190 protein-coding genes, 2 tRNA genes, 1 pseudogene and 1 riboswitch (2 of these 194 only partly in view) are annotated in these 227961 nt (G+C 63.9%); of the genes and pseudogenes, 104 read left to right on the top strand and 89 right to left on the bottom strand.

The genetic code is table 11. From position 1 onward, the window contains the following. The 24 genes from FME97_RS09000 to FME97_RS09115 form a co-directional block, all read left to right on the top strand. Window positions 1-476, top strand: partial view of a dihydroorotate dehydrogenase electron transfer subunit gene (locus FME97_RS09000; RefSeq protein ID WP_141429142.1) — the 3' portion only. The gene continues 265 nt to the left of window position 1, outside the view; the window shows 476 of its 741 coding nt (coding positions 266-741); its start codon lies off the left edge, out of view; its stop codon occupies window positions 474-476. Beyond that, window positions 470-1429 (top strand): dihydroorotate dehydrogenase, encoded by a 960-nt coding sequence (locus tag FME97_RS09005; RefSeq protein WP_141429143.1) that lies wholly within the window; start codon window positions 470-472, stop codon window positions 1427-1429. The genes FME97_RS09000 and FME97_RS09005 overlap by 7 nt, the downstream gene beginning before the upstream one ends. Window positions 1430-1521: 92 nt before the next feature. Beyond that, window positions 1522-2226: an orotidine-5'-phosphate decarboxylase gene (pyrF, locus tag FME97_RS09010; RefSeq protein WP_141429145.1), complete on the top strand. Its 705-nt coding sequence runs from the start codon at window positions 1522-1524 to the stop codon at window positions 2224-2226. A 186-nt stretch (window positions 2227-2412) separates the two neighbouring features. Then, on the top strand, window positions 2413-2697 hold the full coding sequence (locus tag FME97_RS09015) for a glutaredoxin family protein (RefSeq protein ID WP_141429147.1): 285 nt from the start codon (window positions 2413-2415) through the stop codon (window positions 2695-2697). A gap of 12 nt (window positions 2698-2709) precedes the next feature. Further along, a complete protein-coding gene (gene pyrE / locus FME97_RS09020) occupies window positions 2710-3342 on the top strand; it encodes an orotate phosphoribosyltransferase (protein WP_141429149.1) in 633 nt (210 codons plus the stop codon). A gap of 13 nt (window positions 3343-3355) precedes the next feature. Further along, on the top strand, window positions 3356-4441 hold the full coding sequence (pyrB, locus tag FME97_RS09025; RefSeq protein ID WP_141429151.1) for an aspartate carbamoyltransferase: 1086 nt from the start codon (window positions 3356-3358) through the stop codon (window positions 4439-4441). Window positions 4442-4699: 258 nt separating this feature from the next. Further along, entirely contained in the window at window positions 4700-5998 is a 1299-nt protein-coding gene (locus tag FME97_RS09030; protein ID WP_141429152.1) for an MFS transporter, read from the top strand. Between the two features lie 24 nt (window positions 5999-6022). Further along, the gene (locus FME97_RS09035; protein WP_141429154.1) at window positions 6023-8080 is read left to right on the top strand and encodes a glycoside hydrolase family 20 protein; all 2058 of its coding nucleotides are present in this window, start codon (window positions 6023-6025) and stop codon (window positions 8078-8080) included. Between the two features lie 21 nt (window positions 8081-8101). Beyond that, on the top strand, window positions 8102-9109 hold the full coding sequence (locus FME97_RS09040; RefSeq protein ID WP_141429156.1) for a glycoside hydrolase family 130 protein: 1008 nt from the start codon (window positions 8102-8104) through the stop codon (window positions 9107-9109). Continuing rightward, a complete protein-coding gene (locus FME97_RS09045) occupies window positions 9109-11373 on the top strand; it encodes a GH92 family glycosyl hydrolase (protein ID WP_141429158.1) in 2265 nt (754 codons plus the stop codon). Before FME97_RS09040 ends, FME97_RS09045 begins: the two co-directional genes overlap by 1 nt. A 9-nt stretch (window positions 11374-11382) precedes the next feature. After that, a complete protein-coding gene (locus FME97_RS09050) occupies window positions 11383-13632 on the top strand; it encodes a GH92 family glycosyl hydrolase (protein WP_141429160.1) in 2250 nt (749 codons plus the stop codon). A gap of 21 nt (window positions 13633-13653) precedes the next feature. Further along, a complete protein-coding gene (locus FME97_RS09055; RefSeq protein WP_141429162.1) occupies window positions 13654-15978 on the top strand; it encodes a GH92 family glycosyl hydrolase in 2325 nt (774 codons plus the stop codon). 320 nt (window positions 15979-16298) lie between these two features. Beyond that, window positions 16299-16766, top strand: a complete 468-nt coding sequence (gene purE / locus FME97_RS09060) for a 5-(carboxyamino)imidazole ribonucleotide mutase (protein ID WP_141429164.1) — start codon at window positions 16299-16301, stop codon at window positions 16764-16766. Between the two features lie 7 nt (window positions 16767-16773). Further along, window positions 16774-17922, top strand: coding sequence for a 5-(carboxyamino)imidazole ribonucleotide synthase (purK, locus tag FME97_RS09065; RefSeq protein WP_394344252.1), 1149 nt, complete (start codon window positions 16774-16776; stop codon window positions 17920-17922). Window positions 17923-17969: 47 nt separating this feature from the next. After that, window positions 17970-21704 (top strand): phosphoribosylformylglycinamidine synthase, encoded by a 3735-nt coding sequence (locus FME97_RS09070; RefSeq protein ID WP_141429167.1) that lies wholly within the window; start codon window positions 17970-17972, stop codon window positions 21702-21704. A 91-nt stretch (window positions 21705-21795) separates the two neighbouring features. Further along, complete coding sequence (purC, locus tag FME97_RS09075; RefSeq protein ID WP_141429169.1) at window positions 21796-22512, top strand: phosphoribosylaminoimidazolesuccinocarboxamide synthase; 717 nt, start codon at window positions 21796-21798, stop codon at window positions 22510-22512. Window position 22513: 1 nt separating this feature from the next. After that, window positions 22514-23926, top strand: coding sequence for an amidophosphoribosyltransferase (gene purF / locus FME97_RS09080; protein ID WP_141429171.1), 1413 nt, complete (start codon window positions 22514-22516; stop codon window positions 23924-23926). A gap of 107 nt (window positions 23927-24033) precedes the next feature. Next, the gene (gene purM, locus FME97_RS09085; RefSeq protein ID WP_141429172.1) at window positions 24034-25059 is read left to right on the top strand and encodes a phosphoribosylformylglycinamidine cyclo-ligase; all 1026 of its coding nucleotides are present in this window, start codon (window positions 24034-24036) and stop codon (window positions 25057-25059) included. Window positions 25060-25063: 4 nt separating this feature from the next. Beyond that, window positions 25064-25648, top strand: a complete 585-nt coding sequence (gene purN, locus FME97_RS09090) for a phosphoribosylglycinamide formyltransferase (protein ID WP_141429174.1) — start codon at window positions 25064-25066, stop codon at window positions 25646-25648. After that, entirely contained in the window at window positions 25623-26042 is a 420-nt protein-coding gene (locus FME97_RS09095) for a pyridoxamine 5'-phosphate oxidase family protein (protein ID WP_141429176.1), read from the top strand. The genes purN and FME97_RS09095 overlap by 26 nt, the downstream gene beginning before the upstream one ends. Window positions 26043-26049: 7 nt before the next feature. After that, window positions 26050-27579, top strand: coding sequence for a bifunctional phosphoribosylaminoimidazolecarboxamide formyltransferase/IMP cyclohydrolase (gene purH / locus FME97_RS09100; protein ID WP_141429178.1), 1530 nt, complete (start codon window positions 26050-26052; stop codon window positions 27577-27579). 91 nt (window positions 27580-27670) lie between these two features. Beyond that, window positions 27671-28921: a phosphoribosylamine--glycine ligase gene (gene purD, locus FME97_RS09105; RefSeq protein WP_141429180.1), complete on the top strand. Its 1251-nt coding sequence runs from the start codon at window positions 27671-27673 to the stop codon at window positions 28919-28921. Window positions 28922-29103: 182 nt separating this feature from the next. Beyond that, entirely contained in the window at window positions 29104-29949 is an 846-nt protein-coding gene (gene folD / locus FME97_RS09110; protein ID WP_141429182.1) for a bifunctional methylenetetrahydrofolate dehydrogenase/methenyltetrahydrofolate cyclohydrolase FolD, read from the top strand. Window positions 29950-30094: 145 nt separating this feature from the next. Then, the gene (locus tag FME97_RS09115; protein WP_141429184.1) at window positions 30095-30889 is read left to right on the top strand and encodes a class I SAM-dependent methyltransferase; all 795 of its coding nucleotides are present in this window, start codon (window positions 30095-30097) and stop codon (window positions 30887-30889) included. A gap of 53 nt (window positions 30890-30942) precedes the next feature. Here the strand turns inward: FME97_RS09115 and FME97_RS09120 are convergent, their stop codons facing one another. The 8 genes from FME97_RS09120 to FME97_RS09155 all read right to left on the bottom strand — a co-directional run bounded on the left by FME97_RS09120 (window position 30943) and on the right by FME97_RS09155 (window position 40481). Continuing rightward, window positions 30943-32328, bottom strand: a complete 1386-nt coding sequence (locus tag FME97_RS09120; RefSeq protein WP_141429185.1) for a GNAT family N-acetyltransferase — start codon at window positions 32326-32328, stop codon at window positions 30943-30945. Continuing rightward, window positions 32321-34231 (bottom strand): LTA synthase family protein, encoded by a 1911-nt coding sequence (locus FME97_RS09125; RefSeq protein WP_141429187.1) that lies wholly within the window; start codon window positions 34229-34231, stop codon window positions 32321-32323. The genes FME97_RS09120 and FME97_RS09125 overlap by 8 nt, the downstream gene beginning before the upstream one ends. A gap of 6 nt (window positions 34232-34237) precedes the next feature. Further along, a complete protein-coding gene (gene nadC / locus FME97_RS09130) occupies window positions 34238-35092 on the bottom strand; it encodes a carboxylating nicotinate-nucleotide diphosphorylase (protein ID WP_141429189.1) in 855 nt (284 codons plus the stop codon). A 9-nt stretch (window positions 35093-35101) separates the two neighbouring features. Further along, window positions 35102-35587 (bottom strand): hypothetical protein, encoded by a 486-nt coding sequence (locus FME97_RS09135; RefSeq protein ID WP_141429191.1) that lies wholly within the window; start codon window positions 35585-35587, stop codon window positions 35102-35104. A gap of 6 nt (window positions 35588-35593) precedes the next feature. Continuing rightward, complete coding sequence (locus FME97_RS09140) at window positions 35594-37876, bottom strand: TonB-dependent receptor (protein WP_141430001.1); 2283 nt, start codon at window positions 37874-37876, stop codon at window positions 35594-35596. A gap of 92 nt (window positions 37877-37968) precedes the next feature. Then, complete coding sequence (locus tag FME97_RS09145; RefSeq protein WP_394344253.1) at window positions 37969-38562, bottom strand: helix-turn-helix transcriptional regulator; 594 nt, start codon at window positions 38560-38562, stop codon at window positions 37969-37971. Further along, the gene (rlmH, locus tag FME97_RS09150) at window positions 38559-39032 is read right to left on the bottom strand and encodes a 23S rRNA (pseudouridine(1915)-N(3))-methyltransferase RlmH (RefSeq protein ID WP_141429193.1); all 474 of its coding nucleotides are present in this window, start codon (window positions 39030-39032) and stop codon (window positions 38559-38561) included. Before rlmH ends, FME97_RS09145 begins: the two co-directional genes overlap by 4 nt. A 111-nt stretch (window positions 39033-39143) precedes the next feature. Beyond that, window positions 39144-40481 (bottom strand): glycoside hydrolase family 2 TIM barrel-domain containing protein, encoded by a 1338-nt coding sequence (locus tag FME97_RS09155; RefSeq protein ID WP_141429195.1) that lies wholly within the window; start codon window positions 40479-40481, stop codon window positions 39144-39146. A gap of 119 nt (window positions 40482-40600) precedes the next feature. On the opposite strand from FME97_RS09155, the gene asnS reads away from it, so the two are divergent. From asnS to FME97_RS09170, 3 genes are all read left to right on the top strand, one after another. Beyond that, a complete protein-coding gene (gene asnS, locus FME97_RS09160) occupies window positions 40601-41989 on the top strand; it encodes an asparagine--tRNA ligase (RefSeq protein ID WP_141429196.1) in 1389 nt (462 codons plus the stop codon). 113 nt (window positions 41990-42102) lie between these two features. After that, complete coding sequence (gene rpoN, locus FME97_RS09165) at window positions 42103-43524, top strand: RNA polymerase factor sigma-54 (protein ID WP_141429198.1); 1422 nt, start codon at window positions 42103-42105, stop codon at window positions 43522-43524. Between the two features lie 88 nt (window positions 43525-43612). Beyond that, a complete protein-coding gene (locus FME97_RS09170) occupies window positions 43613-44221 on the top strand; it encodes a hypothetical protein (protein ID WP_141429200.1) in 609 nt (202 codons plus the stop codon). Between the two features lie 162 nt (window positions 44222-44383). Here the strand turns inward: FME97_RS09170 and gdhA are convergent, their stop codons facing one another. The 6 genes from gdhA to FME97_RS09200 all read right to left on the bottom strand — a co-directional run bounded on the left by gdhA (window position 44384) and on the right by FME97_RS09200 (window position 52175). Further along, window positions 44384-45739: an NADP-specific glutamate dehydrogenase gene (gene gdhA / locus FME97_RS09175; protein WP_141429201.1), complete on the bottom strand. Its 1356-nt coding sequence runs from the start codon at window positions 45737-45739 to the stop codon at window positions 44384-44386. Between the two features lie 239 nt (window positions 45740-45978). Beyond that, window positions 45979-46581, bottom strand: coding sequence for a lipocalin-like domain-containing protein (locus FME97_RS09180; RefSeq protein WP_141429203.1), 603 nt, complete (start codon window positions 46579-46581; stop codon window positions 45979-45981). Between the two features lie 20 nt (window positions 46582-46601). Then, a complete protein-coding gene (locus FME97_RS09185; protein ID WP_141429205.1) occupies window positions 46602-48530 on the bottom strand; it encodes an NAD(+) synthase in 1929 nt (642 codons plus the stop codon). 16 nt (window positions 48531-48546) lie between these two features. Continuing rightward, entirely contained in the window at window positions 48547-49764 is a 1218-nt protein-coding gene (gene pepT, locus FME97_RS09190) for a peptidase T (RefSeq protein WP_141429207.1), read from the bottom strand. Window positions 49765-49782: 18 nt separating this feature from the next. Then, window positions 49783-51789 (bottom strand): OPT family oligopeptide transporter, encoded by a 2007-nt coding sequence (locus FME97_RS09195; RefSeq protein WP_141429209.1) that lies wholly within the window; start codon window positions 51787-51789, stop codon window positions 49783-49785. 59 nt (window positions 51790-51848) lie between these two features. Then, complete coding sequence (locus FME97_RS09200; protein ID WP_141429211.1) at window positions 51849-52175, bottom strand: nucleoside triphosphate pyrophosphohydrolase family protein; 327 nt, start codon at window positions 52173-52175, stop codon at window positions 51849-51851. 260 nt (window positions 52176-52435) lie between these two features. On the opposite strand from FME97_RS09200, the gene FME97_RS09205 reads away from it, so the two are divergent. Both FME97_RS09205 and FME97_RS09210 read left to right on the top strand, forming a co-directional pair. Continuing rightward, on the top strand, window positions 52436-52636 hold the full coding sequence (locus FME97_RS09205; protein WP_162502073.1) for a hypothetical protein: 201 nt from the start codon (window positions 52436-52438) through the stop codon (window positions 52634-52636). Next, window positions 52637-53560: pseudogene (locus tag FME97_RS09210) on the top strand (porin); the annotation flags it as partial. Window positions 53561-53665: 105 nt separating this feature from the next. Here FME97_RS09210 and FME97_RS09215 read toward each other — a convergent pair. Further along, the gene (locus FME97_RS09215) at window positions 53666-54949 is read right to left on the bottom strand and encodes a UDP-N-acetylmuramoyl-tripeptide--D-alanyl-D-alanine ligase (protein ID WP_141429217.1); all 1284 of its coding nucleotides are present in this window, start codon (window positions 54947-54949) and stop codon (window positions 53666-53668) included. A 47-nt stretch (window positions 54950-54996) separates the two neighbouring features. Then, the gene (locus FME97_RS09220; protein ID WP_179954804.1) at window positions 54997-56070 is read right to left on the bottom strand and encodes a mannose-1-phosphate guanylyltransferase; all 1074 of its coding nucleotides are present in this window, start codon (window positions 56068-56070) and stop codon (window positions 54997-54999) included. 227 nt (window positions 56071-56297) lie between these two features. On the opposite strand from FME97_RS09220, the gene FME97_RS09225 reads away from it, so the two are divergent. Genes FME97_RS09225 through FME97_RS09235 form a run of 3 tightly spaced genes read left to right on the top strand, consistent with a single transcriptional unit; the run spans window position 56298 to window position 59915 of the window. Beyond that, on the top strand, window positions 56298-57014 hold the full coding sequence (locus FME97_RS09225) for a CDP-alcohol phosphatidyltransferase family protein (protein ID WP_141429219.1): 717 nt from the start codon (window positions 56298-56300) through the stop codon (window positions 57012-57014). Window positions 57015-57051: 37 nt separating this feature from the next. Further along, the gene (locus FME97_RS09230; protein ID WP_317129391.1) at window positions 57052-59166 is read left to right on the top strand and encodes a putative porin; all 2115 of its coding nucleotides are present in this window, start codon (window positions 57052-57054) and stop codon (window positions 59164-59166) included. Between the two features lie 44 nt (window positions 59167-59210). Beyond that, complete coding sequence (locus FME97_RS09235; RefSeq protein ID WP_141429224.1) at window positions 59211-59915, top strand: transglycosylase SLT domain-containing protein; 705 nt, start codon at window positions 59211-59213, stop codon at window positions 59913-59915. 357 nt (window positions 59916-60272) lie between these two features. Here the strand turns inward: FME97_RS09235 and FME97_RS09240 are convergent, their stop codons facing one another. The 4 genes from FME97_RS09240 to FME97_RS09255 form a co-directional block, all read right to left on the bottom strand. Next, window positions 60273-61958 carry a PCMD domain-containing protein gene (locus tag FME97_RS09240; protein WP_141429225.1) on the bottom strand — a complete coding sequence of 562 codons (1686 nt, stop codon included), beginning with the start codon at window positions 61956-61958 and terminating at the stop codon, window positions 60273-60275. 3 nt (window positions 61959-61961) lie between these two features. Further along, window positions 61962-62843, bottom strand: coding sequence for a hypothetical protein (locus FME97_RS09245; protein ID WP_141429227.1), 882 nt, complete (start codon window positions 62841-62843; stop codon window positions 61962-61964). 13 nt (window positions 62844-62856) lie between these two features. Next, window positions 62857-63723, bottom strand: a complete 867-nt coding sequence (locus tag FME97_RS09250; RefSeq protein WP_141429229.1) for a hypothetical protein — start codon at window positions 63721-63723, stop codon at window positions 62857-62859. A gap of 224 nt (window positions 63724-63947) precedes the next feature. Next, window positions 63948-66083 (bottom strand): S9 family peptidase, encoded by a 2136-nt coding sequence (locus FME97_RS09255; protein ID WP_141429231.1) that lies wholly within the window; start codon window positions 66081-66083, stop codon window positions 63948-63950. A 60-nt stretch (window positions 66084-66143) separates the two neighbouring features. On the opposite strand from FME97_RS09255, the gene FME97_RS09260 reads away from it, so the two are divergent. Next, window positions 66144-66740 carry an NUDIX hydrolase gene (locus tag FME97_RS09260; RefSeq protein WP_141429233.1) on the top strand — a complete coding sequence of 199 codons (597 nt, stop codon included), beginning with the start codon at window positions 66144-66146 and terminating at the stop codon, window positions 66738-66740. A gap of 45 nt (window positions 66741-66785) precedes the next feature. Here the strand turns inward: FME97_RS09260 and FME97_RS09265 are convergent, their stop codons facing one another. Further along, window positions 66786-67481 (bottom strand): LytR/AlgR family response regulator transcription factor, encoded by a 696-nt coding sequence (locus tag FME97_RS09265; protein WP_141429234.1) that lies wholly within the window; start codon window positions 67479-67481, stop codon window positions 66786-66788. A gap of 213 nt (window positions 67482-67694) precedes the next feature. On the opposite strand from FME97_RS09265, the gene FME97_RS09270 reads away from it, so the two are divergent. Further along, window positions 67695-68006 (top strand): hypothetical protein, encoded by a 312-nt coding sequence (locus FME97_RS09270; protein ID WP_141429236.1) that lies wholly within the window; start codon window positions 67695-67697, stop codon window positions 68004-68006. A gap of 308 nt (window positions 68007-68314) precedes the next feature. On the opposite strand, the gene FME97_RS09275 is transcribed toward FME97_RS09270, so the two are convergent. From FME97_RS09275 to porX, 3 genes are all read right to left on the bottom strand, one after another. Continuing rightward, a complete protein-coding gene (locus FME97_RS09275; protein WP_141430004.1) occupies window positions 68315-68731 on the bottom strand; it encodes a polyketide cyclase in 417 nt (138 codons plus the stop codon). A gap of 72 nt (window positions 68732-68803) precedes the next feature. After that, on the bottom strand, window positions 68804-69217 hold the full coding sequence (gene tsaE, locus FME97_RS09280; RefSeq protein ID WP_141429238.1) for a tRNA (adenosine(37)-N6)-threonylcarbamoyltransferase complex ATPase subunit type 1 TsaE: 414 nt from the start codon (window positions 69215-69217) through the stop codon (window positions 68804-68806). A gap of 1 nt (window position 69218) precedes the next feature. After that, on the bottom strand, window positions 69219-70769 hold the full coding sequence (gene porX, locus FME97_RS09285) for a T9SS response regulator signal transducer PorX (RefSeq protein WP_141429240.1): 1551 nt from the start codon (window positions 70767-70769) through the stop codon (window positions 69219-69221). Window positions 70770-71123: 354 nt separating this feature from the next. On the opposite strand from porX, the gene FME97_RS09290 reads away from it, so the two are divergent. The 10 genes from FME97_RS09290 to FME97_RS09335 all read left to right on the top strand — a co-directional run bounded on the left by FME97_RS09290 (window position 71124) and on the right by FME97_RS09335 (window position 86380). Further along, window positions 71124-71396 carry an HU family DNA-binding protein gene (locus FME97_RS09290; RefSeq protein WP_141429242.1) on the top strand — a complete coding sequence of 91 codons (273 nt, stop codon included), beginning with the start codon at window positions 71124-71126 and terminating at the stop codon, window positions 71394-71396. A 349-nt stretch (window positions 71397-71745) separates the two neighbouring features. Then, on the top strand, window positions 71746-73296 hold the full coding sequence (locus FME97_RS09295) for an Rne/Rng family ribonuclease (RefSeq protein WP_141429244.1): 1551 nt from the start codon (window positions 71746-71748) through the stop codon (window positions 73294-73296). 165 nt (window positions 73297-73461) lie between these two features. After that, the gene (gene mfd, locus FME97_RS09300; protein ID WP_141429245.1) at window positions 73462-76791 is read left to right on the top strand and encodes a transcription-repair coupling factor; all 3330 of its coding nucleotides are present in this window, start codon (window positions 73462-73464) and stop codon (window positions 76789-76791) included. Next, on the top strand, window positions 76788-77528 hold the full coding sequence (locus FME97_RS09305) for a type III pantothenate kinase (RefSeq protein WP_141429248.1): 741 nt from the start codon (window positions 76788-76790) through the stop codon (window positions 77526-77528). Before mfd ends, FME97_RS09305 begins: the two co-directional genes overlap by 4 nt. Further along, window positions 77503-78885: an OmpP1/FadL family transporter gene (locus FME97_RS09310; RefSeq protein WP_179954805.1), complete on the top strand. Its 1383-nt coding sequence runs from the start codon at window positions 77503-77505 to the stop codon at window positions 78883-78885. The genes FME97_RS09305 and FME97_RS09310 overlap by 26 nt, the downstream gene beginning before the upstream one ends. A 77-nt stretch (window positions 78886-78962) precedes the next feature. Then, window positions 78963-80300, top strand: a complete 1338-nt coding sequence (locus tag FME97_RS09315) for a tetratricopeptide repeat protein (RefSeq protein ID WP_179954806.1) — start codon at window positions 78963-78965, stop codon at window positions 80298-80300. A gap of 22 nt (window positions 80301-80322) precedes the next feature. After that, window positions 80323-81303, top strand: a complete 981-nt coding sequence (lptC, locus tag FME97_RS12580; RefSeq protein WP_232522862.1) for an LPS export ABC transporter periplasmic protein LptC — start codon at window positions 80323-80325, stop codon at window positions 81301-81303. A gap of 2 nt (window positions 81304-81305) precedes the next feature. Then, entirely contained in the window at window positions 81306-82568 is a 1263-nt protein-coding gene (locus FME97_RS09325) for a hemolysin family protein (RefSeq protein WP_141429250.1), read from the top strand. A gap of 230 nt (window positions 82569-82798) precedes the next feature. Next, window positions 82799-84829, top strand: a complete 2031-nt coding sequence (locus tag FME97_RS09330) for a SurA N-terminal domain-containing protein (protein WP_141429252.1) — start codon at window positions 82799-82801, stop codon at window positions 84827-84829. Window positions 84830-85237: 408 nt separating this feature from the next. After that, window positions 85238-86380, top strand: a complete 1143-nt coding sequence (locus FME97_RS09335) for an iron-containing alcohol dehydrogenase (RefSeq protein ID WP_141429254.1) — start codon at window positions 85238-85240, stop codon at window positions 86378-86380. A gap of 75 nt (window positions 86381-86455) precedes the next feature. Here FME97_RS09335 and FME97_RS09340 read toward each other — a convergent pair whose 3' ends face one another. The 3 genes from FME97_RS09340 to FME97_RS09350 form a co-directional block, all read right to left on the bottom strand. Next, window positions 86456-87016, bottom strand: a complete 561-nt coding sequence (locus tag FME97_RS09340; RefSeq protein WP_141429256.1) for a hypothetical protein — start codon at window positions 87014-87016, stop codon at window positions 86456-86458. A gap of 143 nt (window positions 87017-87159) precedes the next feature. Next, on the bottom strand, window positions 87160-89298 hold the full coding sequence (scpA, locus tag FME97_RS09345; RefSeq protein ID WP_141429258.1) for a methylmalonyl-CoA mutase: 2139 nt from the start codon (window positions 89296-89298) through the stop codon (window positions 87160-87162). A 2-nt stretch (window positions 89299-89300) separates the two neighbouring features. Then, complete coding sequence (locus tag FME97_RS09350) at window positions 89301-91148, bottom strand: methylmalonyl-CoA mutase family protein (protein WP_141429260.1); 1848 nt, start codon at window positions 91146-91148, stop codon at window positions 89301-89303. Between the two features lie 442 nt (window positions 91149-91590). On the opposite strand from FME97_RS09350, the gene FME97_RS09355 reads away from it, so the two are divergent. Both FME97_RS09355 and FME97_RS09360 read left to right on the top strand, forming a co-directional pair. Further along, window positions 91591-93768 (top strand): glutamine synthetase III family protein, encoded by a 2178-nt coding sequence (locus FME97_RS09355; protein ID WP_394344254.1) that lies wholly within the window; start codon window positions 91591-91593, stop codon window positions 93766-93768. Window positions 93769-93994: 226 nt separating this feature from the next. Continuing rightward, the gene (locus FME97_RS09360) at window positions 93995-95008 is read left to right on the top strand and encodes an aldo/keto reductase (RefSeq protein ID WP_141429262.1); all 1014 of its coding nucleotides are present in this window, start codon (window positions 93995-93997) and stop codon (window positions 95006-95008) included. Window positions 95009-95093: 85 nt separating this feature from the next. On the opposite strand, the gene rpsU is transcribed toward FME97_RS09360, so the two are convergent. The 4 genes from rpsU to FME97_RS09380 form a co-directional block, all read right to left on the bottom strand. Further along, the gene (gene rpsU, locus FME97_RS09365; RefSeq protein WP_141429264.1) at window positions 95094-95285 is read right to left on the bottom strand and encodes a 30S ribosomal protein S21; all 192 of its coding nucleotides are present in this window, start codon (window positions 95283-95285) and stop codon (window positions 95094-95096) included. Between the two features lie 101 nt (window positions 95286-95386). Further along, entirely contained in the window at window positions 95387-96442 is a 1056-nt protein-coding gene (locus FME97_RS09370) for a helix-hairpin-helix domain-containing protein (protein ID WP_141429266.1), read from the bottom strand. 15 nt (window positions 96443-96457) lie between these two features. Beyond that, window positions 96458-97267 carry an N-acetylmuramic acid 6-phosphate etherase gene (murQ, locus tag FME97_RS09375; protein ID WP_141429268.1) on the bottom strand — a complete coding sequence of 270 codons (810 nt, stop codon included), beginning with the start codon at window positions 97265-97267 and terminating at the stop codon, window positions 96458-96460. Then, the gene (locus FME97_RS09380; RefSeq protein WP_141429270.1) at window positions 97257-98078 is read right to left on the bottom strand and encodes an ATPase; all 822 of its coding nucleotides are present in this window, start codon (window positions 98076-98078) and stop codon (window positions 97257-97259) included. Before FME97_RS09380 ends, murQ begins: the two co-directional genes overlap by 11 nt. Window positions 98079-98308: 230 nt before the next feature. Between FME97_RS09380 and FME97_RS09385 the strand changes: the two genes are divergently transcribed. After that, a complete protein-coding gene (locus tag FME97_RS09385; protein WP_141429272.1) occupies window positions 98309-98674 on the top strand; it encodes a BlaI/MecI/CopY family transcriptional regulator in 366 nt (121 codons plus the stop codon). A gap of 2 nt (window positions 98675-98676) precedes the next feature. Continuing rightward, entirely contained in the window at window positions 98677-100869 is a 2193-nt protein-coding gene (locus FME97_RS09390) for a M56 family metallopeptidase (RefSeq protein WP_141429273.1), read from the top strand. 91 nt (window positions 100870-100960) lie between these two features. Here the strand turns inward: FME97_RS09390 and FME97_RS09395 are convergent, their stop codons facing one another. The 6 genes from FME97_RS09395 to FME97_RS09420 form a co-directional block, all read right to left on the bottom strand. Further along, window positions 100961-102835, bottom strand: a complete 1875-nt coding sequence (locus FME97_RS09395; RefSeq protein WP_141429275.1) for a BamA/TamA family outer membrane protein — start codon at window positions 102833-102835, stop codon at window positions 100961-100963. A gap of 284 nt (window positions 102836-103119) precedes the next feature. Further along, window positions 103120-103500, bottom strand: a complete 381-nt coding sequence (locus tag FME97_RS09400; protein ID WP_141429277.1) for a TraR/DksA family transcriptional regulator — start codon at window positions 103498-103500, stop codon at window positions 103120-103122. A gap of 81 nt (window positions 103501-103581) precedes the next feature. Continuing rightward, the gene (gene ileS / locus FME97_RS09405) at window positions 103582-107067 is read right to left on the bottom strand and encodes an isoleucine--tRNA ligase (protein WP_141429279.1); all 3486 of its coding nucleotides are present in this window, start codon (window positions 107065-107067) and stop codon (window positions 103582-103584) included. Window positions 107068-107321: 254 nt separating this feature from the next. After that, the gene (locus FME97_RS09410; protein ID WP_141429281.1) at window positions 107322-109151 is read right to left on the bottom strand and encodes an ABC transporter ATP-binding protein; all 1830 of its coding nucleotides are present in this window, start codon (window positions 109149-109151) and stop codon (window positions 107322-107324) included. A gap of 219 nt (window positions 109152-109370) precedes the next feature. After that, on the bottom strand, window positions 109371-109835 hold the full coding sequence (gene rnhA / locus FME97_RS09415; protein WP_141429283.1) for a ribonuclease HI: 465 nt from the start codon (window positions 109833-109835) through the stop codon (window positions 109371-109373). Window positions 109836-109988: 153 nt separating this feature from the next. Next, window positions 109989-112616, bottom strand: a complete 2628-nt coding sequence (locus tag FME97_RS09420) for a valine--tRNA ligase (protein WP_141429285.1) — start codon at window positions 112614-112616, stop codon at window positions 109989-109991. Between the two features lie 116 nt (window positions 112617-112732). On the opposite strand from FME97_RS09420, the gene lon reads away from it, so the two are divergent. The 7 genes from lon (at window position 112733) to FME97_RS09455 (ending at window position 120779) form a co-directional block, all read left to right on the top strand. Continuing rightward, complete coding sequence (gene lon / locus FME97_RS09425; protein WP_141429287.1) at window positions 112733-115162, top strand: endopeptidase La; 2430 nt, start codon at window positions 112733-112735, stop codon at window positions 115160-115162. A 25-nt stretch (window positions 115163-115187) separates the two neighbouring features. Next, complete coding sequence (locus FME97_RS09430) at window positions 115188-115700, top strand: GNAT family N-acetyltransferase (RefSeq protein WP_141429289.1); 513 nt, start codon at window positions 115188-115190, stop codon at window positions 115698-115700. Continuing rightward, window positions 115697-116080 (top strand): MmcQ/YjbR family DNA-binding protein, encoded by a 384-nt coding sequence (locus tag FME97_RS09435; RefSeq protein ID WP_141429290.1) that lies wholly within the window; start codon window positions 115697-115699, stop codon window positions 116078-116080. The genes FME97_RS09430 and FME97_RS09435 overlap by 4 nt, the downstream gene beginning before the upstream one ends. Next, the gene (kdsB, locus tag FME97_RS09440) at window positions 116077-116829 is read left to right on the top strand and encodes a 3-deoxy-manno-octulosonate cytidylyltransferase (protein ID WP_141429293.1); all 753 of its coding nucleotides are present in this window, start codon (window positions 116077-116079) and stop codon (window positions 116827-116829) included. The genes FME97_RS09435 and kdsB overlap by 4 nt, the downstream gene beginning before the upstream one ends. Before the next feature lie 87 nt (window positions 116830-116916). Continuing rightward, a complete protein-coding gene (kdsA, locus tag FME97_RS09445) occupies window positions 116917-117672 on the top strand; it encodes a 3-deoxy-8-phosphooctulonate synthase (protein ID WP_141429294.1) in 756 nt (251 codons plus the stop codon). After that, window positions 117669-118634, top strand: coding sequence for a KpsF/GutQ family sugar-phosphate isomerase (locus tag FME97_RS09450; RefSeq protein WP_141429297.1), 966 nt, complete (start codon window positions 117669-117671; stop codon window positions 118632-118634). The genes kdsA and FME97_RS09450 overlap by 4 nt, the downstream gene beginning before the upstream one ends. Window positions 118635-118790: 156 nt before the next feature. Next, on the top strand, window positions 118791-120779 hold the full coding sequence (locus FME97_RS09455; protein WP_141429299.1) for a glycoside hydrolase family 97 protein: 1989 nt from the start codon (window positions 118791-118793) through the stop codon (window positions 120777-120779). Window positions 120780-120941: 162 nt separating this feature from the next. Here the strand turns inward: FME97_RS09455 and FME97_RS09460 are convergent, their stop codons facing one another. From FME97_RS09460 to trpS, 5 genes are all read right to left on the bottom strand, one after another. After that, window positions 120942-121142, bottom strand: coding sequence for a helix-turn-helix transcriptional regulator (locus FME97_RS09460; protein WP_141429301.1), 201 nt, complete (start codon window positions 121140-121142; stop codon window positions 120942-120944). Next, on the bottom strand, window positions 121132-121578 hold the full coding sequence (locus tag FME97_RS09465) for a hypothetical protein (protein WP_141429302.1): 447 nt from the start codon (window positions 121576-121578) through the stop codon (window positions 121132-121134). Before FME97_RS09465 ends, FME97_RS09460 begins: the two co-directional genes overlap by 11 nt. 111 nt (window positions 121579-121689) lie before the next feature. Then, window positions 121690-122028: a PAS domain-containing protein gene (locus FME97_RS09470; RefSeq protein WP_141429304.1), complete on the bottom strand. Its 339-nt coding sequence runs from the start codon at window positions 122026-122028 to the stop codon at window positions 121690-121692. Beyond that, complete coding sequence (locus tag FME97_RS09475; protein WP_141429306.1) at window positions 122025-123806, bottom strand: chloride channel protein; 1782 nt, start codon at window positions 123804-123806, stop codon at window positions 122025-122027. The genes FME97_RS09470 and FME97_RS09475 overlap by 4 nt, the downstream gene beginning before the upstream one ends. Window positions 123807-123894: 88 nt before the next feature. Further along, window positions 123895-125022, bottom strand: coding sequence for a tryptophan--tRNA ligase (trpS, locus tag FME97_RS09480; protein WP_141429307.1), 1128 nt, complete (start codon window positions 125020-125022; stop codon window positions 123895-123897). A 271-nt stretch (window positions 125023-125293) separates the two neighbouring features. On the opposite strand from trpS, the gene FME97_RS09485 reads away from it, so the two are divergent. The 8 genes from FME97_RS09485 (at window position 125294) to ahcY (ending at window position 133569) form a co-directional block, all read left to right on the top strand. After that, window positions 125294-126193, top strand: coding sequence for a hydrogen peroxide-inducible genes activator (locus FME97_RS09485; RefSeq protein ID WP_141429309.1), 900 nt, complete (start codon window positions 125294-125296; stop codon window positions 126191-126193). Between the two features lie 203 nt (window positions 126194-126396). Then, the gene (gene rsfS, locus FME97_RS09490) at window positions 126397-126747 is read left to right on the top strand and encodes a ribosome silencing factor (RefSeq protein ID WP_141429311.1); all 351 of its coding nucleotides are present in this window, start codon (window positions 126397-126399) and stop codon (window positions 126745-126747) included. Window positions 126748-126756: 9 nt separating this feature from the next. Further along, window positions 126757-128877, top strand: a complete 2121-nt coding sequence (gene ftsH / locus FME97_RS09495) for an ATP-dependent zinc metalloprotease FtsH (RefSeq protein ID WP_141429313.1) — start codon at window positions 126757-126759, stop codon at window positions 128875-128877. Window positions 128878-128913: 36 nt separating this feature from the next. Continuing rightward, complete coding sequence (locus FME97_RS09500) at window positions 128914-129774, top strand: phosphatidate cytidylyltransferase (RefSeq protein WP_232522863.1); 861 nt, start codon at window positions 128914-128916, stop codon at window positions 129772-129774. A gap of 19 nt (window positions 129775-129793) precedes the next feature. Next, window positions 129794-130474: a phosphatidylserine decarboxylase family protein gene (locus FME97_RS09505; protein ID WP_141429315.1), complete on the top strand. Its 681-nt coding sequence runs from the start codon at window positions 129794-129796 to the stop codon at window positions 130472-130474. 12 nt (window positions 130475-130486) lie between these two features. After that, entirely contained in the window at window positions 130487-131593 is a 1107-nt protein-coding gene (locus FME97_RS09510) for an AI-2E family transporter (RefSeq protein ID WP_141429318.1), read from the top strand. After that, entirely contained in the window at window positions 131593-132105 is a 513-nt protein-coding gene (locus tag FME97_RS09515; protein WP_232522864.1) for a riboflavin kinase, read from the top strand. Before FME97_RS09510 ends, FME97_RS09515 begins: the two co-directional genes overlap by 1 nt. Window positions 132106-132159: 54 nt before the next feature. After that, entirely contained in the window at window positions 132160-133569 is a 1410-nt protein-coding gene (gene ahcY, locus FME97_RS09520) for an adenosylhomocysteinase (RefSeq protein ID WP_141429320.1), read from the top strand. Window positions 133570-133755: 186 nt separating this feature from the next. Here ahcY and FME97_RS09525 read toward each other — a convergent pair whose 3' ends face one another. From FME97_RS09525 to panC, 3 genes are read right to left on the bottom strand one after another with little or no spacing between them, the layout of a single operon-like run. Then, window positions 133756-134268, bottom strand: coding sequence for a DUF456 domain-containing protein (locus FME97_RS09525; RefSeq protein WP_141429321.1), 513 nt, complete (start codon window positions 134266-134268; stop codon window positions 133756-133758). A gap of 50 nt (window positions 134269-134318) precedes the next feature. Further along, window positions 134319-134678 (bottom strand): aspartate 1-decarboxylase, encoded by a 360-nt coding sequence (gene panD, locus FME97_RS09530; protein WP_141429323.1) that lies wholly within the window; start codon window positions 134676-134678, stop codon window positions 134319-134321. After that, complete coding sequence (gene panC, locus FME97_RS09535; protein WP_141429325.1) at window positions 134678-135514, bottom strand: pantoate--beta-alanine ligase; 837 nt, start codon at window positions 135512-135514, stop codon at window positions 134678-134680. The genes panD and panC overlap by 1 nt, the downstream gene beginning before the upstream one ends. 105 nt (window positions 135515-135619) lie before the next feature. Here panC and FME97_RS09540 point away from each other — a divergent pair, with 105 nt between their 5' ends. The 3 genes from FME97_RS09540 (at window position 135620) to FME97_RS09550 (ending at window position 139164) form a co-directional block, all read left to right on the top strand. Next, complete coding sequence (locus tag FME97_RS09540; RefSeq protein WP_141429327.1) at window positions 135620-136399, top strand: 3-keto-disaccharide hydrolase; 780 nt, start codon at window positions 135620-135622, stop codon at window positions 136397-136399. Between the two features lie 83 nt (window positions 136400-136482). Beyond that, window positions 136483-138510: a dipeptidyl-peptidase 3 family protein gene (locus tag FME97_RS09545; RefSeq protein ID WP_179954807.1), complete on the top strand. Its 2028-nt coding sequence runs from the start codon at window positions 136483-136485 to the stop codon at window positions 138508-138510. Between the two features lie 105 nt (window positions 138511-138615). Beyond that, a complete protein-coding gene (locus tag FME97_RS09550) occupies window positions 138616-139164 on the top strand; it encodes a GNAT family N-acetyltransferase (RefSeq protein ID WP_141429329.1) in 549 nt (182 codons plus the stop codon). A 139-nt stretch (window positions 139165-139303) separates the two neighbouring features. Here FME97_RS09550 and rd read toward each other — a convergent pair whose 3' ends face one another. From rd to FME97_RS09570, 4 genes are all read right to left on the bottom strand, one after another. Beyond that, window positions 139304-139468, bottom strand: a complete 165-nt coding sequence (gene rd / locus FME97_RS09555) for a rubredoxin (RefSeq protein WP_141429331.1) — start codon at window positions 139466-139468, stop codon at window positions 139304-139306. A 76-nt stretch (window positions 139469-139544) separates the two neighbouring features. Further along, the gene (locus tag FME97_RS09560) at window positions 139545-140120 is read right to left on the bottom strand and encodes a PH domain-containing protein (protein ID WP_141429333.1); all 576 of its coding nucleotides are present in this window, start codon (window positions 140118-140120) and stop codon (window positions 139545-139547) included. A gap of 28 nt (window positions 140121-140148) precedes the next feature. Continuing rightward, window positions 140149-140865 carry a 2-C-methyl-D-erythritol 4-phosphate cytidylyltransferase gene (gene ispD, locus FME97_RS09565; protein ID WP_141429335.1) on the bottom strand — a complete coding sequence of 239 codons (717 nt, stop codon included), beginning with the start codon at window positions 140863-140865 and terminating at the stop codon, window positions 140149-140151. 4 nt (window positions 140866-140869) lie between these two features. Beyond that, window positions 140870-142198, bottom strand: coding sequence for a peptidoglycan DD-metalloendopeptidase family protein (locus FME97_RS09570; RefSeq protein WP_141429337.1), 1329 nt, complete (start codon window positions 142196-142198; stop codon window positions 140870-140872). A 145-nt stretch (window positions 142199-142343) separates the two neighbouring features. On the opposite strand from FME97_RS09570, the gene lpxK reads away from it, so the two are divergent. Genes lpxK through ssb form a run of 3 tightly spaced genes read left to right on the top strand, consistent with a single transcriptional unit; the run spans window position 142344 to window position 144718 of the window. After that, the gene (gene lpxK / locus FME97_RS09575; RefSeq protein WP_141429339.1) at window positions 142344-143387 is read left to right on the top strand and encodes a tetraacyldisaccharide 4'-kinase; all 1044 of its coding nucleotides are present in this window, start codon (window positions 142344-142346) and stop codon (window positions 143385-143387) included. Further along, a complete protein-coding gene (locus tag FME97_RS09580; RefSeq protein ID WP_141429341.1) occupies window positions 143371-144180 on the top strand; it encodes a purine-nucleoside phosphorylase in 810 nt (269 codons plus the stop codon). Before lpxK ends, FME97_RS09580 begins: the two co-directional genes overlap by 17 nt. Window positions 144181-144184: 4 nt before the next feature. After that, window positions 144185-144718: a single-stranded DNA-binding protein gene (gene ssb / locus FME97_RS09585; protein WP_141429343.1), complete on the top strand. Its 534-nt coding sequence runs from the start codon at window positions 144185-144187 to the stop codon at window positions 144716-144718. Between the two features lie 269 nt (window positions 144719-144987). Here the strand turns inward: ssb and FME97_RS09590 are convergent, their stop codons facing one another. Continuing rightward, window positions 144988-145884, bottom strand: a complete 897-nt coding sequence (locus tag FME97_RS09590; protein ID WP_141429345.1) for a B12-binding domain-containing radical SAM protein — start codon at window positions 145882-145884, stop codon at window positions 144988-144990. Between the two features lie 120 nt (window positions 145885-146004). Between FME97_RS09590 and FME97_RS09595 the strand changes: the two genes are divergently transcribed. After that, on the top strand, window positions 146005-146337 hold the full coding sequence (locus FME97_RS09595) for a winged helix-turn-helix transcriptional regulator (protein ID WP_141429347.1): 333 nt from the start codon (window positions 146005-146007) through the stop codon (window positions 146335-146337). A 161-nt stretch (window positions 146338-146498) separates the two neighbouring features. Here the strand turns inward: FME97_RS09595 and FME97_RS09600 are convergent, their stop codons facing one another. Beyond that, on the bottom strand, window positions 146499-149006 hold the full coding sequence (locus FME97_RS09600) for a glycoside hydrolase family 2 TIM barrel-domain containing protein (RefSeq protein ID WP_141429349.1): 2508 nt from the start codon (window positions 149004-149006) through the stop codon (window positions 146499-146501). Window positions 149007-149238: 232 nt separating this feature from the next. Here FME97_RS09600 and FME97_RS09605 point away from each other — a divergent pair, with 232 nt between their 5' ends. Both FME97_RS09605 and FME97_RS09610 read left to right on the top strand, forming a co-directional pair. Next, window positions 149239-149730: a PaaI family thioesterase gene (locus tag FME97_RS09605; RefSeq protein WP_141429351.1), complete on the top strand. Its 492-nt coding sequence runs from the start codon at window positions 149239-149241 to the stop codon at window positions 149728-149730. A 94-nt stretch (window positions 149731-149824) separates the two neighbouring features. Next, entirely contained in the window at window positions 149825-150895 is a 1071-nt protein-coding gene (locus FME97_RS09610) for a 6-bladed beta-propeller (protein ID WP_162502075.1), read from the top strand. Between the two features lie 195 nt (window positions 150896-151090). On the opposite strand, the gene FME97_RS09615 is transcribed toward FME97_RS09610, so the two are convergent. The 8 genes from FME97_RS09615 to FME97_RS09650 form a co-directional block, all read right to left on the bottom strand. Beyond that, on the bottom strand, window positions 151091-151528 hold the full coding sequence (locus tag FME97_RS09615; protein WP_141429360.1) for a deoxycytidylate deaminase: 438 nt from the start codon (window positions 151526-151528) through the stop codon (window positions 151091-151093). A 57-nt stretch (window positions 151529-151585) separates the two neighbouring features. Further along, the gene (gene secA / locus FME97_RS09620; protein WP_141429362.1) at window positions 151586-154954 is read right to left on the bottom strand and encodes a preprotein translocase subunit SecA; all 3369 of its coding nucleotides are present in this window, start codon (window positions 154952-154954) and stop codon (window positions 151586-151588) included. A 66-nt stretch (window positions 154955-155020) separates the two neighbouring features. Continuing rightward, the gene (locus tag FME97_RS09625; protein ID WP_141429363.1) at window positions 155021-156268 is read right to left on the bottom strand and encodes a pentapeptide repeat-containing protein; all 1248 of its coding nucleotides are present in this window, start codon (window positions 156266-156268) and stop codon (window positions 155021-155023) included. Window positions 156269-156278: 10 nt separating this feature from the next. Then, the gene (locus FME97_RS09630; RefSeq protein ID WP_141429365.1) at window positions 156279-157235 is read right to left on the bottom strand and encodes a DUF2851 family protein; all 957 of its coding nucleotides are present in this window, start codon (window positions 157233-157235) and stop codon (window positions 156279-156281) included. A 1-nt stretch (window position 157236) separates the two neighbouring features. Next, window positions 157237-157557 carry a metal-sulfur cluster assembly factor gene (locus tag FME97_RS09635; protein ID WP_141429367.1) on the bottom strand — a complete coding sequence of 107 codons (321 nt, stop codon included), beginning with the start codon at window positions 157555-157557 and terminating at the stop codon, window positions 157237-157239. Between the two features lie 3 nt (window positions 157558-157560). Then, the gene (locus tag FME97_RS09640; protein WP_141429369.1) at window positions 157561-157986 is read right to left on the bottom strand and encodes a SufE family protein; all 426 of its coding nucleotides are present in this window, start codon (window positions 157984-157986) and stop codon (window positions 157561-157563) included. Between the two features lie 24 nt (window positions 157987-158010). After that, on the bottom strand, window positions 158011-159585 hold the full coding sequence (locus tag FME97_RS09645) for an alkaline phosphatase family protein (protein ID WP_141429371.1): 1575 nt from the start codon (window positions 159583-159585) through the stop codon (window positions 158011-158013). Between the two features lie 27 nt (window positions 159586-159612). Beyond that, window positions 159613-160572 carry a GSCFA domain-containing protein gene (locus tag FME97_RS09650; RefSeq protein WP_141429373.1) on the bottom strand — a complete coding sequence of 320 codons (960 nt, stop codon included), beginning with the start codon at window positions 160570-160572 and terminating at the stop codon, window positions 159613-159615. A gap of 34 nt (window positions 160573-160606) precedes the next feature. Here FME97_RS09650 and ispE point away from each other — a divergent pair, with 34 nt between their 5' ends. Both ispE and FME97_RS12665 read left to right on the top strand, forming a co-directional pair. Continuing rightward, window positions 160607-161419: a 4-(cytidine 5'-diphospho)-2-C-methyl-D-erythritol kinase gene (ispE, locus tag FME97_RS09655; RefSeq protein WP_141429375.1), complete on the top strand. Its 813-nt coding sequence runs from the start codon at window positions 160607-160609 to the stop codon at window positions 161417-161419. Between the two features lie 388 nt (window positions 161420-161807). After that, complete coding sequence (locus FME97_RS12665) at window positions 161808-163070, top strand: aspartyl protease family protein (protein ID WP_141429377.1); 1263 nt, start codon at window positions 161808-161810, stop codon at window positions 163068-163070. A 118-nt stretch (window positions 163071-163188) separates the two neighbouring features. On the opposite strand, the gene FME97_RS09665 is transcribed toward FME97_RS12665, so the two are convergent. Both FME97_RS09665 and rpiB read right to left on the bottom strand, forming a co-directional pair. After that, window positions 163189-164217, bottom strand: a complete 1029-nt coding sequence (locus FME97_RS09665) for a DUF1848 domain-containing protein (protein WP_141429378.1) — start codon at window positions 164215-164217, stop codon at window positions 163189-163191. Between the two features lie 20 nt (window positions 164218-164237). Further along, complete coding sequence (gene rpiB, locus FME97_RS09670) at window positions 164238-164681, bottom strand: ribose 5-phosphate isomerase B (RefSeq protein WP_141429380.1); 444 nt, start codon at window positions 164679-164681, stop codon at window positions 164238-164240. Window positions 164682-164924: 243 nt separating this feature from the next. On the opposite strand from rpiB, the gene FME97_RS09675 reads away from it, so the two are divergent. Continuing rightward, on the top strand, window positions 164925-165290 hold the full coding sequence (locus tag FME97_RS09675) for a YbaN family protein (protein ID WP_141429382.1): 366 nt from the start codon (window positions 164925-164927) through the stop codon (window positions 165288-165290). 168 nt (window positions 165291-165458) lie between these two features. On the opposite strand, the gene FME97_RS09680 is transcribed toward FME97_RS09675, so the two are convergent. Together FME97_RS09680 and typA are read right to left on the bottom strand one after the other, a co-directional pair. Next, window positions 165459-165776, bottom strand: coding sequence for a hypothetical protein (locus FME97_RS09680; RefSeq protein WP_141429384.1), 318 nt, complete (start codon window positions 165774-165776; stop codon window positions 165459-165461). Window positions 165777-165789: 13 nt separating this feature from the next. Continuing rightward, entirely contained in the window at window positions 165790-167592 is a 1803-nt protein-coding gene (typA, locus tag FME97_RS09685; protein WP_141429386.1) for a translational GTPase TypA, read from the bottom strand. 82 nt (window positions 167593-167674) lie between these two features. On the opposite strand from typA, the gene aroB reads away from it, so the two are divergent. Beyond that, window positions 167675-168691 (top strand): 3-dehydroquinate synthase, encoded by a 1017-nt coding sequence (aroB, locus tag FME97_RS09690; protein WP_141429388.1) that lies wholly within the window; start codon window positions 167675-167677, stop codon window positions 168689-168691. 91 nt (window positions 168692-168782) lie between these two features. On the opposite strand, the gene FME97_RS09695 is transcribed toward aroB, so the two are convergent. The 3 genes from FME97_RS09695 to FME97_RS09705 all read right to left on the bottom strand — a co-directional run bounded on the left by FME97_RS09695 (window position 168783) and on the right by FME97_RS09705 (window position 172005). Next, a complete protein-coding gene (locus FME97_RS09695) occupies window positions 168783-170060 on the bottom strand; it encodes a malic enzyme-like NAD(P)-binding protein (protein ID WP_141429390.1) in 1278 nt (425 codons plus the stop codon). Between the two features lie 146 nt (window positions 170061-170206). After that, a complete protein-coding gene (gene ruvB, locus FME97_RS09700) occupies window positions 170207-171211 on the bottom strand; it encodes a Holliday junction branch migration DNA helicase RuvB (RefSeq protein WP_141429392.1) in 1005 nt (334 codons plus the stop codon). Between the two features lie 101 nt (window positions 171212-171312). Then, on the bottom strand, window positions 171313-172005 hold the full coding sequence (locus tag FME97_RS09705) for a NigD1/NigD2 family lipoprotein (RefSeq protein WP_141429394.1): 693 nt from the start codon (window positions 172003-172005) through the stop codon (window positions 171313-171315). 139 nt (window positions 172006-172144) lie between these two features. On the opposite strand from FME97_RS09705, the gene FME97_RS09710 reads away from it, so the two are divergent. Together FME97_RS09710 and FME97_RS09715 are read left to right on the top strand one after the other, a co-directional pair. Then, window positions 172145-172693 carry an RNA polymerase sigma factor gene (locus FME97_RS09710; protein WP_141429395.1) on the top strand — a complete coding sequence of 183 codons (549 nt, stop codon included), beginning with the start codon at window positions 172145-172147 and terminating at the stop codon, window positions 172691-172693. Window positions 172694-172696: 3 nt separating this feature from the next. Next, entirely contained in the window at window positions 172697-174118 is a 1422-nt protein-coding gene (locus FME97_RS09715; protein ID WP_141429397.1) for a porin family protein, read from the top strand. A 245-nt stretch (window positions 174119-174363) separates the two neighbouring features. Here the strand turns inward: FME97_RS09715 and FME97_RS09720 are convergent. After that, window positions 174364-174435: transfer RNA gene (locus FME97_RS09720), tRNA-Arg, on the bottom strand. A 42-nt stretch (window positions 174436-174477) separates the two neighbouring features. Here FME97_RS09720 and FME97_RS09725 point away from each other — a divergent pair. The 6 genes from FME97_RS09725 to FME97_RS09750 all read left to right on the top strand — a co-directional run bounded on the left by FME97_RS09725 (window position 174478) and on the right by FME97_RS09750 (window position 179475). After that, window positions 174478-175107, top strand: coding sequence for a hypothetical protein (locus tag FME97_RS09725; protein WP_141429399.1), 630 nt, complete (start codon window positions 174478-174480; stop codon window positions 175105-175107). A 4-nt stretch (window positions 175108-175111) separates the two neighbouring features. Next, window positions 175112-175708, top strand: a complete 597-nt coding sequence (locus FME97_RS09730) for a riboflavin synthase (RefSeq protein ID WP_141429401.1) — start codon at window positions 175112-175114, stop codon at window positions 175706-175708. 9 nt (window positions 175709-175717) lie between these two features. Beyond that, window positions 175718-176767: a sensor histidine kinase gene (locus FME97_RS09735; protein ID WP_141429403.1), complete on the top strand. Its 1050-nt coding sequence runs from the start codon at window positions 175718-175720 to the stop codon at window positions 176765-176767. Between the two features lie 241 nt (window positions 176768-177008). Next, window positions 177009-177905, top strand: a complete 897-nt coding sequence (lgt, locus tag FME97_RS09740; protein WP_141429405.1) for a prolipoprotein diacylglyceryl transferase — start codon at window positions 177009-177011, stop codon at window positions 177903-177905. Further along, window positions 177902-178987 (top strand): hypothetical protein, encoded by a 1086-nt coding sequence (locus tag FME97_RS09745; protein WP_141429407.1) that lies wholly within the window; start codon window positions 177902-177904, stop codon window positions 178985-178987. The genes lgt and FME97_RS09745 overlap by 4 nt, the downstream gene beginning before the upstream one ends. After that, window positions 178987-179475 (top strand): GtrA family protein, encoded by a 489-nt coding sequence (locus tag FME97_RS09750; protein ID WP_141429409.1) that lies wholly within the window; start codon window positions 178987-178989, stop codon window positions 179473-179475. The genes FME97_RS09745 and FME97_RS09750 overlap by 1 nt, the downstream gene beginning before the upstream one ends. Window positions 179476-179574: 99 nt before the next feature. On the opposite strand, the gene uvrB is transcribed toward FME97_RS09750, so the two are convergent. Continuing rightward, window positions 179575-181623 (bottom strand): excinuclease ABC subunit UvrB, encoded by a 2049-nt coding sequence (gene uvrB / locus FME97_RS09755; RefSeq protein WP_141429411.1) that lies wholly within the window; start codon window positions 181621-181623, stop codon window positions 179575-179577. A gap of 243 nt (window positions 181624-181866) precedes the next feature. Here uvrB and dnaG point away from each other — a divergent pair, with 243 nt between their 5' ends. The 5 genes from dnaG (at window position 181867) to FME97_RS09780 (ending at window position 186614) form a co-directional block, all read left to right on the top strand. Further along, entirely contained in the window at window positions 181867-183840 is a 1974-nt protein-coding gene (dnaG, locus tag FME97_RS09760; RefSeq protein ID WP_141429413.1) for a DNA primase, read from the top strand. 164 nt (window positions 183841-184004) lie between these two features. Then, the gene (gene smpB / locus FME97_RS09765; protein ID WP_141429414.1) at window positions 184005-184469 is read left to right on the top strand and encodes an SsrA-binding protein SmpB; all 465 of its coding nucleotides are present in this window, start codon (window positions 184005-184007) and stop codon (window positions 184467-184469) included. Next, window positions 184466-185242 carry an HAD hydrolase family protein gene (locus tag FME97_RS09770; RefSeq protein WP_141429416.1) on the top strand — a complete coding sequence of 259 codons (777 nt, stop codon included), beginning with the start codon at window positions 184466-184468 and terminating at the stop codon, window positions 185240-185242. Before smpB ends, FME97_RS09770 begins: the two co-directional genes overlap by 4 nt. A gap of 56 nt (window positions 185243-185298) precedes the next feature. Then, window positions 185299-186006, top strand: coding sequence for a tRNA (adenosine(37)-N6)-threonylcarbamoyltransferase complex dimerization subunit type 1 TsaB (gene tsaB, locus FME97_RS09775; protein WP_141429418.1), 708 nt, complete (start codon window positions 185299-185301; stop codon window positions 186004-186006). Then, entirely contained in the window at window positions 186003-186614 is a 612-nt protein-coding gene (locus tag FME97_RS09780) for a hypothetical protein (RefSeq protein WP_179954808.1), read from the top strand. Before tsaB ends, FME97_RS09780 begins: the two co-directional genes overlap by 4 nt. A 226-nt stretch (window positions 186615-186840) precedes the next feature. Here FME97_RS09780 and FME97_RS09785 read toward each other — a convergent pair whose 3' ends face one another. Both FME97_RS09785 and FME97_RS09790 read right to left on the bottom strand, forming a co-directional pair. Next, window positions 186841-188400: a DNA recombination protein RmuC gene (locus FME97_RS09785; protein ID WP_141429420.1), complete on the bottom strand. Its 1560-nt coding sequence runs from the start codon at window positions 188398-188400 to the stop codon at window positions 186841-186843. A 34-nt stretch (window positions 188401-188434) separates the two neighbouring features. Further along, window positions 188435-189649, bottom strand: a complete 1215-nt coding sequence (locus FME97_RS09790; RefSeq protein ID WP_141429422.1) for a DUF418 domain-containing protein — start codon at window positions 189647-189649, stop codon at window positions 188435-188437. 261 nt (window positions 189650-189910) lie between these two features. Between FME97_RS09790 and FME97_RS09795 the strand changes: the two genes are divergently transcribed. The 4 genes from FME97_RS09795 to rpe all read left to right on the top strand — a co-directional run bounded on the left by FME97_RS09795 (window position 189911) and on the right by rpe (window position 194051). Then, window positions 189911-191467, top strand: a complete 1557-nt coding sequence (locus tag FME97_RS09795; protein WP_141429424.1) for a DUF4836 family protein — start codon at window positions 189911-189913, stop codon at window positions 191465-191467. A gap of 66 nt (window positions 191468-191533) precedes the next feature. Next, on the top strand, window positions 191534-192184 hold the full coding sequence (locus FME97_RS09800) for an ATP-binding cassette domain-containing protein (RefSeq protein ID WP_141429426.1): 651 nt from the start codon (window positions 191534-191536) through the stop codon (window positions 192182-192184). Then, window positions 192181-193380, top strand: a complete 1200-nt coding sequence (locus FME97_RS09805) for an ABC transporter permease (RefSeq protein ID WP_141429428.1) — start codon at window positions 192181-192183, stop codon at window positions 193378-193380. Before FME97_RS09800 ends, FME97_RS09805 begins: the two co-directional genes overlap by 4 nt. Before the next feature lie 23 nt (window positions 193381-193403). Next, window positions 193404-194051 carry a ribulose-phosphate 3-epimerase gene (gene rpe / locus FME97_RS09810; RefSeq protein ID WP_141429429.1) on the top strand — a complete coding sequence of 216 codons (648 nt, stop codon included), beginning with the start codon at window positions 193404-193406 and terminating at the stop codon, window positions 194049-194051. Window positions 194052-194057: 6 nt separating this feature from the next. Here the strand turns inward: rpe and FME97_RS09815 are convergent, their stop codons facing one another. Next, on the bottom strand, window positions 194058-194624 hold the full coding sequence (locus FME97_RS09815; protein WP_141429432.1) for an HD domain-containing protein: 567 nt from the start codon (window positions 194622-194624) through the stop codon (window positions 194058-194060). A 183-nt stretch (window positions 194625-194807) separates the two neighbouring features. On the opposite strand from FME97_RS09815, the gene abc-f reads away from it, so the two are divergent. From abc-f to FME97_RS09835, 4 genes are all read left to right on the top strand, one after another. Further along, window positions 194808-196856, top strand: a complete 2049-nt coding sequence (gene abc-f / locus FME97_RS09820) for a ribosomal protection-like ABC-F family protein (protein WP_141429434.1) — start codon at window positions 194808-194810, stop codon at window positions 196854-196856. 42 nt (window positions 196857-196898) lie between these two features. After that, entirely contained in the window at window positions 196899-197633 is a 735-nt protein-coding gene (rlmB, locus tag FME97_RS09825) for a 23S rRNA (guanosine(2251)-2'-O)-methyltransferase RlmB (RefSeq protein ID WP_141429436.1), read from the top strand. A gap of 67 nt (window positions 197634-197700) precedes the next feature. Beyond that, window positions 197701-199416: a DUF4153 domain-containing protein gene (locus FME97_RS09830; protein WP_141429438.1), complete on the top strand. Its 1716-nt coding sequence runs from the start codon at window positions 197701-197703 to the stop codon at window positions 199414-199416. Further along, a complete protein-coding gene (locus FME97_RS09835) occupies window positions 199413-199976 on the top strand; it encodes a M48 family metallopeptidase (protein ID WP_141429440.1) in 564 nt (187 codons plus the stop codon). Before FME97_RS09830 ends, FME97_RS09835 begins: the two co-directional genes overlap by 4 nt. 30 nt (window positions 199977-200006) lie before the next feature. On the opposite strand, the gene FME97_RS09840 is transcribed toward FME97_RS09835, so the two are convergent. After that, window positions 200007-201575 carry a glycerol-3-phosphate dehydrogenase/oxidase gene (locus FME97_RS09840; protein ID WP_141429442.1) on the bottom strand — a complete coding sequence of 523 codons (1569 nt, stop codon included), beginning with the start codon at window positions 201573-201575 and terminating at the stop codon, window positions 200007-200009. A gap of 207 nt (window positions 201576-201782) precedes the next feature. Here FME97_RS09840 and FME97_RS09845 point away from each other — a divergent pair, with 207 nt between their 5' ends. Next, complete coding sequence (locus tag FME97_RS09845) at window positions 201783-202577, top strand: DeoR/GlpR family DNA-binding transcription regulator (protein WP_141429444.1); 795 nt, start codon at window positions 201783-201785, stop codon at window positions 202575-202577. 118 nt (window positions 202578-202695) lie between these two features. Here FME97_RS09845 and FME97_RS09850 read toward each other — a convergent pair whose 3' ends face one another. Beyond that, the gene (locus FME97_RS09850; RefSeq protein ID WP_141429446.1) at window positions 202696-203460 is read right to left on the bottom strand and encodes a glycerophosphodiester phosphodiesterase family protein; all 765 of its coding nucleotides are present in this window, start codon (window positions 203458-203460) and stop codon (window positions 202696-202698) included. 241 nt (window positions 203461-203701) lie between these two features. Between FME97_RS09850 and galK the strand changes: the two genes are divergently transcribed. Continuing rightward, window positions 203702-204832: a galactokinase gene (gene galK / locus FME97_RS09855; protein ID WP_141430011.1), complete on the top strand. Its 1131-nt coding sequence runs from the start codon at window positions 203702-203704 to the stop codon at window positions 204830-204832. Window positions 204833-204894: 62 nt separating this feature from the next. On the opposite strand, the gene FME97_RS09860 is transcribed toward galK, so the two are convergent. The 3 genes from FME97_RS09860 to fabD form a co-directional block, all read right to left on the bottom strand. Next, window positions 204895-205425: a GNAT family N-acetyltransferase gene (locus FME97_RS09860; RefSeq protein ID WP_141429448.1), complete on the bottom strand. Its 531-nt coding sequence runs from the start codon at window positions 205423-205425 to the stop codon at window positions 204895-204897. Next, window positions 205425-206654, bottom strand: coding sequence for an ROK family transcriptional regulator (locus FME97_RS09865; RefSeq protein ID WP_141429450.1), 1230 nt, complete (start codon window positions 206652-206654; stop codon window positions 205425-205427). The genes FME97_RS09860 and FME97_RS09865 overlap by 1 nt, the downstream gene beginning before the upstream one ends. Before the next feature lie 166 nt (window positions 206655-206820). Next, the gene (gene fabD, locus FME97_RS09870; RefSeq protein WP_141429453.1) at window positions 206821-207702 is read right to left on the bottom strand and encodes an ACP S-malonyltransferase; all 882 of its coding nucleotides are present in this window, start codon (window positions 207700-207702) and stop codon (window positions 206821-206823) included. Window positions 207703-207750: 48 nt separating this feature from the next. Then, window positions 207751-207958: riboswitch (cobalamin riboswitch) on the top strand. A 175-nt stretch (window positions 207959-208133) separates the two neighbouring features. On the opposite strand from fabD, the gene FME97_RS09875 reads away from it, so the two are divergent. Further along, a complete protein-coding gene (locus FME97_RS09875; RefSeq protein ID WP_141429455.1) occupies window positions 208134-209222 on the top strand; it encodes a DUF5074 domain-containing protein in 1089 nt (362 codons plus the stop codon). Window positions 209223-209425: 203 nt separating this feature from the next. Here the strand turns inward: FME97_RS09875 and nagB are convergent, their stop codons facing one another. From nagB to FME97_RS09915, 8 genes are all read right to left on the bottom strand, one after another. Further along, window positions 209426-210220: a glucosamine-6-phosphate deaminase gene (nagB, locus tag FME97_RS09880; protein ID WP_141429457.1), complete on the bottom strand. Its 795-nt coding sequence runs from the start codon at window positions 210218-210220 to the stop codon at window positions 209426-209428. Window positions 210221-210298: 78 nt separating this feature from the next. Next, window positions 210299-212248, bottom strand: a complete 1950-nt coding sequence (locus FME97_RS09885) for a 6-phosphogluconolactonase (protein ID WP_141429459.1) — start codon at window positions 212246-212248, stop codon at window positions 210299-210301. 1 nt (window position 212249) lies between these two features. After that, window positions 212250-212888: a carbohydrate-binding family 9-like protein gene (locus FME97_RS09890; protein ID WP_141429461.1), complete on the bottom strand. Its 639-nt coding sequence runs from the start codon at window positions 212886-212888 to the stop codon at window positions 212250-212252. Window positions 212889-212893: 5 nt separating this feature from the next. Then, the gene (locus FME97_RS09895) at window positions 212894-213991 is read right to left on the bottom strand and encodes a phosphotransferase enzyme family protein (RefSeq protein WP_141429463.1); all 1098 of its coding nucleotides are present in this window, start codon (window positions 213989-213991) and stop codon (window positions 212894-212896) included. A gap of 140 nt (window positions 213992-214131) precedes the next feature. Beyond that, on the bottom strand, window positions 214132-215103 hold the full coding sequence (locus FME97_RS09900) for a type I phosphomannose isomerase catalytic subunit (protein ID WP_162852163.1): 972 nt from the start codon (window positions 215101-215103) through the stop codon (window positions 214132-214134). 32 nt (window positions 215104-215135) lie between these two features. Next, window positions 215136-216239 (bottom strand): ROK family protein, encoded by a 1104-nt coding sequence (locus FME97_RS09905; RefSeq protein ID WP_141429465.1) that lies wholly within the window; start codon window positions 216237-216239, stop codon window positions 215136-215138. A 76-nt stretch (window positions 216240-216315) separates the two neighbouring features. Next, window positions 216316-216388, bottom strand: a tRNA-Lys gene (locus tag FME97_RS09910). A gap of 114 nt (window positions 216389-216502) precedes the next feature. Continuing rightward, complete coding sequence (locus tag FME97_RS09915; protein WP_141429467.1) at window positions 216503-217801, bottom strand: glycoside hydrolase family 2 TIM barrel-domain containing protein; 1299 nt, start codon at window positions 217799-217801, stop codon at window positions 216503-216505. Between the two features lie 50 nt (window positions 217802-217851). Here FME97_RS09915 and FME97_RS09920 point away from each other — a divergent pair, with 50 nt between their 5' ends. Further along, a complete protein-coding gene (locus tag FME97_RS09920) occupies window positions 217852-218304 on the top strand; it encodes a type I restriction enzyme HsdR N-terminal domain-containing protein (RefSeq protein ID WP_141429469.1) in 453 nt (150 codons plus the stop codon). 8 nt (window positions 218305-218312) lie between these two features. On the opposite strand, the gene FME97_RS09925 is transcribed toward FME97_RS09920, so the two are convergent. The 4 genes from FME97_RS09925 to plsY are packed head-to-tail and all read right to left on the bottom strand — an operon-like array spanning window position 218313 to window position 222625. Beyond that, entirely contained in the window at window positions 218313-219056 is a 744-nt protein-coding gene (locus FME97_RS09925; RefSeq protein ID WP_141429470.1) for a LytR/AlgR family response regulator transcription factor, read from the bottom strand. Continuing rightward, window positions 219049-220122 (bottom strand): sensor histidine kinase, encoded by a 1074-nt coding sequence (locus FME97_RS09930; RefSeq protein ID WP_141429472.1) that lies wholly within the window; start codon window positions 220120-220122, stop codon window positions 219049-219051. The genes FME97_RS09925 and FME97_RS09930 overlap by 8 nt, the downstream gene beginning before the upstream one ends. 23 nt (window positions 220123-220145) lie before the next feature. Then, window positions 220146-221846 carry an AMP-binding protein gene (locus tag FME97_RS09935; protein ID WP_141429473.1) on the bottom strand — a complete coding sequence of 567 codons (1701 nt, stop codon included), beginning with the start codon at window positions 221844-221846 and terminating at the stop codon, window positions 220146-220148. 41 nt (window positions 221847-221887) lie between these two features. Beyond that, window positions 221888-222625, bottom strand: a complete 738-nt coding sequence (gene plsY / locus FME97_RS09940; protein ID WP_232522865.1) for a glycerol-3-phosphate 1-O-acyltransferase PlsY — start codon at window positions 222623-222625, stop codon at window positions 221888-221890. A gap of 205 nt (window positions 222626-222830) precedes the next feature. Between plsY and FME97_RS09945 the strand changes: the two genes are divergently transcribed. The 3 genes from FME97_RS09945 to FME97_RS09955 all read left to right on the top strand — a co-directional run bounded on the left by FME97_RS09945 (window position 222831) and on the right by FME97_RS09955 (window position 226884). Beyond that, window positions 222831-223820, top strand: a complete 990-nt coding sequence (locus FME97_RS09945) for a YitT family protein (RefSeq protein WP_141429475.1) — start codon at window positions 222831-222833, stop codon at window positions 223818-223820. 105 nt (window positions 223821-223925) lie between these two features. Then, window positions 223926-225287, top strand: a complete 1362-nt coding sequence (gene miaB, locus FME97_RS09950) for a tRNA (N6-isopentenyl adenosine(37)-C2)-methylthiotransferase MiaB (protein WP_141429477.1) — start codon at window positions 223926-223928, stop codon at window positions 225285-225287. A gap of 106 nt (window positions 225288-225393) precedes the next feature. Continuing rightward, window positions 225394-226884 (top strand): DEAD/DEAH box helicase, encoded by a 1491-nt coding sequence (locus tag FME97_RS09955; protein WP_141429479.1) that lies wholly within the window; start codon window positions 225394-225396, stop codon window positions 226882-226884. Window positions 226885-227028: 144 nt separating this feature from the next. Here the strand turns inward: FME97_RS09955 and FME97_RS09960 are convergent, their stop codons facing one another. Next, window positions 227029-227961, bottom strand: the 3' portion of a protein-coding gene (locus FME97_RS09960; protein ID WP_141429481.1) for a type III PLP-dependent enzyme domain-containing protein. It continues 462 nt past the right edge of the window; the window shows 933 of its 1395 coding nt (coding positions 463-1395); its start codon lies beyond the right edge, outside the window; it ends in the stop codon at window positions 227029-227031.

The following is a 227961-nucleotide window of genomic DNA, read 5'->3' on the forward strand; positions in this document are numbered from 1 at the left end:
GGCTGGGCAACGGCTTCTCGACGGCCAACGACGCCCGGCGGCCGCTGCTCGTCGGGGGCGGCGTGGGCGTTCCGCCGCTCTACGGCCTGGCCCGGAAGCTGCTCTCCGAGGGGCGGCCGGTGCAGGTCGTGCTGGGCTTCAACACTGCCGCGGAGGTCTTCTGCGAGGAGGAGTTCCGCGCGCTGGGATGCGACGTGACGGTCGCCACGGCCGACGGGTCGCGCGGCGTGCGGGGCTTCGTCACGACGGCCATCGCCGAACGGACGCCCGATTTCGACTACTTCTACGCCTGCGGCCCGCTGCCGATGCTGCGGGCGCTCGCCGAGGCGGTCGCGCAGGACGGACAGCTCTCCTTCGAGGAGCGCATGGGCTGCGGCTTCGGCGCCTGCATGGGGTGTTCGTGCAAGACCAAATACGGGAACAAGCGCATTTGCAGGGAGGGTCCCGTGCTGGAGAAAGGAGAGGTGATATGGTGAACGATACGCAAAAGAGCGTCTCCGCACCGGAAGGGGCGGCGGCGCGAGACCTTTCGGTCGAGCTGTGCGGTCTGAAGCTGGACAATCCGGTGATTCCGGCCAGCGGGACTTTCGGCTACGGCAACGAGTTCCGCGAGTTCTACGACATCAACATCCTCGGGTCGTTCTCGTTCAAGGGGACGACCCGCGAGGCGCGTTTCGGTAATCCGACGCCCCGCATCGCCGAGTGCGAGGCGGGCATGATCAACGCCGTGGGGTTGCAGAATCCCGGCATCGACCGCGTGATCGTCGAGGAGCTGCCGCGGCTGAAGACCTTCTTCCGCAAGCCCGTGATCGCCAATATTTCGGGTTTCTCGGTCGAGGAGTACGCCTACTGCTGCGAGCGGATCGACCGCGAGGAGCAGGTGGGGCTGATCGAGGTGAACGTCTCGTGTCCCAACGTGCGGCACGGGGGCATGTCGTTCGGCACGTCGCCCGAGGCGGCGGCCGAGGTGACGCGCGCGGTGAAGGCCGTGACGACCAAGCCGGTGGTCATCAAGCTGTCGCCCAACGTGACGGACATCGTAGCGATCGCCCGGGCGTGCGAACGGGCGGGGGCCGACGGATTGTGCCTCATCAACACGATGCTGGGCATGCGCATCGACCCGGTGCGGCGGCGTCCGGTGATCGCCAACACGATGGGCGGATTCTCCGGGCCCGCGATCTTCCCCGTGGCCGTGCGCATGGTCTATCAGGTGAGCCGGGCGTGCCGCATTCCGGTCATCGGCTGCGGCGGCGTTGCGACGGCACGCGACGTGATCGAGATGATGATGGCCGGGGCGACGGCCGTAGAGGTCGGCGCGGCGAATCTGGTGAATCCCTACGCCTCGAAGGAGATCGTCGAGGCGCTGCCCGCGGAGATGGAGCGGCTGGGCATCGGCTGCCTGCGCGACATCGTAGGCTGCGTGGAGTGACGCACCGGACGGAGTGAAGAGACCAACGGCCTCTCGGAGCGCGGCATGTCCGGGCCCGGGGAGGCGGCGACGAAAAGCAAAAAACTTACAGCATGCAACACGACGTAATCATCGCCTGCGACTTCAAGTCCGCGGCGGACACATTCGGCTTTCTCGACCTGTTCCGGGGCGAGGAGCGCAAACCCTTTCTGAAGATCGGCATGGAGCTGTTCTATGCCGAGGGACCCGAAATCGTGCGCGAGATCAAGCGCCGCGGCCACCGGATTTTCCTCGACCTGAAGCTCCACGACATACCCAACACCGTGCGCAAGGCGATGGCCGTGCTGTCGCGGCTGGACGTGGACATGTGCAACGTCCATGCCGCCGGGACGATCGAGATGATGAAGGCCGCGCGCGAGGGACTTACGCGCGAGGACGGCACGCGGCCCCTGCTGATCGCCGTGACGCAGCTCACCTCGACCAGCGAGGAGCGCATGCAGCGCGAGCTGCTGATCGGAGCCCCGATCGGCGAGACGATCGTGCAGTATGCCCGGAATGCCCGCGAGGCGGGGCTGGACGGCGTGGTCTGCTCGCCGCTCGAAGCCGGCATGGTGCACGGGGCGTGCGGCGCGGAGTTCCTGACCGTGACGCCCGGCGTGCGTTTCGCCGACGGCGACGTGGCGGACCAGGTGCGCGTCACGACGCCGGCCCGCGCCCGGGAGATCGGCTCGGACTTCATCGTTGTGGGACGCCCGATCACCGCGGCTGCGGATCCCGTGGCGGCCTACCGCCGTTGCGTGGCCGAGTTCGTGGGGTGACGGACGCGCCGCGCGGACTGCCGGAGACGGCTGCGGCGGTGCGGTCGGGGCGCTGCATGTCCGGTTCGGCGTGCGGCGCGGCAGGCGAATCGGGCGGCGCCGTACGGAATTCGCGCGGCGAAGCCGGAATTGTCGTATATTTGCAGGGGCGCATCCGTGCGCGACTGCATGAAAAAGCACCGTTTTATGAAACCCGTGAAACTGTTTTACCTGAAGAACTGCCCCTTCTGCAAGAAGGCGCTGCGGTATATCGAAGAGGCGAAAGCCGCGCATCCCGAACTGGCGGAGGTCGAGATCGAGATGATCGAGGAGTCCGAGCAGCCCGGGGTGGCCGACGGATTCGACTATTACTATGTGCCTACGTTCTATGTGGACGGCGAAAAGGTCCACGAAGGCGGAATCTATCCCGAGGAGGTGGAGCGGATTCTGCGGCGGGCGCTCGGCGCGTGCCGGACGACTGAGAACCGATAAACAAGAATAAGTATGGAGAAAGCTATTGCGAAAGACCTGCTCTCGATCGGCGCGGTGTTCCTGCGTCCCGAGCAGCCGTTCACGTGGGCGAGCGGAATCAAAAGCCCGATTTATTGCGACAACCGTCTGACGCTGTCCGCCCCCGAGGTGCGCGGGCGTGTCGAGGCGGGGCTTGCGGAGATCGTCCGCACGAAGTTTCCCGGCGCGGAGGTGCTGATGGGAACCTCCACGGCCGGCATCGCCCATGCCGCCATCACGGCGACGATCCTCGGCCTGCCGATGGGCTACGTGCGGTCGGGAGCCAAGGACCACGGCCGCGGCAACCGCATCGAAGGACGGCTCGAGAAGGGGCAGAAGGTGGTCGTCGTCGAGGACCTGATCTCGACGGGCGGATCGTGTATCGAGGTGGTCGAGGCGTTGCGCGAGGCGGGCGCCGAGGTGCTGGGCGTGGCGTCGATCTTCACCTACGGCATGAAGAAGGGCGTGGAGCGCCTGCGCGAGGCGAATGTCGTGAATTACAGTCTCTCGAATCTCGACGCGCTGGTGGAGGTGGCCGCCGACGAAGGGTATATCGAACCCGGGGACAAGGCGCGCCTGCTCCGGTTCCGCGACGACCCGTCGGACGAATCGTGGATGAACCGATAAACGGGCCGGAACCATGCGACATCTGATTGATCCGACCGATCTGACGGTCGAGGAGACCGAGCGGATCGTGGCGCTGGCGGAGGACATCATCGCCAACCGCGCCAAGTACCGCGAGTCCTGCAAGGGCAAAAAACTCGCCACGCTGTTTTACGAGCCTTCCACCCGCACGCGCCTGAGCTTCACCTCGGCGATGCTGGAGCTGGGCGGCGAGGTGATCGGCTTCTCCGACGCCAGCTCCTCGTCCGTGTCGAAGGGCGAGACCGTGGCCGACACGGTGCGCGTGATCCGCTGTTTCGCGGACATCATCGCCATGCGCCACTTCAAGGAGGGCGCGCCGCTCGTGGCCTCGCAGTATGCCGGCATTCCGGTCATCAACGCCGGGGACGGCAGTCACGCCCATCCGACGCAGACGTTGACGGACCTGCTGACGATCAAGCGCGAGAAGGGGCGTTTCGACCACCTGACGATCGGGTTCTGCGGCGACCTGAAGTTCGGCCGCACGGTCCATTCGCTCATCAAGGCGCTGTCGCGTTACGAGGGGATCCGCGTGATGCTCATCGCGCCCGAGGAGCTGCGCCTGCCCGATTACATGCTACAGGAGATGCGTTCCGCCTCGAAGCTGGAGTTCCGCGAGGTGCGCACGATGGAGGAGGTGATGCCCGAGCTGGACATCCTCTACATGACGCGCGTACAGAAGGAGCGCTTCCTCGACGAGGAGGAGTTCGACCGCGTGAAGGACAGCTTCGTGCTCGATCCGGGGAAGCTGCGCACGGCGCGGCCCGATATGATCGTGCTGCATCCGCTGCCGCGCGTGAACGAGATCACGCGCGAGGTGGACAACGACCCGCGTGCGGCTTACTTCCGGCAGGTAGAGAACGGAAAATTCGTGCGTATGGCATTGATCTATACGCTGCTGCGTTGGGCCGACGAGAACCGTCCGTTCGCCCGGATCCCGGTCTTCGGCGAGGAGTACGTCGTGAACGGAATGACCTGTTCGAATCCCCGCTGCATTTCGGCCACGGAAGACGTCGATCAGCTTTTCCGCCGCGCGGCCGACGGCGTGTGCCGCTGTGCCTACTGCGAGGCGAAGGCCCGGTAGCGGGTTCCCGTCCTGCGCGCGGGGCGTTTCCGTCCCGGGTGCCGGCGCGGAAGGGGTGTCCGGAAACTCTGCGAAGGTTTCCGGACACCCCTTCCGCATACGGCCGGGAGTTGTGTGCGTTTTTGTGCGGGAAGCCTCGGAAAATCGCGGGAAATGATTATCTTTGTCCTCGGAGAAAACATCGTTCGGGGTGTGGAGACGCGCCGCCGGACGCAGGTCGTCTCCGTTTGCCAGAACCGAATTAATGCCTGCTCTGCGATGAGTGAAAAAAGACCCGTTTCCCCGCTGGCGTGGGTTCCCAGCCTCTATTTCGCCATGGGCCTCCCGTTCGTGGTGCTGAACATGGTTTCGGCCGTACTGTTCAAGGACCTCGGCATTCCGGACGCACGGATCGCCTTCTGGACCTCGCTTATCATGTGGCCGTGGACGATCAAGTTCCTCTGGAGTCCCTTCCTGGAGATTTTCAGGACAAAGAAGTTCTTCGTCGTGGCGACGCAGCTTCTGAGCGGCGTCATGTTCGGCGTGGCGGCGCTGGCGCTGCATCTGCCGTCGTTCTTCGCCGTGACGGTCGCCGTCTTCGCCGTGGTGGCCTTCAGCGGCGCGACGCACGACATTGCGGCCGACGGCGTTTACATGTCGGAGCTCTCTACGCGCGACCAGGCGAAGTACATCGGCTGGCAGGGAGCCTTCTACAACCTGGCGAAGCTGGTGGCCACGGGCGGTCTGGTATGGTTCGCCGGGTGGCTCTACGAGCGCTCCTCCGCAGAGGGCGCCGCCGCGTTCGACGCCTACGTCCATGCGTGGACCGTCGTGCTGGCGATTCTCTGCGGGCTGCTTCTGCTGCTGGGCTGCTACCACGGGCGGATGCTCCCTTCGGGCGCCGCGGCGGCGGGCGGGCACTCGCTCGGCGAGGGGCTGCGGGGCCTGAAGGAGGTGATCGCGGCCTTCTTCACCAAGAAACACATCTGGTACTACATCGCCTTCATCATTCTCTACCGGCTGGGCGAGGGGTTCGTCATGAAGATCGTGCCGCTGTTCCTCAAGGCCGACACCGCGGCGGGCGGACTGGGCCTGACGAACCAGCAGATCGGATTGTATTACGGCACGTTCGGCGCCGGGGCGTTCCTCGTGGGGTCGCTGCTGGCCGGCTACTACATCGCCGCGCGCGGACTGCGCCGCACGCTCTTCACGCTCTGCTGCGTCTTCAACGTACCCTTCGTGGTCTATGCGCTGCTGGCCTTCTTCCAGCCCTCCTCCATGTGGCTCGTGGGCGGCGGCATCGTCGTGGAGTATTTCGGCTACGGATTCGGATTCGTGGGACTGACGCTCTTCATGATACAGCAGGTGGCGCCCGGCCGTCACCAGATGGCCCACTACGCCTTCGCTTCGGGCATCATGAACCTTTCGGTGATGCTCACCGGCGCCGTGTCGGGCTACCTGAGCGACTGGCTCGGCTATTCGCTCTTCTTCGTCGTGGTGATGCTGGCGACGATTCCGGCCTTCGTCATGACGCGTTTCATCCCCTTCACCTATCCCGATGGAAATAAAACCGAATAAACTCCGTTTACCAAGCAAACACGTATGAAGAAAAATCACCTGCTCTCCCTTCTTGCGGGGCTGTCGCTCTGCGCCGCGTCGTGCGGAGGTCCTACGGCCGAGACGGACGCCGTGATCCCGCGTCCCGCGTCGGTCGAGAAACGCTCCGGCGCATGCCGCCTCGCATCGCCCCTGGCCCTGTCGTTCGACGCTCCGGCGGAGGTCGCCGACGCCCTGACGGCCTACCTGCGGACCACGCCGCTGGCCGTCCGCACGGACGATCCGCAGGCGTCGGACGGCTACCTGCGTCTGACGGTCGCCGCGTCGCCCGAACTGCCTGCCTCGGAAGAGGGTTACGTGCTTTCGGTCCTTCCCGAAGGCGTCTCGGTCGCTTCGCGCGGCGAAGCGGGTCTTTTCTACGGCATACAGACTCTCTTGCAGTTGCAGGAGCAGTTCGGCGATCGGATTCCCGCGCAGCGGATCACCGACTCCCCGCGCTTCTCCTACCGCGGCATGCACCTGGACGAGGCGCGCCACTTCTTCGGCAAGGAGTTTGTGAAAAAACAGCTGCGGATGATGGCCTCGCTCAAACTCAACCGCTTCCATTGGCATCTGACGGACGGTGCGGGGTGGCGCATCGAGATCGACCGTTATCCCGAGCTGACCGAGCTCGCGGCTTGGCGCCCGATCGAGGGATGGCAGCCGTGGCTCGACGCCGGGCGGCCCTATTGCCGGCGTGACGACCCGAACGCCTACGGCGGATTCTACACGAAGGACGACATCCGCGAAGTGGTGGCCTATGCCGATTCGCTGCATATCACGGTGATTCCCGAAATCGAGATGCCGGGCCACTCGGAGGAGGTGCTGGCGGTCTATCCCCACCTGTCGTGCGCGGGAAAGCCGCACGTTTACGACGACTTCTGCATCGGCAACGACGCGACGTTCGAGTTCTTGGAGAACGTACTCGAGGAGGTGATGGAACTCTTCCCCTCGGAATACATTCATGTCGGCGGCGACGAGGCCACGAAAAAGGGGTGGCCGACCTGTCCGAAGTGCCGGGCGCGGATGCAGCGCGAGGGGCTGAAGGACGTGGACGAGTTGCAGAGCTATGCCGTGCACCGGCTCGAGGCGTTCCTCAATGCCCGCGGGCGCCGGCTGCTGGGCTGGGACGAGATTCTGCAGGGCGGTCTGGCGCCCAACGCCGCGGTCATGTCGTGGCGCGGCGAGTCGGGCGGCCGCGAGGCGGCGGCCTCGGGGCATCCGGTGGTGATGGTTCCGGGCAGCTACTGCTATCTGGACAAGTATCAGGGCAATCCCTCGACCGAGCCGGAGGCGCTCGAAGGGTCGGTTCCCCTGCCCAAGACCTATATGTACGAGCCGGCGCCGCAGGACATGCCGGGCCGCGAGAGGGTGCTGGGCGTGCAGGCGAACCTGTGGACCGAACGCATCGCTACGCCCGAATACGCCGAGTACATGCTCTACCCGCGGGTCTTCGCGGTGGCCGAGATCGCCTGGTCGGCGCCCGAACTGAAGGACTACGAGGATTTCCGCCGCCGGGCGCTGATGCGTATCGACGCCGTCCGTGCGAAGGGATACAACACGTTCGATTTGGCGGGTTCCGTGCGCGGCGAGCGTCCCGAGTCGCTGGAAGAGGTGCGGCATCTGGCCGTAGGCTGCCCGGTGACCTATGCTTCGGAGTGGTACGAGGGCTATCCGGCCGACGGTCCCGGTTCGCTGACCGACGGGAAGCTGGGGTCGTGGACCTACGGCTACCGCTGGCTGGGCTTCCTGAATACGGACGTCGAGGCGACGGTCGATCTGGGGGCCGTGAAGCCGATCCGCGAGGTGAAGGCCGATTTCCTGCAGTGGCGGTCGGCGTTCATCGGGCTGCCCAAACGTGTCGAGATTGCGGTCTCGACCGACGGAGAGCGCTTCACGGTGCTGGGCGGCGAGGAGAACGACCTGCCGTTCGACGACCCGAAGCTCCAGTGCCGCGCCTTCGGCTGGACGGGCGAGGCCGAAGCCCGCTATGTCCGCTGCCACGCCTTCTCGCACGGCCATCCGGGCGGCTGGCTGTTTATCGACGAAATTATCGTGAATTGACGGATTTATTATTGATAGAACATGGAAAATCTCAGAATCGCGGGCCCCGCATTGCCCGATATGCCGTGGGAGGATCGTCCCGCGGGTTCGAACGAGGTGCTCTGGCGTTACAGCGCGAACCCGATCATCGGGCGCCATGCGCTTTCGACCTCGAACAGTATTTTCAACTCGGCCGTCGTGCCGTTCAGAAACGGGAAGTACAACTACGCCGGTGTTTTCCGCTGCGACGACACGAACCGCCGCATGCGCATCCACGTCGGTTTCTCGGTGGACGGATTGAAGTGGGACATCGAGGAGGCCGACTTCCGGCTGGAGGGCGCCGACCCGGAGATCGGGGAGTGGGCCTACGGCTACGATCCGCGCGTGGCGAAGATCGACGACAAGTACTACGTGACGTGGTGCAACGGCTACCACGGCCCGACGATCGGCATCGCGTGGACCGAGGATTTCCGGACCTTCCACCAGTTGGAGAACGCCTTTCTGCCCTATAACCGCAACGGCGTGATGTTCCCCCGGAAGATCGGCGGCAAGTTCGCCATGCTCTCGCGTCCGAGCGACACGGGACATACGCCCTTCGGGGATATTTTCTACTCCGAGTCGCCCGACCTCTGCTATTGGGGGCGCCACCGGCACGTCATGTCGCCCGCGGCGTTCGAGGTGTCGGCCTGGCAGTGCATGAAGATCGGTGCGGGCCCCGTGCCCATCGAGACGAGCGAGGGGTGGCTGCTGTTCTACCACGGCGTGCTGCGCTCGTGCAACGGCTACGTCTATGCCTTCGGTTCAGCGCTGCTGGACCTGGAGGAACCCTGGAAGGTGACGGCCCGCAGCGGTCCGTATCTGATTTCGCCGCGCGAGCCGTACGAGTGCATGGGCGACGTGCCGAACGTGACGTTCCCCTGCGCTGCGCTGCACGACCCCGCGACGGGGCGCGTGGCGGTTTACTACGGCTGCGCCGACACGGTGACGGGCCTTGCGTTCGGATATATTCCGGAGATCGTCGAATTTACGAAGAAAAACTCGATCCTCTGATGCGACTGCGACGAACGCTTCCTGCTGCGGCGCTCGCCGCAGCCGTTTTCTGCGCGCCGCTGCGTGCGCAGGAGCCCGTCGATCGGGTCGATCCCTTCATCGGCACGACCAACTTCGGCACGACCAATCCCGGGGCCCTGTGCCCGAACGGCATGATGGCGGTGGTTCCGTTCAACGTGATGGGTTCGGACACGAACATCTACGACAAGGACGCCCGCTGGTGGTCGACTCCCTACGAGTACCATAACGAATTCTTCACGGGCTTCGCCCACGGGGCGCTGAGCGGCGTGGGATGTCCCGAGATGGGGTCGCTGCTGACGATGGCGACGACCGGGCCGCTGACGGTGGATTACAAGGAGTACGGCACGGCGTATGAAGATGAAACGGCCTCGCCGGGCTACTACGCCGTGACGCTGGACAAGTACGGCGTCCGGGCCGAAGCGACGGCCACGCCGCGCACTTCGGCCGAGCGCTACACGTTTCCCGCCGGGGAGGGGCACATTCTGCTGAATCTGGGCGAGGGCCTCACGAACGAGTCGGGCGCTACGGTGCGCCGCGTGAGCGCCACGGAGATCGAGGGCATGAAACTGCTGGGGACGTTCTGCTACAACCCGCAGAAGGTGTTTCCGGTGTATTTCGTGCTGCGCGTGACGAAAACCCCGTCGTCGTCGGGCTACTGGAAGAAGCAGCGTCCGATGACGGGCGTCGAGGCGGAGTGGACCCCCGACAACGGCAAATACAAGCTCTACACGGAGTACGGCCGCGAACTGGCGGGCGACGACGTGGGCTACTGGTTCACGTTCGACGATCTCCGGGAGGGCGAACAGATCGAGGTGCGCATGGGCATTTCCTATGTGAGCACGGAGAACGCCCGCCGGAACCTCGACGCCGAACAGCCCGCCGGAACGTCGTTCGACGCGATCCGCGGGGCGGCCCGCACGCGGTGGAACGACGACCTTTCGCGCATCCGCGTCGAGGGCGGCACGGCGGAGCAGCAGACCGTGTTCTATACGGCGCTGTACCATGCGCTGATCCACCCGAATCTCGTGAACGACGTGAACGGCGAGTATCCGGTCATGGAGCGTTCCGGCGAGACGGGCGTCTCGGAGCACGACCGTTACACGGTCTTCTCGCTGTGGGACACCTACCGCAACGTGCACCAGTTGCTGACGCTGGTCTATCCCGAGCGGCAACTGGACATGGTGCGTTCGATGATCGGCATGTACGAGGAGTGGGGGTGGATGCCCAAGTGGGAGCTGTACGGCCGCGAGACCTTCACGATGGAAGGCGACCCGGCCATTCCGGTCATCGTCGATACGTGGATGAAGGGGCTGCGCGACTTCGACGTCGCGACGGCCTACGAGGCGTTCCTCAAGTCGGCCACGACGCCCGGAGCGCAGAACCGGCTGCGGCCGGACATCGACCCCTATGTCGAGCGGGGCTACATTCCGCTGGGTTTCTACGCCAAGGACCTCGCGGGCGATACCTCCGTGTCGCACGCGTTGGAGTACTACGTCGCCGACCATGCGCTGTCGCTGCTGGCCGACTCGCTCGGACACGGGGACGACGCGCGTCTGTTCCGCGACCGTTCGCTGGGGTACAGACACTACTACGACAAGGAGTTCGGAACGCTGCGGCCGATCAACGACGACGGGACGTTCCTCGAGCCCTTCGACCCGAAGGCGGGCGAGAACTTCACGGCCGCGCCGGGATTCCACGAGGGGTCGGCCTGGAACTACACCTTCTTCGTGCCGCACGACGTGGAGGGGCTGGCGAAACTCATGGGAGGCCGGCGGAAGTTCGTCGATAAGCTCCAAATGGTCTTCGACGAGGGGCTGTACGACCCGGCGAACGAACCCGACATCGCCTACGCCTACCTCTTCAGCCGCTTTCCGGGCGAGGAGTGGCGCACGCAGCGCGAGGTGCGCCGCTTGCTGGCCAAATACTTCACCACCGCACCCGACGGCATTCCCGGCAACGACGACACGGGTACGATGTCGGCCTGGGCCGTCTTCTCGATGATGGGATTCTATCCGGACTGCCCGGGCGAGCCGTACTATACGCTGACGGCCCCCGTGTTCGACCGCGTGGAGATCGCGACGGAGCGGGGCCCGCTGGTGATCGAGGCCGAGCGGCCGGCGGCCGGCGCCGGTTACATCGGCCGCATGACGCTCGGCGGCAAACCGCTCGGCAAGTACCGCCTCTCGCACGACGAACTGCTCGGGGGCGGACGACTGAAATTCGAATTGAAAAACGACAAATAACGCTTGACTATGAAACGGACATACAGCTTTTTGCCGGCGGCGGCCCTGCTTCTCGCGGCGGCCTGCTCGCCTTCGCAGCCCGCTGCGGAGAGCGATTTCACCCGCTTCGTGGACCCGAAGATCGGCACGGGCGGCCACGGCCACGTCTTCGTCGGGGCGAACGTGCCGTTCGGCATGGTGCAGGTCGGCCCCACGAGCATTCCGCAGGAGTGGGACTGGGTTTCGGGATACCACCGGTCGGATTCGACGGTGATCGGCTTCTCGCACACGCACCTCTCGGGCACGGGGATCGGCGACCTGTTCGACGTCACGGTGATGCCCGTCGTGGGCGAGGTGACCTATGCCCGCGGCACGGAGGACGATCCGTCGTCGGGACTCTGGTCCTATGCCGACCGCACGCGGGAGATCGCCCGGCCGGGCTACTACTCGGTTCCGCTGACGCGCTACGGCATCACGGCCGAAATGACGGCCACGCCCCGCGTGGGACTGCACCGCTACACCTTCCCGGCGTCGGATGCCGCGGCCGTGGTCTTCGACCTGGAGAACGGCGGCTGCTGGGACAAGGCGACCGATACGGGCTTCCGCTTCTCGGACGACAGCACGCGCATCAGCGGATGGCGCTACTCGACGGGCTGGGCGAAGGACCAGAAGGTGTACTTCGTGGCCGAGTTCTCGAAACCCGCCAGGGGAATCGCCTACCTGCATCCGGGCGAGATGGACGATTCCAAGATGCCCCGGATCGCGGCCCGCTATGCGCGCGTGGATTTCGACACGGAGGAGGGCGAGCAACTGCTCGTGAAGGTGGCCCTGTCGCCCGTGAGCGTCGAGGGCGCCGAGGCGAACCTCGCCGCGGAGCTCCCCGGATGGGATTTCGAGGCGACCGCGGCGGCGGCCGACAAGGCGTGGAACGACGAGTTGTCGAAGGTGAAGATCACGACGGAGGACGAGACGGCGAAGCGGATTTTCTACACGGGGCTGTATCACACGATGGTGGCGCCCTCCGTGTTCTGCGACGTGAACGGCGATTACCGCGGGTCGGATTATGAAATCCACCGTGCGCCCGGCTTCACGAACTACACGACCTTCTCGCTGTGGGATACCTACCGCGCCGCGATGCCGCTGATGACGATCCTGCATCCGGAGCGGATGCCCGACATCGTGCAGACGATGCTGCATATCGCCGACGAGCAGGGGCGCCTGCCGGTATGGCATCTGTGGGGCAACGAGACCGACTGCATGGTGGGCAACCCGGGTATTCCCGTCGTGGCGGACGCCATCGTGAAGGGCATCGAAGGATTCGACCGCGAAAAGGCTTTCGAGGCGATCCGGAAAACGGCGATGGATCCCGGCCGCGGCAACGGCCTCAGAATGGAGCACGGCTACATCCCGTGCGACCTGTTCAACGAGGCGGTGGCCTACGACATGGAGTACGCCCTGGCCGACGGCGCCGCGGCGCGTGCCGCCGAAGCGCTGGACCGGACGGAGGACGCGAAATACTTCACGGAACGCAGCCATAGCTACCGCAATTACTTCGATCCGGCGACGCGCTTCATGCGCGGCCGCGATTCGAAGGGAGACTGGCGCACGCCGTTCAACCCCTTCGCCTCGACGCACCGCGCCGACGACTACTGCGAGGGCAACGCCTGGCAGTACACATGGCTGGCGCCGCACGACGTCGAGGGACTCGTCGGATGCTTCGGCGGCCGCGAGGAGATGCTCGGAAAGCTCGATTCGCTCTTCACGGTAAGTTCCGTCGTCGAGGGCGCCGAGACCTCGCCCGACATCTCGGGCCTCATCGGCCAGTACGCCCACGGCAACGAGCCGAGCCACCACGTGCTCTACCTCTATACGATGCTGGGGCAGCCGTGGAAGACGGCCGACAAGGTGCGCGAGGTGCTCACGACGCTCTACCACGCCGAGCCGGACGGACTGTCGGGCAACGAGGACGTGGGGCAGATGTCGGCATGGTACGTCCTCTCGTCGCTGGGCATGTACGAGGTCGAACCCGCCGGCGGACGCTACTGGTTCGGCATCCCGCTCTTCGACCGGGCCGAAGTGAAGGTCCCGGGCGGGGTGTTCGTCGTCGCGGCGAAGAACAACACGCCGGAGAACCGCTACGTGCAGCGCATCACGCTCGACGGCAAACCCTATGACAAGCCCTATATCACGCACGGGGAGGTGATGCGGGGCGGCGTGCTCGAGTTCGAAATGGGACCCGAGCCGGCGCTCTGGTACGACGCCCCGGCTACCGGAAAATAACCCTTAAAACGATTGACCGACATGAAAAGACTCGCAACGGCGGCCGCCCTGGCTTTTCTCTCGTCCGCATGCGCCACGACGGCGCAGCCGGACGAAAAGCTGCTGCCGCCCGTGGATTACGTGACGACGCTGATGGGCACGCAGTCCGACTATTCGCTCTCGACGGGCAACACCTATCCGGCCATTGCGCTGCCGTGGGGCATGAACTTCTGGACGCCCCAGACGGGCAGGATGGGCGACGGCTGGACCTATACCTACGGCGCCCACACGATCCGCGGCTTCAAGCAGACGCATCAGCCCTCGCCGTGGATCAACGATTACGGACAGTTCTCGCTGATGCCCGTGCGCGGCAGGGACAAACTCGACGAGGAGTCGCGGCAGAGTTGGTTCTCGCATCAGTCCGAGACGGCCAAACCCTACTACTATTCGGTCTATCTGGCCGACCACGACGTCAAGGCCGAGATCGCACCGACCGACCGCGCGGCCGTCATGCGCTTCACCTTCCCCGAATCGGACGAGAGCGGGGTGGTGATCGACGCCTTCGACCGCGGGTCGCGGATCGGCATGGCGGACGACCGCACGATCGTCGGCTACACCTCGCGCAACAGCGGCGGCGTGCCGGACAACTTCAGGAACTGGTTCGTCGTGCGCTTCGACACGCCGTTCACGGCCGTGGAGCTAACCGACCGGCCGGGACGTTACGAGCCGGGGCGGAACATGCTCTGTCCCGACGGCAGCAAGTCGGTCGAGGGCGAGCACGCCGTGGCGAAGGTGCACTTCTCGACCGCGCGCGGACAGCAGATCACGGCGCGCGTCGCCTCGTCGTTCATTTCCGAGGAGCAGGCTTTCCAGAACCTCCGGGAGCTGGGCGAGGGCGGTTTCGATTCGGTGCGGATGCGTGCCGAAGCGCGCTGGAACGAGGTGCTCGGCGCCATCGAGGTCTCGGGCGGCACGCTCGACCAGTACCGCACCTTCTATTCGTGCCTCTACCGTTCGGTGCTCTTCCCGCGCAAGTTCTACGAGGTGACCGCCTCGGGCGAGATCGTGCATTACAGTCCCTACAACGGCGAGGTGCTGCCCGGCTACATGTATACCGACACGGGCTTCTGGGACACGTTCCGCGCGCTGTTCCCGCTGCTGAACCTGGTCTATCCCTCGGTGAACGCCGAGATCCAGGCCGGACTGGCGAACGCCTGGCGCGAGAGCGGCTTCCTGCCCGAATGGGCGTCGCCGGGCCACCGCGGCTGCATGGTGGGCAACAACTCGGCGTCGGTGGTCTCCGACGCCATCCTGAAGGGCATCACACCGGAGGAGGATGTCGCCGCGCTCTACGAGGCGATGCTCTCGGGGCGCGAGAAGGTGCACCCCGAGGTGAGTTCGACGGGCCGGCTGGGCCACGAGTATTACAACACGCTGGGGTATGTGCCCTACGACGTGAAGATCAACGAGAACGTGGCCCGCACGCTCGAATACGCCTACGACGACTGGTGCATCGCGCAGGTGGCCGCCAAACTCGGACGCAGCGAGGATGCCGCGAAGCTGGAGAAGGCGGCGCAGAACTACCGCAATGTCTTCGATCCCGGGACGAAACTCATGCGCGGCCGCAATGCCGACGGGACGTTCCAGTCGCCGTTCAGCCCCTACAAGTGGGGCGACGCCTTCACCGAGGGCAACTCGTGGCACTACACCTGGTCGGTGTTCCACGACGTCGAGGGGCTCGCCGGGCTGATGGGCGGCGGGAAGGAGTTCTCGAAGATGTTGGATTCGGTGTTCGTCGTGCCGCCGATCTACGACGACAGCTACTACGGCGTGCGCATCCACGAGATCACGGAGATGCAGGTGGCCAACATGGGCAACTACGCCCACGGCAACCAGCCTGCGCAGCACATGATCTATCTTTATGACTACGCCGGCGAACCGTGGAAGGCGCAGTGGTGGGCGCGCGAGGTGATGGACCGTCTCTATGCGGCCCGTCCCGACGGCTATTGCGGCGACGAGGACAACGGCCAGACCTCGGCGTGGTACGTCTTCTCGGCGCTCGGGTTCTATCCCGTCTGTCCCGGTTCGGGCGAGTACGCGATCGGTTCGCCGCTGTTCCGCAAGGCGACGATCCGCCGCGACACCGGCGCCGAGATCGTGATCGAGGCTCCCGCCAACGGACCGCAGATGCGCTATATCGGCGGCGTGACGCTCGACGGCGAGCCGTGGACGCGCAACTACCTGCCGTGGTCGGACCTGGCCGACGGCGCCGTGGTGCGCTTCGCGATGCAGGCCGAACCCAACACCGGGCGCGGCACGCAGCCCGACGATGCGCCTTACTCGTACAGTCGCCGCCAATGTCGATAAATTGTCGATAGAATCTGCCCGGGAATTTTGAAAATCTGCCGGAAAGCGTTACTTTTGTCACGTTATTCCGAATACGGACGAACTCCCGGTCAGCGATGATTTCTGTCGAACATACGGATCAGCGTGAACGCAAGAGAGAGCAGTGCCTCGCCGCCGCTTTCTATTCGGCGTCCCGCGGGTCGCAGAAGCGTTGCGGGTGCTCCCGCGACGGCCGGACGGTCGCCTGTGGAGTACTCGGATAGATACCGGACCGCCATGACATACCCTGTCGTGGCGGTTCGTCTTTTTCGTCGGACAACTTTTAAACGGATCGAAAGGATATGAAGGTCGGAGTGATAATGGGCTCGGTGAGCGATTACGAGGTGATGGCCGATGCCGTCGCCACGCTCGAGGCATTCGGCGTGGAGTTCGAGAAACGGGTGGTCAGCGCCCACCGGACACCCGATCTGCTGTGCGAATACGCCAAGACGGCGCGCAGCCGCGGCATCGGGGTCATCATCGCCGGCGCGGGCGGTGCGGCGCACCTTCCGGGCATGGTGGCGTCGATGACGACGCTGCCCGTAGTGGGCGTGCCCGTGAAGTCGCGGGCGCTCAACGGGCTGGACTCGCTGCTGTCGATCGTGCAGATGCCCGCCGGCGTGCCGGTGGCCACGACGGCGATCAACGGGGCGAAGAACGCCGCCCTGATCGCCGTATCGATCCTCGCCCTGGGGGATCCGGAGCTGGCGGCACGGCTCGAGGCCTTCCGGACCCGTCAGACGGCCGACGTGCTGAAAGCCGAAATATAGGAAGGATTTGCGACGGACCGCGGTCCGCGGACCGGCCGGCCGAAAGTCGGAGAAGAGCATGAACGAGAGAAAAACGATAGGAATAATAGGAGGCGGCCAACTGGGGCTGATGATCGCCGAGGCGGCGCGTCCGATGGGGATTCGTACGGTGTGCCTCGATCCGGCGCCGGACGCTCCGGCGGGCGCCGTGTGCGACGAACACATCGTCGGCCGGTTCGACGACGCGGCGGCCGTCGAGGAGCTGTGCCGCCGCAGCGATGCGGTGACCTACGAGTTCGAGAATGTCCCGGGGGAGATTCTGATTCCGCTGTGCGGGAAGTACAACATCCCGCAGGGCTACAAACCCCTCTACGACTCGCAGGACCGCCTGCGCGAGAAGACCAACGCCCGGGAGCACGGACTGACGACGCCGCGCTTCGCCGCCGTGGACGACGAGCGGTCGCTGCGGGACGCCGTGGACGAGATCGGGCTGCCCGCCGTGCTGAAGACCCGCACGCTCGGTTACGACGGCCACGGACAGTTGGTGCTGCGCACGGAGGCCGATCTGGAACGGGCGCTGCCGCTGCTCTCCGTGCCGTGCATTCTTGAGGAGTTCGTCCCGTTCGACTTCGAGGCGAGCATCGTGATGGTCGCCGACCGCGAACGGGTCGTGAGCTTCCCCGTGGGGCGCAACGTCCACCGCGACGGCATCCTGGACCTTTCGATCGTCCCGGCCGGGGACGGCGCGGAGGTCGCGGAGCGCATGAGGCGCGAAAGCGAGCGGTTCATGCGCGAATGCGGTTACGAGGGGATTCTGGCCATCGAGTATTTCGTCCGCGGCGGCGATATCTACTTCAACGAGATGGCGCCGCGGCCCCACAATTCGGGACACTACACGATCGAGGGAGCCACGACGAGCCAGTTCCGCGAGCTGGTGCGCTACCTCGCGGGGATGCCGCTCGAAGAGCCGCGACTGGTGGCTCCCACGGTGATGAAGAACATCCTGGGACAGGACCTCGAAACGGCCGAACGCATCGCCGCCGAGGGCCATGAGGGTGTCCATGTCCACCTTTACGGCAAAACCGAAAGCCGCCCCAAGCGCAAGATGGGCCACATCACCTTCGTCGGTATGACCGCCGGGGAGTACGAACGCCGCTGGGCCGCGCGTTTCGTGTAGGCGCCGGACCGGATTGCAGAATACAGTGAGAACGCTATTTGAGAAATATGAACCATACGACCGATTACCGCATTTTCGTTGAGAAACTTCCCCGCTTCCGCGTCGAGGCCGAGAGCCTGCGCCGCGAGCTGAACACGAACCTGAACCTCGCGCTGGGCGAGCTGCGCCTGCTGAACGTCTATGACCTGTTCGGCTTTTCGGAGGAGCTGCTGGAGAAGACCCGCTACACGGTCTTCGGCGAGGTGGTGACCGATTCGGTGACCGACTCGTGCGACCTCGGGGGACGCAAATATATCGCCGTGGAGTGTCTTCCCGGCCAGTTCGACCAGCGCGCCGCCTCGGCGGTGGACTGCGTGCGGCTGATCGACCCTGCGGCCGACGTGCGTATCCGCTCGTCGAAGCTGCTCCTTTTCGAGGACGGAACCACCGACGAGGAGCTGGAGAAGATCCGCCGCTACTATATCAACGCCGTCGAGTCGCGCGAGAAGGACCTCTCGGTGCTCAGCGACATGGAACAGGCCGAGGTGCGCCCCGTGGAGGTGCTCGACGGGTTCACGCGCATGGGGGAGGCGGAGCTGGAGGGCTTCTGCCGCGAGAAGGGGCTGGCGATGAATGCCGACGACCTGCGCGAGGTGGTGAAGTACTTCCGTACGGAAGGCCGCGATCCCTATGAGACCGAGCTGCGGATTCTGGACACCTATTGGAGCGACCACTGCCGTCATACGACCTTTACGACCGAGCTGGAGGGCATCTCCGTCGAGGAGTCCTTCGTGCGGGAGGAGATCGAGGATTCGCTGGCGCTGTACCTGCGCATCCGCCGCGAGCTGGGGCGCGAGCACAAGAGCGTCTGCCTGATGGACATCGCCACGATCGGCGCGCGCTACCTGCGCAAGCGGGGGCTGCTGGACGATCTGGAGGTCTCGGAGGAGAACAACGCCTGCTCGATCTACGTCGATGTGGACGTGGACGGGCGGACCGAGAAGTGGCTCCTGCAATTCAAGAACGAAACGCACAACCATCCCACCGAAATCGAACCGTTCGGCGGAGCTTCGACCTGTCTGGGCGGCGCCATCCGCGACCCGCTGTCGGGCCGCAGCTACGTTTACCAGGCCATGCGCGTGACGGGAGCCGGCAATATCTACCAGAAGGTGGGCGATACGCTTCCGGGCAAACTCCCGCAGAGCGTCATCTCGAAGAAGGCCGCGGCCGGCTATTCGAGCTACGGCAACCAGATCGGTCTGGCGACGACCCATGTGCGCGAGATTTACCACCCGGACTATGTGGCCAAGCGCCTCGAGGTCGGGGCCGTGGTGGGAGCCGTGAAGGCCGGGAACGTCCGCCGCGAGCGGCCGGAGGCCGGGGACGTGATCGTCATGCTCGGCGGCCGCACGGGCCGCGACGGCATCGGCGGGGCGACGGGTTCTTCGAAGGAGCACGACGCCAGGTCGCTCGAGACGTGCGGCAGCGAGGTGCAGAAGGGCAACGCCCCCGAGGAGCGCAAGCTCGAACGCCTGTTCCGGCGTCCGGAGGTGACGCGCCTGATCAAGAAGTCGAACGACTTCGGTGCGGGCGGCGTGAGTGTGGCCATCGGCGAGCTGGCCGACGGACTGGACATCTACCTCGACCGCGTGAAGACCAAGTACAGCGGCCTGAATTCCACGGAGCTGGCCATCAGCGAGTCGCAGGAGCGCATGGCCGTGGTGATCGAGGCGAAGGACGTCGAAGAGTTCATGCGCTACTGCCGCGAGGAGAACATCGAGGCGGTGCATGTGGCCGACGTGACCGCGACGGCGCGGATGCGCATGTTCAACGGCGACCGCAAGGTGGTGGACCTGAGCCGCGAATTCATCGACAGCGCCGGCGCGAAGCACTACGCCGAGGCGAAGATCGCCGCGGTGGAGGACTGCGATCCCTTCGCGCGCGAGATCGCGGGCGGCACGCTCGCTGAGCGCTTCGCGAACAACCTCCGGGACGACAACGTGCTCTCGCAGCGGGGTCTGGTGGAGATGTTCGACTCGACGATCGGCCGTTCGACCGTGCTGATGCCCTTCGGCGGCCGCACGCAGCGCAGCGAGACGCAGGTCTCGGTGCAGAAACTCCCGACGGACGGCTACACCGACACGGCCAGCATCATGGCCTTCGGCTACAACCCGCGGATCGCATCGTGGAGCCCCTATCACGGCGCGGCCTATGCCGTCGTCGAGGCGGCGGCGAAGGTCGTGGCGGCGGGCGCGCGATACGACCGGATGCGCTACTCCTACCAGGAGTATTTCGAGCGCATGACCCACGACCCCGAGAGCTGGGGCAAACCGCTCGGCGCGCTGCTCGGTGCGCTGAAGATGCAGGTCGAGCTGGGACTGCCGTCGATCGGCGGCAAGGATTCGATGTCGGGAACCTTCCAGCAGATCAACGTGCCGCCGATGCTCATGGCTTTCGGCATCACGACGGTGAATGCCGGAAAGGTCGTATCGACCGATCTGAAGGGTCCGGGACACCGCATCTACCTCGTCCGGCACACCCCGAAGGAGAACCGGATGCCCGACACGGAGCAGCTCAGGCGCAACTTTACCTTCGTCGGCGACCAGACCGAGGCGGGGCGGATCCTCTCGGCATGGGCCGTGGGCTTCGGCGGCGTGGCCGAGGGTCTGGCGAAGATGGCCTTCGGCAACGGCATCGGCGTCGAGACGTCGATGGAGGAGGCGCGGCTCTACGAATACGCCTACGGGTCGATCCTCGTCGAATGCGAGGGGACGCTCGAATACCCCTTCGCCGAGCAGGTCGGCGTGACCGTGGCGGACGAGGCGCTGACGGTCGGCGGCGTACGGATGCCGCTCGAAGAACTGTACCGGGCCAATACCGAACGTTTCGCAACCGTCTATCCGGACAAGGGGATCAACTCGGCCGAGGTGATGACGGCCGCTCCGGCGACGGGCTGCGTCGCTTATCCGGGCGACGCGGTGGAGCACCCGCGGGTCTATATTCCCGTCTTCCCCGGCACGAACTGCGACTACGACACCGCCAAGGCGTTCCGCACGGCGGGCGCCGAGGTCTGCATGAGCGTGCTCTGCAACCTCGGGGGCGACGACATCCTGCGTTCGATCGCCGGGATGAAGGAGCATATCCGCCGGGCGCATATCTTCGTGCTGAGCGGCGGTTTCTCGGCGGGCGACGAGCCGGACGGAAGTGCGAAATTCATCGTGAATGTTCTGAATAACAAAGATATACGCGAGGAGATACATGTGCTGCTCGACCGCGGCGGCCTGATTCTCGGCATCTGCAACGGGTTTCAGGCCCTGGTCAAGTCGGGGCTTCTGCCCTACGGACGGCTGGGAATGGTGACGCGCGAATCGCCGACGCTCTTCCGCAACGACATCAACCGCCACATTTCGCAGATCGTCTCGACGCGCGTGGCCGCGACCGCCTCGCCGTGGCTCGCGGGATTCCGCCCGGGCGAGATCCACTCGATCGCCGTCAGTCACGGCGAGGGCAAATTCGTGGTGAGCGAGGAACTGGCCCGCGAACTCTTCGCCAACGGCCAGGTGGCTTTCCAGTACGTCGATGCCGCGGGACAGCCCACGGCCGAGGCGCCGTACAATCCCAACGGTTCGTCGTACGCCATCGAGGGCATCGTGTCGCCCGACGGCCGGATTCTCGGCAAGATGGGCCACACGGAGCGCTACGAGCCGAATCTTTTCCGCAACATCGCCGGCAACAAGCGGCAGTCGCTGTTCGAGAACGCCGTGGCCTACTTCCGGAAGACGGCTCCGGAGACGGCGCGGTAGGCGCGGGACTGCGGCCGGGGCGGCAGACAGGACACCGGAAAAGAGAAGAAGAAACAGATAAGATCATAGAACTTAAAAATTCACACACACCATGAAACAGCTCGAAATGCTCTACGAGGGCAAGGCAAAACAGGTTTTCCGTACGGACGATCCCGACAAGATCATCATTCATTACAAGGATGCCGCCACGGCGTTCAACAACGTGAAGAAGGCGACGATCGAGAACAAGGGCGTGCTGAACAACGCGATTTCGACCCTGATCTTCAAGGAGCTGCAAAAGGCCGGCGTGAAGACGCACTACATCGAGACGCTCAACGAGCGCGACCAGCTCTGCCGCCGTGTCGAGATCATTCCGCTCGAGGTGATCGTGCGCAACACGATCGCCGGGTCGATGGCCCAGCGCCTCGGGATCGAGGAGGGCACGCAGCCCGGGAACGTGATCTACGACATCTGCTACAAGAAGGACGAGCTGGGCGATCCGCTCATCAACGACCACCACGCCGTGGCGCTGGGCGCCGCGACCTACGGGGAGCTGGACGAGATCTATAAGATGACGGCCAAGATCAACGAGGTGCTCAAGGGGCTGTTCGCCAAAATGAACATCAAGCTCGTGGACTTCAAGATCGAGTTCGGCAGGACGTCGGACGGCGAGATCGTGCTCGCGGACGAGGTGTCGCCCGACACCTGCCGCCTGTGGGACGCCACGACCAACGAAAAACTCGACAAGGACCGTTTCCGCCGCGATCTGGGCAAGGTCCGCGAGGCATACGAGGAGATTCTGGCACGTCTGAAGAAAATCACGGCATAAGATGATGGAGTTGGTTCGTGACCGCGAGCTGCATGAGGAGTGCGGGGTGTTCGGCGTCTTCGGCGTGCCGAACGCCGCGTCGCTGACCTATTACGGTCTGCATGCGTTGCAGCACCGCGGACAGGAGGGGGCCGGAATCGTGTCGGCGGACGACGGCGTATTCCGCCGCATCAAGGGCGACGGACTGGTGACGGAGGTGTTCGACGAGGCGAAGCTCGCCACGCTGCGCGGCGACATGGCGATCGGCCATGTGCGCTATACGACGGCCGGAGGCGGCGGCGTCGAGAATATCCAGCCGTTCCTGTTCCGCCACAATACGGGCGATTTCGCGATGGCGCACAACGGCAATATCGTCAATTCGGCCCTGCTGCGCACCTACCTCGAAAACAAGGGCAGCCTGTTCCAGTCCACCTCCGACAGCGAGATTCTGGCCCACCTCATCAAGAAGGAGACCCGTTTCCGCGACCGGCCGCGCATCCATGCGATCGTCGATGCGCTGAACATGATCGAGGGCGCCTTCGCCTTCCTCATCATGACGGCCAACCGCATTTACGCCTGCCGCGACAAGTACGGCCTCCGGCCGCTGTCGATCGGCCGGCTGGGCGACGGCTGGGTCGTGTCGAGCGAGACGTGCGCCTTCGACGTGCTGGGCGCGGAGTTCGTGCGCGACGTCAATCCCGGCGAGATCGTGACGATCGACCGGCAGGGGTTGCGGAGCTGCGATTTCTCGATGTACAAGCGTTGCGAAATGTGCTCGATGGAGTATATCTACTTCGCCCGCCCGGACAGCGACATAGAGGGCTGCAACGTCCACGCCTTCCGCAAGGTGTCGGGCCGGCTGCTGTACGAGGAGTCGCCGGCCGACGCGGACATCGTGGTCGGCGTTCCGGATTCGAGCCTGAGCGCCGCGATGGGTTACGCCGAGGCGAGCGGCCTGCCCTACGAGATGGGGCTCATCAAGAACAAGTATATCGGCCGCACCTTCATCCAGCCTTCGCAGGAGCTGCGTGAGAAGGGCGTGCGGATGAAACTCTCGGCCGTGCGCACCATCGTCCGGGGCAAGCGCGTGGTGCTGGTGGACGATTCGATCGTGCGCGGCACGACCTCGCGGCGCATCGTCACGATGCTCAAGGAGGCCGGCGCCACCGAGGTCCACGTGCGTATCGCCTCGCCCCCGATGACGAACCCCTGTTTCTACGGCGTGGACACCTCGACCTACGACGAGCTGATTTCGGCGCACAAGGATCCGGCGGGCGTCTGCCGGGAGATCGGGGCCGACTCGCTCTGTTTCCTCTCGCCCGGGGCGCTGCTCAGGGCCGGCAACCGCAGGGAGCTCTGCATGGCCTGCTTCACGGGGCAGTACCCCACGGCGCTGTACCAGTCGCCCGACGAGGCGAACCGCGAGACCAAGTGAGCGGGCCGGGAGCGGCGGAGAACGGAAATACGGATTGCACCCGGTCCGGAGCGTGCGCCGCAGGGCGGTGCGCGGGAGACGGGGCGGATTAACACTGAAAAAGAGATATGGCACAAAGTTATGAAAAGGCCGGCGTGAACCTCGAAGCCGGGTATGAAGTGGTGCGGCGCATCAAGAAGCACGTGGCATCGACCTCGCGCCTGGGGGTGATGGGCAATATCGGCGCCTTCGGCGGCATGTTCGACCTTTCGGCGCTGCAGGTGAAGGAACCGGTGCTCGTGAGCGGCACGGACGGCGTGGGCACGAAGCTCAAGCTGGCCTTCGAGATGGACAAGCACGATACGATCGGTATCGACGCCGTGGCCATGTGCGTCAATGACGTGCTGGCGCAGGGGGCCGAGCCGCTCGTGTTCCTCGATTACGTGGCCGTGGGTCACAACGAACCCCAGAAGATAGAGGCCGTCGTGGCGGGCGTGGCCGAAGGCTGCCGCCAGGCGGGATGCGCGCTGGTGGGCGGCGAGACGGCCGAGATGCCGGGCATGTACGCCGAGGGCGAGTACGACATCGCCGGCTTCACGGTGGGTGTCGTGGAGAAATCGAAGCTCATCGACGGTTCGAAGGTCAAGGCGGGCGACGCGCTCGTGGGCATCGCTTCGAGCGGCGTGCATTCGAACGGATTCAGCCTCGTGCGCAAGATCCTTTCGGACAACGGCCTCGACCTGCACAAATCCTATCCCGAGCTGTCGAACAAGCTGCTGGGCGAGGTGCTGCTCACGCCGACGCGGATCTATGTCAAACAGGTGCTCGAGGTGATCCGCCGCTGCGACGTGCACGGCATCAGCCACATCACGGGCGGCGGTTTCGACGAGAACATCCCCCGCATCCTGCACGACGGGCAGGGGCTCGAGATCGAGGAGGGATCGTGGGAGATTCCGCCCGTGTTCCGTTTCCTCGAGAAGTACGGCCGGGTTCCCCACCGCGAGATGTTCAACATCTTCAACATGGGCGTCGGCATGGTCGTCGCGCTCGATGCCGCGGAGGCGCAGACGGCCGTGGAGATTCTCGCGGCGCAGGGCGAGCGGGCTTCGGTGATCGGCCGCGTGACCGCGACCGAAGGCGTCGTCATCCGGTAGTGCCATGCGGCGGCTTGCGGTATTCGCCAGCGGCAACGGGACGAACTTCGAGGCCATCGTCTCCGCCTGCGAGCGGGGAGAGTTGGCCGCCGGGGTCGTGCTGCTGGTCTGCGACCGCCCCGGGGCGCGGGTCGCGGAACGGGCCGCGGCGCACGGCGTCGAGGCGTTCGTCTTCTCTCCGAAGGAGTACGCCTCGAAGGCGGATTACGAGCGGGAGATCGTCCGCCGGCTCGATGCCGCGGGCGTGGAGCTGGTCTGTCTGGCGGGGTACATGCGCATTGCGGGCGAGACGCTGCTCGGAGCCTACGGCGGGCGGATCGTCAACATTCATCCCTCGCTGCTGCCCGCCTTCCGCGGGGCGCACGCCATCGAGCAGGCGCTGGAGTACGGCGTGAAGGTCTTCGGCGTGACGGTTCATTGGGTGGATGCCACGCTCGACGGCGGCCGCATCATCGCCCAGCGCGCCTTCGGGTACGAAGGCGGCGATGCGGCGGAACTGGAAGCGAAGATTCATGCGGTGGAATACCCGCTCTATATAGATACGATCCGAAAACTGCTGGAAGATGAGCGACTTGCAAAAAGAACTTGAACCGTTCCCCGACGAAGCGGGCCTGTCGTTCGTCGGCTCGGTCGATGACGGGGGATTTCCCCAGGTGAAGGCCATGCTCGCCCCGCGCGGGCGCGAGGGGCTCCGGGTGTTCCGGTTCTCGACGAACGCCTCGTCGATGCGTGTGGCGCAGTTCCGCCGCAACGGCGCGGCGTGTCTCTACTTCTGCGACCCGCGGACCTTCCGGGGGTTGCTGCTGACCGGTACGATGGAGGTGCTGGAGGATGCCGCGAGCCGGCGCCGCGTGTGGCGCGAGGGCGACGAGCGGTATTATCCCGGCGGCGTGGACGGTCCGGATTGCTGCGCGCTCCGGTTCACGGCCCGCACGGGACGGTATTACTGCGATTTTCATTCGGAAAATTTTGAAATAAAATAACGGAAACATGAGAGCATTGGTAAGTGTGAGCGACAAGACCGGCGTGGTGGATTTCGCGCGCGGGCTGCGGTCGCTGGGCTGGGAGGTGATCGCCACGGGCGGCACGATGAAACTGCTGCGCGAGAGCGGCGTCGAGGTGGTCAATATCAGCGACGTGACGGGATTTCCCGAAATCTGCGACGGACGCGTGAAGACCCTGCACCCGAAGGTGCACGGCGGGCTGCTGGCGCGCCGCGACGATCCGGAGCACCTGAAGGCCCTGAAGGAGAACGGCATCGGCTTCATCGACCTGGTGTGCGTGAACCTCTATCCCTTCCGGCAGACGATCGCCAAACCCGGCGTGAAGATGGAGGACGCCATCGAGAACATCGACATCGGCGGACCTTCGATGCTGCGTTCGGCGGCCAAGAACTGGGCCGACGTGACGGTGGTGTGCGATCCGGCGGACTACGGGCAGGTCCTCTCGGAGATCCGCGCCGGCGGCAATACCGAGAAGACAACGCGTCTGAAGCTCTCGGCCAAAGCCTACACCCATACGGCCGAGTACGACGCGATGATCGCCACGTACATGCGTGCGCAGGCGGGGCTCGACGAGAAGCTGTTCCTGGAATTCGACCTCGTGCAGCCGCTGCGTTACGGCGAGAACCCCCACCAGAGCGCGAAGTTCTACCGCGAGGGGAGCCGGACGCCCTATTCGCTGGCCTTCGCCCGGCAGCTCAACGGCAAGGAGCTGTCGTACAACAACATTCAGGACGCCAACGCCGCGCTCTGCATCGTGCGCGAGTTCGACGAGCCGTTCTGTGTGGGGCTGAAGCACATGAATCCCTGCGGTGCGGCCACGGGGCGCGACGTCGCGGAGGCGTGGACGAAGGCCTACGAAGCGGACAAGGTGTCGATCTTCGGCGGCATCGTGGCCACGAACCGCGAGGTGACGCGCGAGGCGGCCGAGCTGATGAAGCCGATCTTCCTGGAGATCGTCATGGCGCCGAAGTTCTCCGACGAAGCGCTGGAGGTGCTCCGCACGAAGAAGAACCTGCGTCTGCTGGAGGTCGATATGACCCGCGGCGAGGAGGCCCGGAAGCAGTACGTGAGCGTGAACGGCGGCCTGCTGGTGCAGGACCTCGACGCGGAGACCCGCCGCGTGGAGCCCTCGATGTGTGTGACGAAGGTCCGGCCGGCCGAGGCGCAGATGAAGGACCTCAATTTCGGCTGGCGGATCGTCAAGCACGTGAAGTCGAACGCGATCGTCGTGGTCCGCGACGGCCGGACGCTGGGCGTCGGCGCCGGACAGATGAACCGTATCGGTTCGGCCGAGATCGCTCTCAAACAGGCGCATGCCGCGGGCTTCACCGAGGGGCTCGTGCTGGCGTCGGACGGCTTCTTCCCCTTCGACGACTGCGTGGCGCTGGCCGCCGAATACGGCGTGACGGCCATCGTGCAGCCCGGAGGTTCGGTCCGCGACGAGGATTCGATCCGCAAGGCCGACGAGAAGGGAATCGCCATGTGCTTCACCGGGGAGCGTCACTTCAAGCACTGATGCGCGCCGGGCGGGGTCCGGCCGAAAGAGGGAGTATGAACGATTCCGCACCATCCCGGGAAGGGCGGTGCGGACGAGAAACGGAACGAATATGAAGATTCTTGTGATAGGTTCGGGCGGCCGCGAGCATGCCATCGTCGATGCGCTGACGCGTTCGCCTCAGGTGGAAAAGATCTGGTGCGCGCCGGGCAATGCGGGCATCGCCCGGCAGGCCGAGTGCGTGGCGATCCGGGAGACCGAGGTGGAGCGGCTGCGCGATTTCGCTGCGGAGAACGGCGTCGGGCTGACGGTCGTGGGACCCGAGGCGTCGCTGGCGGCGGGTGTCGTGGATTGTTTCAGGGCGGCGGGGCTGCGGATTTTCGGTCCGACGAAGGCCGCTGCGCGCATCGAGTCGTCGAAGGAGTTCGCCAAGGACCTGATGGCCCGCCACGGCATTCCGACGGCCGGTTACCGCACTTTCTCGGACTACGGCGAGGCGATGGCCTATGTCTCCTCCCGTCCGCTGCCCGCCGTGCTCAAGTACGACGGACTGGCCGCCGGCAAGGGCGTGGTGATTGCGCAGACGATGGAGGAGGCCGGGGCGGCGCTGCGGGACATGCTGCTCGACGACAAGTTCGGCAAGGGCCGCGTGGTCGTGGAGGATTACCTCGAAGGTCCCGAGTTCTCGCTGCTGTGCTTCGTCTCGGGCCGCCGCGTCTGGCCGATGGTTCTCTCGCAGGACCACAAGCGCGCCTACGACGGCGACAGGGGGCCGAACACGGGCGGCATGGGGGCCTATTCGCCGCTGCCGTTCATCACGGAGGAGGACGAACGGGAGGCCGTGGAGCGGATCATGCGCCCCGTGGCCGAGGCGATGGTTGCCGAAGGGGCTCCTTTCGAGGGAGTGCTCTACGGCGGACTGATGAAGACGGCCGGCGGCATCAAGGTGATCGAGTTCAACGCCCGCTTCGGGGACCCCGAGACGGAGGTCGTGCTGCCGCGGCTGAAAAGCGACATCGTGGATATCTTCTGCGCCGTGGCCGACGGACGCGATGCGCGGATCGAGTGGGACGACGTGCCGGCGCTGGGTATCGTGCTGGCGTCGAAAGGCTATCCCGGAAGCTATGAGAAGGGGTATGAAATCAGGGGGCTGGACCGGGTCGAAGGGACGGTTTATCACATGGGCACGAAGGCCGACGGCGACCGGATCGTGACGGCCGGCGGCCGGGTCCTGTTCGTCGTGGGACGCGGGGCGACGCTGGCCGAGGCGCGTGCCGCCGCGCTGCGCGATGTGGAGCGGATCGAATGCGACAACCTCTTCCACCGCACCGACATCGGCCATTGGGCGCTGGAGAACGAATGACGGGTGGGTACGCAGGGTTGCCGGAGCGGCCTGCGGGCCGGGATTCCGGAGCGGTTGCGGCGCACGGCGCGGACGGTCCGTTCGCAGACGATGCCGCTGCCGGCCGGAGGTTCGGTGCGGGCGTGATGCGGACCTGTCGGTACGTCGGAAGACCGTAAGAATGTAATTATTATTATACGGATATGATAATCAGCGGAAAAGAGTTGTCGGCCCGGTTGAAGGCCGAGATGGCGGAGAAGGTGAAGGACTTTCCCGCGAAATACGGGCGTGTGCCGCATCTGGTGGTGATTCTCGTGGGCGAGGACCCCGCCAGCGTGAGTTATGTGACGGGCAAGGCCAAGGCTTCGGCCGAGGTGGGGATTCGCAACACGACGATCCGCAAGCCCGAGACGATCGCCGAGGAGGAGCTGCTCGGAATCATCGCCGGACTGAACGCCGACCCGGAGGTGGACGGGATTCTGGTGCAGTTGCCGCTGCCGAAGCATATCGACGAGGAGAAGGTGATCGCCGCCATCGACAAGGCGAAGGACGTGGACGGTTTCCATCCGCTCAATGTGGCGGCGTTGTGGCAGAAACAGCCCTGCACGCTGCCCTGCACGCCGAAGGGGATCGTCAAGATGCTGAAGGCCGCGGGCGTGGAGATCGCCGGCAAGCGAGCCGTGGTGGTCGGGCGCAGCAATATCGTGGGGCTGCCCGTTTCGAAACTGCTGCTGGACGAGAACGCCACGGTGACGGTGACGCACAGCCGGACGCGCGACCTCGGGGAGGTGACGCGCGGGGCGGAGATTCTGGTGGTGGCGATCGGGCGTCCGAAGTTCGTCACAGCCGACATGGTGTCCGAGGGCGCCGTGGTGATCGACGTGGGCGTGAACCGCGATCCGGAGACGGGACGGCTGTGCGGCGACGTCGATTTCGCTGCCGTGGAGCCGAAGGCCGCGGTCATTACGCCCGTGCCGGGCGGCGTCGGGCCGATGACGATCTGCTGCCTGATGGAGAATACGATCGAGTGTTTCCTGCGGCGCATGTAGCAGGTGCGCCTCTTTTGCCGTCCGCCCCGGATGACCTTCGCGTCGTCCGGGGCGGACGGTTTCATGCAGGCAGACGGCCGGAAATCCTCATATTTCGGTATTGCTCCGGGGACGGGAAAGACGTAAATTTGCGGAAAAAAGCGATATGGAAAAGATCCGACCCGACCTGTCCGAGGTTCCCGCCACCCTGCTCGTGCCCCTTTGGGCCCGTGCCGAAGAGCAGAAACGCGCCGATCCGCTCGTGCGCGACCCGAAATCGGCGGAGATTCTCCGTGCACTCGATTTCGATTTCGGCCGGTTCCGCGGAGGGTGGATGTCGCAACTGGGATGCTGCGTGCGGACGGCGATTCTCGACAGGGAGGTGCAGGCCTTTCTGTCGGACCGTCCCGGGGCCTCGGTGGTCAATCTGGGCTGCGGGCTCGATGCCCGGGAACTGCGCATGACGGGTTACGGCATGTGGTACGACCTCGACCTGCCCGAAGTGATCGGCCTGAGGGAGCGGTTTTTCCCCGATACGGAGCGCGTGCGGCGGATCGCCTGCTCGGTGCTGGATTTCGGATGGATGGACCGGATCGCCGCCGAAGGTCCGGTGCTGATCGTCGCCGAAGGGCTGTTCATGTATCTTTCGGGCGAGGAGGTCGAGGCGCTGCTCCGGGCATTGGGGCGGCGCTTTGCGGAAGCCGTGCTGCTGGTCGAGATGCTGGCTCCGCTGCTGGTCGGTCGCAACGGGATGCACGACACGGTGAAGGAGGCTGCCTTCAGGTGGTCGCTCCGCGACAGCCGCGATTTCGAACGGATGGCCGACCGTCTCCGGTTCGACCGGGAGTGGAGCTATTTCGACGAGGCGCGCCGCCGCTGGCGGTATCTGCGTCTCTTCCGCCGGATTCCGTGGTTCCGGCGTAACTTGAACAACCGGATCGTCCGGCTCCGTTTCGGTTGATACGGGGTACGGCGGTGACGAAACCGGCCCGGGGATGTTCCCGGGCCGGTTTTTTACAGTGTGCAGGTCGCCGTGAGCGTTTCGGGCGGCGGTGCGGCGGAATCCCGCCGCCGGATCATCGCGCGGTCCGTCGCCGGGTCGCCCGATCCGAAGTCGAATCCGTCGTACGTGACGAACCACACGGGCAGCGCGCCTTCGAACCCGAAACGGCCGTAGAAGCTGCGGAGCCATTCCTCGCCCGGCGTGGGGATCAGGAAAGCCGCGTCGTCGCCGCGTTCGTCGATCAGGCGCACGGCTTCGCCGAGCAGCCGTGCGGCGAGGCCGCGGCCCCGGAATGCGGGGTCGGTGGCCACGCCGTAGATGTAGGTCGTGCGGCCCAGTTCCGTGTCGAACGGCACGAGGTGGAGCATCGCCGCCGTGCGCCCTTCGCACTCGGCCGTGAGCATTCTCCGCCGGCTGTAATAGCGGATGAGGAAGGAGTCGATGAAGGACTCCTCGTCGCCGAAGGCCTTCTGCCACAACTCCTTGCATGCCAGTTCGTCGGGATGCAGGCGGATGGCCGTGAACTTGTGCTGGAGGAACGCCGGGTGGTAGGAGAGTTTGGCCTGCCGCAGGCCGTTGATGCCGAGGTCCTCCTCGCGGTTGATGAGCGTGAAGCGTCCGGGGAGGTGTTGCGCGAAGAGCTTGTTGATGACCGTGAAAGCCCCGTCGAACGAGGTGTCGGCCTTTTCGACGTGCGTGTCGAACGTATGGTCGTTCACCGCCGAACCGTAGGTGAAGGCGGCCAGGCGGTCGCCGACGTAGAGGCAGCCTCCGGTCAGCCCCAGCTCCCCGAAATGGCGAAACGCCAGGTGCATGGCCCGCTGCTCGGCGCATAGCTCCGAAGTGTGTCCTTCGTGCGCCCGGCGCCATTCGCGTTCGAGCGCCATGCATTCGTCGAAGCGGTCGGGCGTCAGCTCTTCGTAGCGGTGGTCGGGGTACTCGGCCGTGAAGCGGTTGATGTGGTTGCGCTTGGGCTGGTAGCGGCGTCCCGTGAGGTTGCGCAGGTCGTCGGCGCGGTACACGTAGTCCTCCAGCGCACGGTCCGATTCGAAGGCGAATTGCCCGGCGTGCATGCGGCGGATCGTTTCGCAGCCCTCGTCCGTGAGGCCGATGATCCGGAGCCGCTGCCCGTGGGCGTGGGCGTCCTCGCGCAGCAGGGGGACGATCGGACCGAAGTCGCCCTTGCCCACGGGCTGCATGTAGCCGATCCGTTCGCCGCCGTCGATATGGAACCGGATGACGAGGAACCCGTCGATTTCGGCCCATGCGCTGTGGTAAACCGACTGCCAGCAGAACATGTTGGCGAAGGCGAGGTCGCAGTTGCAGATGCCCGAAGGCATCGTATATCGCTCGATGACGGGGCGGTCTTCGAGCCGGATGGGCCGGAATTCAATCATGTACGGTGTAGTCTTTCTGTTCGATACGGGTGTAATACTGCTGCACCAGCGCCCGGAAGCGTCCGGGGAGGCTGTCGGCCGCGGAGACCGGCGGACCTTGCGTCTGCCGGTCGTCGGTGTCGTCGAACGAGACGATGCCCCGGTCGGTGAGGGCGCGGAAACGGCCGTCGTACGACACCGACCAGCGGGGCCGGCCGGGTTCGTTCAGCACGTCGCGTCCGAAGGCGAAATAGGGGGCGTCGTTGCCCGTGAGTCCCAGCAGCGTGGGCATGATGTCGAGCTGCTGCACGATGTCGTCCACCTCGCCCCGCAGGGCGCCGTCGGGCGTGTAGAGGAAACCGATGATGTGCATGTTGCCGGGATACTCCCGCGTGTCGGGCGCGAATTTTTCCGAGGAGACGTGGTCGGCCACGAAGACGAAGATCGTGCGGCGGAACCACGCTTCGCCGCCGAACCGTTCGAAGAAGCGCCGGAAGGCCATGTCGTCGTAGGCCACGCCCCGGTGGATTCTGGTGTAGCCCTTCGGAAGCGTCGCGGCGTACCGCTCGGGAACGACGAACGGATGGTGCGACGAGAGGGTGAACAGCGAGGCGAAGAAAGGTTCGTGTAAGGAGGCGAGCTCCTCGCCCGCGAATTGCAGGAACTCTTCGTCCCAGATGCCCCAGTAGCCGTCGAAGTCCCCCTTGCCGTGGCGCGCCTCGTAGTCTTCGCGGCTCACGAGGCGCTCGATCCCCGCCGAACGGGCGTAGGCGCCGAAGCCCATCGACCCGTGTTCCGAGCCGCAGAAGAAGACTGTCGAGTAGCCTTTGTCCGCAAGGATCGCGGGGAGCTGGCGGCTCGCGCCGAGCGATTGCGGCATCAGCACGAAGGGGGTGCGGAACGACGGGATGCTGCCCAGCACCGAGGGCATGGCCTGGATCGACCGCGTGCCGTTGGCGTACATGCGTCGGAAGCAGAGTCCGTTGCGCATCAGCGAATCGAGGAACGGCGTGAATCCTTTCTCGGGCCGGTCGGCATAGAGGTCGGGGCGCAGGTGGGCCGAGTGTTCGGCCGACATGCTCTCCATGATGAAAACCATGACGTTGCGCCCCGAAAGATCGACCGCCGCCGAGTCGGCGGGCATGTGTACGGGGGTGAACCACCGTCCGAGCTCTTCGGGCGGGAAGAATTTGCGGTAGCCGACGCCGCCCGCGCTGCCCACGGTGCGGAGGATGCAGAAGGGGTTGCTCAGGATGAGGTTCGCCTGCGCATTGTCCGAAGCGTAGAGCGTGGCGTTCGAGAGGGTGATCGGGCGCGTCATGCGGGTAAATCCGCCGCGTGCGCCTCCGATGCAGAGGCCGGCGGCGAGCAGGAGGATCGCCGTGCCGCCCGCGTAGTAGAGCCAGCCGCGGCGCAGGAGGCTCTCCTCGCGGACGCGGCGTCCGTAGCCCCACGCCAGCAGCGCCGTCAGCGCGAGCCACGCCAGCACCAGATACCAGTTCTCGGCCATGAACTTCCCGACGAGTTGCAGCGAATTGTCGTTGTCGGCGAAGAAGATCTCGTCGGCCGTGAAGCGTTTCTGCGTGTAGCGGAAATAGACCGCATCGGCGAGGTTCGCGGCCACGACGAACAGGCTGTTTACCGCGACGTAATAGCCGAAGAGCAGGTTGCGGTACCAGCGCCGTTCCCGCAGGTGCAGGGGCAGGAGCGACAGCAGGACGAACAGCCCGTCGGCATAGACCACCGAGGCCGTGTCGAAGAGCAGCGCCCCGCCGAGGAGCTGCCGCAGCCCGGTCTGCGGAAGGGCGCCGAGCTGGGCGGCGTTGTAGGCCCAGAACGCCGCGCGGCAGAGCATCAGCACGGCGTAGAGCAGGGCGATGCGCCGCAGAAGCATACCCGCCGGGGTGTGGAGCAGGCGTCGCATGGCGGGCTATTCGCAGGCTTTGAGCGACATGTCGAGCGAGCGAATCTGGTGCGTCAGCGCGCCGACCGAGATGAAATCGACGCCGCATTCGGCGTATCGGCGCATCGTCTCGAGGGTGATGCCGCCGCTCGACTCCGTTTCGCAGCGTCCGGCGACCTTCTCGACCGCGAGGCGTGTCATTTCGGGGGTGAAGTTGTCGAACATGATGCGGTCCACGCCTCCGGCTGCGAAAACTTCGTCGATGTCCTCCAGCGAACGGACCTCGCATTCGATGGGCAGTTGCTTGCCGTGTGCGGCGAGGTACTCGCGGACGCCGAGAATGGCTTTCCGGATGCCGCCGGCGAAGTCGATGTGGTTGTCCTTCAGGAGAATCATGTCGAACAGCCCCATGCGGTGATTCTCGCCGCCGCCCAGCTTGACGGCCATCTTGTCCAGCACGCGCATTCCGGGCGTGGTCTTGCGCGTGTCGAGCACGCGGGTGCGGAGCCCTTCGAGCTGTTTGACATAGACGGCCGTCTGCGTCGCCACGCCGCTCATGCGCTGCATGATGTTGAGCAGGATGCGTTCGGCCTGCAGGAGCGACCGCAGGCGTCCCGAGACGTAGAACGCCACGTCGCCGGGCGCGACGCGGTCGCCGTCGCGGAGAATCTGTTCGAAACGCATTTCCGGATCGAGGCGTTGCAGCACCAGTTGCGCGATCTCGATTCCGGCGATCGTGCCCTCCTGTTTGCACAGCAGGCGCATCCGGCCGTGTTCGCCGGCGGGAATGCACGCGAGCGACGTGTGGTCGCCGTCGCCGATGTCCTCTTTGATGCAGAGCTCGATGAGCTCGTCCACGAAAGGTTTGTATTCGGGTATCATGACATTTGTTTATTTGAGTTTTCTCGTTCCTTCGAACTCCGCCTTGTGGTTCAGGCGGTAGTCCGTGTTCTTGCAGATGAAGGCGATGCGCAGCCTGTTCGAGTCGTCGGTGAGTGTGCACTCGAACTCTTCGATCACGAAGTCGGGGCGCGGCAGGTCGCCGATCTCGGGGACGATTCCGTCGTTCCCGATGCCGTAGATGGTCGTCTCGCCCGCTTCGGACCGGGAGGCCAGCCGGGGGAAGACGATGGTCTTGCTGGGTTCGTGCGGGCTCGTGGAGAATTTCACGTCTTTCATCGTCAGCGAAATGCTCTTGTCCGGCTGTTCGGTGAGCAGGCACTCGATGCCGGTGTCTTCGAGCGTGGGCTGACCCGTCGAGGCGTCCGTCACGCGCAGCGAGCAGACGTAGGCCCCGGCATCGGGCGTGAACTCCTCGTCGTCGTTGCAGGCTGCGAGGAGAAGGGGCGTGAGGAGCAGAATCAGGAATTTCTTCATGGTCGTTCAGTTGTTGATGTGAATGTTCAGGGTGATGCCCAGCGTGCGGGGACGTCCGCACTGGACGAATTCGTTGCCCACGGACTTGAAATAGAAGACGTCGTAGGATGTGCCGGCGAGGTTGCGGCCCCAGAGACCGATCGAATAGCGGGCGTGTTCGAGGCGCACCGAGGCGTCGAGGAGCGCGTAGAAGGGCTGCGACAGCGAATTGGCTTCGTTCCACCAGATGCGTCCCGTGCCGCGGACGCCGGCTTGCAGCACGAGGTCGCCCAGCCAGGCGACGCCCGTGGGGAGCGTCCAGACCGCCCGGGCCGAGAAGGTGTGCTGCGGAGCGTAGGGGATGCGGTTGCCGCCGAAGTCCTCCTGCCCGTCGTCGTAGCGGACGAAGCGGGCGTCGGTGTAGCCGTAGGAGGTGTCGATGCCGAGGTTGCGCCACGGCGTGAACCGGACGGCGGCTTCGGCTCCGAAGCTGCGCGTGCGGCCCGCGTTGGTCATCAGGCGGCCCGTGGTCGAACCTTCGGGGAAGACGGTGAGCTGCTGGTTGCGGCAGTCGATCCAGAACAGGGCGAAATCGCCCCGCACGGCCCCCTCCATGCAGGAAAAGTGGCCGCCCAGCTCGTAGTTCCAGCTCTGTTCGGGCTCGTAGGTCACCACGTCGTCCACGTCGTACGTGCGGCCGAAACCCATGGCCGCGGTCATCTCCTGCTGGAGCACGTCGGAGAACATCTGGGTGTTGAACCCGCCGGCCTTGTAGCCTTTGGAGACCGTCAGGTAGAGGTTGCGCACCTCGTCGAAGGCGTAGAGGACGCAGAAGCGGGGCAGCAGCTCCGCGAAGGTGCGTTCGAGCCGCCCCGCGACCTCGATGGGTTTGTTCAGCGAGGTCGAAACGCCGGTGCGGCGGTCCGTGGCGGTGTAGTTGGCGACGGTCCGGCTGTCGTAGCGCAGCCGCGTGTGTTCGACGTCGAGACGCAGCCCGGCGGCGAGATGCCAGCGGCCGAGGGTGCAGGCGGATTCGTGGTAGAGGGCGCCCCCTGCGGCGGGGATGCGGAAGCGGCTTGCCAGCGGCAGTTCCGTGTCGTCCCACGAATAGGTGTAGAGCCCGTCGTGGGCGTTGGCGTTGGCCAGGATCAGCTCCTCGATGCCGGTCTGTTTGAAGACCACCGGGGCGGACATCGTCGCATGGCGGTAGAAGCCGAAGACCCCGAAGAGCCAGCGGTAGGAACGGTCGTCGCGGGAGCGGAAAACGAGGTCCTCGGTCAGGGCGTGTTCCGTGCGGGCCTGCCGGAGCGTGAAGTAGGAGAGCGGCAGAAAGTCCTGGTCGAGCGTCATCGCGTCGTCGGAGTACTGGTACGAGGTGATCGACGAGACGGAGAAGGCCGCGGCGTCGTAGCGGAGCGTGAGGCCGTCGCTCAGAGTCGTGCGGCGGTAGCCCGAAGGGTCGTTGTAGCGGATCTCGCCGGGCCGGATGACGGTCTGTCCGTCGCGGACGATCTCCTCGCCGGCATAGGCGTAGGGATAGCCTCCCTGTTCGAGCACCGAGAAGGAGAGGGAGTTGTCGAGGCGCAGCCCCTTGCCGTTGCGCCACTGCGTGCGCCAGCGGCCGCCGCCGAACCGTTCCCAGTCGCATTTGCGGCCCGTCGCGAGGTTCTCGAAAAAGCCTCCGGCACGGGTGTAGTAACCCGAGACGGCCGTGCCCAGCCCGGGTGCGAGTTTCTCGTAGAGCGAAGCCCGGAAACGGTAGCTGTCGCCGCTGCCGTATTCGGCCGTGAGGCGCACGCCCTGCCAGTCGAGCGGCGAGAGGGTGTAGATGTTGATGACGCCGCCCATCGTGTTGCGGCCGTAGAGGGTCGATTGGGGCCCGCGCAGAACCTCGATGCGTTCGACTTCGGCCAGTTCCGTGTCGAAGTTGTCCTTGTTCATCACCGGCACGTTGTCGATGTTCAGCCCCACGACCGGCTGGTCGATGCGTGCGCCCAGTCCGCGGACGTAGATCGACGAAGTCATGCGCGACCCGTAGTCGGGGATATGGAGGTTGGGCACGTTCTGCGACAGATCCCCGAGCGCGACGACGCGGTCGCGCCCGATGGCGCGGCTGCCGATGATCGACGAGGCGACGGGCTGCGAGCGCAGCACCATGCCCTGCTTGATGGCCGTGACCTGCACCTTGTCCACGACGATCACCGTGTCGGCCGCCTCCGTATCGGGGGCCGGCGAAGGGCTTTTCACGGCGTGCGCCGCGGCCGGAAGGGCCGGGAGCAGCAGCAATATGGACAGCAACCTGTAACGCATGATCCGCAAATGGGTCGATCGGGGGTACAAAGTAACGGTTTTATTTTGGTTGCTGCAATCCTAATTTGTGAGGAGACCGTTTTTTCGGGCGGTCACATGTCGTCCGTCGGAGCGTAACCCTCCGTCAGCGCATAGACGACCAGCCCCGCGACGGAGCGGATGCCGAGTTTCTCCATGATGTTGCGGCGATGGGAGATGACGGTCGTCAGGCCGATTCCCAGCCGTTGAGCGATCTGTTTGTTCAGCAGCCCTTCGGCGATGAGCGTCAGCACTTCGGCCTCACGGTCCGAGAGCGTCTGCGCGGCGTGCGGCGGTGCGGTCAGGGCGTGCTCGGGGCGCCGGGCGCTGCGCTGGAGGCGGAGCAGGGAGCTGACGAGCCGCTCTTCGGCGGTGCGGACGTCGAGACAGTGCATTCCCCGTGCGGCCAGATGGGGCTCGCCCGACGAGAGAACGATCGTCTTGTGGCGGCGTTCGCGGAAGAAGGCGGCGTGGGCGACGAAGAGGCGGGCGGTGACGAAGTAGTGGAAGAAGCGCTCCGGGCCGGCGGCCTCGAAGTCCCGGAACGAGCCGAAGAGTTCGGTCTCGGCCGCCGGGGCTACCTTTTCGAGGATCGACCTCAGTCCGATGGCCGTCAGGACGTTGGGGGAGAGGATCGCTATGGCGGGAACTTGTCGCATGACGGTCATTCGTGGTGGTAGGGTTCGTTGCGCAGGATCGTGAAGGCGCGGTAGATCTGTTCGGCGAAGATCGCACGGACGATCTGGTGCGAGAAGGTCATGCGCGAGAGCGAGATGCGGGCGTCGGCTCGGGCATAGACCGCCTCGGAGAAGCCGTAGGGACCGCCGATGACCAGCACGAGACGTTTCGGCCCGCTGTTGAGGCGTTTCTGGAGCCAGAGGGCGAACTCCACCGAGCGGAACTCCTCGCCCCGTTCGTCGAGCAGCGCGACGAAATCGCCCTCGGCCGTCTGGCGCAGGATCGCCTCGCCCTCGGCCGCGGCCTGCTGACGGGGCGTGAGCTTGCGCGTGTTGCGCACGTCGGGAAGCGTCGTGACGGAGAACTTGCAGTAGAAGTTCACCCGCCGGGCGTACATTTCGACCAGCGCGGCGACCTCCTTCGAGTCGGTCTTTCCTATGGCGAGCAGTTCGATGGTCATGGTTTTCCGTTTTGCGTGTCGGGAGGGGAGGATGCGCCGGCCTCCTTTACAGAGCGGCGTTTCGGAGCCGGGCCCCGCGCGTTCCGCCCGTCCGCACGGGGCCCCGCCGGATCAGAGGTCCGTGTTCCATTCGCCGTCGGCGTCGCCGTAGATCACCGGACGCGACGGTTCGACCGACCTGAGCCATTCGTAGGCCTTATACATATTGTATCCGTTGCCCGAGGGGCTGCCCAGGTCGTAGGCCACCACGCAGGTGAAGTTGCGCGAACGGTAGTACATGGCCCGGACCCGCTCGAGGTACTCGTCGGCCAGTGCGGGGTCGTTCGAGGGCGTACCGCCCACGCGGCGGTCGTCGCGCCGCTCGGGGGCGTCGATGGCGGCCCGGTCGATCACGTAGAGTCCCGTCCGGTCGCAGAGGTCGTAGAACCACGCCGGCTGAGGGAAGTCGGGGCAGACGGTGTTCTTGCCCTGCGCCTTGAGCGCTTTCAGCTCGGCGAGGGTCGTCTCGGGATCGGCCGCGGCGTTGTAGGAGGCGCGGACGAGCTGCAACTCCCTGCCCAGCCGCATCGGGCGGCCCTCCTCCAGTTCGGTCCGGCCGAATCCGATCCGCAGGGGCATGTACTCCTTGTAAACGCCGTCGCGGCGCGTGAAGAGCATCACCTTGTAAAGGGGCGGCGTCTTGCCGCCGGCCTTCCACTCGTTGTCGTAGGAGCCGTAGATGAAGGGGCTGAAACGCACCGTATCGACCGAACGGCCCGGGATCGAGACTTCGCGCATGTTGAAGTCGAGCAACTTGCCCTGCGGCGAGTAGATGTCGTATCCGACGGTCACCTTCTCGTCGTAGTTGAAGGCGTTCTGGGCGACGATGGCCAGCTCCAGGACGCCGAACCTGCGGGTCGAGTCGGGCACGAGGGCGATCTCGAAGTCGCGGATCGAACGTTTGTTCTGGTAGTAGAGGTAGCTGTTCGCGAAGGCTTCGCGCCGGGGCGTCGCGGGGTTGATCTGCGGCGTCGCGCTCGGGCGCAGGACCAGGCGGATGTCGTTGGCTCCCTGCCGGATGTAGGGCGAGACGGCGAACTCGGCGGGTGTCGCGGGATCCTCGACTTCGGCCACGGGGCGGTCGTTGATCCAGAGCGAGTAGGCCGATCCGACGTTCTCCAGGTGGAGGTAGATCACCCCGTCGGTCCAGGCGTAGGGAATGTCGAGGGTCGCGCCCGATACGGCCATGTCGCCGGCCGCGGCCATCTGCCGCGGCGAGAAGGCGAGGTAGTAGCCGCCCGCCTCGCGGTTGCGGGCCTCGGCGTCGCGGCGCGTATCGTAGGGAATGACCTCGGTGCGGTGAATGCGTCCCGCCTCGTCGATTCTCACGGCGGAGGATTCCCCGTAGTCCTGCGCCGCTGCGGCCAGCGCCGAGAGGGCGAGGGCCGCTGTCGTTATCGTTCGTTTCATCGGAGTCCGGATTCGGTTCGTGAGTACGTGCAAAGGTACTTTTTTTTTGCCAAATCGCAAATTATGGCTAACTTTGTCAATTCGGAAAAATACCCTGAAACAGGATTAAAACAGATAATATGAAAACGCAGAGAATCGTAGAAATTCTGAAGTCCGGAGCCGTGGACTCCGACGTGGTGGTCAAAGGCTGGGTGCGTACCAAGCGCGGAAACAAGAACGTGGCCTTCATTGCCCTGAACGACGGGTCGTGCGTTGCGAACATACAGGTGGTGGTCGATTTGCAGAAGATCGCCGAAGAGCGGCTCAAACCCGTGACCACGGGGGCCTGCATCCGTGTGGACGGCCGGCTTGTGGCCTCGCCCGGCTCGGGGCAGGGCGTCGAGGTGCAGGCTTCGGACATCGAGATCTACGGCACGGCCGATCCCGACAGCTACCCCCTGCAGAAGAAGGGCCACTCGCTGGAGTTCCTGCGCGACATCGCCTACCTGCGTCCGCGCACCAACACCTTCGGCGCCGTGCTCCGCATCCGTCACGCCATGGCCTACGCCATCCACGAGTATTTCAACCGGAACGGCTTCTACTATTTCCACACCCCGATCATCACCGCTTCGGACTGCGAAGGCGCCGGGGCCATGTTCCAGGTGACGACGCTCGATTTGAACGATGTCCCCCGCAATGCCGAGGGAGAGGTGGACTACACGAAGGACTTCTTCGGCAAGTCGTGCAATCTCACGGTGTCGGGACAGCTCGAGGGCGAGCTGGGCGCGCTGTCGCTGGGACGCATCTACACCTTCGGTCCCACGTTCCGCGCCGAGAACTCCAATACGCCGCGCCATGCGTCGGAGTTCTGGATGATCGAGCCCGAGGCGGCGTTCTACGACCTGGAGGACAACATGGAGCTGGCCGAGGACTTCCTCAAGTACCTGATCCGCTATGCGCTGGAGCACTGCCGCGAGGACCTCGAGTTCATGAACAAGATGTGGAATCCGGGGCTGCTGGAGCGGCTGGGCTTCGTGCTGGAGAACGACTTCAAGCGCCTCGACTACACCGAAGGCATCGAAATACTGAAGGCTTCGGGCCGCAAGTTCGAATTTCCCTGCGACTGGGGCTGCGACCTGCAGTCGGAGCACGAGCGTTACCTCGTGGAGGAGCACTTCAAGCGTCCGGTCATCCTGATCAACTACCCGAAGGATATCAAGGCCTTCTACATGAAACAGAACGACGACGGCCGCACGGTACGCGCTATGGACGTATTGTTCCCCGGAATCGGCGAAATCATCGGCGGTTCGGAGCGCGAGGCCGATTACGGCAAGCTTCATGCACGGGTCGCCGAATTAGGCATGAGCGAGAAGGAACTCTGGTGGTATCTCGACACCCGCCGCTGGGGATCGGCTCCCCACTCGGGCTTCGGGCTGGGCTTCGACCGGCTGCTGCTCTTCGTGACGGGCATGACCAACATCCGTGACGTGCAGCCTTTCCCGCGCACGCCGCAGCATGCCGATTTTTAAGACGGACACCCGAACGATGAAGAGACCAGATTGGAATGAACGACCGCACGGCGGGGCTTCCGACGGTTCGGCCCGGCGAACGGCGATTGTGAAATTCTAAATTTGGACCCATTATGGCTATCAATCAGAAACAGGTACTTTCCCTTCAGCAGAAACTCTCTCCGCAGCAGATCCAGATGATCAAGCTGCTGGAACTGCCCGCCGTGCAGCTCGAACAGCGCATTAAGCAGGAGATCGAGGAGAACATCGTGCTGGAGGAAGAGGAGCATGCCTCCGACGAGGAGGAGCAGCCCCAGCAGATCTCCGTGGACGAATACCTGCGCGAGGACGACACGCCTTCGTACAAGAGCCGCATCAACAACTATTCGAAGGACGACAAGCAGCGGCCGGTCTATCTCACCGAAGGACGTTCGCTGCCGGAGTACCTGCTCGAGCAGTTGGGCTATCGCAATCTCTCGGAGCGCGACATGAAGCTGGCGACCTACCTCGTCGGGAGCATCGACGAGGACGGTTATCTGCGCCGCGACCTGGAATCGGTGGCCGACGACATCGCCTTCACGGTGGGCATCGAGACCTCGGCCGGAGAGCTGGAGCGGCTGCTCGGGATCATTCACGAACTGGAGCCCGCGGGCATCGGCGCGCGCGATCTGAGGGAGTGTCTGCTCCTGCAGATGGCTCAGCAGCCGATGGACACCCGCCCCAAGCGGCTGGCGCGGAAGATTCTGACGAACTATTTCGACGAGTTCGTCAAGAAGCATTACGAGAAGCTCATGTCGCGGTTGCAGATTTCGGAGGACGACTTCCGGGACGCGATCGCCGAGATCAAGCGCCTCTCGCCCAAGCCCGGCAACCTTTATGTCGAGGGCGGAACCGACACGACGCCCTATATCGTGCCGGACTTCCTGCTCGACTACCAGGACGGGCATTTCCAGTTGTCGCTCAACTCCTACAACGTGCCCGAGGTGCGCATCAACCGCCGCTATATGGACATGATCCGGGAGATGGTCGGCTCGGGCGGGCTGGTCCGCGAGAAGGACCGGGAGGCGGTGCAGTTCGTCAAGAGCAAGATCGACTCGGCGAAGTGGTTCATTTCGGCCATCAAGCAGCGGCACGATACGCTGATGCGCACGATGCAGACCATTCTGGACTACCAGCAGGAGTATTTCAAGGACGGGGACAAGTCCAAGCTGCGGCCGATGATCCTCAAGGACATCGCCGACCGCACGGGGCTCGACGTCTCGACCATTTCGCGCGTGGTGAACAGCAAGTACGTGCAGACGCAGTTCGGGATCATCCTGCTTAAGTCGCTCTTCTCGGAGGCGATGCAGACCGATTCGGGCGAGGAGGTGTCGAGCTACGAGATCAAGAACATCCTGCAGGAGTGCATCGACGAGGAGGACAAGCGCAAGCCGCTCACGGACGAGACGCTGATGGACATTCTCAACGCGAAGGGCTACCGCATCGCCCGCCGCACGGTGGCCAAATACCGCGAGATGCTCGGCATTCCGGTCGCGCGGCTGCGCAAACAGATATGAGTATGAACGGGCGGGAAGACCGCCTGCGGAGAATTTTCACGGACGACGGCGCACCGCGGCGCGCCGGAAGACATAAACCGAATCCGGAATGAATTACACGAAACTTTCGAACGGCATATCGTGGGTCCTGCATCCGTTCGTGCTGCCGGTCTATATGATCGTGCTGCTGCTGACGGCCACGACCTTCGCGCTTTACCCCGCCAACGTGAAATTCTACCTGCTGTGGGTGGTCGTGCTCTATGCGGTCATCATTCCCGTCCTGGCGCTCGGGGTGCTGCGGTCGCTGGGGCGCATCTCCGATTTCCGGGTCGATGACCGGCGCGAGCGGCTGCTGCCGCTGCTGGTCGGGACGGTCTGCTACGTGTTGTGCGCCGTCACGATCTCCAAGATTCCTTCGGTGGTCTTCCTGCGGAAGTTCATGGTCGCGGCGGCCTGCTGCGAGGCGATGTGCTTCGCGGTCTCCCTGCGGTGGAAGATCAGCCTGCACCTGACAGGCATGGGGGCTGCCGTGGCGCTGCTGGTGGTGATGAACGTCGCAGGCGTGGGGCACATGCTCCTGCCGCTGACGATCGCCCTGCTCGGAGCGGGGGCGCTGGCCTCGGCGCGGCTCTACCTCGGCTGTCACAACGGGCGGCAGGTGCTGGCCGGTTTCGGCGGCGGGTTCGTCGTGGCGACGCTGGCGATGCTCTTTCTCTGACCCGGGAGGTGCGTTTCGGCCGTGCCCGTCGTTTCCGCCGGGAAGCGGAAGCCGGGTCGGCGGACTTCTGGAAAAACGGTTCACCCCTGTCGCAATTCGATTGCGGCAGGAGTGAATTCCGTTTCGGAGAGCGCTTTCTCGGGGATCCGGTGGCGGCGTGCGTCAGACGCAACCCTGGGCGAGCATGGCGTTCGCCACCTTCATGAAGCCGCCGATATTGGCCCCCACGACGTAGTTGATATACCCGTCCGGCTCCGTGCCGTACTGCACGCAGACCGCGTGGATATTGCGCATGATCGCGTGCAGCCGGGCATCCACCTCCTCGGGCGTCCATGCGAGGCGCATCGAGTTCTGGCACATTTCGAGTCCCGAGGTGGCCACGCCGCCGGCGTTGGCCGCCTTGCCCGGGGCGTAGAGCAGGCGGTGCTGCTGGAAGAGGCGGATCGCCTCGGGCGTCGAGGGCATGTTGGCCCCTTCGGCCACGCACCGGCAGCCGTTGCCGACGAGTTTGCGGGCATCCTCGCCGTCCAGCTCGTTCTGCGTGGCGCACGGCATGGCGATGTCGCACTTCTCGCCCCACGGACGCTCGCCGGGGTGATAGACGGCCGACGGATAGCGGTCGGCGTACTCCCGGATGCGGCCGCGGAAGATGTTCTTCAGTTCCATCACGTAGTCGAGCTTCTCGGGCGTGATGCCGTCGGGGTCGAATATGTAGCCCGACGAATCGGAGAGCGTCACGACTTTGGCTCCCAGCGCCGTGGCCTTCTGGCAGGCGTATTGGGCGACGTTGCCCGAACCCGAAACGGCCACGGTCTTGCCTTCGAACGAATCGCCGCGTGCGGCGAGCATCTCCTGGGCGAAGTAGCAGACGCCGTAGCCCGTGGCCTCGGGGCGCAGAGGGCTGCCGCCCCAGTCGCGGCCCTTGCCCGTGAGCGTGCCGGTGAACTCGTCGCGCAGCCGCTTGTACTGGCCGAAGAGGAAGCCGATCTCCCGGCCGCCCACGCCGATGTCGCCCGCCGGGACGTCGGTGTCCTGTCCGATGTGGCGCTGCAACTCGGTCATGAACGACTGGCAGAACTTCATCACCTCGTTGTCCGACTTGCCCTTCGGATCGAAGTCCGATCCGCCCTTGCCGCCGCCCATCGGGAGGGTCGTGAGGCTGTTCTTGAAGGTCTGCTCGAAGGCCAGGAACTTGAGGATCGAGAGGTTCACCGAGGGGTGGAAGCGGATGCCGCCCTTGTAGGGGCCGATGGCGCTGTTCATCTGCACGCGGTAGCCGCGGTTGATCTCGATCTCCCCTTTGTCGTTGAGCCACGGTACGCGGAAGATGACGACGCGTTCGGGTTCGGCGATGCGTTCGAGAATCTTCATCTTCTGCAATACGGGGCTCGCCACGATGTGCGGGGCCAGCGATTCGACCACCTCGCGGACGGCCTGGTGGAACTCCGCCTCGCCCGGGTTGCGGGCGATGAGCCGGGCCATGAAATCTTCGACATACTGTCTGGCTTGTTCGTTCATAGGCGTGATATTGTGTGATTCGTGTGATTTCCGACCCTAAAAATACGACATTCGGCGCTATTGTGCAACTTCTTTAAAAATTTCGTAAATATTTTACATATCTGTTCCGGCCCTGTTGCTTACGGTCCGGGAGTTGTGCGGGGACGGAGCCGTGCAACCGTAACGAAAAATGACGGATTCGCCGCGAATCCGTCATCTGGAATTTTTTTGAAAATTTTTCCGGCCTTTCGGCCGTCGGGCTATTTCTTGAACGAAAATCCGATGTAGAGGTTCTTATAGTTGGCCAGCAGTGCCGAAGCGGCCTCCAGCGAGGCGGCCTGACTGCTGACGTCCTTCGCCAGTTCGAGCAGTTTGGTGACGGGGAAGAGCAGTTGCAGTTCCGAGCCGGAGACGTAGGCGCGTCCCGAAACGGCGCCGATCTTCTCGAGTTTCTCGTCGGAGGGGCGCACCGAGACGGTGTGGCTCCCGGCGTCGTATTCGTAGGAGCCCGTGAGTTTCTGCTTGCCGAATGCGGCGGTGAATCCGCCTTCCCTGTCGAATGTGACGGTGCTGCTGCCCGGCTGGATACCCGCGGCCAGGTAGAGTTTGGCGAGCTGTTCCGAAATGGCGGGGACGAGCAGCGCGGCCCCGAGGTCCGCGGCGGCCTCCTCGCCCTCGAACCGCACGCCCGGGGCCGAATAGGTCCATGTGCCGGGCAGGGCGTATTGCGTCAGTTTGCCGTCCGTGGCCTTGTCGCCGACGGCGGTGGCGGCCTGTTTGAGGGCCTCCTGCCAGTTCTGCGCCGCGGCCGTGCCGCCGGCGAGCAGCAGCAGGAACAGCGGGAATACGATCCGTTTTTTCATCGTTCGTTCGTTTTTGGGTTTCAGGATAGGGTGTCGAGTTCTTTCAGCCATGCTTCGGCCGCGGCGTCGGAGGGCATCCGCCAGTCGCCGCGCGGCGAGAGGGTCACCGTGCCGACTTTCGGGCCGTCGGGCATGGCCGAGCGCTTGAACTGCTGCGAGAAGAAGCGGCGGATGAAGACCCCGAGCCATTTGCGGACCGCGGCCGCATCGTGGCTTCCGGCGAAGGCCCGCTCGGCCAGATAGCACAGTTTCGCCGGGCCGTATCCCGCGCGCAGGAAGTAGTAGAGGAAGAAGTCGTGCAGTTCGTAGGGACCCACGAGGTCTTCGGTGCGCTGGGCGATCGAGCCGTCGGCTTCGGCAGGCAGCAGTTCGGGGCTGACGGGCGTATCGAGTATGTCGAGCAGCGTGGCGCGCGTCGCGCCGTCCTCCGCGGTGTCGGCGACCCATCGGACCAGATGGCGCACGAGGGTCTTGGGAACCGAGGCGTTCACGCCGTACATGGACATCTGGTCGCCGTTGTAGGTGGCCCAGCCCAGCGCGAGTTCCGACAGATCGCCCGTGCCGACCACCAGACCGCCCTCCATGTTGGCCACGTCCATCAGAATTTGCGTCCGTTCGCGGGCCTGGGCATTTTCGTAGGCCGCCGAACGGTCCTCGGGCGGCAGGCCGATGTCGCGGAAGTGTTGCAGACAGGCGTCGCGGATCGGTATTTCGCGCACCGTGACGCCCAGTCCGCGCATCAGTTGCAGGGCGTTGCGGTAGGTGCGGTCCGTCGTGCCGAAGCCCGGCATGGTGATTCCGAGGATGCCCTGCCGGTCGAGCCCCAGGAAGTCGAACGCACGGACAGCGACGAGCAGGGCGAGGGTCGAATCCAGTCCGCCCGAAATGCCGATGACGGCTTTCTGGCAGCGCGTGTGGCGGAGCCGCCGGGCCAGTCCGTGCGACTGAATGCGAAACACCTCCTCGCAGCGTTCGCTGCGGCGGCGCTCGTCTCGGGGTACGAACGGCATCGGGTCGATGTCGCGGTCGAGCGCCGCGGCACGCAGCCCTTCGGGAACCTCCATTTCGATCACGGTGAGCTCCGGGGCCGCTTCGGCCTGCCGGAACGAGGTGTTGCGGCGGCGTTCGAATTCCAGCCGCTGGAGGTCCACATCGGCCACGACGAGCTGTTCGTCGGCCGAGAAGCGCTCCGCCTCGCGCAGGATCCGTCCGTTCTCGGCGATCAGGGCGTTTCCGGTGAAGACCAGGTCGGTCGAGGATTCGCCGAAGCCCGCCGAGCAATAGACGTAGGCCGAGAGCGTCCGTGCCGACTGCTGGGAGACGAGCTGCCGCAGGTAGTCGTGCTTGCCGACGACCTCGGGCGAAGCCGAGAGGTTGAAGATCACCTTCGCGCCGCCCGCCGCGAGGAGCGACGAGGGCGGAACGGCGGCCCAGAGGTCCTCGCAGATCTCGATGCCGAACTCCGCGCCGTTCACCTCGAAGGTGAGATCCGTGCCGAAGTCCGCCGACTGGCCCGCCACGTCGATCCGTTCGCCGGAGATACCGGCTCCCGAGGCGAACCAGCGGGGTTCGTAGAACTCGGAGTAGCCGGGAATGACGCTCTTGGGAACGACGCCCAGCACGCGTCCCTGCGTGAAGACCGCGGCGCAGTTGTAGAGCGTCGTGCCGTGGCGCAGCGGGAGACCGGCGATGAGCGTGAGCGGAAGTTTGCGCGTCGCGCGGACGAGCCGTCCGAACGCTTCGTCCGCGGCGTCGAGCAGCGTAGATTGCAGCAGCAGGTCGCCGCACGTGTAGCCCGTGACGCCGAGTTCGGGGAACACCGCGATCTCGACGCCTCGCTGCGCGGCCTCTTCGGCCAAAGCGGCCATGCGCTCCGTATTGTAGTCGCAGTCGCCGACGCCGAGATGCGGGACGGCCGCCGCGACCTTCAGGAATCCGAAAGCATCCATAGGATTTGTTCCGTGTTTAGCGCGCCCAAAGCTGCGCCAGATTCAGGATGACCTGCCGGGCCTTGCGCATCGTGTCGAGCGAGCAGTATTCGAATTTGCCGTGGAAATTCATGCCTCCGGTGAACAGGTTCGGACACGGCAGCCCCATGAACGAGAGGCGCGCGCCGTCCGTGCCGCCGCGGATGGGCCTCACGAGCGGCTTCACGCCGGCCTGTTTCATCGCTTCGAGGGCCTTTTCGATCACCTGGGGGTGCGGCTCGACCATCTTGCGCATGTTGAAATACTGGTCCTTGAGCGTGAGCGTCAGCACGCCGTCGCCGTATTTCTTCTTCAGCAGGTCCACGCAGCTCCAGAGGAACACCTTCTTCTGTTCGAACCTGTCGGCGTCGTGGTCGCGGACGATGTAGCTCACCGCGGCCCGTTCGACCGTGCCGTTCACGCCGACGCAGTGGTAGAATCCCTCGTATCCTTCGGTGTACTGGGGCCGCTGTTCGGCCGGAAGCAGGGTCTGCAACTCGCAGGCCACGTCGAGGGCGTTGATCATCTTCCCCTTGGCGTAGCCCGGGTGGACGTTGCGGCCCTGGATGTCGATCCGGGCGCTCGCGGCGTTGAAGTTCTCGTACTCCAGCTCGCCCTCCATGCCGCCGTCCACGGTGTAGGCGAAGTCGGCACCGAACGCCGCGACGTCGAAGTGATCGACGCCGCGCCCCACCTCTTCGTCGGGCGTGAATCCGATGCGGATCTTGCCGTGTTCGACCTCGGGATGCGTCATGAGGTATTCCGCGGCGCTCATGATCTCCGCCACGCCCGCCTTGTCGTCGGCCCCGAGCAGCGTCGTGCCGTCGGTGTGGATCAGCGTGTGGCCCTTGAAGAACGCCAGCTCGGGGAACTCCGCGACGCGCATCGTGAGCTGTCCGTTGAGGACGATGTCGCCGCCGTCGTACTCCTCGATGACGCGTGGCCGGACGTCCTTGCCGCTCATGTCGGGCGAGGTGTCCACATGGGCGATGAAGCCGATGACCGGAGCGTTCCCGCATCCGGGCGTCGCGGGGATCGTGCCCATCACATAGCCGTATCGGTCCATCGTCACTTCGGTCATGCCGAGTGCCTCCATCTCGTCGCGCAGGACGCCGAGCAGCACCTTCTGCTTTTCGGTCGAGGGAAAGGTCGCGCTCTCCTCCGACGACTGCGTGTCGTAGGAGACGTATTTCAGAAATCGTTCCTTGAGTTCCATATCGTGTCTTTTTAGATGTTACTCCTCTTTCTTGGCCCGCAGGGTGTGCCATGCGAAGTAGCCGATCAGGGCGATGTACATGGCGAGCCCGGTCCATTCGGCCGCGTTCGAGGCGGCCCAGCGTGCGAGATACCAGTCCACCTCGCAGAATTTCAGCACGGCGCTCACCACGCCCATCAGCGCGCCGCCGGCGATGAATCCCGAGGCGATGAGCGTGCCGCGGTCGAAGCGCGCCTTGTTCAGCGCGCCGTCCTTCGAGCGGTTCGAGACGAACCATGCCACCAGGCCGCCGACGACCAGCGGGGCGTTCAGTTCCATCGGGATGAACATGCCCAGCGCGAAGGCCAGGGCCGGAACCCCGATCGCGGTGAGCGTCAGCGCCAGCGCGGCGCCGCAGAAATAGAGCATCCACGGGGTCTGCCCTCCGGTCATGAGCGGTTGCAGCACGGCGGCCATGGCGTTGGCCTGCGGGGCGACGAGCGCCCCTTCACCCACGAAACCGTAGGATTTGTTGAGCACGATCATCACGCCGGCGACCGTGGCGGCCGAAACCAGCGTGCCGAGGAATTTCCAGGTCTCCTGCTTCCGGGGCGTCGTGCCGAGCCAGTAGCCGATCTTGAGGTCCGTGACGAAGCCGCCGGCCATCGAGAGAGCCGTGCAGACCACGCCGCCGATGACCAGCGCGGCGGTCATGCCCGTCGTGCCGCTCAGCCCGACGCTCACCAGCACGAGCGACGAGAGAATGAGCGTCATGAGCGTCATGCCCGACACGGGGTTCGTGCCGACGATGGCGATGGCGTTGGCCGCGACGGTGGTGAAGAGGAACGAGATGACGAAGACGATCAGCAGCGCCGTGACGGACTGCACCCAGCCGTCCAGCAGGCCGAAATGGAAGAAGACGAAGACCGCGAGCAGCGTGGCGACGAGAATCGTCAGCACGCGCTTCATCGTGAGGTCGCGCTGCGTGCGCTGCGTATCGCCACCTCCCGTCGTCTTGCCGCCGCCGAACTCCGAGACGGCCAGCCCCACGGCCTGACGGATGATTTTCGACTGGCGGACGATGCCGATGATCCCGGCCATGGCGATGCCGCCGATACCGATGGGCTTGCCGATGAAGGCGAAGAGGTTCTCGGCCGTGAAGAGGCTCTCGGGATGCGCGAGCAGTTCGGGGTTCGTCACGCCCAGCAGCGAAGCCATCGCCGCGGGGTCGATCGCTTCGGCCAGCGACCCCGCGACGGGCACGAGGACGAACCACACGAGGCACGAACCGGCGGTGATGATCATGGCGTATTTGAGTCCGATAATGTAGCCCAGACCCAGCACGGCGGCCGAGGTGTTGAGGCCGAAGACCACCTTGAACTTGTCGGCGGCGACCTGTCCCCACGTGCAGATGCGTGTCGAGACGGACTCGGTCCAGAGCCCGAAGGTCCCGACGACGAAGTCGTACAGACCGCCCACGAGGCCCGCCACGGCCAGCAGGCGGGCCTGGTCGCCGCCCTTCTCGCCCGAGACCAGCACCTCGGTGGTGGCCGTCGCTTCGGGGAAGGGATACTTGCCGTGCATCTCCTTGACGAAGTATTTGCGGAAGGGGATGAGCAGCACGATGCCCAGCAGGCCGCCGAAGAGCGACGAGAGGAACACCTGCCAGAAGGCGGCGTCGAGGCCGAGGATGTAGAGCGCCGGAAGGGTGAAGATCGCTCCGGCGACGATCACGCCCGACGAGGCGCCGATCGACTGGATGATGACGTTCTGTCCCAGCATGTTCTTCTTGCCCAGCACCGTGCCCATGCCTACGGCGATGATGGCGATCGGGATGGCGGCTTCGAACACCTGGCCGACCTTGAGGCCGAGGAACGCGGCGGCGGCCGAGAAGACGACGGCCATTGCGACGCCCATGAGGACCGAATAGGGGGTTACCTCCGTCGGCGACGAGGCGGCGGGCATCAGGGGACGGTACTCCTCGCCCGGTTTGAGCTCCCGGTAGGCGTTCTCGGGCAGCGAAGTCTGAGGTTTCTGCTCTTCCATGTATCGAATCTCTATGAGTTGGTGTGTTTGTCGGGGTTTTTCAGCAGGATGTGCGGCGGTCAGCGGTTGTCGCCGCTGCCGGCGATCCGGTGGCGCTGCATCCGCGAGCGGAGTTTGTCCACGTTCGTCTGCGCGACCTCTTCGAGGTCGAAGCCCAGGTCGTGCGAAAGCGTGGCGCAGTACCACAGTACGTCGCCGATCTCCTTCATGATCTCCTGCCGCTTCTCGGGCGTGAACTCCCCGCCGGCGTCGCGGATCACCTTTTTCACCTTGTCGGCCACTTCGCCGGCTTCGCCCGTAAGTCCGAGCGTGGGGTAGATGATGCGGCTCTGTTCAGGATAGACGGCCGTTTCGAGGGCGTGCCGCTGGTATTCGTTGAGTGTCATGGTGCGAGTGTTTTTTCGGGGTTCGTGTTACCGAAAGGCAAAAATAACAAAAAATACGGAAAATCCGCCCGGAAGCGGACCTCCTTCGCCTGCTTTCCGGAAAAAATCCGCTGTGCGGCGGTGCTGTGCGGTCTCCTTTTACCGGAATGTAATACGGATGCCGCCGGATTGTAATATCCGTTCGCTTCTTTTGCGGCCGGTTGAACACGGCAGCCGGACGACCCGGGCGGGCCTCTGTCCGCTGCCCCGCTAAAACGGATATGCGAATGCTGAAACATCCCGTCATCCTTCTCCTTTCGTCGGTCCTCTGCGCCGCGCCCTCCGCTGTCCGGGCGGGCGGTCTGATGCCGTTCGGGCAGCGGACCTCCGGGACGGCCGTCCCGGAAGAGACCGGCGGCTCTGCGGCAGGGTCCTCCGATACGCTGGCGGTCCGGAGCGCCGGGCGCGCCTTTTCCGTGTAGGTCCACGGGACCGTGCGCGGCAAGTTCGAATACCAGCCCGAAATCGGCAAGGGGCGCTTCGAGGTGCGGAACGCCCGCTTCAGCCTTTCGGGCGATCTGCTGCCGGCGGTGGCCTACAAGGCGGAGATCGACCTCTCGGACGAAGGTTCGATCAAGATGCTCGACGCCTATGTCCGGCTGGGGATGCTGCGCCGCAGGCTCTCCTTCACGATTGGACAGATGCGCGTGCCGTTCACCATCGACGCCCACCGTTCGCCCCACGAGCAGTATTTCGCCAACCGCTCGTTCATCGCCAAGCAGGCGGGGAACGTGCGCGACGTCGGGGCGACGCTCGGCTGGCGGTTCGGGCGGCGTGTGCCGGTGGTGCTCGAGGCGGGCGTTTTCAACGGTTCGGGGCTGACCGCGCAGAAGGATTTCTGGACCGGACGGTTCAACTATTCGCTCAAGGCGCAGGCACGGCTGGGCGGGCGTTTCAACCTGTCGGCCAGCATGCAGAAGATACGTCCCGGCGAGGTCGATATCATGATGTACGACGCCGGGGCCTACTACGAGCACGGCCGCTGGCATGTCGAGGGCGAATACCTGCGCAAGGAGTATGCCGACGGGCTTTTTCCCGGCGTGAATGCCGTGGATGCCTTCGTATGCCGGGATTTTCCCCTCCGGCGATGGTTCCGCAAGGTCTCGGTGCTGGCGCGTTACGACTACATGTCCGACCACAGCGACGGCCTGTTCGGTGAAGGGGGCGTGCTGGAGACGGACGACGCCCGCCGCCACCGTCTCACGGGCGGCCTGACGTTCAGCCTCGGGCTGCCCTTCACGGCCGACATCCGGCTCAACTACGAGGCCTATTTCTACCGCGAATCGGCGCGTCCGGCCCTTTCGGAGCAGGACAAACTGGTGGTGGAGCTGATGTGCCGCTTCTGATTCCGAAGACGGAGCCGTGCTCTCTTCCGGAGACTCCGGTGGCGGCGATACGACGAACGGCGCGGAAATCCGTTTCCCGCGCCGTCCGTGCCGTGTTCCGGCGGATCACAATGCCTCGAGCGCCTTCTCCAGTCCGATGCCGCGCGATCCCTTGAGCAGGACGAGCGCGTTCTCCACGGGGCGCGTGTGGAGCCGTTCGAGCAGCTCCTCGCGCGAGGCGAACAGCTCCGTCGCGGCGGGTTTGCGGGGAAGGGCCGCCACGGCGCGGGCGAACTCCGGACCGACCAGCAGCAGTTGCGTGGCGGTTCCGGCCGGAAGCGGTGCGGCGCCGGAGGCGCCGGCTCCCTGCAATGCGAGCCGGACGACGGCGGCGTGCTCTTCGGCCGACCACTCACCCAGTTCGAGCATGTCGCCCAGGATGAGCACCCGGGCCGTGCGGCGGCCGAGCGGTTCGGCGAGGAAGTTCTCGACCGACGCGCGCATGCTCGACGGATTGGCGTTGTAGCAATCGACCACGAGCGTGTTGCGCTCCGTCTCGGTGCGCTGCGAGCGGTTGTTGTCGGGCGTGTAGGAGGCGATGGCACGGCGTATCTCCCCGTCGGGGATGCCGAAGCGGTGTCCCACGGCGACGGCCGCGGCGATGTTGTATCGGTTGTAGCTACCTTCGAGCCGGTTTTCCAAGCCGTCGGCCAGCGAGCGCGAATAGCGTTCGACGGCCATCGCGGGGCGTTCGGCGGCCATCGCCGAGAGCGTCGCGTCCTCCTCGGGGACGAAGGCCGTGCCGCCGTGCGCGGCGAGGTAGTCGAACAGCTCGCCCTTGCCGCGGCGGACCCCCTCGGGGCCTCCGAACCCTTCGAGGTGGGCGCGTCCCACGTTGGTCAGCAGGCCGTAGTCGGGTTCGGCGACGGAGGCCAGCAGGGCGATTTCGCCGCAGGCGCTCGCGCCCATCTCCACGATGCCGAACTGCGTGCGGGCATCCATCGCCAGCAGCGTCAGCGGGACGCCGATGTGGTTGTTGAGGTTGCCGCGGGTGGCATAGACCTCGAAACGGCTCGCGAGGACGCGGCTCACGAGTTCCTTGGTGGTGGTTTTTCCGTTGCTGCCCGATATGGCGAGGATCGGGATGCCCAGTGCGCGGCGGTGTTCGCGCGCGAGGGCCTGGAGGGCTTGCAGCGTGTCGGGTACGAAACGTATGCGGGGATCGCCGCCGGCCGCCGCGGGATCGTCCGCCACGGCGAAGGCCGCTCCGCGGGCGAGGGCTTCGGCGACGAAGCGGTTGCCGTCGAACGTGGCGCCGCGCAGGGCGAAGAAGACCGACCCCGGCACGATCCGGCGCGTGTCGGTCGAGACGACGGGGTGTTCGAGGAAAAGTTCGTAGAGTTCGGACATGGGGTTTTGGAATGGCGGGCCGTGCGGTGCCGCACGGCCCGCCGCGGTCAGATGTGTTTGTCGCCGTTGTGGAACTTCACTTCGTCGATGAACTTCTTGATGTTCTGCTCCTCGGCGCGGGGACAGATCAGCAGCACGTCTTCCGTGTCCACGACGATATACTCCTTCAGGCCGCTGATGACGGCGATCTTCTCCGCGGGAAGCGAGACGATCGACGAACGCGTGTCGTAGAGGTAGCACCCCTCGGCCGGCACGGCGTTGGCGTAGCGGTCCTTGCGCGAGTGCTGGTAGACCGAGCCCCACGTGCCGACGTCGCTCCAGCCGAATTCGCCGCAGCGGACGTAAACGTTGTCGGCCTTTTCCATGATACCGTAGTCGATCGAGATGGCGCGGCACTCCGAGAAGGCGATCTCCACCACGTTGCGCTCGGCGTCGGTCCCCAGGGCGCGCATCACCCCGCTGAAGAGGGCGTGGTGCTCGGGGAGGTACTTCTCGAACGCCTCGACGATCGAGCGGACCTTCCAGACGAAGATGCCCGAGTTCCAGAAAAACTCGCCCGACTGCAGGAAGACCTGCGCCAGTTCCAGGTCGGGCTTCTCCGTGAAGCACTTGACCTTGCTGATGGGGCTGCCGTCCGAGACCTGGATGTAGCCGTATCCCGTGTCGGGGCGCGTGGGTTTGATGCCGACGGTCATCAGCGCGTCGTGCTCCGAGGCGAAGGCGAGGCACTCGGCGATGATCCCGCGGAAGTCCTCCTCGTTGAGGATCAGGTGGTCGGCCGGAGTGACGATCATCTCGGCGTCGGGGTTGCGCTTGAGGAGCGTGTAGGCCGCATAGGCGATGCAGGGCGCCGTGTTGCGCCCCACGGGTTCGCAGAGAACCTGCTCCTCGCCGATTTCGGGAATGTGCTCCAGCACCAGCCGTTTGTATCGGTCGTTGGTCACCACGAGGAAGTTCTCGGCGGGAACCATCTTCGCGAAGCGTTCGTAGGTGTGGCGGATGAAGGATTTCCCGGTTCCGAGAATGTCGAGGAACTGTTTGGGCCTCGACTGGCGGCTTTTGGGCCAGAAGCGGGACCCGATGCCGCCCGCCATGATGACACAATATTTATTGCTCGTCATAGTTATATATGCGTTAAGTTCGACAAAGATAAAAATATTTTCGTAACTTTGCCGCCTGTCGTAAGTTAATTTTTGGGCCGGAGCGCTCCCGCGGCGGCCCGCGGAGAGAGGCTTCCGCGGCGGAGACCCCCGCCGTATCGCGCCGGGAGCGCTTCCCGGAATCCAGGCCGGCGGCGGGATTGCCGGCTGCGGCCGGGGGCGCACCGCGGACGCTATTTTGAGAGACTATGAAAGTTCGATTGTTCACGATACCCAATCTGCTGACGCTGGCGAATCTCGTGTGCGGTTCGGTCGGCGTGGTCATGGCGCTGAGCGGCGGCCGCCTGACGACGGCCTTCTGCCTGATGATTCTGGCCGCCGTGTTCGACTTCTTCGACGGATTCGTGGCGCGCCTGCTGGGACAGAGCTCGCCGATCGGTCTGCAGCTCGATTCGCTGTCGGACGACATTTCGTTCGGGTTGCTGCCCGCCTCGATCCTCTACGTGCTCTACGGCCGGATGCCGTCGTTGTGGCTGGGCGAAGGCCCGGCGGCGGAGGCGGCGGCCTATGCGGTTTTCGTCGTCGCGGCCTTCGCGGCGCTGCGTCTGGCGAAATTCAACATCGACGACACGCAGCGCACGGAGTTCTGCGGCCTGCCCTCGCCGGCCGCAGCGCTGCTCTGCGGGTCGCTGGGGCTGCTGGCCGAGCGGAACGGACTCGTGCTTCCGCGCGAGGCGGTCCTGGCCGTGGCCGCGGCCGCGGCGTGGCTGATGGTCTCCGGGATCAGGATGTTCGCGCTCAAGTTCCACGGCTTCGGCTGGCGGGGCAACGAGCTGCGCTATTCGTTTCTGGCGGCCGGTGCGGCGATGATCGTGCTGTTGCGCGGCTATGCCGTGCCGCTCGTTATCGCGCTCTACGTCGTCGTCTCCTTCGTGCGCGGCCTCGCGTGCCGTACAAACCAATGAGAGCGGGTACATGGGTCGTTTGTCGCATCGCATAGGGTTGACACTGTTGTCCGGGCTGCTGCTGGCAGTGCCCGGGGCGGTGCGTTCCCAGAATTTCGATGCCAGCACCCTCATGCGCGCGCAGCGCAACGGCGAGACGAACAACCTCTACGGCAACAACCCCTTCGAGCAGCCCGAGGACGAGAACGGCGAGGGACAGCAGCAGGATACGACCAAGAAGGAGCGCAAAATCCGCAAGCCGCTCGAATCCTACTTCTTCGACGACTCGGTCCGTGCGCTCAACAACTTCCGGTGGCACGTGAACCGCGAGTACAACCGCGTGACGGTCATGCCGCTGGACACCACGCTGACCGATTACAGGATCGACTATCCGTTCTTCCGCGAGGACGTGGGCGACATCGCGCAGGGTGCGCTGGGACAGACTTCGCTGCCGCTGAACTACTTCCGCCGCCCGCAGGATTTCGACTTCAGCTTCGCGAGCCCCTATTACGCCTATACCTACAATATGGAGAACGTGGACTTCTACAACACGAAGAAGCCCATGATCCGCATGAGCTACGAGGAGTCGGGACAGAAGCGTTTCCGGGAGGAGAACTTCGAAATCATGCACGCCCAGAACATCTCGCCGACGACGGGGTTCAATGTCGATTACAAGGCGCGCGGCACCCGCGGACAGTATGTCTGGTCGCGGACCAAGAACCACAATCTGGCCGTGGCGTTCAGCCACACGGGCAAGCGCTACTCGGTCCATGCGGCCTATTACAACAACAAGATCGAACAGCAGGAGAACGGCGGCGTGGTCGGCGTATGGGCCCTGCGGGACACCGTTTTCGAGATGCCGTCGGGTATTCCGATGAAACTGGCCGACGCCGAGGCGAAGAATGTTTACCGCAACAACGCCTTCTTCGTCACGCAGTCCTTCGCCATTCCGTTGCAGCGCGTCACGGAGAGCGACTTCTCGGTGGCCAACCTTTCGACCGTCTATGTGGGCCATTCGTTCGAGTACAGCTCGTGGAGCAAGGTCTATACCGACCTGAACATGCCCTACACCGACGAACGGGACCACCGCGACGAGAACGGCGAATTCGTTTCGGCCGAGCACAACTACTACGACGACTGGTTCATCAACCCGCAGCAGACGCGCGATTCGCTCTACGAGCGGGTCATTTCGAACCGGTTTTTCGTGCAGGCCCAGCCGTGGGACCGCAACGGCGTGGTGGGTACGATCGACGCGGGGCTGGGGATCGACATGCACACCTACTCGCAGTTCGAGCTGAAAGACTACCTGACGGGCGGCTATACGAAGGTCGATAAGACGAGCTATTTCGCTTACGGCGCCGTCAGCGGCAAAATCAAGAAATACGTCGGATGGGACGCGAACCTGAAGTTCTACCCGTCCGGGTACAGAGGCGGGGATATCGAGATCGGCGCGCACCTCGCGCTGACGGGCTATCTCCGCGGACACCCCCTGATTCTCGAGGGGCGGTTCTCGATGGACCGCCGTTCGCCCAATTACTGGCAGGAGAATCTGTTCTCGAACCATTACAGATGGTCCGCTCCTTTGAACAAGGAGAATGAGACTCGGTTCGAGGTGAAGTTTTCGGTCCCCGACTACGCTTTCGAGGCGGGGGCGTGGCAGGGCGTCCTGTCCGACAAGATCTATTACGGTCCGGACGGGAACGTGGCCCAGCACGACGGAAGCGTCAGCCTCACGAGTGTGTATGCCCGCAAGGATTTCCGTTTAGGCGGACTTCATCTGGACAACAGGGTATTGTTGCAGTGGAGTACGGATCAGGAAGTCATCCCCGTTCCGCTTTTGAGCGCCTTCCTCTCGTATTACTACGAGTTCTGGGTCGTGCGCGACGTGCTGCGCCTGCAGATCGGACTGGACGGACGCTTCAATACGCGGTATTATGCGCCCTCCTACAATCCGGCTCTGTCGGTGTACTACAACCAGCGGGAGATGGAGGTGGGGAACTATCCCTATCTCGACGCTTTCGTCATGGGAAAGTGGAAGCGAATGCGCATCTTTCTGAAATACCAGCATGTGAACAAGGGGCTGTTCGGCAACGGCGAGTATTTCTCGGCGGCCGGATACCCGCTCAATCCGGGCATGTTCAAGATCGGTATTTCGTGGGGATTCTATGATTAGCGTACTGTTCTGCGCGGTATGAACTGCCCGCAAAACAACCTTTTATGTTAAAAAAGACTGTTTTAACATTTGCGTTCCTGACTGTTTTGACGACATTTTACGGTTTCAACGCCCGCTTCGGCTCCCCCGTGACGGATGAGGAGCTGCGGAGCGAAACCGCGACGGGGCTCTCTCCGACGGACGCCCTGCTCGAGGAGAGGACCTGCGTGATTTCGGCCTACGACAACCTGATCCGCGACATCAGCGAGCCGGAAGGCAACGACTGGCGGCTGCTGTCGGCCATCGCCTACCACGAGTCGCGGTTCACGCCCGACGTCACGTCGCGCCGCGGGGCGAAGGGCCTCATGCAGATCATGCCTTCGGTGGCGCGTCAGTTCGACATTCCGATCGAGGAGGTGGCCGATCCCGCCACCAACGTGTGGCTGGCGAACAAGCTGCTCTCGAAGATCGAGGCGACGCTCCGCCTTCCGGAAGGTATTTCCGAGAAGGATCGGATGGGTATTCTTCTGGCCTGCTACAACGGCGGCATCGGCCATGTGACCGATGCCCGGCGGCTGGCCCGGCTCCACGGCGAAGACCCGAATTCGTGGGAAGTGGTGGCGCGCTATCTCACGCTGAAGGCCCGGCCCGAATACTACGAGAGCGAGGCGGTCCGTTACGGCCGCTTCACCGGAGGCCGGCAGACGCTCGCCTATGTGGAGGACGTCATCGGACGCTATGATACATACTGCCGCATCGCCCGGAGGTGATTCGGCGGAAAATACGGAGGGAGACCGTCCGAAAGGTCTCCGCGAAACGGAAATTCACCCCTGCCGCATGTATTGCGGCGGGGGTGAATTCGTTTTTTTGCGGGGTGCAGGCGTACCGGACGGCGCCTTTCGTCGGGCCTCGCCGGGAGAGTGGGCGGCAGTTGCCGGGAGTTGCCGGGGCGCATCGGTCCCGAAGAATCGCGGGCCCGTGCGGTTGTCGGGGGAGGCGTGCGGCGACGGCCGTATCGGCGCCGGGGACCCGTCGGAAATGAGGACGCCGCGGCACGGATGCACAGGCATCCGCACTGCGGCGTCCTCACGGGCGGGGCGGAACCTCGGGAATTCCGCCCGCACCCGTCAGTAGATCCATCCGAAGTCGTCGAGATAGAACTGATTCTGCGAGCAGCCGACCATGAAGTCTCCGTAGGCGCTCGTCGAGCAGGAGATCACGATCGAGATCTTGCCGCCCGGTTTCGCCGCCGTGTCGTAGAACGACAGCGGCAGTTCGAGGTCGATCCACGCGTCGCCGGTGGAGGCCGCGTCGATGAATTTCGAACCGTAGGCGATGATGGCTCCCTCTTCGGTCCGCATCGTCTCTTCGGGGTCCCACATGCCGGAGGGTTGGCCCACTCCGGAGGTCACTTCGTGCCGGTCGCTCCAATCGACGATGGCTACCATGATACGCGACATGTCCTGATCTCCCTTTTCGAGATTTCCCGGGTTTTGATACTTGGCGACGTCCACCGTTCCGATCGTCGGGGCGTAATAGCGGACCTTCATCGCACGCGGCCGCGACTCCCAGGCGTAGGGCTGTCCGAACTTGACGGTGCCGTTCATGCCCTCGTAGTGGAACAGACCCGAGAAGAAGTTGCCCGAGGCGAGGATGCCCAGCGTCTTCGAAGCTTGCAGGTATGCGCATTTCGAACCGCCGAACTCGCCCTGCGTGCACAGTTTGGGCTTGAAGAGATTGTTGCCGCTGCCCCAGAAGCGCACCTGCTCCTCGGTCTCGTTGTCTTTCGTGAAACAGCTCAGCGTGCCGTCCTCCAGGTCGCCGTCGGGAATCGTGTGGCCGGCCGCTGTCGTCTGCGTTATCATGCCGTATTCCTCGTCGCCGACCAGCAGGCGCAGCTCGTAGGTGTGGCCGGCGAAGATGCCCTGTTCCGGAGCCATCGTGTAAACGGTCAGTCCGTTCTTGTTCTGCGACTCCTGCCATCCGGGTTCGACGATCGCGCGGAGAATGCCGTCGGCATAACCCTCCTTGCGGGCCGTCTGCCAGCTTTCGGCGCCTTCGGACCGGTACTGCACCTCGGCTTTCTTCGCTTCCTCCTCTGTGAGGAAGGCCGTGACGGTCGCCGTGTTGTTCCAGAGGTCGATCTCCTGCACGGCCATCCGGATGTCGGTCTCCTGTACGCGCAGCGTCCACTCTTCCGTCTCTCCGTGGCAGGTGACGCGCACCTTCCGCTCCTCGGCGAATCCGGCGGCCGAAAGCTCCTCGACCGTGGGCGAGTAGGTCGTGACCTCCGCGGGCCCGAGCTTGAGCGTTTCGATCCGCACGGCGGCCAGGTCGGTGCCGTCGGGTACGAAGGCCGTCGCGGTGCGGGCCTGCGTGTCGATTTCCGCCTCCTTGATCTGCCCCTTCACCCGGAAATCGAGCGCGATGCGCTGTTCGGCCCGGATGGTCCATGTGTAATCCTGGTAGAGCGAGAGAGTCGTGGTGAGCGGCGTGCGCATGTCGTGCGTGCCGACCAGCTCGACCGAACTGGCGATCTGGCGGATGAACGTCTCCTTGTCGGCATGGACGCTGTGGATCGTCACGTCGTAGTCCACCTTGTCGATGCGTACTTTCCGTATATCGGTCTGCTCGTCGAGGGCGAGGGTGATCGTGCGGTTCGCGGGATCGGTCGCGCCGACCGTGAATCCCTCGCCTTCGATGTCGGCGATGCTGATTTCGACGACGGGATAGGGCACGTCGTTCTCGATGCAGGCCGAGCCCAGAAGGGCGGCCGCCGCCGTGAGCAGCGTTTTCAGGTATCGGGTATTCATGGTCTATTTCTTTTTCTTGTCCCAGAGGTGGATCGTCATGCCGACGTTGATGGCGGCGATGTTGAGTTTGAATTTCATGTTCGATGCCTTGCGCGAGCCGATCTTGCGCCCCTCGGCGTCCTTTTGCGTGACGGAGGTGTACTGGATGCCGCCCAGTCCGAACGAGAGCGTGGCGCAGACGTTGGGGAAGATATAGACGGCCGCGCCGGGGTTGAACGCGAGTTTGAACTGCGTGTTGTCGCTGTACGTGCGTTTGATCCGGTCGCCCGACTCGTAGGCGAAGTTCGTGGAGCCGGTGGACATGGAGAGCTCGAATTCGGCGAACAGTCCGAAGCGTCCCTTCGGGTCGAGACCCGCATAGGAACGGTGGAAGATACCGAACGAATAGTTGTCGCTGGCCAGGTCGAGGTACGGCAGCGCGCCGGTCAGGTCGTTGCTCTCGCCGAAGTCGTAGTTGCCGCTGTCGAGCGTGCCGCCCATGTGGCGGTAGCCGAAGCGCACGCCCACGCAGTTGTTGTCGCGGTAGAAGTAGCCGACGAACGGTTTGACGGTGGCCACCGAACCGTCGGCGCCGATGCCGTCCACGATGAGCATGATGTCCGTGTCGTCGCTCGAGAGCGTGCCGTAGGAGGCCGTGAGACCCATGATGACCTCGCCCTTGTAGGCGAACTTGAGCTTGTCGATCTCCCGGTCGATGCGCCGGCGCGTCGGGAGGAAATGCTCCCGGCCGCGGCTCTTCGCGCCGCTGCCGGATACGGAGGCTGCCGCGGCCTCCCGGCGGAAGGCGTGCGTGCGCGCCGAATCGGCGGGGAGGCTCTCCGCGGACGCTGCGGCGGCCGTCAGCGCGATGCCTGTCGAAAGTGCGGTGAGTATGAAGTGTTTCATGTGCGTCGCGGTATTAGAGGTAGAAAGCCATGCCCAGGCCGATCGAGAAGATATTGACCTTGAAGTTCATCATGCTCGTATTGCGTTTGCCCACCGTGACCTGGTTGTGCACCTGCTTGGTGTGGGTGTAGCTGATACCCATGACGCCGACGTTCACTTCGACGGCCATGTTGTTCGTGGCGAAGGCGACGATGCCCGGCGAGATGCCCAGCGAGAGAGTATAGCCCGTCTCGTAGGTTCCCTTGACCGGCGAATCGTTCGTGAAGCGCGCCTGCGTGCCGCCCACGGAGAGCTGCGTCTCGTTGAAGAGCGCGAACCGCTTGTTGCGGCCCAGCGGGATGTACTGGCGCCAGATCGCGGCCACCGAGTAGTTGTGCCGCAGCGAGTAGTAGTTGTTGGCCTTGAGGTCCGTGTCGGAGCCTTCGTCGCCCAGTTGCAGTTCGGCCTTGTCCAGTTCGAGCAGCGTGCGCGAGTAGATGAAGCGGCCGCCGAGGGCCATGTTGTCGGTCAGGGCGTAGGCGATCATCGGACTGACACGCACCGTGTAGCCCTTCGAGTCGATGCCTTCGACGATGAGGAACTGGTAGCCCTCGTTGGTGTGTGTCGAGTAGGAGGCCGTGCCGCCGAAAACCCACTGACCCTTCGGGACGAAGAGGTTGCGGGGATCCGTGAGCCCGCGTTCGCGGCGTTTCTCGTTGATGGTCTTCGGGTGTTCGGCGATCGGTGCGCCGGAGGCCGTCGCGGCGGTTGCCGCCGCGGGAGGACATGTGCGTGCCGTGTCGGCCGGAAGGCCCGGGGCGGACAACTCCTGCGCCCGCAGGATGGTTGCCGACGCCGCGATGCAGCATGCGGCGAGGATAGTCCGGAGGCTTGTTCGCATAAAGGTCTTTTATCAGGAATGTTGCAAAAATAGGCAGGCGTGTCGGTTCGCGGAAATAAATTCAACGAACCGGCGGTTTTTCATCACGAACGCGCCGCTTTGCGGGGCTTCTTTTCAGCGGCTCGCGCGGCGGGACCGGTGCGGCGGCGCCCTTTTTACGGCGGCGGCCCTGCCGCAGCGCGCTGCGGCAGGGCCGGATCGTCGTTCCGGAGCGTTCCGGAGGGTCACTTCACGTATTTGTCGAGCCAGCCGAAGAACTCGCGGTTCCAGACCAGCGAATTTTGGGGCTTGAACACCTGGTGCGCCTCGTCCTGGAACTCGACCAGCCGTGCCGGGATGCCCCGCACGCGGGCGGCCGTGAAGGCTTCGAGCGACTGCGTGTAGGGTATGCGGTAGTCGCGCTCGCCGGTGATGATGAGGATGGGCGTGTCCCAACGGTCGGCGAACTTGTGGGGCGAGTTGGCGTAGGAGCGCATCGCCGTGGGGTTCTCCTTGTCCCAGTAGGAGCCTCCGTAGTCGTTATTGACGAACCACAGCTCCTCCGTCTCGCCGTACATCGAGTCGAAGTCGAAGATGCCGCAGTGGGCGATGAAGGCCTTGAAGCGCTTGTCGTGGTGTCCGGCCAAGAAATAGACCGAATAGCCGCCGTACGAGGCGCCGACGCATCCCATGCGCGTTTCATCGGCCCACGGCTCGCGCGCCACGTCGTCGATGGCCGAGAGGTAGTCGCGGATGTTCTGTCCCGAGTAGTCGCCCGAGATCTGGTCGAGCCACTCCTGGCCGAACGAGGGCAGGCCGCGGCGGTTCGGCGCCACGACGACGTAGCCCTGCGCAGCCATCAGTTGATAGTTCCAGCGATAGCTCCAGCCGTTCGACACGACGCTCTGCGGGCCGCCCTGACAGTAGAGCAGCGTGGGGTATTTCTTCGCCGGGTCGAAGTCGGGCGGCAGGATCACCCACGTGAGCATCTGCTTGCCGTCGGTGGTCTCGACCCACCGTTTCCGCACCTCGCCCATGCGGATCCGGTCGTAGATCGCCCGGTTGATCTCCGAAATCTGCGTCAGCGCACCGTCCGCGGGGTTCACCGTGTAGAACTCCGCGGCGGAGGAGATGGTCGAGAGCTCGGCCACGATCTGCTCCCCGGCCATCGTGAAGGCCGCGATGTCGTGGTCGCCCTTCGTCACGACCTCGACCTCGCCCTCGTCGGGGGCGATGCGGCAGATCTGGTGCGTGGCCTCGATCGGGGCGATGAACCACAGCCGGTCGTTCCCCTCCCAGAGGACGTTCATGGCGTTGTAGTCGAAATCCTCGGTGAGGTCCTGCATCGCGTGCGTCCGGCAGTCGTAGAGGAACAGGCGCGACTTGTCCGATTCGTTGCCGGCCCGCCGCTGCGAGAGGAAGGCGATCTTCCGGTCGTCGGGCGACCAGACGGGGTATTTGTCGTAGCCGGGCATGGCGGGCTTGTGCCCGGCCGCGGCGTTGTAGCGTGCTTTGCCGTCGAACGGCTTGCAGATGTTGTGCGTTCTGCCGTCGGCCAGGTCGTAAACGAAGATGTCCGAGTCGGTCGAGACGGCGTAGGCCGTGCCCGTCAGCGGCTTGCAGGTGTAGGCCAGTTGCGTCCCGGCGTTGTTCCAGGCGATTTCGGCCATGTCGAAGTAGGGGGCCAGCGGCACGTCCCACGCCGCGTCGGCGCCCACGATGTCTGTGCCGGGGCGCAGCCCTTCGGGACCGAAGTCGCCCACGAACAGGTGCATGTGTTCGCCCTCGTCCCAGTAGTCCCAGTGGCGGACCATCAGGTCGTCGTAGATGCGCGCCCGGGATTCGGGCATGTCCTTGTGGATGTCGGCCGAGCGGCGGGCGGCGACCTGCACGCGCTGCACGTACCACGCCTTGTCGCCGCGGGGACTGATGCCGAAGCCCTCCACGTCGCGGTCGAAGTCCGAGAGCTGGCGGACGCTGCCGCCCGCGGCATCCATCTCCCAGACCTGCATCGAACCGCTGCGGTCGGAGAGGAAGTAGATTTTGCCTCCGTCGGCGCTCCAGCGCGGGGAGAGGCTGTTGGACGAGAAGTCCGTGAGCGGGGTGACGGTCTTCGTGGCGAGGTCCTCGACGCGGATCGTCGTCACGCCGCGGTTCTCGGCCATCGAATAGTCGGTCTGCTGGTAGAGGAGCGTCCGTCCGTCGGGCGAGAGCGATGCGCCGCCCGCGCGGCTCATCTTCCACATGACCTCGGGCGTCAGCACGCCGGCCGCGATCTCTTCGGCCGTCAGCGCATTGTCGATCGTAAGGGGTTGCGGCCGCTTGTCGCACGCGCCCAGCCCCGCAACTGCAATAGCCATCGTCAGGATGATTTTTTTCATTTGCGTAAAGGTTTTCCCATTTATTGCTATTTTTGTTCCGAATTATGATCCGTTCGAACGATGAATCCTACCGTTTATTTCGCCGATAAGACCCTCCGGTTCGTCTCCTCCGCATCCGATGCGGAGGGGTTTCCCGTAGCCGCGGAGTGCGGCCCGAACCGCGACAAGATACTCAAAATTCTCGAAACGCACAACTCCGTTTCGGTCGTCGCGGCCGATCCCGGGGCCGCCTTCGGGGCTTTCGCCGCCGGATTCGTCCCGGTCGAGGCGGCCGGGGGCGTGGTGGTGAACGACCGCGGGGAGTGGCTGATGATCCGCCGCAACGGCCGCTGGGACCTGCCCAAGGGACACCTCGAGGCGGGCGAGAGCCTCGCCGCCTGCGCCGAGCGCGAGATCGCCGAGGAGACGGGCATCGCCGCGCGGGTCGAACGGCCCTTGTGCGAGACGCTGCACGCCTACTGGTTCGCGAAGACCGCGCGCTGGGAGCTCAAGCGCACGCACTGGTTCCGGCTGCGTCCGGCGGGAGCCGGCACTCCGGCGCCCCAGACCGAGGAGGGGATCGAAAGGGTGTCGTGGTGCGCTCCCGCCGAGCGCGAGGAGCATCTGCGCGACGCCTTCCCGACGATCCGTCGTGTGGCCGCGGCGATGGAGAAGTAGGCGGCGGCTCCCGGTCCGGGGGGCGCTTCCGTGCCGGAAGGCGTTCTATGCGTCGCCCAGCCGGCGGCGGACCTCCTCCTTGTATTTGCGGGAGATGTCGATCCGTTCGTCGCCGATGAGGACGTACGAGGGGAGGTAGCGGTCGATCCGCTCCGTATTGACTATGTAGGAGCGGTGGATGCGCAGAAAGCGGCCGTCGAGCTGCGCCTCCCACTGCGAAATGCGCGTCTTGGTGCGGTAGATCTCGCCCGAGACGGTGTGGATCCGCACTTCGCTGTCGTTCGACTCCACGTAACGGATTTCGCCGGGATCGAGCGCGACCTTCCGCCGCTCGGAGACGAAGCGGATCGTCGTGTCGTAGGGCTGCCGGCGTTCCAGGTATTTCTCGATGGCCATTCCGGGTGTGACGAGGGCCGAGAGGACCAGCAGCAGGAAGAAGGGGTTCAGCAGCAGCGGGGGAACCTCGTCCGGGGAGGCGTCGAGCACGAGGGCCAGTCCGAGCAGCAGCGAGAGGTATTGGGTGCAGAGAACGGCCAGCGCGAGGCAGACGGCATGGAGGATGTGCTCCCGGTCTCTGCCGGGTGCGAGTTGCGGCAGGAAATAGCGGGCGCAGAGCATGCCGGGCAGAAAGAGCACGGCGAGGGCGACCGCCCGCGGAGCGGGGTGGCCCAGGCTGACGAACAGCAGGGCGAGGAAGCCGACGGCGCCGGGCCACCAGCAGATCGGGAAGAGGCGTTTCATGTGCGGGCGGGGATTTTGCGTCCTTACAAATATAGGTAAAATCTCCTTTCGGCGGAAGCCCTTCGCCGGACGGATCGGGGCGCGGAGGCCGGTCGGCGGGTTTCTACCGCCCGACAACGGGATTCGACGCCCCCTTTTTGCGCCGTCCGGCCGCTTTGTCCCCTATCTTTGCGGAAGGGAATGGTCCCGCATTATTTAAAAAAATCTGTCGTTATGTTCGAGTTGTTTTCCGAGGGCGGACCGTGGGGCATGTCGCTCCTGACCGTCGAGCTGATCTGTCTGTTGTTCGCCGCGTGGAAAGCCCCCGCGTGGGTCAAGGAAATCGGGTTGCTGGCGCCGGTGACCGCGTTTGTCTATATGTTGATCGGCTATTCGGAGGCGATGCGTGCCGTACAGCAGGCCGGGGATATTTCGCCCGCGCTGCTGGCGGGAGGTTCCCGCGCAGCATTCATCCTGCTGGTATATGCATTGCTGATCTACGCCGTGTCGCTCGTGATCCGCATGTTGCAGAAGCCGCGCATCTGATCCGAAAGGGCGCATCCGGAAGGGCGCGTGGAATCGGCCGTGGCATGGCGCCGCCCTGCGGGCCGGCGGAGGTGTCCTCCGCGACGCTCCGCCAGGGCGGCGCCTGCGCCGAAGACCGCCGGACGGCGGAGCCTCCTCGTCGCGCCCGCATCCGGGCGTAGAACGTCCGCCGTCCGGGCATGGACGTTAGGCCGCGATCCGGTCGGAGTCGTGGGGCGTATGCCGCCCTCCCCGGTTGCGGGACGGGATACGGAAGAAGGAGACGAAGCGGCCGAAGTCGTTCATGGACACGACGGACCGGCGGCCGTTCAGGCCGGCCGGACGCCGTTGAGGGCGTTGGCGATCCCCTCGGCGATCTGATCCACGGCTTTCTGCAGTTTGCCGCCGATCATCATTTTCATCATCATGTTCAGCTCGATGTGCAGCACCAGCCGCAGGCGGGTGTCGTATTCCGAGACCTTGTGCAACTGGATCCAGAAGGCGAAATCCATCGGTACGCCCCCCTCGTCGCCCACGATCTTCACGTGTTTGGGCTCGATGCGCTCCTCCATACGGAGCTTCACGGTGAACCCTTTGGCCTTGAACGAGCAGCGCTCCTCGTCGGCCTGCCACTCCTCGACGCGGTCGGCCAGGGCGGGCGTCAGGTTGTCGAAACGGCTGATTACAGCGTAGATCTGTTCTGCGGGAAGCAGAACCCGATGTTGTTGCGAGATGTATTCCTGCATGGCGTGAATGGATAGTGGCGGCAAAGATAACGATTTTTCCGCTATTTCCGCTTGCCGGCCGGCCGCGGCCGGTCAGTCGATCTCGAACGTGCGGGCCGTGTCGCTGTCGGCGGTGATGCGCACGTTCATCGTGTTCTCCGGGAGCAGCTGTTCGATCTTCTCGGGCCACTCCACCAGGCAGAGGTCGCCCGAGTAGAAGTACTCCTCGTAGCCGAAGTCGTAGGCCTCGCGCTGGTCGTCGATGCGGTAGAAATCGAAGTGGTGGATACGCTCTTTGCCGGCCTTGTATTGGTTGACGATGGCGAACGTGGGGCTGGTCACGGTGTCCGCCGATCCCAGCGCGGCGACGATCTCGCGGATGAGCGTCGTCTTGCCCGCCCCCATGCCGCCGCGGAAGGCGACCACCGTGCGGCGCCCCAGCGAGCGGATGACGGCCCGCGCCACGTCGGGCAGTTCGTCCTGCGATGTGATGTGTATGGTTCTCATGCTATTGTTTGGGTTTCAGTACGATGTAGGGCACGATCATCTCCTGCATGGAAATGCCGCCGTGCTGGAACGTGTTGCGGTAGTAGCGGATATGCCGGTTGGCGTCGTTGTTGTAGATCAGGAAATCCGAGTTGTAGGCGAAGATGTAGCTCGAAGTGAGGTTGCTCGACGGCAGCTGGATGTCCTTCGGGTTGAGCACCTCGTACACCTCGCGCGAATTGTAGGCCAGGTTGCGTCCCGTCTTGTAGCGCAGGTTGGCCGAAGTCTCGCGGTCGCCGGTGACCTTCACGGGGTTGTCCACGCGGACCGTGCCGTGGTCCGAGGTGATGACCACCGTGTGCCCCCGCTCGGAGAGCAGTTTGAGGATGGTGTAGAGGTCCGAGTGCTCGAACCACGAGCGGGTCAGCGAGCGGAACGCCGCGTCGTCCTCCGTGAGCTCGCGGATGATGTCCGTCTCGGTCCGCGCGTGGGAGAGGATGTCGAGGAAGTTGTAAACGATCACCGAGAAGTCGGCGTCGTAAACCTTCTGGATGTTGTCCACCAGCTTGCGGCCCTGTTCCGGGCGCACGAGCTTGTCGAACGAGAAACGCCACTGTTTGCCGTTCTGCTGCATCAGGCGCCGGAGGAACTCCTCCTCGTACTGGTTCTTGCCGCCCTCCTCGTTGTCGTTGAGCCACTTCTGGGGCATCAGCTTGTCGATGGCCAGCGGCATCAGCCCGGCGAAGACGGCGTTGCGGGCGTATTGCGTGGCCGTGGGAAGGATGGCGCAGTAGAAATCGTCCTGCACCACGTCGTAGTAGCCGCGCAGCAGCGAGGAGATCGAACGCCACTGGTCGTAGCGGAAGTTGTCGATCAGCAGCAGCGTCGTCTTGGGATTCTCGTCGGCCACGGGGAAGATTTTCGTCCGCATGAGCGTATGCGACATCGTGGGCGTGTCCTCCGTGCGGCGGTTGATCCAGTTGTAGTAGTTGCGGCGGACGAATTTGCAGAACTCCTGGTTGGCCTCGACGCTCTGGTAGGAGAGCACCTCGCGGATGCTCCGGTCCGAGGATTCCGAAAGCTCGATCTCCCAGCCGGTGAGCCGGCGGTAGATCGAACACCAGTCCTGGAACGTCTCGGCCAACTGGAGCGACGAGGTGATGCGCCCGAACTCCGAGCGGTAGTCGGCCGTGGTCTGCTCGGTGACGAGCTGCTGCTGGTGGACGTTCTTCTTGATCGAGAGCAGCACCTGATTGGGATTCACGGGCTTGATGAGGTAGTCGGCGATCTTCGATCCCACGGCCTTGTCCATGATGTTCTCCTCCTCGCTCTTGGTGACCATGATGACGGGTGTCGTCGGGCGCACCTCCTTGATCTTGGGCAGGGTTTCGAGTCCGGTCATACCGGGCATCATCTCGTCGAGGATAATCAGGTCGTAGGCCCCTTCGGAGGCCATGTCTATCGCGTCGTATCCGTTGTTGCAGGTGTCCACCTCGTAGCCTTTCTGCGTGAGAAACAGCACGTGCGGTTTCAGCAGTTCCACTTCGTCGTCCACCCAGAGTATTTTGACCATAGCGCTGTCGTGATTGGGATTCGCAAAAATAGTGATTTTACCTCTCAAACGCAAAAACCGGGCGGTTTATTGGACCGCCGGCGCGATTTTCGCCGTTCGGACGGTCATGGCGTTGTGCGCCAGCGAGTTGCTCGATTCCGGGCGGGAAGTCCGGAGCGGTCCTTCCGGCGGCGGAAACGGGATATTTCGGTTTTTCTGCGGGTTTTGCCCGATATTTGTTATCGCATTGTAAGCGTGGAAAGTAGGACGCGGATGAAAAAAAATGAAAAAAACGACCGTTTGTTGGCGGAAATACAAATAAAGTGTATATTTGCACTCCGAATCTCAGGTTAAACTCAATAAAACCACATAATTATGACAAAGGCAGATATCGTAAGCGAAATCGCGAAGAGCACCGGCGTGGAGAAGGTGCAGGTGCAGGCTATCGTCGAGGCTTTCATGGAGAGCATCAAGACGTCGCTGACCCAGAAGAACAACGTGTATCTCCGCGGCTTCGGCAGTTTCATCGTGAAGAAACGCGCCAAGAAGGTAGCCCGCAACATCTCCAAGAACACGACCATCACTATTCCCGAACATAACATCCCTGCTTTCAAGCCCGCCAAGAGCTTCGCAGAGAAGGTGAAGTAAAAATAAGAACCTCTAAAATTTTTTAAGGACTATGCCAAACGGAAAGAAGCATAAGCGTCACAAGATGGCTACCCACAAGCGTAAAAAACGTCTTCGCAAGAACCGTCACAAGAAAAAGTAGGGTAGCGCTGTACTAACGGGATAAAGCTAAAGGAGCAGGGCTCTTTTAGCTTTACCTATTTATTTCCGAGCGGTCGCGCCGCTCCTCCGGCTTTCGCCGTACGCACGCACGGTGCGTTGATTTTCAGCAGATATTGGAGCCTGCCGCCGCTCCATTCCTATCAGGCGGTACGATACTAATTTTTTCAGCATTCCGCGCCCGCCGGAGGGCCGGCGCGGCACACGATATATGAACAGAGAGTTAATCGTTAGCGTCACCCCGGCCGAGATCTCCATCGCCCTGTGCGAGGACAAGGTGCTCGTCGAGCTCAACAAGGAGCAGTGTCAGACGGGGTTTTCCGTGGGGGACATCTACCTCGGGAAGGTGCGTAAGATCATGCCGGGGCTCAACGCGGCATTCGTCAATATAGGGCACGAGAAGGACGCCTTCATCCACTACCTCGACCTGGGCGGACAGTTCCGCTCGTTGCAGAAGCTCGTCGCCTCGCAGCAGCCCGGCAAGCGGGGCCTGCGCGTCGAGAGCATGAAGCTCGAGGCGCCGGTGGAGAAGGAGGGCAAGATCGGCGACTACCTCCAGGTGGGGCAGCAGATCATGGTGCAGGTGGCCAAGGAGGCCATTTCAACCAAGGGACCGCGCCTGACGGCCGACATTTCGCTCGCCGGCCGCAACGTGGTGCTGGTCCCCTTCTCGTCGAAGGTCTTCCTTTCGCAGAAGATCCGTTCGGCGGAGGAGAAGAAGCGCCTCAAGCGCATCGCGGCGGCGGTGCTTCCGAAGAATTTCGGCGTCATCATCCGCACGGCCGCCATGGAGGCCCGGGACGAGGACATCGAGCACGACATCCAGACGCAGATCGACCGCTGGCGCAAGACCGTGGCGGCCATCCGCAAGCATACGGCCCCCGACCAGCTGATGAGCGAGATGAACCGCGCCAACACGATCATCCGCGACTCGCTCAACGGCTCCTTCTCGCAGATCGCCGTGGACGACGAGGCCATGTACAACGAGATCCGCAACTACATCAAGCAGATCGACCCCGAGAAGGTGAAGATCGTCAAGCTCTACAAGGGCAAGGTCCCCATTTTCGACAACTTCGACATCTCGAAGCAGATCAAGTCGCTCTTCGCCAAGTACGTCTCGCTCCGGCGCGGCGCCTACCTCATCATCGAGCATACGGAGGCCATGAACGTCATCGACGTCAATTCGGGCAACCGCACCAAGGCCGAGGACAACCAGGAGCAGACCGCGATGGACGTGAACCTGGCCGCGGCGAAGGAGATCGCCCGGCAACTGCGGCTGCGCGACCTGGGCGGCATCGTCATCATCGACTTCATCGACCTGCACAAGGCGCAGAACAAACAGGCGCTCTACGACGAGATGGTGAAGCTGATGGCCACCGACAAGGCCAAGCACACCGTGCTGCCGCTCACGAAGTTCGGACTGATGCAGATCACGCGCCAGCGGGTGCGCCCCGTGGCCGTGGAGAGCGTTTCGGACGTCTGCCCGACGTGCAACGGCACGGGCAAGATCGAGCCGACGGTGCTGCTCGACAAGAAGATCGAGAATCAGATTTCGTTTCTCACGCAGGACCGCGGCCACAAGTTCATCAAGCTGGTGGTCAGCCCCTATGTGGCGGCTTTCCTCAGGAAGGGCCTGATTTCGCTGCGCCGCCGCTGGGAGTGGAAATACAAGGTGCGGATCGAGATCGCCGAGGACCAGAGCACCGGCATCGTCGAGGTGCATTACCACGATAAGAATGATAACGATTTGATAAACAAATAATTCGGGCCTGTCGTCGGGCTTCCGGGAATTTCCGCCCTGCCGGGCCGGCGCGTGTGCGGGCGGGAGGCCGCCGCACGGGGCCGGAGGCTGGCGGCGGAAGACCGGCCTCCGGTATCCGGAGTCCCGGCGATTTTCCGGCGACCGGTCCGATTCGAAGTGTCATCCATGACCGTCCGTGAGCAATTGGCGCAGTTCGCCGCCGGGTCGAAACCCCTCGGCGCGTTGTGCCGCGAATACAGGAGCGAACGTGCCGTCGTCCATCTCGAGGAGCTGGTCGGCGGGGCGCTCTCGTTTTATGCCTCCGCGGCGGTCGCGCGGACGGGGGGCGTGCACCTCTTCGTCGCCGAGGACCGCGACGCGGCGGCCTACCTCGTGAACGACTTCTACAACCTGCTGGACGAAGAGCGCGTCTGCTTCTTTCCCTCCTCCTACAAGCATTCGGCTGCCAACGGTGCGGAGGATGCGCAGGGCGTCGTGCAGCGCACGGCGACGATGAACGCCCTGCGGAGTTTTTCCGGAGCGGGCTATCTGGTGGTCTGCACCTATCCCGAGGCGCTGGCCGAACGGGTCGCGGATGCGGAGGCGCTGCGGCGCGGGACGATCGCCGTGCGCGTCGGGGACCGCTTCTCGATCGAGGTGCTCGAGCAGGAGCTGGCCGATGCGGATTTCACGCGCGTGGATTTCGTCTATGAACCCGGGCAGTACTCCGTGCGCGGCGGCATCGTGGACGTCTTCTCCTACTCGGAGAGCAAACCCTACCGTCTGGACTTCTTCGGCGACGAGGTCGATTCGATCCGGCGGTTCAACATATCGAGCCAGCTCTCGTCGGACAGGCTCGACCGCGTGGAGATCATCCCCGACCTGAACGCCGCGCGGAGCGGCGCGCGCGTCTCCCTCGCGCAGTTCGCCGGGCCGCAGGCCGCATGGTGGTTCTACGATGCGGACTACGTGCTGCGCCGGGTGAACGACGTGCGGCGCAAAACGCTCGCGGACATGGAGCGTCCCGAGGAGGCGGATTCGTTGCTGACCAGCCGCAACGGCCTGCTGGCCGATCTGGCAGGGGCGCGGCTCCTGCTGCTGCGCGACAACCTGCCGGAGCGGCCCGCCACGGCGACGGTGCGCTTTTCGACGGCGCCGCAGCCGAAGTTCAACAAGAATTTCGAGATGCTCGCCGACGACATGATCCGCAACGCCCTGCGGGGATACGACACCTATATTCTTTCGGAGAACAAGGCGCAGGTCGAACGGCTGGAGAACATCTTCCACCAGATCGGCCGCGGACAGGCCGTCGTGCGGTCGCTGCCGGTGACCCTCCACGAGGGGTTCGCGGACAACGACCTGAAGCTGTGCCTCTACACCGACCACCAGATTTTCGACCGCTACCAGCGCTACCGCATCAACGGCGAGATCCGGCGCGACGAGCAGATGACCGTCGCCGAGCTGAACCAGTTGCGCCCGGGCGACTACGTGGTGCACATCGATCACGGCGTGGGGCGTTTCGACGGGCTGGTGAAGATCGAGGAGAACGGCAAGACGCACGAGGCGATCAAGCTCGTCTATAAGGACGGTGACGTGCTGTTCGTGAACGTCCATTCGCTGCACCGCATCGCGCGCTACAAGTCGGGCGACGGGGAGCCTCCGAAGGTCTATAAGCTCGGCAGCGGCGCCTGGCAGAAGCTCAAGAACGCCACCAAGAAGGCCGTCAAGGACATCTCGCGCCAGCTCATCGCGCTCTACGCCAAGCGCAAGGCTTCGAAGGGGTTCGCCTTCTCGCCGGACAGCTACCTGCAGCACGAGCTGGAGGCGTCGTTCCGCTGGGAGGACACGCCCGACCAGCAGGCGGCGACGGCGGCCGTCAAGAAGGACATGGAGTCGGACCAGCCGATGGACCGGCTCGTGTGCGGCGACGTGGGATTCGGCAAGACCGAGGTGGCCATCCGCGCGGCGTTCAAGGCCGCCGTGGACGGCAAGCAGGTCGCCGTGCTGGTCCCCACGACGATCCTCGCCCTGCAACACTACCGCTCCTTCATGGAGCGGCTGCGCGACTTCCCGGTGCGGGTGGAGTATCTCAACCGCACGAAATCGTCCCGGGAGGTGAAGCAGATCTGCGCCGACCTGGCCGCGGGGAAGATCGACATCCTAATCGGCACGCACAAGATGCTGGGCCGGCAGGTCGTCTTCCGCGACCTGGGGCTGCTCATCATCGACGAGGAGCAGAAGTTCGGCGTCGCGGCCAAGGAGAAGCTGACCGAAATGAGCGTTTCGGTCGATACGCTGACGCTCACCGCCACGCCCATCCCGCGCACGCTGCAATTCTCGCTCATGGGGTCGCGCGACCTGTCGGTGATCTCCACGCCGCCGCCCAACCGGCAGCCGATCCTCACCGAGTCGCACGTCTTCTCGGAGGAGATCGTCCGCGACGCCGTCGAGAGGGAGCTGGCGCGCGGCGGGCAGGTCTATTTCGTCCACAACCGGGTCGAGGACTTGCAGACCTTGCAGGGGATGGTCACGCGCCTCTGTCCGAAGGCCCGCGTGGCCGTCGGACACGGCAAGATGCCTGCCGAACAGCTCGAACGGCTCATCATGGACTTCATCTACGGGGAATTCGACGTGCTGGTTTCGACGACGATCGTCGAGAACGGCATCGACATTCCCAACGCCAATACGATCATCGTCAATAACGCCCAGCACTTCGGACTGAGCGACCTGCACCAGTTGCGCGGCCGCGTGGGACGTTCGAACCAGAAGGCCTACTGCTACCTGCTGTCGCCGCCCGAGGAGCTGCTGTCGCCCGACGCGCGGCGCCGGCTCCGGGCCATCGAGGAGTTCTCGGACCTCGGGTCGGGATTCAATATCGCCATGCAGGACCTCGACATCCGCGGCGCGGGCAACCTGCTGGGGGCCGAGCAGAGCGGATTCATCGCCGACATCGGTTTCGAGACCTACCAGAAGATCATGCAGGAGGCCGTCGCCGAACTGCGGGCCGAGGGGCTGGAGCTTCCGGGACTCGACGCCGCGGAGCGGCAGGCGGTCGAGCAACTGCGTTTCATCGACGACGCCCATATCGAGATCGAGGTGGAGGCTTCGCTGCCGGACGGCTACGTGGCGCAGCAGGCCGAGCGCCTGAAACTCTACCGCGAACTGGACTCGACGAAGGACGAGGCGGCGCTCGAAGCCTTCGAAAGCCGCTTGGCGGACCGCTTCGGTCCGCTGCCGCGCGCCGCGAAGGAGCTGCTCAACGTGGTGCGGCTCCGCTGGGAGGCCATCCGGCTGGGCATGGAGCGGGTGAAGGTCAAGAACGGACTGATGATCGTGCATTTCGTGGGCGAGGAAAATTCGCCCTATTACAAAAGCGATACCTTCATGCAACTGTTGCAGCGCGTTACGCAGCGCCCCGACCGATTCGTGCTCAAGCAGCACAATAATCGGCTGGCGATGACCGTTAGGAATGTCAAAGACGTCGAGGACGCCTACAAAACGCTCCGGGAGTTATGAATCTCGTCGTCGATATAGGCAATACGCTCCTCAAACTCGCCGTTTTCGACGGCGGCCGGCTCGTGGCGCAGCAGTGCGTCGGAGAGCTGCGGGAAGAGACCTTCGCCGGGCTGCTCGGCGGCGCGCGGGCCGCGCGGGCCGTCGTCGCTTCGACGCGGGGCGAAGCTCCGGCGATCGTGGAGGCGGTGCGGCGGCATACGGGTTACCTGCTGGAGTTCACTCCGGCGACGCCCGTGCCGATCGGCAACGCCTACCTCACGCCCGCGACGCTGGGCCGCGACCGGCTGGCGGCGGCCGTGGGAGCCGCGACGCTCTACCCGGGACGCAATGCGCTGATCGTCGATTTCGGGACGGCCGTGACGCTGGATTTCGTCTCGGCCGACGGCGTGTTCCGCGGCGGCTGCATCTCGCCTGGTATGGCGATGCGGTTCCGCGCGCTGCACGAATACACGGCCGCGCTGCCGCTGTGCGACGCCACCGATTCCGCGGAGCTGCTCGGGCGGACCACCGACGAGGCCGTGCGCCTCGGGGTGATGAATTCGCTGGCCTTCGAAATCGAGGGTTATATCGCCCGCATGCAGGGCGAAATTGAGGATTTGTGCGTAATTTTTACCGGAGGGGACACGAATTTCTTTGCGAAAAGAATTAAAAATACGATATTTGCAAATTGTAATCTCGTCTTTTGGGGATTGAACAGAATTTTAGAGTACAATGCAAGTGAAGAACACCTTGATTAAGCTTCTCGTCGCGGCCGCGGCGCTCTTTCCCGCCGCCGTATGGGCGCAGACGAGCAGCATAAACGCCTTTTCCCCCTATACGATGTACGGCATCGGCGAATTGAACACTCCGGGTACGCTGCCGATGCGTTCGATGGGCGGCGTGGGTGTCGCGATGCGTTCGACGGGAGTCGTCAATCTGCTCAATCCGGCGGCGTACAGTTCGATTCCGCAGAAGACGTTCCTCTTCAACTTCGGGCTGGAGGGGCAGAACTACTACAACTCGCAGACGGTGGCCGGGCAGTCGAAAAGCACGGCTTACAATACGTTCAATTTCCACGACATCGCCTTTCAGATGCCCGTGGCGCGGAAACTCGGTCTGGGGTTCAGCCTCACGCCGTACAGTTCGGTGGGTTACCGGACCAAGTATTACCACGAGTACGACCCGTCGGATCCCGTGTGGGGCAACGTCGGGCGCGTGCAGTACAACTACGAAGGCGAGGGCGACGTGACGGAGGTCAAGCTCGGCCTGGGCTGGGAGGTGTTCAAGAACTTCTCGGTCGGCGTGGCCGCGCAATACTACTGGGGCAGCATCGACCGCACCTTCACGATGACGCCGACGGCCATCACGGGCGAGGGAACCTACACTTCGTCGGTGGGACTGGACAATTACAGCATTTCGAGCGTCAAGGGGCAGGTCGGCGTGCAGTGGAGCCCCGTGCTGACCCAGAAGCGCATCCTCACGATCGGCGCGGCGTTCGACATCGGCGGCGACCTGAATCCCGAGGTGACGAAGCGCATCTATGTCGGCGACATTTACAATACGACGGTCAAGGGCGACACGACGCATCTGAAGATGGTGCTGCCGCGGCAGCTTTCGGCCGGCATCTACTACCAGACGGCCAAGTGGGCCGTGGGCGTGGATTACGCCTACCAGAACTGGGGCGACAGCAACACCGCGACCGAAATGACGGGCGTGAGCGGCTCGGGCGACGCAAGAACCTCCTACGAGGTGGCCTATACCAATACGAGCACGTTCAAGGTGGGCGTGGAGTACACGCCGTCGCGCTACGACGTGCGTAGTTTCCTCAAGCGCTGGTCCTACCGGGCGGGATTCCGTTACGGTTACCACAACCAGACCTTCAACGGCGACCGGCTCGCGCAGTATGCCGTGACCGCCGGATTCGGCATTCCCGTGAAGCTCTGGGCGATCTCTTCGATCGACGTGGGCGTGGAGTACGGCCGCCGCGGGTATAACGTCGCCGAGCGCGTCGGACTGGTGCGGCAGCAGTACTTCAAGTTCGCCGTGGGCTTCACGCTCTTCGCCGGAGCCCAGGAGAACGGCGAGTACTGGTTCTCGCGGCCCAAGTACGATTAACCGGGACGGAGCCGGCAAACGAATACGGACAGGTAAACAAAAAACAAACATAAAACGCACAAAAATTAATCTGACCGATGAAAAACGTTAAATTTCTGCTTTCCGCGGCCTGTACGCTGTTCGCTGTGGCTGCGATGGCACAACAGGATTTCAGTGGCCCCCAGTACGCGAAATGGGGCGACACCCCGGAAGAGCGGGAGAAGAACATTCTGAACAGCAATTTCCTGAAGGAGTCGTACGACAACCGCGATTACGATGCGGCCGCCCGTTACCTGCGCGACCTGCTCAACAGTTGCCCCGACGCTTCGGTGGCCATCTACCAGCGCGGCGCCAATGTTTACAAGCAGAAGATCAACCGTGCCAAGAACGTGACCGAGAAGAACGCCTATATCGACTCGCTGATGCAGATCTATGACCTGCGCGCCAAGTATTTCGGCGACAACGCCAAGCAGGGGCTCGCCTTCATCCTCGACCAGAAGGCCCGCGAGTACCTGGCCTATAAGCCCAACGACCGCGCCGGCATCCGCAAGGCGTTCCGCGAGGCCCTCGAGGCCGGCGGCGACAACGCCGATCCGGAGACCGTGGTGGCCTACTTCTCGAACCTCTGCGACGACTACAAGAACACCGACGAGGTGATGCCCGACGAGGTGATCGCCGAGTACGACCGGCTTTCGCAGTTCTTCGAGAAGCATCCCGAGGCTGCGGAGATGAAGGGCCAGTTCGACACGGCGTTCGGCGTGAGTGGCGCCGCGAGCTGCGAGAACCTGGAGAAGCTCTTCGGCGCCAAGCTGGCCGCCGCTCCCGACGACGAGGCGCTGCTCGCGCAGGCCGTGGCGCTGATGTCGCGTGCCGATTGCAGCAGCGATTTCTTCCTGGCGACGGCCGAGAAGTTCTATGCGGTGAAGCCGTCGTCCAATACGGCGCTGTCGCTGGCCCAGGTTTTCCAGAACAAGCACGACTATGCGAAGGCCATGACCTATCTGAACGAGGCGCTGGCCGTGGAGAAGGATGATGCCGAGCGTCAGAAGCTGCTGGCCCGCATCGGCCTGGTCGGCCTGGCCGCCAACGATGTTTCGGGAGCCGCCGCGGCCGCACGTCAGGCCCGCGACCTGAATCCCGAGGACGGCGTGCCCTACTTCGTGCTGGCGCAGTGCTACGGCCTTTCGGCCGCTTCCTGCGGCGGTTTCGCCGGGCAGGCTACCTTCTGGGCCGCTTACGACACGATGTCGAAGGCCGTCGAGCTGCTGCCGAGCGATTCGGAATACCTCGAGCACGCCAAGAGCGCGCTTTCGACCTTCCGCAACAACTTCCCCAGCTCCGAGGAGTGTTTCTTCAACGAGCTGCAGTCCGGGGCGCGTTATACGGTCACCTGCGGCACGGCTGCCGGTGTCACCACGACGGTGCGTCCCCGCTAAAGCGGACAGTTCCGCGTTGTAGATGGAAAAACGCCTGACGAAATATGGTAGGGTAGCACTCTCCGTTGCGGGGAGTGCTATCTTGCTATTCTCCTGTGCGGAGCGGGAGACGCCTCCGGAGGGCTCCGTGGAGACGATGATGACCGAGTACAGCGACAGCCTCTCGATCATCATGTCGCGCAACGGCCGTCGGTCGTACCACTTCACGGCGCCGCAGCTCGAAGGCTACACGCTGGCCCGCGAACCGTACCGCGAATTTCGCAGGGGCATCCGGATCACGACCTACAAGGACGATTCGCTCTCGACGGTGGATGCGGTGCTGACGGCCAATTACGCCATCTATTACGAGAAGCGCGAGCTGTGGGAGGCCAAGGGCAATGTCGTGGTCGAGAAGTCCGACGGCAAGACGCTCTACACCCAGCAGCTCTTCTGGAACGCCCAGACGGACAAGGTCTATTCGAACGTCGATTCGAAGATCGTGCAGAACAACGGCCGCGACGTATTCATCGGCGAGGGCTTCGAGTCGGACGCTTCGTTCAAGGAGTGGCGTTTCCGCCGCATGAAGGGGCGCATGGAGGTCGAGATGAAGAATTCGCCCGACTCGACGGCGTCGGCGCCGGCTCCCGCGGGGGCTGCGGACGTCGCCGGTAACGGTGCGGCGGGCGGGCCTGATCCGAAAGAGGAATCGTCCGGCGGAGTAAAATCCGGCAGCGGCGGGGAGCCGCGGCGGACGGCGGTCCGCCGTTCGGATGCCGGACCGGAGAGGCCGCGGCTGACGGATTCCGCTCCGGAGCGTCCGTCCGGAAAGGCGCGTGCGTCCGAAGCGGTCCGGTTTCCCGCAGCCGGGCAGGAGCCGCAGCCGTTGCAGGTGTCGAAGGCTCAGCTCCGGCCGCTCGGACAGTCCGGAGATGCCGTACCCGTGCAGGCGGCCGAGACCCCGGCGGCGGAGGTTCCGGCGGAGGGCGTGCGTCCGGTCGAATCCCTGAAATCCGAAACCCGGTAGCGATGCTTTCGATTGTCATTCTCATATTTGCGATGCTGCTGCTGTCGGCCTTCTTTTCGGGCATGGAGATCGCTTTCACGAGCAAGAACCGCCTGAAACTCGAGATCGACCGGAAGCAGAGCCGGATGTTCGACCGCATCGCCGAGGTCTTCTCCCGCCATCCGGGGCAGTACATCACGACGATCCTCGTGGGCAACAACATTGCGCTGGTGGTCTATTCGCTGGCCATGTCGCTCCTGCTGCGGGAGACCTACGGCGCTCTGGGATGGGAGTCGCTGGCCCTCGAAGGCTCCGTGGCGCTCGATACGGCCGTATCGACGCTCGTCATCATCTTCGTCGCGGAGTTCCTGCCCAAGTCGATCTTCAAGAACAATCCCAATTTCTACTACCGCGCCCTGGCGCCGGCGATCTACTTCTTCTACATTCTGCTCTATCCGCTGGCGCGCTTCACGACGCTGCTCTCGCACGGCATCCTGCGCCTTTTGGGGCGGCGCGTCAAGGAGCAGGACATCACGCCGAGCTTCAACCGCGAGGACCTGGCCGCCCTGCTCGAGGCGAACAATACGGAGCAGCACGCCGAGCCGGACAACGAACTGAAACTTTTCCAGAATGCGCTGGACTTCGCCGACCTGCGCGTCCGCGACTGCATGGTTCCGCGCGTGGACATCGAGGCGGTGGACATCGAGGAGACCTCGATCGGGCAGCTCACCGCGCGTTTCGTCGATTCGAAGTATTCGCGGATTTTCGTCTGGCGCGGGTCGATCGACAACATCGTGGGGTACGTCAATTCGAAGAGCCTCTTCACGCGTCCGGCACAGGTCGCCGACGTGATGATGGAGGTCAATTTCGTGCCCGAGACGATGCCCCTGCAATCCGTGCTGGAGAATTTCATCAAGCACCGGTCGAACATCGCCGTGGTGATCGACGAGTTCGGCGGCACGGCGGGGGTGATCTCGCTCGAGGACGTGCTGGAACAGATCTTCGGAGAAATCGAGGACGAGCACGACATTCCCGACCTGACGGAAAAGCGGGTCGGGGAGGACGAATACGTGCTGTCGTGCCGGCTGGAGGTGAAGTACCTCAACGAAAAATACGGGCTGGGTATCGAGGAGAGCCGGGAGTACGACACGCTGGCGGGCTTCATCATCTACAATTACGAGGGGATTCCCTCGGCCGGGGAGACCGTCGTGATCGGCGATCTGCAACTGCGCATCCTCCGCACGACGCGCTCGCGCATCGAACTGGCGCGGGTGAAAAGGCTCTGACGCCGTCCGGCGTGTTCCGCGTCCGGTTCCCGGGGTGCGTCCTGCCTTCCGGCGGCGGCCGGTTTGCCGGGCCGGACACCGTCCGCAGGAGCTCTGCGGAGCGGAAATGGACGGCGGCGGAACGGGGTGTTTCCGGGGTGTATTTTTCTTCCGGTCTTCTGTCGTTTTTACAATTAATTTTACTACCTTTGGCTGATCTTTCGAAACAAAACGAATAATTAACTATTTATATGGCAAGTTTAAACACCTTACGTACCAAGTTCGGCATCGTGCTCTCGATCATCATCGCCCTTGCCCTCTTGGCATTCATCCTCTCTTTGAAAACCGAGATGGGTTTCTCGGGCAACGATCCGCGGGTCGGTGTGATCGGCGGCGAGAAGATCAATTATTCGGAGTATTACGACGAGTACGAGAAGATCAAGAGCCAGAGCGGCGCCCAGGAGGGCGACGAACAGCAGTCGGCGATGCTGGCCAACGCCACGTGGCAGTCGCTCATCGCTCGCTACGTGCTCACGCCCGGGTTCGAGCGGCTGGGTCTGCGCGTGACGGAGCCCGAACGGATGGCGATGGCCGGCGGCAAGCAGCCTTCGCAGACCTTCTTCAACGCCTTTGCCGATCCCCGCACGGGTGCCTACAACGTGGCTGCCGTCTCCGATTTCCTGGCGCAGGCCGAGGCCAATCCCCAGGCGGCGCAGGCGTGGGCGCAGCTCAACGAGCAGGCCCGCATGGAGCGCGAGATGCAGAAGTTCTTCGGACTGGTCAGGGGCGGCGTGTACGTCAATGCGCTCGAAGTGGCGCGCGGCGTCGAGGCGGCCAACGACACCTATGCGGGCAAGTGGGCCGGCAAGAAGTATTCGGAGGTTCCCGATTCGCTGTTCAACGTTTCGGATTCCGATCTGCGGGCCTACTACAACAGCCATAAGGACCTGTTCCGGCAGTTGCCGTCGCGCACGATCTCCTATGTTGTGTTCGAGGTCGCTCCGACGGATGACGACCTGCTGAACCTCGAGAAGAAGGTCACGGAAGTCGGCAAGGAGTTCGCCGTCACCGAAGAACTCAAGTCGTTCGTCCGTGGCAACCGTAACGGCAAGGTCGCCGACAACTACGTGTCGGCCGCCCAGCTCTCCGAGGAGGAGGCCGAGGCGCTGATGGCCGGGAAGACCTACGGTCCCGTGCTGAAGAACAACGAGTGGACGATGGCCCGCGTGCTGTCGTCGAAGATGGCTCCCGACACGATCGGCGTGCGCCATATCGTACTGCCCTATACCGAGGAGAAGTTGGCCGACAGCCTGCTGACGGCGCTTCGCGGCGGGGCCGATTTCGCCGCTGCCGCCGCGCAGTATTCGGTTTACGACGCGACGGCCGCCAACGGCGGCGAGGTGGGCGAACTGCCCTTCTCGACTTTTACGGGCGAGTTCGCCGAGGCGCTCGGCGACGCCCGGCAGGGCGATATCGTGAAGATCGCTTCGGGCGATGCGATCCAGCTCATGCAGGTTTACCGCACCGGTAAACCCGTGAAGCAGGTGCAGGTCGCTTCGATCACCTATCCGGTGGAGGCTTCGGCCGAAACGCGCCGGACCGTGCATAACGAGGCGGGCTCCTTCATGGTGAATGCCAAAGGTTCGGCCGAGACGTTCGCCGAGGCGGCTTCGACGGCTGCCGTGACGCCCCGTGTGGCGGTGATTCCGCAGGGCGAGCGCACGATCCGCGGTCTGGAGGATTCGCGCGACATTACGCGCTGGGCCTATGGCGCCGAGCCGGGCGACGTGTCGGAGATCTTCCCCGCCGGCAAGGACTACGTGGTGGCCATGCTGACCGAGATCGACGACGACGAGTACGCTTCGGTGGAGAAGATGTCGGCGCAGATCCGTGCGCAGGTGCTCCGCGACAAGAAGTACGATTATATCGTCGGACAGCTTTCGGGTTCGAGCCTCGCCGAGCAGGCCGCCAGCCTCGGCACGGAGGTGGCCGATTTCAAGGATGTGACTTTCAGTTCGTTCTATGTGGACGGCCCGGGCTTCGAGCCGCGTCTGGTGGGTGCGATCACCTCGTCGGACAAAGGTGCGGTGTCGGCTCCCGTGAAGGGTATGTCGGGCGTCTATGTCTTCGAGGTGGAGGACGTGCAGACTGCCGACAAGCAGACCGCCGAGGGCGAGAAGGTCCGTGCGCAGGCCATGAACGAGAGCATGGCGCAGCAGTTCGCCATTCCGGCCGTGCAGCAGATGGCCGAGATTCAGGACCTGCGAGGCAAGTATTTCTAATCCGACCTTCCCGCGCTCCTGCGCGGGGCGGTCCGTCTGCGGTGCGTGCGCCGCGAAAGAGCGAATCCCCGGATCGGTTTTCCCGTCCGGGGATTTTCCGTCTCTGTCGGGAAGGGCGGTATGCCGTGCTGCCGGAACGGTCCGTGCCGCCCGATTTCGGCCCGGGGAGGGCGGTCCTGTTGCCGGACATGTCTTGAAATTTTCCGTCCGGAATCCCGGGGCGTGTTTCCCGAAACGTAAAAATTCCACTCCGGCCGTGCGTCGTGCGGCATTCTTTTTCGTATCTTTGTAAAGAGCGCAGCAGGTCCGGAGTCCTTGGGAGGGCCCGTTCCCGGGACGGGAGGGTTCCGGCCGTCGTTGCGGCCCGCTTCGTGCAGGAGATTTCACACAAGACAAACGATAAACGGTATGAACAATTTCATCTATCACAATCCGACCGAGCTGGTTTTCGGCAAGGGGCAGATCGCCCGGCTCGCAAAACTCATTCCCGCCGACAAACGCATCATGATTACGTTCGGCGGCGGCAGCGTCAAGCGCAACGGCGTTTACGAGCAGGTGATCCGGGCGCTCGAGGGACGCGAGGTCGTGGAGTTCTGGGGCATCGAGGCGAACCCGTCGGTCGAGACGCTGCGCCGCGCCATCGCGCTGGGCAAGGAGCGTCGGGTGGATTTCCTGCTGGCCGTGGGCGGCGGTTCGGTGATCGACGGCACGAAACTCATCGCCGCCGGGCTGCTTTACGAGGGTGACGCCTGGGAGATCGTTCTGAAGGGAAAGGCCGGGAAGACCGTGCCGTTGGCGACGGTGCTCACGATGTCGGCCACGGGCTCCGAGATGAACAACGGAGCCGTCATTTCGCGTTACGAGACGAAGGAGAAGTACGCCTTCTACGGGGATTATCCCGTCTTTTCGATCCTCGATCCCGAGACGCTCTACTCCCTGCCCGTGCGACAGATCGCCTGCGGACTTTCCGATACCTTCGTACATGTGCTGGAGCAGTATATGACCACCCCCGGGCAGTCGCGCCTGATGGATCGCTGGGCCGAGGGGATTCTCCATACGGTGATCGAGATCGCGCCCCGCGCCCTGGCCGAGCCGCGCGACTATGCGGTGATGTCGGAGTATATGCTCGCGGCGACGCTGGCGCTGAACGACATGATCCGCATGGGCGTGACGCAGGACTGGGCGACGCACATGATCGGCCACGAACTGACGGCGCTGCACGGCCTGACGCACGGCGCGACGCTGGCGATCGTCATCAACGGCACGCTGCGCGTGCTGCGCGAACAGAAGCGCGGGAAGTTGTTGCAGTACGGCGAACGCATCTGGGGCGTCACGGAAGGGACGGAGGAGGAGCGTATCGACCGGACGATCGAGGCGACCGAACGGTTCTTCCGCTCCCTGGGGCTTTCGACCCGTCTTTCGGAGGAGGGAATCGGTGCGGAGACCATCGCCGAAATCGAGCGGCGCTTCGATGCCCTCGGCGCGAAGTACGGCGAGGCCGGAAACGTGGACGGCGCCACGGCCCGCCGGATTCTGGAGGCCTGTCTCTGAGAGGCCGGATGAGCCAGTATGGAAAATCCCCGCAGTCCGGAGACTGCGGGGATTTTTCATGCGAAAGGGAGAGAGTCATTCGTCCACGCCGAACGTGGAGACGTTCAGACTGCCGAGGGCATCGACCGTGATGCCGTATTCGCCCGGCTCGACGTCCCGGAGGACGATCAGGTAGGAGCTGACGCCGAAACGGCGCGACGTGAAGGGCTGTCTCTCCAGCGTATTGCGCTGCCGGTCGCCGAAAGTGCCGACCGAGGCGTATTCGGCGACGCGTTTCTTTTTCTTGACCTTGAACCGGAAGACGCTGATGACCGACATCGGGTCGATGCCGTTGTCGGGAACACGGACGATGAAGGCGATGCCGTCGTCTTTCCGGAAGCGGTTACGGGCCTGCGTCCCGTTCAGCGTCATTTCTTCGATATGGTCTCTGCCGATGCCGAACAGCTTCTGCCCGGTGGACGAACGGTGACGGGGCGTCAGGCTCTCCTGCACGAGCTGTTCGGTCGTGTCGTCCGGCAGGACGGCCAGCGTCTGGCCGATGAATTCGGGTTCGGGCAGTTTCAGCGGCTCCTCTTGTGCCGTGGCCGCAGCCACGGCGCCGCAGAGGGCGAAAAGTGAAAGCAGAAATCGTTTCATGAATGCGTGGAATTGACGGAGCAAGATAGGACAAATCGCCGCATTGTGCAAATTTTCGGACGGCCGTTTCGGCTGCGGTCCGCAAAAAAATCCCCTCCGGTGAATACCGGAGGGGATCGGAACGGGTGTTCGCCTGTCGGCTATCAGTCGGCCATCAGGATTTCGAGAATCTTGATGGCGGCCGTGGCGATCGGCGTGCCGGGGCCGAAGATGGCTGCGGCGCCGTCGCGGTAGAGTTCGTCGTAATCCTGGTGGGGGATCACGCCGCCGACGATGACGATGATGTCCTCGCGGCCCAGCTTCTTCAGCTCGGCGATCAACTGCGGGACGAGCGTGAGGTGGCCGGCTGCCAGCGACGAGACACCCACTACGTGCACGTCGTTCTCGACGGCCTGCTTGGCGGCCTCCTCGGGAGTCTGGAACAGCGGACCCATATCGACGTCGAAGCCGATGTCGGCATAACCCGTGGCTACCACCTTGGCGCCGCGGTCGTGGCCGTCCTGACCCATCTTGGCGATCATGATACGCGGCTGACGGCCCTCTTTCTTGGCGAATTCGGCGCACAGCTCCTTGGCGTGCTCGAACGATTTGTCGTTTTTCACTTCTGACGAATAGACACCTGAAATGGAACGGATAACAGCTTTGTAGCGGCCTACGACGACCTCGCAGGCATCGGAGATTTCGCCCAGCGTGGCACGGACCTTCGCCGCCTCGACGGCCAGCTCGAGCAGGTTGCCCTGCTTGGTCTTCACGCACTCGGTGATGGCCTCCAGCGCCTTCTTCACGGCGGCTTCGTCGCGCGAAGCGCGCAGCTCCTTCAGACGCTTGATCTGGCTCTCGCGCACGGCCGTGTTGTCCACGGCGAGAATGTCGATCGGGGCCTCCTTCTCCAGACGGTACTCGTTCACGCCGATGATCTTCTCGGCGCCCGAGTCGATGCGGGCCTGCTTGCGGGCGGCGGCCTCCTCGATACGCATCTTCGGAATGCCGGTCTCGATGGCCTTGGCCATGCCGCCCAGCTTCTCGATCTCCTGGATGTGCTCCCAGGCCTTGTGCGCGATTTCGTTCGTGAGCGTCTCCACGTAGTAGGAACCTGCCCACGGGTCGATCTCACGGCAGACGTTGGTCTCCTCCTGGATGTAAATCTGCGTGTTGCGGGCGATACGGGCCGAGAAGTCGGTCGGCAGGGCGATCGCCTCGTCCAGCGCGTTGGTGTGCAGCGACTGGGTGTGTCCCAGTGCGGCGCCCATCGCCTCGATGGCCGTGCGGGCCACGTTGTTGAACGGATCCTGCTCGGTAAGCGACCAGCCCGAGGTCTGCGAGTGGGTGCGCAGCGCCAGCGACTTGGGGTTCTTCGGGTCGAACTGCTTGACGATCTTGGCCCAGAGCATACGTGCGGCGCGCATCTTGGCGATCTCCATGAAGTGATTCATGCCGATGGCCCAGAAGAACGACAGACGCGGTGCGAAGGCGTCGATCGACATGCCGGCGTTGATGCCCGCGCGGAGGTACTCCAGACCGTCGGCCAGCGTGTAGGCCAGCTCGATGTCGGCCGTGGCGCCCGCCTCCTGCATGTGGTAACCCGAAATGGAGATCGAGTTGAACTTGGGCATGTTCTTCGAGGTGTACTCGAAGATGTCGGCGATGATGCGCATGGAGAATTCGGGCGGATAAATATAGGTGTTGCGCACCATGAACTCCTTGAGGATGTCGTTCTGGATCGTACCCGAGAGCTGTTCGAGCGAGCAGCCCTGCTCCAGACCCGTCACGATGTAGAAGGCCAGCACGGGCAGCACGGCGCCGTTCATGGTCATCGACACCGACATGCGGTCGAGGGGAATGCCGTTGAAGAGCACCTTCATGTCCTCCACCGAGCAGATCGACACGCCGGCCTTGCCCACGTCGCCCACCACGCGCGGGTGGTCGGCGTCGTAGCCGCGGTGCGTGGCCAGGTCGAAGGCCACCGACAGACCCTTCTGGCCTGCGGCGAGGTTGCGGCGGTAGAATGCGTTGGACTCTTCGGCCGTGGAGAAGCCGGCGTACTGGCGGATGGTCCACGGACGCATCACGTACATCGTCGAGTAGGGACCGCGCAGGAACGGGGCGATGCCCGCCGCGTAGTTCAGGTGCTCCATGCCTTCGAGGTCTTCGGCCGTGTAGGCGCCCTTGACGGGGATGCGCTCGGCCGTGAGCCACGGCTCGACTTCACCGCAGCCTTTCTTGGCGCAGCAGCTCTGCTGCGTGGCGCCTTCGTATTTCAGTTCGGAAAATTTCGCTCTCATGATCAGATTCCCATCTCTTTAAGGTAAAACTTCAGGGTTTCCAGGACGTTCGACTTCACGTTGATGAAGTTCTTGATGCCCTGAGCCTCGAGTTCGGGCGCACAAGCGGGCGCTCCGGCCACGACGAGGATCGCCTTGCCGCCGAGCAGCTCCTTGACCTTCGGTGCGGCCTCGGCGTAGTCGTCGTCCGACGCGCAGACCACGACGATCTCGGCCTTCGATTCGAGTGCGGCCTTCACGCCCTCCTCGATCGACTTGAAGAAGGTGTTGTCCTGTACGCGGATGCCGGCGCAGGCGAAGAAGTTGCACGAGAACTGGGCGCGTGCGCGGGCCATCGCCAGATTGCCGCAGGTGAGCATGAACGCCTTGGGCTGCTTGCCCGAGCGGTCCACGTGCAGGCGCATCTCCTCGAAGGCCATGGCGCCGCGGTAGGGCGAAAGCGTGTTGCCTTCGGCCTGCCGGCGCGTGACGGACTCGGCGGTGATCTCCTTCGGGGCCACCTCCGTGAAGTTGGGGAACTGGTTGGCGCCGAGCAGCGTCTGACGGCGCGTGGCGATGTTCTTGTCCTTGGCGGCGGCCGAAGCCTCCACGCGCTCCTTGATGAAGCCGGCCTTGTAAGCCTCTGCATAGCCGCCCTTCTCCTCGATTTCGAGGAAGAGCTTCCAGGCTTCGGAGGCGATCGACTGAGTGAGGTTCTCGACATAGTACGAACCGCCTGCGGGATCTACGACCTGATCGAAGTGCGATTCGTGCTTGAGCAGCAGCTCGACGTTGCGGGCGATGCGCTTAGAGAATTCGGTCGGCGTCTCGAACGAGGCGTCGAACGGCGTCACCTCCAGCGAGCGGACGCCGCCGATCACGGCCGACATGGCCTCGGTCGTGCCGCGCAGCATGTTCACGTAGGGGTCGTAAACCGTCTGGTTCCACTTCGACGTCGCGGCGTGGATCATCATTTTCCCGGCGCAGTGCTTCTCGGGGTTGTATGCCTTGACGATGTTGGCCCAGAGCATGCGGGCCGCGCGGAACTTGGCGATCTCCATGAAGTAGTTGGAGGTCACCGAGAACGAGAAGCGCAGTTTGCGGGCGGCCTCGTCCACCGTCAGCCCGGCGTCCGTCAGGCGGGCGATGTAGTCGTTGCCGGCCGAGAGGGCGAATGCCAGCTCCTCGACGATGGTCGATCCGGCGTTGGAGAAGATGTCGGCCGAAACGGTCACGACGCGGATGTGCTTGTAGGCGGCCGTCTTCCTGACGAGTGCGGCGATGCGTGCGAAGCACTTCTCGCCGTTGGGCGAGCAGAAGTCGCCCTTGGTCGAAAGACCCTTTACCAGCGGGTCGATCGCGAAGGCCACGTCGGCTTCGGCGGCCGTGCCCTCCTTTTCGAGCTTGGCGATCACCAGTTCGGCGACGTCGCCCATGCCCTTGCCGCTGAACGCCAGCGAAACGGCGGAGACGCAGATGCCGTCGAGCAGCTGGTCCAGATCGGCGGCGGAGAAGCCCTCCTTCACGATCTCGAAGCCCAGCGAATCGACACCCGCATTGAGGAGTTTGAGCGCCTCGGCGTTGGCCGTCTTCGGGCACTCGACCGTCACGGTCTGGTGCACATGCCAGCGGTTGTGGGCGCGCGTACCGCGAACGTAGGGGAATTCGCCTGCCTGCGAGCCCAGGAACTTGATACCCTCGAGGTTCTCGGCGCGGTAGTAGGGGCGGACGTTGAATCCCTCTCCCGTACGCCACACCAATTTCCGCTCGTAATCGGCTCCTTTCAGATCTACTGCGATCACCTCTTCCCATTTCTCGGTCGGGACCGGCGGAAATTCGGTGAACAGCTTTTCACGTTTGGTATTTGCCATAACTATTTAGAGATTAGTAATAAGTGTAGTCGAATCCGATTTCAAATTGCATGTAAAGGTACAAAATAATTCATGAATTGTAACAAGAAATTGTTGCTAAAATAACAGCATTGTCGAATATCGGTGCGCCGGGGCCGTTCCGGGGAGCCGCCGCCGGGCGGTCCGCGTATGGAAAAACAGTCCATTTATGGTCTGAATATCCTCTGAAAATGCGTTTTTCGGAAATCGTCGATTTTTGCCTGATGAGCGGAAAACAGGGGCTGTTTTCCGAAAAACGGGTGAAAAAACCGGCGATGTTCCCGAAAAATGGGGCCGTTTTTTCGAAAACGGGCGAAAAAATGAGGTGTTTTCCGGAAAAATGCGATTTTCGGAAAACAACGGACCGGGAAAAGAATTACATTTGTAGCCGAAACGGAAAGCAACCTCCTTTAAAATTCGGATCATGTCATTACTGAGATTCAAGATGGTCGATGCGGCGATCAACCACACGGCCGTCGAAGTGAAGGCTCCCGAAGGGCGTCCGTCGGATTATTTCGGCGAGAAGGTCTTCGGACGCGAGGCCATGCGCAAGTACCTCGACAAGAAAACCTATGCGGCGCTGCTCGACACGATGGAGCACCGCACGCCGCTGACGCGCGAAATCGCCGACAGCATCGCCGCCGGGATGCGCCAGTGGGCGCTGGAGCACGGCGCGGACCACTACACGCACTGGTTCCAGCCCCTGACGGGCGGTACGGCAGAGAAGCACGATGCCTTCGCCGAGCCGGACGGCTGCGGCGGCGTGCTGGAAGAGTTTTCGGGCAAGCTGCTCGTGCAGCAGGAGTCCGACGCTTCGTCGTTTCCCAACGGCGGCATCCGCAATACGTTCGAGGCCCGCGGCTATTCGGCCTGGGACCCCGCGTCGCCCGCCTTCATCGTCGATACGACGCTCTGCATCCCGACCGTCTTCATCTCCTATACGGGCGAGGCGCTCGACTACAAGGTGCCCCTGCTGCGGTCGCTGACGGCCGTGGACAAGGCCGCCACGGAGGTGTGCCGCTATTTCGACAGGAACGTGCAGAAGGTCTTCGCCTATTTGGGCTGGGAGCAGGAGTACTTCCTCGTGGACGAGAGCCTCTGGGCCGTGCGTCCCGACCTGATGCTCACGGGCCGTACGCTCATGGGGCACGAGTCGGCCAAGAACCAGCAGCTCGAGGACCACTATTTCGGGGCGATCCCGACGCGCGTGATGGCCTTCATGAAGGACCTCGAGTACGAATGCCTGAAGCTGGGCATTCCCGTGAAGACGCGTCATAACGAGGTGGCGCCCAATCAGTTCGAACTGGCTCCCGTGTACGAGGAGGCCAATCTGGCCAACGACCACAACCAACTGCTGATGACCATTATGGACAAGATCGCCCGCCGCCATCAGTTCCGCGTGCTGCTGCACGAGAAACCCTTCAAGGGGATCAACGGTTCGGGCAAGCACAACAACTGGTCGCTCGGGACCGATACGGGCGTGAACCTCTTCGGCACGGGCAAGACCGCCTCGGAGAATCTGCAGTTCATCACCTTCCTGGTGAACGCCGTGTCGGCCGTCTATAAATACAACGGACTGCTGAAGGCGTCGATCATGAGCGCCACGAACGCCCATCGTCTTGGGGCCAACGAGGCGCCTCCGGCCATCATTTCGGCCTTCCTCGGCTCGCAGGTCTCGGCCGTGCTGGAGAAGCTGGCCGCCTCGAAGGACGACGACGCCATCCGTTTCGACGCCAAGAGCATCTTCCGCATGAGCGGCATTTCGCATATCCCGACGCTGCTGCTGGACAATACGGACCGCAACCGCACGTCGCCCTTCGCCTTCACGGGCAACCGGTTCGAGTTCCGCGCCGTCGGTTCGTCGGACAACTGCGCCGAGGCGATGATCGTGCTCAATACGGCGATGGCCCACGAGTTGACGGAGTTCCGCCGGGCCGTGGATGCCAAGATCGAGGCGGGCGCGAAGAAGGAGAAGGCGATCTACGAGGTGCTCAAGCAGATGATCCACGCCTGCCGCGACATCTGTTTCGACGGCAACGGCTATTCCGAGGAGTGGAAGGCCGAGGCGGCGCAGCGCGGTCTGGACTGCGAGACCTCCACGCCGCGGATTTTCGACCGCTATCTGGACCGGGATGCCGTGCGCATGTTCGGCGACATGGGCGTGCTCTCCGAGGTGGAGCTGCAAGCCCGTACCGAGGTGAAGTGGGAAACCTATACGAAGAAGATACAGATCGAAGGCCGCGTGCTGGGCGACCTGGCGATGAACCACATCGTGCCGATCGCGTCGAAATACGAGGCGCTGCTGCTGGACAAGGTCTACAAGATGTCGCAGATTCCGGGGCTGAACGCTTCGGCCGACATCGCGCTCATCAAGAAGATCCAGGACCACACGGCCGCGATCCAGAAGCTCACGGGCGAGATGATCGACGCCCGCAAGGTCGCCAACCGGATCGAGGACCAGCGAGAGAAGGCCGTCGCCTACCACGATACGGTGGCTTCGTGCTTCGACGCGATCCGCTACCATATCGACAAGCTCGAGGAGATCGTCGATGACCAGATCTGGCCGCTGCCGAAGTACCGGGAACTGCTTTTCCTGCGGTAGCGGGGCGGATGGCGGACGGTCGGGGCGGCTCCCGGCCGCGCGTTCGTACGTCCCGGACGAACCCGGCTGCCGGTTCGTCCGGGACGTTTCGCGTCTGCCGCGGTCTGCGTGCGCCGCGCATTTCCGGGAACCCGTCCGTATCGTGCGTCGCGAGAAAATTCCGGGGCCTGCCTGAGGCGGAATGCGCCGTTTTCGTTATCTTTGCGATAATCCAATTTTTCGACCCATGACCGAATCCCCTTACCTTCCCGACCCGGGGCGTTACGACGGACGGATGCCCTACCGGCGGGCCGGACGCAGCGGGGTGCTGCTGCCGGCGCTGTCGCTCGGCCTTTGGCAGAACTTCGGGGCCGAGAGGCCCTTCACCCACTCCCGGCGTATGCTGCATTACGCCTTCGACCGGGGCATCACGCATTTCGACCTGGCCAACAACTACGGCCCTCCCTACGGTTCGGCCGAAGAGACCTTCGGCCGCGTCATGGAACGTTCGTTCCGGCCGTACCGCGACGAACTGTTCGTTTCCACCAAGGCCGGCTACGACATGTGGCCGGGACCCTACGGAAACTGGGGATCGAGGAAATACCTGACGGCGAGCCTCGACCAGAGTCTCCGGCGGATGAAGCTCGACTATGTGGACCTCTTCTATACCCACCGTTTCGATCCGCAGACGCCGCTCGAGGAGACGCTCCGGGCGCTCGTCGATGCCGTCCGTGCGGGCAAGGCGCTCTATGTCGGCATTTCGCGCTATCCGCTCGATGCCGCCCGGTTCGCTTTCCGCTATCTGGCCGAACGCGACGTGCCGTGTCTGCTGTTCCAGGACCGGTACAACCTCCTCGACCGCGAACCGGAGCGGGAGGGGCTGCTCTCCGCGGCGGCCGGGGCCGGTTCGGGATTCATCGCATTTTCGCCGCTGGCGCAGGGCTTGCTGACGGACCGGTATCTCGGCGGCGTTCCGGCCGATTCCCGGATGGCCCGTGCGGGGTCGCTCGGGCGGGAGGTCCTGACCGAAGAGCTGCTGGGACGTCTCCGCGGCCTGAACGAACTGGCCGCCCGGCGCGGGCAGAGCCTTGCCGCCATGTCGCTCGCCTGGCTGCTGCACGACGAGCGGGTCAGCTCGGTGATCGTCGGGGCCAGCTCCGTGGAACAGCTCGCCGACAACCTCCGGGCTTTGGAAAGCCCCGGCTTCTCGGACGAGGAGCTCCGGCGGATCGACGACCTTTCGGCCGGAGCGGGGCGGTAATCCGTCCCGGACCCGTGCAGCATGAATGAAAAAGCACCTCTTCTTGCAAGAAGAGGTGCTTTTTCAATAACGTATCGGCGATCGGTCAGTCCTCGTCGCGGTACATGTGCTCCACGTAGATGGCGTGCTGCATGGCCTCGCGCTTCGCCACCGAAGGCTTCGTGAAGTACTGGCGGCGGCGGAGCTCCTTCAGGACGCCCGTGCGCTCGTATTTGCGTTTGAATTTCTTCAGGGCGCGCTCGATGTTCTCGCCCTCCTTTACCGGCATGATAATCATAATGGTATGTTTTTTTGTCGTTTTGTATTCGGTTCGTTTTCGTCGTCTGACGGCTGCCGGGCGCGTATCTTCCGATGCGCTTTCCCGTTTTCGGATGCAATCTACTCGTCGGTCGTTCCGCCGGGAGACCCGAATTCCAAATAGGGAGCCAGCCTGGCTGCCTCCTCGCGGGTCAGTATGTCGTCTTCAATCAACTCTTCGGCGGTGCTCCAACCTCCTTTCAACTGTCGTACCTTCAATAATTTCCGAAGTGTCCGCGGGGCGATGTACGGATGTCTGCCCAACGTTTTCGGGTCTGCAAAGTTAATATCAATTTTTCGAATTCTGCAACTGTCGCAGGAAATTTGTTTCAAAATTTTTTCGTAGTTGCTCTCCGTGACCCCCGGAATCTCTGCGAGTTGCTCCGCACTGCGGAATCCGCCGAGCCGTTCGCGGTAGCGGATGATCCGCATGACGGTCTTCTCGCCGATGCCCGTGACCGACCGCAGCGCCGCCGAATCGGCCGTGTTCAGCTCCACGGGGCGGTCGATCGGCCGGGGCTGCCGTTCGGGGAAGATGACGTAGGGTTCGAGCGCCGCGGCCACCGAGTCGCTGACGACGTAGCAGGCGCGCAACTCCTCCATGTCGCGGATGCCGCTCAGGTCCCGCCAGCGGACGAAGGCTTCGGCCTGTCGTTTCGACAGCGCGCCGATGGCCCGCAGGTAGCGTGCGCTCACGGTGTCGATACGGAACGGCGAGGGGGCCAGCGGCTCGGGGAGGATGCGTCCCGGGCGGTACGTGCGGGGTGCGATGGCGTATCTGCGGCCTATGCGGATCCACGGCGCGAGCCGCCGGTAGAGCGAGTCGCCGATGCCGTAGCAGAGCGCCACGTCCTCGGGAATGCGGAAGACCTTGCCCGCGGCGCGGAACTTGAGCAGGCTGACGGCTTCGTATTTCGAGAGTCCCAGTCCGAGCAGCTCCTCGAAGTCCGCGGTGTTGGGATCGAACGGATGCAGTTCGACGCTGTCGCGTCGTTCCTCCATCGCCGCTTCTGCGCGGCGGGCGGCCTCCGGGTCGGCTTTGGGACGGACGAGGACGAGCGCGGCCACGAGCAGACCGGCCAGCGGCAGAAACACCGCGACGGCCCGAATTTCCCGTTCCGAGAAGAGCCTCGCCATATATCCTCCTGCGGTTTACTTTCCGATGTGCCCGAGCGCCTCCTTGACCGATCCCCAGCGCAGCAGCAGCTCGCGGGCCTGCTCCTCGCCGATGCCCGCCGCTTCGGCGATCATGCGTGTCCCGCGGCCCACGAGTTTGGCGTTCGTGATCTGCATGTTCACCATCCGGTTGCCTTCGACGCGCCCGAGTTTGATCATGACGGAGGTGGAGATCATGTTGAGCATCAGCTTCTGCGCCGTGCCGGCCTTCATGCGGGTCGATCCCGTGACGAATTCGGGGCCCACGACCGCTTCGAGGGCGTATTCCGCCTCGGCGGCCACGGGCGATGCGGGATTGCAGGTGATGGCTCCGGTCAGCAGTCCGTGCCGCCGGGCCTCGCGCAGTCCGCCTACTACATAGGGCGTCGTGCCCGAGGCGGCGATGCCGATCAGTACGTCCTGCGCCGTGGGACGGAACGGTTCGAGGTCGCGCCATGCGCCTTCCGGATCGTCCTCGGCGCGTTCCACGGCCTTGCGCAGCGCGCCGTCGCCGCCGGCGATCAGGCCGATGACCAGATCGAACGGCACGCCGTAGGTCGGGGGCAGCTCCGAGGCGTCGGTCACGCCCAGCCGGCCGCTCGTCCCGGCGCCGATGTAGAACATTCTGCCGCCGTTTTTCATGCGCTCGACGATGCGCTCGACGAGCTGCTCCATCGTGGGAATGACCTTGGCGACGGCCCCGGGTACGAGGCTGTCTTCGCGGTTGATTCCGGTGAGGATGTCGCGGACCGACATGTCCTGCAGGTTGTCGTATGCCGATGTCTGTTCGGTAACTCTATTTTCCATGGTGGTATTTCAAAAGTCCCTCTGCGGGCGATTCGATGATTTCCTTTACTTCGTATCCGGCGCCGGCCAGCGCTTCGCGCAGCAGCTCCCCGAAATGGGCGGCGATGCCGCCGACGAACGAGACGGGCAGCCCCTTGGGATAGCGGCTCAGGTTGCGTTCGGCGAAGTCGCCGAACGAGCGGAGCACCATCCGGCGTACCTCCGGGCAGCCGATGTGGTCGAGGATGAAGGGGGCGAACGACGCCAGGAAGCGGTTGGCGAAAGGTTCGTTATAGACGCGGCGGATGATCTCCTCGTAGGTCATCCCGCACGCTTCGAGGAATTCCCCGCGCAGGGGGATGTGTTCCTTGAAGATGCCGTTCACGAGGTTGCGGCCCAGCACCGCACCCGACCCCTCGTCGCCCAGCACGTAGCCCAGCGCCGATACGTTGTGGACCACCTCGCCGTCGCGGCAGTGGCACGAATTGGCGCCCGTGCCGAGGATGCAGGCGATGCCTTCGTCGCGCCCGAACAGGGCGCGCGCAGCGCCGAGCAGGTCCGACCGGACCTCGATCCGCGCCGCGCCGAAGCGGGCTTCCAGCTCGCGTCTGAGTTTCTCGTTCGAGACGGGGAAGGCGGGGCTGCACCCGGCGCTGTAGATGTGGACGGCCGACACGGGGCCGCACGGAGGGAGTGCGGCGAGCGTCTCCCGGATCTGTTCCGGCGTATGCTGGAGGGCGTTGATGCCTCGGGTGCGCACCGACGTGGTTTTTCCGCCGTCGTGGAAAAGCCACGTGCATTTGGTCGATCCGCTGTCTGCGATGATTATCATGTCTCAAAGATAGCGATATTTCGTATAAAAACGAAAAAAATTAAACAACTAAATTTTTTCGTTTTAAAACTACGAAAAATAGTTGCATCTTCCTGTTTTTTGATTACCTTTGTTCCCGGAAGCTATGCCGATTCTTCGGTCCGGCTTCGGAAAGGAGTAAAATAATTTAGTCCGGCGGCCGCCTGCGGCGAAGGGGAGGCGGTGCGGACGGAACGAAACCGAATGGAATCATGGAAAAACTGACCCGTCGTGAAGAGGAGCTGATGCGTTGTTTCTGGGAGCGCGGACCGTTGTTCGTGCGCGAGCTGGTGGCCATGGCCCCCGAGCCCAAGCCCCATTTCAATACGCTTTCGACCATGGTGCGCGCCCTGGAGGCCAAAGGCTACGTGGGACACACGGCCTACGGGAGCACCTACCAGTATTACCCGCTCGTGAGCGAGGCGGAATTCTCGCGTTCGACGCTCGGAAACGTTATCAGCCGCTATTTCGAAAACTCCTACCTCGGGGCCGTTTCGGCGCTGGTCGAGGAGGAGAAGATCTCGGTTGACGAACTGCGGGAGCTGATCGAACGCATCGAAACGCAAAACCGCGGATAGCCATGTACGCGCTGTTGATATACAGCCTGAAGGTCGGGGCCTGCCTGGCGGTCTTCTATCTCTTTTTTAAGCTGCTGCTGAGCCGCGAGACATTCCACCGCCTCAACCGGGCGGTGGTGCTGGGAGCGCTGCTGCTGTCGTTCGTGCTTCCGCTGTGCGTCATCACCGTTTACCGCGAGGCGCCCGTGCTGCCGGAGATCCGGCCGGCTCTGCTGGCCGCGGCCGCGGAGGATGCCGCCGTCGGCCGCGCTGCGGAGCCCGCCTTCCCTTGGGAGCGGCTCGCCGGAGGGGTGTTTCTCCTCGGTGCCGCGGCGGTGCTGTTGCGGACCCTTTGGTCGCTGGGGTGCGTGGCGCGGCTGATCCGCAGCGGCCGCCGGGAACGGCAGACGGACGGCGTCGTGCTGGTGCGGTCGGACCGGGTCGCGGCGCCCTTCAGTTGGGGGCGTTATATCGTGCTTCCGGAGCGGGGGCGCGGCGAGGACGAGGAGGCGATCCTCATACACGAACGGGCGCATCTGAGACTGCGTCATTCGCTCGACCTGCTGGCGGCGGACCTCGCGGGATGCTTGCAGTGGTTCAATCCGGCGATGTGGCTGTTGCGGCGCGAAATCAGGGCCATCCATGAGTACGAGGCCGACGAGGCGGTGCTCGCCAGCGGCGTCGATGCCCGGAGCTATCAGTTGCTGCTGGTGCGGAAAGCTGCCGGCGGGAGGTGGTATCCGGTCGCGAACAGTTTCAATCATAGCAAACTTAAAAAACGTATTACCATGATGTTGCGCAAGAAGTCGTCGCGCTGGGCCGGAGCCCGGGCGCTGTTGCTGCTGCCCCTTGCGGGGCTCGCTCTCGGGGCTTTCGCCGAGACCGCGTATGTCTTTCCGGAAAGATACGGAGACCTGACCGGAGAAACGGGCCGGCTTTCCGGCGGGGCGGAGTCCGGGGACGTTCCCGATTCGGTGCTCCGCAGCCGGAAAAAAGGTCCCGGACCGCTGATTCTGGTGAATGGCGTCCGGGGACGGTCGCTCGACGGCATCGACCCGGGCGAGATCGCTTCGGTCACGGTGCTGAAGGATTCGCTGTCGGCGGTCCGCTACGGAGCGGATGCGGGGCAGGGGGTCGTTCTGGTCGAACTGAAGCCGGCGGCAGCGGGGCGGACGGACTCCCTGCGCACGGTGTCCGCGACCGTCGTGCGGGGAACCGGCCCGGCGGCCCGGCAGGCCGTGGAAGCCGGGATGAATGCTGCCGGAGCGGGTGTCCGGATGGGCAGCGCGGGGATCGAGATCGCCGGAATGGCACTGGAGATGGCACGCGACCGCATGCCCGCCGGGGAGTACGAAAAGGCGCAGCGCGAGCTGGAGAAGGCGCGGCAGGAGCTGGACGCTTACATGCGGAGCGACGAATGGAAGGAGGCGCAGCGCGGGATTTCCGAGGCGGGGGCCTATTTCGAGAGCGACGAGTGGAAGGAGGCGCAGCGGAAACTCTCCGAGGCAGGGGCGTTTTTCCGGAGCGACGAATGGAAACGTTTGCGGAAGCGTATGGAGGAGACCGGTGCGGAAATCGGGAATTTCGACTGGGGACGGCTGCCGGACAGCCTGGAAGGCAGCCTTTGCGAAATGGATCCCGAGGAACTGGAGCGGTTGCGGTCGCGGCTCGACGGCCGGATGGAGCGGATCGTGATCCGGAACGGCCGGGGCGATGCGAACGGCCGGCTTTCGGTCTCCGGAACCGGTGCGGATCCCGTCTTTTTTCTCAACGGACGGAAAGTCACGGCCGAAACGGTGCAGAAGATGGACCCCCGGCAGATCGTCTCCGTCACCGTGCTGAAGGACGCTTCGTCGTTGGAGGAGTACGGCGAGGAGGGCCGGGGCGGCGTGGTGAAGATCGTCTCGAAGTCCGGGGAGGCGAACGAGTCCGGACTCTCGGCTCCGGCCGTGTCGGTGCGGGTTGCCCCGAAGAGGAGCGTGTTCGACTATCTGGGCGACGAGACCCTGTTCGCGGAGGGCGAGTCGTCGCGCGAGATGCTGCGTGCGATTCCCGCCGATTACCGGGTCTATATCAACGGCAAGCTCCGGGACCGTTCCGAGATCGAAGCCTATTCGCGGATCAGGAAGGTGCGCATCTACAAGAACGACGCCGCGGCGAAGCGGTACGGCGAGGCGGCGCGGGCCGGGGTCGTCGAGATTCAGGCGCGCAGATAGGGAAGCGGGAACCGTAAGCGGTTCGAAATAAAAAGTTCGGAAGAGGTGCGGGGCCGCAGCGTTGCGGCTCCGCCTTCGTTTTCCGGTACGGCTATTCGAATCCGACGATCTCGGGCCGTGTCGGGCGGTAGCGGTACTGCTCCAGCCGCGTGCTGTTCGAGATGCGGAAGAAGTCGCTTTCGACCAGGCCCGGTTTGCCGAGGGCGAGGCCCAGCCGGATTTGGATCGTGTTGAAAACGAGCCGTTCGTTGCGCAGCCGCACTCCGAGGCCGAACGAGGTGTAGAACTCGTTCTTGAAAATGTTGGGCGAGTAGCCGAGCAGTCCGAAATCGGCGAATCCGAACAGGGCGATGCGGAATCCCAGCGGCTGATAGGGGGTGAAAATGACAGTTTCCGTGTTGAGAATCATGCGGTTGGTTCCCGTGATATGCTCCTTGAGCGCCTGCAATCCGTTCACGTGGGTGAAGCGGATGCTTTCGTCGTTGCCCTGCAGGCGGTTCCACCCCTGCGTGTAGTTGAAGGCGAGGAACTGCCGGATGCGGCTGCGGCGGACCATGAACAGGTTGGAGAACCACCTCAGGTCGATGTCCACGGCGCTGCGTCTCCACATGCCGCTCGCGAGGTCGATGTAGCTGCCGAGCGTGAAGCCGCCCATGATGTATCCCATCGTGCGGAATCCGCCCGCCTCGAACGAGAGACCGAGGTACATGGCGTCGTCGAACTCGCCCCAGGAGTATCCGCCGACGGCCTCGGCCTTGTATCCCGAGGCGAGGTACTCGCGTGCGCCGAATCCGTAGATCATGTTGGCCGTGTAGAACCGCTCGCGGTAGAGACCCGTGCCGAGCAGCAGGACGTCCTGGTCGTGCAGCGCGGGGTTGTAGTCGGCGCGGACGGGCGGGCGGCGGCTGAACCGGCGGTAGTTGTAGCGTCCCGTGAGGTAGAGGCTCGAACGGATGCCGGGCAGGTAGTGCGAGTAGCCTCCCCAGGCGTCGAGGTTGCGTTCCTTGACGAGCAGCGACGTGTCCGTCTCGATCATGTAGCGTTTGGCCTTGTTGTCGCTGTAGGTGAGGCCCAGTTCGTAGTCCGTGCGTTTGAGGAACTCCTTGCGCATTCCCAGTTCGAGCGTCGAGTTGTAGAAGTCGCGCCCGGCGGCGAATTCGGCGGTGTAGAAGGTTCCCAGCAGGTTCGGGATTTCGTATTCGAACATGTTGCCGCCGTAGGAGAAGTCCGAACGGCTGAAGTTGGTCATGAATTTCAGACTGTTGCCCGTGCCGAGAATGTTGGCGTCGGAGAGCCCGACCATCGTCCGCCCTTCGGAGTGCAGGGCGCCGTCGGCCGAAATGGTCCAACTGTCGCGTGTCGTGATGAGGAGATTGACGCGCGTGGTGTCCAGCGAGTCGGGCAGCACGGCTATGTCCACGTCGGCGATGTAGCTGCGCGAGCGCAGCAGTTGTTTGTTCCGCACGACGAGCTGCGGATCGAATCGGTCGCCCGGGCCGAAGAGCAGGTCGCGCCGGATCACCCGGTCGCGCGTCAGGTAGTGGAGTTTGTTGCTCGTGCGTTCCAGCCAGTTGCCGCCGTTGTCGAACACCTGCCGCCGTTCGATGGTGATGTCGCCGATCGTCTTGCCTGCATAGGGGGCCAGCAGCAAGCTCTCGTCGGTGACGCGGCCGTTCGAGGTGGTGTCCAGCACGGGCCGCACGAAAAGCATCTTGTAGAGCAGGTGCGGCACGCGGCGGCGTTCGGTTTTCGAACGGATGCTGTCGTAGAGACGGGCGTTGCGTGCGGCGGCCCGGGGATTGGCGATGCGGGCGCTGTCGGGCGTGAAGCGGTCCGGCGTGTGGGTGCGTACCGTGTCCGGGACGGTCCGTTTCGGAGAGCGCATGCCGGGACCCGCGACGCGGGCGAAAGAGGCGGACGCCGCTGCCGAGAGCAGCAGGAGAATTATGCAGAACCGGACGTACATCGGTTCAAAGATAACGCATTTTTCGTCAAAAACGTATAAAATGCGGAACAAGCCGCCGTCCGGATCCGGACAGCGGCTCCCCTGCGGGGATTGTTCTGCCGCTGTCCGCAGCCGCCGTGTCTTTTTCCTCGTGCGTTTTCCGGAACGGCGTTCCGAATAGGCGTCCCGGGGCTCTTTTCTGAGCATGCGGCGGTCCGGGCTTCGGGAGGTCAGAAAGGGTGCGCCCCTGCGAATCTCGATTCGCAGGGGCGCACCGTGAATGCGGGCCTTTGCGGCCGGGACGGTCACTTGCGGCCTTCTTTGGCCTCGATGCACTCCGTGGCGTGGGGGACCTTCATCAGCCGCTCTTTCGGAATGAGCTTCCCGGTGGTCTTGCAGATGCCGTAGGTCTTGTTCTCGATGCGGACGAGCGCCATTTCGAGGTTGCGGATGAACTTCATCTGGTGTGCCGCCAGACGTCCGCTCTCCTCCTTCGAAAGTGTCGCGGCGCCCTCTTCGAGCACCTTGAACGTCGGGGAGGTGTCCTCCGTGTCGTTGTCGGCCGTATGCGTGATAGTGGCGCGCAGCAGCTCGTAGTCCGCACGCGCACTTTCGAGCTTCTTCAGGATCAGCTGCTTGAACTCCTCGAGCTCGGCGTCGCTGTACCGTGTTCTTTCGTCTGCCATAATCGTTTCGCTTTAGGGTTTATGTAAAATTAAGCAAATATTCCGAATCCGCCAAATTTTACATGTACAATCTCTCGGGCGTCAGATCCGCGTCACGGCGATCTGCAACGGTTCGTCGTCGATTTCCGATTCGACGACCGTCTCTCCGGCGGGCGCTTCGGCCGTCCGCACCTCGACGGCGAGGGTCTGCGCGGCGATGTAGTCCGCGAAGCGGGCGATACCCTCCGCCACGCACGGCTTCCGCTCGATCTCCACGCGTATCCTGTCCGTCACCTCGAATCCCGACTCCTTGCGGATATTCTGGATGCGGTTTATCAATTCGCGTGCCACGCCTTCGGCCTTCAGTTCGTCGGTCACGGTGATGTCGAGGGCCACGGTGAGCTTGCCCTCCGACGCCACGAGCCATCCGGGCATGTCCTCCGAGGTGATTTCGAAATCGGCGGGCGTCACGGTGATGCGCTCCCCGCCGAGGTCGAGCACCGTCTCCGGCGCGGCCTCGATCTGTGCGATGCGCTCCTGCGAGAACTCCGCGGTCAGGGCGGCGATCTGCTTCATGTATTTGCCGTAGCGCGGGCCGAGGGTCTTGAAGTTGGGCTTGATGCGTTTGGTGATGACGCCCGTCGTCTCCTCGATCAGCTGCACCTGCTTGACGTTCACTTCGCCCATGATGAGATTCTTCACCGCGGCGATATGCTCCGCCGTCACGGGGTCGAGGACCGGAATGAGGATCTTCGTGAGCGGCTGGCGCACCTTGATCGACACCTTGCGGCGCAGGGCCAGCACCATCGACGAGACTTTCTGCGCCAGAGCCATCATGTCCTCCAGCCGGGCGTCGATCAGCCCCTCGTCGGCCTTCGGGAAGGCGGCCAGGTGCACCGACTCGTCCGTGTGGCGGCCGCTCACGGCGTTGAGGTCCGTGAAGATGCGGTCGGAGATGAAGGGCGCGAAGGGGGCCGAGAGCATCGCCACGGTCTCCAGACAGGTGTAGAGCGTCTGGTAGGCGGCGAGTTTGTCCTCCGACATGCCGCCGCCCCAGAAGCGCTTGCGGTTCAGGCGCACGTACCAGTTCGAGAGGTTTTCGCCCACGAACTCCTGGATGGCGCGGGCCGCGGGGGTCGGGTCGTAGGACTCGAGGCTCTCCGTGACGTCGCGCACGAGGGTGTTGAGCAGCGAGACGATCCAGCGGTCGATCTCGGGGCGGCGCTCCATCGGAATCTCCGCCTCGCGGCCCGTGAAGCCGTCCACGTTGGCGTAGAGGGCGAAGAAGGAGTAGGTGTTGTAGAGCGTGCCGAAGAACTTGCGGCGCACTTCGTCCACGCCGTCGCGGTCGAACTTGAGGTTGTCCCACGGCTGCGAGTTGGAGATCATGTACCAGCGCGTGGCGTCCGGACCGTAGGTCGAGAGCACCTCGAACGGATCGACGGCGTTGCCCAGCCGTTTCGACATCTTGTTGCCGTTCTTGTCGAGCACCAGACCGTTCGAGATGATGTTTTTGAAAGCCACCGAGTCGAAGAGCATCGTGGCGATGGCGTGCAGCGTGAAGAACCAGCCGCGCGTCTGATCGACGCCCTCGGCGATGAAGTCGGCGGGGTAGACCTCGCCGAAGTCGGCCTCGTGTTCGAACGGATAGTGCACCTGCGCGTAGGGCATGGCGCCCGAGTCGAACCATACGTCGATGAGGTCCGGTTCGCGGCGCATCGGCTCGCCCTTCGACGACGTGAGCACGATCGAATCCACATAGGGACGGTGCAGGTCGATGTTCTTCGTCGAATAGTTCTCCTCCGACATGTCGCCGACGCGGAAATTTCGGTAGGGGTTCTCGGTCATCAGCCCTGCCGCCACGGATTTTTCGATTTCGGCGACGAGCTCCCCGACCGAACCGATGCACTTCACCTCCGAACGGTCCTCCGTGGCCCAGATCGGCAGCGGCGTGCCCCAGAACCGCGAGCGCGAGAGGTTCCAGTCGTTGAGATTCTCGAGCCACTTGCCGAAGCGTCCCGTGCCGGTCGATTCGGGCTTCCAGCGGATCGTGCGGTTCAGCTCGATCATCCGCTCCTTGAGCGCCGTGGTGCGGATGAACCACGAGTCGAGCGGGTAGTAGAGCACCGGTTTGTCCGTGCGCCAGCAGTGGGGGTAGTTGTGGACGTGCTTCTCGATTCTGAACGCCTGTCCCGCGGCCTTCATCTTCATGCAGATATAGATGTCGAGCGTCTCTGCCGCGGCGGCGGCCTTCTCGTCGTACCGGCCCTCCACGGTGAACTGCGGGTCGTAGGCGTTCTTCACCCAGCGGCCTTCGTACTCCCTGTAGGCTTCGACGTCCATGCACTCGCGGACGAAGCGCTCGTCCAGCTCTTCGAGCCGGTAGAACCGGCCCTGGAGGTCCACCATCGGGCGCGTCTCGCCCTTTTTGTTTATCATGAAGAGCGACGGAATGCCCGCAGCACGCGCCACGAAGGCGTCGTCGGCGCCGAACGTCGGGGCGATATGCACGATACCCGTACCGTCCTCCACGGTGACGTAGTCGCCCAGAATGACGCGGAACGCCTTCTGCGAGGCGTCGTGCCACATTCCCTCGGCGTCCGTCTCGACGGGCTTGACCCACGGCAGCAGCTGTTCGTACTCCATGCCTTCCAGCTCGGGACCCTTGTATTCGCCCGCGATTTCGAACGGAACGAGCTTGTCGCCCGGCTTGTATGCGTCGAGCGCGAGCCCTTCGGCCTTCTTGTTGAAATGGGCGTAGAGCAGCGCCTTGGCCAGCACGACGGTCATCTTCTCGCCCGTGTAGGCGTTCCACGTGCGCACGGCCACGTAATCGAATTTCGGACCCACGCAGAGGGCCGTGTTCGACGGCAGGGTCCACGGCGTGGTGGTCCAGGCGAGGAAGTAGGGCGTGCCCCAGCCCTCCATTCCGGGCTTGGGGTGCTTGATGCGGAACTGTCCCACCACGGTGGTGTCCTTCACGTCGCGGTAGCAGCCCGGCTGGTTCAGCTCGTGGGTCGAGAGACCCGTGCCGGCGGCCGGCGAATAGGGCTGGATGGTGTAGCCCTTGTAGAGCAGCCCCTTGTCGAAGAGCTGCTTGAGCAGCCACCACAGCGTCTCGATGTACTTGTTGTCGTAGGTGATGTAGGGATCGTCCATATTGACCCAGTAGCCCATTTTGCGCGTGAGCTGCTCCCACATGCCCGTGAACTCCATCACCGCCTCGCGGCAGGCGCGGTTGTACTCCTCGATCGAGATCGTCTTGCCGATATCCTCCTTCGTGATGCCGAGCTTCTTCTCCACGCCCAGCTCCACGGGCAGCCCGTGGGTGTCCCAGCCCGCCTTGCGGTGCACCAGGTAGCCCTGCTGGGTCTTGTAGCGGCAGAAGACGTCCTTGATCGTGCGGGCCATGACGTGATGGATACCCGGCTGGCCGTTGGCCGAAGGGGGACCCTCGTAGAATACGAACGTCGGACGGCCCTCGCGGGTCGAGATGCTTTTGTGGAATGTGTCTCGGGCGTCCCACTCGCTCAGGACATCGGCGGCCAGACCGGCCAGGTCGAGCCCTTTGTACTCCTTGAACTTCATATCGGTAAGCTGTTTCTTCGCTAATTTTCTGACAACTGGCAAAGATATAAAAAAGATTTGAAAAGCCCGCAATCTTCCCGCGATTCCCGTGACGGGGCCGCAGCCGGAGCTTTCCGGGGATGCCTGCGGCGGATGCGCGCCCTTCCGGGGCCGCCGTCCGGCTTCGGGGGACGACGGACGGAACCGGGGCCGTCGTCCGGCCTTTGCCGGTTTTGTCCGGCTTTCGCTCTTCGGTGCGGGACGGGCGGGCGCCGTCAGTCGAACGACTGCATTTCGATCAGTTTGGCGTAGATGCCGCCGCGGGCCATCAGTTCGTTGTGCGTGCCCTGTTCGGCGATGCGTCCGTGATCCACGACGATGATCTTGTCGGCGTTGTGGATCGTCGAGAGGCGGTGCGCGATGACCACCGACGTCCGCCCTTCGAGCAGCTTGTTGAGGGCCTCCTGCACGAGCTTCTCGCTTTCGGTGTCGAGTGCCGAGGTGGCCTCGTCGAGGATCAGGATGTCGGGATTCTTCAGCACCGCCCGGGCGATCGAGAGGCGCTGTCGCTGGCCTCCGGATAGCTTCACGCCCCGGTCGCCGATGTTCGTCGAGTAGCCTTCGGCGCATTCGCGGATGAACTGGTCGGCATTGGCGATCCGTGCCGCCTCGACGATCTCCTCGTGCGTGGCGCCGGGCTTTCCCATGGCGATGTTGCTCTCGATCGTGTCGTTGAACAGGACGGTGTCCTGCGCCACGACGCTCATGTGGGCGCGCAGGCTCTCCTGCGTGTAGTCGCGCAGCGGGATGCCGTCGATGGCGATTTCGCCCGACGTAGGGTCGTAGAAGCGGGGCAGCAGCTCGCTCAGGGTCGATTTTCCGCCGCCTGACGGACCGACGAGCGCCACGGTCTCCCCGCGGCGGATTTCGAACGAGATGCCGTCGATCACCTCGTGCTGCCCGTCGTAGGAGAAGTGCACGTCGCGGAACTCGATCTTCTCCCGCAGCCCCTTCAGCTCCCGGGCGCCGGGCCTGTCCTCGATTTCGGGCCGGGTGTCGATCACCGAGAAGATGCGCTCCCCGGCGGCGATTCCCTGGTTGATGTTGGCGAACTGGTCGATGAAGATACGCACGGGGCGCGTGATCTGGGAGAAGATGGCCACGAAGGCGATGAATCCGCCCGGGTCGAGCGATCCCTTCGTGACGAGCGACCCGCCGAAGACGAGGATCACGCCCACGGCCGTGATGCCCAGGAACTCGCTCATCGGGGAGGCGAGCTGCTGGCGGCGCGCCATCGAGAGCGTCAGGCGCGCCAGGTCGGCGCTGATCTCGAAGAATTTCCGCTTGACGTACCGCGTGGCGTTGTAGCTCTTGATGACCTTGATGCCGGCGAGCGATTCCTCGAGTGTCGAGACCATTTCGCCCATGCGGTGCTGGTTGGTGCGCGCCGGGTGGCGGAGCCGCTTGACGATCGAGCCGATGATGAGCGCCACGACCGGCAGGAAGAGGATCGAGAAGATCGACAGTTCCCACGAGATGGCCACCATCATGACGATGTACCCCACGATGAGGAACGGCTCGCGGAACGAGACTTGCAGCGTGTTGGTGATGCAGAACTGCACGACGCCTATGTCCGAGGTGATCTTCGAGATGATGTCGCCCTTGCGCTGCTCGCTGAAATAGCCGACGTTCATGTCCATCACGCGCGAAAACATTTCGTTGCGCATCCGCTGGAGCGTCCGGGCGCGCATGGTCTCGATCGTCCACGAGCCCAGGTAGCGGAACAGATTGCTCAGGAAGCTGATGACGACGGCCACGACGGCCAGCAGCAGCAGCACGTTGCGCGGATCGTAGGCATCGAACAGGTGCGAATAGGCGTAGTTGAACAGCACGTTCAGGTAGTCGCCGTCGAGGCGCAGGGGCGGCAGCTTTTCGACGTACTCGGGCGTGAACCCGTCGTCGAACATCGTGTTCAGGATCGGAATGATGAGACCGAATGTCAGGGTGTTGAACAGGGCGTAGAGCAGCGAGAAGATTCCGTAGGGAATGGCGTATCGTTTGATCGGCCGGGCGAATCCCAGCAGCCGCATGTAGGTTTTGAACATTCGGAGCGTCGGATTTGTGGTTGCGCAATAATCGGCGCAAAGATAGGAAAATAAACTCGAAAACCGAGAAAAAGGCGAAATTTCGGCGAATTGTGCCGTCGGGACGGACATCCTCCGCTCCGGCCGGATGCGCAGGCCCCGTCCGCCGGTTCCGTTCACAGCTCCCTGTCCGCGGTTCCCGTCCGGGACTCCTCCTGCCGGCGGCTCCTTTCCTTCCGGTCAGCGGCCTTCGGCCTCGTAGCCCGTGTCCTCGATCCGGTGCGCGGCGTCGTTGGCCGCGGCGACGGCCAGGAAGTCGCAGCGGTTGTTCTCCACCGTCTCGGCATGCCCCTTGACCCAGACGAAACGGACGTGGTGACGCCGGTATGCCCGCAGGAACCGCCTCCAGAGGTCGGGATTCTTCTTTCCCGCGAATCCCTTCTTCTCCCAGCCGAAGACCCACCCCTTCGTAACGGCGTCCACGACGTACTTCGAATCGGAGTAGATCACCACTTCCGATCCGTCGAACCGGAGCGCCTCGAGCGCCGCGCAGACGCCCGTGAGCTCCATGCGGTTGTTGGTCGTCAGGCGGTAACCCTGCGACAGCTCCTTGCGGTGCGGTCCTGCGAGGAGCACCGCGCCGTAGCCTCCCGGCCCGGGGTTTCCGAGGGCCGAGCCGTCCGTATAGATCGTGATCGCTGGCAAATTCTCTCGTGCTGTGCGTATGCCGTCCGCTCGCCGGTTTCCGGGACGTTCGGCGGTTTGTGTCTTGTGTCGCGGCATGCCGCCGCGTCCGCTGCGGGGGCCCGTTCCGAAGCGCCCGTCCCGAAACGGGTGCTTCGGAACGGACCGTTTTTTTCAGGCGAGCGCCTCCAGTTGTTCGCGGATCGCCGCGATCTTCGCCTCGGCGTCGGCCTGCTTGGCGCGTTCGTTGGCGACGACCTTCTCGGGCGCCGACTGCACGAAGCGCTCGTTCGAGAGCTTCTTCATCACCGATGCGAGGAATCCCTCGTAGTATTCGAGGTCGCGGCGCAGCTTCGCGCGTTCGGCCTCGGCGTCGATCCGGCCCTCCATCGGGACGAAGTACTGCGTCGTCTTGACGAGGAACGCCGCGGCCGCGGGATCCTTCTCCGCGACGGTTTCGATGGCCGAAAGGTTGGCCAGTTTCCGCATGACGGGGGCGTATTCCGCCGGGTAGTTCCCGTCGGCGATGACGTGCAGCGCGAGCGCCTCCTTCTGCGGCAGGTTCTTCTGGTTGCGGATGTTACGCACCGCCGACACGACCTCCTTCGCCAGCTCGAAGCGGGCGAGCGTCTCCGGCCGTTCGGCGCACGGCTCCGGCATCGGTGCCACGCAGATCGACTCCCCTTCGGCGCGCGGGGCGAGCGCCTGCCAGATCTCCTCCGTGACGAACGGCATGAAGGGGTGCAGCAGGCGCATCAGCGCATCGAAGTATCCCTTCGTGGCCTCCATCGTCCGCGGGTCGGTCGGCTGCCCGTAGGCGGGCTTCACCGTTTCGAGGTACAGGCCGCTGAAGTCGTCCCAGAAGAGGCGGTACGCCTCCTTGAAGGCCTCCGAGATGCGGTAGGACCGGAAATCCTCGGCGATCTGGCGCAGCGAGCGGCCCATCGCCTGGTCGAACCACTCCACGGCCAGGCGGTCGTTCTCGCTCTGCGCCGCGGCGGCGTCCGTCGTCCAGCCGTTCACCAGCCGGTAGGCGTTCCATATCTTGTTGCCGAAGTTGCGGCCCTGCTCGCAGAGCGCCTCGTCGAACATCACGTCGTTGCCCGCCGACGAGGAGATGAGCATGGCCATGCGCACGCCGTCGGCGCCGTACCGGGCGATCAGGTCCAGCGGATCGGGCGAGTTGCCCAACTGCTTGGACATCTTGCGGCCGATCTTGTCGCGCACGATGCCCGTGAAATAGACGTTTTCGAAGGGCTTCTCCTGCCGGTATTCGTAGCCGGCCATGATCATCCGCGCCACCCAGAAGAAGATGATGTCCGGGCCGGTCACCAGATCGTCGGTGGGGTAGTAGTAGCGGATTTCCCTGTTGCCGGGGTTGCGGATGCCGTCGAACACGGAGATCGGCCAGAGCCACGACGAGAACCACGTGTCGAGCACGTCTTCGTCCTGCCGGAGATCGTCCGCTTTCAGCGAGGCGTCGCCCGTTTTCGCGCGGGCCTTCTCCAGCGCCTCCTCGGCCGTCGGGGCCACCACGAAGCCGCCCTTCGGAAGGTAATAGGCCGGGATGCGCTGTCCCCACCACAACTGGCGCGAGATGCACCAGTCCTTGATGTTCTCCATCCAGTGCCGGTAGGTATTCTTGTATTTCTCGGGCACGAAGCGGATCGCGTCCTCCATGACGGCTTTCGTCGCCGGACCGGCCAGCTCGCCCATCGAGAGGAACCACTGCATCGAGAGTTTCGGCTCGATGGCCACGCCCGTGCGCTCCGAGTAGCCCACGTTGTTGGTGTACTCCTCGGTCTTTTCGAGCAGCCCCGCTACGGCGAGGTCCTTCTCGATCTGCCTGCGCACGTCGAAGCGGTCCTGACCCGCGTACATGCCCACCTTGTCGTTGATCGTGCCGTCGTCGTTGAATATGTCGATGGTCTCCAGGCCGTACTTCTCGCCCAGCATGTAGTCGTTCACGTCGTGCGCCGGGGTCACCTTCAGCGCGCCCGTGCCGAACTCGATGTCCACGTATTCGTCGCGGATCACCGGGATCGAACGGCCCACCAGCGGCACGACGACGCGTGCGTCGGCCGGCAGCCATGCGTAGCGCGGGTCGCCGGGATTGACGCACAGGGCCGTGTCGCCCAGGATCGTTTCGGGGCGTGTCGTGGCGACGACGATCGTCCGGTCCGTGCCCTCGACCTTGTAGCGCAGGTAGTAGAGCTTGCCGTGCGACTCCTTGAAGACGACCTCCTCGTCCGACAGGGCGGTCTGCGCCGCGGGGTCCCAGTTCACCATCCGCACGCCGCGGTAGATCTTCCCCTTGTCGTAGAGGTCGCAGAAGACGCGGATGACGCTCTCGGTGCGCGTCTCGTCCATCGTGAAGCACGTGCGCTCCCAGTCGCACGAGGCGCCCAGCCTGCGCAGTTGCTTGAGGATCACGCCGCCGTACTTCTCCTTCCACTCCCAGGCGTAGCGGAGGAACTCCTCGCGCGTGAGTTGCGACTTCTCGATGCCCCGTTCGCGGAGCATCGCCACGACCTTGGCCTCCGTGGCGATCGACGCGTGGTCCATGCCGGGGACCCAGCAGGCGTTCCTGCCCGACATGCGGGCGCGGCGCACCAGCACGTCCTGCAACGTGTTGTTGAGCATGTGCCCCATGTGGAGCATGCCCGTCACGTTGGGGGGCGGAATGACGATCGTATAGGGTTCGCGCTGATCGGGTTCCGAGTGGAACAGGCGGTGTCCGGTCCAGTAGTCGTACCATTTGCTCTCGATCTCGCGGGGCGAATATTTGTCTGCGATTTGCATAGTGCAACAGGGTTTTGCTTGAGTTTTCAGGATGGCAAAGTTATTAACAATCTGCCAAACTTAAAATAAAATCCGTGAAAAATCGTTACCTTTGCACCATTATATCAAAGTAAACTATGAGTAAAAAAGATAAAATCGAAACCATCGAGGCGGATGACGCGAACCTCGTGCCCGAATTGCTGGACGGAAAACACCGCGTGATCCCGATCGTGACGGGCGGCGACGAGACCGTCGAGCAGGTCGAGGTTCCGGAGATCATCCCCATTCTGACGCTGCGCTCGTCGGTGCTCTTCCCCGGCGCGATCACTCCGATCACGGTCGGGCGCGACAAGAGCATCTCGCTCGTGCGCGCCGTGAATGCCGAAGGCGGCATCCTGGGCGCCGTGCTGCAGCGCGAGAGCGAAGTCGAAGACCCCTCGCCGGACGACATGTACAAGGTCGGAACGGCGGCGCGCATCATCAAGATACTCGAAATGCCCAACGGCAACCTGACGGTGATCCTGAACGGGCTGGAAAAGATCGAGATCACGGAGTACGTCACAACGGAGCCTTACTTCAAGGCCCGCGTCGTGGCGCTGCGCGATTCGACGCCCGATCTGAAGAGCATCGAGTTTGAGGCCCTCGTGGACTCGATCCGCGACGTGGCGCTGGGGATCATCAACGTCTCGCCGACGATGCCCAAGGAGGCGGCCTTCGCCATCAAGAACATCGACTCCAAGCGCGGCATCATCAACTTCATCTGTTCGAACATGGAGCTGACCGACGAGGACCGCCAGTCGCTGCTGGAGGCTCCCGGCCTGCTGGCTCGCGCCCGCAAGCTGCTCGAGATACTGATCCGCGAACAGCAGCTCGCCGAGCTGAAGAACCAGATTCAGGAGCGCGTCAAGCAGGAGATCGACAAGCAGCAGCGCGACTACTACCTCCAGCAGCAGATGCGCACGATCCAGGACGAGCTGGGCGACGGCGCCGACGCCGACATCGAGAGGATGCGCGAGGAGGCCAAGAAGAAGAACTGGCCCAAGGAGGTGGGCGAGACCTTCGAGAAGGAGTTGCAGAAGGTCGAGCGGCTGAATCCCGCCGTGGCCGAGTATTCGGTGCAGATGACCTACCTCCAACTGCTGCTGGAGCTGCCGTGGAACGACGTGACGCAGGACAACCTCGACCTGAAGTGCGCCCGCGAACAGCTGGACCGCGACCACTTCGGGCTGGACGAGGTGAAGGAGCGCCTGCTGGAGCATCTGGCCGTCATCAAGCTCAAGGGCGACCTGAAATCCCCCATCCTCTGCCTCTACGGCCCTCCGGGCGTGGGCAAGACCTCGCTCGGAAAGTCCGTGGCCGCGGCGCTGGGCCGCAAGTTCGGCCGCATCTCGCTGGGCGGCCTGCACGACGAGTCGGAGATACGCGGACACCGCCGCACCTACATCGGCGCCATGCCGGGCCGCATCATCCAGACCATCAAGCGCTGCGGGTCGTCCAATCCGGTCATTATCCTCGACGAGGTGGACAAGGTGACGGTCTCGAACCACGGCGATCCGTCGAGCGCGCTCCTGGAGGTGCTCGACCCGGAGCAGAACACCACTTTCCACGACAACTACATCGACATGGAGTACGACCTGTCGAAGGTGCTCTTCATCGCCACGGCCAACAACGTGGGCAACATCGCCCCGGCGTTGCGCGACCGCATGGAGATGATAAACATCCCGGGTTACCTGCTCGAGGAGAAGGTGCGCATCGCCCTGGACCACCTGCTGCCCAAGCAGCGCGAGGCCCACGGCATCAAGGAGGGCGAGCTCGTGATGACTCCCGCTGTGGTCGAGCACGTCATCGCCTCCTACACGCGCGAGGCCGGCGTGCGCTCGCTCGACAAGCTGCTGGCGAAGATCGCCCGCGCCCGCGCCAAGCAGATCGCCTTCGACGAGGCGTTCGCCCCCGAGATCGGGGAGAAGGACGTGGAGCGGATTCTCGGCATGCCCAAGTTCCTCCGCGAACAGTACGAGGTGGGCGGCATGACGGGCGTCGTGACGGGCCTGGCCTGGACCGAGGTGGGCGGCGACATCCTCTATATCGAGTCGGTGCTGACGCCCGGCAAGGGCAAGGTGAGCCTCACGGGCAACCTGGGCGCCGTGATGAAGGAGTCGGCGACGATCGCCCACGAGTGGGTGATGGCCCACCACGAGGAGCTGGGCATCGACCCCGAGGCGTTCGAGAAGAACGACATCAACATCCACGTCCCCGAGGGGGCGATTCCGAAGGACGGCCCCTCGGCCGGCATCACGATGGTCACGTCGATCGTCTCGACCTATACGGGCCGCAAGGTGAAGGAGCGGATCGCCATGACGGGCGAGACGACCCTCCGCGGACGGGTGATGCCCGTGGGCGGGGTGAAGGAGAAGATTCTCGCAGCCAAGCGCGCCGGCATCACCGAGCTGATCCTCTCGGAGGAGAACCGCAAGGACATCGCCGAGATCAAGCCCGAATACGTCGAGGGCCTCACGTTCCACTACGTGCGGACCAACGACGAGGTGCTGCGTCTGGCGCTGGAGTAACACGACCGACCGAACCGTGAGCGCCATGTTCCGTATCCGTCCGGCCTTCGTGTCCGACATCCCCGCGATGCGGCTGCTGTTCCGCGAAACGGTGCTCTCCGTCAATCGGCGGGACTATACGGCCGAAGAGGTCGCCGACTGGGCGTCGTGCGGCGAGGGGGAGACGCATTGGCGGGAGCTGTTCGCCCGGCAGCGTTGCTTCGTGGCCGAGGATGCGCGAGGGAAGATGACGGGATTCGCCTCCGCGGACGGAGAGGGGTATATGCACATGCTCTTCGTCCACAAGGATTTCCAGCGGTGCGGAGTGGCCACGGCGCTCTATGCCGCCGTCGAACGGTTCGCCCGGGAGGCGGGGGCCGTGCGGATCGCGTCGGAGGTCAGCGAAACGGCCCGGGGATTCTTCGAGCGGCAGGGCTTCCGGGTGGATGCGAAGCAGCGGCGGCGGGCTGGCCGTCTGGAGCTGACGAATTACAGGATGAGCAAAGCGCTGGAGCCCTTCTGCGGTTCCGGCGAAACGGACGAACTGCATATATTATGAATATCGAAGAGTTCCGGAACTTCTGCCTCTCCCTGCCGGGTGCGCACGACGACTTTCCTTTCGGGAAGGCGTCGTCGGACTACGACCGCAATCTGCTCGTGTTTTACGTGGCGGACAAGTGGTTCTGCTTCGTGAATGCCGAGGCGTTCGATTTCTGCACGCTGCGGTGCGCCCCGGAGGAGATCGGGGCCCTGCGCGAACGCTACGAGGGCGTCGGCCCCGGGTGGCACATGGACAAGCGGCATTGGATCAGCGTGCGTTTCGACAGCGACGTGCCCGACGGCGTGCTGCTGGAGATGGTGCGCAAATCGTATGAACTCGCGGAGGCGAAGCTGACGAAACGGCAGCGGAGCGCCCTCGCGGAACGGATAGAGCCATGAAATTCATCGCAATCATCCCGGCGCGCTACGCCTCGACGCGCTTTCCCGGGAAGCCGCTGGCCCTGCTGGGCGGCAAACCCGTCATCCGGCGGGTTTACGAACAGGTAGCAGGGGTGCTGGACGACGTGGCGGTGGCCACGGACGACGAGCGCATCCGCGAGGCGGTGCTCGCCTTCGGCGGGCGGGTGGTGATGACCTCCCCCGACCATAGGAGCGGCACGGACCGCTGCCGGGAGGCTTACGACCGGATCGGCGGGGCGTTCGACGCGGTGGTGAACGTGCAGGGCGACGAGCCCTTCGTCCGCGCCTCGCAGCTCGAGACCCTGATGCGCTGCTTCGACGACCCCGGGACCGACATCGCCACGCTCGTCAGGCCCTTCGCGCCCGAAGACGGACTCGCTGCGCTGGAGAATCCCAATTCGCCGAAGGTGGTGCTCGACGCGCATTCGCGGGCGCTCTATTTCTCGCGGTCGGTGGTTCCCTACCTGCGCGGCGTGCCGCGCGAGGAGTGGCTCGCGCGGCATACGTTTTACAAGCACATCGGAATTTACGCCTTCCGTACCGAGGCGCTGCGGGCCGTGACGGCGCTGCCGCCTTCGCCGCTCGAAGGGGCCGAGTCGCTCGAACAGTTGCGCTGGCTGGAGAACGGCTTCCGGATCGGCGTGGGGGTGAGCGACGCCGAGACCGTCGGGATCGACACGCCCGGAGATCTGGTGCGCGCCGAGGCTTTTTTGAAACAGTTCGAATGACAGACCCGGCGGATCCCGCCGCCGCATCGTCCCTGCGATGCGCGGGGAGGCGATAGGGGGGGAGCCGGACAAAACATTGAAATATCCATGAATCCGAAATTCATCGCAGGACCCTGCGTCATCGAATCGGCCGAACTGCTGGACGCGGTGGCCGAGCGGCTCGTCGCGATCAACCGCCGGCTGGGGACGGAGATCGTCTTCAAGGCGTCGTTCGACAAGGCCAACCGCACCTCGATCGCCTCGTTCCGCGGCCCGGGGATCGACAGGGGGCTGCGGATGCTCGCCGACGTGCGGGCCAAATGGGGGCTGAAGCTGCTGACCGACATCCACGAGGCGTGGCAGGCCGCGCCCGTGGGCGAGGTGGTGGACGTGATCCAGATTCCGGCGTTCCTCTGCCGCCAGACCGACCTGCTCGTCGCGGCGGCGAAGACCGGCCGCACGGTGAATGTCAAGAAGGCGCAGTTCCTCTCCGGCGAGGACATGCGCTACCCCTATGAGAAGGCTGTGGAGGCGGGTGCCCGGGAGGTGTGGCTCACCGAGCGCGGCAACATCTACGGCTATAACAACCTCGTGGTCGATTTCCGCAACATCCCTGACATGCTGCGCATCGCCTCCACCGTGGTGATGGACTGCACGCATTCGGTGCAGCGTCCCGGCGCGGCGGGCGGCAAGACGGGCGGCAACCGTGAGTTCGTGCCCTCGATGGCCCTCGCGGCCCGGGCGTTCGGAGCCAACGGCTACTTCTTCGAAGTGCATCCCGATCCGGACCGCGCCCTGAGCGACGGCCCGAACATGCTGCGGCTGGACGATCTGGAAAACCTCATCAAAAAACTCATACAATGACCGATACCACCAAGGCGCAGATTCTTGCGGTGGCCCGCCGGGCCGTGCATACCGAGATGCTGGCGCTCGGACACCTCGAACAGACCCTCGGCGACGCCTTCGCCGAAGCCGTGGAGCTGATTCTCGCCGGCCGCGGCAAATGCATCGTTACGGGCATGGGCAAATCGGGCCTCATCGGGCGCAAGATCGCGGCGACGTTCGCCTCGACCGGCACGCCGAGCTTCTTCCTGCATCCGGGGGAGGCGTTCCACGGCGACCTGGGCATGATTTCGAAGGAGGACGTCATCCTGGCGCTCTCCTATTCGGGGGAGACCGACGAGATCCTGAAGATCGTCCCCTTCATCCACTCCAACGGCAACCGGCTGATCTCGATGACCGGCAACGACGATTCGGCGCTGGCCCGCAACTCCGACGTGCACCTGAACGTCGGGGTCGAGGAGGAGGCCTGCATCCTGCACCTCGCGCCGACCACCTCGACCACGGCGCAGATCGCCATGGGCGATGCGCTGGCCGTGTCGCTCATGCAGCAGCGCGGCTTCACGAGCGTCGATTTCGCGCGCCTGCATCCGGGCGGAAGCCTCGGACGGCGCCTGCTGATGACCGTGGGCAACGTCATGCGCGACCACGATCTGCCGGTCGTCTCGCCCGACTGTTCGGTGGTGGAGATGATCCACACCATTTCGAAGGGCGGACTGGGACTGATCGTCGTCTGCGAGGGCGACCGCATCGAAGGCATCGTGACCGACGGCGACGTGCGCCGCGCGATGGAGCGTCTGAAGGCCGACTTCTTCAATATCCGCGCCCGCGACATCGCCACGCCGCATCCCAAGACGATCGGCGCCGGGGAGAAGCTCATCGAGGCCGAGCGCGTGATGACGCGCAACAAGATCACCTCGCTGCTGGTGACCGGCGACGATGGCAGACTGACGGGCGTCATCCAGATTTACGACATCAAACTGTAAGTTTTTGTCTTCGCACGGCGGGAATCCGGTTCCTTTGCATTATATTTGTCGGAACCGCGGACCTGCGCTGCCGCGGCCGGTCGTTTCCGGCTGTGTGCGGATACTGATGCCGCGGCCCCGATATACCCGAGTTCTACCTAACCGAATTGTTCCCGCATGATGCAGAAACTCCTCTGGGCGGCGTTCGTCTGCTGTACGACGCTCGCCTGCACGCCGAAAACCGAGGTCTCCTCGCCCGACGGTTCGATCCGTCTGAAGTTCGCCGCGGACAGGAAGAGCGGCGAAATGCGCTATACGGTCTCGGTCGGCGACCGTCCGCTTTTCGGACCTTCGCTGCTCGGTCTGGAGGCCGCGGAGGCGGACCTCGCGCACGATTTCCGGGTGGACGGGGCCGAATACGCCTCTGTCGATGAGGAGTGGACCCAGCCGTGGGGCGAGAACAAGCGCAACCGCAGCCGCTACAACGAGATGACCGTCGCGCTGCACCGCGGCGGCGAGGTGCGCCTCACGATGCGTTTCCGCCTCTTCGACGACGGTCTGGGCTTCCGCTACGAGTACGAGGTTCCGGCGTGCGATTCGCTCGTCGTCACCGGCGAGCTGACCGAGTTCCGCTTCGCCGCGGACGGCGACACGTGGACCGTTCCCGCGGATTCGGGCGTCTGCGAGCCGCTCTGCCGTGCGATGCCTCTGCGCGACCTCGGGGACGCCGACACCCCGGCGACGTTCCGCGTCGCGGGGCTTTACGGCAGCATCCACGAAGCCGCGCTGTACGACTATCCCGAGATGACGCTCCGCTGGTGCGATTCGCTCGCCTTCCGGTGCGACCTCGCGCCGCTGCCCGACGGGACGAAGGCGCGTGTCGCGGGACGTTTCGTCACGCCGTGGCGCACCGTGCAGCTGGCTTCCGAAGCCGTGGGACTCATCAACTCCTCGCTGATCCTGAATCTGAACGAACCCTCGAAGATCGGGGACACGGAGTGGATACGGCCGATGAAGTGCATCGGTGTCCGGTGGCCGACGCCTTCGGAGTCCGACTCCCGGACGGCGGAAGAGCGGTACGATGCGGCGACCGAACAGGTCAAGCGTTACCTCGAATTCGCCGCCGACAACCGGATCGACGCCGTGCTGATCGGGCGGAGAGAAGGCCGGGAGGTGCGGGACAGCGCGCGGTGTTCCGACTGCTGCGGGCCTTACCGGGATTTCGACATCGTCGCGATCGCCGGATATGCCCGCGACCTGGGTATCGAACTGATCGGTTGCCGCGGGACGGACGACTGCGTTTCGGGATGCGGGCGGCAGCTCGATTCGGCGCTCATGCGGTACGCCGGGCTGGGCATGCACAACCTCATGACGGATTTTTCGGGGACGCTCCCCGACGGTTGCTCCCGCCGCAGCCAATACGGCGTGCGTCATTGCCGGCGGATCGTCGAGGCGGCGGCCCGGCACTGCATGACGGTCGATATGCGCGAGCCGGTCAAGGACTGCGGCATCCGCCGCACGTGGCCCAACATGATGACGCGCTCGTACGGCTGCGGGGACGCCCGGTGTGCTGGCGGTCCGCCGTCGCACGGCGTGATGCTGCCCTTCACGCGCCTGCTGGCCGGTCCGATGGGTTGTGCGTCCGGCACGTTCGATATTCTCAGCGAGTGCGCGCGCGACTCGGTGCGCTTCGGTCTCCGGGACTGCGGGGAGGAGGCCGGGATGCGCGTCAATTCGACCCTCGCCGGACAGATCGCCGACTGGGTGATTCTCTATTCGCCGTTGCAGATGGCGTCGGACAGGATCGAGCATTATGAAGGCCACCCGGCTTTCCGGTTCTTCCGCGACTTCGATCCCGACTGCGACTGGTCGCGTGCGCTGGCGGGCGAGCCGGGCGAATACGTCGTCGTCGTGCGCCGTGCCGGCGACCGGTTCTATTTCGGGGCCGCGACGAACGAGCGGCCCCGCACGCTGCATTTCGAGTTGGACTTTCTGGAGCCGGAGGTGACCTACGAGGCGGCGATTTACGCCGATGCGCCGGACGCCGACTGGCGGACCGACCCCACGGCCTGCGACGTCTCGGTACGCTACGTCACCTCGGCCGATGCGATCGACGTCGTGCTGGCGCCCGGCGGCGGACAGGCGATTTCTTTCCTGCCGCTGTGACGTTTCGCGGAATGGGGCGGGCCGCTGCGCACGGTGTGCAGGCGGTTTCGACCGGCGTGACGTATGGAAATGCGAAAAATCCGGATAAAACGCCCCTGCCGATGCGATTCGGCAGGGGCGGACGTTTCGTGTCGCCGGAGTGTGCGGTCCGGGCGATACGGATCACTCTCCCTCTTCGAGGGCGAAGATCGCCTCGACGGGTTTGCGGAAGGTCCGGGCGATCTTGAGCGCCAGCAGCGTCGAGGGGACGAACTTTCCGGTCTCGACGGCATTCACCGTCTGGCGGCTGACTCCGACCGCATCGGCCAGTTGTTGCTGGGTCATGCGCACTTCGGCGCGTTCCACGCGGATTCTATTCTTCATCGGCAGCCTCCTTTGCGTACCGCCTCAACTGCCAGCGGAAGATCAGGAGGAAGAGCAGCGGCAGGGTGAACAGGTTGTAGATCATGATGTCCAGAAATTCGGCCCCGTACGTGACGAGCGCCGCGGCGGCGACGGCCGCGCAGTTCGCGTAGAGTGCCGCGAGCAGCGCATTGAGGCGGATGCGACCGATCCCTTCGTCTTCGATCCGTTCGCGCGAGCAGGCGATGAGAAGCGTTCCGGCGAGCAGTCCGACGATGACGGCGTTGTTGCAGACCGCATCCAATGTTTCGCCCGCCTCTGCTGCACCGGGCAGCAGGAACGAGGGAAACCCGTTGAGACCGTCGAACAGCATCAGCACCCCCAGCAGGGCCGCGGGAATGAAAAGCCCCCACCCGATTTTCCGGCATCCGTGGGGAAACAACAGAATTTTGTCCATAGGATTTTGTTTTTTGCGTGTTTGCGGACCGTAGGAGGTGCGCACGACTCCCGTCCGCTTTGCAAATGTAAAGTTTATTTTACATTTATGCAAATATACGCGACTAAAAAATCAACCCCGGACATAGTGGGGCAGTTCGGCGGGGATTTCCAGCGAAAATTCGACCAGTCCGCCGATCCGCCCTTCGCGGCGCCAGACGGTCTGGTAGATCAGTTTCCGCACGCCCCGTTTCTCGATCGTGTAGATGTTCCGCCCGCCCTCTTTGAGCAGACGCCGGATGACGGCGCGCGAGCGTTCGTTGTGGCAGGGGATGAGCGAACGGCCGCGCACGTCGCCGTTCACCGCCGCCGAGCGGGCATTCTGGTAGAGCACGGTCCCCTCCGTGTCGCAGACCGTCACGGCGCAGTCCGTCTCGTCGGCCCAGGGGCAGTTCCATTCGTTCGTCGTCATTGCTGTATTTTCACCAGTTGTTCGCGGTAGGCGTTCAGGATGCGCGATTTGGAGATGAAGCCCAGGTAGCGGTTCTTCTTGTCCACCACGGGCAACATCCACGTGTGTTTGTCCTCGAATTTCTCCATGACGCTCATGATCGACTCGTGCTCGAGGATCCGGTCGGGCGGGGCGATCATGTAGTCCGAGATCGGCCGTCCGTACTTTTCGGGCTTGAACATGTCCTCGCGCAGGTCGTCGAGCTGCACCACGCCCAGCAGCCGCCCGAAGTTGTCGATCACGGGAAAGATGTTGCGGCGGGCCGTCGAGATGATGTGCACGATGTCGCCCAGCGTCATGTTCTCCTTGATGCGCAGGAAGTCGGTCTCCATCAGCTCGTCGAGTTTGAGGAAGACGAACACCGACTGGTCCTTGTCGTGCGTGAGCAGTTCGCCCCGCTGGCGCAGTTGTTTGGTGTAGATCGAGTCGGGATCGAGGTAGTAGTCCACGGCGAACGAGATGCAGGCCGTGATCATCAGGGGAATGAACAGTCCGTAGCCGTTCGACAGTTCGGCTATGAGGAAGATCGAGGTGAGCGGGGCGTTCATCACCCCCGACATGACGCCCGCCATGCCGACGAGCGTGAACGAGACCACCGAGACGTCCCATTGGAAGAGCATGTTGCAGACGAGCGCCAGCGTCGCCCCGGTGAACGCGCCGACGAACAGCGACGGGGCGAAGGTTCCGCCCACGCCGCCCGCGGCGTTGGTGGAGGCCATGGCGATCACCTTGAAGAACATGGTGGCGATGATGAAGAGGATCACCACCCAGTCGATGTCGCGGAAGCGGTAGAAGAGCGAGTTGTCGAACAACACCTGCGTATTGCCGTGCATCAGGGCGGTGAATCCTTCGTATCCTTCGCCGTAGAGGGGCGGGAAGATGAAGATGAGCACGCCGAGAATGGCGCCGCCCCACATCCATTTTTTCCACTGCCTGTCGATGCCTTTGAAGAAGCCGCCGACGCGCGAGTTCATCGAGGTGAAGTACCATGCCATCAGGCCGCACAGCACGCCCAGCAGGATGAAGAGCGGAATCTGCCACAGTTCGAAGGCGTCCTCCGGAGCCAGCGTCACGGCCAGAATCGGGTCGAAGCCGCGCAGCATGAAGGCCATGGTCGTCGCGGTGATCGAGGCGATGAGCAGCGGGATGACCGAGCCGGCGGTGATGTCGAGCATCAGGATCTCCAGCACGAAGACCACGCCCGTGATCGGGGCCTTGAAGATGGCGGCCAGCGCCGCGCCCGCGCCGCAGCAGAGCAGCAGCGTGGTGTTCTTGTAGTTGAGCCGGGCCAGCCGTCCGACGTTCGAGCCGATGGCCGCTCCGGTCAGCACGATCGGGGCCTCGGGACCGACCGATCCGCCGAATCCGATCGTCGTGGCGCCTCCCACGACCGAGGTCCAGCAGTTGTGCCGTGCGATGCGCGAGTTGCGGCTCGACATGGCGTAGAGCACGCGCGTGACGCCTTCCGAGATGTTGTCGCGGACGACGTATTTGACGAAAAGCGTGGCCAGAATGATGCCGACGGCGGGGTAGAATAGCAGCAGCACGTGCGCGCTGTCCACCGGAAACCAGTGCGTGAGCCCGTTCCGGATGCCGTAGAGGAGCATTTCGAACAGATAGGTGCCCACTCCGGCGAGCGCACCGACCGCCACGGCCAGAAGCATCATCATCTGGCGGTTCGACAGCCTCCGCGTCAGGCGGAGGAACATGCGGTAGATGCGGTCGGTACGGATCTGCATGGTTCTCAGTCTTTAAAACGTGTGCGGTCCGGGGCGGCGTTCCGGAGGCCGCCCCTCCGGTTCCGGCGCCGCTCCCGGCGATTCCGCGCTATTCGCCCTTCGCGGCGTAGTGCCGGGCCTGCTCCTCGATCAGCTCCCGGTCGTCGAAGTAGTCGATCTTCATGGCGCGGCGCACTTCGCGGAGCGTCTCGGCGGCCGTCGCGCGGGCCTTTTCGGAGCCGGCGCGGAGGATTTCGTACACTTCGCCGATGCGGTTCTCGTACTCCCTGCGGCGGGCGCGGATTGGGTCGAGCGTCTCGTTCAGTACGGCGATGAGCAGCCGTTTCACCTTCACGTCGCCCAGTCCGCCGCGGCGGTAGTGGGCCTTCAGCTCGTCGAGCGAGGCGTATTCGGGCAGGTAGCGTCCGAAATGCTCCGGGAGGCAGAAGGCGTCGAGGTAGGTGAAGACCGTGTTGCCCTCGACCTTGCCCGGGTCCTCCACGCGCAGGTGGTCGGGGTCGGTGTACATGCCCATGACCTTCTTCCTGACCTCCTCGGCCGTGTCCGAAAGGTAGATGCAGTTGCCCAGCGACTTGGACATCTTGGCCTTGCCGTCGGTTCCCGGCAGGCGCATGCAGGCGGCGTTGTCGGGCAGCAGGATCTCCGGTTCGACGAGTGTCTGGCCATAGACGGAGTTGAACTTGTGGACGATCTCGCGCGTCTGTTCGATCATCGGTTCCTGGTCTTCGCCCGCCGGAACGGTCGTGGCCTTGAAGGCCGTGATGTCCGACGCCTGGCTGATGGGGTAGGTGAAGAATCCCACGGGAATGCCCTGCCGCTGCGTCGTGTCGCCCTCGGCCGCCCCTTCGGCGAAGCCGCGGAGCGTGATTTCGGCCTTTACGGTCGGATTGCGCTGAAGGCGCTGCACCGTCACCAGATTCATGTAGTAGAACGCCAGTTCGCACAGTTCGGGGACCTGCGACTGGATGAAGAGCGTCGAACGCGCCGGGTCGAGACCCGCCGAGAGGTAATCGAGCGCCACCTCCACGATATTCTGCCGCACCTTTTCGGGATTGTCCGCATTGTCCGTGAGCGCCTGTGCGTCGGCGATCATGATGAATATGCGCTCGAATTCGCCCGAGTTCTGCAATTCGACGCGGCGGCGCAGCGATCCGACGTAATGCCCCAAATGGAGCCGGCCCGTGGGGCGGTCGCCGGTAAGAATGATTTTTCCCATAGCGTTTTTCAGCGGTCGTGTTTCGTTTATGTATGGCGAAGCGTGTGCGGTCCGGAGCTTCTGTCCGGATCGGGACGGTCCCGCCGGAGCGGTCGTCCGGTCGTCGTCGTATCCCTTCTCCGGCGCCTTTCCGACGGGCCGGGACGGGGTTTCGCCGCCGCTTCGCGGTGGATTCATCGGACAAACATACGAAAATCCGCGCGCGCGGCCTAATAAAGTTGGCGGATATAGTTTTTTTTTATATATTCGCCCTGCGAAATAACGCGCTGCTATGACTATAATCCAACTCGAATACCTGCTGGCGGTGGCCAACTGCGGCAGTTTTTCCCAGGCTGCCGAGCACTGCTTCGTGACGCAGCCCTCGCTGAGCATGCAGGTCAAGGCCCTCGAAGAGGAGCTGGGCGTGGTGCTGCTCGACCGTTCGAAGAAGCCCGTCATTCCGACCGAGGCGGGCGAGGTCGTGATCGGGAAGGCCCGCGAGACGCTCAAGGCCTACAACTGCATCCGCGAGGCGGTTTCGGAGCTGAAGGGCGAGACGGCGGGCAAGCTGCGGCTGGGGGTCATTCCGACCATCGCGCCCTACCTGCTGCACAAGTTCATCCCCGCCTTCGTGCGCGACTACCCGAAGGTCGAGCTGGAAATCTCGGAGATGATTACCTCCGACATCGTCGAGGCCCTCAAGCGCGACCGGATCGACGCCGCGCTGGTGGCCAGCGGGACCTGCGGCGAGGGGATCACCGAGCAGGAGCTTTTCAGCGACCGCTTCTATGCCTACGTGTCGCCCGAGAACCCGCTTTTCGAGCGGTCGAACATCCGCATCGAGGACATCGACCTGAAGGATCTGGTGATTCTGAGTCCCGGAAACTGTATGCGCGACCAGATCATCGAGCTGTGCCAGGCCCGCCGTTCGATGCCTTCGCACTACACCTTCGAGTCGGGGTCGCTCGATACGCTCATGCGCATCGTGGACTGCACCTCGTGTCTGACGATCGTTCCGGAGATGGCCGTGGAGTACATCCCCGCCGATCGCCGCGACCGGCTGAAGACCATCGCCAAGGGGGCCACTTCGCGCAAGATCGCCGTCGCCGTGCGGCGCACCTATGTCAAGAATTCGATCATCAGGGCCCTGACGGACACGATTCTGGCGAACGTCCCGGCGGCCCGGGCCTGACGGCGGCCCCGTCGGTCCGCTTCGTCTCTCTGCCGGACGGATGCGGCCTGTCCGCCCGTCCGTCATGCCGCCCGACGGCACGGCCGTGCGTTGCCCGGCATGGCCGCTTTTTTCTCCGGCTGCTCCTATTTTGCAATCCATAATTTTCAAATCCGGATAATCTTTCGTACCTTTGCAAGGTTATAGACCCGTAACGGATTTTTATGGATAAACTGATCGAAACGATCGTCAGCGCGATTGAAGATAAAAAAGGTAAGAATATTGTATCGCTGGACCTCTCGGGGTTCGACGGGGCGATCTGCTCGCATTTCGTCGTCTGCAACGCCGATTCCACCACGCAGGTGGCGGCCATCGCCGGCGGCATCGAGGAGAAGGTGCTCGAAACGCTGGGCGAGAAGGTGTGGCGCGTCGAGGGACAGCAGAACGCCCTCTGGATCGCCATGGACTATGTGGACGTGGTGGTACACATTTTCCAGACCGATCTGCGCGGTTTCTACAAGCTCGAGGAGCTGTGGGCCGATGCGCCGATGGTGAAGTACGAATACGAAGCGTGAATTTGATTTATGGCACAACAACGGAAGAACAACAATAGAATGAACATGCCGCGGCCCTCCTATTTCTGGCTTTACGGACTGGCCGCCGTTTTTATCATCGGCTGGGCCGTCATGGGGGGCGGGAACGACGCCCCGCAGCCCAGCGACTGGACCTCTGTCGAACGGATGGTCGAGCAGGGCGAGGTGGAGCGCATTCAGGTCGTGAACCGCGACCAGGCGCAGGTCTTTCTCCGAAAGGAGGCGATCGGGAAGTACCGCAACGACGCGGAGAACAGGCAGTACGCACGGATTCCCGAGAACGGTGCGCAGTTGTTCTTCACCATCGGGTCCGTCGATTCGTTCCGCGAGGACCTGAGCGCCGCCGAGCAGCGCTCAGGCCATACGGTCCCCGTCGTCTATAAGAACGAGAAGAACGACTGGACGTCGCTGCTCATCAACCTGCTGCCGTGGGTGGTCATCATCGGCGCGTGGTTCTTCATCATGCGCTCCATGTCGCGCGGAGCGGGCGCCGGGGGCGGCGGAGGCATCATGAACGTCGGCAAGGCCAAGGCGCAGGTATTCGACAAGGACAACTCCCGGCGCGTGACCTTCAAGGACGTCGCCGGACTGGAGGAGGCCAAGGTCGAGATCATGGAGATCGTCGATTTCCTCAAGAAGGCCGACAAGTACAAGGAGCTGGGTGCGAAGATACCGAAAGGCGCGCTGCTCGTGGGCCCTCCGGGAACGGGCAAGACGCTGCTGGCCAAAGCCGTGGCCGGCGAGGCCAACGTGCCGTTCCTCTCGATTTCGGGTTCGGATTTCGTGGAGATGTTCGTCGGTGTGGGCGCGTCGCGCGTGAGGGACCTTTTCGAGCAGGCCAAGCAGAAGGCGCCGTGCATCGTCTTCATCGACGAGATCGACGCCATCGGCCGCGCCCGCGGCAAGAACGCCGGATTCTCCGGCAACGACGAGCGCGAGAACACGCTCAACCAGTTGCTGACCGAGATGGACGGCTTCCAGACCAATACGGGCGTCATCGTCCTCGCGGCCACGAACCGCGCCGACATTCTGGACAAGGCGCTCATGCGTGCCGGCCGTTTCGACCGTCAGATCGAAGTCGGGCTTCCCGACGTCAAGGAGCGCGAGGAGATTTTCGAGGTGCACCTGCGGCCGCTCAAGCTCGATCCGGACCTCGACCGTTCGTTCCTGGCGCGCCAGACTCCCGGCTTCTCGGGCGCCGACATCGCCAACGTCTGCAACGAGGCGGCGCTCATCGCCGCGCGGCATAACAAGAAATTCATCGCCAAGGAGGATTTCCTGGCCGCCATCGACCGCATCGTGGGCGGTCTGGAGCGCAAGAACAAGATCATCACCGACGAGGAGAAGCGCGTGATCGCCTACCACGAGGCGGGACACGCCACCGTGAGCTGGATTCTCGAGAACGCCAGCCCGCTGATCAAGGTGACGATCATCCCGCGCGGCAAGGCCCTCGGGGCGGCGTGGTATCTGCCCGAGGAGCGGCAGATCACCACGCGCGAGCAGCTCATGGACGAACTGGCCGCCACGCTCGGCGGCCGCGTGTCGGAGCAGCTCACCTTCGGCGAGGTCTCGACCGGGGCGCTGAACGATCTGGAGCGCGTCACCAAGCAGGCTTACGCCATGGTGGCCTACTACGGCATGAGCGAGAACGTGGGCACGCTCTCCTATTACGATTCGACGGGGCAGAGCGACATGGCCTTCACCAAACCCTATTCGGAACTGACGGCCCAGCAGATCGACGCCGAGGCCAGGCGCGTGATCGAACAGGCCTATGCCATGGCCGAGAAGGTGCTGCGGGAACACGCCGACGGCGTGAAGGAGCTGGCCGAACTGCTCCTTTCGCGCGAGGTGGTCTTCACCGAGGACGTCGAGCGCATCTTCGGCAAACGCAAGAAGGACATCGAGCGGGAGCGCCGCGAAGCCGAGGCGAAGGCCGCGGCGGAACGCAATGCCGCCGGGAATGTTCCGCAGCCGGCCGCGGAGGAGACGTCAGGCGCTGCGGTCCCGGGAACTGGATCCGCGGTTTCGGAACCGGCCGGTCCGGCGGCGTCCGGAGCCGCTTCGGAGAAGGTGTCCGAAACCGCCGCCTCGGGGAAATCCGGCGGGAAATAGCTGCGAATCTCGAATCCAAATAACCTCGACAGACGGATGAGTGACAAGATGAAGAACCTCGGAGTGCGCACGTTGAGCGGTATCGTGCTCGGCGCGGTGGTGCTCGGCGCGGTGATCTGGTCGGTGTGGAGTTTCGGCGCGTTGCTGGCACTGCTGCTCGTGGCCGGCATGGCGGAGTTTTACGGTTTGGCCGAAAAGCGGGGCGGAGCGCCCCAGCGCGTGATCGGTACGGTCACGGGACTCGCGCTCTTCGCGCTCAATTTCTATTTCGCCTGGTGCATCGCCTTCGGGCGGGGCTATGTCGTGCTCGGCGACAGCCCGTGGCTGGAGTGGGGCCTCGCGTTCGTGCTCCTGCTGCTGCCCGTGACGCTCGTCTGCGAACTGTTCCGCGGGCGGGAGAATCCGGCCGCCGACATTGGCGTGACGCTGCTGGGCGTCGTCTATGTGGCGTTGCCCTTCTCGCTGATGTGCTATATTCCGGTGCTGGCAGGCGAGGGGTGGTGTCCCCGGCCCGTGCTCTTCTACATTTTCATCGTCTGGGCCAACGACGTCTTCGCCTACCTGGTGGGGATGACCTGCGGGCGGCACCGCCTCTGCGAACGCCTTTCGCCCAAGAAGTCGTGGGAAGGGTTCTTCGGCGGACTGGCCGGGGCCGTCGCGCTGGGACTCGCCGCGGCGCACGTGTCGGGCGGCGGCTACGCCGCCTGGGTCGGGCTGGCGCTCGTCGCCGCCTCGACGGCCGTGTTGGGCGATCTGGCCGAGTCGATGTTCAAGCGGGCCGCGGACGTCAAGGATTCGGGACGGCTCATTCCCGGCCACGGCGGCGTGCTGGACCGTTTCGACGCCATGCTGCTTTCGGCGCCTTTCGTGCTGGTGTATATGCTTATCGTAATGTAACTGCAAACCGATTTCGGATATGAGAATAAATAAGGAAGGCTACAAAATCATCGGAATCTCGGGCGTCGTGTGCGTGCTGATCTGGTGGCTCTTTTACCATTTGCTCGAGAGCGATGCGAGCGAAGTGCTCCTGTGGGTCGGCACGGCGTTCCTGCTGCTCTTCTGGTTCTTCATCGTGGCGTTCTTCCGCGAGCCGCGGCGCGTGCGCATCCACGATGCCGACCTGGTCTTCGCCCCCTGCGACGGCCGCGTAGTCGTCACGGAGAACGTGCGGGAGACCGAGTATCTGGGCCGCGAGATGTTGCAGATTTCGATTTTCATGTCCATCACCAATATCCACATGAACTGGGTTCCCGTAGGCGGCGAGGTGGAGTACTTCAAGTACCATCCGGGCCGGTTTCTGGTGGCGTGGCATCCCAAATCCTCCACCGAGAACGAGCGCACGACGACCGTGGTGCGGATGCCTTCGGGCCAGCAGGTGCTTTTCCGGCAGATCGCCGGACTGATCGCGCGCCGGATCATCTCCTATATGAAGGTGGGCCATGCCGTCGAACAGAACAGCGTCTGCGGTTTCATCAAGTTCGGTTCGCGCGTCGATGTGCTCGTGCCGAAAGACAGCGAACTGCTCGTCGAGATCGGCGATCCCGTCGTCGGCTCGCAGACGCCCATCGCGCGTCTGCGCAAGCAGCCGGCCGAATAAATGCCCCGGACCATGAAAACGACTCCCCAGACCTTCCTGCGGTTCATTGCCGGTGCTGCCGCCGCTGCGGCCGTGCTCTTCCTGGTCTGGTACTTCTCGTCGATCGTCGTTTACATTCTCATTTCGGCCGTGCTGGCCGTCATGGGCAATCCGCTGGTGCGGCGCCTTTCGGCCGTGCACGTGCGGGGCTGGCGGATTCCCCGCTGGCTGGCGGCCTTTGCGGCGCTGGTGGTCATCTGGGTGGTGATCGCCACGCTGTGCTCGCTGTTCGTGCCGCTGGTCTTCAACAAGATCAACCAGTTGGCGCACGTCGATTTCGCCACCGTCGTCGCTTCGATCGAGGAGCCGATCGCCCGGGCGCAGAACTACTTGCAGTCGCTCTTCGCCCAGCCCTCCAGCTCCTTCTCGCTGCCCGACGCGCTGACGCGGACGCTGCGGCAGGTCGTGGACTTCGAGTCGCTCAACAGCGTCTTCTCGTCGATCGTCGGCATCGTCATCTCGTCGGTCATCTCCGTCTTCTCCGTCTCGTTCATCACCTTTTTCTTCCTCAAGGACGAGGGGCTGTTCTACGCGATGGTGACCACGCTTTTTCCCGACCGTTACCGCGAAAATCTGACGCGCGCGCTGGATTCGGTCACGGTGCTGCTGGCGCGCTACTTCACGGGCATTCTCACCGAGAGCCTGCTGCTCATGATCGCCGTGTCGCTTACGATGATGGCCTTCGGGATGAAGGCGGCCGACGCGGCGTTCATCGGTCTTGTGATGGGCGTGATGAACGTCGTGCCCTATGCCGGCCCGCTCATCGGCGGCGTCTTTTCGGTCTTCGTGGGCATCGTGACCCCCATCGAGGGGATGACCGTGGGACATACGGCCTTCGTGATCGCCGGGTCGTTGCTGATCCTCAAGGGACTGGACGACTTCGTGCTGCAACCGACGCTCTATTCGGAGCGCGTGAAGGCCCATCCGCTCGAAATCTTTCTCGTGATCCTGATCGCCGGCTCGCTGGCCGGCATCCTCGGCATGCTGCTGGCGATTCCCTCCTATACGGTCCTCCGCGTCTTCGCCAAGGAGTTCTTCTCCCAGTTCCGGCTGGTGCGTAAACTGACTGAGAAAATCTGATGGCGGAGCGGTCGGAAGAGCGGGTGCGGGCGGCGGTTTCCGCCCCGGAGCGCAGGGAGGCGGAACGGACGGTTCCGGGACAGAGCGCCCCGGAAGGGGGCTCTCCGGAACAGCATGTTCCGGGTCGGGACGCCGCAGGCATGATCGTCGAAGGGGTGGTGGAGCACGGCCGCCGGCTCGGCCGCGAGCTGGGTTTTCCGACGGCCAACCTGCCCGTGCCGGAGCATTTCGGGGCTTCGGACGGCGTCTACCGGACGCGTGCGACGGTCGGGGGACGGACTTTCGACGCCATGTCGAACCTCGGCAGCAACCCTTCGGTCGGAGGCGTCGAACGGCGGCTGGAGACGCATATTTTCGGTTTCGGCGGCGAACTGTACGGCCTGCGGCTGCGGGTCGAGCTGCTCGGAAAGATCCGCGACGAGCGCCGTTTCGCTTCGGTCGGGGAGCTTCGCGCCCAGATCGCCCGGGACCGGGAGACGGTGCTGGCGCAGATCGCCGGCGAGCGGGAGTGACGCCGGATTGCCGGAACGGAATCGCAGTAACTTCGTTAAAAAAACAGATAAGCTATGTATTTGGATTCTACGCTTCCCTACAAGGTCGCCGACATGTCGCTGGCCGAATGGGGCCGCAAGGAGATCGAGATCTCCGAACACGAAATGCCGGGCCTGATGGCCGTGCGGCGGGAATACGGGCCGCTCAAGCCGCTCAAGGGCGTGCGCGTGATGGGATCGCTGCACATGACCATCCAGACGGCCGTGCTGATCGAGACGCTCGTGGAGCTGGGCGCCGACGTGCGCTGGTGCTCGTGCAACATCTTCTCGACGCAGGACCACGCCGCGGCCGCCATCGCCGCCGCGGGCGTTCCGGTCTTCGCCTGGAAGGGCGAGACGCTGCCCGAGTACTGGTGGTGTACGGCCATGGCCCTCTCGTTTCCGGGCGGCAAGGGACCGCAGCTCGTCGTGGACGACGGCGGCGACGCCACCCTGCTGATCCACAAGGGATACAGGGCCGAGAACGACGCCTCGACGCTCGACTGCACCCCTTCGTCCTACGAGGAGGAGGTGATTCTCTCGACGCTTCGGACGATTCTCGCGGAGGACGGACGGAAGTGGCACCGCACCGTGGACGAGTGGCGGGGCGTGAGCGAGGAGACCACCACGGGCGTACACCGGCTCTATCAGATGCAGGAGGCCGGCGAGCTGCTCGTGCCGGCCATCAATGTCAATGACTCGTGCACCAAGTCGAAGTTCGACAACCTCTACGGCTGCCGCGAGTCGCTGGCCGACGGCATCAAGCGCGCCACGGACGTGATGATCGCGGGCAAAGTCGTCGTCGTGTGCGGCTACGGAGACGTGGGCAAGGGCTGCGCCCGCTCGATGCGCTCGTACGGCGCGCGGGTGATCGTCACGGAGATCGACCCGATCTGCGCCTTGCAGGCCGCCATGGAGGGCTTCGAGGTGAAGACCGTCGAAAGCGCACTCCCCGAGGGCAACATCTTCGTCACGTGTACGGGCAACTGCGACATCATCACGCTCGAACACATGGAGCGGATGCGCGACCAGGCCATCGTCTGCAATATCGGCCACTTCGACAACGAGATCCAGATGGCGCGCCTCGAGAAGTCGGCGGCCGTGAAGACCAACATCAAGCCGCAGGTCGATAAGTTCACCTTCCCCGACGGGCATTCGATCTTCGTTCTGGCCGAGGGGCGTCTGGTGAACCTCGGCTGCGCCACGGGCCACCCGTCGTTCGTCATGTCGAACTCCTTCACGAACCAGTGCCTCGCACAGATGGAGCTGTGGCGGGAGAAGCTTCCGGTGGGTGTTTACCGCCTTCCCAAGCGGCTCGACGAGGAGGTGGCGCGGCTGCATCTGGCCAGCCTCGGCGTGGAGCTCACGCGCCTGACGAAGAAGCAGGCCGACTATATCGGCGTTCCCGAGGAGGGACCCTACAAGGCCGAACACTACCGCTATTGATCTCCCGGCGGAGATTCCGCTTCCCTTGCGCGAGGCCGCGATCCGACAGGTCGCGGCCTCGCGCGTTTCCCGGACGGAAAACGGCGGGCGGGCCGCAGCGGATGCGCCCCTTCGCGTGTATGGATATTGTGTGTAAGGGACCGGCGGTTTCCGGTCCCGGGGGATGAAAAGGCGGATTCTTGTGGATCAGAAAAGTCCTGCGGCCCACTCCCGGAGTACGGGGTAGGTGTCGGCGGTGACATGCAGGAGCATCCCTACGGCGGCGACGAGTTTGATGCCCGTGCCGACGATGAACGAGAGGAACGAGCCGATGCCCACGAGCAGCGCCTTGCCCGGGTCGCTCTTGTCGTGGAGCAGTTCGCCCAGCACGGCCCCGAAGAAGGGACCGAGGACGATGCCCAGCGGAGGGAAGAGGAAGAACCCGGCGAAGACGCCCACCGTGGCGCCTATGGCTCCGGCGCGCGAGCCGCCGAACCGCCGGGTCATCCATGCGGGCAGAAAATAGTCGATGACGCTCACTGCGACGGTGATCGCCAGCCAGGTCCAGAGCGCTGCGCCGCCGATCGTCGAGTAGGAGGTCAAGTAGGCGCACACCAGCCCCGCATAGCTCAGCACGACGCCGGGCAGCGCCGGAACGATGCAACCGACGATACCTGTGATCGTGAAGACGAAGGCCAGTATCGAGAGGGTGATGTCCATGTTTTGCGGAACGGTTTTTTCTGCGGCGAACGGCCCGGAGCCGGGAAAAACTACCGGATGAGCCGGTTGGTCTCCGTGTCGGGGAAGACGATCCAGGGCCGGAACGCTTTGGCGTCCTCGAAATCCATCAGCGCGTAGGAGGCGATGATTACCACGTCGCCCACCTGCACCTTGCGGGCGGCCGCGCCGTTGAGGCAGATCGCGCCGCTGCCGCGTTCGCCCTTGATGATGTAGGTCTCGAAACGCTCCCCGTTGTTGATGTCCATGATCTGAACCTTCTCGCCCTCGATCATGTTGGCGGCGTCGAGCAGCTCCTCGTCGATGGTGATGCTGCCCACGTAATTCAGATTGGCCTGCGTGACGGTCACGCGGTGAATCTTCGACTTGATGACTTCGATCTGGAATTTCATTATCGGATGCGGATGTTATCGATTAGACGAATCGCTCCGGCCTGCACGGCGATGCAGCCCTGGATGCGCCCGGCGTCGCTCCATGCGGCGACCTCCTGCATCGTCAGCGCATCGACCGACTGGTAGTAGATCACCTTCAGCAGCGGGTTGCGCTCCACTTCGGCCACGACCCACGCCTTCAGTTCGGCGGGCGTCATTGCGTGCGACCGTTCGGCGGCGGCGCGCAGCGTGGCGTAGATGTGCGGCGCGGCGGCGCGGTGTGCGGCGTCGAGCAGCGTGTTGCGCGACGAGAGGGCCAGTCCGTCCTCGCCGCGGACGATCGGACACTCGACGATTTCGACCGGCAGCGCCAGTTGGCGCACCATCGCTCGGATGACGGCGATCTGCTGGAAGTCCTTCTCTCCGAAGTAGGCGCGCGCCGGGCGCACGATGTCGAACAGGCGGCTCACGACCTGTGCCACGCCGTTGAAATGGCCCGGCCGCGTCGCGCCCTCCATCACCTTGTCCACCTGCCCGAAGTCGAATACCCGGGTGTCGGGTTCGGGGTAGATCTCTTCGACCGGCGGCATGAGCACGAAGTCCGCTCCGGCTTCCGCGAGCAGCCGCTCGTCGGCCTCCGGCGTGCGGGGGTAGTGCTTCAGGTCGTTCTTGTCGTTGAATTGCGTGGGGTTCACGAAGACGCTCACCACGACGGTCCGGTTCTCCCGCCGGGCGCGTTCGACGAGCGAGCGGTGTCCCGCGTGCAGGGCGCCCATCGTCGGCACGAAGCCGATGCCCGACCGCTCCGTCCGGTCCAGTTCGGCACGGAGCTCCTTGACGCTTGTCAGTACTTTCATCCCTTTCTCTGAAACGATTGCGGCGCAAAGGTAGAAAAGATAATTAAGAAAGGGAAATGAAAAGTGAATTTTCGTATCTTTGCATACCTGTAAAATAAGAATCGTATGAACATGAAAGCTTACCTGAAAGGCGCTCTGGCCGTGCTGGCATGTACGGCGGGCATCGCGGCCCATGCGCAGAAAAACTATCCCCGGCAGGAGCCGATGACACCCGGCATGTCCGAATACTGGACGCCGCAGCCCGCGGTGGTCGCCCCGGGCGACAGCCGGACGAACGGCGCCCCGTCCGACGCCGTCGTGCTTTTCGACGGCAGCGACCTGTCGGCCTGGACGTCGGCCGGCGGCGGTCCGGCCGAGTGGCCCGTGCACGACGGGGTCTTCACGGTCGATAAGTCGAAGGGCGACATCCTGACGAAGCGGAGTTTCGAGAACTTCCAGCTCCACCTCGAGTGGTGCGTTCCGGAGGGCATCTCCGGCGAGAGCCAGTCGCGCGGCAACAGTGGCGTTTTTCTTCAGGACAAGTACGAAATCCAGATTCTCGACGGTTACCGCAACGAAACCTACGTGAACGGGCAGGTCGGCAGCGTCTATAAGCAGACGCCCCCGCTGGTGAACGCCATGCGCCGCCCGGGCGAGTGGAACGTCTTCGACATCATCTACTCCGCTCCGGTCTTCAAGGAGGACGGCTCCTACCGTATTCCGCCGCACGTGACGGTGATTCTCAACGGCGTGGTGCTACAGAACAATACGACGATCCTCGGAACCACGGAGTACGTCGGATTCCCGCGCGTGGTGAAGCACGGCGCCGGACCGCTCCGCCTGCAGTCGCACGGCGACCCGAGCGAGCCGATCAGTTTCCGCAACATCTGGATCCGGGAGCTGTAAGCCTTCCGGCCGCATTTTCGCAATCATGCCGTCCGTCGCGGCGGAATGCCCCGCCGGGGCGGACGGCCAATCTTTTGCAAACGATGAAACGACCCTTTACGAACGCAACCATGACTCTCGCATTGCCTCTTCTCGCTTCGTGCGGCGCGCCCGCCGCGGACGACCGGCCCTGGATCGTCGATCGCTTCGACGACATCAAGGTGATCCGCTACGAAGTCCCCGGATTCGAAAATCTCCCGCTGGAGCAGAAGGAACTCGTCTATTACCTGTCCGAGGCGGCCAAGTGCGGCCGCGACATCCTCTACGACCAGAACTGTCCGGCGAACCTGCCGGTGCGCCGGACGCTGGAGGTCATCTACGAAAACTACCGCGGCGACCGCACGACGCCCGAGTGGAAGGCGCTCGAGAAGTACCTCAAGAAAGTGTGGTTCGCCAACGGCATCCACCATCACTATTCGAACGACAAGTTCACGCCCGAATTCACCGAAGGGTATCTGCTCGACGCGATCGAGACCATCCCCGAGGAGAAGTTCGGGTCGCTGAACGCCTTGCGGGGCGAGGTCTGCCGTGCCATTTTCGACCCGGCGGTCTATCCCACGAAGCTCAACCAGCGCGCGGGCGACGACCTGCTGCTCACTTCGTCGAGCAACTACTACGACGGCGTGAGCCAGGCCGAGGCCGAGCGGTTCTACGCCGAGATGGCCGCTGCCGCGGCGGGCGATCCCGAGCCGGTCTCCTATGGCCTGAACTCGCAGTTGACGAAAGACCCCGCCACGGGCCGTCTCCACGAGCGCACGTGGCGCGTCGGCGGCATGTATTCGCCCGCGATCGAGCGGATCGTCTATTGGCTCGAGAAGGCCGCCTCGGTGGCCAGGGAGCCGCAGAAGACCAATATCGAAACGCTCGTCGCCTATTACAGAAGCGGCGATCTGAAGGAGTTCGACCGCTACAACATCGGCTGGGTGAAGGATACCGTGTCGAACGTCGATTTCGTGAACGGCTTCATCGAGGACTACGGCGATCCGCTGGGCCGCAAGGCGTCGTGGGAGGCCAACGTCAATTTCATGGATTCGGCCGCCTGCCGCCGCACGGAGATCATTTCCGCCAACGCCCAGTGGTTCGAGGACCATTCGCCCGTCGATCCGGCCTTCCGCAAGGCGAAGGTGAAAGGCGTCTCGGCCAAGGTCATCACCGTGGCGATGCTGGGCGGCGACTGCTTCCCCTCGACGCCCATCGGCATCAACCTCCCGAACGCCGACTGGATCCGCAAGGAGTACGGTTCGAAGTCGGTGACGATCGACAACATCACCTATGCCTACGACCGCGCCGCGCACGGTAACGGCTTCAACGAAGAGTTCGTGCTGCGTGCCGACGACCGCGAGCGGATGGACCGCTACGGCAAGCTGGCCGACGACCTGCACACCGACCTGCACGAGTGTCTGGGTCACGGTTCGGGCCAACTGGCGCCGGGAGTGCGCGGCGGCGAGCTGCGCAGCTACACCTCGACGCTCGAGGAGGCGCGCGCCGACCTGTTCGGACTTTACTACCTCGGCGACGGAAAGATGGTCGAGCTGGGGCTCGTGCCGTCGTTCGACGTGGCGAAGGCGGGCTATGCCAAATACATTCTCAACGGTCTGATGACCCAATTGGCGCGTATCGAGCCGGGCAAGAACGTCGAGGAGGCGCACATGCGCAACCGCAAGCTGGTCGCCGAGTGGTGCTACGAGCACGGCCGGGCCGACAACGTGATCGAGTGGGTCCGGCAGGACGGGAAGACCTATGTCGTGGTGAACGACTTCGTCCGTCTGCGCGCGCTCTTCGGCGAGCTGCTGGGCGAGATCCAGCGCATCAAGTCCGAGGGCGACTACGAGGCGGGGCGCGACCTGGTCGAGCGCTATGCCGTCCGGGTCGATCCCGCGCTGCACGAGGAGGTCCGCAGCCGCTACTACGGGCTGGGGATCGAGCCTTACGGCGGATTCGTCAATCCCGAATACGAACTGGTCGAGCGCGACGGCCGGGTGACGGACGTGCGTATCTCCTATCCGGCGGATTACGTGGAGCAGATGCTCGGCTATTCGCGCGACTACTCGTTCCTGCCCGACGTGAATTAGATTCCGACACGAAGCGGACACACCCGGCGGCGGTGTCCGATGCGCGGCGGGTTTCCGTGGGGCATCGGGCGCCGCTTGGCCGGGGTCCGTACGAACAAATCCTGCATGGAACTGACGATAAGGGAGGAGCGGCCGGACGATTGCCGGACGGTCGGGGAGCTGGTCGAGGCGGCGTTCCGGCCGCTGGTGTTCAGCGACCATACGGAACACCTGCTGGTGGCGCGCCTGCGCCGTTCGGAGGCGTTCGTCCCCGGATTGTCGCTCGTGGCCGAGGCGGAGGGCCGCCTCGTGGGGCACGTGCTGCTGACCCGGCTGGAGGTCGTCGCGGAGGACCGGAGTGCCGCGACCGTGCTGGGCGTCGCTCCGCTGTCGGTGCTTCCCGGGCTGCAAAACCGCGGCATCGGGTCGGCATTGCTGCGCGAAGCGCACCGGAGGGCCGTCCGTGCGGGGTTCGGGGCGGCGCTGCTGGTGGGCCATGCGGACTATTACCCGCGTTTCGGCTATGTTCCCGCGAGCCGTTTCGGCATCCGTTTCCCGTTCGATGCGCCCGATGCCTGCTGCCTGGCGGCGGAACTGGTTCCGGGCAGCCTCGGGGGCGTGCACGGCACGGTCCGCTATCCGGCCGCGTTCTTCGGGGAGACGCCGGAAGCATGACGGCTCCGGCTGTCCGGCGGCTGAAAACAGGGGAGGCGCACCGTGCGGTGAGCCTCCCTTTCCTCTTTGCCGTTTCCGGAATCCGGCGTGCCGCCGGACCTCCTTCGCGGTCTTTTCTGCGGAATCCCGCCGTCGGGATTTACTCCACGACCTCTTCGAATTGGTCCTTGCCGACGCCGCAGAGCGGGCATACCCAATCCTCGGGAATCTCCTCGAAAGCGGTTCCGGGAGCGATGCCTCCGTCGGGATCGCCTACTGCGGGATCGTAAATCCACTCGCATACCGTGCAACGATACTTTTTCATCTTTTCTCTGTTTTAATTAAAGGGTGAATAAATCGGTTTCAAAATCCATGCCTCCGGGGCATTTGTCTTCGTTCTTCTATTTCGGACGGGAGGCAGCCGCCTCTTCCGCCTCTTCCGCCTCTTCTTCGTCGTCCTCCTCCTCTTCGTCCGGACGGTTGCCTCCGGGCGGCGTCAGCTCCGCCACGAGGCGGTCCGCTTCCGTGCACGAGACGAAGAGCCGGTCTTCGTAAATGTCGGTGATCTCCACGAAATTTTTCCACTCCGAGGCGTAGAGTTTCACGCGGTCGAAGCGGCGCAGGTCGAGGAAGTGGCCGTAGTAGCCGAAAAATCCGAATCCTCCGAATATCGGTACGAACCACTTCATGCGCCGGGGCTCCACGCGCCGCACCGAGGCGATCTCGTCGCGGCGGATTTCGGTGATGTCCAGCAGGCAGCGGACCTCCACCCGGTCGTCGGTCACGACGATCCGCCGGGGGATCGACAGCGCCATGAGCGCTACGAGCGCCACGATGAACGAGGTGAACCACGCCGAGAGGTATCCGCCTTCGTAGAGGTGGTAGAGCAGCCAGCCCAGCAGCCCGAATGCGGCCAGATAGACGACCGTCCAATAGAGGGTCGTGCGGCTGAAACGGTATTTATAGACGCTCTGCATCGTTTTCCTTATCTCCTGTCGGATCCGGTCACTCCCTCTCCGCGCCCTCTTCCCGGGCTGCGAGCAGGGCTTCGGCGAGGATGAAATCCTCCGCCGTCGTGATCTTGAGGTTGCCGCGTTCGCCCCGGGCGAGGAACACGCCGTGTCCCGCGGCCTCCACCACCGAGGCGTCGTCCGTGAATTCCGCGCGGTACTCCGCTCCGTAGGCTCCGCGCAGAAGGTCGGCGCGGAAAATCTGCGGAGTCTGCACGATCCGGAACCGGCGGCGGTCCGCTACGTGCGATGCCGCGATTCCCTCCGTTTCCGTCCGCTGCTCCTCCACTTCGCGCAGCGAATCGACCGCTTCGACGACCGGAATCGCCGCTCCGTACCGCTCCGCAGCCTCCGCCACGCGGCGGATCAGCTCCGCCGACACGAGCGGCCGCACGCCGTCCTGTACGGCGATCAGCTCCGGGTCGGTGCGGAGCGCCGCCAGTCCGCGCCGCACCGAATCGAACCGCTCGGCGCCTCCGGTGACGATCGTGTGCGGGGCCACTTCGAAGCGCGCCGCGAGGTTTTTCCAGAAATCCGCATGACGTTCGGGCAGCACGGCGACGATTTCCGCGCCGGGCAGCGCCGCGGCCACGGCGTTGATCGTGCGTGCCAGTACCGGCATGCCGCCCAGCAGCGCGAACTGTTTGGGCAGGGCGCCTCCGCAGCGTGTCCCGCTGCCTCCGGCCACGATGATTGCTCCCGTGCGTGCCATGCCGTTATTCTTTGTCGCCGTTTTCCGCCTGCGCCGGGGCGGCCGTTCCGGGCAGCGTCAGCGAGTCGAGCTGCGTGATCCGCTCCTCGGGTTTCACCTCGCCGTTCAGCTCGGCCGTGATGCGGTCGCGCACGAATTCGAACAGCGGCCGGTTCTGTTTCGAGATCGGCTCGGCCGGCTCCTGCGGGACCTTCAGCGGGTCGATCGGCTTGCCGTTCTTCCAGATGCGGTAGTCGAGGTGCGGGCCTGTCGAGGCGCCGGTCGAACCGACGTATCCGATGAGCTGTCCCTGCGATACGTGCGTCCCCTGCCGGATGCCCTTGGCGTAGCCGCTCAGGTGCAGATAACCCGTCACGAGATTTCCCGGATGCTTGATCTTGAGCGTGTTGCCTCCGCCTCCGCCCCAGCCGCGGAAGGTGACCACGCCGTCGGCCACGGCGTGTACGGGCGTTCCTTTCGGCGCGGCGTAGTCCACGCCCGTATGCGGTCGGTAAACCTTGTATATCGGGTGCTTGCGCGCGTAGGTGAAGCGCGAGCTGATGCGCGTGTACTTGAGCGGCGCTTTGAGCAGTTGCTTGCGCAGGCTGCCGCCGTCGGCCTCCCAGTATTGGATCTTGCCGCCCTGCCGGAAGGGGATGGCGTAGTACTCCTTGCCGCTCTGCGTGAATTTCGCCCCCCATACGCGGCCGATGCCGGCCGAAACCGTGTCGTCGATGAACCGCTCGTCGTAGATCACCGTGAACGAGTCGCCTTTCTGGATGCCGAAGAAATCCACCGTCCACTGGTAGATGTCCTCCATCTCCGCGGCCAGCGCGTAGGGGAGGTCGTGTTCCATGATCGCGCCCCAGAGCGAGGAGTTGATGACGGCGCTCTTCTTGGTGCGCCGCAGCGTGTAGGGTTTCGAATCCTTGCGCACGGAGACCGAATCGTTGTCGTGGAACCCGAAGACGACGTACTCCGTCGTGGATATTTCGTAGGCGAGGTAGTCCAGGTGCGGGGCGTAGAGCGAATCCTCGTGGATGAAGGTCGTGTATTTCTGTCCGGCCCGGATGCTGCGCAGCGGGAAGACATCCTTCGACTTCCTGTCCAGCAGGTCGATCGTGCGGGCCGGAACGCCGTAGCTTCCCAGGATTTTCCCCAGCGTCTCTCCCGAACCCACTTCGCCCGTTTCGGTGCGGTATTCTTCGGCGTCGATGCCGTAGAGCAGGTTTTGGGGGGCGGACTCCTCCTGCGCGGCTTCCGCGTCCGTTTCCGCTTCGGCCGATCCGTTCCGGCCGCAGGCGCCCGCCGCAGCCAGCAGCAGGGCGCAGATCGTGATTCGCAAATATCCCATAGTACGTGCAAATTTAGACAAAAAACGCGGATCCGCGAATTTTCGTCTCCCTTTTCTGACCGATCCGTGCGTTTTGCGGGCGTTCGTTTGGTTTTCCCGGAAAAAGGCGTTACCTTTGAAAAGTTTATATCCAAACCGGAATAAGATGCTGAAATGCCTGCTCGCGCCTGTGGCCGTCCTCTATAAAGCGGGGGTGACGTTGCGTCACCGCCTCTTCGACTGGGGCCTTCTCAAGAGCGAGAAGTTCGATATTCCGGTCGTCTGCATCGGCAATATCACCGTCGGCGGCACGGGCAAGACTCCGATGGCCGAGATGGTCGTGGGCTACATGTCCCAGACGCACCGCGTGGCGCTGCTCTCGCGCGGCTACGGCCGCCGCACGAAGGGCTACCGGGAGGTGAGCTGCGATTCGCACTACCGCGACGTGGGCGACGAGCCGTTGCAGATCAAGCTCAAGTTTCCCGAGACGGTGGTGGCCGTCTGCGAGAAGCGGGCCGAGGGCATCCGCCGCATCCGAGCCGAACACCCCGGGGTGGACCTCATCGTCATGGACGACGGCTTCCAGCACCGCTACGTGGAGCCGAAGGTCAATATCGTGATGATCGACGCCACGCGGCCCGTGCAGCACGACCGCATGCTGCCGCTGGGGACGCTGCGCGATCTGCCCGAACAACTACACCGTGCGCACTACTTCATCGTCACGAAGTGCCCCGAGCGGATGGCGCCGATCGACCGCCGCATCCTGCGCAAGGTCCTGATCCAAGTGGCCTACCAGCGGGTCTATTTCACCCGTTTCGAGAGTTTCATGCCTCAGCCGCTCTATGCCGGCGAGGCCGCTCCGGAGCCGCTGACGCACGGCCGGCAGGTCATCGCCCTCTCGGGCATCGGCAATCCGAAGCCCTTTTTGCAGTCGCTCCGCGAGCGCTACGAGGTCGTGGCCGAGATGACGCTCGACGATCACCACGTCTATAAGGTCCGCGACATGCATGCGCTCGAGGCGCTGCTGTCCGAGCATCCGGGCGCGGTGATCGTGACGACCGAGAAGGACGCCGTGAAGATGACCCGCCGGGAGAAGGTCCCCGAGGCGGTCCGCCGCACGCTCTATTACCAACCGATCAATATTTCGTTCATAGAGGATTCGGCAACGGATTTTCTGCAAAAACTGGAAGAAGATGTTAGAGGAAATTAAGAAAACCGCCGCGTTCATCCGGTCCGCGACCGGAGATTTCGCACCCGAGGTGGGCATCGTGCTCGGCACGGGGCTGGGCGATTTCGCCGACCGGATCGAGACGCGCCATGCGCTCGACTACAAGGATATTCCCGGCTTCCCCGTCTCGACGGTCGAGGGGCACAAGGGACGTCTGATTTTCGGCGAGGCGGGCGGCCGCCGCGTCGTGGCCATGCAGGGACGGTTCCACTACTATGAAGGCTATACGATGGAGCAGGTGACCTTCCCGATCCGCGTCATGCGGCTGCTCGGCATCCGCTTCCTGTTCGTCTCGAACGCCTCGGGCGGCATCAATGCATCGTTCCGCACGGGCGACCTGATGGTCATCACCGACCATATCAACCTGATGCCCAATCCGCTGATCGGGCCCAACATGGCCGAACTGGGTCCCCGTTTCCCGGACATGCACAACTGCTACGACAAGGCGTTGATCGCCTCGGCGACGAAGATCGCCGGGGAGGAGGGGATCAAGCTCCAGTACGGCGTCTATGTCGGCGGCACGGGCCCCACGTTCGAAACGCAGGCCGAGTACCGCTATTTCAAGGCCATCGGCGGCGATGCCGCGGGCATGTCCACCGTGCCGGAGGTGATCGTGGCGCGTCACATGTCGGTTCCCGTCTTCGGCGTCTCGGTCATCACGAACTGCGGCCTGTCGGACGAGGCGGGCGACCACGAGGACGTGCAGCGCCAGGGCCGGAAGGCGGGCGTGAAGATGCAGACGCTCTTTTTGCGAATGATCGAAAATCTGGAATGATATTATGGTAAACAAGGTGATTCTGGTGGGCAACGTGGGCATCGACCCCGAGGTCCGCACGCTCGAAGGCGGCGCGAAGGTCGCCCGTGTCCGGCTGGCTACGACCGAGCGGCTGTACGACCGTGCGTCGAACGAGACGAAAGAGCATACCGAGTGGCACACGATCACGCTGTGGCGCGGCCTCGCGGATGTCGTGGACCGCTATGTGCGCAAGGGCACGCAGCTCTATATCGAGGGCCGTCTGCGCACCCGCGAGTGGATGGACAAGGACAACAACAAGCGTTATACGACCGAGATTCTGGCCGACACGATGAATCTGCTGGGCCGCCGCAGCGATAATCCCGCTTCGGACGGCGCCGCTCCGGGTTACGGAGCGCAGGGGCAGGGGCAGGGGTCCTCCTACGGCCAGCAGGGCGGGGGATACCAGCAGGGCGGCTATGCGCAGCCGCAGCAGCCGCGTCCCGCCGCGGCTCCCCAGCCGCAGCAGCCGGCCGCACCTTCGGTCCCGGCCGACGATCCCGACGATTTGCCGTTCTGACCGGACTCTCCCGGCCTGTGCGCCGGCCGTCGGGCCGTGCTGCGGGCGGTCCTGCGTTCGCACCGCATCTGTTGCCGTTCGGGACGCCGCCGGTCCGCAGCGATCCTGCTCCGCAGGAGGCTGTGCCGCGCCGCCGCGGGCGATCCGCATCCCGTTCATCCGAAAGGGCTCCGTTTCGCTTCAAGCGAAACGGAGCCCTTTTTTTCCGTGGTGGCGGCGCCCTCCCTGTGCGTCCGGTTTTACGGCCGGTCCCGTCACGGAGTTTTCGGTCAGAGGTGTCCGATTCCCTGCCGGTATCCGGTCAGATCGGCTTCGGTCAGGGAGGCGAGCGCTTCGTCGATGCGTCCGATCATCCGTACCCGGTCTTCCGGCAGCCGCCCGAACAGCGGCACGGCGTTGGAGACCGTGTTGGCCGAGATCGTGACGGGAACGGTCAGCTCCTTCAGAAACGTGCGCAGTTCCTCGAGCCGCTCCCGTTCGCTCATCGGGACGAACCGCCCGGCTTCGATCTCCCGCATCAGCGGCGTGTCGGGAAAGAGCGTCAGCGACACGATTCCGACGATATAGGGGTGGAGCCGGTTGAAGAGTGTCGCCGTCGCATGGGCCGCCCGTGTGCCGTTGCCGGCCCCGGCCAGTCCGGTCATGTAGGTAAGGTAGTATTCGATGCCCGCCTCGTCGAGTCTGCGGCACGCTTCGAGCGCTTCGGCCGCGGTCGTTCCCTTGTTCATGAAGGCCAGCGAGGCGTCGTCGCCGCTCTCCGTGCCGATGCTGATGCCCGTGATGCCGCGCGCCCGCAGTTCGCGCAGCTCCGCGGTGCTCTTTTGCAGAATGTCGCTTACGCGGGCGAACATGCCGATCGTCCGTACCTTCGGCAGAAAGTCGCGGATGCGGTCGGCGAGCCGGATGAGTCTTCCGGCGCTCAGCACGAAGGGGTTGGCGCCGACGAGGAAGACCCGCCGGGCCCGCGGCTGATAGCGGGCGACGATCCGCAGATCGGCCTCGACCTCCTCCGCCGGGGAGATCCGGAAGCGGAGGTCGCCGTAGAGCGAACAGAATTTGCAGGCGTGGTGCGTGCAGCCGACCGTGACTTGCAGCAGTACCGAGCGGGCCTCGAAGGGCGGCCGCCAGATTGTCCCCGTGAAGTGGAGGGATTCGGATTCTTTCATCGTTTTTCCTATTTTTGCAGGCCGCAAGATAGTCCGGATTCCGCTTCCGCACAAGAGCTTATCCGGCCGTTAGCGGCTTACGCGCGTGTTAGTTTTTGTGGAAACGAACCGGTTGAGACGATGAAAAAAAACGAAAAAAATCCGCCCCGTCCTACGCTTTCGCCGGCCTGTGCCCTGATCGGACGCTTCGGCAGCCGTTGGGCGCTGCTCGTGCTGCTGACGCTTCACGAAGGCGGCGTGCTGCGCTTCGGAGAGCTGGTCCGGGCGGTTCCCGGCGGCATCTCCGAACGGATGCTCTCCGCCGCTCTTCGCGATCTGGAACGGGCCGGACTGGTCGCACGGAGGGTCTATCCCGAAGTCCCGCCGCGGGTGGAGTATGCGACGACCCCGAAAACGGAGTCGCTGATGCCGATTCTGCGGCAGTTGCTCGACTGGGCGCGCGAGAATGCGTAGCGGTCCGCACCGCACTCCGGAGATGAGAAAGCCCCTGCCGGAAATTTATCCGGCAGGGGCGGAAAATCCGTAAGGGCGGCGGAGACTCTGCTGCGCGGCCCGTCCGGCGGCGTTCCGTGCGGTGCGGCACGGCGCACCGTCCCGGTCGTTCCGGCGGCCGTTTACCGCTGCGTTGCGGCTTCGCTCCGGATTTCGACCGTCGCTTTCTTCAGGCCGGGCGACGTCGCCTTCACCGTTATCGTTCCGGGCCGTTCGGTCGGAGCGATCACGGCGGTCATCATCCCCGAGAAGAGCTTCATGCGGGGCCGCTGGAACGGTTCGAGCGAGGCGGGGTTGCCGTTGGCTCCCGCGCGGTAGTACCCCGCTCCGGTGACCTCGAACCGGATTTCGTTGTCGGCCAGCGGGCAGGGCGTGCCCTGACGGTCTTCGACGCGGACCGTCACGAACGCATAGTCCTTGCCGTCGGCCGCGATGACCGTCCGGTCGGCTTCGAGCACGATGCGGTACGGCTCGCCCGCCGTGCGAATCTCCCGCTCCGCCACGGCGTTGCCCTCTTCGTCGTAGGCCACGGCCTTCACCGTGCCGGGTTCGTAGCGCGTATCCATCCACATGAGCCGGTAGCGCCGCTGCCGTTTGAGGTCCGCCGCCGAAACCGAATCGGCGCTGTTGTCTATCGTCACGCCGGTGTCTTTCCGTCTCCGGCCCTGGCTCCTGCCGTTGATGAACAGTTCGGCTTCGGGGTAGTTCGTGTAGATGAATACGGGGGTGACTTCGCCTTCGCGTCCCTTCCAGTTCCAGTGGGGCAGTATGTGGAGCGTTTCGGCTTCGGGGTTCCACTTGCTGCGGTAGAGCCAGTAGCGGTCCTTGGGTATGCCCGCCAGGTCGATGATGCCGAAGAGCGACGAGTGGCTCGGCCAGTCGGAGTAGTAGGGGGTGGGTTCGCCCAGGTAGTCGAATCCGGTCCAGACGAATTCGCCCATGCAGTAGGGGCGGTCGTCGTGCTGGATGAAGTCGTCCTCGGGCAGATTCGACCATCCGCAGTGCTCCACGTCGTACGACGACGCCTGGTGGTCGTCGTAGCGGGGCATCGAACGGCGCACGACCGGGAATTTGTAGATGCCGCGCGAGCTGATCGTCGAGGCGGTTTCGCTGCCGAGGATCATCTCCTGCGGGAGTCTTAGGTAGTTCCGTGCGTACAGATGCGGCCGGTAATTGAATCCCGGAATGTCCATCACCGCGGCCATGTTGTTCGCCGTCACGGCGTCGGGGGCGTCCATGCCCTGCGTCACGGGGCGCGTGGGGTCTTCGCGGTGGCAGATATTCTGGAGCCGGAGGGAGAGTTTCGGGCCCCGGTCTCCGTTCCATTGATCGGGCACTTCGTTGCCTATGCACCACATCACGACGCTCGGGTTGTTGCGGAACCGGCGGACGAGGTTCACCAGATCGCGCTCGGCCCATTGGCCGAACTCCTTGTGGTAGCCGTTTTCGACCTTCTTCGTCTCCCACTCGTCGAACGATTCGGCCATGACCATCATGCCCGTTTCGTCGCATATTTCGATCAGCTCCGGTGCCGGCATGTTGTGCGAGGTGCGTATGGCGTTGCAGCCCATCTCCTTCAGCAGCCGGATCCGGTGCCGGATCGCCGACTCGTTCACGATGCCGCCCAGCGGTCCGAGGTCGTGGTGGAGACAGACGCCCCGGAATTTCAGCGGCTTGCCGTTCAGCCGGAATCCTTCGCCCTGCACGGCTTCGACCGTGCGGATGCCGAACACGGTGACGTAGCGGTCCTTCAGCTCGCCGCCTTCGTAGATCTCCGAAGTCGAGGTGTAGAGCGCCGGAGTGTCGGGCGACCAGAGCGCGGGGCGGTCGATCGTGAACTCCTGCTCGAAGCAGTGGTCGCCGAAGTCGGCTCCGGCGGACTGCCTGTGTCGTGCCACGATGCGTCCGGCGGGGTCCGTCACCGCCGTTTCGATCGCATAGTCGGCGGGCGACTTTCCCTGCGGAACGGCGAGGGCGGTGCACTGCCGGACGCGGGCGGACGCTTCGTCGGCCCGCCGCGTGATGATCTGCGTTCCCCACACCGGGACGTGCGCCTCGTCCGTTACGATGAGGTGCACGTTGCGGTAGATTCCGGCGCCGGGATACCAGCGCGACGATTCGGGGAGGTTTTCGAGCCGGACGGCCAGCAGATTCTCCCCGCCGGGGTTCAGCAGGGGCGTGATGTCCGTGTGGAAGGAGTTGTAGCCGTTGGGCCAGCGGATCGCCTCCCGGCCGTTCACGTACACGCGCGCATGGCTCATCGCGCCGTCGAAGAGGAGCGTGCACCGGCGGCCTTCGTTCCGTTCCGGTACTTCGAAGCGGAGCCTGTACCAGCCCGTGCCGACGAAGGGCAGCCCTCCGGTCCGTCCGGCGTGTTCCACGGCCTGCGTCTGGCCGTCCTGCGCGATGGCCGTGTGCTGGAGATCGTTTCCTGCGCTGAACGGACCGTAGATGGCCCAGTCGTGCGGTACGGTCACCTCCTGCCACCGGGAGTCGTCGTACGACGGTTCGGCGAATGCCGGGGCGTCGTCGCGTGTGAAACGCCATCCTTTTTCGAGCAACCGTTCGGTGCGTACCTGCGCCTGCAACCCTATCGGGAGCAGCAGGAGCATCCATACGAATCTTTTCATCGTTTCGTGCGATATGTGGGTGAGTCTTTTCCGCCCGTTCCGCCGGATTCGGGGGCTCCGTTCCGTGCCGTAGGGGCGTCCGGGCTTTTCCGGCCGCTCCAATATAGGCGTTTTCCGCGGAAAAAACAAATCCGGAATTTCGCGGAAGAGTTGCCGGTTCCGTGAATTTTCCGTATATTCGGCAGACAGTTCCGCTCCGGCAGGGCGGAACGGGACAATGATTCGGACCGATATGAAACGCATTACGAATCCCTGGCGGGGAATGGAAGGGTATCGCTGCTACGGCTGCGATCCGCACAGCGAACAGGGACTCCGCATGGAGTTCTACGAGGACGGCGAGGAGATCGTGAGCGTCTGGCATCCCCGTCCGGAGTTTCAGGGATGGGTGGATACGCTTCACGGAGGCGTCCAGGCGACGCTGGCCGACGAGATCAGCAGTTGGGTCGTCTTCCGCAAGTTCCGGACCAGCGGCGTCACCTCGCGGATGGAGGTGCGTTACCACAAGCCGATCCGGACCTCCGACGAGCGTGTCGTGCTGCGTGCCGCCGTGCGGCAGCAGCGGCGCAACCTGGTCGAAATCGGCGTGCGGATCTTCGACGGCGCCGGGACGCTCTGCACCGAGGCGACCTGTCTCTACTTCCTTTTTCCGAAGGAACGGGCGCGCACGGAGTTCCATTTCTGCGATTGCGGCGTCGCAGACGAGGAGACGGACCCGCTGCAATAGCCTCCGTGTCCGTCGTCCCGGCTCTTCCGCCTTCCCGTTCCGCTTGACCGCTTTTTTGTTCGGCGATCTTATGATTGGACGTATTGTTGCGTGTTTGTCGTTATGCGCTCTTGCCGCCTGCGTTTCCGGACGGGAGGAGCGGATCGTCTGCGACCGTGTGCTGACTTTCGGGGAGGAGCCTTCGCCGTCGATTCCGGATCGGATCCGTCGGGTGGATTTCCTGCCGCTGGAGTTTTCCGAAGCCGCGGCGTTCCGGCGCGCCGATAAATTGCTGTTCCGGAACGGGCTGATCTATGTCGGCGACTTCGGAAGCCGCAAGATCGTGGCCTACGACATGGCGGGCCGCGTGTCGTTCGTCATTCACCGGCACGGCCGGGGTCCCGGAGAGTATCTGGAGATGAAGAGTTTCACGGCCGACGACCGGAATGTCTATGTCGTCGATAACGCCTCCCGCCGGGTGCTGCTCTACGACTGCCGTACCGGAGTGTTCCGGGAGTCGAAGCCGCTGCCGGTCGTCGCCTGGGACATCGAGGCGTTGCATAACGGGGATTTCATTCTGGCGTTCAGCCCTCTGACCGGGGGCACGCTGTCCGAATCCCAGCCGAATTACAGGCTTTTCGTCACCGATTCGGATTTTGCCGTCAAACGCCGCCTGTTCGCGTTCGATCCCGGTTACAGCGAACCGCTCGGCCGGCCGACCTATTTTTCGGTATCCGGCGACAGCCTCGTTTTCAGCTCGTTCTGGTTCGACGGATTCACGGTGTTCGACCGCCGCGATGCCGTCGGGTTCCGCCATGTGGCCATCGACTTCGCTCGCGGGATTCCCGGGAAGTACCGCCAGGATCGGGATGTCGTGCTCGACGGGCCGTATCGGTATCCGGTTGCCGTTCCCGTACTTTGCGGCGATTACGTGGCGGTCGATGTCCGCTGCGGCGAATACCTGGACACCTATCTGTTCGATCCTGCGGCCGACGCCTTTATCGGCAATTCGGAGACGGGTGCGTATCTCTTTCCGCCCGTCGCCGTGTTCGAGGGGCGTTTCGTGGCTCTTCTGCCGGGCAGCTCGTATGCGAATCTCGTTGAGGAGGGGTTTCCGCGCGCTCCGGATGCCGTCGAACGGAATCTGAACGAGGACGGCAACCTGCTGCTGTTTTACGGTATGTGACGGCCGGGCCCGGCGTTCCGCATAACCTTCGCTTTATATGCGTTTTCGCCCTCCCCCGCGGACGGTGCTTCTTTCCGTTTCCGGTCGTCCGCTGGCGTTCGGAGCCGGGCCGCTTCCGTGCCGGGTGCAGGTCCGGAATGAAAAAGGGAGACCTCTGCGTCTCCCTTTTCCCTGTTCTTCGTCTGCCGTTCCGGGTCACGTCCGGTCGATCCGGTACTGTACGCACTCGATGCCGACGCGGCGCAGCAGGTCCAGCCCCTCCTCCGAACGGTAGTCGTCCGCGTAAACCACCCGTTTGATGCCCGCCTGGATAATGAGTTTCGAGCATTCGATGCACGGGGCGGCCGTGATGTAGAGCGTCGAGCCGTCGCAGTTGTTGGCCGACTTGGCGACCTTCGTGATGGCGTTGGCCTCGGCGTGCAGGACGTAGGATTTGGTCAGTCCCTGTTCGTCCTCGCAGACGTTCTCGAATCCGGCCGGCGTGCCGTTGTACCCGTCCGAGATAATCATGCGGTCCTTGACGATCAGCGCTCCGACCTTGCGGCGCACGCAGTAGGAATTTTCGGCCCAGATCGCCGCCATTCGCAGGTAGCGCAGGTCCAGTTGGCGTTGTTTCTCCTCTTGATAACCCATACTCTTGTTTTCGATCGCGTTGCACTTCCGTACTCTCCGGCCGCTCTGCGGACGGGGCTACAACCCCTTTCCGTGGCAGTTCTTGTACTTCTTGCCCGATCCGCAGGGGCAGGGATCGTTGCGGCCCACCTTCTTTTCGACGTGCACCGGCATCGGTTTCGACCGATCCTGCTGTCCGGCCTGCGCGGCGGCCTGCATCCGCGACGCCTGCAACTTATTGACGTCCACCTTGGCGCGCCGCTCCCGCTCGATCTGCATCCGTTCGCGCTCCTGCTGCTGGCGCCGCACCTCCTCGGCGCTCTGCTCGCGCACGGGGATGTATGCCTTGTCGAGGATCGCCAGCACCTCGCGGTTCACCTTGACGAGCATCTTCGAGAACAGTCCGAACGACTCGAACTTGTAGATCAGCAGCGGGTCCTTCTGCTCGTAGGTGGCGTTCTGCACGCTCTGGCGCAGGTCGTCCATTTCGCGCAGATGCTCGCGCCAGGCGTCGTCGATCGTGGTGAACATGACCACCTTCGAGAAGACCTTGTAGATCTCCGCGCCGTCCGTATCCTTGCACTTCTGCAGGTTCACCGGGATATTGTAGCCGAGATGTCCGTCCGTCAGCGGGAAGTAGATGTTCGAATCCATCTGTTCCTTGCGGTCTTCGTAGATGCGCTGCATCACCGGACGCACCGTGTCGGCCACGGCCTTCGCCCGGCGGGCGTAGGTCTCCTTGAGCGCCCTGACGATGGCATCGACCAGCTCCTCGGGCTTGGCGTCGCCGTAGGCCGCCTCGTCCACCGGCAGCTCCACGGCCACCTGGCGGATGAGCTCCATGCGGAAATCCTCGTATTCGATGCCGCGGTTCTCCTCGACGAAGTTCTCGGCGAAGTCGTACATGATGTTGTTCAGGTCGATCTCGATCCGCTCGCCGTAGAGGGCGTGGCGGCGGCGCGTGTAGATCACCTCGCGCTGCGAGTTCATCACGTCGTCGTATTCGAGCAGCCGCTTGCGGATGCCGAAGTTGTTCTCCTCGACCTTCTTCTGGGCGCGTTCGATGGCCCGGGTCATCATTCCGGCCTGGATCACCTCGCCCTCCTTGAGGCCCATGCGGTCCATCATCGCGGCGATGCGGCCCGAGCCGAACAGACGCATCAGGTCGTCCTCGAGCGAGACGAAGAACTGCGACGATCCGGGGTCGCCCTGACGTCCCGCACGTCCGCGCAACTGACGGTCCACACGGCGGCTTTCGTGCCGCTCCGTGCCGATGATCGCCAGACCTCCGGCGGCCTTCACTTCGGGCGTCAGCTTGATGTCCGTACCGCGGCCCGCCATGTTGGTGGCGATGGTCACCTGCCCGGCGCGCCCGGCCTCGGCCACCACCTGCGCCTCCAGTGCGTGCTGTTTGGCGTTCAGCACGTTGTGCTTGATGCCGCGCAGCTTGAGCATGCGGCTCAGCAGCTCCGAGATCTCGACCGACGTCGTACCCACCAGCACGGGGCGCCCTTCGCCCACGAGGCGCACGATCTCTTCGATCACGGCGTTGTATTTCTCGCGCTTGGTTTTGTAGATCAGGTCCTGGCGGTCGTCGCGGATCACCGGCCGGTTCGTCGGGATGACCACCACGTCGAGTTTGTAGATGCTCCAGAACTCCGACGCCTCCGTCTCGGCCGTACCGGTCATGCCGGCCAGCTTGTGGTACATGCGGAAGTAGTTCTGCAACGTGATCGTGGCGAAGGTCTGCGTCGCGGCCTCGACCTTCACGTGCTCCTTGGCCTCGATGGCCTGGTGCAGGCCGTCCGAATAGCGGCGGCCGTCGAGGATACGTCCCGTCTGCTCGTCCACGATCTTCACCTTGTTGTCCATCACGACGTACTCCACGTCCTTCTCGAACATGGCGTAGGCCTTCAGCAACTGGTTCACCGTGTGCACGCGCTCCGACTTGATCGAGTAGTCGTTTATCACCTCGTCGCGTTTCTGCGCCTTCTCCTCCGCGGGCAGGTCGCTCTTTTCGAGCTCGGCCACCGCCGCGCCGATGTCGGGCAGCACGAAGAAGCCGTCCTCCTTGAAGTATTTCGACAGCTCCTCGTGGCCCTTGTCCGTCAGCTCCACCGAATTGAGCTTCTCGTCGATGACGAAGTAGAGCGGATCGGTGATTTCGGGCATCCGGCGGTTGTTGTCCTGCATGTAGATGTTTTCGGTCTTCTGCATCAGGGCCTTGATTCCCGGCTCGGAGAGGTATTTTATCAGCGGCTTGTATTTGGGCAGTCCCTTGTGCACGCGGTAGAGCTTGATGCCGCCCTCCTCGGTCTTGCCCTCCGCGATGAGCTGCCGCGCCTCGGCCAGCAGCGCCGTGACGAAGTTGCGCTGGAGGTTGTAGAGGTGTTCGATCGAGGGCTGGTACTGCTCGAAGAGCTGGTCGTCGCCCTTGGGCACGGGGCCCGAGATGATGAGCGGCGTGCGGGCGTCGTCGATCAGCACCGAGTCGGCCTCGTCCACGATGGCGTAGTGGTGCTTGCGCTGCACGAGGTCCTTGGGCGACGAGGCCATGTTGTCGCGCAGGTAGTCGAAGCCGAACTCGTTGTTCGTACCGAACGTGATGTCGGCCATGTAGGCCTTGCGGCGCGCCTCCGAATTGGGCTGGTGGCGGTCGATGCAGTCCACCGACAGTCCGTGGAACTGGTAGAGCGGTCCCATCCACTCGGAGTCGCGTTTGGCCAGGTAGTCGTTCACCGTGACCAGGTGCACGCCCTTTCCGGCCAGCGCATTGAGGAATACGGGGAGCGTCGCCACGAGCGTCTTGCCCTCGCCCGTCGCCATTTCGGCGATGTTGCCTTCGCGTTCGCGTTCGCCGAGCTTCTTGGCGGGGCTCTTCTTGCTGCGCGTCAGCACCACGCCGCCGAAGAGCTGGCAGTCGTAGTGGATCATGTCCCACTTCATGTCGTTGCCGCCTGCCATCCAGTGATTGGCGTACACGGCCTTGTCGCCCTCGATGGTGACGAAGTCTTTCGTCGCGGCCAGCTCGCGGTCGAAGTCGTTGGCCGTCACTGCGATCGTGTCGTTCTGCGCGAAGCGGCGCGCCGTGTCCTTCATGATGGCGAAGGCCTCGGGCAGGATTTCGTCGAGCTTGTCCTCGATCCTGTCGTCGATGCGCTTGGTCGTCTCGTCGATCTCCTTCGAGATCTTCTCCTTCTCCTCGAGCGACGTCTCGGGCAGTTCGAGCCGTGCTTTCAGCTCGACGATGCGGGCCTCGTCCGCGGCGATGTAGTCGGCGATCTGTTGTTTGAGCCCCTGGCTGCGGGCGCGCAGCTCGTCGTTCGAGAGGGCCTCGATCGAGGGGTAGACAGCCTTGATCTTCTCGACGTAAGGCTGGATCTGTTTGCGGTCTTTTTCGGCCTTGGAGCCGAAAACGGCTTTGATTACGCTTGCAAGAATATCCATATTTCAGTCGTTGTTTTTTCGGTTCGGATTCTAAATCTTGCAAAGATACTTATTTTTTGCGATTTATCAACTCCCGGAGGGGCTTTTTGCGCTCCCGTCCTGCGGCTGCGGAACCGCGGGATTTCCGATGCGCGACTTCCAGGAGATGAACTCCCTGTGTTCCGGGAATTTCTTGAAGTCGGTCGAATCGGTACGGATGACATGGAGCGATGTCTCGCTGATGTGGCTGTCGAAGACGCCGAAGTCGATCTCCGCGTCCTGGATCAGCAGGATCGGCATTCCGGCCATGAGCCCCATGCCGGTTTCTATTTCGTTCCACGGCGTCGGCAGCCAGCGGTCGCTCCACGTCTCGCATTCGTCCGTCGCCGGGCGGAACGTCGCTTTTTCGATGTGGAGTTGCTTGAGTCCGAAGACGACCATCCCGTCGCATTGCTGGACGAGTGTCCGGATGTTGCCCAATTGGCCGAACATGCGGTATTCGCCCCGTTCGTAGAAACAGACCTCGTAGCCTTCCTGTCGCAGGTGGTCGCGTACGGAGCGTATCATGAGCGAATCCTCGATGCGGAGCTTCCCCGGCATGCTGAAGAAAATGCGGTGCTTTCCCGCGGCGGCATGCACCGTAACCGGTTCGGGGCGGGTGTAGCGGCCCTCTGCGTCGAGATGCCGGGCGATCTCCCGCGGGAGATTCGTGCAGCCCGCGAAGCAGGCGTTCCCGAGTTTCACTTCGCGCAGTCCGATGTGGTTGAGGTCGGCCATCGAGAAGTTCGCCTCGGAGAGGTCGCTGTATTTGATCCTCGCGTGTTGCAGGTTGCTCTGGTAGAACACGGCTTTCCGGCCGTCGATCCGCTCGATCAGGGCATTCGACAGATCGGCCTGGAAAAGGTCCGTCTCGCGCATGTCGGTCGTGACCTGCTCCTTGGATCCGATATAGGCATCTTGCAGGTTGGTTTTCTGGAGGTCGGCCTTGGAGAGGTCGTGCCCGTAGGCGAGTCCGTCGGCCAGCGTCTTCTGGAAAACTCCCGTCGGGACCACCCGCAGCAGCGACGAGAGGACGTAGATCGTTTCGTTGCGGTAGCAGCCTCTTTCCGCCGTGAAGAACCTTCGGATGAGAATTGCCGCGGCGAGCCGGTTGGTCTCGCTTTCCGAGGAGAGCTGTCGGATCGCCGCATCGAACTCCTCCTTGAGGATTCTGCGGCGGGAGGACTTGCTCTGGATATCGAAGAATCGGAGCACGACCGCAACTCCGGCGATAAGCAGCGAAACGAAGAGGACGGTTCCCTCGATGTGTTCCAGTATGTAACTGAAGGCATTCATGGGCGGGTGGTTATTTCGGGGTGTCCGTATGCACCGCGATCCGCCGCCCGACGGGACACTCCGCGCACCGGGTTCGGGCGCAGTACTCCGTGGCCAGTTGCAGCAGCGCCTGCGATTCGAATGCGTTGCGGATCGGGACGCCCTCCCCGCTCCACGCCCGCATGAAACGGTTGTCCTCGGAGGGAAGGCGCTCGAGGAGCGACAGCGCGCTGTCGCGCAGCCGTTCGTCGCCCGTGCGGCTGCCGTAGGCGAATTGCAGTACGGCCACCAGGTTGATTCCGATGATGCGGGCCTTGAACGTCCCGAGGCGTTTGGGAAGTTCGTCGCCCGCAGCGCCGGGGACGTAGTGCGTCCGCCAGTAGGGCGACGCCTCGATGCAGAACAGGCGCCGGATGTCCTCCTCCGTGCGGCAGGCCATGGCGCGCGCCATCACGAACTCGTCCTGCGCGAAGAACCGCGCCGCCTGCGCGATCCGCAGTGCGGGGTGGTTGGCCGGGCGGATGTCCGCGAGCGTCCACTCCGAGGCGTCCATCGCTTCGATGCCGTATTTGGCCGAGAGGTATTCGAAGTGGCGCCCGAGGTCGAGCGTGTACGCATCGTGGCGGTAGAGCGCCAGCAGCCCCGATGCGCCGAAGAGCATCGCTTCGACGGCCTGTGGGGCGAGCCGCTCCCGCAGCACGGTCCTGTAAGGCACTCTCCGGGCCAGCGAGAGGTAGGCCTCCTGGTTCCGGCTGTCGCCCAGCGTGCGGAAATAGAGCCGGTAGAAGGTCTCGTTCCAGTTGTCGGACGTTTCGGAGAGCAGCGCCCCGACGCGTCGGATCTTGCGGCCGAGCCGGTCGAAGAGCAGCGCCGTGAGAAGCTCGGTGCGTTGCAGCGCGCCGAGCCCCGCCAGGTAACCGCCGCAGGCGTATGTCCCGGCTCCGGCCTTCAGCCGTTCGATCGTCCGCTCCCCGCCGCCGTCCGCCATGTCACAACAGGTTGAGTTCGAGCAGCGCCTCTTCGGACATCATGCTTTTGTCCCACACCGGGTCGAACGTCAGGATGACGTTCACCGATTTCACCCCCTTGACCTTGGCGACCTGCTGATTGACGTCTTCGACGAGCATGTCGGCCATCGGGCAGTTGGGGGCCGTGAGCGTCATGCGGATCGTGGCCGTTCCGTCGGGCGTGTAGTCGATTTCATAAACGAGCCCCAGATCGTATATGTTCACCGGAATCTCGGGGTCGTATATGTTTTTCAGCGTCAGGACGATCTCTTTCTCGACCTGGAGAATCTCTTCGGGTGTCATCGTTCAGTCGTTTTTGCTCGCGTACGCCAGTGCGTAGAGCCGCATCTGTCTGACCATCGCGGCCAGCCCGTTGGCCCGCGTGGGCGAGAGGTTGGCCGTCAGGCCGATGGCGTCGATGAAATAAAGGTCCGTGTCGAGCACCTCCTGCGGCGTGCGTCCGTTCAGTACGCGGATAAGCAACGCGATGATGCCCTTGGTTATTATGGCGTCGCTGTCGGCCGTGAAGAAAATCCGTCCGCCGTCCGTCCGTGCGTCGATCCACACGCGCGACTGGCATCCCTCGATGAGATACTGTCCGGTGCGGTGTTCCGGAGCGATGGCCGGGAGCGAGTCGCTCAGGCCGATCAGGTAGTCGTATTTGTCGAGCCAGTCGTCGAAAACGGAGAACTCCTCGATGATCTCCTCCTGAATCTGATCTTTCTTGTCCATTTCCTTTTCCTTGCGTTTTTGCGGTTACAGGTCCACGATCTCGGGCAGGACGTCGCCCTCCGAGGCCGCGGGTTCCGTGACGCCCGCCAGCCGCGCCAGCGTCGGAGCCACGGAGGTCATGTCCACGCGCCGCTGCACGTGCTGCTGTCCGGCGCCCGTGCCGTAGAATACGAGCGGCACTTCGGTGTCGTAGCCGTACATCGACCCCGACATCGAACGGCAGCGGTCGCGCTCCTCGATCCACCCGGGCATCAGGTTCAGGATGACGTCGCCCGAGCGGCGCGGGTAGAAGCTGTTCTGCATCCGCCGCGCATAGCCGCTGCCGAAGTAGCTCGACCGCATGGCCGTGGCCGAGAGGGCGTGCGAGACGCCGCGGAACTGCATGGCGAAGATCGCCACCTCGTTCTGCACGTCGGCCAGATCCAGCCCCCGTTCGTAGATCAGGTTATGGTTGAGCCAGATGCACTTGTCTCCGTAGGTCACCACCCAGTCGCCCGTGCCGTAGCGGACGTTGAGGAATCCGTTCACGATCACCTCGAACTGCCGGGCGTTGAACCGGTCTGGCTCTTCGGTCGTCGCGTCGTAGGAGGGGCTGGTTCCGTGGTCCGAGGTGAGGACCACCGTCGCGTTGCCGTCCCTGACCTGCGCGAAGACGAAGGTCAGGAAGTCGGCCAGGTCGCGGTCCAGCCGGTAGTACATGTCCTCGACCTCGACCGATTCGGGCCCGTAGGCTTCGCTGATGCGGCGCGAGGCGTCGAGGCAGACGCAGAGCAGGTCGGGCGTCGCGTCGGCGCCGAGCTTGTACTGGGCGATGAGCTGCTTGGCCAGTCCCAGCACCGCGGTATTGCCCGCGGGGGTGTAGAGCAACCGTTCGTAGTCGTCCGCAAGTTCCGGGCCGCCCCCTTCGGGCTGCCGCCCCTCCCCGCGTTTTCCGCGCTTCTCGGGGAATCCGATCCGGATGTTGCGCGTATTGACATAGCGGTCGCGGTCGAGCAGCGGCCGCCACTCGGAGGCGATGTAGGAGAGGTTGTACCGCTCGTCGTTGCTGCGGTCGATCCACTCGGGCACCGCCGGTGCGTAGTAGGGCGAGGTGACCCAGTCGCAGCGTCCGGGGTCGAGCCAGAAGACCTCGCCGCCGCGGCCCGCCGTCACCACGGCCGACACGGCTTCGGCAGCCACCGTGACCGTATGGCTGCCGGGAGCGTGCTGGCGGAGGGTTTCGGCCAGCGTCGGGGCGATCAGGTGGTAGGCTCCGGGGCCTTTGCGGCCGTCGGTCAGCCCCACGACGGCGTTCGACGTGTAGTCCACCCACTGCGAGCCGATCACGCCGTGCGTCGAGGGCATGGCCCCGGTCGCGAGCGTGGCCAGCGAGACGGGCGTGGTGGTCTGCTGGTAGTCGTAGCGGCTGTCCGTATAGACCGTGCCGCCCTGCGTGAGGCGGCGGAACCCGCCTTCGCCGAAGTTTTCGGCGTAGCGCGCGAGGTCCTCGGCGCGCATCGACCCCACGACGATCTGGACGATCAGGCGCGGCGTTTCGGCGGCGATGCCCCGGAACGAGGCGAGGGCGGCTATGGCGAGCAGGAGAATTTTTCTGTTCATGGCGAATGTGGAAGATCGGCCGCAAATTTACGAATTTATTTCGATACATCGGCGGAAATATTCCGCCTCGGCCCGAAAATCGGGACCGTGCAATGCGGCGATCCGCTCCAGTTGCGCAAGACAGAACGCCCGGTGGGCGGCGCTCCGCGGGTCGCGGGGACGGTGTGCTGCGGCGGCCGCGATGGCTTCGGCCTCGGGAAGCAGGCGCCGGGCCTCGTCGGTGAGGGCCGCCTCCGTGAACCGCTCCCAGATGTACTCCACGGCCTGCGGTGCGGGGTGCACCAGATCGTCGGCATAGAAGCGGTAGTCCCGCAGGTCGTCCGTAAGGATTTCGTAGGCGGGGAAATATTCGATCCGTCTGAAGCGCTGTGTGAGCTCCTCGGCCGCCAGCCGCAGTGCGGCTTTGCTCACGGCGTTTCCCGCAAGCCCGTCGCCCGTGTGGCGCACGGGGCTGACCGTGAGCAGGATGCTTCGCCCGGCCAGCGGGCCTTCGGCCAGTTCCGAGATCGCGTCGGCGATCTCGTCCACGGAGAGCCTCCGCCGTGCGAACTCCGCCGCCGGGCGGCGGTGGCAGTTGGCCACGACTTCGCCCTGCCGTTCATAGACCCAGGCCGTGCCGAAGGTGAGGATCACGCGGTCGGCCGTGCGGAGCGCCTCGGAGCCCGCCTGCCGGGCGGCGTTCATGCGGCGGAGCGCCTCGTCGGGCGTGGGGGCCGAGAAGTCGCCGTGGAATCCGAAATGGAACCACCGCTGGCCGTCGGTGTGCAGCTCGTCGCGCACGACGGGGCGGCCGAAGCCGCGGACGGCCGCAGCGACGGAGAGCGGGTTGAAGAGGATGCCCGTGGGATTGGCTTCGACGCGGAATTTCGCCCGGGAGAGCCGGGCGGCGATATGCGCGGCGAAGCACGAACCGAGCGCGAGCGTGCGGTTTTCGTAGCCGAAACGCATGCGGAGGGGCGCGGTTTCGATTTCGGTGCGGAATTTCATACGGCAAAAATAGAAAATTCTTACCTTTGCGGATATGATTCTGCGAGCGAACTGCAAAATAAACCTGGGTCTCGACGTGCTGCGCCGCCGGGCGGACGGATATCACGACCTGGAGACGGTGATGTTTCCCGTGCGGGGACTTTTCGACGAGGTGGAGGTGCTGCGCACGGGAGGCGCCGGGGCGGAGCTCCGCACGGAGGGGATCGCCGTGGACTGCGCCCCGGAGGGGAATATCTGCATGAAGGCGTTCCGTCTGATGCGTGACCGCTACGGCGTGGACGGCGTCGTGATCCGGCTCGTGAAGCGCGTGCCGTTCGGCGCGGGGCTGGGCGGCGGTTCGTCGGACGGGACGGCGGTGCTGAAGGCCCTCGACACGCTCTTCGGGCTGCGTCTTGCCGAGGAGGAGCTCGTCGCCCGTGCCGCGGAGCTGGGCAGCGACACGGCCTTTTTCGTGCGCGACACGCCCCAGTTGTGCACCGGCCGCGGAGAGGTGATGACGCCTTTTCCGCTGGACCTCGGGGGTATGACGCTCGTCATCGTGAAACCCGCCGAGGGGGTCTCGACCCGCGAGGCCTATGCCGGCGTGCGGCCCCGCATGCCGGAGGTTCCGCTCGCCGGGCGGCTGCGGCGTCCCGTCGCCGAGTGGCAGGGGACGGTGACCAACGATTTCGAGGAGTCGGTCTTCGCCGCGCATCCCGCGATCCGCGCGGCGAAGGAGGAGCTGCTCGCCGCCGGGGCGCTCTATGCCTCCATGTCCGGCTCGGGTTCGGCCGTGTTCGGCCTTTTCGACGATCCGGCCCGCGCCGCCCGGCTGCGGGAGCGGACTCCCTTCGTCTTCGCGTTATAGCGTTTTTAATCTCGTAATCCTGGGTTTGTCCGCGGCGGGGCATCCCGTCGCGTTTCGGACGCGTGGCTCGGCCGTGTCCGGCCTTTCCGGCGATGCGGTCCGCGCCGTTTCGGTCGGATCGTCCGTCGCGGCCGGGCGGTCGCTCCTGTTTTTCGTGCCTCCGTTTGCCGTCCGGCGATCCCGGACGGGGGTCGTTTTGATCTTCGGTCCGGCGTCCGATGCGGTGTTCGCAGCCGTTTCGTGCGGTTTCGGGACGTTGTGCAGTTTGTAACTATTAAAAATAGTTGTATGTGAAGAAAATTTAGTTATATTTGCGGAAACAAAAGGCGTTTTCCCGCGCTCCCCGTTGCCCGGGGTGCTCGGGGCGCCGGAAAAAGAGCTTGGTGTTATGATGAAAAGAGCGTTGTTGGCCGTGGCGTTGCTGTGGAGCGTGTGTACGGCGTCGCAGGCTCAGGACCGGGCCGCGTGCGAGCGGATCGTGCGCCTCGTGGCGGAGGCTGTCGGAGCCGGGTCGATCGGGGAGATCGAACCTTTCCTGGCTCCCGGGTTCATCTTCTCGGGACAGGAGGGCGACCGGGCCCGGGCGGTGATGAAACTGCTCGTGGCGCAGTTGGGCGAGCGGGTGGAGCGGATCGAGACGGTCCGGCAGGAACGGACGGAGGAGGGACTGGAGCTGGTCTGCGCCTTCACCTATGCGGGGCGGCTGGGCCGGAAGGAGGCGACCTTTCTCTTCGACGGGGAGGGCCGCCTGAAACGGCTGGAGTTGCTTCCGATCCGGGTCAGGACGCTGGGCGACAAGGGCGGGACGTTCGCAAGACCGGCTGCCCGGCAGCTCGATATTCCGGTCCGCCGGCTCGGGAATCTGCTGACCGCGACGGCGCTGCTGGACGGCCGGGAGCGCACGTTCATCCTCGACAACGGTGCGCCGAGGCTGATGCTCAACAGCCGTCGCTGCGTCCCGGTGCGCGATACGGCCGCGCTTCGGATCTCCTCTTCGAAGGGGGTGAACGCCTCCATCGCGGGGATGGACATCGTGACGATCTCCGGATTCGATTTCCACGGAATCCGTGCCGGCGGCGGGGAGTTCCTTTGTTTCGACATGTCGCATCTGGAGGACGGGACGGAGGTTTTCGGACTGCTCGGCTACGAGGTCTATAAGGATTACGATCTGCTGTTCGACTACGGGGCGGGGATGCTGACGCTGCTCGATCCGGCGGTGACGGACTCCTGCGTGCGGCGCCTGGCGTGCGGACGGCCCGTGACGGAGGTTCCGGTGCGGATGGAAGGGCATGTCGCCTGCGTGGAGGCGCGGATCGGGACGCACACGCTGCGCCTCGGCATCGACTGCGGTGCGGGGACCGATTTGCTGGACGACGGGTTGTGGGATTCGCTGCGCTCCGATCTGGTCCGGCGCCGGGAGACGACGCTCACGGGAGCCGACGCGGAGGTACGCCGGGTGCGTTCCGGACGGGTGAAACGGCTGACGATCGGCGACCGGGAGTTCCGGAGGGTTCCCACGGTGTTCAACGACATGAGCCACCTGAACCTCTCGCTCGGGCACGGGCTGGACGGGCTGATCGGCTTTCCGGTGCTTTCCGCTCAGCGGACGGTGCTGAGTTATCGGAGCGGACGGCTGATTTTCCTCCCCTGAAGCCGGGAAGGGCGGCGCCGGTTTTTGGAGGACGTTGCGTCGCCCGGCGAAGGCGGCGTGCGCCCTTTCCGGGTGTCCGGTGAAGTCCGGCTGCGACGTCGGCCGGCTTTTTGCGCCGTCACCTGCCGGTGATCGTTTCGGCGAAGGGATGCAGGCGGTGCAGCCGGAGGTTTTCGGCCACGCTCCGCTCCGAACGGTTGGCATAGCAGTAGGCGCACAGGTGCGGACAGGTGGCGTACTGGCCGATGTCGGCCGAGGCGATGCAGCCGCAGAAGGCGCGCTGTCCCCGGTCTTTGGGCGGGTGCGCGGCGGTGCGTTCCGGCCGGGCGGTCTCCCCGAACAGGGCGGGGGGCGGAGGGGTGGCGCCGAGGTAGTCCGTCAGCGCGCGGTCGTGCGGAAAGTGGCGGAGGAGCAGCTCGTCGTCGATGCAGCGGTTGCGGACGATGCCCAGATGCGCGAAGTCGGTCCGTTCGCCGCATGCGGCGAGCGTGTAGCCCCACCGTTCGTTCAGGGCGGCCAGTCCCGCGGCGGTTTGCAGCATCTCCCCGTCGGTGAACTCCCGCCAGCGGATGCCGCGGCGGTCGAGGTTCCGGGCGACATGGCGGTAGATGCCGATGTCCGCGAAGCTGAACACGAGTTTTTCGGCCGCATCCCGCAGGCTGTCGCCGATGCGCTCCGCCCGGCGGAGCAGCTCTTCCGTTCCGAGGCGGTCGGTGAGCAGCAGCGGATCGAAGCGCCAGACGACCAGCCCCCGGCCCAGGTGCTCCGCCAGCCGGCGGAAGGTGTCGATCCGCTCCTCCAGCGGCGGGAGGTGCGGCTCCAGTCCTTCGTCTTCGTAGTCGTTGAGGGTGTATTGCACGTAACAGTGAATACCCCGTTCCCGAAGCTCCGCGAGGCGGGGCAGCAGGGGACGGGGATTTTTCGACCAGAAGACCACGGCGCGCGTCCGGGCGAAGGAGATGTAGGACCGACGGCCGTCGAAGGGGTTGATCCGCGCGACGTAGCCCCGCCGCAGCCGCTCGAAAAACCAGTCGGCGTAGCAGGCCGGAATGTCCGTGGCACGGCTCGCCGAGACGATCACGGGCGTCCGGGCCGCGACCCGCTCGCCCGCATCGGTCGTAATCTCGGTCTGCGTCGGCCGGAGCATCTTCTTCGCCGTGCGGGCGGCTATTTGCAGCCCCCGACGGGCATCTTGGCGATACGCCCTTCGTGGCGGCCGCCTTCGAACGAGGCCGAGAAGAAGGCTTCGAGCATCTGCACCGCCTCGTCGTTGGTGATGAAGCGCGCCGGGAAGACGATCACGTTGGCGTCGTTGTGGCGGCGGATCAGCGAGGCCACCTCCGCGTCCCAGCACAGTCCGGCCCGGATGCCCCGGTGCTTGTTGAGCGTCATGGTCATCCCCTCGCCCGAGCCGCAGAGGGCGATACCCTGTTCCAGTTCGCCCGCCTCGATGGCCTCGGCCAGCGGATGCGCGTAATCGGGGTAATCGACGCTCTCGGGCGAGTGGGTCCCGAAGTCGAGCACCTCGTAACCCATGGCGTCGAGGTAACCCACCAGAAACTCTTTCATTTCGTAGCCCGCGTGGTCGCAGGCGATGCCGATTTTTTTCATTCCGTATGCGATTTGTCGTTCGTGTTGCAAGGATCGTGCGGGGCCGGGGCGGAGTCTCCGGAAAAGGCCCGCAGGCAAAGATAGTGCAACGCCCGGCCAATGCCAAATTTATCCGGCGGGAAAACACCGGCCGGGGGAAGAATTTGTCTCCTTCGGCACGGCAGGGCCTTTCGTCCCGCCCGTCCGGCGACCGTGCGCCCCGCCGCATTTGGTTCCGTGCGCGGCTTGCGCTATCTTTGCCGCATGAAAACCCTTCTGGCCGCTTTGGGTGCGTTCGCACTCGCTTTGGGCGTCATCGGTATCTTCGTGCCGCTGCTGCCCACCACGCCCTTTCTGCTGCTGGCGGCGGCCTTGTGGGTCCGCTCCTCCCCGCGGCTTTACGGGTGGCTGCTTTCCCACCGCAGGCTGGGCGGCTATATCCGCGATTTCCGGGAGAAACGGGCCATTCCGCTGCGTGCCAAGGTCCTCTCGCTGGGGCTGATGTGGGCTTCGATGCTCTACTGCGTCTTCGCCGTGGTCGATGCGTGGCCATGGGCGCAGGCGTCGCTGCTGGCCGTGGCCGCCGGCATCACCTGGCACATTCTGTCGTTCGCCACGCTGCGGCGGTAGTAGTCATCGGGGTTCCGCCTCTCCTCCGGCGGCAGGCCGTTTCCCTTGAATACGGAGCCGGGCGGCGATACTGCACGGATGTGGGGCCGAAAAAAACGGACCTTCGGGAGGAAGGTCCGCCGCATCGTGCGGTCCGTCGTGTCTTCGAAGCCGCCGGTCGTGACGTCCTTACGACAGGTAGCGTTCCGCGAGACTGATGAGCAGGCCGAAGAGCAGAGCGTCGAACACGAAGACGGGGATCGTCTTCCGTTCCTTGCCCGCGAGGGTGAAAAACACCGGGATCGACAGCATCAGGGTCGTTCCCATGCCGTCGGCCCACCACGGCAGGTAGGGCAGGTCGGCGTGGAAGACGATCACGGCCGAGAAGAGGAAAATGAAGAAGGCCGAGAAGCACGAACGGGCCGACGCCCCCTGGAAAACCTTCGGAAGGACGTCCAGCGCACCGGCCGCCGCGCCCACGCAGAGCGACAGGGTGAAGTGATCCATCGTGTCGCAGCCGTTATTTCGAGGCCCGTTTGCGGTCCACCTCGTGCAGCAGAATCTTTCTCAGACGCATGGCGTGGGGCGTGACTTCGACGTATTCGTCCTCCTTGATGTATTCGAGCGCCTCCTCGAGCGTGAAGACCTTCGGCGGGGTGATCACGGCCTTGTCGTCCGAACCCGAAGCGCGCATGTTCGTCAGTTGCTTGGATTTGGTGACGTTCACCGTGATGTCGTTCTGGCGCGTGTGCTCGCCGATTACCTGTCCTTCGTAAACGGAGTCCATCGGCGAGATGAAGAAGCGTCCGCGGTCCTGGAGCTTGTCGATCGAGTAGGCATAGGCCGTGCCCGTCTCGCCCGAGATGATCGAACCGTTGGTGCGCATCTCGATCTCGCCGACCCACGGTTCGAAGTCCTTCAGGCGGTGCGTCATGATCGCCTCGCCCGCCGTGGCGGTGAGCATGTTCGACCGCAGGCCGATGATGCCGCGCGAGGGAATGTCGAACTCCAGACGCACGCGGTCGCCGTTCGAGGTCATGTTCTTCAGCGTGCCCTTGCGCTTGGTGGTCAGCTCGATCACCGTGCCCGAGCATTCCTCGGGACAATCGACCGTCATCTCCTCGACGGGTTCGCACTTGCGGCCGTCGATCTCCTTGACGATCACGCGGGGCTGTCCCACCTGCAGCTCGTACCCTTCGCGGCGCATCGTCTCGATGAGCACCGAGAGGTGCAGCACGCCGCGGCCGAAGACGTTGAACGAATCGGCCGACGGGCCGGGCGTCACGCGCAGCGCGAGGTTCTTCTCCAGTTCGCGGTCCAGCCGCTCCTTGATATGGCGCGAGGTGACGTATTTTCCGTCCTTGCCGAAGAAGGGCGAGTTGTTGATCGTGAAGAGCATCGACATCGTGGGTTCGTCGATGGCGATGGGCGGCAGCGGTTCGGGATTCTCGTAGTCGCAGATCGTGTCGCCGATCTCGAAGCCGTCGATGCCCATGACGGCGCAGATCTCGCCGCACGGAACCTCCTCGACCTTCTTCTTGCCCAGTCCTTCGAAGACCATCAGGTCCTTGATTCTGCACTTCTGCATCGTCACGCCGTCGCGCTTGGCCAGCGTGACGTTCTGCCCGGCGCGGAGCGACCCGCGCGTGACCTTGCCCACGGCGATACGGCCCGTGTAGGAGGAGTATTCGAGCGACGTGATGAGCATCTGCGGCGTACCCTCGACCACGGCCGGTTCGGGAATCTCGTCGATGATGGCGTCGAGCAGCGGGACGATCGAATCGGTCGGCTCGTTCCACTTGTGCGACATCCAGCCCTGTTTGGCCGAGCCGTAGATCGTCTTGTAGTCGAGCTGCTCCTCGGTGGCGTCGAGCGAGAACATGAGGTCGAAGACCTGTTCGTTCACCACCTCCGGGCGGCAGTTGGGCTTGTCCACCTTATTGACCACCACGATCGGCTTCTTGCCCAGCGCCAGCGCCTTCTGCAACACGAAGCGCGTCTGGGGCATCGTGCCCTCGAAGGCATCCACGAGCAGCAGCACGCCGTCGCACATGTTCAGCACGCGCTCCACCTCGCCGCCGAAGTCGGCGTGGCCCGGGGTGTCGATGATGTTGATCTTGTAGTCCTTATAGATGACCGAGACGTTTTTCGAGAGGATCGTGATGCCTCGCTCGCGCTCCAGGTCGTTATTGTCCAGAATGAGTTCGCCGCTCTGTTTGGCGTTGTCGCGCAGGATATGCCCCGCCAGAATCATCTTGTCCACGAGGGTCGTCTTGCCGTGATCGACGTGGGCGATGATCGCGATGTTGCGCAGTTTCTGCATAGAAGTTCGTTTTGTCGTGCAAAGGTAAGAATTTCTCCGGAAATTGTGCTATATTTGTTCGATTGTTAAAAAAGTTGAATAAATGAAACCTGCTTTCAGCGTGCGCGGCCGGAGCGACGTTTTCATCGGCCCGGCCGCGGAGATTCTTCCGGACGTGCTGCCCGCGGGGCGCGTGGTGGCGGTCTCCGACGCCGCGGTGGCGGAGCTGCACGGCCGGCTGCTGGCCCCCTACGAGACGCTGCTCGTCGGCCGCGGCGAGGAGCACAAGACGCTCCGCACGGTCGAGACCCTCTGCCGGCGTCTGATCGGGATGGGTGCGGACCGCAAGACCTTCATTCTGGGCGTCGGCGGCGGCATCGTGACCGACGTGGCGGGGTTCGCCGCCTCGATCTACATGCGGGGACTTCCGTTCGGGTTCGTCTCGACGACGCTGCTGGGGCAGGTCGATGCCTCGGTGGGCGGCAAGAACGGGGTGAACGTGGACGGGTACAAGAATATGGCCGGAACGTTTACCCAGCCGCGGTTCGTCGTCTGCGATCCGGCGCTGCTGCGGACGCTGCCCGAAAGGGAGTTCCGGGCCGGGCTGGCCGAGGCGGTCAAGGCGGCGGTCATCGCCGACGCGGAGCTGTTCGCACGGCTGGAGCGCCTCGGCTTCGACGCGTTGCGCGGGGATACGGCGGAGTTGTCGGCGGTGGTGTCGGCGGCCGTGCGCGTCAAGGCGGAGATCGTCGAACGCGACGAGTACGAGGCCGGGGACCGGCGCAAGCTCAACCTCGGACATACGCTGGGGCACGCCATCGAGAAGTGCTCGGACGCCATGAACCACGGCGAGGCCGTGGCCGTGGGGACGGCGCTCGCGGCCGATGCGGCCGTGCGGCTCGGCGTGCTGGCTCCGGCCGACCGCGACCGTATCCGGGGATTGCTCGCACGGCTGGGGTTCGACCTCACGCCTCCGGTTCCGGTGACGCGGCTGTTGCAGGAGGTCGGCAAGGACAAGAAGAGCGAGGAGGGCGTGTTGCGGGTCGTGTTCCCGACGGGGATCGGCGGCTGCGAGGTGCGTCCCATGACGCGCGACGGGTTCGCGGCGTTGTTCGCATAAGGGACGTCGGGCGACGGTTCCGTTCCGAATATTTAACGGCGCGTTTCGAATCCGTATCGAAGCGCGCCGTTCGTGTTTCCGGAGTTTCCGGCTATTCGGCCAGCGTCCGCAGGCGCTCGGCATAGGCATCCCAGTCGGCGACGGGCCGGCGGGCGACGCCCGATTCGACGGCGGCGCGGGCTACGGCGGTCGCCACGGTGCAGAGCAGCCGCGGATCGAGCGGCTTGGGGATGAGGTACGAACGCCCGAACTCCAGCTTTTCGAGGTTGTAGGCCCGCAGCACGGAGGCCGGGATCGGCTCCCGGGCCAGCGCGGCGATGGCGTGCGCTGCGGCGAGCTTCATCTCCTCGTTGATCTTCGAGGCCCGTACGTCGAGCGCGCCGCGGAAGATGTAGGGGAATCCCAGCACGTTATTGACCTGGTTGGGGTAGTCCGAGCGGCCCGTGGCGAAGATGATGTCGGGGCGCGAGACGACGGCCGTGTCGTAGGCGATTTCGGGATCGGGATTGGCCAAAGCCATGACGATCGGGTTCGATGCCATCGTGCGCAGCATCTCGGGCGTCAGCGTGTCGGCCTTCGACACGCCGAGGAAGACGTCGGCGTCGTGCAGCGCCTCGGCCAGCGTCGAAATGCGCCGCGGGGTGGCGAACTCGCGTTTGAGCGGGTTGAGGTCCTCGCGGTGGGCCGAGACCACGCCGCGGCTGTCGCATAGCACCATGTTCTCGCGCCGGACGCCCAGCGAGAGGAACAGCCGTGCGCAGGCGATGGCGGCGGCTCCCGCGCCGTTGACCACCACGCGCAGGCGGGCGATCTCCTTGCCGGCGATCTTCGCGCCGTTGAGCAGTGCCGCCGAGGTGATGATGGCCGTGCCGTGCTGGTCGTCGTGCATGACGGGAATGTCCAGCTCGTCGCGCAGCCGCGCCTCGATCTCGAAGCATTCGGGGGCCTTGATGTCCTCGAGGTTGATGCCGCCGAAGGTGGGGGCGATGGCCCGCACGGCGCGCACGAAGGCGTCGGGGTCGGTCTCGGCCACCTCGATGTCGAAGGCGTCGATGCCGGCGAAGGTCTTGAACAGCATACACTTCCCCTCCATTACGGGTTTGGCGGCCAGCGGGCCGATATTGCCCAGTCCGAGTACGGCCGTGCCGTTCGATACGACGGCCACGAGGTTGCCCTTGCCCGTGTAGTCGTAGATCTTCTCCGGCGTTTGGGCGATGATGCGCGAGGGAACGGCCACGCCGGGCGAATAGGCCAGCGAAAGGTCGTATTGCGTGCGGTGGGGCTTCGTGGGAACGATGCCGATTTTTCCGGGGCGCTCTTCGCTGTGGTAGCGCAGCGCCTCCTCGGCGAGTTTATTGTCGGTTGTCATTGTTTTTCTCTTTTTTTCGGTTAGACCCGTCGAATACCAACGGGCTTTCGTTGCAAATATTGCGCCCGGCCCGGAGAATGGGGGGGACGACCGTCCGGCATGCGGCTCCTTTGCGGCCGGAAGCCTCGCTCCGGGCTGCCGGGCGGTCAGAAAAGCGTGCCTTCGCTGCGGGGCGGGGTGAAGCCCATGTGTTCGTAGGCCAGCGCCGTGGCTTCGCGGCCGCGGGGCGTGCGTTTGAGGAACCCCTCCTTGATGAGGAACGGTTCGTAAACCTCCTCGATCGTGCCGGCCTCCTCGCCGACGGCCGTGGCGACGGTGTTCAGCCCGACGGGTCCGCCGTTGAACTTCTCGATGATCGTCGAGAGGATGCGGTTGTCCATGCGGTCCAGTCCGCGCGAGTCGATGTTGAGCGCCGCGAGGGCGATGCGGGTGATGGCCAGGTCGATGTGCCCCTCGCCCTTGACCATCGCGAAGTCGCGCACGCGCCGCAGCAGGGCGTTGGCGATGCGCGGCGTGCCGCGCGAGCGCAGGGCCACCTCGTGCGCCGCGTCGTCGTCGATCGAGACGTCGAGAATCCGCGCCGACCGCCGCACGATGCCGGCCAGGACCGGAGCGTCGTAATACTCCAGGTGGCACTGGATGCCGAACCGCGCCCGGAGGGGCGAGGTCAGCAGACCGCTGCGCGTCGTGGCTCCGATGAGCGTGAAGGGGGCCAGCTCGATCTGGATCGAACGCGCCGAAGGACCCTTGTCGAGTACGATGTCGATCTTGTAGTCCTCCATCGCCGAATAGAGATACTCCTCGACGATCGGGCTGAGGCGGTGGATTTCGTCGATGAAGAGCACGTCGCCCGGGTTGAGGTTGGTCAGCAGGCCGGCCAGGTCGCCCGGCTTGTCCAGCACGGGACCCGACGTGACGCGCAGCTGCGCTCCCATCTCGTTGGCGATGATATTCGCCAGCGTCGTCTTGCCCAGTCCCGGAGGTCCGTGCAGCAGCACGTGGTCCAGCGAGTCGCCGCGCATGAGCGCCGCCTTGATGAAGATGCGGAGGTTCTCGACGATCTTGTCCTGTCCCGAGAAGTTTTCGAGCTCCTGCGGGCGGATCCTGTTCTCGAATTCGAGGTCGCTCTCTGTATTGCGTACGATAGACATGCGGCAAAGATAGCGAATTTTCACGAGACGCCGCGGCGCCCCGCGAAAAAATCCGGCCCGCGGGAAGGCGGGCCGGACGGGGACTTGCGCGTTCGGAGCGGCTACTGTTCCTGCGGCAGGTCCAGCTTGATGTGTTTCGTGCCGTTCTCGCAGGTCTCGATCCCGAGAATCACGCCCTTTTTTCCCTCCAGTTCCGCGGCGATCGGGGTCAGGTCGAACGAGACGTAGTATCCCTGCGTGTAGCCCGGGACGTCGCCGCCGGCGCTGTGGTGCAGTTCGAGGTTGAGGTAACCCTCCTCGGTCTGTTCGGGAGCCTCGACCTTGTTGACGATCACCGAAAAGGTGTGTTTCGAGTTGTCCGTCACGGGGTAGAGCAGATAAAGGGTCAGCCATTTCGGCGTGAGGTTGAAATACTGCCAGTAGGCCGCCGGGAAGCCGGCGCAGTCGCCGCCCTGCCGGTCCAGCTCCTCCTGCGTCGTGACGATCGCGGAGGGGCCGGTGTAGATCTCCTCGGCGCGGTAGAGGCGGATGTTGTAGTCGTAGTCGGGAATCCCTTCGAGCAGGTCGAAATAGATGACGGCCCGTTTCCCCTCCTCGGCCTCGAAGGTGGCGGATTTCTCGCTCGGGTAGAGCGTCTGGCCGTTGTCGCGTTCGAAGTAATACTCCTTGTCGCCGAGCGTATGCACGGTGGTTATCAGTCCGTAAACATACGGATAATCTCCGTCGTCGTCGTTGCAGGCGGGGAGCGTCAGGGAGAGGAGCGCCGTCAGAAAGAGCAAACCGATTTTTTTCATGATTTCCGTATTTTATTGTTACCTTTCGCTTCTGAAAACGCGCGGAAAGCCGGAATACTGCACGGTGCGGAAATTTTTTCCGTCCGGATGCAGTATTTCGCCGTCCGGACAATTTATATAGGTGAATTCAGCGATGCAGATGGATGAACGGATACTGGCCGAAGGGTGCAGAGAGGGGGACGGTGCGGCCCGGCGGGAGCTGTACGACCGTTTCGCCGGGCGTCTGATGGCAGTCTGCATGCGCTATGCCGGGGACCGGGCCACGGCCGAAGACCTGCTCCACGATGCGTTCCTGAAGATTTACGGCGCGTTCGGGAAGTTCTCCTACCGGGGTCCGGGATCGCTGAGGGCCTGGATGGAGCGCGTCACGGTCAATGTGGCGCTTGAATGGCTGCGAGGCCGCAACCGGCTGGGTATGACCGAACTCGACGAAGGAAGGGTCGCGGCGACCGTCGCCGAACCCGCCGTGTCGGATGTGGAGCAGGTCCCGCGCGAGGTGCTGCTGCGCTTCGTTTCCGAGCTGCCCGAAGGCTACCGGGCCGTGTTCAACCTGTATTGCATCGAGGAGTATTCCCACCGCGAAATCGCCCGGATGCTGGGAATCAACGAGAAGAGCTCCTCGTCGCAATTGTTTCGCGCCCGGGCGCTGCTGGCCCGCAAGATCCGGGCTTATTTGGAGTCGCATTGAAGTATGGAACGAAATAGAGAGTGGACGGATGCCGTGCGGAGCTCGCTCCGGGATGCCGAGGCCACGCCTCCCGCAGGGGGCTGGGAACGGCTGGAGCGGGAGTTGGCAGTTGCACAGGAGGGGGCTTCGCCCGCCCCTTCGCAGAGGCCCGCATGGCGGATCTATTGGCCGCGGATTGCCGCCGCAGCCGCCGTCGTGTTGATCGGGATCGTCGCAGGGGATCTTCTGCTGCGGCCGGATACGGTGTTGAAACAAGAAGGGGTTGTTATCACGACGGCGGACGGCGGCAAGACCGCGGAACCTTTGCTGCCCGGTTCCGGCGGCGAAGCGGCTGGGCCCGTCCTGGCGCAGGCCGTGCCGCCCGCACGAGGCGCGGCACGGGAGACCGGCTCCGAAGCGTCCGCAAGGCTGCGGAAGACGACCGGGCGGCCGGGATCGGAGGGCGGAACGGCTGCGGAGACGGCCGGGAATGCCGCGTCGCTGTTGCTGCGAACTGCGGCTCCGGACGCGACGTCGGAAGATGCGGGGGCGCCGGATTCGGCGGAAAGCGGCGGGCATGTCGCGGAAGTCGAGTCCGGCGGAGTGCCGGCGGAAGCCGCGGCGGCCGTTTCCGGCGGGGAGTCGGAGACCGGCCGGAAGCGTGCGTCCGACGGGCGGGCGACAAACGTCGGAAGTCGTGCGGCGGACAACGGCGGACGGACGGGAGGAGTTGCCGCCCGGTCCGCGGCAGCGGGAGGCAGCCTCTATGCGGTCCGCGGCGATGCGCGTCCGGCATCCCGGCCCTCCGCACGGAAGCGGATGTCGTTCTCGCTGTCGGCAGGAGGCGGCGTCTCCGGGGACGGTGGTTCGGCAGGACGGACGCCGCATTTTCCCATGATGAGCGATGCCCCGGGCGGCATGTCCTCGGTGATCGGCAACGGAGCCGAAATCGTGCTGCTGAAGAATTACGATTACGGGGAGAGTTCGTTCCGCCATCATCAGCCGCTGAGCGTCGCGTTCACCGTCGGGAAGGAGTTTTCCCACGGGCTGTCGCTCGAGAGCGGGCTCAACTACACGCTGCTGCGGTCGGACGTGCGGGCGATGTACGCCTCGGAGGAGACCGGGCAGACCCTGCATTTTCTCGGCATTCCTCTCAGGATGAAGTGGCAGTTCCTCGAACGCGGACGCTTCTCCTTATATATAGGGGCCGGAGGAATGGCCGAAAAGTGCGTCTCCGCGAAATTCGGCTCGAAGAGCGTGTCAGAGCCGGGCGTGCAGTGGTCGCTGCTCGCGGCCGCCGGCGCGCAGTACCGGCTGGGCGGGATCGTCGGACTCTACTTCGAGCCGGAAGGGTCGTATTACCTCACCGAAACGAACCTGCGCACCGTGCGCACCGATTCGCCGCTGACGCTGACACTCCGGCTGGGCGTGCGCCTCACGTTCTGACGCGGCCCGTTTCACATACTTGCATGTTTGTTGCATGGAAGAAAGTCTGCGCGCACGGCGCAGGCTTTTTTCGTCCGTGCGTGTCCGAATGTGCTATCAAAACGATCAAAAGTGTTGTTTTTCCTTGCCCGGAAGGATTTTGTTATTACTTTTGTCGGGAAAAACGATTTTCGAATCGGGTCGTCGGGCCGTTCGGAATGCGATAAAAAAAGCACAAGCACGGAGATTTCCGCACTTGTGCCGGGTAGTCCCGAAAGGAATCGAACCTTTATCGTAAGAACCGGAATCTTATATTCTATCCATTGAACTACGGGACCGGGACTGCAAAGGTGTGAAAAAAATTTAAATTATACAAAAAAATGCGGGAAAAACAGAATAATTGGCAGCGAATCGAGGCCGTCATCAAGTGGGCGAACATGTCCACCAACTACTTCGCCCGTCATATCGGTCTGGCGCGGGGGGAGAATCTCTACCAGATCAAACGCGGCAACAACGGCATTTCGCTCGACGTCGCCGACCGGATCGTGACGAAGTTTCCGCAGGTGGACAAGCTGTGGCTGCTGACCGGCGAGGGGCAGATGTTCGCCGAGGGCCGCGTGCGCGGGGCGCAGATACCTTATTACGACGTCGATGTCGAGCGGCACATTGCCGACGTCGGGCGGTTGAAGGCGGAGAGCTACCTGGTGGCGGCTCCGGCGGGCGACTGCGATCTGGCCATGATCTACGCCGGGCGTGCCATGGGGGCGCTCGTGCCGCCGGGAACGGTCGTGCTGCTGAAGGCCGTGGACCGGGATGCGATTATTCCCGGGGAAGAATATGTGGTAGTCTGCCGAAAAATTGTAACTTTGCGGATAGTTCGGGCCGCCGACGCGGAGGAAAAATTCCGCCTGGTGGCCGGAAACCGGGACGATTTCGACGATATCGTGGTGAATGCCAGCGATATAGTCTCGGTGTACAAGGTAAAGGGAAAATTGATCGTAAACAGTTGAGCGTATGTTTTCAGGTATCGTGGAGCGCACGGCGGAGGTGGTGGCCATCCGCACGGACCGTCAGAACAGGGATTTCACGCTGCGCGCGGATTTCTGCGGCGAGTTGAAAATCGACCAGAGCATAGCACATAACGGCGTATGTTTGACGGTTGTGGGCATCGAAGGCGATACCTACACCGTCACGGCCATGAAGGAGACGCTCGACCGGAGCAACCTCGGGCTGCTCCGCACGGGCGATCTGGTGAACCTCGAGCGGTCGATGAAGCCCGATGCGCTGCTCGACGGCCATATCGTGCAGGGACACGTCGATCAGACGGCCGTCTGCACGGCCAAGGAGGATGCCGACGGCAGTTGGTATTTCACTTTCGAATACGAGCCGCAGGGCGGGGGGCTCTGCACGGTGGAGAAAGGGTCGGTGACGGTCAATGGCGTGAGCCTGACGGTCTGCGACTCGAAGGAGGCGTCGTTCCGCGTGGCGATCATCCCCTATACGTTCGAACATACGAATTTCTGCCGGATCGACGTGGGATCGGTCGTGAACCTCGAGTTCGACATCGTGGGCAAATACATCGCCCGCCTGATGGGCAGTTACCTGAAATAGACCGGAGCCATGTTGCGAATCAAGACCAAGGAGGCCTCCTCGCTGTGGATCGCGCTGCTGGCGGCGGCGATCGTGGGGATTGTGCTCGGAGCCGTGCACGTGCGGTGGGGCTATGCGCTCGTCGCCGTGTCGGCCTCTTTCTGCGTCGTCTTTTTCGCGGCGCTGTTCATCATCCGCAAGTATGTGGCCTACAAGCTCAAGCCGATCTATTCGATCGTGCTTTCGCGCGACGTGCACACCAACGAGATTTTCTCCGAACTCAAGGACAAGCGTGTGGAGAACATCGGCGAGGAGCTGACGGCCTGGGCCGACACCAACGACCGGGAGATCGCCCGCCTGAAGGAGGCCGAACGATTCCGCAAGCAGTATCTGGGCAACGTGGCGCACGAGCTGAAAACCCCGATCTTCAATATCCAGGGCTATATTTCGACCCTGCTGGACGGCGGGCTGGAGGACGAGCTGATCAACCGCAAATACCTCGAGCGGGCCGAGAAGAGCATCGACCGGCTGATAAATATCGTGAACGACCTCGACACGATTTCGAAGCTCGAGAGCAACATGAACCAGTTGAAGATGGAGCGGTTCGACATCGTGGCGCTGGCCCGGGAGATCGCCGAGCAGGCCGAGATGGAGGCGGACAGGAAGGGCATCCGGATTTCGGTCAAGGGGGCCGAGAATCTTCCGTCGCCCTTCTGGGTGCTGGCCGACAAGCACTATATCGGGCAGGTGCTGGTCAATCTCATCATCAACTCGATCCACTACGGCCGGGAGGGCGGCGCGACGCGCATCCGCTTCCGCGACATGCTGGACCGCATTCTGGTCGAGGTCGAGGACAACGGGCAGGGCATCGGCAAGGAGGACCTGCCGCGCGTGTTCGAACGCTTCTACCGCACGGACAAGGGGCGTTCGCGCGAACAGGGCGGCACGGGACTGGGTCTGGCGATCGTCAAGCACATCGTCGAGGCCCACGGCGAGCGGATCACCGTGCGCAGCGAACTCGGTGCGGGCAGCACCTTCTCGTTCACGCTGAAGAAGGTCGGCTTGCAGGATATAAAATAGCGTCCGGAATATGAGATTCGGCCGTTTGCCGGAGGTATCCCCGCTGTTCTTCGCGGGGTGCAGCGGCGGCGGGGACGAATTTTCGCCGTCCCGGATCCGGCAGACGCTTCCCGACATGGAGGGAACCAGTTCTGCGGCGTTCGTGAATAGCGCGAAGGCTGCGGGAAACGATGGTTCCGGCCGCCGGGCGGTTCGCACGGCACGGGACGGAGCCCGGAAATGGAGAAACAAATTTGAATAGATGATACAACCTTTGAGCATTGTCTGGAATTTCGATCCGGTTTTCATCAGTTTCGGATCGTTCGACATTCGTTACTACGGATTGATGTGGGCGCTGGCCATTCTGATCGGAGCCTGGTTTTTCGACAACTTCTGCAAGCGCGAAGGACTTTCGCAGGAGGTTTCCGGTTCGATTTTCATTTACGGCACGCTGGCGACGATCCTCGGCGCGCGGCTCGGCCACTGCCTCTTCTACGATCCGGTGGAGTATCTTTCGAAACCGTGGACCATCATCACGGGGTTCCGCGACGGCGGCATGGCAAGCCACGGCGCGGCCGTCGGCCTGCTCATCGGGTTGTGGCTCTTTTCGCGCAAGAACCGGCTGCCGTACGTCTGGTCGCTCGACCGCATCATGATCGCCGTGGGTATCGGCGGGGCGGTCGTGCGGATGGGCAACCTTTTCAATTCGGAGATTTTCGGTACGGCGACCGCCCTGCCGTGGGGCTTCGAGTTCGTCCGTTCGGCCAAGTGGGTGCACGAGTTCGCCCCGGCGGCGGTGCATCCCACGCAGATCTACGAGGCGCTGTGCTACCTGGCCACATTCGGCATCCTCTGCTGGCTCTACTACGGCCGCGACATGGCGCGCCGCCGTCCGGGGGTGCTGTTCGGCATCGGCCTGATCGGAGTGTTCCTGACGCGCTTTTTCATCGAATTCATCAAGACCGAGCAGGAGTCCTTCGAAGTGGGTTGGGCGCTCGACATGGGACAGTGGCTGAGCATTCCGTTCATCCTGCTGGGAGTTTATATGATCTGGCGCGGAATGACGCGGCCCGCCGTGTCCGCGGCCGCTCCGGGGCCGAAGGCGGTTCCGGGGCCGGGGTCCGCTTCGGGAAATTCGCATAAAAAACGGAAACGATGAGCAGCAATCCGATGGAGGAACAGGTCGGCCGGGTCGTGGGAAACGTCCTGGCCGCAGGCGGGGAGATTTTCCTGCCGGAGGTGGGATCGCTCTGCGTGGAGCGCCGCCGGGCGCAGCGGTTGTCGCGCCGGAGCGTGCGGCCGCCCTACCGGGCGGTGACGTTCACCCCGCAACGGCGGGGGGTGTCGCTGGTGGAGGAGATCGCCCGCGTGCTGACGGCGAGCGGCATGTCGGAGGCAGAAGCCCCGCAGGCCGCACAGGAGGTGTACGGCCGCTGGCTGGAACGCGTCCGGGAGGGGGAGACCCTGACCGTATGCGGCGTCGGCGTGCTGAAACAGGACCGTTTCATCCTGGACGAGGCTTTCGACCGGCGGCTCAATCCGCAGGGTCATGCGCCCGTGAAGGTGCGTTCCGCAGGCCGGCCCGACTGGGTGATCTGGATCGGAGCGGCGGCTGTCGCGGCCGCGGTCGGAATCGGCGGATACTCCTATCTGACGACCCGTCCGGAGCGTTCCGTCGCAGTCTCCGCGGACCGAAACCCGTCGGCGGGCGTTGCCGGGGATGCGGCCGTCGGTCAGGAAACCGTTGCGGCGGGAACGGCCGGAAGCGCTGCCGGTGCGGCGGATGCCGTCGGAGGACCGGCTGCGGATGGTGCGGGATCGTCCGCCGCGGCGTCGGAGCCCGCCGGAAACGCTTCGGGCGCTTCCGCATCGGACACCGGTGCGGCGACGGCCGGAAAGACGGCCGGCACGGATTCGGGAGCAGCGGGTGCGGCCGTCACGGCACGGCAGACCGTGCGGACGGAATCGCGTCCGGCGTCCCGGCCTGCGGGGACCGAACCCGCTTCGATGACTTCGAAGCGCTCCTATGTGGTGCTGGGGGTGTTCAGTACGCCCGAAAATGCGGCCCGCGCCGCGCGGAACGCCGCGTCGGGTGACGTGGCGGTGACCTGCGGCGTCTACCGTTTCGGAGCCAAATTCATGGTGTCGCCCTTCGAGTCGGACGATCCGGAGGCGTGCGCGCTCTTCATCCGTGCGCATGCGGAGCGTTTCCCCGGCATGTGGACCTATACAGCCCGTTGATGCGCGTCGTGGAATGGATCATCCGGGCGATCGACCTGTTCTACATCGCGCCCGTGTCGTCGCTTCTGTCCCGGCAGGTGTTCCGCTATGCCGTCTGCGGCGGCGGAAACGTCCTCTTCGGATGGGGGTGTTACTTCCTGATATACAATTTTCTGCTCGATAAGGAGCTGCTCGACCTGGGATTCGTGGCTGTTTCGCCCCATGTCGCGGCGATGCTCTGCACCTTTCCGATCACCTTCTTCGCCGGGTTCTGGCTGAACCGCCACGTGGCGTTCCGCCGCTCGCCGATTCCGCAGGGGACGCAGCTCTTCCGCTACGCCCTTTCGGTCGCCGGGTCGGTCGGCGTGAACTACGTCTTTCTGAAATTCTTCGTCGAGGTCTGCGCGATCTGGGCCACGCCTTCGCAGATGCTGGCCTCCTGCATCACCACCGTATACAGTTTTCTCGCGGCCAAGTACTTCACCTTCCGCCACGCCGCCGCGGAGTAGGGACAGGGAGGCGATAGCGGACGGATCCGGGTACTCGATTCCCGGTCCGAGGTACGGTCCGGCTTTCGGAGCGGATCCGCCGGGAAAGGCGCCGGCAGGCTATTTCCGGTTCTCCTCGCGTAACTTCTGCAATTCGTACATGCGGTCGCGGAATTTCGCCGCGGCGAGGAAATCCAGCGATTTGGCAGCCCGTTCCATGTCCTCGCGCGCCTTGTCGATGAGCGCGTCGAGGTCACCGCCGGCCGTATAGGCGCGGGCGACGTCGGCCGCGGCCGGGGCGTAGTGGTCCTCCGCGATGGGATAGGCGACGGGTGTGTTGCCGGCATTCTCGTCGGTCCGGCCCGCCAGCAGCGTGCTCTGGCCCGTGCCGCTCTTCTGTGCACGGCGCGGCAGCACGCCGTGCTCCATGTTGTAGCGCACCTGCTTCTCGCGGCGGCGGTTGCTCTGCTCGATGGCATAGCGCATCGACTCGGTGCAGGTGTCGGCGTAGAGGATCACGTTGCCCTGCGAGTGGCGTGCGGCGCGTCCGGCGATCTGGGTGAGCGAGCGGACGTTGCGCAGGAATCCCTCCTTGTCGGCGTCGAGAATCGCCACGAGGGCCACCTCCGGGAGGTCCAGCCCCTCGCGCAGCAGGTTCACGCCCACCAGCACGTCGAACAGGCCGGCCCGCAGGTCTTCGAGGATCTGGATGCGCTCCAGCGTGTCTACATCCGAGTGGATGTAGCGGTTGCGCACCCCCACGCGGTCGAAGTATTTCGACAGCTCCTCGGCCATGCGCTTGGTGATGGTCGTCACGAGCACCTTGTCGTCGTTTTTCACCCGCTTGTCGATCTCTTCGAGCAGGTCGTCGATCTGGTTCGTCGTGACGCGCACCTCCAGCGGCGGGTCCACCAGTCCCGTGGGGCGGATGAGCTGTTCGACGATCACCCCTTCGCTCTTCATCAGTTCCCAGTCGGCGGGCGTGGCGCTCACGTAGATCGACGTGCCCTGCAACTGTTCGAACTCGGCGAAGGTCACCGGGCGGTTGTCCTTGGCCGCCGGAAGCCGGAATCCGTACTCCACGAGGTTCTCCTTGCGGGCGCGGTCGCCGCCGAACATGGCGTGGACCTGCGGCAGCGTGACGTGGCTCTCGTCCACGACCAGCAGGTAGTCCTTCGGGAAGTAGTCGATGAGACAGAAGGGGCGTGTCCCGGCGGCCCGGCCGTCCAGATAGCGCGAATAGTTCTCGATGCCGGGGCAGTAGCCCAGCTCCTTGATCATTTCGAGGTCGTACTCCACGCGCTGCTTGATGCGCTGGGCCTCCATCGGGCGGTCCGAACGCTCGAAGTACTCGATCTGTTTGCCCAGGTCGAGGTAGATCTGCTGCACGGCCGCATGGATGCGTTCCTTCGTGGTGACGAAGAGATTCGTGGGGTAGAGCGTCAGGGTGTCGAGCGAGTGGATGCGCTGCCCCGTCACGGGGTCGATCGACTGGATGGCCTCCACCTCGTTGTCGAAGAACATCACGCGGAAGCACTGGTTGCCGAATTCGCCGAAGGCGGCCATGATGTCCACCGTGTCGCCGTTCACGCGGAACGTCGCCGGCTCCAGCTCACGTTCGGTGCGGGTGTAGAGCGCCTCGACGAGCTTGTATAGGAAGTGCTTGTAGCTGACGACCTGCCCGACCTTCAGCGTGATGGCCGTGGCGTGGAAATCCGCGGGGTTGCCGCAGCCGTAGAGACACGAGACGCTCGACACCACCACCACGTCGCGCCGCCCCGAGAGCAGCGTGGCCACGGTGTTGAGCCGCATCTTCTCGATCTCGGCGTTGATCGAGAGGTCTTTCTCTATATAGGTGTCCGTCGCCGGAAGATAGGCCTCCGGCTGGTAGTAGTCGTAGTACGACACGAAATACTCCACGGCGTTCTCCGGAAAGAAGTTCCTGAATTCGCCGTAGAGCTGCGCCGCGAGGGTCTTGTTGTGGCTCAGCACGAGCGTCGGACGGTTCAGGTCGGCGATGACGTTGGCTACGGTGAAGGTTTTTCCCGAGCCGGTCACGCCCAGCAGCGTGTTGTGCTTCGAACCGTGCTCGATCGAGCCGACCAGTTGTGCGATGGCCTCCGGCTGGTCGCCCGTCGGGGCGTAATCGGATACGAGTTTGAAGTCCATAAGGCAAAGGTAGTGATAAAAAGAAACAGTTGCCAATTCCGTACCGCGTTTTTGACTCCTTCCCGGGTCTTGCGCAACGACGGGACGGGTTCCGTCCCGGTCGGGATGCGGGTTGCCGGCAGGTGTCGTCCGGCGGACCCGATCCGGCGGCGGGACCGCTCTCAAGGGCCGGCCGGCGGGGCGAAGGGGATTTTTTCGCTTTTCGTTTTCAATATTTCGCGGCGATTCGTACCTTTGTAGGCTATGATCGACAGGGAAACGGTAGACCGCATCTACGCCGCCGCGAATATCGTGGACATCATCGGCGATTATGTCACGCTCAAACGCAAGGGCGTGAACTATCAGGCGTGCTGCCCGTTCCACAACGAGAAGACCCCGTCGTTCGTCGTCTCGCCCTCGAAGGGCGTCTATAAGTGCTTCGGCTGCGGGAAGGGCGGCAATGCCGTGACTTTCCTGATGGAGCACGAGAACATCACCTATCCCGAGGCGCTGAAGATGGTGGCCAAACGCTACGGCATCGAGGTCCGGGAGAAGGAGCTTTCGGAGGAGGAGATCCGCCGCAACGACGACCGCGAATCCATGTTCGTCCTGAACGGCTGGGCCGCGGAGTATTTCGCCAATTACCTGCACCGCGAGACCGAGGGGCAGAGTGTCGGACTGGCCTATTTCCGGCAGGCGCGCGGACTGACCGACGCCACGATCCGCAAGTTCGGCCTCGGGTTCTGCCCGGCGAAGGGCGACCGCATGTCGAAGGATGCGCTGGCGGCGGGCTACAAGAAGGAGTTCCTGCTCTCGACGGGCCTTTCGCTGGCGCGCGAGCGCGACGGGTCGCTCTACGACCGTTTCCGCGACCGGGTGATTTTTCCCGTGCACAACATCTCGGGCCGCGTCGTGGCCTTCGGCGGCCGCACGCTCCGCACCGACAAGACGGTTGCCAAGTACCAGAATTCGCCCGAGAGCGAAATATACAGCAAGAAACGCGAGCTGTACGGACTGTACTTCGCCAAGCGGGCCATCCAGCAGCAGGATTTCGCGATCATGGTGGAGGGCTACCTCGACGTGATCTCGATGCACCAGGCCGGGATCGAGAACGTCGTGGCGTCGTCCGGAACGTCGCTCACGACGGAGCAGATCCGGCTGCTGGGACGCTTCACGAAGAACATCACGGTGATCTACGACGGCGACTCGGCGGGTATCCACGCCTCGCTGCGCGGTATCGACATGATTCTCAAGGAGGGGATGAACGTGCGCGTGGTGCTGCTGCCCGAGCCCGAAGACCCCGATTCGTTCGCCCGCAGCCATACGGCCTCCGAGGTGCAGGCGTATATCCGCGACCACGAACGGGACTTTCTCGAATTCAAGGCCAACCTGCTGTTGCAGGACGCCGAGGGCGACCCGATCCGCAAGGCGGCGCTGATCGGCGACATGGTGCAGTCGATCGCGCAGATTCCCGACCCGATCCAGCGGTCGGTCTATGTCAAGGAGTGCGCGCGGATCATGGACATCGACGAGAACATCCTCATCTCGGAGGTGGCCCGCAAGCGGCTCACCACGTCGGGCGACCGCGAGGCGGACGAGTTCCTGCGCCGGCAGGCCGCACAGCGGCAGCGGGAGGCGGCGCAGCCCGAGGTGGAGTATGTGCGGAAGGTCGAGGCGGGGAGCGGTTTCGAGGCGCTGGAGCGCGAGATCGTGAAATACCTGCTCAAGTACGGGCACTGTTCGTTCGACTTCAAGGAGGGACGGACGATGGTGGCGTGCAACGTCGCGGAGGTGGTCTTCGACGAGCTGGGGCGGGACAATATCGTTTTCCGCAACCCGGTGTACGCCAAAATCATGGAGACCTACCGCGGACAGTGGGAGCGGCTGGGTACGGGGACGGAGGTCCCGGCGCACTGTTTCCTGAACCACATCGACCCGGAGGTGTGCAACGCCTCGGTGGACATTCTCACCTCGGACGACAACTACGTGCCCAGCCAGTTGTGGCGGCGCAAGGAGATTCACGTGGAGAGCGACGCCGAGATGCTGGCCGTCGGAGTGCCGAAGGCCGTGACGCTCTACAAGTCGAAGGTGGTGGAGGAGATGATCAAGGAGTTGCAGGCGAAGCTGGGCGACGAGAGCCTGCCCGAGGAGGAGCAGGTGGCGTTGTTGCAGCGGCTGTCGGGACTGAACAAGGTGAAGGTGTCGATCGCCCGCAGGCTCCAGCGGCTCATTTTGTGAAAAAAGGGCGGGAGCCGGGGCGTACGCGCATCCCTGCGCATACCGTGTGCAAACAGAAAATAAACAGAAAGATGTGTAAAAACATATCGAAGATAAATGAATCAGTTATCTGACCCGATCCCCGCCCGGCAGGGAAAAATGCAATTAACGTACCGTTTTGAACGATGAATGAACAAAAGAAGATAAACGTCCGGAACAAGCGCGCCACGTTCGACTACGAGATTCTCGAGGAGTACACGGCGGGCATCGTGCTGGCCGGGACCGAGATCAAGTCGATCCGTGCGGGCAAGGTGTCGATGGTCGATACGTTCTGTTATTTCGACAAGGGCGAACTTTGGGTGCGGGGCATCAATATCGCCGAGTATGCCTGGGGCACGTGCAACAACCACGCGCCGCGCCGCGACAGGAAGCTGCTGCTCACGGCGCGCGAACTGGAAAAGCTGCGGCGCGCTTCGCAGGACCGCGGACTGACGATCGTGGGGCTGCGCCTGTTCCTGAACGACCGGGGGCTGGCCAAGGTCGTCGTCGGGCTGGCGCGCGGCCGCAAGTCGTACGACAAGCGCGAGTACCTGAAGGAGAACGACGCGAAGCGGGAGATGGACAAGGCGATGAAAAACTACAGACGATGATAAAGGCGGTTTTCCTGGACGTGGACGGGACGCTCGTCAGCTTCCGGACACACGAGGTGCCTCGTTCGGCGGTCGGGGCGCTCCGCGCGGCTCATGCGCGCGGGGTGCGGCTCTTCATCGCCACGGGGCGCACGGCCGGCGATCTGGAGCCGCTCGCCGGGATTCCCTACGACGGTGTGGCGGCGCTCAACGGCTCCTGTTGTGTGGCTTCCGACGGCCGTGTGGTGAGCCGCAGCCTGATTCCCCGCGCCGATTTCGAACGGGCCCTGCGTCTGTCCGACGAGCTGGGCTTCGCCCTCGCGCTCGAACTGGATGAAGGCGTCTTCGTCAATCGCATGACCCCGTCCGTGCCGGAGCTGGCGCGCATGGTGGCGCATCCGGTTCCCGAAGTGGCCGACCTGCGGGCGCTCTTCGACCGCGGCGGGTGCTGTCAGATGTGTTTCTACCTCGATGCGGAGACCGAGCGGCGGGTGATGCCCGAGTTGCCTTCGCTGGCGGCGAACCGCTGGTGTCCGATCTTCACGGACATAAACGTGCGCGGCGTGGACAAGGCGACGGGCATGCTGTCCTTCGCCCGGGAGTACGGCCTGCGGGCCGACGAGCTGATGGCCGTGGGCGACGGGGGCAACGACGTTCCGATGCTGCGGGCCGCAGGGGCGGGCGTCGCCATGGGCAATGCCTGCGGGGAGGCGGTCTCGGCGGCGGATTTCGTGACCGCCTCGGTCGATGACGACGGCATCCGGAAGGCGCTGGAGCATTTCGGGGTGATTTAAGATGCGGCGGGCATGTTTCCGCCGAGTGTAACGGACTGAAAACGAAACGGAAAGATATGGCATTGATTCTTTGCATCGAGACCGGCACGGATATCTGCTCGGTCGGAATCGCCCGGGACGGCGAACTGCTTTCGCTGCGCGAGAGCGACGAGGGGCGCGACCATGCCCGCAAGGTGGGCGTTTTCGTCGATGAGCTGCTGCGGGAGACGGGCATCGCACCCGACGATCTGGACGCCGTGGCCGTCGGCAAGGGGCCCGGTTCCTATACGGGACTGCGCATCGGCGTCTCGTTCGCCAAGGGGCTTTGTTACGGGCTGCGCAAGCCGTTGCTCTCGGTCGGGTCGCTCGATGCGCTGGCCGAGGTGGCCCGCGAGGATTACGAGGCGGGGATCGTCTCGGTCGGGGAGTGGGAACGGGCGTTTCTCTGCCCGATGGTGGACGCCCGGCGCATGGAGGTCTATGCGCAGGTGTTCGACGCCGAAGGCCGGCCGCAGAGCGGCGTGTCGGCCGAGGTGATCGACGGCGGGAGTTTCGCCTCGTTCCGATCGCAGGGCCGGCCGTTCGTCATTTTCGGAAGCGGCGCCCGCAAGTGCGCCGGGGTGCTGCCGGACGCCGTTTTCGTCGAGGTGACCCCCTCGGCCCGCGGACTGGCGCGGCTGGCGCAGCGGGTCTTCGACGAGGGGCGCACGGAGGACGTGGCCTATTTCGAGCCCTTCTATCTCAAGGATTTCGTCGTCACGACTCCGAAGAAGAAACTGTTGTGACGCGCGGGGAGCTGGCCGGGCTGCTCATGGGACCTTTCGGGGCGGATACGGCCGACCGGACGGCCCGGAGGGTCTGTGCCGAGGACGGAGACGGGGCTGTCGGGGAGTTGTACCGGCTGGCCACGCAGCCGGACGAGGGATTGCCCCGGCCGTTGCGGCGCAGGGTGCTCTTCCGCGGGGCGTGGGTGCTGGAACGCATCTATTTCGGGGCCCGCGACCGTTTCATGCCCCATGCCGGGAGTTTCTGCCGGAGGGATTTCGCCGCGGCGTCCGATCCGGGCCGGCGGCGGCTCTTCGCGAAGATCATGGCCGATCTGCTCGTGCGGGAGGAGAGGCTCTGCGGCGGGGAGGAGCTGGGGCGCATAGCCGAAGCCGCGATGCAGTGGGCGGTCGATCCGGCGATGCCGGTGTCGGTGAAGGTCTGGACGCTCGGTTTGTTGCGGACGTGCCGCGGCCGGGTCGGATGGGTCGCCGACGCATGGGACGATCTGACGGAGACGCTCGGGCGCGATGCCGCGCCGGGGCTCGCCTGTCGCTTGCGCGGGTGTACGGCCGGTGAAGCGGCCGGGACGGGGGTTGCGCTGCGCTCCCGGAACGGAGGGAAGTGAAGACGGGCGGCGGAGAGCGGCCGGTGAACGATCGGAGCGTACCGCGGCCGGAATGAAGGGGCCGTTCCCGTCGGAGGATCGGATGAAGCGGTTCGGAGCGTTGGCTCCGGACCGCTTTTTTGTGCGGCCGGATGTGCTTTGCGGGACCGGACGGCTTCTTGCCCGTTGCCCGGGCCCGGTTTTCGCGGTCCGGTCCGGACCCTGCCGGAGAACGGCGGATTCCGGGTCACAGCGCCTCGGAAGCGGACGCCTCGGACGGATCGGCGGCAGCCGGGGTTTCGGACTTGCCGGGAACGGCTGTTTCGGATGTTCCGGCGATGCCGGTGTCGGTCGCATCGGCGCCGGATTGCGGGATGCCGGCCTGCGGTGCGGCGTCCGTTTCGGGGAGCGCTTCCGCCGCGTCGTCGCCGGAGAGTTCGAGCGTGCGGGCCGAATGGCGGCGCTTGGTCTGGAGCCGGGCCGTGCGGCGCAGCCGTTCACCGACGCGGACGATGTTGTCGTTGCCCGTGCAGAGGCGTTTGTAGGCGTCCTCGTAGGCGTCGCGGGCCTTGCCGAGGGCCGTGCCGACCCCTTCGAGCGACGAGGTGAAGGCCACCAGCTGCTCGTAGAGCTTCAGCCCGCAGGCGGCGATTTCCTTCGTGTTCTTGTCCTGGTCGTTGTATTTCCAGAGGTCGGCCACGAGTTTGAGCAGGGCGAAGAGGTTCGTCGGCGACGAGACGATCACCTTCCGTTCGTAGGCGTCCGACCAGATGGCCGGGTCGCTCTGCAAGGCCGCGAGGAAGGCCGGTTCGTTGGGGACGAACAGGATGACGAAGTCTGGCGAGTTGAACCGCCGCTGGTACTCCTTGCGCCCCAGTTCGGCGACGTGCTGGCGCACCGAGGCGACATGCGCCGCCAGCGCGCGCCGCCGCTCCTCGTCGGTCGCGGCCGCGGTGTAGGCCACGAAGGCCGTGAGCGACACCTTCGAGTCGATGACGATGTCCTTCTTCTCGGGCAGGTGCAGCACCACGTCGGGCCGCAGGTTGCGTCCCTCTTCGTCCTTGACGTTGTACTGCGTCTCGTAGTGGATGCCTTTGGTCAGGGCCGAGTTGTCGAGGATCGTTTCGAGCAGCATCTCGCCCCAGTCGCCCTGCACCTTCGAGTTGCCTTTGAGTGCCTGCGTGAGGTTCTGCGCCTCGGTCGAAATGTGCTGGTTGAGTTCCATGAGCCGTTTGAGCTCGGCCCGCAGTTCGCCGCGCTGCGAGGTCTGCGTGGTGTAGATCTCCTCGACACGCCGCCGGAAGTCGGTGATGTTGTCCCGGAAGGGTTTGAGCAGCAGGTCGATCGACTCCCGGCTCGTCTGGCGGAAATGCTGCGACTGCTCGCCCAGGATCTCCGTGGCGAGGTTCCTGAACTGCGCGCGGAACCGCTCCTCGGTCGTCTCCCGTTCGGCTTTTTGTGCGGCGTGCTGTTCGGCTATTTTTTCCTGCAGGGCCGTGATTTCGGCCTCCGACGAGGCGCGCAGCGCCGCCAGCTCGGCTTCCGACCGCATCCGCTCCTCCGTGAGGCGGCGTATGCGTTCCTCCTGCTGCCGCTGCGTCTCTCCGGCCGTTTCGGCCGCCTCGGCGGCGGCGGTCAGACGGGCCTCCGCCGCCGCCAGGCGCGCCGCGGCGTCGCGTTCGCGCGCCTCGGATTCGCTGCGGTAGGCCGCATGACGTTGCGAGTCCCTGCGCCACAGCCGCAGCAGCAGGATTGAAAGCGCCGCGAGACCGCAGGCGAGAAACGAAAGCAGGAGTGTCGGGGACATGTTCTTCGGGTGATCTTTTCGGCAAATGTAACGATTAATTCCCGGAAAAACCACTTCCGGCCGGGTTGCCGGGTGTTTGTTTCGCTCCGAGCCAGGTCCAGCGATGCCAGACGTATTCCAGCGGACCCTGCCGGTGTCCGGACAGCCACCGTTTGCAGAACCGCATCTGCAACAGGAAGATGAGAAGGCCGATCGCCAGACTGGCCGTATAGCCGCAATGCGGTGCGAGATACAGCCCGAAGGGGAAATAGACGAAGGCTCCCAGGACGGACTGCGCGATGTAGCTCGTCAGGCTCATCCGTCCGTAGAACCGCAGGCCGCCGACGGCTTCGGCGAATTTCCCGTTCCGGTACGACAGGACGAACGAGGCGACGAGGACCAGCGTGAAGGCCAGTTTCTGCCACATGTCGAAGACCGTTCCGACGGTTTGCCGCACGATCGCGTCTCCTTCCATGGCCGTCTGGCGGAGCGTGTACAGCGGAGCGAAGGCGACGGATGCGCAGATCAGTATCCGCACCCAGACGCGGAAGTGCTCCCCGGAGGGCTCGAAAAGCCGCTTCCGGCCGATGTAGCAGCCCAGAAGGAACAGTCCGGCGGTCTGGACGAACCGCCCGGCGTTCACGGCCCACAGCAGACTGGCTTTCTGGCCCAGGGTGAGGTTGCCCGCGAGGAAGCGTCCGAAATCCCCGGCTTTCGTATATTCGGCCGCTTCCGCATACAGGGCGTCCACTCCGAAGTCGGGCAGCCGGTGCGCCGGGTCCGCCAGCGAGGCGAAGCAATGATACCACTCGACGGGCTGCGACAGGAGCACCACGGCTGCGGCGAGGAGCGCTCCGTCGCTCCAGCGCCGCGTGAGGAAGAGCACCGGACCGACCGCGACGAACAGAAGCAGTACGTCGCCCGCGGGGAAAAAGGCGGCGTTCAGCGCGGCGAATCCGGCCAGCAGCACCAGCCGCCAGAGGAAACGGTAGCCGAAATCCCGTCCCTCCCTCTTCCGGCGGTCGGCCTGGATGTGGAACGTGAAGCCGAACAGCAGGGCGAAAATGGCGTAGGCCTTGCCGGCGAACAGGCTGAACACGACGTCGGATACACCCTGGTCCAGCGTGCCGAGCCAGCCTGCGGAGTCGGCGGGATAGACCGGAAAGATGAAATGTTCCAGGTTGTGTACCAGAAGAATGGCCATTACGGCGAACCCCCGCAGGGCGTCCACCGCTTCGATACGGGATTTGGCGTCGGTGTGCAGTTCCATGAATCGCGTGGCTTCGTTGTGCGGGACGGTGCAAATATACGGAAAAGTCCGGTTCCCCGATCCTTCGCGGACGGCTCTTTTCCCTTTCCCGCGGCATTCCGGTCGGTGCGCCGCACGAATTGTTTGCGAATGTCCGCGCTTTTTTCTATCTTTGACACTATTAAAAGGACAGACACGCGGCGGAAACCCGCGGGGTTTCGGCCGGAAACGGATCGCCGTGCCGTGTACCGCATTGGAGAAAACCATTTTAATTCGAAAACTATGAAACATTTTTTCACAACCTGTAAGGCGGCCTGCCTCGCGGCGGTCGCGGCTCTGACGGCGGCCTGCGGCAGCGAAGCCGATTACCGCACGGCCCTGCCGGCCGATGCGTTCGTGACGATGTCGTTCAACCCCGCGCAGCTGGCGGCCAAGAGCGGCATGGGCGACATGTCGCAGCATCCGCTCTGTCTCCGCATCGAGAAGGAGCTGAACGGCATGGAGGGCCTTTCGGCCGAGGAGAAGGCGTATTGCCTGGCCCTGCTGAAGAATCCGGAGGAGACGGGAATCGACGGCTCGCGCGACGCCTACCTGTTCCTCTCGCCGGAGAATCTGAGCGCCGCGAATCCCGTGGTGCGGGGCGGTATGTTGCTGCCGATCGGCGATCTGACGAAGTTCGAGACGCTGATCGACCGGATCAATACCCGCAGCGGTTCGGAGACCGTGCGCGAAGGGGAGCTTTCGGTGGTCCGCATCGGCGAGCAGGAGGGTGTGAGCGGCCTGTGCGCCTACGACGGGGCGGCCTGCATGCTCTATTTCGCGCAGGATGCCTACGAGGAGACGCTGTCCCGTGTCAAGGGGCTGTTCGCCCAAAAGCGCGAAGAGAGTCTCGTGGGGAACGCCGCCGTGGAGCGGCTTTTCAGCGAGAAGAACGATATCAACGTGGCTGTCTCCTACGGGGTGTTGGTGCAGGAAAATCCGATGCTGGCGTCGCTGCCGATGGCCGGGGCGCTCGAAGGCGTGAAGGCGCTCGGGTCGGTCAATTTCGAGAAGGGCCGCATCGTCGCCGACGGTTCGATGGCCTTCGATTCGAAGGAGGCCGAGGAGGAGCTGGCGTCGTTCTACACCTATGTGAAGCCCCAGAAAGGCTCGCTGCTGAAGTATGCGCCCGCATCGACCGTTGCGGCGCTGGGCTGCGGACTGAACGGTTCGGAACTCTATGCCATGCTTTCGCAGATGCCCGGTTACGGAATGCTGCTCGCCAATCCGATGGTCAAGCAGGTGATGGACGCTTTCGACGGCGACCTGCTGCTGCTCTTCTCGGGAATGCTTCCCGGCGGCAGCTATCCGGTGGCGTCGCTCTTGGCCGAGGTCGGTGATCCGTCGGTCGTGGACCAGTTGGTGGCCAACCTGCCCGGAATGCCGCTCGTGAAGACCGGCGAAGGGGCCTATACGGTGTCGCTGGGAACCCTTTCGGCGTTCTTCGGCGTGAAGGACGGGGTGCTCTATTTCACTACCGACGCGGCGGTGAAGACGGCGCTCGACGGGACGAAGATCGACGCGATGGCCGGATGCGATGAGGTGTTTGCCGGACAGTGGTCGAGTTTCTGTTTCGATTTCAAGGGGCTGAACGCCCTGCTCGGGACCCTGACCGACGTGCGGGCTCCCCAGGCGGCCGTAGGAGTGACCCTGCTGGGCATGTTCGACCGGATGGAGGCATGGGGTGCGAAGGACGGCGGCAAGGTCGTGGTCGAGATGGCGGACAAGGAGCGCAATGCGCTGGAGACGATCTGTTCGACGGCGGACGGATTGATCCGCGAGGCCCTGCCACAGGAGTAGCGAACGGCATGCGGAAGCGGCCTCCGGCGACGGAAGGCCGCTTCCCGGCATTATGGACGGAGTGCGATGGAGAAGATCGAATTGAAGGAGGTGCTGCCCGCGGCGTTCGCGGCCGGCGGGCCGGCGGTGCTGCGCTCCGAAATATGGCGGCGCGAGGTGACCTTCCGCCGGGGTGAGTTCTGCCTGGTGGAGGCGGCCTCGGGAGCGGGGAAATCCTCGCTGTGCAGTTTCCTGTACGGCATCCGGGGGGATTATGCGGGCCGCATCCTTTTCGACGGGGTGGACTGCCGCACGCTTTCCCGTGCGGCGTGGGGCGACGTGCGGCGCACGTCGCTGAGCCTGCTGTTCCAGGACCTGCGGCTCTTCGGGGAGCTGACCGTGGCGGAGAACATTGCGCTGAAAAACGACCTGACGCATTTCCAGACCGCGGAGCGGATCGACGGGCTGCTCGGGGCGGCCGGAATCGCCGACAAGCGCGATACGCCCGTCGGACTGCTTTCGTTCGGCCAGCGGCAGCGCGTGGCCTTCGTCCGCGCCTTGTGCCAGCCTTTCGATTTCATGCTGCTCGACGAGCCGGTGAGCCACCTCGACGCCGCGAACGGCGAGGTGCTCGCGGAGTTGCTCGTGTCCGAGGCCCGGCGGCAGGGGGCGGGCGTCATCGTCACCTCGGTCGGCAACCGTCTCGGACTGCCTTACGATAAAATCTTCGCCCTATGACGTTGCTCTGGAAACTCCTGCGCAGCCACCTGAGCGTGGCGCAGACCCTCGGGTTCGCCCTGGCCGGACTGGTGGGAATGACCGTCGTGCTGACCGCCCTGCAAGCCTACCGCGACGTGCTGCCGGTCTTCGAAGGGCCGGATTCGTTCGCTGAAGGCGACTATCTGGTGCTCTCGAAACGGGTCGGGACCCTGCAGGCCATCGGAATCGGAAACAGCGACTTCACTCCCGAAGAGTTGGAGGAGCTGCGCGCGCAGCCCTTCGTGCGGGAGGTCGGTGTCTTCACGCCGGCCGACTACCGGGTGAAGGGTTCGGTCAGCGCGGGCGGCGTCGGGTTTTCGACCTACCTGTTCTTCGAGTCGGTTCCCGACGGATTTCTCGACGTCGAGACCGACGCGTGGCGCTTCGCGGAGGGCGACCGCGAAATACCCATTGTCATTCCGCGCAACTACCTGAACCTCTATAATTTCGGATTCGCCCGCTCGCAGGGCCTTCCCCAGATTTCCGAGGGGCTGTTCCGCCGGGTGACGCTCGGCGTGGAGATTTCGGGCCGCGGGCGTTCGGAACACTTCCGGGGGCGGATCGTCGGGCTGTCGAACCGGCTCAATACGATTCTCGTGCCGGAGAGTTTCATCCGCTGGTCGAACGAGCGTTTCGGCAGCGGTGCGGCGGCGAAGGGGCCTTCGCGCGTCATTGTGGAGACCGAAGGTCCTGCCGACGAGGCGGTGGCGGCCTACCTCGGCCGGAAGGGGTACGAAGCCGAGGGCGGAGGACCCGACGACGGCCGTGCGGTGCGCTTCGTGCGGCTGGCCGCCGCAGGCGTGGCGGGCGTGGGGCTGGTATTCAGCGTCATGTCGTTCTATATCCTGATGCTGAGTATCTTCCTGCTGTTGCAGAAGAACGGCCGCAAGCTCGAGACGCTCCTGCTCATCGGTTACCGTCCCGCGCGGGTGGCACTGCCGTACGGGCTGCTGACGCTCGGTCTGAATTTTGCGGTGCTGTGCGGTGCGCTGGTCGCCGTGTGGGCGATCCGGATGCGCTACCTGCCGCTGCTGGAGACCATGCAGGAGGGGTACGTGCCGGCCGGTGCGGGCCTTACGGTGTTGTGCGGCGTCGGACTGGCGATGCTGCTCACGGCGCTGAACGGGGCGGCGATCCGCCGGAAGATCGGTGCGCTGGAGCGGATGCGGAAGTGAAAAACGGATAAATTTCGGATGCGATGAGAATAGTAGCTCCTTCGATGCTTTCGGCCGATTTCGGCCATCTGGACCGCGATACGCGTATGGTGGACCGCAGCGCGGCCGAGTGGGTCCATATCGACGTGATGGACGGCGTGTTCGTGCCCAATATCTCGTTCGGGTTCCCCGTGCTGAAGGCGATCCGCCGGGCGACGGCCAAGTGTCTCGACGTGCACCTGATGATCGTCGAGCCGGAACGTTACGTCGCCCGTTTCGCCGAGGCGGGGGCCGACATCGTCACCTTCCATTACGAGGCGGTCTCCGACGTGCGTGCATGCATCGGGCTGATCCGCGGGGCCGGAGCCCGGGCGGGCGTCTCGATCAAACCCGCCACGCCGGCCGAGGCGCTGCGCGAGGTGCTGCCGCTGGTGGACCTGGTGCTGGTGATGAGCGTCGAGCCGGGTTTCGGCGGGCAGTCGTTCATCCCCGGATCGCTCGACAAGATCCGGGCGCTGCGGGCGATGATCCGTGAACAAGGGCTCGGGACGATCGTCGAAGTGGACGGCGGCATCTCGGCACGCAACGCCCGCGAGGTTTTCGATGCGGGGGCCGATGCGCTGGTGGCCGGCAGCGCCGTGTTCGGGGCCGAAGACCCCGAGGCGGAGATCGCGCGGATTCTCGCGGTCTGACCGGGATCAGCGGGCGGGAGGAATGTGCCGTGCGGTCTCTTCGTCGAGCAGGCGGCGCAGTTCGCTCAGCAGCGCATCCCCGCCGAACCACGCGGCGCCGTAGCCGAGGTTGAAGGCGTAGTCGAACCCCTCGGGATTGGCGCCCTGGTTGTGCTGGAGAATCGTTTCGGCCTTGTCGAGCGCCTTGACCCAGCGGGCTTCGGGCGTGCGGCACTCCTCGTACTCCTCCCAAAGCGAACGGATGCGCCGTGCGGCGGCTTCGGGCAGCAGTGCCGTGAGCCGATCGACCGCCGACCGCTCCGTCGCGGCCTTGGCGGCGGGATCGGTCTGCTCGACGGCCGGAATATCCCCCTCGTAAGCCTCTCCCAGGTCGTGAATCAGACACATGCCCAGCACGCGCTCCGAATCCAGCCCGGGTCTTTCGCCGGCCAGCGCGAGGGCCAGCAGCGCCAGCCGCCACGAGTGTTCGGCCGTGCTTTCGTGCCGTCCCTGCGAGGTATGCGCCGAGCGCAGGGTGTCTTTCAGGCGTTCCGCTTCGCGTACGAAGCGCAGGTATCGTTCCGGGTTTTCCATGACAGGAGTTCGTTTCGGGAGGCAAAGATACGATATATCGGATTAAATCGCTACCTTTGCGCTGAATTTCGGCGGCCTGTACGACGGCGGCGTGCCGGAAAGAGGTTTGGAGGAGATGCCGGGGCGGATAGCGGATTCGCCGCACGGGCCCTCCGGATTATGGCATACGAGTTTCACGAATTTATGATTTCTCTCGACAATCTCACGGTGAGCTACGGGGGCTGGACCCTCTTCGACAATATTTCGTTTCTGATAAACCCCAAGGACCGCATCGGCCTGGTGGGGAAGAATGGCGCGGGCAAGACGACGCTGCTGCGTATCATCACGGGCGAGCAGCAGCCCACCTCGGGAGCCGTGACGCTCAACGGCGACTGTACGATCGGTTACCTGCCGCAGACGATGCGCGTGGCCGACACCACGACGCTCGTCGAGGAGACGGCCAAAGCCTTCGGAGAGGTGCTGCGGCTCGAGGCGGAGATCGACGCGCTGACACGCGAGATCGCCGAGCGCACCGACTACGAAAGCGCCGCCTACGAGCAGTTGCTGCACCGGCTCAACGACGCCCAGGACCATTATCACATCCTCGGCGGCGAGACGCGCGACGCCGACATCGAGAAGACGCTGCTCGGCCTGGGATTCAAGCGTTCGGATTTCGGCCGCGCCACGAGCGAGTTCTCGGGGGGCTGGCGCATGCGTATCGAGCTGGCGAAGCTGCTGCTGCGCCGGCCTTCGATCTTCCTGCTCGACGAGCCCACGAACCACCTCGACATCGAGTCGATCCAGTGGCTCGAGGAGTACCTGCGCGGCTACAACGGCGCCGTGCTGCTCATTTCGCACGACCGGGCGTTTCTGGACAACGTGACCAACCGCACGGTGGAGCTGTCGCTCGGGAAGATTTACGACTACAAGGTCTCCTATTCCAAGTACGTCGTACTGCGCGCCGAACGCCGTGCGCAGCAGTTGGCCGCCTACGAGAACCAGCAGCGGATGATCGAGAAGACCGAGGAGTTCATCGAGAAGTTCCGCTACAAGCCCACGAAGTCGAACCAGGTGCAGTCGCGCATCAAGCAGCTCGAACGCCTCGAACGGCTGGAGGTCGAGGAGGAGGACCTCGCCACGCTCAACATCAAGTTCCCGCCGGCGCCCCGGTCGGGGCAGATCGTCGCCGAGATCCGCGATGCGGGCATGTCGTTCGGCGAAAAGCACGTTTTCAGCGGCGCGAACTTCACGATCGGAAAGGGCGACCGGATCGCGCTGGTGGGCCGCAACGGCGAGGGCAAGACCACGCTGGCGCGGATGCTCGTGGGGCAACTGACGCCCACCGAAGGGTCGGTCCGCCTCGGGGCCAATGTCAATATCGGCTACTATGCGCAGAACCAGGACGATCTGATGGACGGCGAGTTCACGGTGTACGACACGCTGGACCGCGTGGCCGTGGGCGACATCCGCACACGGCTGCGCGACATCCTCGGGGCGTTCCTTTTCCGCGGCGAGGACATCGACAAGAAGGTGAAGGTCCTCTCGGGCGGCGAGCGGGCGCGGCTGGCGATGGCCCGCATGATGCTCGAACCGCGCAACCTGCTGGTGCTGGACGAGCCGACGAACCACATGGACATGCGCTCGAAGGACATCCTCAAGAACGCCATCATGAAATACGACGGCACGGTGGTCGTCGTGTCGCACGACCGCGAATTTCTCGACGGCATGGTGGAGAAGGTCTATGAGTTCCGCGACGGCGGGGTGAAGGAGTACCTCGGCGGCATCTACTACTTCCTCGAAAAGCGCAAGATCGAGTCGCTGCGGGAGATCGAGCGGCGCGACCCGTCGCCGAAAGGCGCTGCCGCGAAGGGCGCCGCAGGGAACGATTCCGGAGCGGGAAGCGCTGCGGGACGGGGTGCGGCCGGGACGAAGGCCGCCGCGAAATCCGGCCCGGTGAAATCCTCCGCTGCGGAGGAGCCCGCGAAGGCGGTTTCCGCCGGTAAGGCCTCCTACGAACAGCGCAAGGAGCAGGAGAAGCTGCTCCGCAAACTGCGCCGGAACGTGGAGACCATCGAGGCGGAACTGGCCGACATCGAGAAGCGGATCGCGGAGTACGACGCGCGGTTCGCCGCTGCGACGGCCTACGACGAGGCCGACTACAAGGCTTACAACGAACTGAAAACCCGTTACGACCGACAGATGCACGAGTGGGAGAAGGCCTCCTACGAACTGGAGATCACCGAGGGCGAGTGATTCGGCGGACGGCGGCGGAAGCGATAAAACCACAGGACAATTATGGACAATAACCTCATATTCGGGATTCGTCCCGTGGCCGAGGCCGTCGAGGCCGGGCGGCAGATCGAAAAACTCTATATCCGCAAGGGGGCCGAGGGACCGTTGATGCAGGAGCTGAAGGACCTCTGCATGCGCCATCGCCTGCGCTGGCAGGAGGTTCCGGTCGAGAAACTCAACCGCCTGACGCGCGGCAACCACCAGGGGGTCGTTGCGCAGACGGCGGCCATCGCCTATGTGGAGCTGGCCGACATCCTCGAACGGGTTCCGGAGGACGAGACGCCGCTGGTGGTGGTCTTCGACGGCGTGACCGACGTGCGCAACTTCGGAGCCATCGCCCGTTCGGCCGAGTGCGCCGGGGCGCACGGACTCATCGTGCCGCTCAAGAACTCCGCCCCGGTGAATGCCGAGGCGATCCGTTCGTCGGCCGGGGCGCTGACGACGATTCCCGTCTGCCGCGTGGGGTCGGTCCGCAACACGCTCCGGCAGTTGCAGACGGAGGGTTTCCAGGTCGCAGCGGCCACGGAGAAGAGCCGCAAGCTGCTATACGACGCCGATTTCCGCCGCCCGACGGCGATCGTCATGGGGGCCGAGGACACGGGCGTATCGCGCGAGGTGCTCAAGCTCTGCGACGAGCAACTGGCCATTCCTATGATCGGGCGAATCGAGTCGCTGAACGTCTCGGCCGCCGCCGCGGTGATGCTCTTCGAGGCGGTGCGCCAGCGGATCGGGGAGTGACGCCGGGGCCGCGGAGCCGGGCGGTGCGGGAAAGCGGGGACGATCGTTAATCTCAAATGACCTGGGTATGGTATTCGATTTCAAATCTTTATGGACGTCGTTCCGGACGGGGGCGCACGGCGTGCTGCGGCGTCATCCCGTCGAACTGTTGCTTGCGGCGGGGCTTTCCGCGGCGCTCGTACTCTGCTACGAATGCGATTGGGAGCCGGACGTGCGGCTCGCGGCCGTGGGGTGGGGAGCCGTTCTGCTGCTCGCGGTCAATCTGCTGACCGGACGGACGCCCTGGCGGAGGCTCTACTGGGTGGCGTGGGCGCCGCTCGTGCCGCTGGCCCTGTGGCCGGGATTCGGCGCGTGGCTGGAGTCGGCGCGCGGGGCGATCACCGTCGGGTTGCTCACCCCGCTGGCGCTGCTGGCCTGCCGCCGGGCCGTGGCGAACCGCCGTTTCGTCTTCGACACGGTGATTCTGCTGCGCGCCGCGCTGCTGGCGCTGCTTTTCGCCTACGTCGCGCTCGGCCTTTTCCAGGCGATTCTCTGGTCGGCGGCCTATATCTTCGGATTCGGCGGCGCCGCATGGGTCGAGCATGCGGCGGTGGACACGTGGATCGTGACCTCGACGTTCGTCGTGCCGCTGCTCTTCATGATGATGCTCGACCGCTGGGAGCGCTCCGAGGTACACGGAACGCGCATTCTCGAAGTGCTGCTCGACTGGATCGTCTCGCCGGCGGTGCTGATCTATGCGGCGATCCTCTACCTTTATGCGTTCAAAATTCTCGTCACGTGGTCGCTGCCCGAGGGCGGAGTGGCCTATCTGGTCTTCGGATTCACGTCGGTGGCGCTGGCCGTCAAGGCTTTGCAGGAGTTGTTCGGACGGCGGATTTACGGCTGGTTCTACGACCGGTTGAGCCTCTTCGCCCTGCCCGCGGCGGTGTTGTTCTGGATCGGGACGCTGCGCCGTGTGGGCGAATACGGTCTGACGGAACCGCGCGTCTATCTCGTGGTTTGCGGCGCCGTGATGACCTTCTGCCTCGCGATCTTCCTTTCGCGCCGCACGGGACGCTACCTTTGGGTCGTGCTTTTCGCCATGCTCCTCTTCGCGGCCGTCGCCTACGTCCCTGCGCTGGAGCCCGGGCGGGTCGCCGTCCGCTCGCAGCAGGCACGCGCCGAACGTATCGCCCGGTCGCTCGACCGGCTCGACTCTGCGGGACGTCTCGTGCTGACGCCCGTTCCGCTGGCCGACACGGTGCGCGGTGCGCGCTACCGGGAGTTGTACGAGGCGCTTGCCTATCTGTATTCGCGGGATACGCTTCGCCTTGCGGCGTTCGGCCTGAGCTCGACGGAGCGGTATGCCGAACTTTTTCCCTCGGACTTCGCCGATTACGTGCGGGGATGGACGGATCGTGTGCCGGCGGCCGGCACCGGCGGCGGCGCGACGCGCTTCTTTTACCTTCCGGACGACGCGGAGTACGCGCTCGGCGACGGCTATTCGCGTCTCTGGCTACCCTGCTACTCCTCCTGGGCCGAGTTCGGGAACGACACGCTGCGGGTGGATGTCGGCGGCGAACGGATCCGGATCGCCGGGGCGGAGCTGCTCGCGCGCCAGCTCGCGCGGGTCGGCGTCGCCTCGTGCGAGGAGCTGCGCGACAGCCGGGAGCACATCGAGCCGCTGATGGATTACCGCGATGCGCGGTGTAGGATCATTTTCAGCGACCTTTCGCTGGAACGCACCGATTCGCTCGGCTGGCGGATCGCCGGTGCGCAACTGCGGGCCGTCATGCTGCGATGACCCATCCGGTGCTGGGCGAAATCGAGTGCGTGCGGTCGTCGCGCGCCCGGCGGGTCTCGATCCGCGTACGCGCCTCGGGAGACGTGCGGCTCGTCTATCCCTGCGGCGTGTCGGAGATGCGGGCGCTGGCGTTCCTCGAGGAGAAGATCCCGTGGGTCGAAGCGGCCCGCGAACGGCTTTCGCACCGCAGGGCCGCTTTGCCTCCGCAGCTGCCCCCTGCGGAGGAGAAGGTCCGTGTCGAGATGCTGCGCCGCGCCGCGAAGGCCGATCTTCCGGTCCGCATCGGGCGGATCGCCGCCGAGACGGGACTGCGGTATGCGAAGCTCTCGATCCGCGCCTCGCGGACGAAGTGGGGAAGTTGTTCGGGGCGGAACCACATATCGCTCAGCCTGTTCCTTATGACCCTGCCCGAACACCTGCGCGACTATGTGATCGTGCACGAGCTCTGCCATACGGTGCATCACGACCATTCGCCGCGGTTCCACGCTCTTGTGGACCGGTTGGTCGGGGGACGCGAAAAGGCCCTCAGCCGGGAGCTGAGGGCCTATGCGATCCGGTAGGCGGCGGGGCGGCGTCCGGTTCAGGCGCCGTTATTCTTCGAAGATATAGTTTTGGGCCAGCGCGGTGAAGTCCGCCACCTGGCGGTCGATCCACGCCCGGTCGCGGCCCAGCTCGCGGGCCATCGTCTCCGCCACCTTCGGGGCGGCGGCCGTCGCTTCGCGGGCGTCCACGAACAGCAGCCGCACGCGGCGCGCCAGCACGTCCTCGACCGTGAGGGCCATCTCCTCGCGCACGGCCCAGACGACCTCGGCCAGCGTGTAGCCGAATTTCGGCGAGAGCCGTTCGCCCAATGCCGGGTCGGAGGCGATGAGGGCGCGGATGCGCTCCTCGTCCGAGCCGTAAACGTAGAGGTGGTTGCTCAGGTCGGGATCGGGGCGGTAGCCGTGAATCCGGAGTTTCCGGGTGACGCATTTGCGGCGGGGCAGCCCGGCCTCCGCGATGGCCCGGTCCACGGTGTCTTCGGCCATGAGGCGGTAGGAGGTCCACTTGCCGCCGGTGATCGTCACCAGCCCGTTGTCCGATACGATGACCTTGTGGCTGCGCGACAGCTCCTTGGTGCTCTTGCCCTCCTTTTTGGGTGCTGCCAGCGGCCGCTGGCCCGCGAAGACGGAGAGTATGTCGCGGTAGGTCGGGGCGGGGTTCATGTAGAGTCCCGCCGTGGAGAGGATGAAGTCGATCTCCTCCCGGAGCGGCCGGGGCTCCTCCTCGGCTTTCGGGCGGACGATGTCGGTCGTGCCGACGACGACCTTGTCGTGCCACGGCACGGCGAACAGCACGCGCCCGTCGGAGGTCTTGGGGACCATGATGGCGTAATCGCTCCGGAGGAATTTCCGGTCCAGCACGAGGTGCACGCCCTGGCTCGGCGTCACCATCGGGCTGTGGTCGGGGCAGTCCATGTGCATTATGTCGTCCACGAAACACCCGGCGGCATTCACCACGCTGCGGGCCTTCACCTCGCGGCTCTCGCCCGTGAGGTTGTCGGTGAAGCGGACACCCGCCACGCGGCCTGCGTCATCGTGCAGAATCCCCGTCACGGTGGCCTGGTTGAGGACCGTGCCGCCATGTTCGACGCAGGTTTGTGCGAGGTTTACGGCCATGCGCGAGTCGTCGAACTGCCCGTCGTGGTAGACCACGCCGCCCTTCAGCCCCTTCTCCACCGACGTGGGAAGGTATTTCCGCACCTTCTTCGCCGAGATGAATTTCGAACGTCCGTAACCGAAACCGAACGAAAGCAGGTCGTAGAACGCGAGTCCGCAGAAGTAGAGCACGTTGTTCCAATGGCTGTAATTCGAGATGACGAATGCCTGGTCCTTGACCAGATGCGGTGCGTTGGCCTTCATGCGGCCGCGCTCGCGCAACGCCTCGAGCACGAGCAGCACGTCGCCCTTCTGGAGGTAGCGCACGCCGCCGTGCACGAGTTTGGTCGAACGGCTCGAAGTGCACTTGGCGAAGTCGCTCTTTTCGAGGCACGCGACGCTCAGGCCGCGTGTCGCGGCGTCCACCGCCACGCCCAGTCCCGTCGCGCCGCCGCCTACGACGACCATGTCCCATATCTTGTCTCTGTCGGAGAATTTTCCGATTTGCGAAGCTCTTTCCATACGTCAGTCTGAAGTGATTCGATTTTGTTTCGGTGCAAAGGTATGAATGTTTTGTTATATTTCAAAATGAAATCGAATATATTTTGAATTATTGCGAATTCGGTTGCGGATCGTCTTGAAGCGGATTTTTATTCCGAAAAAATCTGCCGATTCCGGATTATTTTTCGTATATTGCATTCTATAAACAACAAAACGGGTTATCGGAATATGAACAAATCAGGTGAAGAAAACAATTTGAGCCTGCCGGAACGGCACGGCAGGATACTCGCCCTGTTGCAGCAATACGGTTCGATCTCGGTCACGCAGCTTTCCGAGCGTTTCCGGGTTTCGGAGGTGACCATCCGCAAGGACCTTTCCTTCCTCGAGCAGCAGAAGAAACTCTACCGGACGCACGGAAGCGCCATCCTGATCAGTCCCTATATCAGCGACCGGCACGTGAACGAGAAAGAGAAGAAGAACGTGGCGGAGAAGCAGGCGCTCGGGGCCGCGGCCGCGGCGCTCCTCGCGCAGGACGACTCGATCATCATCGCGTCGGGAACGACGATGGCCTTTCTGGCCCGTGAGATCAAGCCCCAGGGACGGCTGACGGTCATCACGGCGTCGGTTCCCGTGACGCAGATCCTTTCGCAGGATCCCGACGTGGACGTCATCCAGTTGGGCGGCATCACCCGTAGCAGCTCGGTTTCGGTCGTGGGACCCTTCGCCGAACAGATGCTGCGCAGCTTCAACTGCAGCAAGCTCTTCATCGGCGTGGACGGCATCGACCCCGATTTCGGACTGACGACGACCAACATGCTCGAGGCCTCGCTCAACCGGGCGATGATCGACGCGGCGCAGAAGGTGGTGGTGCTGGCCGACAGTTCGAAGTTCGGCCGCCGGGGCTTCAGCAAGATCTGCGACCTGGAGTCCGTGGACCGGATCATCACCGACAACCGGGTGCAGCCGCTCTACCTCGACCGGCTGCGCGAGCGGGGGATCGAGGTGACGGTGGTGGAGGTCTGAGGTCCCGGCGCGGGACGTCGCGGTTCTGTTCGCGGGGATACGCACCTCCGGGCGGACGGGAATGCGGAACGGGCGGCAGAAGCTCTGCCGCCCGTTCCGTGTCGTCATTCCGGGAATCCTACTCCCTCAGCAGGGCTTGCAGGCGTTCGGGATAGTCGGTGGTGATGTAGTCCACGCCCTGCGCGATGAAATAGCGCATCTCCTCCTCCGAATTCACCGTCCAGACATTGACTTCGAGTCCCGCCCGGTGAGCCTGCTCGATCCATTCGGGGTGCTGGCGCAGCACGCCCGCCGAGTAGTCGAGACCCGTCAGGGCCACGCGGCGGAGGCTTTCGGGCGAGAGATCGCCGGCCAGGTAGTAAACATTGGCTTCGGGCAGCCGCTTCCGGTACTCCAGACAGGCGTTCAGCGAGAAGGAGATGAAGTCCGTCCGCTCCGTAAGGCCGTGTCTTTCCAGCGCGCGGACGATCTTTTCCACCGCGATGTCCTCCCGGCGGTAGGGGACGAGCGTCTTCGTCTCCAGGACGAGCCGGGTGGCGGGACGGGCCGCCACCGTCTCGAGGTACTCGTCGAGCGTGGGCAGGTTCTCGCCGTTGGGCAGCACGATCCGCGTGATGTCCCGGGCCCGGGCGCGTGCCATGTCTATGTCGGTTCCCTTGTAAACCTGGTCGTGATTGACCACCAGTTTGTCGTCTCCCGTCAGCCAGACGTCCATTTCCGAGCCGTAAACGCCGATCGAGTCGGCCTTGGCGAACGAGGCGAGGGAGTTCTGGGCCGATCCGGGAGCGGTCCAGTAGCCGCGGTGGGCGATTACTTTGGGTTGTCCGTGCAGGGCTCCTCCGGCCGACAGCAGGGCGACGGAGAGCAGAATCTTTCGGATCATATCGTTCGGTTTTCGGGTTGTGCGCTTGTGAAACGAAACTGTCGCAAAGATAGGGAAAAATCCCGGACCGGCAATCGGTTGTCGGTGAATTGCCGTACTTGCGGGCGGTCTTTCCGCACGTTTCGCGGTTTTGAACCGGAACGATGCCGTTTTTGGAGGAAAAATTCGGAAAAGCCCGGATTTTTTCCTATCTTCGTATGATCGGTTGCGATCCATAACCTACAAACCTGCTATGAAAGAGATGAAAGAGAAAGTCAGCAAGAAATTCGAAGAGCTTTACGGTGCGGGCGCCGTGCTGTTCGCCTCGCCGGGGCGTATCAACCTGATCGGCGAACATACCGACTACAACGGAGGTTTCGTCTTCCCCGGAGCCGTGGACAAGGGCATCGTGGCGGCCATCCGGCTCAACGGTACGGATCGTGTGCGCGCCTATGCGTTCGATCTGGGCGAATCGTCGGAGTTCGGCCTCGAGGAGGCGGACAAGCCTGCCGAGAGCTGGGCGCGGTATATTTTCGGCGTCTGCCGCGAGATCCGCAAGCGCGGCGGGACGATCGGCGGTTTCGACACGGTTTTCGCGGGCGACGTGCCGCTGGGAGCGGGCATGTCCTCGTCGGCGGCGCTGGAATCGACCTACGCCTTCGCGCTGAACGACCTCTGCGGCTGCGGCATCGACAAGTTCGAGCTGGCGAAGATCGGCCAGGCCACCGAGCACAACTACTGCGGCGTGAACTGCGGCATCATGGACCAGTTCGCCTCGGTGTTCGGCAAGAAGGGCAACCTGATCCGGCTGGACTGCCGCTCGCTGGAGTACGCCTACTTCCCGTTCGATCCGAAGGGCTACAGGCTGGTGCTCGTCGATTCGCGCGTGAAGCACGAGCTGGTGGGTTCGCCCTACAACGACCGCCGCGCCTCGTGCGAGCGTGTGGCGAAGGTGCTCGGGCAGGAGTTCCTGCGCGGAGCTACGATGGAGCAGCTCGATGCCGTCAGGGACCGGATCTCGGAGGAGGACTACAAACGGGCCCGTTATGTCATCGGCGAGGAGAAACGGGTGCTCGACGTCTGCGAGGCTTTGGAGAAGGGCGACTACGAGACGGTCGGCGCGCGCATGTATGAGACGCACTGGGGCATGTCGAAGGATTACGAGGTGTCGTGCGAGGAGCTGGATTTTCTGGCGACGCTCGCCGGGGAGTGCGGTGTGACCGGGGCGCGCATCATGGGCGGCGGTTTCGGCGGCTGCACGATCAATCTGGTCAGGGACGAGCTGTACGATCGTTTCATCGCCACGGCGAAGGAGAAGTTCAACGCCAGATACGGCCACGAGCCGAAGATTTACGACGTGGTGATCTCCGACGGTTCGCGGCGGCTGGAGTGATCCGCAGCGGCTGCATGGAAAAAGAGGCTGACTAACGGTTGAAGTTAGTCAGCCTCTTTTTTCTATTCCAGAATCTTTTGCATCAGCATTTCGTCGCGGTAGCCTTCCGGCGTCCACAGCCATTGGCGTTTGATGCCTGCGGGGACGAATCCCGTGCGGCGGAACAGTCCGAGACTGGCCGCATTGTCCGTTCCCACGTTGCACCACAACTGGTGCAGCCGCAGCCGTTCGCGGGCGTATCCGCAGAGCGTCTCCACCGCGTCGGAGGCATACCCGCGGCCGCGGTCGTCCGCGTCGTGGATCAGGATTCCGAGACCGGCGCGCCGGTTGAGGGGATCGAACTCGAAGAGGTCCGCAATGCCTACGGGGCGCGCTTCGGCGCGCGTCTCGACGATCAGCCGCAACTGACCCGTGCGGAAGAGGTCGCCGCCCTGCAACTGCGCCGCGATGAACCGCTCCATCTGGGCCCGCGAGAAGGGCTCGGTCGTGCCGCTCACGCTCCACACGGAGGTGTCGTTCTCCCATGCGTAGAGCAGCTCCGCGTCCTCCGGTTCCACGGCCCGGAGCCGGACGATGCGGCCTTCGAGGTTCATCAGATGCCGATTACCTTGTTGCGGATAAGCATGGCCACGCCCCACGCGTTCGCGCTCTCGGTCATCTTCGAAACGCGGAACTTGGTGTCCTTGTAAACCAGGTTGAGCGAGTATTTGTTCGTCGCCGACTTGAGCGGGAGCATCAGGTAGTCGCCCGCCGCCGCGAGGTTGCCGCCGACGATGACCGTCTCGGGGTTGAACGTGTTGATGAGGAACGCGATGGCCTTGCCGACCTTTTCGCCCGCCTCCTCGATCAGTTCGATCGAGAGGTTGTCGTCGTTCATCGCCGCGTTGATGATGTCGTCGATGTGCACGGTCCGCTGTTCGTCGTACTGTTTCTTGAGGATGGTGTTCACGCCCTTTTCGATCATGTGGCGCATCTTGTCCTCGATGGCGATACCCGACACCTCGGTTTCGAGGCAGCCCTTCTTGCCGCACGAGCAGATGATCTCGTTGTCGAAGAAGGGGATGTGGCCGAACTCGCCGGCGAAGCCGCTCTTGCCGTAGTAGAGCTTGCCGTCCACGACGATTCCGATGGCCACGCCGCGGCCCATGTGGAGGTACAGCACGTTGCTCTCCTCCTTCGATTTGCCACACGTGTACTCCGCGTAGCAGCGGGCGCGGGTGTCGTTCTCGATCAGCACGCGCAGGCCGATCCGCTCCTCGAGGATGTCGCGCAGCGACTGCTCGTTGGAGGTGAAGTATTTGTAGCTGCGGCCCGTGTCGGGATTCACGCGCCCCGTCATGCAGACGCCCAGGCCGAGCATCTTGCTCCGCTCCACGCCGCACGAGGCGATGAAGTTCTCGATGTTCGTGCAGATGCGCTCGAGGCACTGCGGACGGTCCTGCAGCTCGAAGGTGAAGTCGTTCTCCTCCTTGATGATGTTGTTTTGCAGGTCGGTGACCATGAAGCGCATGTTGTCGCGGCCGACGTTCACGCCGACGAAGTAGATCGCCGAGTTGGCCAGGCCGAAGATGTTGGGACGGCGTCCGCCCGGAGTCTCGACCTTGCCCAGGTCCGTGACGATGTTTTCGTCCACGAGCTCCTGCACGAGTTTGGTGATCGTCGGAACGCTGATGTGCAGCTCCTTGGTCAGCTCCGAGAGCGTGCACTCGCCGTTTACGGCCATGTGCGCGATGATGTTGCGCTTGATGATGCTGTTCTTATGCGAAATGCCCTTGAGGGTGTCGTCTTCGTGTTTGTTGAAGAACTCGGTCAATGATGTCATTTTCTTCGCTTTTTTTAACTGGCGGCACAAATATAATAATTATTTCAATAGACTGCAAAAATTCTTAATAAATTTAATAAATTATTTGCAAAAATGAACAATAAAAGAGGGAACAGATTGTTTTTCAATCTGTTCCCTCTCCTTCCGCGGAATGCGGACGGATCGGTTACAACGTCGATTTCGACTCGACCGTCGCCTGGGCGTCCACCTTGCGGATCAGGCCCTGGAGCACCGTGCCGGGGCCGAGTTCGGTGAACTCTCCGACGCCGTCCGCGAGCATGTTCTTCACGATGTAGGTCCAGCGGACGGGAGCCGTCAGTTGGGCGATGAGGTTCGCCTTGATGGCTGCCGGGTCGGTATAGGGTTTGGCATCCACGTTCTGGTAGATCGGGCATGTCGGAGTCCGGAAGGGAGCGTCGTCAATCGCCTTTTCCAGCTCCTGCTTGGCCGGCTCCATCAGCGGCGAGTGGAACGCACCGCCCACGGGCAGACGCAGCGCACGGCGCGCGCCTGCGGCCTTGGCCTTTTCGCAGGCCGCATCCACGGCCTCCACGGCGCCCGAAATGACGAGCTGCCCCGGGCAGTTGTAGTTGGCGGCGACCACCACGCCGTCGATCGACGCGCAGATCTCCTCCACGGTCTTGTCGTCCAGTCCGAGGATGGCGGCCATCGTGCCGGGCTGCGCCTCGCAGGCGGCCTGCATGGCCATCGCTCGTTTCGAAACGAGTTTCAGACCGTCTTCGAACGAGAGGGCCCCGGCCACCACCAGCGCCGAGAACTCGCCGAGCGAGTGACCGGCCACGGCATCGGGTTCGACGCCGAGCGCCTTGGCCATGATGACCGAGTGGAGGAATACGGCGGGCTGCGTCACGCGGGTCTGCCTGAGCTCCTCGTCCGTGCCGGCGAACATGATGTCCGTGATGCGGAATCCGAGGATTTCATTGGCCTTCTCGAACAGCTCCCGGGCAGCGGGAACGTTGTCGTAGAGATCTTTGCCCATGCCGACGGCCTGAGCCCCCTGGCCGGGGAAAACGTATGCGTGCTTCATGATTTCAGCGAATTTTTTGTTAGCTGGGGCAAAGATACGAATTTATTTCGTATTTTTGCGCCGCAATGGTTCACAAAGGGTCCGGCGAGGCCCCGCGTGATTAAATGGGAATGCCGTGTGAATCGGCAGCAGTTCCCGCTGCTGTAAGTTCCGCAAGAGTTGCCGCGACACGCTTGAAGCCACTGATTCCGGGATGAATCGGGAAGGCGTCGCGGCTGGGACGAGCCAGAAGACCTGCCTTGCGTCTCCCGAGGGAGAATCCTCATTCGAACGGTTGCTGCGGAGAACGGTGCGTCGAACTTCGGCCCTGCGGGGCGTCGGTGCGATTGTCTGTCGGTTTGTCGGGCGTATGTGCGAAGCGGGATTCGGCTCCGGGAAAGGAGACCGGATTTACTTTTTTTATGTACTTATTTTAATAATTGATCCGAAAGATGAAAAAATCATTGCTTTTCGCACTCGCCGCGACGGTTTTCGCGGCCTGCTCTGACGACAACGGTTCGACGACACCGCCCCCCCCCGGCGCTTCCGACAAGTATCAGGGCGGATTCTACGTCTATAACGAAGGCTCTTACGGCCGGACCCCGGCGTCGGTGAACTACTACGATAAGACGACGGGCGAGTGGTCGCTCAATCTCTACCAGGAGAATAACGAGGGCGAGAAGCTGGGCAACACCGGCACGGTGGCCGTGTGCAGCGACGACAACGTTTACTTCGTGTCGAAGGAGACGCCCTGGCTGGTCGAGGTGGGGCTCGAGGACTTCCTGAAGAAATCGGCGCTGCCCGACGGCGCGCTGACCGGCCAGGCCTACGGATTTGCGCTGATCGACGGCAAGCACGGCGTGCTGACCACCTCCGAGGGCGCCTATTCCGTATCGCTCGATCCGCTGGAGCTGGGCGACGCCTTCTTCGAGGGGCGCGGTTTGGGGGGCGACGTCGCCGTGAAGGACGGGCGTGTTTTCCTCACCGCTTCGGCCGGCGAGGGGGATGTCGTGAAGGTTTACGACGCCTCGACCCTCGCCTTCGTGAAGGACCTTCCTGCCGCCGCGAAGACGGGTTTCGCCGAGGCAGGAGGCATGCTGTGGGCCGCTGCCGGGAACAAACTCTTCAAGATCAACACGACGGCTCTGACTTCGGAGGAGGTGACGCTCGGCGACGACCTCTCGGTTTACTACAACCAGTGGGCCTATACGCCGACCGGATTGCACGCTTCGAAGAAGGGTGATGCGCTCTATTTCGTCGAGGGCAGTTCTTCGGGTTACGACGTCTATCGGTTCACGATCGCCACGGGCGCTGCGGAGAAGCTCTTCCCGGCTCCGGAGGTGGACGGGACTCGCTATTCCGTTTACGGTGCGGGGCTGAATGCCGATCCCGAAAGCGACGATCTCTACCTGTTCTATACCGCCGACTGGGGCGGTCATGCGACCATCTATGTCGTGGACGGGACCACGGGCGAGCAGAAGAAGTCGTTCCCCTACACGGATGCCGAATACTGGTTCCCCTCGATGATCCTCTTCCGGTAGCCGGGCGGGCCGTTCCGGGATCCGTTCCCCGGAGGGACGCCTGTCCCGGACCTGCGGAGCCGTTTTCCGGGGTCCGCGTCCGATAAGAAAAAGAGAACGCCCCTGCCGCAACGATTCGCGGCAGGGGCGTTCTGCATTTCCGGCGGCCGGCGACCGTCTCCGGGACCGGGGCGCTCTTCTTCGCCGGGAGCGGCGGCGCCCCGTCAGATCAGGTTCTCCTTCTCGATGTCCTTGAAGTAGCGGTAGGTCGCCACGCGCAGCTCCCCGGCGGCCGGTTCGTCGCAGATCAGGATGCCGTTGGGATGCACCTGCAGGGCCGAGATGGTCCACTGGTGGTTGTACGATCCCTCCACGCCGTGACGCACCGCGCGGGCCTTCTTGGGCCCCGTGGCGAGGATGAGCACCTTCTTGGCCGCGAGCACCGTGCCCACGCCGACCGTCAGCGCCGTCTTGGGCACGAGGTTCGTGTCGCCGCCGAAGAAGCGCGAGTTCACCTGGATCGTGTCCTGCGTCAGGGTCTTGACGCGCGTGCGCGAGTTGAGCGACGAGAAGGGTTCGTTGAAGGCGATGTGCCCGTCTTCGCCGACGCCGCCCATGAACAGGTCGATGCCGCCGGCCTCGACGATGCGCGCCTCGTAGTCGGCGCACTCCTTGACCAGATCCTCGGCGTTGCCGTTGAGGATATTGACGTTCTCGGGCAGGATGTCGATGTGTTTGAAGAAGTTGTTCCACATGAACGAGTGGTAGCTCTCGGGGTGCTCCTCCGGAAGTCCGACGTACTCGTCCATGTTGAACGTGATGACGTTCCTGAACGACACGTCGCCGGCCTTGTGGCGGCGGATGAGCTCCTTGTAGGTCTCCAGCGGCGTTGAGCCGGTGGGCAGTCCCAGCACGAAGGGCGACGAGGTGTGCTGCGCCTTGTTGCGGATCTGCTCGATGATGTAGTTGGCGGCCCATTGCGCCACCTGCTGCGGGGTGTTTTCGATGATAAGTCGCATAACGGAATTTTTAGGAACGGCGGATGCGGCCCCGGAGGGGTTGTGCGGCATCCGTCCGTTATCGGTTGCTTTGTCGGATCAGAACATTTTGACGAATACCTCGATGGCCTGGTATTCGGCCATGCCGAGCTGGTCGTAGAGTTTCGCGGTGTTCTGCGTGCGCTCTTCGGCGCGCTGCCAGAACTCGCGGGGGTCGTCGCCCGGGAAGGGCATGATGTCCTTCTGCGACAGGTGGCGGTAGATGGCGTGGCGCTTCATGATCAGCTCGTCGGGCGACAGGGGCACGGCCATGTCCACCATGCCCAGCTCCCATTCCATCCAGGCGCCGCGGTAGAGCCACAGGTGGCAATCCTTCATCCACTCGTCGTCGCGGACGACCTCGAGCGCGGCGAGCACGGCCTCCATGCAGGTGCGGTGCGTGCCGTGGGGATCGGCCAGGTCGCCGGCGGCGTAGATCTGGTGAGGCTTGATCTCGCGCAGCAGTTTGACGATGATCTCGATGTCCTTCTCCGTGAGCTGGCCCTTCTTGATGCCGCCCGTTTCGTAGAAAGGCAGGTTGAGGAAGTGGGCGTTGGTGTCGGGATTCAGACCGAACGAGCGCACGGCGGCGCGGGCCTCGGCGCGGCGGATCGAGCCTTTGAGGTCGAGCAGCGCGCGCGGTTCGGGTTCGCCCTTCTTCTTGCCGGCGATGATCCGCCCGACTTCGGCGTAGTGGTCGCCGTAGCCCAGTTCGCGCGAGGTGTCGATGTTCTGCAACACGACGTCGTCGTGTACGGCCACGTTGCCCGACGTTTCGTAGGCCACGTGCACGTCGTGGCCCTGCTGCACGAGGCGGATGAACGTGCCGCCCATCGAGATCACGTCGTCGTCGGGGTGGGGCGAGAAGATCACCACGCGCTTGGGGAAGGGCTTCGATGCCACGGGGCGCGTCGAGTCGTCGGCGTTGGGTTTGCCGCCCGGCCAGCCCGTGATGGTGTGTTGCAGGTCGTTGAAGACGTCGATGTTGATCTGGTCGTAGCTGCGGCCCTGTTCGAGCAGTTCGCCCAGCGAGTTCTCGATGTAGTCCTTGTAGGTGAGTTTCAGGATCGGTTTGTGCACGACGCCGCAAAGCCATACCACGGCCTTGCGCACGAACTTCGGCGTCCAGTCGCAGGGACCCACCAGCCACGGCGTCTGCTCGCGGGTGAGCATCTGCGCGGCGTTCTCGTCGATCACCACCTCGATATTGGGGTGTGCCTGCAGGTACGAGGCGGGAACCTGTCCCGTGATCTCGCCCTCGACGACCTTCTGCACGATCTGCGTCTTGTTCTCGCCCCAGGCCATCAGGATGATGCGGTCGGCGCGCATGATCGTCTCGATACCCATCGTGATCGCCATCTTGGGGGTGTTCTCCAGTCCGAAGAAGGCGCCCGACTGCACCTTGCGGGTATTGTAGGTGAGCTGCACGAGACGCGTGCGCGAACGCGAGTAGGAACCCGGCTCGTTGAAGCCGATCTGACCGTCCTCGCCGACGCCGATGATCATGAGGTCGATCCGCGAGGCGGCGCGCTCGTAGGAGTCGCAGTACTCCGAGATTCTCTCCTCGGGGATCGTGCCGTCGGGGATGTGTACGTTCTCGGGCAGGATGTCGATGTGGTTGATGAACTCCTCGTGGATGCGGTAGTTGCGGCTCTGCTGCTCGGTCGAGCGGATCGGGTAGAATTCGTCGAGGCTGAATACGGCCACGTTGCGGAAGCTGATCTGGCCCTCCTTGTGGCGTTTCACCAGTTCGCTGTAAAGCCCCAGCGGCGTGCGGCCCGTGGTCAGGCCGAGCACGAAGGGGCGCGTCTCGTCGTACACGCCGTTCGAACAGTGCGCCTCGTTGTAGTTGCGGATCGCCCTGACGATGTTGTCGGCGACGTACTGCACGGCGCGGTATTCGTTTTCATATACGTTCGTGCGGATCTTCTCGTAGCGATGGATGATGTCGCGCGGGGCCGATTTCGCGATCAGGCCGCCGTCTTTCGGAAGTGAATACTTGTTGTTCATATTATTTGAATTTGATATGATCGAAAAATTCCGGACGGTGGAAATTCGGTTTTTCCGTCCGTATGGGGCGCCACGAGAGGAAGTGGGGGTGCGAAAGGTCGTCGCCGCACTTGAAGAGGTTGGCGCGCGCCTCCGCGCCGCTCCAGTCGGTCAGGGCGTGGCGGAACAGCGCCTGCGGAGGAATGGCCAGCACGACCGACCAGCGGTTGTCGCCTTCGCGCTCCTCGAACGGCGTGCCGGGCAGCGAGGTGTGGCGTATCACGCTTCCGAGCGCTTCGGCCGGGGCGCTGACGGTCTTTTCGCCCTGCCTGTGGTACCCCAGGAGCAGGCGTCCGATGCACGAGGTTTCGAAATTGTAGTAACTTTCGGTGTCGGGAGCGATGAAGAACTCCACGCACGAGTCGGTCCAGACCCGTCCGTTGTCCTCGGTGACCCGTGCGGCGGTGTAACGCTCGGCTACGTCGAAGCGCAGCATGAGGTAGTCGCCCGTGTGGAACATGCGGAACTGCACGTCGGGGGCGTAGGGATACGTTTCGGCCCAGTTGCAGCAGGCGATCGGCTGCGCCTCGACCGATGCGAAGGCCCGGTCCACCACCTCCCAGTCGCCGGGCCTTATCCCCGATATTTTGGCGATATCCATATCCGTTATCTGTATTTGGCGGCCGTCTCCTCCACGATGCGGCACATGGCGGGGTATTGCTCTTCCATGCTTTGCAGCAGCCGGTACTGGGCCCGTGTGCGCACGAGGTTGTGGTCCGCGTATTTGGTCTTGTAGTAGATGTCCCCGTCGATGTAGTCCATCAGGAAGCGCAGGACCTGTTCGTAGGTGATATAACGGGCCGAGAAGGCCAGATGGTCTGTCTCCGCGGCACAAAGTTCGCGGGCGCGCTGCGAAAGGTAGCCGTCGGTGTAGGCGGCGAACATGTCGGGCGAGAGCCCCACGCGCCCCGGGTCGCGGTCGTCTTCGTCTCCCGTGTTGCAGTAGGAGCGGATCGCGTCACCGAAGTCGTTGAGCGAGGGGGAGTTCATCACCGTGTCGAGGTCGATGGCGCACAATACGCGGCCCGTCCTGTCGAAGAGGATGTTGTTGATCTTCGTGTCGTTGTGCGTTACGCGCGTGGGAATCACGCCTTGTTCGACCTTCTCCCAGAAAGCGAGCATCTCGTCGCGGCGCGCCTCGATCCAGCCGATTTCGGCCGCGAGGTCCTTTTTGCGGCCTGCGGCGTCGCGGGCGAGCGCCTCGTCCCACTGCGCGAAGCGGTGGCGGATGTTGTGGAAACCCGGAATCGTCTCGGCCAGCGGTTCGGTGAAGTCCGCGAGCTGGGATTGAAAACGGCCGATCCCTTCGCCGCCTTTGCGGGCCAGCTCCGGCGAATCGGCCTTGTTGTAGGTCACCGTGTCGTCGATGAAGACCGTGACGGCCCAGTATTCGCCCTGCGGATCGAGGTGGCAGAGCCGTCCGTCGAGCGTCGGGACGACGGTCATCGCCTCGCGCTTCGGGTCGCCGCCTTCGGCCGCGACACGGCGGCGGATGTGTTCCGTGACCTTGCGGATGTTCTCCATCATGGCCGGTATGTCGGGGAAAACCGCCTTGTTCTTGCGTTGTAGAATGTAGTCGGGGGCGTCGCCGCCGGTGCGGACGATGAACGTGTCGTTGATGAAACCTTCGCCCAGCGTGTCGATGGCGACGACAGGCCCTTCCAATGCAAAGCGGGCCGCTATGGCCTGTAATTCGGTCTTCATGGTTTTGGTTCGGTTGAATTGCCTTTCGGAATCCCAAAGTTACGGAAAAAAACGTATAGTTGCAACCCGCTTTTGTAAAAAAGCCCGCCTTTCTCGGGGAAAGACGGGCTTCGGGGATTCGTCGTACCGGGGTTTCCGCGTCAGCGGATGCAACTGGTCAGCACTTTAACCGCGCCGTCGGGCGCGATGCGCAGGTTTCGGACGGAAGCCGGGACGAGCACCGTTTCGCCCTGATGCACCGGAACGGCATTGCCTGCGTCGTCGGTGAGCGTGCCGCTGCCGCCGATGCAGATGACGACCAGGAACGAGTCGAGCCCGGCGAGGTCGAGCGTCCGCTCGTGCGTGAGGTCGTAGAGCGACGTGGTGAAGTAGGGACACGACACCAGTTCGACCTCGCTGTCCGGGGCCGGGGTGTAGTGCGTGCGGTAGTCGGGCAGCACGGTGTAGTCGATGGCGTCCTTGGCCAGCTCGGTGTGCAGCTCCCGCGTGTTGCCGTTGGCGTCGCGGCGGTTGAAGTCGTAGATGCGGTAGGTGATGTCCGACGTCTGCTGGATTTCGGCGATGAAGGCGCCGGCGCCGATCGAGTGCACGCGGCCCGCGGGCAGGAAGAAGACGTCGCCCGGACGGATGGCGTAGTCGGCCAGCAGGTCGGTGATCGTGTTGTCCTCGACGCTGGCGGCGTATTCGGCCGGCGTCACCCGCTTGGCGAATCCCGAGCGGAGGTGCGCCCCCTCGTCCGTCGCCACGACGTACCACATTTCGGTCTTGCCTTTCGACCGGTGGCGTTTCCAGGCCAGCTCGTCGTCCGGGTGTACCTGGATCGAGAGGTCCTGCCGTGCGTCGATGAACTTGATGAGCAGCGGAAACTCTTCGCCGAAGCGCTCGAAGTTGGCTTTTCCCAGCAGCGCGGCGCCGTGGCGGGCGATCAGCCCGGGCAGCGTCGTGCCGGCCTCGGGACCTTCGGCCACGACCGACTCGTTGCCCTTGACGCCCGACAGTTCCCAGCTTTCGCCTACCTGTTTCTGGTCGGAGACGATCCGCTTGTAGGGGACGATCTTCTCGCCGCCCCAGAGCATCGTCTTGAGAATGGGTTTGAACTTATACATATACATATCGAATCAACTGTTTTTTTGTTTTGCTGTTTTCACTGGCGGCTGTCGAGCTGGCTCAGCGCGAAGGCATAGGCGCCCACCGAGATCGCCTTGCTGGCTCCCAGCTTCGAGATCATGACGCCGATGCGCTTCTGCGGGTCGTAGGCCACGTAGCGGTCCGTGCCGTAAACCTTCAGCGGCCGCTGCGAACCTTTGGCGAATTCGCGGAACTCCTCTTCGTTGTCCAGGTCGTAAACCTTCATCTGCACGCGGTTCAGCTCGTCGCCCGAGATCGTGTGTATCTTCGAGCGCAGCTCTTCGAACAGGGTGGGCATGATCCAGCGGCGGGCGCCCGTGACGCCGCCGCCGATGACGATCAGTCCGTCGATGAGCGTGACGGCCGTGGCCATCGCGTCGCCGGCGATTTCGCCCATTTCGGCGAAAGCCTTCCGGGCGGCCTCCCGGTCGCCGTCGCGCTTGCCGTCGGCGATGTCGCAGATGTCCTTGGGCTCGAGACCGTGATCCGGATTGCCCGTCAGTTCGCCGTAGACACGCTTGACGGCGCGGATGGCGGCGCCGTCTTCCACGATGATGTCGGGCATCTTCTTGTGCTTGAGGCAGAAGGTCTCGACGCACGAGTTGTCGCCGCGGTTGAGCCGGCCGTTCACGACCACGCCGATTCCCAGTCCCGTACCGAAGGTGTATCCGATGAGGTTCTTGTATTTCTTGGGACAGCCGAGCTCTTCGAGCCGGGCGTTCACCTCGGGCAGTGCGCCGCCCAGCGCCTCGCCGTAGGCGAACAGGTCGCCGTCGTTGTTGATGAAGACCGGAATGCCGAACTTCGCCTCGAGGAAGGGCCCGAGGGCGACGCCTTCGCGGAACGACGGGAAGTTCGGGAGGTAGCCGCCGATGATGCCGTTGGGGTAGTCGGCCGGGCCGGGGAATGCGAAACTGATGGCCACGGGCTTGGTTTCCAGCCTGTCGATGACCTGACGGAATCCCTCCACCATCGTGGCGAGGCATTTATCCAGGTCCTCGGCGTGCGAGGGGAGCGTGATGGGGTCCACGATGAATTTGTTGGCCTGCATGGCGCCGAACACCAGATTTGTTCCGCCGGCATCGAGGGTGATGACCACCCGGTTGTCGTAGCTGTACATATTGATTCACAATTTTTCGGTTAGTCGCAATAAAAAAACGGACCGACAAATGTCCTTTGTCAGCCCGTTTCTTCTGTACCCCCCCAGGGGCTCGAACCCTGGACCCCAACATTAAGAGTGTCGTGCTCTACCAACTGAGCTAGAGAGGCATCAATCTTTTCGATTGCGAGTGCAAAGGTAACTATAATTTTCGTTTCTCCAAAAAAAACGTCAAAAAAATTCCAAAATATTTTTCATGCCCGTCTTCCGGGCCTCCCGCGGAGCTATTCCAGCGGGAGCGGGTCGCTGTTCCATTCGCCTCCGGCCTCGGGATAGACGAACGGGCGTGTCTCGTGCAGCCGCTTCATCGCGAGGTAGCTTTCGTAGAGGTTGATGCCGTTGGCCGAGTGCGTCGCCACCGAGAAGGCGATGACCGACGGGTGCAGCTTGGTCGTGTGGTAACTGTTCGCGGCGCGTTCGGCGTAGGCCTCACGCCAGGCGGGGTCGTTGGACGGGTTGCCGCCCACGCGGCGCGAATCGCCGCTCCGCCGGGTGTCCACCGGAGCCTGTACGACGACGTAGAGCCCCCGGGCGTCGCAACTGTCGAGCAGCGCCTCCGAAACCGGGCCGGGCAGCAGGCGCAGCGTGTTGTACCCTTCGGCGCGCAGCGACGCGACCTCCGAGGCGGGGAACGAGCCCGGCACCTCGCGGCAGCGCAGGGCGACCTCCCGGCCGTTGATCGTCATGCGGCCGTCGCGCACCTCTGCGGTGCGGAAGCCGAGCGGCAGCTCGAGGTACTCCTCGTAACGTCCGTCGTGTTGCGTTGCGAGTTGCAGGCGGTATTGCGTGGGAAGCGTGTCGCACCAGAGCGAGTCGTAAGGGATGCGCGCCAGGAAACGCACGGTGTCCTCGCGCCGCATGTCGAGCGTCAGCTCCTTCGAACCGGTGGTGACGGTGCGGCCCGAGGGGGAGAGTAGCGTGTAGCGGAGCCGCGAGGTGCGCGGGTTGAGCGAATGGGTCTTGAGTACGACGCCCACCTCGGCCGTGGCGTCTCCGTCCTCGCCGATGCGCGTGCGGGTCTCGACGTCGCGGACGCGCAGCGTCGGCTGGCTCATCACCAGCGCCGGGCCTGCGGCCGGGACAGGGGACTCCTTCCAGCTTTCGAGCACGGCCGTCGGCGAAGGTTCCGCGACGACGATTTCGAGTTCGTTGCGCCCTTCCCGCGCGAGCCGCGTGACGTTGTATTCGGCGGGTGCGTTGCCGTCGGCGTCGCAGGCCGCCTCCCGGCCGTTGATCCGCACCGTGTAGGGGCCCGAAACCCAGTCGATGCGGAGGATCACCTGCCGGTTGATCCATGCGAAAGGCACGGTGAAGGGGGCGGAGAGCGTGTTGCCCTGCCGCGTCCACCCGTCCAGGGGCGTGACGTAGCGGTTTTTGCCGCCGGCCGCCGCCGCGGCCTCCTGCGCCGTGGGATAGACCGTCACGCGGCTGCGCGGCAACTCCCGGCCGCAGGTGGGGACGTACTCCTGGGCGAGCAGTCCGCCGGCGGAAAAAAGGGCTATGATCGAAAGGATGATCCGCATATATTCGTATATTTGTCAGCGTAAAGATACGAAAATTTTCGATAGTTGCGATGTCCGGACTGCCTAAACTCAACTTTCCCGCCATCCGCCTGCGCGCCCGCCGCCGCGGCGATGCGGTGGAGGTGTGGGACTCCCTGCGGGAGACCTATCTCGTGCTGACTCCCGAGGAGTGGGTCCGGCAGCATCTGGTGGCCTATCTGGTGACGCATTGCGGCGTGCCGCCCAAGCGGATCGTCGAGGAGTACGCCGTGGCGCTCAACGGGCAGGCCCAGCGGGCCGACGTGGTGGTGGTGGACGATGCCGCGGAGCCGCTGCTCGTGGCCGAGTGCAAGGCGCCGGGGATTCCGGTCGGTCGGCAGACGCTGGCGCAGGCCGTGCGCTACAACTCCGTGCTGAAGGCCCGCTACGTGGTGCTGACCAACGGACTGAAGCACTACTGTTGCGAGCTGCGCGACGGAGAGTACGTGCAGCTCGGGGCCTTTCCCCGTTTCGGCGCAAGGTAGCCGCCGGGTCACAGATTCCTGAAATTCTTGTCGATGTAGGCCTGGAAGGCCTCCTTGTAGTTCTCTCCGATGGGGATGTATTCGTTGTCGCTGAGGAAGATGCGCCCTTTGACGTAGGCTTTGATCGCCCGCAGATTGACGATATAGGAGCGGTGTACGCGCATGAACGATTCGGCGGGCAGGGCCGTCTCCATGTTCTTGAGCCGGAAAAGGGTGGTGATGGTCGAACCGTCGGCGAGGTGCATGCGGACGTATTCGCCCTCGCTTTCGAGGTAGATGATCTCGGCGATGCGTACGAGCGACACCTTGTAGTCGGCTTTCACCGAAATGTACTCCTTGTCCCGGGGCGTAGCCTCCGAAGCGGTCTCCTGCGGCTCCGACCGTCGGTTCTGACGCAGTTCGTAGAGCGAATTGGCCTTGGCTGCCGAGCGGCTGAAGTCGGCGAACGAGAAGGGTTTGAGCAGGTAGTCCACGGCGTCGAGCTTGAATCCCTCGACGGCGTATTCCGAATAGGCCGTCGTGAAGATCACCATCGGCCGGTCGGGCAGCGCGCGCACGAAGTCCACGCCGTTCAGGTCGGGCATGTTGATGTCCGCGAAGATCAGGTCCGCCGGCTCCTCGGTGAGCCGCTGCTGGGCGTCGATGGCGTTGTTGAAGGTCGCCGAGAGCTCCAGGTAGGGGATTTTCGAGATGTAGCCGGTGATCTGGCGCAGGGCAAGCGGCTCGTCGTCGATGGCGATACATTTAAGCATTGAGCGTCGGTATTACGAGTTTCACGGTATAGAAGTTCTCCTCCTCGCGGATGTCGAGCGTGTAGTTCTTCTCGCCGTAGATCAGCGCGAGGCGTTTGCGGACGTTCTCCAGTCCGATGCCGGAGTCGGCCTTTCGGTCGGCGGGCGCCGCGTGGCGGCTGTTCGCGAGCGTACTGGTCACCCGGCCGTCGGCGTAGTCGATCCGCAGGTGGATGAACGACGGGTGGTTGTAGCTCACGCCGTGCTTGAAGGCGTTCTCGACGAAGACGATGAGCAGCAACGGGGGAATCGAAACCTGTTCGGGCAGATTCTCGGGGTACTCCACGCGGATTTCCACGTCGTCGGTGTAGCGGATGCGCATCAGCTCGATGTAGTTTTTCAGGAACTGGATGTCGCGGTTGAGCGAGATGATCTCCCGCCCGGAGTCGTACAGCACGTAACGCATCATCTTCGAAAGCTCGATCACGGCGTTCTTCGCCGAGTCGGCGTCGATGTCGATCAGCGCGTGGATGTTGTTGAGCGTGTTCATGAAGAAGTGCGGGTTGATCTGGTACTTCAGGTAGTCCATCTCGGCTTGCAGGTTCTGCCGCTTGAGGGCCTCCATCTGCTGCTCGTCGCGCATCGACTGGTAGATAAGCTTGATGCCGGTGTTGGCTCCGGTCATGAAGAAACCCAGCACGACGTTCCAGTAGATTTCGAGGTTGGAGAACGAAGCCTTGCGGTAGGCGTCGATCGTCGCGGGGTCGCTCTGCGGCGTCATGTCCCGCAGCAGGCGCTCCTCGTAGAAGTCCACCAGCCAGAACACGGTGACGATGAGTGCGATATTGAGTACGAGGTACTTGCCGTACTTGTGCCGCAGCATGTAGCGCGGCGCCAGCAGGCTGTTGTGGATCAGGAAGATGATCAGATAGGGGGCGATCTGCCGCCAGGCGATGAGCACGTTCTCCAGATTGATGTGCATTTCGGACATCATCTGCGAGTTGAGCACCGGAACCAGGATGATGGCCGACCAGACCATCACGTAGAGCAGGTTTTCGCCTATGGTTTGCTTTCTCTGGATCTTCATGCCGGGGTTGCGGGGCGCGCCGGTCAACTGTCGAGCAGCGACGCGCTGTAAAGGAACCGTTTGATGCTCCGTTTGGGGGTCTTCTCGAATTCGGTGGGGTAGATCGTGATGTCCGAGACGCGCTCGTAGGCGGCCAGCTGGGCGTTCAGCTCCTGCAGATTGTTCTGCATGATCTGCGGCAGTTCCGACTTGTCCACCCCTTCGGCGTCGGCCTGCTCGTAATCGGGGACGACCAGCGCCCGCAGGCGCCCGTTGCCGGCGTCGAGCACCAGCGATTCGAGCACCATATACATATTGTTGAGCTTGTCCTCAATCTCCTCGGGGTAGATGTTCTGCCCGTTGCCCGAGAGGATCATCGTCTTCGAACGGCCGCGGATGTAGAGCGTGCCGTCGGGGTCCATCGTGCCCATGTCGCCCGTGTGAAGCCACCCGTCGGCGTCGAGCACCTTCTGCGTGTCCTTCTCGTTCTTGTAGTATCCGGCCATGACGTTTTCGCCGCGGACTACGATTTCGCCGGCTTCGTGTTCCGGGTCCGGGGAGTCGATCCGCACCTCGAGCAGGTTCTTCAGGTAGCGGCCGCACGATCCGGCCTTGAACTCGTTGTCGGGCGTGAAGCTGATGAGCGGGGCGCATTCGGTCATGCCGTAGCCGATGGTGATCGGGAAGCGGATCTTCATCAGGAACGCCTCGGTCTCCTGGTTCATCGGCGCGCCGCCCACGATGAAGATCGAGACGTTGCCGCCGAAGGCGTCCATGAGTTTCTTGCGGATCACCGAATAGATGGCCGCATTGAGCAGCGGAATCTTCACGGCGATCGACATGGGGCCCTTCTCCAGCAGCGGAAGCACCTGTTTGCGATAGACCTTCTCGAGGATCATCGGCACGCAGCAGATGATCGTGGGCCTGACCACGGCCATGGCTTCGACGAGAATTTTCGGCGAGGGAATCCGCCCCAGCAGCGTGATGTGGCCGCCGACGGCCAGCGGTGCGAGGAAGTCGAAGGCGCAGCCGTAGGCGTGGGCCAGCGGCAGGAACGAGAGCGTGCGGCCCCCTTTCTGGAAATAGTAGGTTCCCGTCTGGGTGTTGAGCGCCGACATGGCGAAGGTGACGTTGCCCGTGAGGTTGTTCACCGTGAGCATCACGCCCTTCGAGTAGCCCGTCGTGCCCGACGTGTAGTTGAGCAGCACCACCCGGTCGTTCGGAATGTCGGGGTATTTGATGTCGCCGACGCTGAATCCGCGCGGGTATTTCGAGCGGTAGTTCTTCACGATGTCGCGCTGGAACTTGGTGAGCGCCTTGCCGTCGCGTTCGTAGATCACGTGGAAGTCCGTGAGCGAGAAGACCGCCTCGATCTGTTTGATCTGGTCCTCCTCGATCACGTCCCAGAAGTTGTCGCCCAGGAACAGCAGCCGGCTTTCGGAGTGGTTGATGATGTGGATGATGTCGGCCGGGGTGAAGTCCTGCAGGATGGGGACGATCACCGCGCCGTAGGTGACCGTTCCGATATAGGTGATGCACCAGCGGGGGTTGTTGCGGCCGATCAGCGCGATTTTGTCGCCCTGTCTGATGCCGGCCTTCTTGTAGAGCAGGTGCAGTTTGGCGATCTCCTTGGCCATTTCGTAGTACGAGAAGGTTTCGCCCTTGAAATAGTCGGTCAGGGCCGACATTTCGCGGTTCTCCCGGAAACTCCGCTCGTAGATTTTGATGAGGTTTTCCTCCAGCATGGCGAACATCTGTTTTTTGTGTTACGGAATGTGTCCCGCGGTTACTTCTCCCGCTTGCCGGGGGCCTGCCCCGCTCCGGAGGGTGCGTCTTCCGGGGCCGCGTCCTTTCCGGGCGCCGCTCCCGCGGGGTGGATGCGCCGCGGTTTCCAGATGTAGGTCTTCGACTCGGTTCCGGCCTTCAGCCGCTCGATGTTCTTGCGGTGGGTGTAGATCAGCAGGATGGCGATGACGAACGAGAAGACCACGAACGACACCGACTGATTGACCTTGGGCGAGATGAGCGTGAAAAGCGGGAAGCAGCATCCGGCAGCCATCGAGGCGAGCGAGACGTAGTGCGAAACCATCAGCACCACGAACCAGACGCCGAAGCAGAGCAGCGCCACCGGCGGGTAGATGCCCGTCACGGCGCCCACGAGCGTCGCGACGCCCTTTCCGCCGCGGAATCCCGCGAAGACGGGGAAGATATGGCCCAGCACGGCGGCGAACACGGCGGCGATCTTGAGGTTTATCAGGTCGTTGTCGCCGATGTGGACGTCGTATTTGAGCATTTCGATGATCGTCACCGCGACGAATCCCTTCAGGAAGTCGAGCGCGAAGACGGGCAGCGCGGCCCGGCGGCCCAGCACGCGGAGCATGTTGGTCGTGCCGGCGTTTTTCGAGCCGTGCTCGCGGATGTCGATGCCGTAGTATTTCTTGCCGATCCACACGGCGCTCGGAATCGAGCCCAGCAGATAGGCTATGACAATCATGGTGGTAGCGGTGTAGTATGTCAGTATCATCTCTTGTTTGCGCAGGGTTTTACATGCAAATATACGAAAAAATTCCGGAACCGGACGTCCGGCGGGAAAAATCGCCCGTGCGGGGAAGGCTTTTCCGGAGAATATTGTTACCTTTGTGCGGATCAATTTCGAAAACTACCGTCCCGACGGAAACCTCCGGCTGCGGCCGCGCGCTCCCCGGGCCGGCCGATTTGAACGGACGACTATGAATACGAAAGCTTTTCTCGAACCGATGGGATCGTGGGCGTGGTGGCGCTCGTGGATGCTGATTTTTCTGGGTTGCGTGCTCATGGGCACGGGTTTCGTGCTCTTCGTGAATCCCTACAACTTCGTGCCGGGCGGCGTTTACGGCATGGGTATCGTGCTGCACAACATTTTCCCGTCGGTGCAGGTCGGTACGTTCGGCTACATGTTCGACATTCCGCTGATGCTCACCGCGCTGTTGGTCTTCGGCGGGCAGTTCGGCACGCGGACGGTCGTCGCGGCGCTCTTCACGCCGGGTTTCATGAACGTCCTCACACGGCTGGTCTATCCCGATGCGGCGGCCGTCGAGTCGCTCGATCCGGCGCTGCTGCTGGGCGGTCGGCTCGACCTGTCGAACGACCTGCTGCTGACCTGCCTGTTCGGAGCGGTGGTGATCGGCGTGGGGCAGGGCATCGTCGTGCGTCAGCAGGCCACCACGGGCGGCACGGATATCGTGGCCATGCTGTTGCAGAAGTTCGCCGGAATCAAGTTCTCGACGGGCATCTTCCTGGCCGACGGTTTCGTGGTCCTGTCGGGACTGGTCGTCATCGGCTTCGGACTGGGAACGGGCGAGGCCGACCCGAACGGATGGATGCTGACGCTCTATTCGCTCATCACGATCTACACCACCTCGCGGGTGATCGCCTATCTGCTCGACGGCGCCTCGTACGACAAGCTGCTGTTCATCATCAGCGACCACCACGAGGAGCTCAAGCGCTTCATCATCGACGATCTGGACCGCAGCGCCACCTATATCAAGGCCAAGGGCATGTACACCGACGCTCCGCGCGACATGATTTTCCTGGTGGTGAGCCGCAAGGAGGTGCACCTGGTGCAGCATCAGATCCGGGAGATCGACCCCACGGCGTTCGTCGTCGTGACCGATGCCTACGAGACCTTCGGCGAGGGGTTCAAGCAGTTCCCCGACAAGAACACGATCCAGGCCGAGTAGCGCGTGGCGGGACGGGATGCGCCGGGGCCTTCCGGCCGCACTTCCGCCCGGGCGTTCCCGCAGGGGCGGGACGCCTCATGCGGCGGTTTAGAATGATTTGAAACGATGGCAATGAATTTCAATACGCTGCGTCCGCTCGAAGGGGCGGGCCGCAAGCTTTTCGTCGAAACCTACGGCTGCCAGATGAACGTCGGCGACACGGAGATCGTCGTCGCCCTCATGCAGCGCGAAGGGTATGTCTATACGGAGCGGATCGCCGAGGCGGACGTCATCCTGATAAACACCTGCTCGATTCGCGACAACGCCGAGCAGCGCATCTGGGGCCGGCTGGCCGAGATGAAGCGTTACCGGCGCGAGCGTCCGGGGCTGGTGGTGGGCGTCATCGGCTGCATGGCCGAGCGGTTGCGCGAGCGGCTCACGGAGGGCCCCGGCGGCGTGGATGTCGTCGCGGGGCCCGATGCCTACCGCGACCTGCCGCGGCTGGTGCGCGCCGCCGAGGCGGGGTCGAAAGGGGTGAACGTGCGCCTCTCGGCCGAGGAGACCTACGCCGAGATCGCTCCCGTGCGGCTCGACCGCAACGGCGTGAGCGCCTTCGTGGCGATCATGCGCGGCTGCAACAACTTCTGCTCCTACTGCGTGGTTCCCTACACGCGCGGCCGTGAGCGGAGCCGCGATCCGGAGACGATCGTGGCGGAGGCCCGCTCGCTCTTCGAGAACGGGTACCGCGAGGTGACGCTGCTCGGACAGAACGTCAATTCGTACCGCGCCGGGGAGGTCGGGTTTCCGGAGCTGCTGCGGCGCGTGGCGTCGGTCTCGCCGCTGCTGCGCGTGCGCTTCGCCACGTCGCACCCGAAGGACATGAGCGACCGGCTGCTGGAGACGATGGCCTCGATGCCCAACATCTGCCGGGCGATCCACCTCCCGGCCCAGTCGGGCGCGACGTCGATGCTCGGGCGCATGAACCGCAAATACACGCGCGAATGGTATCTGGACCGGGTCGCCGCCATCCGCCGCTACCTGCCCGACTGCGCCGTGACGACGGACCTCATCGCCGGATTCTCGGGGGAGACCGAGGAGGAGCACCTCCAGACCCTGTCGCTCATGCGCGAGGTGGGCTACGAATTCGCCTACATGTTCAAATATTCGGAGCGTCCCGGGACCTTCGCCCAGAAGCATCTGCCGGACGACGTGCCCGACGAGGTCAAGTCGCGCCGTCTGCAGGAGATCATCGCTTTGCAGAACGAGCTGGGACTCGCCAGCAACCGGCGCGACGTGGGCCGGGAGTTCGAGGTGCTCGTGGAGGGCGAATCGAGGCGCGACCCGGGGCAGCTCTCGGGCCGCACGTCGCAGAACAAGGTGGTGGTCTTCGACCGCGGCACGCACGGCGTGGGGGACTACGTCCGGGTGCGGATCACGGGCTGCACGCCCGCGACGCTGCTCGGCGAGGAGGTCCCGGCAGCCGGGTGAACTGCGGCGGACCGTCCGTCTCCGCGGCCGGACGATCCCGGATCGTCCGCCGGAACGGAAAGGAGAGGGGAGACAATGAATTTTTTACAATTAAAATAACGGACTTATGCGTTTTGACGAACTCGACCTGGAGGATGAGATCCTCGACGGTCTCGAGGATATGAATTTCCATGAAATGACTCCCGTGCAGGAGCACACGATTCCCGTGATTCTGGAGGGCCGCGACATCATCGGCTGCGCCCAGACCGGAACGGGCAAGACGGCAGCCTATACGCTGCCGCTGCTGAACAAGCTGCTCGTCGGGGGCAATCCCGACAATGTGGTGAAATCGGTCATCATCGTGCCCACGCGCGAGCTGGCGCAGCAGATCGACCAGCAGTTCCAGGGTTTCTCGTATTATCTGCCCGTCTCGACGACGGTGGTCTATGGCGGCGGCGACGGCAAGGGCTGGGACGCCCAGAAACGCGGGATGCTGATGGGTTCGGACGTCGTGATCGCCACGCCGGGCCGCATGATCGCCCACCTGCAGAACAGCGGCGTGGACCTTTCGCACGTGGAGTACCTGATTCTCGACGAGGCGGACCGGATGCTCGACATGGGTTTCAGCGACGACATCATGAAAATCGTCTCCTACATGCCCAAGGAGCGGCAGACGATCATGTTCTCGGCGACGCTGCCTCCGAAGATCCGCGAGCTGGCCAAGACCATCCTGCGCAACCCCGCGGAGGTGAACATCGCCATTTCGAAACCCAACGAGGCCATCGACCAGTCGGCCTATATCTGCTACGAAAGTCAGAAACTGGGCATCATCCGCGAAATGTTCGCCGAGCCCACCGAGTCGAAGACGATCATCTTCTCCTCGTCGAAACTCAAGGTCAAGGAGCTGGCCCATACGCTCAAGCGCATGAAGCTCAACGTCGCGGCCATGCACTCCGACCTGGAGCAGGCGCAGCGCGAGGAGGTGATGCTCAATTTCAAGAACAACAAGGTGAATATCCTGGTGGCCACCGACATCGTGGCGCGCGGCATCGACATCGAGGACATCGGACTGGTGATCAACTACGACGTGCCGCACGACCCGGAGGATTACATCCACCGCATCGGCCGTACGGCGCGCGCCGCGGCGACGGGCAGCGCCGTGACGTTCGTCTGCGAGGAGGAGCAGGGGAAGTTCCGTGCGATCGAGAAGTTCATCGAGAAGGACATCCGCAAGGCCGAACTGCCCGCCGTCGTGGGCGAAGGCCCCGCCTACAATCCCGAGGCCTTTTCGGGCCGGGGACGCGGCCGGGGCGGGCGCAGCAAGGGCGGCGACGGACGCGGGCACGGCCGGGGACGCCGGGACCGGCTGCGCGACAACAAGGGGCGCGGCGGCTCGTCCTCTGCGCGGGATGCGCAGCCCGCCGCATCTGCGGCGGCGGCCGTATCGGGAGCGGCTCCGCAGCCCGGGGCATCGGACGGCGCCGGACAGCAGGCCGCCGGGCAGGACGGAGCGAAGAGGCGCCGGCGCCACCGCGGCGGCCGCAACCGTCGGCGCGGCGGCAACGGACGGGGAGGCGACGCCTCTGCGGTTTCGGCCCCGACGCAATCGGCGGAATAGAAGGCCGGGACCGGAATCCCGGCGGCAGGCTTCCGCCTGATGCGGATTCGGATAGGCTTTCGGAGAAAAAAGCCCTCCTTGCAAGGAGGGCTTGATTGTATCGTCTCGTCCGCAAGCAGCAGTCGCCCGCGTTTCTGCGGAGGGTCAGTAGCCGAGGATGCGCAGCATCGAGCGGTAGGACTGCTCCTTGGCGAACAGGCGCGTGTAATATTCGTTGTCCGACTTGTCGCGGTCGATGATCACGTGCTTCGGCGCGGGAATCAGGCAGTGCTGGATGCCGCCGAATCCGCCCAGCGACTCCTGGTAGGCTCCCGTGTGGAAGAATCCGATATACTGCGTGTTGCCCTTTTCGAGCTTGGGCAGGAAGATGGCGTTCGTGTGGCACTCCGAGTTGTAGAAGTCCTCGCTGTCGCACGTCAGTCCGCCCAGCAGCACGCGCTGGTACTCCTTGTCCCAGTTGTTGATCGCCAGCATGATGTAGCGCTGGTTGATGCCCCACGTGTCGGGCAGGGTGGTGATGAACGACGAGTCGATCATGTACCAGTTCTCGCGGTCGTTCTGCTGTTTCTGATTGACGATCGAGTAGAGCGCCGCGCCGCTTTCGCCCACGGTGAACGAGCCGAATTCGGTGAAGATGTTCGGCTCCTCGACGCCGTTGCGCTGGCAGATGTTCTTGATCTGGGCCACGATCTCCTCGGTGAGGTATTCGTAGTCGTATTCGAAGTTGAGCGAGTTCTTGATCGGGAATCCGCCGCCGATGTTGAGGCTGTCCAGGTCGGGGCATACGGTCTTCAGCTCGCAATAGACGTTCATGCACTTCGACAGCTCGTTCCAGTAGTAGGCCGTGTCCTTGATGCCCGTATTGATGAAGAAGTGCAGCATCTTGAGCTGGAACTTCTTGCTGTTCTTGAGCTTGGCCTTGTAGAACTCCACGATGTCGTTGTAGCGGATTCCCAGACGCGAAGTGTAGAACTCGAATTTGGGTTCCTCCTCGCAGGCGATGCGGATGCCGACCTTGCACTTCTTGGTGAAGGCGTCCTCGAACAGGTCCAGTTCCTCCTTGTTGTCCAGGACGGG

The sequence above is a fragment of the Alistipes dispar genome, from assembly GCF_006542685.1.
In the GTDB taxonomy this organism is placed as follows: Bacteria; Bacteroidota; Bacteroidia; order Bacteroidales; family Rikenellaceae; genus Alistipes; species Alistipes dispar.

What these genes read in the sequence shown, in the direction of transcription:
- FME97_RS09005 (WP_141429143.1), top strand. Translation starts at nt 470, where the DNA reads ATGGTGAACGATACGCAAAAGAGCGTCTCCGCACCGGAAGGGGCGGCG.
- pyrF (WP_141429145.1), top strand. Translation starts at nt 1,522, where the DNA reads ATGCAACACGACGTAATCATCGCCTGCGACTTCAAGTCCGCGGCGGAC.
- FME97_RS09015 (WP_141429147.1), top strand. Translation starts at nt 2,413, where the DNA reads ATGAAACCCGTGAAACTGTTTTACCTGAAGAACTGCCCCTTCTGCAAG.
- pyrE (WP_141429149.1), top strand. Translation starts at nt 2,710, where the DNA reads ATGGAGAAAGCTATTGCGAAAGACCTGCTCTCGATCGGCGCGGTGTTC.
- pyrB (WP_141429151.1), top strand. Translation starts at nt 3,356, where the DNA reads ATGCGACATCTGATTGATCCGACCGATCTGACGGTCGAGGAGACCGAG.
- FME97_RS09030 (WP_141429152.1), top strand. Translation starts at nt 4,700, where the DNA reads ATGAGTGAAAAAAGACCCGTTTCCCCGCTGGCGTGGGTTCCCAGCCTC.
- FME97_RS09035 (WP_141429154.1), top strand. Translation starts at nt 6,023, where the DNA reads ATGAAGAAAAATCACCTGCTCTCCCTTCTTGCGGGGCTGTCGCTCTGC.
- FME97_RS09040 (WP_141429156.1), top strand. Translation starts at nt 8,102, where the DNA reads ATGGAAAATCTCAGAATCGCGGGCCCCGCATTGCCCGATATGCCGTGG.
- FME97_RS09045 (WP_141429158.1), top strand. Translation starts at nt 9,109, where the DNA reads ATGCGACTGCGACGAACGCTTCCTGCTGCGGCGCTCGCCGCAGCCGTT.
- FME97_RS09050 (WP_141429160.1), top strand. Translation starts at nt 11,383, where the DNA reads ATGAAACGGACATACAGCTTTTTGCCGGCGGCGGCCCTGCTTCTCGCG.
- FME97_RS09055 (WP_141429162.1), top strand. Translation starts at nt 13,654, where the DNA reads ATGAAAAGACTCGCAACGGCGGCCGCCCTGGCTTTTCTCTCGTCCGCA.
- purE (WP_141429164.1), top strand. Translation starts at nt 16,299, where the DNA reads ATGAAGGTCGGAGTGATAATGGGCTCGGTGAGCGATTACGAGGTGATG.
- FME97_RS09070 (WP_141429167.1), top strand. Translation starts at nt 17,970, where the DNA reads ATGAACCATACGACCGATTACCGCATTTTCGTTGAGAAACTTCCCCGC.
- purC (WP_141429169.1), top strand. Translation starts at nt 21,796, where the DNA reads ATGAAACAGCTCGAAATGCTCTACGAGGGCAAGGCAAAACAGGTTTTC.
- purF (WP_141429171.1), top strand. Translation starts at nt 22,514, where the DNA reads ATGATGGAGTTGGTTCGTGACCGCGAGCTGCATGAGGAGTGCGGGGTG.
- purM (WP_141429172.1), top strand. Translation starts at nt 24,034, where the DNA reads ATGGCACAAAGTTATGAAAAGGCCGGCGTGAACCTCGAAGCCGGGTAT.
- purN (WP_141429174.1), top strand. Translation starts at nt 25,064, where the DNA reads ATGCGGCGGCTTGCGGTATTCGCCAGCGGCAACGGGACGAACTTCGAG.
- FME97_RS09095 (WP_141429176.1), top strand. Translation starts at nt 25,623, where the DNA reads ATGAGCGACTTGCAAAAAGAACTTGAACCGTTCCCCGACGAAGCGGGC.
- purH (WP_141429178.1), top strand. Translation starts at nt 26,050, where the DNA reads ATGAGAGCATTGGTAAGTGTGAGCGACAAGACCGGCGTGGTGGATTTC.
- purD (WP_141429180.1), top strand. Translation starts at nt 27,671, where the DNA reads ATGAAGATTCTTGTGATAGGTTCGGGCGGCCGCGAGCATGCCATCGTC.
- folD (WP_141429182.1), top strand. Translation starts at nt 29,104, where the DNA reads ATGATAATCAGCGGAAAAGAGTTGTCGGCCCGGTTGAAGGCCGAGATG.
- FME97_RS09115 (WP_141429184.1), top strand. Translation starts at nt 30,095, where the DNA reads ATGGAAAAGATCCGACCCGACCTGTCCGAGGTTCCCGCCACCCTGCTC.
- FME97_RS09120 (WP_141429185.1), bottom strand. Translation starts at nt 32,328, where the DNA reads ATGATTGAATTCCGGCCCATCCGGCTCGAAGACCGCCCCGTCATCGAG.
- FME97_RS09125 (WP_141429187.1), bottom strand. Translation starts at nt 34,231, where the DNA reads ATGCGACGCCTGCTCCACACCCCGGCGGGTATGCTTCTGCGGCGCATC.
- nadC (WP_141429189.1), bottom strand. Translation starts at nt 35,092, where the DNA reads ATGATACCCGAATACAAACCTTTCGTGGACGAGCTCATCGAGCTCTGC.
- FME97_RS09135 (WP_141429191.1), bottom strand. Translation starts at nt 35,587, where the DNA reads ATGAAGAAATTCCTGATTCTGCTCCTCACGCCCCTTCTCCTCGCAGCC.
- FME97_RS09140 (WP_141430001.1), bottom strand. Translation starts at nt 37,876, where the DNA reads ATGCGTTACAGGTTGCTGTCCATATTGCTGCTGCTCCCGGCCCTTCCG.
- FME97_RS09145 (WP_394344253.1), bottom strand. Translation starts at nt 38,562, where the DNA reads ATGACCGTCATGCGACAAGTTCCCGCCATAGCGATCCTCTCCCCCAAC.
- rlmH (WP_141429193.1), bottom strand. Translation starts at nt 39,032, where the DNA reads ATGACCATCGAACTGCTCGCCATAGGAAAGACCGACTCGAAGGAGGTC.
- FME97_RS09155 (WP_141429195.1), bottom strand. Translation starts at nt 40,481, where the DNA reads ATGAAACGAACGATAACGACAGCGGCCCTCGCCCTCTCGGCGCTGGCC.
- asnS (WP_141429196.1), top strand. Translation starts at nt 40,601, where the DNA reads ATGAAAACGCAGAGAATCGTAGAAATTCTGAAGTCCGGAGCCGTGGAC.
- rpoN (WP_141429198.1), top strand. Translation starts at nt 42,103, where the DNA reads ATGGCTATCAATCAGAAACAGGTACTTTCCCTTCAGCAGAAACTCTCT.
- FME97_RS09170 (WP_141429200.1), top strand. Translation starts at nt 43,613, where the DNA reads ATGAATTACACGAAACTTTCGAACGGCATATCGTGGGTCCTGCATCCG.
- gdhA (WP_141429201.1), bottom strand. Translation starts at nt 45,739, where the DNA reads ATGAACGAACAAGCCAGACAGTATGTCGAAGATTTCATGGCCCGGCTC.
- FME97_RS09180 (WP_141429203.1), bottom strand. Translation starts at nt 46,581, where the DNA reads ATGAAAAAACGGATCGTATTCCCGCTGTTCCTGCTGCTGCTCGCCGGC.
- FME97_RS09185 (WP_141429205.1), bottom strand. Translation starts at nt 48,530, where the DNA reads ATGGATGCTTTCGGATTCCTGAAGGTCGCGGCGGCCGTCCCGCATCTC.
- pepT (WP_141429207.1), bottom strand. Translation starts at nt 49,764, where the DNA reads ATGGAACTCAAGGAACGATTTCTGAAATACGTCTCCTACGACACGCAG.
- FME97_RS09195 (WP_141429209.1), bottom strand. Translation starts at nt 51,789, where the DNA reads ATGGAAGAGCAGAAACCTCAGACTTCGCTGCCCGAGAACGCCTACCGG.
- FME97_RS09200 (WP_141429211.1), bottom strand. Translation starts at nt 52,175, where the DNA reads ATGACACTCAACGAATACCAGCGGCACGCCCTCGAAACGGCCGTCTAT.
- FME97_RS09205 (WP_162502073.1), top strand. Translation starts at nt 52,436, where the DNA reads ATGCGAATGCTGAAACATCCCGTCATCCTTCTCCTTTCGTCGGTCCTC.
- FME97_RS09215 (WP_141429217.1), bottom strand. Translation starts at nt 54,949, where the DNA reads ATGTCCGAACTCTACGAACTTTTCCTCGAACACCCCGTCGTCTCGACC.
- FME97_RS09220 (WP_179954804.1), bottom strand. Translation starts at nt 56,070, where the DNA reads ATGACGAGCAATAAATATTGTGTCATCATGGCGGGCGGCATCGGGTCC.
- FME97_RS09225 (WP_141429219.1), top strand. Translation starts at nt 56,298, where the DNA reads ATGAAAGTTCGATTGTTCACGATACCCAATCTGCTGACGCTGGCGAAT.
- FME97_RS09235 (WP_141429224.1), top strand. Translation starts at nt 59,211, where the DNA reads ATGTTAAAAAAGACTGTTTTAACATTTGCGTTCCTGACTGTTTTGACG.
- FME97_RS09240 (WP_141429225.1), bottom strand. Translation starts at nt 61,958, where the DNA reads ATGAATACCCGATACCTGAAAACGCTGCTCACGGCGGCGGCCGCCCTT.
- FME97_RS09245 (WP_141429227.1), bottom strand. Translation starts at nt 62,843, where the DNA reads ATGAAACACTTCATACTCACCGCACTTTCGACAGGCATCGCGCTGACG.
- FME97_RS09250 (WP_141429229.1), bottom strand. Translation starts at nt 63,723, where the DNA reads ATGCGAACAAGCCTCCGGACTATCCTCGCCGCATGCTGCATCGCGGCG.
- FME97_RS09255 (WP_141429231.1), bottom strand. Translation starts at nt 66,083, where the DNA reads ATGAAAAAAATCATCCTGACGATGGCTATTGCAGTTGCGGGGCTGGGC.
- FME97_RS09260 (WP_141429233.1), top strand. Translation starts at nt 66,144, where the DNA reads ATGAATCCTACCGTTTATTTCGCCGATAAGACCCTCCGGTTCGTCTCC.
- FME97_RS09265 (WP_141429234.1), bottom strand. Translation starts at nt 67,481, where the DNA reads ATGAAACGCCTCTTCCCGATCTGCTGGTGGCCCGGCGCCGTCGGCTTC.
- FME97_RS09270 (WP_141429236.1), top strand. Translation starts at nt 67,695, where the DNA reads ATGTTCGAGTTGTTTTCCGAGGGCGGACCGTGGGGCATGTCGCTCCTG.
- FME97_RS09275 (WP_141430004.1), bottom strand. Translation starts at nt 68,731, where the DNA reads ATGCAGGAATACATCTCGCAACAACATCGGGTTCTGCTTCCCGCAGAA.
- tsaE (WP_141429238.1), bottom strand. Translation starts at nt 69,217, where the DNA reads ATGAGAACCATACACATCACATCGCAGGACGAACTGCCCGACGTGGCG.
- porX (WP_141429240.1), bottom strand. Translation starts at nt 70,769, where the DNA reads ATGGTCAAAATACTCTGGGTGGACGACGAAGTGGAACTGCTGAAACCG.
- FME97_RS09290 (WP_141429242.1), top strand. Translation starts at nt 71,124, where the DNA reads ATGACAAAGGCAGATATCGTAAGCGAAATCGCGAAGAGCACCGGCGTG.
- FME97_RS09295 (WP_141429244.1), top strand. Translation starts at nt 71,746, where the DNA reads ATGAACAGAGAGTTAATCGTTAGCGTCACCCCGGCCGAGATCTCCATC.
- mfd (WP_141429245.1), top strand. Translation starts at nt 73,462, where the DNA reads ATGACCGTCCGTGAGCAATTGGCGCAGTTCGCCGCCGGGTCGAAACCC.
- FME97_RS09305 (WP_141429248.1), top strand. Translation starts at nt 76,788, where the DNA reads ATGAATCTCGTCGTCGATATAGGCAATACGCTCCTCAAACTCGCCGTT.
- FME97_RS09310 (WP_179954805.1), top strand. Translation starts at nt 77,503, where the DNA reads ATGCAAGTGAAGAACACCTTGATTAAGCTTCTCGTCGCGGCCGCGGCG.
- FME97_RS09315 (WP_179954806.1), top strand. Translation starts at nt 78,963, where the DNA reads ATGAAAAACGTTAAATTTCTGCTTTCCGCGGCCTGTACGCTGTTCGCT.
- lptC (WP_232522862.1), top strand. Translation starts at nt 80,323, where the DNA reads ATGGAAAAACGCCTGACGAAATATGGTAGGGTAGCACTCTCCGTTGCG.
- FME97_RS09325 (WP_141429250.1), top strand. Translation starts at nt 81,306, where the DNA reads ATGCTTTCGATTGTCATTCTCATATTTGCGATGCTGCTGCTGTCGGCC.
- FME97_RS09330 (WP_141429252.1), top strand. Translation starts at nt 82,799, where the DNA reads ATGGCAAGTTTAAACACCTTACGTACCAAGTTCGGCATCGTGCTCTCG.
- FME97_RS09335 (WP_141429254.1), top strand. Translation starts at nt 85,238, where the DNA reads ATGAACAATTTCATCTATCACAATCCGACCGAGCTGGTTTTCGGCAAG.
- FME97_RS09340 (WP_141429256.1), bottom strand. Translation starts at nt 87,016, where the DNA reads ATGAAACGATTTCTGCTTTCACTTTTCGCCCTCTGCGGCGCCGTGGCT.
- scpA (WP_141429258.1), bottom strand. Translation starts at nt 89,298, where the DNA reads ATGAGAGCGAAATTTTCCGAACTGAAATACGAAGGCGCCACGCAGCAG.
- FME97_RS09350 (WP_141429260.1), bottom strand. Translation starts at nt 91,148, where the DNA reads ATGGCAAATACCAAACGTGAAAAGCTGTTCACCGAATTTCCGCCGGTC.
- FME97_RS09355 (WP_394344254.1), top strand. Translation starts at nt 91,591, where the DNA reads ATGTCATTACTGAGATTCAAGATGGTCGATGCGGCGATCAACCACACG.
- FME97_RS09360 (WP_141429262.1), top strand. Translation starts at nt 93,995, where the DNA reads ATGACCGAATCCCCTTACCTTCCCGACCCGGGGCGTTACGACGGACGG.
- rpsU (WP_141429264.1), bottom strand. Translation starts at nt 95,285, where the DNA reads ATGATTATCATGCCGGTAAAGGAGGGCGAGAACATCGAGCGCGCCCTG.
- FME97_RS09370 (WP_141429266.1), bottom strand. Translation starts at nt 96,442, where the DNA reads ATGGCGAGGCTCTTCTCGGAACGGGAAATTCGGGCCGTCGCGGTGTTT.
- murQ (WP_141429268.1), bottom strand. Translation starts at nt 97,267, where the DNA reads ATGGAAAATAGAGTTACCGAACAGACATCGGCATACGACAACCTGCAG.
- FME97_RS09380 (WP_141429270.1), bottom strand. Translation starts at nt 98,078, where the DNA reads ATGATAATCATCGCAGACAGCGGATCGACCAAATGCACGTGGCTTTTC.
- FME97_RS09385 (WP_141429272.1), top strand. Translation starts at nt 98,309, where the DNA reads ATGGAAAAACTGACCCGTCGTGAAGAGGAGCTGATGCGTTGTTTCTGG.
- FME97_RS09390 (WP_141429273.1), top strand. Translation starts at nt 98,677, where the DNA reads ATGTACGCGCTGTTGATATACAGCCTGAAGGTCGGGGCCTGCCTGGCG.
- FME97_RS09395 (WP_141429275.1), bottom strand. Translation starts at nt 102,835, where the DNA reads ATGTACGTCCGGTTCTGCATAATTCTCCTGCTGCTCTCGGCAGCGGCG.
- FME97_RS09400 (WP_141429277.1), bottom strand. Translation starts at nt 103,500, where the DNA reads ATGGCAGACGAAAGAACACGGTACAGCGACGCCGAGCTCGAGGAGTTC.
- ileS (WP_141429279.1), bottom strand. Translation starts at nt 107,067, where the DNA reads ATGAAGTTCAAGGAGTACAAAGGGCTCGACCTGGCCGGTCTGGCCGCC.
- FME97_RS09410 (WP_141429281.1), bottom strand. Translation starts at nt 109,151, where the DNA reads ATGTTCAAAACCTACATGCGGCTGCTGGGATTCGCCCGGCCGATCAAA.
- FME97_RS09420 (WP_141429285.1), bottom strand. Translation starts at nt 112,616, where the DNA reads ATGCAAATCGCAGACAAATATTCGCCCCGCGAGATCGAGAGCAAATGG.
- lon (WP_141429287.1), top strand. Translation starts at nt 112,733, where the DNA reads ATGAGTAAAAAAGATAAAATCGAAACCATCGAGGCGGATGACGCGAAC.
- FME97_RS09430 (WP_141429289.1), top strand. Translation starts at nt 115,188, where the DNA reads ATGTTCCGTATCCGTCCGGCCTTCGTGTCCGACATCCCCGCGATGCGG.
- FME97_RS09435 (WP_141429290.1), top strand. Translation starts at nt 115,697, where the DNA reads ATGAATATCGAAGAGTTCCGGAACTTCTGCCTCTCCCTGCCGGGTGCG.
- kdsB (WP_141429293.1), top strand. Translation starts at nt 116,077, where the DNA reads ATGAAATTCATCGCAATCATCCCGGCGCGCTACGCCTCGACGCGCTTT.
- kdsA (WP_141429294.1), top strand. Translation starts at nt 116,917, where the DNA reads ATGAATCCGAAATTCATCGCAGGACCCTGCGTCATCGAATCGGCCGAA.
- FME97_RS09450 (WP_141429297.1), top strand. Translation starts at nt 117,669, where the DNA reads ATGACCGATACCACCAAGGCGCAGATTCTTGCGGTGGCCCGCCGGGCC.
- FME97_RS09455 (WP_141429299.1), top strand. Translation starts at nt 118,791, where the DNA reads ATGATGCAGAAACTCCTCTGGGCGGCGTTCGTCTGCTGTACGACGCTC.
- FME97_RS09460 (WP_141429301.1), bottom strand. Translation starts at nt 121,142, where the DNA reads ATGAAGAATAGAATCCGCGTGGAACGCGCCGAAGTGCGCATGACCCAG.
- FME97_RS09465 (WP_141429302.1), bottom strand. Translation starts at nt 121,578, where the DNA reads ATGGACAAAATTCTGTTGTTTCCCCACGGATGCCGGAAAATCGGGTGG.
- FME97_RS09470 (WP_141429304.1), bottom strand. Translation starts at nt 122,028, where the DNA reads ATGACGACGAACGAATGGAACTGCCCCTGGGCCGACGAGACGGACTGC.
- FME97_RS09475 (WP_141429306.1), bottom strand. Translation starts at nt 123,806, where the DNA reads ATGCAGATCCGTACCGACCGCATCTACCGCATGTTCCTCCGCCTGACG.
- trpS (WP_141429307.1), bottom strand. Translation starts at nt 125,022, where the DNA reads ATGGGAAAAATCATTCTTACCGGCGACCGCCCCACGGGCCGGCTCCAT.
- FME97_RS09485 (WP_141429309.1), top strand. Translation starts at nt 125,294, where the DNA reads ATGACTATAATCCAACTCGAATACCTGCTGGCGGTGGCCAACTGCGGC.
- rsfS (WP_141429311.1), top strand. Translation starts at nt 126,397, where the DNA reads ATGGATAAACTGATCGAAACGATCGTCAGCGCGATTGAAGATAAAAAA.
- ftsH (WP_141429313.1), top strand. Translation starts at nt 126,757, where the DNA reads ATGGCACAACAACGGAAGAACAACAATAGAATGAACATGCCGCGGCCC.
- FME97_RS09500 (WP_232522863.1), top strand. Translation starts at nt 128,914, where the DNA reads ATGAGTGACAAGATGAAGAACCTCGGAGTGCGCACGTTGAGCGGTATC.
- FME97_RS09505 (WP_141429315.1), top strand. Translation starts at nt 129,794, where the DNA reads ATGAGAATAAATAAGGAAGGCTACAAAATCATCGGAATCTCGGGCGTC.
- FME97_RS09510 (WP_141429318.1), top strand. Translation starts at nt 130,487, where the DNA reads ATGAAAACGACTCCCCAGACCTTCCTGCGGTTCATTGCCGGTGCTGCC.
- FME97_RS09515 (WP_232522864.1), top strand. Translation starts at nt 131,593, where the DNA reads ATGGCGGAGCGGTCGGAAGAGCGGGTGCGGGCGGCGGTTTCCGCCCCG.
- ahcY (WP_141429320.1), top strand. Translation starts at nt 132,160, where the DNA reads ATGTATTTGGATTCTACGCTTCCCTACAAGGTCGCCGACATGTCGCTG.
- FME97_RS09525 (WP_141429321.1), bottom strand. Translation starts at nt 134,268, where the DNA reads ATGGACATCACCCTCTCGATACTGGCCTTCGTCTTCACGATCACAGGT.
- panD (WP_141429323.1), bottom strand. Translation starts at nt 134,678, where the DNA reads ATGAAATTCCAGATCGAAGTCATCAAGTCGAAGATTCACCGCGTGACC.
- panC (WP_141429325.1), bottom strand. Translation starts at nt 135,514, where the DNA reads ATGAAAGTACTGACAAGCGTCAAGGAGCTCCGTGCCGAACTGGACCGG.
- FME97_RS09540 (WP_141429327.1), top strand. Translation starts at nt 135,620, where the DNA reads ATGAACATGAAAGCTTACCTGAAAGGCGCTCTGGCCGTGCTGGCATGT.
- FME97_RS09545 (WP_179954807.1), top strand. Translation starts at nt 136,483, where the DNA reads ATGAAACGACCCTTTACGAACGCAACCATGACTCTCGCATTGCCTCTT.
- FME97_RS09550 (WP_141429329.1), top strand. Translation starts at nt 138,616, where the DNA reads ATGGAACTGACGATAAGGGAGGAGCGGCCGGACGATTGCCGGACGGTC.
- rd (WP_141429331.1), bottom strand. Translation starts at nt 139,468, where the DNA reads ATGAAAAAGTATCGTTGCACGGTATGCGAGTGGATTTACGATCCCGCA.
- FME97_RS09560 (WP_141429333.1), bottom strand. Translation starts at nt 140,120, where the DNA reads ATGCAGAGCGTCTATAAATACCGTTTCAGCCGCACGACCCTCTATTGG.
- ispD (WP_141429335.1), bottom strand. Translation starts at nt 140,865, where the DNA reads ATGGCACGCACGGGAGCAATCATCGTGGCCGGAGGCAGCGGGACACGC.
- FME97_RS09570 (WP_141429337.1), bottom strand. Translation starts at nt 142,198, where the DNA reads ATGGGATATTTGCGAATCACGATCTGCGCCCTGCTGCTGGCTGCGGCG.
- lpxK (WP_141429339.1), top strand. Translation starts at nt 142,344, where the DNA reads ATGCTGAAATGCCTGCTCGCGCCTGTGGCCGTCCTCTATAAAGCGGGG.
- FME97_RS09580 (WP_141429341.1), top strand. Translation starts at nt 143,371, where the DNA reads ATGTTAGAGGAAATTAAGAAAACCGCCGCGTTCATCCGGTCCGCGACC.
- ssb (WP_141429343.1), top strand. Translation starts at nt 144,185, where the DNA reads ATGGTAAACAAGGTGATTCTGGTGGGCAACGTGGGCATCGACCCCGAG.
- FME97_RS09590 (WP_141429345.1), bottom strand. Translation starts at nt 145,884, where the DNA reads ATGAAAGAATCCGAATCCCTCCACTTCACGGGGACAATCTGGCGGCCG.
- FME97_RS09595 (WP_141429347.1), top strand. Translation starts at nt 146,005, where the DNA reads ATGAAAAAAAACGAAAAAAATCCGCCCCGTCCTACGCTTTCGCCGGCC.
- FME97_RS09600 (WP_141429349.1), bottom strand. Translation starts at nt 149,006, where the DNA reads ATGAAAAGATTCGTATGGATGCTCCTGCTGCTCCCGATAGGGTTGCAG.
- FME97_RS09605 (WP_141429351.1), top strand. Translation starts at nt 149,239, where the DNA reads ATGAAACGCATTACGAATCCCTGGCGGGGAATGGAAGGGTATCGCTGC.
- FME97_RS09615 (WP_141429360.1), bottom strand. Translation starts at nt 151,528, where the DNA reads ATGGGTTATCAAGAGGAGAAACAACGCCAACTGGACCTGCGCTACCTG.
- secA (WP_141429362.1), bottom strand. Translation starts at nt 154,954, where the DNA reads ATGGATATTCTTGCAAGCGTAATCAAAGCCGTTTTCGGCTCCAAGGCC.
- FME97_RS09625 (WP_141429363.1), bottom strand. Translation starts at nt 156,268, where the DNA reads ATGAATGCCTTCAGTTACATACTGGAACACATCGAGGGAACCGTCCTC.
- FME97_RS09630 (WP_141429365.1), bottom strand. Translation starts at nt 157,235, where the DNA reads ATGGCGGACGGCGGCGGGGAGCGGACGATCGAACGGCTGAAGGCCGGA.
- FME97_RS09635 (WP_141429367.1), bottom strand. Translation starts at nt 157,557, where the DNA reads ATGACACCCGAAGAGATTCTCCAGGTCGAGAAAGAGATCGTCCTGACG.
- FME97_RS09640 (WP_141429369.1), bottom strand. Translation starts at nt 157,986, where the DNA reads ATGGACAAGAAAGATCAGATTCAGGAGGAGATCATCGAGGAGTTCTCC.
- FME97_RS09645 (WP_141429371.1), bottom strand. Translation starts at nt 159,585, where the DNA reads ATGAACAGAAAAATTCTCCTGCTCGCCATAGCCGCCCTCGCCTCGTTC.
- FME97_RS09650 (WP_141429373.1), bottom strand. Translation starts at nt 160,572, where the DNA reads ATGAAATTCCGCACCGAAATCGAAACCGCGCCCCTCCGCATGCGTTTC.
- ispE (WP_141429375.1), top strand. Translation starts at nt 160,607, where the DNA reads ATGATTCTGCGAGCGAACTGCAAAATAAACCTGGGTCTCGACGTGCTG.
- FME97_RS12665 (WP_141429377.1), top strand. Translation starts at nt 161,808, where the DNA reads ATGATGAAAAGAGCGTTGTTGGCCGTGGCGTTGCTGTGGAGCGTGTGT.
- FME97_RS09665 (WP_141429378.1), bottom strand. Translation starts at nt 164,217, where the DNA reads ATGCTCCGGCCGACGCAGACCGAGATTACGACCGATGCGGGCGAGCGG.
- rpiB (WP_141429380.1), bottom strand. Translation starts at nt 164,681, where the DNA reads ATGAAAAAAATCGGCATCGCCTGCGACCACGCGGGCTACGAAATGAAA.
- FME97_RS09675 (WP_141429382.1), top strand. Translation starts at nt 164,925, where the DNA reads ATGAAAACCCTTCTGGCCGCTTTGGGTGCGTTCGCACTCGCTTTGGGC.
- FME97_RS09680 (WP_141429384.1), bottom strand. Translation starts at nt 165,776, where the DNA reads ATGGATCACTTCACCCTGTCGCTCTGCGTGGGCGCGGCGGCCGGTGCG.
- typA (WP_141429386.1), bottom strand. Translation starts at nt 167,592, where the DNA reads ATGCAGAAACTGCGCAACATCGCGATCATCGCCCACGTCGATCACGGC.
- aroB (WP_141429388.1), top strand. Translation starts at nt 167,675, where the DNA reads ATGAAACCTGCTTTCAGCGTGCGCGGCCGGAGCGACGTTTTCATCGGC.
- FME97_RS09695 (WP_141429390.1), bottom strand. Translation starts at nt 170,060, where the DNA reads ATGACAACCGACAATAAACTCGCCGAGGAGGCGCTGCGCTACCACAGC.
- ruvB (WP_141429392.1), bottom strand. Translation starts at nt 171,211, where the DNA reads ATGTCTATCGTACGCAATACAGAGAGCGACCTCGAATTCGAGAACAGG.
- FME97_RS09705 (WP_141429394.1), bottom strand. Translation starts at nt 172,005, where the DNA reads ATGAAAAAAATCGGTTTGCTCTTTCTGACGGCGCTCCTCTCCCTGACG.
- FME97_RS09710 (WP_141429395.1), top strand. Translation starts at nt 172,145, where the DNA reads ATGGATGAACGGATACTGGCCGAAGGGTGCAGAGAGGGGGACGGTGCG.
- FME97_RS09715 (WP_141429397.1), top strand. Translation starts at nt 172,697, where the DNA reads ATGGAACGAAATAGAGAGTGGACGGATGCCGTGCGGAGCTCGCTCCGG.
- FME97_RS09725 (WP_141429399.1), top strand. Translation starts at nt 174,478, where the DNA reads ATGCGGGAAAAACAGAATAATTGGCAGCGAATCGAGGCCGTCATCAAG.
- FME97_RS09730 (WP_141429401.1), top strand. Translation starts at nt 175,112, where the DNA reads ATGTTTTCAGGTATCGTGGAGCGCACGGCGGAGGTGGTGGCCATCCGC.
- FME97_RS09735 (WP_141429403.1), top strand. Translation starts at nt 175,718, where the DNA reads ATGTTGCGAATCAAGACCAAGGAGGCCTCCTCGCTGTGGATCGCGCTG.
- lgt (WP_141429405.1), top strand. Translation starts at nt 177,009, where the DNA reads ATGATACAACCTTTGAGCATTGTCTGGAATTTCGATCCGGTTTTCATC.
- FME97_RS09745 (WP_141429407.1), top strand. Translation starts at nt 177,902, where the DNA reads ATGAGCAGCAATCCGATGGAGGAACAGGTCGGCCGGGTCGTGGGAAAC.
- FME97_RS09750 (WP_141429409.1), top strand. Translation starts at nt 178,987, where the DNA reads ATGCGCGTCGTGGAATGGATCATCCGGGCGATCGACCTGTTCTACATC.
- uvrB (WP_141429411.1), bottom strand. Translation starts at nt 181,623, where the DNA reads ATGGACTTCAAACTCGTATCCGATTACGCCCCGACGGGCGACCAGCCG.
- dnaG (WP_141429413.1), top strand. Translation starts at nt 181,867, where the DNA reads ATGATCGACAGGGAAACGGTAGACCGCATCTACGCCGCCGCGAATATC.
- smpB (WP_141429414.1), top strand. Translation starts at nt 184,005, where the DNA reads ATGAATGAACAAAAGAAGATAAACGTCCGGAACAAGCGCGCCACGTTC.
- FME97_RS09770 (WP_141429416.1), top strand. Translation starts at nt 184,466, where the DNA reads ATGATAAAGGCGGTTTTCCTGGACGTGGACGGGACGCTCGTCAGCTTC.
- tsaB (WP_141429418.1), top strand. Translation starts at nt 185,299, where the DNA reads ATGGCATTGATTCTTTGCATCGAGACCGGCACGGATATCTGCTCGGTC.
- FME97_RS09785 (WP_141429420.1), bottom strand. Translation starts at nt 188,400, where the DNA reads ATGTCCCCGACACTCCTGCTTTCGTTTCTCGCCTGCGGTCTCGCGGCG.
- FME97_RS09790 (WP_141429422.1), bottom strand. Translation starts at nt 189,649, where the DNA reads ATGGAACTGCACACCGACGCCAAATCCCGTATCGAAGCGGTGGACGCC.
- FME97_RS09795 (WP_141429424.1), top strand. Translation starts at nt 189,911, where the DNA reads ATGAAACATTTTTTCACAACCTGTAAGGCGGCCTGCCTCGCGGCGGTC.
- FME97_RS09800 (WP_141429426.1), top strand. Translation starts at nt 191,534, where the DNA reads ATGGAGAAGATCGAATTGAAGGAGGTGCTGCCCGCGGCGTTCGCGGCC.
- FME97_RS09805 (WP_141429428.1), top strand. Translation starts at nt 192,181, where the DNA reads ATGACGTTGCTCTGGAAACTCCTGCGCAGCCACCTGAGCGTGGCGCAG.
- rpe (WP_141429429.1), top strand. Translation starts at nt 193,404, where the DNA reads ATGAGAATAGTAGCTCCTTCGATGCTTTCGGCCGATTTCGGCCATCTG.
- FME97_RS09815 (WP_141429432.1), bottom strand. Translation starts at nt 194,624, where the DNA reads ATGGAAAACCCGGAACGATACCTGCGCTTCGTACGCGAAGCGGAACGC.
- abc-f (WP_141429434.1), top strand. Translation starts at nt 194,808, where the DNA reads ATGATTTCTCTCGACAATCTCACGGTGAGCTACGGGGGCTGGACCCTC.
- rlmB (WP_141429436.1), top strand. Translation starts at nt 196,899, where the DNA reads ATGGACAATAACCTCATATTCGGGATTCGTCCCGTGGCCGAGGCCGTC.
- FME97_RS09830 (WP_141429438.1), top strand. Translation starts at nt 197,701, where the DNA reads ATGGTATTCGATTTCAAATCTTTATGGACGTCGTTCCGGACGGGGGCG.
- FME97_RS09835 (WP_141429440.1), top strand. Translation starts at nt 199,413, where the DNA reads ATGACCCATCCGGTGCTGGGCGAAATCGAGTGCGTGCGGTCGTCGCGC.
- FME97_RS09840 (WP_141429442.1), bottom strand. Translation starts at nt 201,575, where the DNA reads ATGGAAAGAGCTTCGCAAATCGGAAAATTCTCCGACAGAGACAAGATA.
- FME97_RS09845 (WP_141429444.1), top strand. Translation starts at nt 201,783, where the DNA reads ATGAACAAATCAGGTGAAGAAAACAATTTGAGCCTGCCGGAACGGCAC.
- FME97_RS09850 (WP_141429446.1), bottom strand. Translation starts at nt 203,460, where the DNA reads ATGATCCGAAAGATTCTGCTCTCCGTCGCCCTGCTGTCGGCCGGAGGA.
- galK (WP_141430011.1), top strand. Translation starts at nt 203,702, where the DNA reads ATGAAAGAGAAAGTCAGCAAGAAATTCGAAGAGCTTTACGGTGCGGGC.
- FME97_RS09860 (WP_141429448.1), bottom strand. Translation starts at nt 205,425, where the DNA reads ATGAACCTCGAAGGCCGCATCGTCCGGCTCCGGGCCGTGGAACCGGAG.
- FME97_RS09865 (WP_141429450.1), bottom strand. Translation starts at nt 206,654, where the DNA reads ATGACATCATTGACCGAGTTCTTCAACAAACACGAAGACGACACCCTC.
- fabD (WP_141429453.1), bottom strand. Translation starts at nt 207,702, where the DNA reads ATGAAGCACGCATACGTTTTCCCCGGCCAGGGGGCTCAGGCCGTCGGC.
- FME97_RS09875 (WP_141429455.1), top strand. Translation starts at nt 208,134, where the DNA reads ATGAAAAAATCATTGCTTTTCGCACTCGCCGCGACGGTTTTCGCGGCC.
- nagB (WP_141429457.1), bottom strand. Translation starts at nt 210,220, where the DNA reads ATGCGACTTATCATCGAAAACACCCCGCAGCAGGTGGCGCAATGGGCC.
- FME97_RS09885 (WP_141429459.1), bottom strand. Translation starts at nt 212,248, where the DNA reads ATGAACAACAAGTATTCACTTCCGAAAGACGGCGGCCTGATCGCGAAA.
- FME97_RS09890 (WP_141429461.1), bottom strand. Translation starts at nt 212,888, where the DNA reads ATGGATATCGCCAAAATATCGGGGATAAGGCCCGGCGACTGGGAGGTG.
- FME97_RS09895 (WP_141429463.1), bottom strand. Translation starts at nt 213,991, where the DNA reads ATGAAGACCGAATTACAGGCCATAGCGGCCCGCTTTGCATTGGAAGGG.
- FME97_RS09900 (WP_162852163.1), bottom strand. Translation starts at nt 215,103, where the DNA reads ATGTATATGTATAAGTTCAAACCCATTCTCAAGACGATGCTCTGGGGC.
- FME97_RS09905 (WP_141429465.1), bottom strand. Translation starts at nt 216,239, where the DNA reads ATGTACAGCTACGACAACCGGGTGGTCATCACCCTCGATGCCGGCGGA.
- FME97_RS09915 (WP_141429467.1), bottom strand. Translation starts at nt 217,801, where the DNA reads ATGCGGATCATCCTTTCGATCATAGCCCTTTTTTCCGCCGGCGGACTG.
- FME97_RS09920 (WP_141429469.1), top strand. Translation starts at nt 217,852, where the DNA reads ATGTCCGGACTGCCTAAACTCAACTTTCCCGCCATCCGCCTGCGCGCC.
- FME97_RS09925 (WP_141429470.1), bottom strand. Translation starts at nt 219,056, where the DNA reads ATGCTTAAATGTATCGCCATCGACGACGAGCCGCTTGCCCTGCGCCAG.
- FME97_RS09930 (WP_141429472.1), bottom strand. Translation starts at nt 220,122, where the DNA reads ATGAAGATCCAGAGAAAGCAAACCATAGGCGAAAACCTGCTCTACGTG.
- FME97_RS09935 (WP_141429473.1), bottom strand. Translation starts at nt 221,846, where the DNA reads ATGCTGGAGGAAAACCTCATCAAAATCTACGAGCGGAGTTTCCGGGAG.
- plsY (WP_232522865.1), bottom strand. Translation starts at nt 222,625, where the DNA reads ATGATACTGACATACTACACCGCTACCACCATGATTGTCATAGCCTAT.
- FME97_RS09945 (WP_141429475.1), top strand. Translation starts at nt 222,831, where the DNA reads ATGAATACGAAAGCTTTTCTCGAACCGATGGGATCGTGGGCGTGGTGG.
- miaB (WP_141429477.1), top strand. Translation starts at nt 223,926, where the DNA reads ATGGCAATGAATTTCAATACGCTGCGTCCGCTCGAAGGGGCGGGCCGC.
- FME97_RS09955 (WP_141429479.1), top strand. Translation starts at nt 225,394, where the DNA reads ATGCGTTTTGACGAACTCGACCTGGAGGATGAGATCCTCGACGGTCTC.